Genomic DNA, 217,593 nt, shown 5'->3' on the forward strand with positions numbered 1-217,593 from the left:
CCCCGCGGAGCCGCGCACGGCGTCCCCGCGCGCGGGCCGAGACGGCGGCGAACGGCGCGTACCCGCCGGCGGCGCCGGCGATGACCGCGACCGCGATCGAGCCGGTGAGCGACCATGCCAGCACCAGCGCGATCAACCCCAACCCGCACGCGGACGCCCCGAACACGCCCGCGGTCACGCCGTGGATCCCCGCCTGGACCAGCCGGTCCTCGAGGTCGCGCGCCCGTGATCGCGGGCGCGCGGGCCGCGCGGGCGCCTCCCAGCAGGCAAGCCACACCAGCAGGAGCCCCGTCCCCAGCACGAGCCCCAGCACGGCGTCCATCTCAGGCCGCCAGGATCTCGGTGAGGACGATGCCGCGGCCGGCGAAGCGGTCAGCGTGCGGCGGGAAGCCCGTGCCGCGGGTGAGGACGCCGTCGCGCGTGGCGTAGATCTCGGACAGCTCGATCACGCCGGACTCGACGCGGCCGGACACGCCCACCACCTCGCGGACCCGACGCGACCCGTCCGCCTCCAACCCCACGTGGACCACGAGATCCACGGCGGACGCCACGGCGGGCACCACGAAGCGGTCGGAGACGTTGTCGCCAGCCAGCAGCGGCAGCGTGCACATCTTCGCGAGCGCGTCGCGGGCGGAGTTGGCGTGGATGGTACAAAGCCCAGGTAATCCGGCGTTCAGGGCGATCAGCAGGTCGAGCGCCTCCGCCTCCCGCACCTCGCCCACCACGATCCGGTCGGGGCGCATGCGCAGCGCCTCCTTGACCAGCCGTCGCAGCGAGATCTCGCCCGTGCCCTCGAGCGACGCCTGGCGGCATTGGAGCGCCACCACGTCCCGCAGGCCGAGCGCCAGCTCGAACACCTCCTCGCACGTGATCACCCGCTCCCGAGCCGGGATCGCGCCCGCGAGCGCGCCGAGCGTGGTGGTCTTGCCCGCCTGCGTCCCTCCCGACACCAGGATGGTGAGCCCCGCGCGCACCGCGCCCTCGAGGAACCGCGCCGCTCCCGGGGTGAGGGTGCCGAGCGCGACCAGGTCGTCCACGTCCGAGGCCCGTGCGATGTACTTGCGGATGTTGACCGCCCAGTGGCGTCGCGTGACGTCGGGGATCGCGACGTGGAGCCGCTCGCCGCCCGGGAGCGCCGCGTCGACGAAGGGCGAGCTCAGGTCGAGTCGCCGGCCCGCGAGCGCGAGCATCCGCTCGACCAGCGCGCGCACCTCCTCGGCGCTCAGCAGGATGCTGGTCAGCTCGCTCACCCCGCGCCGTGCGACATACACCTCATGCGGGGAGTTGATCCAGATCTCCTCCACCGTCGGGTCGTCGAGCAGCGGCTGCAGCGGACCCAGGCCCGCGACGGCGTCGGTGATGGCGCGCGCGAGCGCGTCGCGGTCGGGCACGGGGGCGCGGCCGTCGAGCAGCGCGCGCTCGTCCCACGCGTCGATCGCGGCCGTCACGAGCGACTCGACGGCCCGCGCATCCCTCGCCGGGTCCACCCCGGAGTCGCGGATGCGTGCGCGGACGTCGTCCTCGATGCGCCCCAGCACCTCTCCCCCCATGCCGGCGACGTTATCCCGATTCGGACAATTGGGACAAGGGGTGTGGAAAATCGAAACCGCTGGCAGGCGAGCGGATCACCGCCGGCAACCGGCGCATCGTGCCTACGCTGGCTCCATGTGCGGACGCTACGCGAACTTCCTGACCGAGCAGGAGCTGGTCGACGCCTTCGAGATCGCCGTGATTGCGGACGACGCCCGGCTCGCCCCGCGCTACAACATCGGCCCGATGCAGGAGACGGCGATCGTGGTGGCCCGCAAGGAGGAGGGACGCTCGCTCGAGCTGGCGCGGTGGGGCCTGGTGCCGTCGTGGGCGAAGGACCCGGCGATCGGGTCGAGGATGTTCAACGCGCGCTCCGAGACCGTCGCGGAGAAGCCGTCGTTCCGGTCCGCGTTCGCGAAGCGGCGCTGCCTGGTGCCGGCGAGCGGCTACTACGAGTGGACCACGCGCGACGGCGTGAAGACGCCGCACTTCATCCACACCGAGGACGGCTCCCCGCTCGCGTTCGCGGGGCTGTTCGAGTTCTGGAAGGACAAGGCGCAAGGGGACGATGCACCGTGGCTCGCCTCGTGCTCGATCGTCACCACCGCGTCGCGGGGCGACATGCAGGAGATCCACGACCGGCAGCCCGTCATGCTCGTGCCCGACGAGGCCGACGCGTGGCTCGACGCCGCCTCGACGCAGGACGACCTGTTCGCCGCGATCGCGGCGCCCGCGCCGGAGCTCGCGTGGCACCAGGTGGGCCGCGAGGTCGGCAACATCCGGAACCAGGGCGAGGGGCTCATCGCGCCGGTCTAGCGTCGCTCAGCTCCCCCCAGCGAGGCGGGATCGGGCAGAAGCGTCGGTCAGTTCCCCATGCGAGGTTCGGCTGCGGCGGAGGGACTGTCAGCCGCGGCGGACGCGCACGTCGCCGGCGTGGAGCACCTTCTCCTCGCCGCTCACGGTGCGCACCACGAGGGCGCCGTCCGGGGTGAGCCCGAGCGCGCGGCCCGCGACGGGCGGGCCCGCCGGGACATCGACGGCGACGTCCCAGCCCAGGGTCGCGGTCACCTGCTCGACCGCGCCGCGCATGTCCGCGCCGGCGTCCCACATGCCGAAGGCGTCGCGCAGCTCCGCCGCGAGCGCGCGCAGCAGCGCCACGCGGTCCAGCGACGTCGCACCCAGCGAGGCCAGCGACGCGGCGTGCGGCACGGGCAGCTCGGCCGACCCCTGCGAGACGTTGATGCCGATCCCGGCGACCAGCGCATCGTCCCCCGGGACCGTCTCGCACAGGATCCCGACCACCTTGCGCCATCGCCCCCAGCCGGGGATCTCGCGCGCGCCGGCCTCGACCACCACGTCGTTGGGCCACTTGAGCCACGCGCCCACGCCCAGGCGGCGGAGCGCGCGCACGGTCGCGAGGCCCGCGACCAGCGGCGCCCAGCCGTAGTCCTCGCGCGCCACGTGGGCGGGCCTCACCAGGAACGATGCGGTGAGCGCCGCCCCCTGGGGCGTCACCCAGGCACGCCCCGCGCGCCCGCGGCCGGCGGTCTGATGGTCCGCGACCAGCGCGGACAGGTGCGGCCACTCCTCGGGCGCGGCGCCCGCGAGCGCCAGCAGCCGGGTGTTGGTGGACGGCGAGGCGGGGAGCACCGTGACGCGCGACAGCGTGCCGGGGACCAGGTCCGCGAGCGCAGCCTCCGTGAGCGGCCGACGCGACTGCGCGGCGTCGGGGGCTGCGGGCGTGGTCACCGGGCTAGGCTATCGGGCAGTCATGACCCCAAGGAGAACCGTGTCACCCATGAGGCCGACGAAGTCCACCGCCTCCGCGCTCGAGGACCTGCGCAAGAAGGTCGACGCAGCCGTCACCGCCCCCGAGGCGATCGCGCAGGAGAAGCAGCACGCGCGAGGCAAGAAGACGGCGCGGGAGCGCGTCGAGCAGCTGCTGGACGAGGGCTCGTTCACCGAGCTCGACCGGCTCACCCGTCACCGCAGCCGCAACTTCGGCCTGGACAGGAACCGCCCCTACGGCGACGGCGTGGTGACCGGCTACGGCACCATCGACGGCCGCCAGGTGGCCGTCTACAGCCAGGACTTCACCGTGTTCGGCGGCTCGCTGGGCGAGGTGCACGGCCAGAAGATCGCGAAGATCCAGGACTTCGCGCTGCGCACCGGGGTGCCCCTCATCGGCATCTCGGACGGCGGCGGCGCTCGCATCCAGGAGGGCGTCGCGGGCCTCACGCAGTTCGCGGAGATCTTCCGCCGCAACGTGGCCGCGTCGGGCGTGATCCCGCAGATCTCGATCATCCTCGGCCCCTCCGCGGGCGGCGCGGTGTACTCCCCCGCGCTCACCGACTTCATCGTCATGGCCGACGGCACGTCGCAGATGTTCATCACCGGCCCCGACGTCATCAAGTCCGTCACGGGCGAGAACGTCACCTTCGAGGAGCTCGGCGGCGGCCAGACGCACAACGCGAAGTCCGGCGTGGCGCACTACCTCGCGAGCGACGAGGACGACGCGATCGAGTACGTCCAGCACCTCATCCAGTACCTGCCGCAGAACAACCTCACCGAGGCGCCCACGTTCGACGCGGAGGCGGACCTCGAGAAGGCCGACACGGACCTCGCGCTCGACACCCTCGTGCCGGACAGCGACAACCAGCCGTACGACATGACCACGCTCATCGAGGCGATCGTGGACGACGGCGCGTTCCTCGAGGTGCAGCCGCTGTTCGCACCCAACGTGGTCGTGGGCTTCGGCCACGTCGAGGGCCACTCCGTGGGCATCGTCGCGAACCAGCCGATGCAGATGGCGGGCACGCTCGACATCAACGCCTCCGAGAAGGCCGCGCGCTTCGTGCGCACGTGCGACGCGTTCAACATCCCGATCATCACGCTGGTCGACGTCCCCGGCTTCCTGCCCGGCGTCAACCAGGAGCACCAGGGCATCATCCGCCGCGGCGCGAAGCTCATCTACGCGTACGCCGAGGCGACCGTGCCCCTGGTCACCGTCATCACGCGCAAGGCCTACGGCGGCGCGTACATCGTCATGGCGTCCAAGCAGCTGGGCGCGGACGTCAACCTCGCGTGGCCCACCGCGCAGATCGCGGTCATGGGCGCCGGCGGCGCGGTCAACATCCTCCACCGCCGCACGCTCGCGGACGTCGAGTCCAAGGGCGGCGACGTCGAGGCGGAGCGCCAGGCGCTGGTCGAGGACTACGAGGACCGGATCGTCAACCCGTACGACGCGGCCGACCGCGGCTACGTCGACGGCGTCATCGAGCCGTCCGAGACTCGCGGCGAGATCGTCAAGGCCCTCCGCGCGCTGCGCACCAAGCGCGCCGCGCTGCCGCCCAAGAAGCACGGGAACATCCCGCTGTGACCTTCGACGAGCAGGTGAGCGCGGCCGCCGGCCTCAGGGTGGTGCGCGGCACCCCCGACGAGGCGGAGCTGGCGGCGCTCGTCGCCGCGGCCGCCGCCATGGCGTCCGCGGCGGGGGACGATGCCGAGGAGCCCGGGAGCCCGCGGTCGGCCTGGATGGACCGGTCCAGGACGCTGCGCGGCTATCGCGGCCCGCTCCCCCTCGCGCGCGGCGACGCGGCCTGGCGTCACTCGCTGCGGTGAACCCCGTGCCCCGCCCCGCCGCCGGCCTCGCCGCGGCGACCCTCGCGGCCCTGGCCGCTCCGCAGGTCTGGGCCCGCGCATCGTCCCGCGGGCTCATGCACCCCGCGGACGCCGAGGGCTTCACGCCGGCCGATGCGGCGCTGGTCCTGGGAGCGCGGGTGTACCCGGGCGGTCGGCCGTCGCGGTTCCTGCGCCAGCGCGTCGAGGCGGGCGCGGCGCTCTACCACCGCGGTGTGGTGCCGCGCCTGGTGCTCACGGGCGCCGCGCACAACCGCGAGGGCCTCGACGAGACCGACGCCATGGCACGCACCGCGCTTGAGCTCGGGGTCCCCGAGGACGCCCTGGTGCTCGACGGCTCCGGGCATGACACGCGGGCCTCGGCCAGGAACGCGCTCGCGATGGGGCTCACGCACGTGATCGTGTGCTCGCAGGAGTTCCACGTGCCGCGCGCGATGTGGCTGTGCCGGTCCGTGGGTCTCGACGTGCAGGGCGCGTACCCTCCCGTGCTGGCGCGGCGTCACACGGCCTACGGGTACGCGCGGGAGCTACCCGCGACGTGGAAGGCGGCGCTGGAGATCACCCGCGACGCGGTGCATGGGGGCGAGCCGCCGCGCTGAGCGCCTGACGGGCGCCTGGCAGGCGCGTGGCGGTCCTCGCGCCGCTGCGTCACCATGGACGCATGCCGTCGAAGTGGTCCCTCGCGTCCGAGGACTCGTTCCTGTCGATCGCCAGCAAGGGCTCGACCCTGTCGATCCTGTCGGTGGGGTCGTTCGCGTCGATCGGATCCATCGGGTCCGCGTTCTCGGCGTTCAGCATCGCCAGCTCGGCGAGCGCCGGGTCGGCGATGTCGTTCGCGTCGCGCGGTGCGGTGATGGCCTCGGGCGCGGCGGGCGAGGTGATGGGCCGGCGCCGCCCGGACCCACCGGGGCGGTGGGCGATCATGCAGGGCCTGCTGATCGCGGGACTCGCCGCCGCCGCGATCGCGGGGACCAGGCGCGGGCGCTGAGCCGTCCGGGCCTCCGTCCGCTGGCGCCTCTCCACACACTCCGAGCACCAGCCGCCCAGATCCGGGCATGCGGTGCGCTCACATCCGCCGCTCGTGTGGATGAGCGCCAGATCCGTGTGGATCAGCGATAGCGAGGGGTCTCAGACCTCCGCGCGGGCCTCGTCGAGGCCGTCGATGACGGTGTCGAGGATCGCACGCACCTGAGTGAGCTGGTCGTCGCCGAGCGCCTCGAGCTGACGGCGGCGCTGCACGCGCGCGTCGCCCACGACCTCGCCGGCGAGCTCGCGGCCCGACGGTGTGAGCGTGAGGCGACGGATGCGGCGGTCGATCGGGTCCTCGTGGCGCTCGAACAGCCCGCGCTGGACCATGCGCTGCACGATCCCGGTGGCGACCGACGGATGCACGCCGACGGCGTCGGCGAGGTCCGTGGTGGTGCAGCCGTCCTCGGCGTAGAGGATCACCAGCGCGCGGAACTGGTGGAGCGTGAGGCCCAGGCTCGACACCGTCTCAGGATTGCGGGGCGCCGACCGCCGCAAGAAGACCACCAGCGACTCCGTCGCCGCTTCTAAGAGTTCCTCGCGCTCAGCCATCTCATTGCCCCCCAACCCTCAAATGTTCACGCAAGCCTCACTATACCGACGTTATTCAGGCGTTTCGCTCATCCGCGCCGTCCGCGAGGATCGTCGCGAGGATCCCGTGCAGCTGCTCGACCTGCGCGTCGCTGAGCGCGCTCAGGTGGCCGATGAAGCCGCGCTCGGCCTCCTCGATCGCGGCGTCCACCAGCGTGATCCCGTCGGGAGTGAGCGACAGGAGCCGCACGCGGCCGTCCTCGGGCGAGATGTCGCGGGCGATCCACCCCCGCTCGACCAGGCGCTGGACCACGCCGGTCGCGATGTTCGGGCGGAGCCCCATGGCCTCGGCCGCCTCCGCGGTGGGCACGCTCGCGCGGTCGCGGAGGAACACCAGCAGGTGGAACTGCACCGGCGTGAGGCCCTCGTCGACCATCGTGCGGGAGTGGTCCCGCATCGAGACGCGCATGAGCCGCCCCTGCAGCTCGAGGATCTCCGCGATCGTGGCCTCGCGCGTCATGGTCACCGTCCAATATTTCGCGTCATGCGAACTTGATAGTTCGCCCCACGTGAATTAGCGTAGCGGACGTCCCAAGGGCGGGACCTCCCCATCCCCCTCACCCCAGGAGACAGCCGTGTCCAAGCAACCCGCCGCGCCCGCGTCCAGCCTCGAGGACGCCCTCGCGGAAGGCATCGCGGAGTCGACGTACCGTCGCCGCTGGGCGATCCTCGCCACCCTCTGCTTCGCGCTCATGACGGCGATGATCGCCAACATGAGCCTCAACCTGGCGTTGCCCGACCTCGCGGTCGACTTCGAGCTCACGCAGCTCCAGATGACCTGGGTGGTCGAGGCGTTCGCGCTGGTGTTCGCCTCGCTGCTGTTCGTGGCCGCCGCGATCGCCGACCGCTACGGCCGCAAGCGCGTGATGATGATCGGCCTGGCCATCTTCATCGCCTCGTCCGTCTACGCCCCCTTCTTCGCGCAGACCGGCGGGGAGCTCATCGCGTCGCGCGCCATCATGGGCATCGGCGGCGCGCTCGTCATGCCCACCACGCTCTCGCTGGTCAACGTGGTGTTCCCGTCGAAGGAGCGCCCCAAGGCCATCGCGATCTGGTCCGCCGTCGCCGGCGTGGGCATGATGTTCGGCTCGGTCCTCACGGGCGTGCTGCTGCACTTCTTCGACTGGCACTCGGCCTTCCTCCTGGGCGCCGTGTTCGGCCTCGTCGCGCTGCCGGTGACCGCACGCATCGTCCCCGAGTCCGTCGACGAGAAGCGCACGCCGGTCGACTGGCTGGGCGGCTCGCTCATCACCGTCGCCCTCGCCGGGATCGTGTACACGATCATGGAGGTCCCGTCGCACGGCTGGGACGACACCCTCACGGTGGTCGCGGCCGTCGCCGGCGCCGTCGCGCTGGTCCTCTTCATCGCATGGCAGCTGCGCGCGAGATTCCCCATGATCGACCTCACGCTGTTCCGCAGCTCGCGCTTCTCGCTGTCCGTGATCTCCGTGACCCTCACGTTCTTCGCGATGATGGGCGCGTTCTTCGGCATGACGCAGATCTTCCAGCTCGTGATGGACTACGACGCCCTCACCACGTCGGTCGCGTTCATCCCCTCGATGCTGCCGATGATGATCGTCGGCCCGATGATCCCCAAGCTCATCGAGAAGGTGGGCACCCGCTGGACCGTGGTCCCGGGTCTCGTGATCATCGCCGGCGGCTTCCTGCTCATGACCACGTGGCCCACCGTGCCGTCCTACTGGGACTTCCTCATCGCGATGAGCATCATCACGCTCGGCATGGCGATGGTGATGACCCCCGCGACCAACATGCTGATGTCCTCGGTGCCGCGCAACCGCTCCGGCATGGGCTCCGCGATGAACGACACCACCCGTGAGCTGGGCGCCTCGCTCGGCATCGCGGTGCTCGGCTCGATGATCGCGAACGCGTACACGTCCAACATCACCTCCGTCGCGGACCAGCTCCCCGCGGAGGCCGCGGGCGTGGTCGAGGACTCGCTCGCCGGCGCGATCGCGGTCACCGACCAGATGGGCGCCGCGGGCGCCGCGATCGCGGAGGCGGCCAAGGCAGCGTTCATGGACGCGAACCAGCACGCCATGCTCATCTCCGCGATCATCGCGGGCGTCACCGCCCTGGTCATGCTCGTGGCGCTGCCGCGCGGCGAGAAGTCCCTCTCGGCGGAGCCGGTGGACGATGCGGACGTCGCCTTCGAGGCCGAGCTCGCCGACGACGTCGCACGGGTCGAGGTGGCGCACGCCACCGACGCTGGCGAGTCAGGCGAGCCCACCACGCGGTCCTGACGGGGCGCGGCCTCGGCCCGCTGATCGGAGAGTGCAGAGGTCTGCGCGGATCTCTGCACTCTCCGATCAATCACACGCGGACCCGCAGGCACGGGGCACCCACCGCGCGCCTCCGGCTAGGCTCGCCGCATGCCCGTCCCCCTGCTGCTCGCCTCCCAGTCCCCCGCCCGCCTCGCGACGCTGCGCTCGGCGGGGGTCGAGCCCGACGTGATCGTCTCCGACGTCGACGAGGACGCGGCCCTCGAGGCGGCAAGGGCGGCGGCAGCCGCTGCCGGCGAGGTTCTCACCCCGGCCGATGCGGTGCTCGCCCTCGCGCGGGCCAAGGCCGAGCACGTCGTGGGCGAGTACGAGTGCGAGGCGATCGTGCTGGGCTGCGACTCGATGCTCGAGCTCGACGGCGAGATCCTGGGCAAGCCCGCGGACGCCGCGGATGCGGTCGCCCGATGGCGCGCGATGCGCGGACGCACCGGCGTGCTCCACACCGGCCACTGGCTGGTGGACGACCGCGCCGCAGACCAGGGCGGCACCGCCGCCACGCTGGGCGCGACCTCCTCCACCGTGGTGCGCTTCGCGCGCCTGAGCGACGCGGAGATCGACGCGTACGTGGCGACCGGCGAACCGCTGAAGGTCGCGGGGGCGTTCACCGTCGACGGGCTCGGCGGCCCCTACGTCGAGGCGATCGAGGGCGACTACCACGGCGTCGTCGGGGTCAGTCTGCCGCTGCTGCGCGAGCTCCTGCTCGAGCTAGGCGTCGCGTTCCACGACCTCCGTTTGTAGAGGCGACACAACCGCGGGGCCCACCCCCGCGCATCGTCCCGCGTGTCGTTGTGGGAAACCCACAACCGCGGGCTGGCCCGCTTAGCGCCCTACACAGACTTAGGTCCCGGGAGGCCGACGCGCCGGGGGCCGCCATGGGCGCCGCGCTACGGTTTCGGGGTGACTGCCTTCTCCTCCGTGCTCATCGCCAACCGTGGCGAGATCGCCGTCCGCATCATCCGCGCCTGCGCGGACGCGGGCCTGCGATCAGTGGCGGTGTACGCGGACCCGGACCGCGACGCCCCCCACGTGTCCCTCGCCGACGAGGCGTACGCGCTGGGCGGCTCGACGGCACGCGAGACCTACCTCGACATCGCCAAGATCGTCGACGCGGCGCTCCGCTCGGGCGCCGAGGCCGTCCACCCCGGTTACGGCTTCCTCGCCGAGAACTCCGACTTCGCACGCGCCGTCATCGACGCGGGCCTCACCTGGATCGGCCCCTCCCCCGAGGCGATCGACGGGCTCGGCGACAAGGTGAGCGCGCGCCACATCGCGCAGCGTGCCGGCGCCCCGCTGGTCCCCGGCACCCCCGACCCGGTCGAGACCGCCGACGAGGTGGTGGCGTTCGCCCAGGAGCACGGCCTCCCCGTCGCGATCAAGGCCGCCTTCGGCGGCGGCGGCCGCGGCCTCAAGGTCGCCCGCACCCTCGAGGAGATCCCCGAGCTGTTCGACTCCGCCACGCGCGAGGCCGTGGCCGCGTTCGGTCGCGGCGAGTGCTTCGTCGAGCGCTTCCTCGACAAGCCCCGCCACGTCGAGACCCAGTGCCTCGCGGACGCGCACGGCAACGTCGTGGTGGTCTCCACCCGCGACTGCTCGCTGCAGCGCCGCCACCAGAAGCTGGTCGAGGAGGCCCCCGCGCCGTTCCTCACCGACGAGCAGAACGCCCGCCTGATCGAGGCCTCCGAGGCGATCCTCAAGGAGGCCGGCTACCAAGGCGCCGGCACGTGCGAGTTCCTGGTCGGCGTCGACGGCACCATCAGCTTCCTCGAGGTCAACACGCGCCTCCAGGTCGAGCACCCCGTGACCGAGGAGGTCACGGGCGTCGACCTCGTGCTCGAGCAGTTCCGCGTCGCCGCGGGCGGCTCGATCGCGGACCTCCACCCCGAGACGCGCGGCCACTCGATCGAGTTCCGCATCAACGGCGAGGACCCCGCCCGCAACTTCATGCCGGCCCCCGGACGCATCTCGACGCTCCGCTTCCCCTCCGGCCCCGGCGTCCGCGTCGACGCGGGCGTGGCCCAGGGCGACACCGTGTCGGGCAACTTCGACTCGATGATCGCCAAGGTCATCATCACCGGCACCACCCGCGACCAGGCGCTCGCCCGCGCCCGCCGCGCGCTCGCCGAGATGACGGTCGAGGGCATCCCCACGGTCCTGCCGTTCCACCGCGCGGTGTTGGACGCACCCCAGTTCGCGGCCGCGGACGGCGAGTTCGGCGTCTACACCACGTGGATCGAGTCCGAGTACGCCGACACCGTCGCGAGCCTCGCCCCCGCGGGCGCGTCCGCCGAGGACGACGAGGCGGAGGCGACCGAGCGCGTGGTGGTCGAGGTCGGCGGCAAGCGCCTCGAGGTGGTCCTGCCCGCGTCGCTCGCGCAGGCGGGCCGCGCGAGCGCCCGCAAGGCGGGGCGCCGCCCCATGAGGCGCACGGGCAACGGGGGCGCGCGCTCCGCATCGACGGGCACCACGCTCGCGTCGCCCATGCAGGGCACCATCGTCAAGGTCGCGGTCGAGGAGGGCGTCGAGGTGGCCGAGGGCGACCTCGTGGTGGTCCTCGAGGCGATGAAGATGGAGCAGCCCCTCACGGCGCACCGCACCGGCGTGGTCCGCTCGCTCACCGCGGTGGTCGGCGGCGGCGTGTCCGCGGGCACCGTCATCTGCGACATCGTCGACGTCGAGGTCACGCCCGAGGCCTGACCGGGATTCCGACACCCGCTGCCACGCGGGATGACGGCGTCAACCAGGGACGATGCTCCCGTCGGGTAGATTTACGCAACGTCGCCGTTCGCTATATTTGACACCGCGTCGGCGTCGCCCCTACGCTCGCCTGGTCACGGGTAAGGCTCGCCTTACCGTCCCCGACCGGAAGGCGACGCCATGCTCGCGAACTACCTGATCGGCCTGCGCGAGGGCCTCGAGGCCGCGCTCGTCGTGAGCATCCTCGTCGCGTACCTGGTGCGCACCGACCGGCGCGCGCTGCTGCGCCAGGTGTGGTTCGGGGTCGGGATCGCCGCGGGCCTGTCGATCGGGCTCGGTGCGCTCCTCACGCTCGGGCCTCAGGGCCTGAGCTTCGAGGCGCAGGAGGCCATCGGCGGCATCCTCAGCATCGTCGCCGTCGGCCTCATCACCTGGATGATCTTCTGGATGGGCAAGAACGCCCGCCACCTCAAGAGCCACCTCGAGGGCGCGCTCGAGAACGCGCTCAACGTCGGCAAGGGCGCCGTGGTCGCGATGGCGCTGCTCGCCGTGGGACGCGAGGGCCTCGAGACCGCGCTGTTCCTGTGGGCCGGCATCACCTCGGCCGGGTCGAGCTGGGCGCCCGTCGTCGGCGCGTCGCTCGGCATCGCCACCGCGATCGCGCTCGGGTTCCTCATGTACCGCGGCGCGGTCAAGGTCAATCTCCGCACGTTCTTCCAGTGGACGGGCGTCTTCCTCGTGCTCGTCGCGGGCGGAGTGCTCGCGTACGGCGTCCACGACCTCCAGGAGGCCGGCATCCTGCCGGGCCTCCACACCCTCGCCTTCGACGTCTCGGACGCGGTGCCGGCCGGATCGGTCCACGGCACGCTCCTCAAGGGCGTCTTCAACTTCTCGCCGCAGACCACGGTCCTCGAGGCCGTCGCGTGGGTCGCCTACGTGGTGCCCGTGATGTGGCTCTTCGTGCGCATGGCGTTCCGCTCCGGGCCGCCCGCTCCCGCCCGCCCGGCCGCCGCGCAGTCGCGCGACCTCGCCGCCGCCGGCGCCTGACAGCCGTCCCACACCCACCCATCCCCGACGAGACACAAGGACACCCATGCCTCGCCCTGCCCTCGCACGCCCCCTCGCCGCCTCCGGTGCGGCCCTCGCCGCCCTGGCGCTGACCGCGTGCGTGCCCAACGCCACCGCCGACGACTCCGCGATCGCGGTCGACTCCAGCAACGACGCCTGCGACGTCGCCGCCACGGAGGTCCCGTCCGGCACGGTGGTGTTCGACGTCACCAACTCCGGCGACGACGTCACCGAGTTCTACCTGCTCGCCTCCGACGGCCTGCGGATCATCTCCGAGGTCGAGAACGTGGGCCCCGGCATCACCCGCCAGCTGGTGGTGCAGGTCGCGCCCGGCGACTACCTCACGCAGTGCAAGCCCGGCATGACGGGCGACGGCATCCAGGCCGCGTTCACCGTGACGCAGGGCGAGGACGTCGCGACGGGCGACCGCGCGGAGGAGCTCGCGGCCGCCGGCGAGCAGTACCTCCTGTACGTGCGCGACCAGATCGAGACCCTCGAGGACAAGACCGACGCATTCCTCGCCGCCTACACCGCCGGCGACGACGACGAGGCGCGCGCCCTCTACGCGGACGCCCGCGTGCACTGGGAGCGCATCGAGCCCGTCGCCGAGTCCTTCGGCGACCTCGACCCGATGATGGACGCCCGCGAGGCGGACCTCGCCGAGGGCGAGTCCTGGACCGGCTGGCACCGCATCGAGAAGAACCTGTGGCCCCCGGCCGAGGGCTACGACCTCACGGACGCGGAGCGCCAGGAGCTCGCCGACAAGCTCGCCGCGGACACTGCCGAGCTCGCCTCGCGCGTCGAGGCGGAGGACTTCGCCATCGACGCGTTCCAGGTGGGCAACGGCGCGAAGGAGCTGCTCGACGAGGTCGCCGCGGGCAAGATCACCGGCGAGGAGGAGATCTGGTCGCACACCGACCTGTGGGACTTCCAGGCCAACGTCGACGGCGCCGAGGTCGCCTACGGCGTGCTCCACGACGTGGTCGCGGAGACCGACCCGGACCTCGTCGAGGAGCTCGACTCGCGATTCGCCGAGCTCGACGACCTGCTTGCGCAGTACGGCACCATCGAGGACGGCTTCGTGCTCTACACCGACCTCACCGAGGACCAGATCGTCGAGCTCGCGCGCGCCGTGGACGCGCTGGGCGAGCCGCTGTCCCGCCTCACCGCCGCGGCGGTCCTGTGACGCACGAGGACCTTGCGATGGACGATGCGGCGGGCCGGTCCGGCCCGTCGCGTCGCCTCGTCCTGGGGACGGCCGGCGCGGTCGCGGGCGGCCTCGCCCTCGCGGGCGGCGGCTTCGCCGCGGGCCGGGCCACCGCATCGTCCGCCTCGACGGACGCGTACGACTTCTTCGGAGACCACCAGAGCGGGATCGTCACCCCGCAGCAGGACCGCCTGCACTTCGCGGCGTTCGACATCACCACGGACTCGAAGGCGCGCGTCGTGTCGCTGCTGCGCCGCTGGAGCGAGGCCGCCGCGCGGCTCATGGCGGGCTCCGAGCTCGGCTCCGGCGCGGCCGGCGGCGCGTACGCCGCTCCCCCGGACGACACGGGCGAGGCGCTGGGCCTGCCCGCATCGGGCCTCACCATCACGTTCGGGTTCGGTCCCGGGCTGTTCGACGACCGCTTCGGGCTCGCGTCGAGGCGCCCCGACCAGCTGATCGACCTGCCGCACTTCTCGGGCGACACGCTCGACGCGCAGTTCACGGGCGGCGACCTGTGCATCCAGGCGTGCGCGAACGACCCCCAGGTGGCGGTGCACGCGATCCGCAACCTGTCGCGCCTCGCGTTCGGCGACGCGGCGATCCGGTGGGCTCAGCTGGGGTTCGGGCGCACGTCCTCGACCACGCGCGCGCAGGACACGCCCCGCAACTTCATGGGGTTCAAGGACGGCACCGCCAACCTGCGCGCCGAGGACACCGACCTGGTGGACCGCTGGGTCTGGGCGGAGCGCGGCGACGGCCAGGAGTGGATGGCGGGCGGGTCCTACCTGGTGGCGCGCCGCATCCGGATCCTCGCGGAGATCTGGGACCGCACGTCGCTGCAGGAGCAGGAGGCGACGGTGGGCCGCACCAAGGGCTCCGGCGCCCCGCTGTCCGGGGGCTCCGAGTTCACCGAGCCCGACTTCTCCGTGAAGGGACGCGACGGCGAGGCGCTCATCCGCCCCGACTCGCACGTGGCGCTCGCCCACCCCAGCGCGCACGGGGGCAGCATGATGCTGCGCCGCGGCTACAACTTCACCGACGGCGCCGACTCGCTCGGCCGCCTGGACGCGGGGCTGTTCTTCCTCGCGTACGTGCGGGACCCGCGCGAGCAGTTCGTGCCCGTCCAGAACGCCCTCTCGAGCTCCGACGTCATGACCGTCGAGTACCTGCGCACCACCGGCTCCGCCCTGTTCGCGGTGCCGCGCGGGCTCGCCCCCGGCTCCGTGCTGGGAACCGAGGGCGCGTACGTGGGTCAGGAGCTCTTCGGCTAGGCCCCTGCCGCCCCCATGCCGTGCAACCGGCGAGCCGCCTCGGACACCGTGCCGCTGAGCGACGGGTACACCGTGAAGGCCGCGGCGACGTCGTCGACGGTGAGGTGCTTCGCGACCGCGAGCGACAGCGGGTAGATGTGCTCGCCGGCGCGCGCGCCCACGAGGACCGCCCCGAACACCTGGCCGGTCACGGTGTGCCCGAAGATCTTCACGAAGCCCTCGTCGATGCCGAGCATCTTCGCGCGCGGATTGCGCGCCAGGTCCAGGCGTGACACCTCGTAGAAGAGGCCGCGCTCCTGCAGCTCCGCCTCGCTCAGGCCCACCGAGGCGATCTCGGGCACGGTGAACACGTTGGAGGCGACCAGCTTGAGGTCGATGGGGGTGACGGCGTCGCCGAGCGCGTGCGCCATGGCGATGCGCCCCTGCGTGGCGGCGACGCTTGCGAGCGGCAGCACGCCCGTGCAGTCGCCCGCGGCGTAGATGCCGCGCGCCGTGGTGCGGCTGACCTTGTCGACGCGGATGAGACCGCGCTCGTCGAGCTCGACGCCCGCCTCCTCGAGGCCCAGGCCCTCGGTGTTGGGCACCGAGCCGACCGCCATGAGGCAGTGGCTGCCCTCGAGCACGCTGCCGTCCTCGAGCGTGACCCGCACGCCGTCGCCCGCGCGCTCCACCGCGGACGCGCGGCCGCCCACCAGGTGCATGCCGCGCTCCTTGAACACCTCGGTGAGGTGCGCGGAGGCATCCGGATCCTCGCGCGACAGCACGCGGTCGCCCGAGGCGACGAGCGTGACGTCCGCGCCGAGCAGGCGGTACGCGCCGGCGAACTCCGCGCCGGTCACGCCGGAGCCCACCACGATGAGGTGCTCGGGAAGCTCCGCGAGGTCGTAGAGCTGGGTCCAGGTGAGGATCCGCTCGCCGTCGGGCTCGCACCCGGGGACGATGCGCGGGCGGGCGCCCACGGCGACGAGGACCGCGTCCGCCTCGAGGACGGTGTCGCCGACCACCACGCGCTGCGGGCCGTCGAGGCGGGCCTCACCCTCGAGCACGGTGATGCCGTTGCGCTCCATGCGGTCCGCGATGTCGCCGGACTGCTTGGCGACCAGGCGCTTGACGCGGGCGTTGACCTCGGCGAGGTCGACGCTGAGCGCATGGGCGATCTCGCCGCCGTCGCTGCGACGGATGCCCAGCTCGGACGCACGCAGGGCGATGGTGAGCCACTCCGCGGTGGCGATGACGGTCTTGGAGGGGACGACGTCGGTCAGGACGGCATTGCCGCCGAGGCCGTGACGCTCGACCAGCGTCACCTCCGCCCCGGCCTTGACGGCCACCAGGGCCGCCTCGTAGCCGCCCGGACCGCCGCCGATGATGACGACGCGTGGGGACATGCCTCCATTCAAGCGCACGCCGGACGATGCGCCGGTCGCCGCATCGTCCGGCCGCCCGACCTGCCCCGGCACGGCAGGACTACTAGGCTCGACGCATGACTTCCGCCACTGAGTTCGCCGCGGAGGCCGCGGCCACCCTCGCCGCCGCCACGGGCGTCGCGCACCACGACATCGCCCTGGTCCTGGGCTCCGGATGGGGCGGCGCCGCCGAGCTCATCGGCGAGGAGGTGGCGCGGGTCGACGCGACGGACATCCCGGGCTTCGACGCGCACGTGGTGCCCGGGCACCACCCCGTGTTCCGCTCGCTGCTCACGCCCACGGGGAAGCGCGTGCTGGTGCTCGGCGCACGCCAGCACTACTACCAGGTGCGTGACGCGGGCAAGGTCGCGCACGCCATCCGGATGGCCGCGGCGGCGGGTTGCACCCAGCTGGTGCTCACCAACGGCTGCGGCTCGACCCGCCCGGAGGTGGGCCCCGGATCGGTGGTGCTGCTGGCGGACCACATCAACCTCACGGGCCAGACGCCTCTCGAGGGCGCGACGTTCGTGGACATGAGCCAGGTCTACTCGCCGCGGCTGCGCGGGATCGCGCACTCGATCGACGCGGAGCTGCCCGACGGGATCTACGCGCAGTTCACCGGCCCGCAGTACGAGACGCCCGCGGAGGTCCGCATGGCGGCCATCCTCGGCGCCAACCTTGTGGGCATGTCGACCGTCCTCGAGGCCATCGCGGCGCGCGAGGCCGGTCTCGAGGTGCTCGGCCTGTCGCTGGTGACCAACCTGGCCGCGGGGATCGGCGGCGACACGCTCGACCACCAGGAGGTGCTCGACGCCGGCGCTGCCGCCGGCCCACGCATCTCGGCACTGTTGGCCGCGATCGTCAGGGAGATGTGATGGAGGAGCTGCTGGCCCGCGCCGAGGCGTGGATCGAGGACGACCCGGACGACGCGACGCGCGAGGAGCTCGCCGCCGTGCTCGAGGCCGCCGTGGGCGGGTCCGCGCCCGCCCTGGAGGACCTCGACGACCGGTTCCGCGGGTTCCTCGAGTTCGGCACCGCCGGGCTGCGCGGGCGCATCGGCGCCGGGCCCAACCGGATGAACCGCGCCGTGGTGATCCGCGCGGCCGCCGGCCTGGCGCGCTACCTGACCGACGCGCTCGCCGCCCTCGGTGTCGAGGGCCCCGCGCGCGTGGCGATCGGCTACGACGCGCGCCACGGCTCGCACGACTTCGCGCTCGACACCGCCGCGGTGATGACCGCCGCGGGTCACGAGGCGCTGCTGCTCCCCCGCACGCTTCCCACCCCCGTGCTCGCGTTCGCGACGCGCCTGCTCGACGCCGATGCGGGCGTCATGGTGACCGCCTCCCACAACCCGCCCCAGGACAACGGCTACAAGGTCTACCTGGGCGGACGCGTGGTGTCGGACGAGGGCCAGGGCGCGCAGATCGTCCCGCCGTACGACGGCGAGATCGCATCGCGCATCGCCGCCGTGCCCGCAGTCGCGTCCGTCCCGCGCGCGACCGAGGGGTGGCGCGTCCTGGGAGACGGCGTGGTCGACGACTACGTCGCGCAGGTGGCCGCGCTCGGAGGCGACGTGGCCCCGGTGGCCGCACGGCGGGCCGCCACGCGCATCGTCCTCACGCCACTCCACGGCGTGGGGGGCGAGACCGTCGAGCGCGTGCTGCACGCCGCGGGCTTCACGGACGTCCACACCGTCGCCGAGCAGGCCGAGCCGGACCCCGACTTCCCCACCGTCGACTTCCCCAACCCGGAGGAGAAGGGCGCGATCGACCTCGCGCTCGAGCTCGCGGAGCGGGTGGGTGCAGACGTGGTGATCGCGAACGACCCGGACGCGGACCGCTGCGCCGTCGCGACGCTGATCGATGGCCGGTGGACCATGCTCCACGGCGACGTGGTCGGCTCGCTGCTGGGCGAGCGCGTCGCGTCCCGCACCCCCGCCGGCTCGCACGTGCTGGCGAACTCGATCGTGTCGTCGCAGCAGCTCGCGGCGATCGCCGCGGCGCATGGCCTGGGGCATGCGAACACGCTCACGGGCTTCAAGTGGATCGGGCGCACGCCGCGCATGGCGTTCGGCTACGAGGAGGCGCTGGGCTACTGCGTCGCGCCCGACCTGGTGCGGGACAAGGACGGCGTGTCCGCCGCGCTTCTCATGGCGGACTTCGTGTCCGAGCTCAAGGCGGGCGGGCGCACGCTGGCCGACGCGATCGACGACCTCGCGCGGGCCTACGGCGTGTACCTGACGTCGCAGGTGTCCGCGCGGTACGCGGACCTCGCCCTCATCCCGGAGACCATGGCGCGCCTCATGGCGTCCCAGCCCGCGACCCTCGCGGGCTCACCGGTGGTGGCCACCGACGACATGTCGCAGGGGTTCCGGGGGCTGCCCGGCACCACCGGCCTGCACCTCGCGGCGGAGTCCGGCGCGCGCGTGATCGTGCGTCCCTCCGGCACCGAGCCGAAGGTGAAGGCGTACCTCGAGGTGGTCGTGCCGGTGGTCGGCGAGGACGTGGCGGCCGCGAAGGCCGCCGCGGCCACCACCATGGAGCTGCTCCGCGCCGACGTCACGGCGGCGCTGGGGATCTGAGGCGCGACGGGCGCGGGGCCGCGGCTCAGTACGAGCCGGTGGCCTCGCCGCCGTCGAGGACCGCTGCGGTGCCGGACAGGCCCAGGCGCGTCGCGCCCGCCTCGATCATCGCGACCGCGTCGTCCCAGGTGCGGACCCCGCCGGAGGCCTTGATGCCGAGGCGTCCCCCGACGGTCTCGGCCATGAGGCGCACCGCGTGCACCGAGGCGCCGCCGGTCGGGTGGAAGCCGGTGGAGGTCTTGACGAAGTCCGCGCCCGCGGCCTCCGAGGCGAGGCACGCCCCCACGATCGCCTCGTCCGTGAGGGCGGCGGACTCGATGATGACCTTGAGGATCTTGCCGGCAGGCACCGCGGCGCGGACGGCCGCGACGTCCGCCTCGACCGCGGCGAAGTCGCCCGCGTTCGCGGCCGCCACGTCGATCACCATGTCGACCTCGTCGGCGCCCTGCTCGATGCTCAGCGCGGCCTCCGCCGCCTTGATCGACGAGTGATGCTTACCGGACGGGAACCCGCACACGGTCGCGACCGCGAGTCCCTCGGGCACGGTCACGGGGAGCATGGACGGCGACACGCACACGGAGAACACCCCCAGCGCGGCACCCTCCGCGATGAGCGCCTCGACGTCCGCGGGGGTGGACTCGGGCTTGAGGAGGGTGTGGTCGACGTAGCGGGCCAGCTCGGCGCGGGTGAGAGTCATGGACCCAGCCTAGGCCGCCCGCGGAGTTGCCACCCGCCGAGGGATGTGACACCCTCGCGGCAGGGCCCCTCCGGCTCCCGGACGAAGTGACGTACCCGGCGACTCGACAAGACGTCTCACTGGAGAGCACGTCATGGCCTGGGTCATCCTCATCGTGTCCGGCATCCTCGAGGCCGTCTGGGCGACCGCCCTCGGCCGCTCCGAGGGCCTCACACGGATCGCGCCGACGGTCACGTTCGGTGTCGCTCTCGTCGCCAGCATGGGCGGGCTCGCGCACGCGATGCGCACGCTTCCCCTCGGCACGTCCTATGCGGTCTGGGTGGGCGTCGGCGCAGCGCTCACCGTCGGCTACGCGCTGGCGACGGGCGCGGAGGCCGCGTCGCTCGTCAAGGTCGCGCTGATCCTCGGGATCGTGGGCTGCGTGGTGGGGCTCAAGCTCGCGCACTAGGCGCGGCGAGCCCCACCACGCGGACGATCACAGGTCGATGCCGTAGCCCTCGATCACCAGCTCCGCGAGGTCAGCCTTCTCGTCGTAGGGCAGGAACGCGCCCCATGCGGCGGCGAGGGTGGCCTCGAACAGGTCCTCCTTGGTCCAGCCGACCTCGGCGAGCGCCGCGAACTCGGAGGACATGGACACGCCCGAGACCAGGCGGTTGTCGGTGTTCACGGTGACCGCGAAGCCGAGGTTGCGCAGCTCGTGCATCGGGTGGCCCTCGATCGACGGCGCGGCCGCTGTCTGGACGTTCGACGTGGGGCAGCACTCGAGAGGGATCTGCAGGTCGAGCGCGTGCTGCGCGATCACGCCGAGCGTGAGCTCCTCGCCGCCGAAGCCGTCGATGTCCTCGTGGATGCGCACACCGTGGCCGATCCGGCGCGCGGACCCGAGCCCGAGCGCCTCGCCCACGGAGGCCGCGCCGTCGGCCTCGCCCGCGTGGATGGTGACGGGCATGTGGTGCTCGCGGAGCAGCTGGAACGCCTCGCGGTGGTTCGCCGCGGGGAAGCCCAGCTCGGGGCCGGCGATGTCGAAGCCCACGCAGCAGCGGCCGCGGTTGGCGAGCGCGAGCTCGGCGATCTCGACGGAACGGTCGAGGTGACGCATCGCGTCGAGGATCGCGGCGGCGCGGATCGCGTAGCCCGCCTCGAGCGCCTCGGCGACGCCCTCCTCGATGCCGTCCTGAACCGCCTCGACGACCTCCTGGAGGGACAGCCCGCCGGACACGTGCTGCTCGGGCGCGTACCGCAGCTCGGCGTAGATGACGCCGTCGGCGGCGAGGTCCAGGACGGCCTCGCGGGCGACGCGACGCAGGTTGTCCGCGGTCTGCATCACCGCGGTGGTGTGGGCGAAGGCCTCCAGGTAGCGAACCAGGTCGCCCGAGTTCGCGTTCTCCGCGAACGTGCGCGCGAGGGCCTCGGGGTCCGTCGTGGGCAGCTCGTGGCCGATCTCCGCGGCGAGCTCGATGAGGGTCGACGGGCGCAGGCCGCCGTCGAGGTGGTCGTGGAGCACGACCTTGGGCAGGGCGAGGATGTCCTCGGAGCTGAGAGTCATGAGGCCAGGCTAGCCGCGCGTCAGGCGCGGCGCGGCACGGGCAGCACCAGCCACGCGGCGCGCGACCAGTGCCCGAGCGCGGGCAGCCGGCCGGCGCCCGGGTGGAGGTCCGCGTCGGCGAGGGGCAGCACGGCGCCCGCGCCCGGCTCGTAGACGAGGAAGCCGTCGCCGGTGTCGCCCACCAGGAGCACCACGTGCCGCGGGATCACGGAGTCGAGCCCGAGCGAGGAGTCGCCCGCCGTGAACATCGGCACCGGGATCCCGTCGCCGAGCGCGCGGCGCGCGTGCGCGAGGAGCGGCGCGAGGGCGTCCGGTGACGAGTCGTCCACCAGGGACCCGCGGAAGCGCAGCCCCGCGAAGCGCGTCGAGTCGTCCACCTTCCACGGCGGGGTCCCGAGCGAGCGCGGCCACGCGACCGGTCCGAGCGCGGACGCCGTGGTCTGCGCGTGGATCACGTGCTGAAGAGCGTGCCACCGCTCCTCGACCGTGAGCGCCTCGTAGCCCTCCGCCTCGGCGTGCATGGCCTCCGCGGGCTCGTAGTCCGCGAGGGTCCGTCCGGTCGCGACCCACAGCGCGACGAACGGGTCGCCCACCATGAGCATGACCCCCATCGTGGCGGCCCCGCACGTGGTCTGATCGACCTGACGCGCCCGGACCCCCGCCCACGCGAGCGGCCCTTCCGCGTCGCCGGCGGGATGGGAGACGATGCGCCGGGTCGCCTCTCCCAGGCCGTCCCAGCCGGCGGCGAGCGCCGCCACCGCCGGGATGGGCGCCCCGGAGGCCACCGCGCGGAACAGGACCGCGGCATCGTCCCCCATCTGGTCCCGGGAGACGGTGAGGGCCTTCGCGTCCGCCGCGGCGGCGCGGTCGACCGCGCGCTGGAATGCGCGCTCGAACAGGCCCTCGGTGCTCGCCGGCTCCTCGGGCGGGCGCCGCTCGGACAGCCCGACGAGGCCCGCCGCGCGGGCCGCGAGGGCGGTGAGCGTCCAGGCCATCTAGCGCGTGTGGGCGCCCACGGCGTCGAGGATGATGTGCCGGTCGACGGTGCCGCCCGGCGTGATGTCGAGGGTGCCGGCTCCGTCGCATGCCTCGGTGAGGGCGGCGAGCCCGCGCGGCATCCGGTCCTCGGTCTCGGTGTGCAGCGTCATGATGACGTCCCCCGCCTTGACCTCATCGCCCACGACCTTGTTGAGGTACACGCCCGAGGACACCTCGACCGCGGCGCCCTGGCGCGCGCGGCCGGCGCCCAGGCGCCACGCCGCGACGCCGACGCCCATGGCATCCATGCGGGTGATGACGCCGTCGCGGTCCGCGCGGACCTCCTCGACGTGCGGGGCGGTCGGCATGACCGCGTCCACGTCGCCGCCCTGCGCCGCGATCATGCGGCGCCACGCGTCCATCGCGCGTCCGTCCTTGAGCGCGTCCGCCGGATCGACATCCGTGACGCCGGCGCCGACGAGCATCTCGCGCGCGAGGGCGAGCGTGAGCTCGACCACGTCGGCGGGGCCGCCGCCGGCGAGCACCTCGAGCGACTCGGTCACCTCGAGCCCGTTGCCGATGCCCCGGCCGAGCGGCGTGGACATGTCGGTGAGCAGCGCCGACGTCACGACGCCCGCGTCGGTGCCCAGGTCGACCATGGTGCGCGCGAGCTCGCGCGCCTGCTCGATGTCCTTCATGAACGCGCCGGTGCCGACCTTGACGTCGAGCACCAGCACGCCCGTGCCCTCGGCGATCTTCTTGCTCATGATGGACGAGGCGATGAGGGGGATGGCCTCGACCGTCCCGGTGACGTCGCGCAGGGCGTAGAGCTTCTTGTCCGCAGGGGCGAGGCCGGAGCCGGCCGCGCAGATGACGGCGCCGACGTCCTCGAGCTGGCGCAGCATCGTCTCGTTGGACATGTCCGCCCGCCAGCCGGGGATGGACTCGAGCTTGTCGAGCGTGCCGCCCGTGTGGCCGAGGCCGCGCCCGGACAGCTGCGGAACCGCCACGCCGCACGCGGCGACCAGCGGCGCGAGCGGCAGCGTGATCTTGTCGCCGACGCCGCCGGTCGAGTGCTTGTCGGCGGTGGGGCGCGACAGCGACGAGAAGTCGAGCCGCTCCCCCGTCGCGATCATCGCCGCGGTCCACCGTGCGATCTCGGCGCGCGTCATGCCGCGCTGGAGGATCGCCATCGCGAGGGAGCTCATCTGCTCGTCGGCGACCACCCCGCGGGTGTAGGCGTCGACCACCCAGTCGATCTGGTCGTCGGTCAAGGTGCCGCCGTCCCGCTTGACGCGGATGACGTCGACGGCGTCGTGGCGCTCGGCCATCAGCCCTCCTCGAGGTGCTGGGGCCCGAAGGCCCAGGGAAGAAGGTCGTCCAGGGTGAGGGTGCCGTCTGGTCCGTCGATCAGCAGGCCCGGTCCCCCGAACTCGTACAGCAGCTGGCGGCAGCGGCCGCACGGCTGCAGGGGCGCGCCCGCCGCGTCCACGCACGCGAACGCGACGAGGCGTGAACCGAGCGCGTCGGTGTGCAGCTTCGACACCAGCGCGCACTCGGCGCACAGCGTGAGCCCGTAGCTGGCGTTCTCGACGTTCGCGCCGGTGACGATCTCGCCGGTGTCGGTGAGGGCCGCGGCACCCACCTTGAACTTCGAGTACGGCACGTAGGCCCGCTCGTTGGCCTCGCGCGCCTTGGTGCGGAGGAGGTCCCAGTCGATGTCCATGGCGTTACTTCTTGTACGGGATGCCCTCGGAGGCCGGCGGGCGGGCGTGGCCCACGAGTCCGGCGACCGCGAAGATCGTCGCGATGTACGGGAACATCGCGAGGAACTGCGACGGGATAGGCGAGCCGATGGCGCCGAGCTGGGCGCGCAGCGCGTCGGCGAAGCCGAACAGCAGCGCGGCGGCGAGCGCGCCGCGCGGGCTCCAGCGGCCGAGGATCATCGCGGCGAGGGCGATGTAGCCCTTGCCGGCGGTCATCTCCTTGCCGAACGCGAGTCCCGACGCGACGGTGAAGAACGCGCCGCCGAGGCCGGCGATCGCGCCGCCGAGCACGGTGTTGCGCACGCGGGTGCGGTTGACCTGGATGCCCACGGTGTCGGCGGCCTTGGGGTGCTCGCCGACGGCGCGCACACGCAGGCCCCACCGCGACCGGAACAGCATGATCTGGAGCACGGCGACGACCACGTAGAGGATGTAGACCAGCAGGTTCTGGTTGAACAGCACCGGGCCGATCACGGGGATCTTCGACAGCAGCGGGATTGCGAGCTTGGGCATGCCGAGCGGCTGGTTGAGGTCGCCGTTCTCCGTCATCACGGTGGAGAAGAAGAAGTTGGTGAGCCCCAGGACCAGCATGTTGAGCACCACGCCCACCACGATCTGGTTGACCCAGTACTTGGTCGCGAAGATCGCGAGCACCAGCCCGACCAGCGCGCCCGCGATCGGCGCGGCGATGAGACCCACGTACGCGTTGCCGACCATCGACGCGATCAGCGCGGCGAGGAACGCGCCCGCGAGCAGCTGCCCCTCGATCGCGATGTTGATGATGCCGGAGCGCTCGCACAGCGTGCCCGCAAGTGCGCCGAAGACCAGCGGCACCGCGAGGAACAGCGAGCTCGTCAGCAGTCCGGTGAGCTGGATGCTGGTGGCGTCGCGACCGGCGCCGGCCCACGTGAGCAGCGCGCCCATGATGGCCATGCCGTAGACGACGGGCACCCACAGGCCCACCTTGCGGCGCTGGTTCGCGCGGTACGCGGTCCAGCCGGCCAGCGCGAGCCCGATCACCGAGAAGACGATCGCGGCCAGCTGCGACGGCAGCGTGAAGCTGGGGATCGCGAAGAAGTCGGTGGGACGCGCGACCACGAACGTGGTCGACGCGCCGGACGCGCTGCCGAACCCGAAGATCACGAGCGACAGCAGCGCGACCACGCCGAGCGTGATCGCCGCGCCGAAGCGCTTGGGCGGGATCGGCGCGCTCGAGGCCGGGGCGGCGGGAGCGTCGGCGACGGTCGCGGTCATGCCGCCACCTCCTTCTCGTGGGCGGGCGACGGCAGGTGGAACATCCACCGCACCAGCGGCGGGGCGGCGATGAACAGCACGATCAGCGCCTGGATCACCACGACGATGTCGACGGGCAGGCCCGCATTGACCTGCAGCGAAGGTCCGGACGCCTGGAGGCCGCCGAACAGGATGGCCGCGAGGACGATCCCGAGCGGGCGCGAGCGTCCCAGCAGGGCGACCGTGATGGCGTCGAAGCCGATGCTGCCGGCGACCGCGTCGGTGAGGAACTTCTGCGTGCCGAGCACCGGCGCGGAGCCGGCGAGGCCGGCGAGCGCACCCGCGATCACCATGGTGATGATGGTCGCGGTCCCGATGCTCATGCCCGCGGTGCGCGCGGCGCTCGGGTTCGCACCCACGGCGCGCAGGCGGAAGCCGAGCGTCGAGCGCTCCATCAGCCACCACGCGCCCCACGCGCAGGCCAGCGCGAGGAGGAATCCGAGGTGCAGGTTGAACTGCACGCCCAGGATCTTCGGGTACTGGGCGGTCTCCGCGACGATCGGGGAGATCGGGTTGTCGCTGCCCTCGCGCTGGAAGGCCTCGAGCGACAGCAGCCACGCCACCAGGTGCAGGGCGACGTAGTTGAGCATGATCGTGACGATCACCTCGTGCGCGCCGCGACGCGCCTTGAGGATGCCGGGGATGAAGCCCCACAGCGCGCCGCCGAGCGCGCACCCGAGCACGGCCAGCAGCAGGTGGATGCCCCACGGCAGCTCGAACGCGAAGCCGAGGTAGGCGCCCACCGTCGCTCCGATGAGGAGCTGGCCCTGCGCACCGATGTTGAAGAGTCCGGCACGGAAGCCGATGCCGAGCCCGAGTCCCGCGAAGATCAGCGGGGTCGCGAGCGTGAGCGTCTGGGTGAACGGCTTGATCATGCCCGCGAAGGAGTCGGCGCCGAGGTTGAGCACGGCGCCGTTGAACATCGCGGAGTACGCCGCGCCGAGCGCGTCGCCGATCGCCGCGAACGTGTCGCCCGGACGCGAGAAGAAGTAGGCCGCGGACTCCCTCACCGCCTCGTCGGCGAGGATGACGAGGATGCCGCCGATGACCATCGACGCGACGATCGCCATGAAGACGACCATGCTCGAGCTCTCGGCGATCTCCCGAAGGACCTGCCGCGACCGGGGCTCCTCGGGCGCGGGCGCCTCAGGGTTCTCCGCGGGGGTCTGGGTCTCGGCGCTCACGCCGCCTCCTCCTGGTGTGCGCCGGCCATCATGAGGCCCAGCGTGTCGCGATCGGTGTCGGGGGCGACGATGCCGACGATGCGCCCGTGGTACATCACCGCGATGCGATCCGCGAGCGCGACGACCTCGTCGAGCTCCGCGCTCACGATGATGACGGCGGCACCGGCGTCGCGTTCCGCGACGATGCGCTTGTGCACGAACTCGATCGAGCCGACGTCGAGCCCGCGGGTGGGGTTCGAGGCGATGAGCAGCTTGAGCGGGCGCGACAGCTCGCGCGCGAGCACCACCTTCTGCTGGTTGCCTCCGGACAGGGAGCCCGCCGTCTGCTCGATCGACGTCGCGCGGACGTCGAACTGCTCGACGTGCTTGCGCGCCTCCTCGGCGATGACCTTGGGCTGCAGCGCGACGCCCTTGGCGTACGGCTCCTGGTCGTGCAGGTCGAGGATGAGGTTGTTCGCGATGGTCATGTTCGCGACGATGCCGTCCTCGGTGCGGTCCTCGGGCACGAACCCGATGCCGCTGAGCAGCACGTCCTTGATCGACCGCCCGGTGATGACGTCGCCGTCGAGCGACGCGGAGCCCGCGTCGGGGGACACGACGCCGATGAGCGCCTCGGTGAGCTCGGTCTGGCCGTTGCCCTGCACGCCCGCGATCGCGAGGATCTCACCCGACTTGACCTCGAACGAGACGTTGTCGAGCTGGACGATCCCGGCGGCGTCGACCACCGTGAGGCTGTCGACCGCGAGCACGGTCGCACCGGGCGTCGCCTCGTCCTTGTCGACGCGCATCGACACGGCGCGTCCCACCATGAGGGAGGCGAGCTCCTCCTGGGAGGCGGTCGGCTCGGCGGAGCCCACCACCTTGCCGCGGCGGATCACGGTGATGGTGTCCGCGACGGCCTTGACCTCGCGCAGCTTGTGCGTGATGAGCACCACGGCGGTGCCGGCGTCGCGCAGGTCCTTCACGATCCCGAGCAGCTCGTCGGTCTCCTGCGGGGTGAGCACGGCGGTGGGCTCGTCCAGGATGAGGACCGACGCGTCGCGGGACAGCGCCTTGATGATCTCGACCCGCTGCTGCGCACCCACCGGGAGGTCCTCGATGAGGGCATCGGGATCGACATTGAAGTTGAAGCGCTCGGAGATCTCGCGCACCTTCGCGCGCGCGGCGTCGAGGTCGAGCAGCTTGGCGGGGCCGCGCACGTCCTCGTGGCCCAGCATCACGTTCTCCGCGACGGTGAACGGGTGCACGAGCATGAAGTGCTGGTGCACCATGCCGATGCCCGCGGCCATCGCGTCGCCCGGACCGGCGAAGACGACCGGCTCGTCGTCGAGCAGCACCTCGCCCTCGTCCGCGTCGTACAGGCCGAACAGCACGTTCATCAGCGTCGACTTGCCGGCGCCGTTCTCACCCAGCAGGGCATGCACGGTGCCCGGCTCGACCAGCAGATCGATGCGGTCGTTGGCGGTGAAGTCTCCGAAGCGCTTGGTAATACCGCGGAGCTCGAGTTTCACAGGGGTCCTCCCACGTCTTTGCTCAGGACATTCCCGAGCCTACTAGCGGAGACAGCGAGGGGCGCGCCACAGGTGTGCCCTGTGGCGCGCCCCCGGAAAGGTGCTGTCTTAGGAGACGTCGACCGAGATCGAGCCGTCGATGATGCCGGCCTTGATCGCGTCGAGCTCGGCGAGCACGGCCTCGGGCACGGCGCCCTCGGCGAAGTCCGCCACGCCCACGCCCTCGTTCTCGAGCGTGCCCAGGTAGGGCTCGGTCGAGAATCCGGCGTCGATGGTCTCGGCGATGGTGTCGAACACCGAGTTGCCGATGTTCTTGAGCACCGAGGTGAGGACGATGTCCGCGTAGTCGGTGGTGGCGGTCCAGTCGGAGTCCACACCGATCAGCCACGCGTCGCCGGCCGACTGCACGGCGGCGGCGGCGCCGAGGCCCACGGGGCCCGCGACGGGCATGACGACGTCCGCACCCTGGCTGAGGAACTCCTCGGTGACGTTCTGACCCTTCGACTGGTCGGAGAAGTCGCCGGTGAACTGGCCGTCCTTGCCGTCCCAGCCGAGCACCTTGACGTCGCCGCCGTTGGACTCGTTGTAGTAGTTGGCGCCCGCGAGGAAGCCGTCCATGAAGATGGTGACCGACGGGATGTTCATGCCGCCGAACGTCGACAGCGTGCCCGACTGCGAGGCGCCAGCGGCGGCGTAGCCCGCGAGGAACGACGCCTGGTCGGTGTCGAACGTGATGGGCTTGATGTTGTCGGCGTCGGTGGTGCCGTCGTAGTCGTTGTCGGCGAGGTCGTCGATGATCGCGAAGTGCACGTCGGGGTTGGCGAGCGCAGCGTCGACGGTGGCCTGCGACAGCAGGAAGCCGACCGTGATGATGAGGTCGCAGCCCGCGGCGACCTGGGCCTCGATGTTCGGGGCGAAGTCGGCGTCGGTGGTCGACTCGGCGGACGCGATCTCGATGCCGAGCTCGGCCTCCGCGCGGGTCAGGCCCTCGTAGCCCGACTGGTTGAACGACTTGTCGTCGAAGCCGCCCGAGTCCGAGACCATGCAGGCCTTGAAGTCGACGGTCTCGGTCGCGGTGCCGGTGGTCGCCTCGGCGGTCGCGCCGGTCTCCTCCTCGGGAGCGGACGCACAAGCAGCCAGGGCGAGCGCCGACACGGCGGCGACGGCACCCACGCGGATGATCTTCTTCATCAGGTGATTCCCTCTGTCAGTCATGCCCGGCTGCCACCGGGCGGGGGTTGTACGGGTCATCGTACGGACGCAATGTTACGAACAAACCCGCGTTGGTCTCGCCTCCGCAACAATCCGGCAACGATTCTCCCAGCTCAGGACGATTCGATCGCGGCCCCGGCGTCCTTGACGCGCTGCGCGGAGCCCCGCACCGTCACCAGGATGGCCTCGTCCGACTCGACCACCACCGCATCGTCCACCCCCACGACGACCACGGGCTTGCCGCCGCCGACCACGAGGGCGCCGCGCGCGGCGACCGTGCCCACCGGCGCGGCGCGGCCGATCGCGACGGGCCCCTCCCCCGCTCCGGACAGCTGCGCGAGCGAGTCGAAGTCGCCCACGTCGTGCCACTCGAACCTCGCGGGGACCACGGCGACGCCGCCCTCGGCGGCGACAGGCTCGGCGATCGCATGGTCGATCGCGATCTTGGTGAGCGTGGGCCACACGCGCGCGAGCACCTCGGCGCGCGCCGGGCCGTCCCACGCCGCCGCGATGTCCCTGACGCCGGCGGCCAGCGTCGGCTGGAGGCGGTCGAGATGGCCGAGCAGGACGTCCGTGCGCACCACGAACATGCCGGCGTTCCACGCGAAGGAGCCCCGCGCGAGCATCGCGGCCGCGGTCTCCGCGTCGGGCTTCTCGGTGAAGGCGACCACGTGGCGTGCCTCGCCGTCGAGCGGCTCGCCCATCTCGATGTAGCCGAACGCGGTCGACGGCTCCGTGGGCGCGATGCCGAGCACGACCACCTTCCCGGAGCCGGCGACCCGCGCGGCCTCGCGCACGGTCGCGCGGAACGCGTCGGCGTCGGGGATGAGGTGGTCGGCGGCGAAGGAGGCCATCACGCGGCTGCCCCACCGCTGCTCGATGAGCGCGGCCGCGAGCGCGATCGCGGCCATCGAGTCGCGCGGGCTCGGCTCCGTCACCAGGTTCTCGCGGGGCACCCCGGGCAGCTGCGACGCGACGGCGTCCGCGTGCCGCTCGCCGGTGACGATCACGACGCGCTCCGACAGCGGGCTCACGCGCGCGACCGTGTCCTGGATGAGCGTCGCGCCCGTCCCGAGCAGGTCCAGCAGGAACTTGGGCCGGTGCGGCTGCGACAGCGGCCACAGGCGGGACCCGACCCCGCCCGCCGGGATCACCGTCACCAGATCCTCTAGGAAATCGGACATGATCTGCGGGTCGGTGTGCTCAGCCGTCATGGCGACCACATTAGGATGGCCGTCAAGCCCGCTGTAGTGCTCTGAGGAGGGACGTGTCCCCGACAACGCTGTACCGAGGCCATGAAGGCATGTGGATGTGGGTAGTCCACCGTGTCACTGGCGTCGCGATCTTCTTCTTCCTGCTGGTCCATGTGCTCGACACCGCGCTCGTGCGCGTCTCCCCGGAGGCGTACAACGAGGTGATCGGGAGCTACAAGACGCCCCTCTACGGCCTCGTCGAGGCCGGCCTGGTCGCCGCGATCCTGCTGCACGCCTTCAACGGCCTGCGCATCATCGCCGTGGACCACTCCACGTGGGCGCTGCGCCACCAGAAGCAGCTGGTGTGGGCGGTGTGGATCATCTTCGCCGTGCTCATGGCGGGCTTCCTGCCCCGCCACCTCATGCACGTGTTCGGAGGTGCCTGATGACCGCGTCCTCCCCCGAGTTCGTGCCCGGCCCGAAGATCAAGGAGCCCCGCATCCGCTCCGGCCGCGTCCGCCCCGGCGCCGAGCAGTGGTCGTGGCGCTTCATGCGCATCTCCGGCCCGATCCTCGTCATCCTCATCCTCACGCACCTGTTCATCAACCTGGTGACGGGCGACGGCGTGAGCCAGATCGACTTCGCGTTCGTCGCCGGCAAGCTCGCGAGCCCGCTGTGGCAGGTGTGGGACCTCACCATGCTGGTCCTCGCGCTGCTCCATGGCGGCAACGGCATGCGCCTGCTCATCAACGACTACGCGCACCGCCCCGCGCTCAACAAGGCGCTGCACGCCGCGCTCGGCGTCGCGGTGATCGGCATCATCGTGCTCGGCGCGCTCGTCATCTTCACGTTCGACCCGTGCCCCGCGGGCGCGGACGCCAGCCTTCTGCCCAGCTTCTGCAAGGACCTCGCATGACCCATCACGAGTACGACGTCGTCATCGTCGGCGCTGGCGGCGCCGGCATGCGCGCGGCGCTGGAGAGCTCGCAGCGCGCGCGCACGGCGGTGCTGACCAAGCTCTACCCGACCCGCTCGCACACCGGCGCGGCGCAGGGCGGCATGGCGGCCGCGCTCGCCAACGTCGAGGACGACAGCGCCGAGTGGCACGTGTTCGACACCGTCAAGGGCGGCGACTACCTGGTCGACCAGGACGCCGCTGAGATCCTCTGCCACGAGGCCATCGACGCGGTGCTCGATCTCGAGAAGATGGGCCTGCCGTTCAACCGCACGCCCGAGGGCAAGGTGGACCAGCGCCGGTTCGGCGGCCACACCCGCGACCACGGCCAGGCACCGGTGCGTCGCTCCTGCTACTCCGCCGACCGCACGGGCCACATGATCCTGCAGACGCTGTACCAGCAGTGCATCAAGCAGGAGGTCGAGTTCTTCAACGAGTACTACGTGCTCGACCTCGTCCTCGACAAGGATCCGCAGGCGGCCGCCGACGGCGAGGACGTCGCCGTGACCGGCGTGGTCGCGCTCGAGCTGTCGACGGGCGAGATCCACACGTTCGGCGCGAAGTCCGTGATCTTCGCGACCGGCGGCGCCGGCAAGATCTTCAAGACCACCTCGAACGCGCACACCCTCACGGGCGACGGCATGGGCATCGCGCTCAACGCCGGTCTGCCCCTCGAGGACATGGAGTTCTTCCAGTTCCACCCGACGGGCCTCGCCGGCCTGGGCATCCTGCTGTCCGAGGCCGCGCGCGGCGAGGGCGGGATCCTGCGCAACTCCGAGGGCGAGCGCTTCATGGAGCGCTACGCGCCCACGATCAAGGACCTCGCGCCACGCGACATGGTGGCGCGCGCGATGGCCAACGAGGTCCGCGAGGGCCGCGGCGCCGGCCCCCACAAGGATTACGTGCTGCTCGACCTCACCCACCTCGAGCCCGCGCACATCGACGAGAAGCTCCCGGACATCACCGAGTTCGCCCGCACCTACCTGGGCGTCGAGCCGTACACGGAGCCCGTGCCCGTGTACCCGACCGCGCACTACGCGATGGGCGGCATCCCCACCACCGTCCAGGGCGAGGTGCTGCGCAACAACACCGACACCGTCAAGGGCCTCTACGCCGCCGGCGAGGTCGCGTGCGTGTCCGTCCACGGCGCCAACCGCCTGGGCACCAACTCGCTGCTCGACATCAACGTCTTCGGGCGCCGCGCCGGCATCGCCGCCGCGGAGTACGCCGTCGCCCTCGAGGCCGCCCCCGGCCTGCGGGACGATGCCGCGGCCCGGGTGGAGGGCATCGTCACCCGCCTCCTGGCGACGGTGGGCGAGGCCGGCACCGAGCGCGTGGCGGACGTCCGCAAGGCGTTGCAGGAGACCATGGACCGCAACGTCCAGGTGTTCCGCGACGCCTCGTCGCTCGAGGAGGCGGCCGGCGCGATCGCGGAGCTGAAGGAGCGCTACAAGGGCATCGCGATCCACGACCGCGGGCGGCGCTTCAACACCGACCTGCTGGAGGCGATCGAGCTGGGCTTCCTGCTCGAGATCGCCGAGGTGGTCACCGCGGGCGCGCTCGCGCGCGAGGAGTCGCGCGGCGGCCACTACCGCGAGGACTTCCCCACCCGCGACGACGAGGCGTTCATGCACCACACCATGGCGTACACGACGCAGGACGGGGTCCGGCTCGACAAGAAGCCCGTGGTGATCACGAAGTACCAGCCGATGGAGAGGAAGTACTGATGACGGCCGTTGCCGAGTCCCCCGCCGTCGGCGAGGTCACCGCCCTCACCGTCACCCTGAAGATCCTGCGCACCAACCCGGAGGGGACCGCGGACCACGCCGCCGGCGAGTCCTACTGGGAGGAGTTCCAGGTCGAGGCGCACGCCACGGACCGCGTCCTCGACGCGCTGCACAAGGTGAAGTGGGACCAGGACGGGTCGCTGTCCTTCCGCCGATCGTGCGCGCACGGCGTCTGCGGTTCCGACGCGATGCGCATCAACGGGCGCAACCGCCTCGCCTGCAAGACGCTGCTCAAGGACCTCAACCCGGCCCGCCCCATCACGGTCGAGCCCATCAAGGGGCTTCCGGTGGAGAAGGACCTGATCGTCGACATGGAGCCGTTCTTCGCCTCCTACCGCGAGATCATGCCGTTCCTCATGACCACGGGCACCGCGCCGGAGCGCGAGCGCCTGCAGTCCCCCGAGGACCGCGCCCGGTTCGACGACACCACGAAGTGCATCATGTGCGCCGCCTGCACCACGAGCTGCCCGGTGTTCTGGACCGACGGCCAGTACTTCGGCCCGCAGGCGATCGTGGGAGCGCACCGGTTCATCTTCGACTCGCGCGACGAGGGCCAGTGGGACCGTCTCGAGATCCTCAACGACAAGGCCGGCGTGTGGAAGTGCCGCACGGCGTTCAACTGCACCGAGGCCTGCCCGCGCGGCATCGAGGTCACCAAGGCGATCTCCGAGGTCAAGAAGGCGCTCACCTCCGGCGACGTCTGAGACGCGATCCGGAGGCGCTCAGTCCGTGGGCGCCTCCGGGTTGCGCAGGGTCGCGCGCGCGGTCGAGACGGGTGTGCCCAGGCGCCCCTTGCGCCCCGTCACCGTCACGGTGGGCGGCTCGATGCTGTCGGGGTGGATCTGCCCCTGGTGGTGCTCGCGGTGGTGGGCGCCCAGCCACGCGGCGCCCATGAGGATGAACCTGTTGACGTAGTCGACGAAGATCATCAGCGTGATGATCGCCGCGAACGGCGCGAGCACCTTCGAGTCGGTGGTGCCGCTCACCACGAACGTCACGCCGATCCGCAGCACCCCGATCGCGACCGCGGCGACCAGGATGATCCACGACACGCGCCAGGACAGGCGCGCGCCGCCGAGCAGCATCAGCACGAGCGCGACGTACAGCATGTCCGCCACGAGGCCCGCGCCGTAGCCGATGAGCCGGATCTCCCATGTGGGCACCGTGACGCCCACCGCGTCCGCGACCGCGCGCGCGGCGCTCGACGCGACCACCTGGATGGCGAGCCCCACGAACGCGATGACGGCGAGCGCGATCAACGCGACCACGTCGCGGAGCTTGCCCAGCACGGGCGAGGCGACCTCGTTGCCCAGCATGGTGCGCGTCGAGGTGCGCAGGCCCGCGATGAAGCGCGTGGCCGTGTTGATGAGGATGAGGAACGACACGATGCCCACCACGCCCGCGACGGTGGTGGCGCTCCCCGAGCCCAGGTCGTCCGGCTGGATCAGCCCGGTCCCGCCCGGCTCGGCCGCGATGAGCCCGGGCACGGCCTCGGACAGGTACTCGACCAGGGAGTCGCGCAGGTCGTCGTTGCCCGCGAGGAACACCGTGGCGAGCGTCGTGGCCACCACGATCCCCGCCGCCACCGAGGCGAGGGAGAAGTATGCGATGCCGGCGGACAGCACGTTGCCGTTCTGCACCGAGAAGCGCTTGAGGCCGCGGCCCCAGGACGAGCCGTCCCACCAGGCCTTGAGCCCCTTCCCCCGCGCGACGACGTCGGAGGCCTTGGCCTTGACGTCGTCGGTGGTCACGGGGCTCCTCGGGGCTCGGCGGGTCCGGTTCAGCGGTGCAGCGGGGGCAGCAGTCCCAGTCTGTCGTAGATGCGGTCCAGCGTCTCCTGCGCCAGCGCGGACGCCTTCGCGGCGCCCTTGGCGAGCACCGCGTCGAGCTTGTCCGGGGAGGCGATCCACTCGTTCGCGGCGTCGTGGAACGGCGTGAGGTAGTCCACGACCACGTCGGCGAGGTCGACCTTGAGGTGGCCGTACATCTTGCCCTCGTAGTCCGCGACGATCTCGTCGACCGTCCGGTTGGTGAGCGCCGAGTAGATGGTGAGGAGGTTGGACACCCCCGCCTTCTCCTCGCGGTCGAAGCTGATGACCGAGCCGCTGTCCGTGGTCGCGGACTTGATGTTCTTCGCGACCTTCCGCGGGTCGTCGAGCATCTCGATGATGCCCTTGGGGTTGCCCGAGGACTTCGACATCTTCTTGGTGGGATCCACCAGGTCGTAGATCTTCGCGGTCTCCTTGACGATGTGCACGCCCGGCACCTTGACCGTGCCCTCGCCGAACCGCCCGTTGATGCGCTGCGCGAGGTCGCGCGACAGCTCGAGATGCTGGCGCTGGTCCTCTCCCACCGGCACCACGTCGGTGTCGTACAGCAGGATGTCCGCCGCCATGAGGATCGGGTACGTGAACAGGCCCACGTTCGCGCCGGACTCGCCGGTCTTCTGCGCCTTGTCCTTGAACTGGGTCATGCGCGCCGCCTCGCCCATGCCGGTGAACGTCGACAGCACCCACGCGAGCTCGGCGTGCTGCGGCACGTGCGACTGCACGAAGCACAGCGAGCGGTCCGGGTCCACCCCGGCAGCGAGGTACTGCGCGGCGGTACGGCGCGTGCGCGCCCGCAGCAGCTCGGGGTCGGGCTGCACCGTGAGCGCGTGGAGGTCCACCACGGAGTAGATCGCGTCGTGGGTGTCCTGGAGCTTCACCCACTCGACCAGAGCGCCCAGGTAGTTGCCGAGGTGCAGGGAATCGGAGGTGGGCTGCATGCCCGAGAACACACGAGTCATGGCCCCATTGTTCCAAACGTTGGCGCGTGCGCCTGACCCGCCCCCCGCATCGTCCCCTGGCATCGGCGTGTCGCGGGGGGACGATGCCTCAGGTGGCCTCGGCGTCGAACGGCGCCTGGCCGGGGGGCGCCTCGGTGAGACGACGGACCGACGCCGCCCTGGTGGGCGGCGTCGGCTCGTTGAGCGCCTCGCGGACGATCCGGCGGGGGTCGTACTGACGCGGGTCGAGCTGCGACCAGTCGACCTCCTCGCCGACCTCCTTCTTCAGGGTGTTCTTGCCATCCTGAAGCATGTCGCGTCCGCGCACGACGAGGGACCGCAGCTGCTTCGCGTACTCCGGCATCCTCTCGGGGCCGATCACCACGATGGCGACCAGCACGAGGATGAGGAGCTCCCCGCCGTTGATATCGAGCATGGACCCTATTCTGACGGGTCCGGGAAGGGCAGGCCGCCACCGTCGCCCAGACCGCCCTGGTCCTGCTCGCCCGAGTCGCCGTAGGAGACGTCGGTGTTCGGCACCAGGGTGACCGAGATGTCCTGCGAGTCGCCGCCGCGCTCCACCGTGAGGACCACGGTGTCGTCCGACGCCTTCGCACGGATCGCGACGATCAGCTCCTCGCTGCGCGTGATGGGCCGGCCGTCGATCGCGGTGATGATGTCGCCGGGCTCGATGCCCGCCTCCGCGGCGGGACCGCCCTCCGCGACGGCGCCGTCGGTCTCCGCGACCTTCACGCCCTCGCCGGTGTAGGACGAGTCGAGCATGACGCCCACCACGGGGTACGTGGCCTCTCCGGTGGCGATGATCTCCTCGGCAGTGCGGCGCGCCTGGTTCGACGTGATCGCGAAGCCGAGGCCCACGGAGCCGGCCTGCGAGCCCGAGGACGAGCCGAGCGATGCGATGGCCGAGTTGATGCCGATCACCTGGCCCTGGGAGTTGATGAGCGGGCCGCCGGAGTTGCCGGGGTTGATGGCCGCGTCGGTCTGGATCGCGTCGATGAAGGCCGTCGAACCGGTCTCGCCGGCCGTGACCGGGCGGTGCAGCGCGGAGACGATGCCCGTGGTCACCGTGGACTCGAGGCCCAGCGGGGAGCCGACGGCGACGACGTCGTCGCCGACCACGAGCTCGTCGGAGTCGCCCAGCACCAGCGGGGTGAGGCCGTCCTTGTCGATCTTGACCACCGCGAGGTCGTAGTCGGCGGTGGCGCCGACCACCTGGCCGTCGTACTCGGAGCCGTCGCTCATCACCACGGTCACGGTGTCGTTGTCGGAGCCGTCGACCACGTGGTTGTTGGTGAGGATGTAGCCGTCCTCGCGGATGATGAAGCCGGAGCCCTCGGCGGCCTCCTGGCCGCCCTGGATGTTCTCGATCGACACCACGGACGGCATCACCGCGGAGGCGATCGCGGCGACCGTGTTCTCGTCCGTGCGGGCGATGGTGGAGGAGCTGCTGGTGGGCAGCGTCGAGGTGCCGCTCCCGGTCGAGGACGACGCGGCGCTGGAGGAGTCCGTCGAGAAGGAGTCGTACGCCCACGCCCCTGCGAGGCCGCCCCCGAGCCCGAGCACGAGCGCGCCCGCCGCGACGGCCGCGACGGTCGAGCGGCGCAGCCGGCCCGGCTGGGGTGCGGCGGCGGTCGACGGGGTGTCCGCCGGCGGCTCGGCCGGGGGAAGGTAGGCCTGCGTGGCGGGGTCCTCGGGCTGCGAGAACGCCTGCGTGGGCATCACGGCGGTGGTGTCCGTGCCGGCCTCCGTCTCGCCCCGCTGCGGCGAGATCGCCGGCGGCAGCTCGACCGTGTCGTTGGTCGGAGGCGCCTCGTCGTGGACGCGGACGGTGGCGGTCTCGGTGGTGGCAGTCGACTCGGTGTCCGGGCCGGAGTGGTCGCGCGGAGGCGCGAACGGGTTGTCGTTCATCAGGGTCTCTTCCCTTGGGGGGCTAGTGGCCGGTGAGGGCGTCGCCGAAGACGCCGAGACCGGTCATGATCTGGTCGGCGAGGCTCGGCTCGCCGTCCTGCGGGAACTGGGCGGCCACGTCCTCGAGCGTGTCGAGGGAGCACTCGCACTGGAGCGCCACCACCAGCTCGCCCGCCTGCCAGACGAGGCGGCTCGGATCCGTGCCGACCACATAGGTGTCGAGGCCGCCCACCTCGACCACGGGCAACGCGGCCACGCGGTCGTGAGCGAGACGTCCCCGCTGCTCGAGCGCGAGCACCGACTCGCCCTCGCTCACCAGGGTGTAGACGAGCACGCGTGAGCCGCTGGGGGCCTCGCGCACCGCCGCCTCGACGGGGGTGAATCCACTCGACTGCCAATCCGGGTGGATCCAGTCACCCATCGCCTCCCCCTCGCGCATGGCGGCGGGATCGAGATGGATGATGCTCGCGCCGCCGTCGTCAGACGAGGCCGAGAGTCCGGGGTCGATGTCGCTGGGCTCGCCGGCGACATACGCGGCGCCGATGACGGCGACCAGGATGAGGGTGAGCGACAGCGTCAGCACCGCGGGGCGCCGGTCGCGGCCGCGCGCCGCCCGGGCGCGCTGGCGCGTCTCATGCGACGCGATCTCCGCCATGCGGTCGCGGTCGAGCAGCTGCTGGGTGAAGCGCATGTCGATGCCGGCCTCGGACGAGTGCAGCGCCTCGCGGGCGGCACGCATGCCCTCCCAGCGTCGCGAGCACTCGTCGCACTCCTCGAGGTGTGCCATCGCCTCAGCCGCGCTCTCCGAGGAGAGGCGGTTGTCGAGCAGATCGTGGATCCGCTCGCCGAGGTGGCGTGCCGTCACGCGTCACCTCGCACCGGGGCACGGTGGGCGAGCGACTCGCGCAGCCTGGCGCGGGCACGGGACAGGCGCGACCGGACCGTGCCCATCTTGATGCCCAGGGTCGCGGCGATCTCCTCGTAGGACAGGCCCTCGATGTCGCTCAGGACCACGGCGGCGCGGTACTCCGGCGGCAGGTCCGCGAGCGCGGCGATGATGTCGTCGCCCAGGTTGGACATGTCGAACGCGTCCTCGGGCTGGCCCGAGCGCTCGTGACGGTCGAAGCTGTCGGACGTCGCCACCGCGGCGTCGTCGTCCGCCATGAAGTCGAAGCGGATGCGCTTCTTGCGGCGCATGCGGTCGAGGAAGAGGTTGGTGGTGATGCGGTGCAGCCAGCCCTCGAACGTGCCGGGCTTGTACTGCGAGAGCGAGTTGAACACGCGGACGAACACGTCCTGCGTGAGGTCCTCGGCATCGTGCTGGTTGCCGGTGAGGTGGTATGCGAGGCGGTAGACGCGCGCCGAGTGGTTCGCGACGATGCTCTCCCACGTGAGCTCGGGCGCCTCGACGGGGGCTGCCTCAGCGGCCGGGACTGCGGTCTCGGTCATCGTGCTCCCCTCCTGATCACACCCGTACAACGGGCCTTGACTTCTCCATGTTCCCACGCCTGCCTGAGAGTTCGCTGGGACCTCCGGATAGGCTGACCCCCGAGAGGGAGGGTGCATGAGCATCGAGGCAGCGAACTGGGCGTACGCGGAGGATTTCGTCGAGGAGGATCGGGTGATCCTCGAGGCGCGCGACGTCGCCGACCAGCTCGGATGCGTGCCGGTCCTGCCGGGCGTCGCCCGGGCGATCGAGGTGCTCGCGCGGACCATGCGCGCGACCTCGGCCGTGGAGATCGGCACCGGCGCGGGCATCTCGCTCACCTACCTGCTGCGCGGCATGGCACCCACGGGCGTGGTCACCACGATCGACGTCGAGCCCGAGCACCACAAGGCGGCGCGTCGGACGGTCGCGGCGGCGGGCTTCGCCCCCGAGCGGGCGCGCATGATCACCGGCCGTGCGCTCGACGTGCTGCCGCGCCTCACCGACGGCGGCTACGACATCGTGCTCGTCGACGCGCGCAAGTCGGAGTACCCCGCCTATCTCGAGCACGCGCTGCGGCTGCTGCGGTCCGGCGGCCTCCTGCTCATCGACAACGCGCTGTGGCACGGTCGCGTGCCCGACCCGGCGCAGCGGGACAAGGACACCACCGCGGTGCGCGAGACCCTGAAGGCGGTGCGGGAGGACGAGCGCCTCACCGCGGTGTCGCTGCTCGCCTCCGGCGACGGCCTGCTCACCGCGATCAAGGACTAGCGCTCAGCGCCTGACGCCTGGCCACACACGAAGGCCCGGATCGGCCGATGCTGAAGCATCCGGCGCCGGATCCGGGCCTTGCGTGTGGATCAGCGAGAGATCTGTGTGGAGAGGCGACCGCGAGGTCAGGCCTGCGGCAGCGCGGCGTGGAGCGCGTCCCCGAGCTCCTTGACCTCGTCGGCCGTGATCTCGACCACGAGTCGACCGCCGCCCTCGAGGGGGACCCGCATGACGTAGCTGCGACCCTCCTTCACGACCTCCATGGGGCCGTCACCGGTGCGGGGCTTCATTGCAGCCATCGTGTCGTTCTCCTCGAGTGGATGAATCGCGCGCCGCCCGACGCGACGCTGCACCCGATTCTACTGCGCGCGCGGGAGCGTTCCCAAATCCCTCCTGCTCAGGGGACGAAAGGGACGGCGACGCCCGGGATGGGCGGGCGACGGCCGGGCGGCGTCAGGCTGCGTCCCGGTGCGTCGTGGCGAGGGCGACGGCCTCCGCCGGGTCGTCGGTCACGTGGATGAGGTCGAGGTCGTGCGGCGAGATCTTCCCGTCCGCCTCCACGGTGTCGCGCATCCACGCGACGAGCGGGCCCCAGTACGCGCTGCCGAACAGCACGATCGGGAAGCGACGCACGGTGCGGGTCTGTACGAGGGTGAGGCACTCGAACAGCTCGTCGAGCGTGCCGAAGCCCCCCGGCAGCGCGATGAAGCCCTGCGAGTACTTGACGAACATGGTCTTGCGGACGAAGAAGTAGCGGAAGTTGATGCCGAGGTTGATGTGCTCGTTCATCGACTGCTCGAACGGCAGCTCGATGCCGAGCCCCACGGAGACCCCGCCAGCCTCCTCGGCTCCCCTGTTCGCCGCTTCCATACATCCGGGTCCGCCGCCGGTGATGACCGCGTATCCGGCCTCCACCAGCAGCCGACCGACCTCGATGCCCGCCTGGTACTCGGCGGATTCGGGGTGCGAGCGCGCCGAGCCGTACACCGTGATGGCCGGGCCGAGCTCCGCGAGCGCGCCGAAGCCCTCGACGAACTCCGACTGGATGCGTAGCACGCGCCACGGGTCGCCGTGCAGCCAGTCCGCGCGGTGCTGCTCGTCGAGCAGCCGCTCGGCGGTGGAGGTGGTGGGGACGTTGCGGCCGCGCAGCACCACGGGGCCCTTGCGGTACTCCTTCATCGCTCCTCCTCAGGACGTGAGCCAGGCCTCCAGGCCGGCACGGCAGTGCCGGATGTCGGACACGGGGCAGCGCTCGTCGTCTGCGTGCGCGAGCTCGGGGTCGCCGGGCCCGTAGTTGACGGCCGGGATGCCCAGCTCGCCGAAGCGCGCGACGTCGGTCCAGCCCTGCTTGGCCCGCGGCGCGGCGACGCCGGTCGCGGCCACCGACGCGGCGAACGATGCGGCGAGCGGGGCGTCGAGGCCCGGCCGGGCGGCGCCCGACACGTCGGTGTAGACCAGCTCGTAGTCGTCGAGGCCGGCGGACGCGACGAACTGCTCGAAGCGTGCCCGGGCCTGGTCCACGGTCCACTCCGGGGCGAACCGGTAGTTGACGGTCACCACGCACTCGTCGGGGATCACGTTGGTCGCGATGCCGCCCCTGATGAGCACCGCGTTGATGCCCTCGCGATAGTCGAGCCCGTCCACGGTGAGCGTCTCCGCCTGGTACGCGGCGAGAGCGGCGAGCAGCGGGGCCGCGCGGTGGACCGCGTTGACGCCCTTCCACGCGCGCGCCGAGTGCGCGGCGACGCCGCTGATGCGGACCTCCGCCCGCATGGTCCCGTTGCAGCCGCCCTCGATCACGCCCTGGGTGGGCTCGCACAAGACGGCGAAGTCCCCCGTGACCAGGTCGGGGCGCTCGCGCGCGATGCGGCCCAGCCCGTTGCGGTCCGCCTCGACCTCCTCCTGGTCGTAGAACACCCACGTGATGTCTCGCGTGGGCGCCGTGAGGGCCGCGGCGAGGGAGAGCTGCACGGCGACGCCCGCCTTCATGTCGACCGAGCCGCGTCCCACCAGGTCCCCCTCGGGCGACCACTCCCCCGGCACGTTGCCCTTGATCGGCACGGTGTCGAGGTGGCCGGCGATGACCACGCGCTCGGCGCGGCCGAGCTCGGTGCGGGCGACCACGGCGTTGCCGAGCCGCGTCACGTCGAGATGAGCGAGCGGTGCGAGCGCGGCCTCCACCGCATCCGCGATCCGGTCCTCGTTCCCCGACACGGAAGGGATGTCCACCAGGGCCTTGGCCAGGTCTTCGACGGGGGCCGCGAGGTCGAGGTGCGTCATGCGGTCAGCCTAGCCACGTACCCTGGGAGCCATGACTCGACCCGCCTTCGGATTCGGCCTCGCGACCCTCGACAACAACGGCACCGTGCTCGACACGTGGTACCCCGCGCCCGCGCTCGGCGAGCCCAAGGCCCGCGACGAGGCGCCCGCGCAGCTCAAGGCCGCGGAGCGCACCGACGACCTCCGCGACGTCCAGGTCCGCGTGGTGCGCACGGTGATCGACCTCGACGAGGCGCCCGCGTCCGTGGAGGACGCCTACCTGCGTCTCCACCTGCTCAGCCACCGCATCGTCCGTCCGCACGGCCTCAATCTCGACGGGATCTTCGGGGCCCTCACCAACGTGGTGTGGACCTCCGACGGTCCGTGCGCCATCGACGGCTTCGAGCAGGTGCGGATGCGCTACCGCGCGTTCGGGCGCCAGCTCACGGTGTTCGGCATCGACAAGTTCCCGCGCATGGTCGACTACGTGGTCCCGTCGGGCGTGCGCGTCGCGGACGCCGATCGCGTGCGCCTGGGTGCCCACCTCGCGGAGGGCACCACGGTGATGCACGAGGGCTTCGTGAACTTCAACGCGGGCACGCTCGGCCACTCGATGGTCGAGGGCCGCATCTCCGCCGGCGTGGTCGTGGGCGAGGGCTCGGACATCGGCGGCGGCGCGTCGATCATGGGCACCCTGTCCGGCGGCGGCAAGGAGGTCGTGTCGATCGGCGAGCGCTCGCTGCTGGGCGCCAACGCGGGCGTCGGCATCGCCCTGGGCGACGACTGCATCGTCGAGGCGGGCCTCTACCTCACCGCGGGCACCAAGGTCACCCTCAAGGGCCGCACCGACGAGGACGGCAACCCGGTCGTGGTCAAGGCCCGGGAGCTCTCGGGCCAGGACGGCATCCAGTTCTGGCGCAACTCCGTCACCGGCGCGATCGAGGCGGTGACCCGCAAGGGCACGGGCATCGAGCTCAACTCGGCGCTCCACGCCAACTGACGTGGGCGCGCGGCGCACGCTCGCCGCGGTCGCGATCCTCACGGTCGCGGGCGGCGCCGCGGTCTACGGCTCGTACGTGTTCAGCGAGCGCGCGGGGCCATCCCACGCCACGGGACGATGCACGGCGAGCCTCGACGGCGCGACGTCCACCCTGACGGCGGAGCAGGCGGGCAACGCCGCGCTCATCGCGGCCGCGTCGCAGCGGCTGGGCCTGCCCGCGCGCGGCGCGACCATCGGCATCGCGACCGCGATGCAGGAGTCCTCGCTGGTCAACATCGACCACGGCGACCGCGACTCGATCGGCCTGTTCCAGCAGCGGCCGTCGCAGGGGTGGGGCTCCGTCGACGAGATCATGGACCCCCACTACTCCGCGGACACGTTCTACGAGGCCCTGATCGAGGTCGACGGCTGGCAGGACATGGAGGTCACGGTCGCGGCGCAGACCGTGCAGCGCTCGGCCTTCCCCGATGCGTACGCCACGCGCGAGGCCGCCGCCCGGCTGTGGGCGTCCGCGCTGCGCGGGTACTCGGGAGCGGTCGCGGTCGCTTGCGACGTCGACGCCGGCGAGGGCACCACGGCCGCCGCGCTGATCACGCGACTCGACGCCGACTTCGGCGAGGGCGCCTACGAGGTGCGCCGGCTCGCGGTCACCGAGGACGAGATCTGGCTCGACGTCATGCCCACGGGGGACGATGCCGCGTCCAGGGACGGCGTCGCCGCCTGGCTGGTCGCGGTGGCCGGTGCGGAGTCGATCGAGGCGGTCGTCAACGGGGCGTCGGGGTGGGAACGCGGGGTGGGCGCGACGCCGGTCGAGCCGCCCGCGGACGCGGTGGGCGTCGCGGTCAGGCTGATGCGGACCCCGACGGCCTAGTGGTCCTCGCCCTTGAGCTTGCGGTACTCGCGCTCGATGCGTTCCTCGCTGGGACGTCCCGCGCCGGGAAGGAAGGCCGCTGCCGCGGAGAACGCGAGCCCGATCCCCATGCCGAGCATGGGCCACGCGGGCCAGAAGTAGCCGCCGCCGTTCATCCACCAGATGACGGTGAACATGGTCCACAGCACCAGGCAGACCACGAGGAACCAGAAGAACCCGTTGCGGGCCTCGACCCGGCGTCTCGCCTCGCGCCGCAGCCTGTCGTCGTCGGTCATGTCGCGCCCCCTGTCGTGGTTGACCGGGTCCGGGGCGCCCCGGAGGGCGTGGCCGCCCTCCTGTCAGCCTCTCACGGCTCGGCGCGGTCCTCCAGCGGGACGTAGTCGCGCTCGACCTCGCCGATGTAGATCTGGCGGGGACGGCCGATCTTGGTGCGCGGGTCCGCGAGCATCTCGCGGTAGTGCGCGATCCAGCCGGGCATGCGGCCCAGCGCGAACAGCGGCGTGAACATCGGCGTCGGGAAGCCCATCGCGGAGTACAGCAGGCCGGTGTAGAAGTCGACGTTCGGGTAGAGCTTGCGCTCGATGAAGTACTCGTCGGAGAGGGCGATCTCCTCGAGCCGCTTGGCCATCTCGAAGGTCTCGTCGTTGCCGCCGAGCTGGGTGAGGAGCTCGTCCGCGACCTTCTTCACCACGGCGCCGCGCGGGTCGTACGACTTGTAGACGCGGTGCCCGAATCCCATGAGGCGGGCGCCCTCGGCCTTGTCCTTGACCTTGGCGACGAACTGCTCGATGGTGTCGCCCGACTCCTTGATCTGGTCGAACATGCGCAGCGCCGCCTCGTTGGCCCCGCCGTGGAGCGGACCCGACAGGGCGCCCACGCCGGCGGCGACCGAGGCGTAGATGTTGGCATGCGAGGACCCGACGATGCGCACGGTCGACGTCGAGCAGTTCTGCTCGTGGTCGGCGTGGAGGATCAGCAGCAGGTCGACCGCGCGGCGCACCGCCGGGTCGATGTCGATGTCGCCGGATCCCGGGGCGAACGCGATGCGCATGAACTCGTCGACGTAGTGGCCGCCGCGACGGGGCTCGATGAGGTCGCCGCCGCCCGCACGCCTCTGCAGGTAGGCGATGGTGGTCGCCGTCTTCGCGAGCAGCAGCACCGTCGCGAGCTCGATCTGCTCGGGGTCGCGGCCCACGGACTCGGGGTAGAACGTGCTGAGCGCGCTGATGGCGCCGGAGAGCACCGCCATCGGGTGGGCGTCGCGGGGGAAGGCGCCGAGGAACGTCTTGATGCCCTCGTGCACGTGCATGTGCCGCGAGACGCGGTTGTTGAGGGCCGTGAGCTGGTCAGGGGTGGGGAGCTCGCCGTGGATGAGCAGGTACGCGACCTCGAGGAACGTCGAGTTCTCGGCGAGCTGCTCGATCGGGTAGCCGCGGTAGCGGAGGATGCCGTTGTCGCCGTCGATGTAGGTGATCGAGCTCTCGCACGACGCGGTGTTCATGAAGCCCGGGTCGACGGTCACGAGGCTGGTGTCGCGCATCAGGGTGGCGACGGACATGCCGTCGTTGCCCACGGTCGCGCGCTCCAGGGGAAGCTCCCTGGTGCTGCCGTCGACCGTCAGCCTTGCGTCCACCACTTGCGCCATGTTCTCCCCTTCGAAACCCATGTGCCGTCACCCAACATTTGAGCGCCGGTTTACCCGCGTTTTGCGAGCCTACTAGATGCCGCGGAGACTCCCGCATCGCTCGCCGTGAGCGCGATGCGCACATGCCGGCGCGCCGCCTCGCCGTAGAACGCGCCTGGAGCGCACAGTATGCCCCGTTCTGCGAGGTAGTCCAGGGTGTCCCAGCAATCCTCGTCGCGGGTGGCCCACAGGTACAGCCCGGCCTCGGAGTGCTCGACCCGGAATCCTGCCGCCTCGACGGCGGGCAGCAGCAGGTCGCGCCGCGCGCGGTACCGCGCCTTCTGGTCGGCCACGTGGGCGTCGTCGCCGAGAGCGACCGCCATGGCCGCCTGCACGGGCGCGGGCACGATCAGCCCGGCGTGCTTGCGCACCTCGAGAAGCGCGGCGATCACGGCGGCGTCGCCGGCGACGAAAGCCGCGCGGTAGCCGGCGAGGTTGGACTGCTTGGACAGCGAGTACACCGCGAGCACGCCCTCGTGCGAGTCCCCGCACACGCGCGGGTCCAGGATCGAGGGGACGGGCTCGCCCGTCCACGACAGCTCCGCGTAGCACTCGTCGGACGCGACCAGGGCGCCGATCTCGCGCGCGGCCCCGACCACCTCCGCCAGCTGCTCCGCCGACGCGACGGCACCGGTGGGGTTCGACGGCGAGTTCACCCACACGAGCCGCACCGCGCGGTTGCCCCGCCAGTCCGCGACGTCGTCCGTCGCGAGCGGCGTCGCGCCCGCGAGCCGCGCGCCCACGTCGTACGTGGGGTACGCGGCGCGCGGGTGCACGACCACGTCGCCTGCGCCCAGGCCCAGGTAGGCGGGCAGGGTGGCGACCAGCTCCTTCGAGCCGACCGTCGGCAGCACCGCGGCGGGATCAACGCCCGGCGCGCCGCGGCGGCGTGCGAACCATCCGGCGATGGCCTCGCGGAGCGCGGCGGTGCCGTGCGTGGTCGGGTATCCGGGCGCGTCGGCGGCTCCCGCGAGGGCGTCGCGGATCACCGCGGGCGTCGGGTCGACGGGCGTGCCGACCGAGAGGTCGACCAGCCCGTCAGGATGCGCCGCCGCGCGCGCCTTGTAGGGCGCGAGCGAGTCCCACGGGAAATCCGGCAGCGAGCGCGGGCTGAGGCCCATGCGCGCCGCTCAGCCGTTCTGCGGTGCCAGCGACTTGATGAGGTCGTGGTCGTGCTCGATCAGACCCATCTTCGCGGCGCCGCCGGGCGAGCCGATCTCCGAGAAGAACTCGACGTTGGCGTTGTAGTACTCCGCCCACTTGTCCGGGACGTCGTCCTCGTAGTAGATGGCCTCGACCGGGCACACCGGCTCGCACGCACCGCAGTCGACGCACTCGTCGGGGTGGATGTAGAGCATGCGCTCACCCTCGTAGATGCAGTCCACGGGACACTCATCGATGCACGCCTTGTCCTTGACGTCGACACACGGCAGGGCGATGACGTAGGTCACTGCGTCTCCTCAACCTCGGAACTACGGGGGGTCGCGCTCATCATACCGCCGGGTCGGACCGCCCCCGCCAGCCCCTCGCGAGGCCCGCGTGCGACGCATCGTCCCCGCTACTTGCAGGTGACGCCGTTGTCCGGCGAGTACGTCCACGTGTACGACGACTTGTCGACCTGCTCGCCCTTGAGGTAGACCTCGCGCGTGTTGGTGATGGTGAACCCCGGGTTCCCCATCGGCGTGTCGAGGCAGCCGTCGCGCGAGGACTCGACCGAGGTGGGCTGGACGAAGTTCGTCTTGTTCGAGGCGTACGTCTTCACCGTGTAGTACTTGGTCGACCAGATGTCGACGTGCAGGCGACCGCCGGTCACGTACGAGCTCATCACCAGCGCGTAGGGCGTGTTGTTCTTGAAGCGCATGTCGAGCGAGCCCACGAAGATGGTCGCCTCGCGGCCCGCCGGGTACCGGTCGAACCACTTGGTGTGCGGGCGGTGCTCGACGTCCTCGAGGCCCGCGAAGTACGCCGCGTTGTACGTGGTGGTGGCCATCTGCGACAGGCCGCCGCCGGTGCCGTTCGTGAGGTAGCCGTCCACGATGATGTGGGCCGACTGGTAGCCCCCCGCCTCGGTGATGGGCGCGAGCGCGTCGAGCAGCGAGAAGGTCTCGTCGGGCTTGACCACCACGCCGGTCACCTTCTCCGCGCCCCGGATGAGGTTCTGCGTGCGCACCGGCTCGTCCGTCAGCGGGGTATCGAAGGACGCGACGACGGTCTTGAAGTCGCTCACGCCCAGGTCGTCGCTGGTGACGTTGGCCTTGGTGTTGCGGTACGGCAGCTCGCCCGTGCGCTCAGCGCTCTCGGCGGCCGCGACCACGGCGGGGCCCAGCTGCTTGCCCGCGATCGCTCGGCCCGGCTTCGACTTGGTGGTGACCAGCTGGTGGCTGCTGGTGAAGCGGAACGACGCGGATCGGGGCGCGCTGGTGAGCGAGGGATCCGCGGACTCGAGCTCGGCCGCGAGCGACGGGCCGTCGACCACGTAGGTCAGCGTGCCGTCCTGGTCCTCGACGGACCCGAAGCGCGTGAGCTGGTCCGCGGTGACGGTAGCGGGGCCGTTCTCCCCCGTCATCCTGACGGTGCCCGCAAGGATCTCGGAGTTGAGCTCGGACGCGAACGCCTCGGCGTCCGCGGTGGTGACGGCGGCATCCTTGGTGTCGATGACGGCGGCGTAGGTCGCGACGGGCCACTCAGCGCCGAGGCCCTCCGCGGTGGCGGCGGGGTCGATCGCGACGCCGTCGACGGCGGGCACCACGGAGGCTCCGGTCGAGGCGATCTCGACCGCGGCGTCCTCGCCGTCGACCTCGAGGTCCTCTCGCGTGCCCTCGATGGCCTCGGTGAGAGCGTCCTGGTCGACCACCGTGACGACGGGGACCTCGCGCTCGGCACCCGTGAAGGAGCGGAGGATGTCGAACGGCGCGAGGCTGAAGCTCAGCAGCTGGTCGACCGTCGCGCCCGCACCGGCCACCATCCCGGACTCGCGCGGGACGATGCTCGCCTCGGCGTCGTCGGTGGTGATGGCGACGGGCGACGTGTTGAGCTCCTTGACGGCCGGCGTCAGCGCGTCGATCGCCTCGTCGCGCGTCATCCCGCCGATGTCGACACCCTGCACCGTGGTGCCCGCGGGCACGCGCTCGGACGCGTACACGGCGGCGGCGAAGTACCCGCCCACCAGCAGCAGCACGATCAGCAGCAGCGTCCAGCGTCCCCACCCCACGTGGCGCTTCTCCTTGGTCTCGTCGCCGTGCGCGGCGTCGGTCTCGCCGTCGCCTTCGGCGTCCTTCCCCTCCGCGGCGCCGCTCGCGGCGGTCACGACGGGCGCGTACTCGTACGGCTCGTCGTCGCGCTGCCACTCGGCGACCGCCTCGTCGGGGGCGATGGGCGGCAGCACCTGGGTGGCCTCGGCGTCCGACGTCTCCGCGCCGGGCGCCGCGTCGTCACCGTCCGCCGCGGCGGGCGGTTCGGCGAGGAACGCCGGCATCTGCTCGGTCGGCTCGTCGTCAAGGTCACGCTCGGGCGCGGACTCCGCCGGGGCGTCGTCCGCCTCCTCGGCGCCGAGGTCCCCGTCGAGGTCCGCGTCGATCTCCGCCTGCGCCTCGTCGACCTCGTCCTCGACGCCGTCGGGCCTCTCGTCCCGCGGGTCGCTCACTGGACGGCCGCCTCGGACTCGTGCGGCGCATCGTCCCCGGTGGGAACCCCGGAATCACCGATGAACCGGCGCGGCACCAGGGCCGCGACGCCGATCACCACGGCGCCCCCGTAGACCCACGCGAGGCTGCGCGCGTCGTTGGGGATGAGCAGCGAGCCGCCCGGTCCCTCCTGCGCCAGCACCACCGTGAGCACCAGCCAGGCCGTCGCGAACACCGTGAGCCCCAGGAACCCGCGCCAGGCGCGGGAGAACACGCTCGCCGTCCCGACCAGCAGCAGGCAGGCCGCGACGCTGATCCAGCCGAACGCGCGGTGCGAGCCCGCGCCCACCAGCGCCACGATGACGCCGATGAGCGCGATCACCAGCAGGGACCAGACGATGCGAGCCATGCCTGCCATGGTAGGGGTGGGATCAGGCGTTCTGGCGCTTCGCGCGCGACGCGGCGCGTGCCCTCTCCGTGCCGTCGAGGATCACCTTGCGGATGCGGACCTTCTCGGGCGTCACCTCGACGCACTCGTCCTCGCGGGCGAACTCGAGGGACTCCTCGAGGGTGAGGCGGCGCGGCGGGGCCAGGCGCTCCAGCTCCTCCGCCGTCGACGAGCGGATGTTGTTGAGCTTCTTCTCCTTGGTGATGTTGACGTCCATGTCCTCGTTGCGCGAGTTCTCGCCGATCACCATGCCCTCGTAGGTGTCCTCGGTGGGACCCACGAAGAAGGTGCCGCGGTCCTGCAGCGCCATGAGGGCGTTGGACGTCACCACGCCCGAGCGGTCCGCCACGAGCGAGCCGTTGGTGCGGTACTCGATGAGCCCGGTCCACGGCTCGTAGCCGTGCGCGATCGAGGAGGCGATGCCGGTGCCGCGCGTGTCCGTGAGGAACTGGCTGCGGAAGCCGATGAGGCCGCGCGCGGGGACGATGAACTCCATGCGCACCCAGCCGGTGCCGTGGTTCGCCATCGACTCCATGCGGCCCTTGCGGCTCGCGAGGAGCTGGGTGACCGCGCCGAGGTGCTCCTCGGGGACGTCGATGGTCATGTGCTCCATGGGCTCGTTGAGCTTGCCGTCGATCTCCTTGGTGACCACCTGCGGCTTGCCGACGGTGAGCTCGTAGCCCTCGCGGCGCATCTGCTCGACCAGGATCGCGAGCGCGAGCTCGCCGCGGCCCTGCACCTCCCACGAGTCGGGACGCTCGGTGGGGAGCACCCGGATCGACACGTTGCCGATGAGCTCCTTGTCGAGGCGGTCCTTGACCTGGCGCGCCGTGACCTTGGCACCCTTGACGCGACCGGCCAGCGGCGAGGTGTTGATGCCGATGGTCATCGAGATGGCCGGGTCGTCGACCGTGATGAGCGGCAGCGGGCGCGGGTCCTCGATGTCGGTGAGGGTCTCGCCGATGGTGATCTCCTCGATGCCCGCGACGGCGACGATGTCGCCGGCCTTCGCGGACTCCGCGGGGACCCGCTCGAGGCCCTTGGTCTCCAGCAGCTCGGTGATCTTCACGGGCTTGACCGTGCCGTCCTTGCGGGCCCACGCGACCTGCTGGCCCTTGCGGATCTCGCCGTTGAACACGCGCAGCAGCGCGAGGCGGCCCAGGAAGGGCGACGCGTCGAGGTTGGTGACGTGCGCCTGGAGCGGGTGGCCCTCGTCGTAGGACGGGGCGGGGATGCGCTCCATGATGACCTGGAACAGGGGCTCGAGGTTGTCGCCCTCGGGCAGCGCGCCGTCCGCCGGCTGGTTCAGCGACGCGATGCCGGCCTTGGCGGAGGCGAACACCACGGGCACCTCGAGGAGGGCGTCGACGTCGAGGTCCGGGACCTCGTCGTGGAGGTCGGAGGCGAGGCCCAGCAGCAGGTCGTGGGTCTCGTCGACCACCTCGGAGATGCGGGAGTCGGGGCGGTCGACCTTGTTCACCACGATGATGACGGGCAGGTGGGCGGCGAGCGCCTTGCGCATGACGAAGCGGGTCTGGGGCAGCGGGCCCTCCGACGCGTCGACCAGCAGCACCACGCCGTCGACCATCGACAGGCCTCGCTCGACCTCGCCGCCGAAGTCGGCGTGGCCCGGGGTGTCGATCACGTTGATGGTGACGCCGCCCTCGACCGCCGCGGCTCCGGTGTACCGGATCGCGGTGTTCTTCGCGAGGATCGTGATGCCCTTCTCGCGCTCGAGGTCGCCGGAGTCCATGGCACGGTCCTCGACGTGGGCGTGGTCGCCGTAGGCGCCGCCCTGCACCAGCATGGCGTCGACGAGGGTGGTCTTGCCGTGGTCGACGTGGGCGACGATCGCGACGTTGCGCAGGTCGGAGCGCAGGGGCATGCGGGAACTCGATTCCGTGGGAAGGGTTGCTCGGTCCGACATGGACCGCCGATCCATTCTACGGGTGCCGGGGACGATGCGCGGGCTCAGTCCTCCTCGGCCCTCGCATGGGCGTCGAGGAAGGCGTACAGCTCGCGGTCGTCGATGCCGGGATACGTGCCGCGTGGCAGCGGGGAGAAGATGTGCGCGTGGACGCGGGCGCTCGCCCACGCCCGCCCCGCCCAGCGCGCGGCGTCGGCGGCGTCGGGGCGGCGGCAGCAGCTGAGGTCGGGGCAGCGGGACTCGACGCGGTTGCTGCTCTCGCGGCCGCGGAACCACTTGGACTCCCCGAACGGGACGCCCAGGGTGATCGCGAAGTCCTCCGCCTCGGTCGATCCGGTCTGCGTGGCCTCGAAGAACGTCCCCGCGGGGGTGTCCGTGTACTGGAAGTACTCGGTGGTGCGGGTGGAGCGCGCGAAGGCGCGGCGCGCGCTCCAGTGCCGGCACACGATCTGTCCCTCGGTCGCTCCCGTGACGTCGACCGGCAGCGGGAGGCCGTCGTTCTCGTACGCGCGCACCACCGCGCCGTCTCCGGCGGCGCGCAGGAAGTGCAGCCGGATTCCCAGGTGGACGGTCGCGAGGTTGGTGAACCGCAGCGCCGCCGCCTCGTGGGTGACGCCGAACGCGTCGCGGAAGTCCTCGATGGCGATGTCGCGGTCGCGCTTGGCGCGTTCGAGGAACGCGACCGCGGGCCCCTCCGGCATGAGGCACGCGGCGGCGTAGTAGCTCGCGTCCTGGCGTTGACGAAGGAAGTCGGCGTAGTCGCGCGGCTCGCCGTGGCCCAGACGGATGTGCGCCATGGCCTGGAGCGCGAGGGAGCGCAGGCCGTGACCGCCGGGGATCGAGGCAGGCGGGATGTAGATGCGCCCGCTCTCGAGGTCCAGCACGCAGCGGGCGGAGTGCGGGAGGTCGTCGGCATGCACGATCTCGAGGCCCAGCCGCTCCGCCAGGAGGCTGACCGTGCGGTGGGTGAGGGCGCCGCCGGTGTGGCCCACCGCGGCGACGTCCTCGGATGCCAGCGCCTCGATGTCGGGGACGTGGTTGTCGAGCGACTGCATCCGCAGCCGCTGGCGCGTGTTGGCGCGGCGGGCCTCCTCGGGCGTCGCGATCGCCTGCCGCGCGCGTCGGTCGAGCTCGCGGTGCAGACCCACGAGCGTGCGCAGCACGTCGTCGGGCATCGTGCGCGTCGGGCGCAGCTCCGGCAGCCCCAGCTCGCGGTACGCGGCGCCGTCCTGCGCATGCTCGAGCTCGATCTCGAGCGCGGCGCGCGGCGTGGGCGGAGCCTCGTCGAGCAGCTCGCCGACGGTCACCCCCAGGCGCGCGGCGAGCGCGGAAAGCAAGGTGAGGCGCGGCTCGCGCCTGCCGTTCTCGATGAGCGACAGCTGGCTGGGCGCCACGTCCACGTCGCGGCCGAGCTGCTCGAGGGTGAGCCCCGCCTCGGTGCGGAAGTGGCGTACGCGGCGCCCGAGCGTGGAAAGATCCGGCATGGAATTCACTCTACGGAAAGAAACGCGAAACTTCACCCTTGAAAAGGCGTCCAACGGCGCACGGAGGGGCCTACGGTCGGAAGCAGGAGGCGAAATTCGTCGCCTTCACTTCATGAGGGAGCCACCATGGCGATCATCGACCAGCCCCTGCGGGCCGCGCGCACCGAAGCCGCGGCCACCCACCCGGCGGGGGCCGACCCGAGCATCGTCGCCTGGGTCGAGCGCCTCGCGCTCCACGCGACCCCCGACGAGGTGGTGTGGTGCGACGGCTCGAAGCCGGAGCGCGCGCGGCTGATCCGCGACATGGTCGATGCCGGCACGCTGACGCCGCTCGACAGCGAGAAGCGCCCCGGCAGCTACGTCGCGCGTTCCAACCCCGAGGACGTGGCGCGCGTCGAGTCGCGCACGTTCATCTGCTCGGAGCGCGAGGAGGACGCGGGCCCGACCAACAACTGGGTGCCGCCGTCGGGCATGCGCGAGACGCTGCACGGGCTGTTCCGCGGCGCGATGCGCGGCCGCACCATGTACGTGATGCCGTTCGCGATGGGACCGGTGGGCGGTCCCCTCACCCGCTACGGCGTCCAGATCACCGACTCCCCGTACGTGGTGGTGAGCATGGGCACCATGACGCGCATGGGCGCCGAGGCGCTCGCGCAGATCGGCCCCGACACCGAGTGGGTGAGGTGCGCGCACACCGTGGGCGCCCCCCTCGCGCCCGGCGAGGCCGACGTGCCGTGGCCGTGCAACCCGACCAAGTACATCTCGCACTTCCCGGAGACGCGCGAGGTGTGGTCGTACGGCTCGGCGTACGGCGGCAACGCGATCCTCGCGAAGAAGGCGTTCGCGTTGCGCATCGCGAGCGCGATCGGCCAGGACGAGGGCTGGCTCGCCGCCCACATGCTGCTGCTCAAGGTCACCAACCCCCGCGGCCGCGCGTTCCACGTGGCGGCGGCGTTCCCGAGCGCGTGCGGCAAGACCAACTTCGCGATGCTGCAGCCGACCCTCCCCGGCTGGACCGTCGAGACGCTCGGCGACGACATCGCATGGCTCGCCCCCGGCCCCGACGGCCGCCTTCGCGCCATCAACCCGGAGGCCGGGTTCTTCGGGGTCGCCCCCGGCACCGGCCGCTCCACCAACCCGGTCGCCATGGACACCCTCACGCACGACGTGGTGTTCACCAACGTCGCCATGACCGACGACGGCGACGTGTGGTGGGAGGGCATGACCGACGAAGTCCCCGCGCACCTCACCGACTGGCTCGGCGAGGACTGGACCCCCGCATCGTCCACCCCGGCCGCCCACCCGAACTCGCGCTTCACCGTGGCGGCGGCCCAGTGCCCCACGATCTCGGACGACTGGGACGACCCGCAGGGGGTGGTGGTCGACGCGATCATCTTCGGCGGGCGCCGGGCGACCAACGTGCCGCTCGTGTCGCAATCGCGCGACTGGGCGCACGGCGTGTTCATGGGCGCGACGCTCGCGTCCGAGCGCACGGCCGCGGCGGAGGGCACGGTGGGCGAGCTGCGCCGCGACCCGTTCGCGATGCTGCCCTTCTGCGGCGTGCACATGGCCGACCACTGGCAGCACTGGCTCGAGGTGGGCGCGAAGGCGGACGCCGCCGGCGGCGCGCCCGCGATCTTCCAGGTCAACTGGTTCCGCAAGGACGCGGACGGCCGCTTCCTGTGGCCGGGATTCGGCGAGAACATCCACGCGCTCGCGTGGATGCTCGACCGCATCGAGGGTCGCGTCGAGGGCGTCGAGGGCCCGTTCGGCGTGGTGCCGGCCGAGGGCGAGATCGATCACGCGGCGGCCGGCGTCGACGACGCGGCTTGGGCGTCGCTGTTCGGGCTCGACAAGGCGGCGCTCACCGCGGAGGCGGACGATGCCGCGGGCTTCCTTGACTCGTACGGCACCAAGGTGCCGGCGGAGGTCCGCGACGGGCTCGCGCGGATGCGCGCGGACATCGACGCGCTGTAGGGGGGGCGTGCCCCGCGGGGCGCGAAGGTCGGGGCCGGATGCTCATCAGACATCCGGCCCCGATCCGTGCACGGGCGCGTAGGAGGGTGCGCCGCGTGCAGGTCTTCGCGGGGATCCCGCCCGAGTCAGCGGGCGGCGGGGGCCTCCGGCTCGCGCGCGGGGGCACGGTCCTGGAGGGGGGCGTCGAGGTCCGCGAGCGCGGCGGCGTCCGCGGGGACCACGTCGGTGCCGGGAAGCGCGGGCTCGGGCACGGCGGCGAGGGCGGGCTCGTCGGGCTCGCCGAGCTTGACGAGCACCACGCCGGCGAGCACCAGCACGGCGCCCGCGATCTGGACGGGCGCGGGCGCCTGGCCCACGAGAGCCCACGCGAACAGCGCGGCGGCGAGCACCTCGGTGAGCGCGACGAACGAGCCGAGGCGGGCGCCGAGGCGGCGCGTCGCGGCGATGCCGACCACATACGCGACGGCGGACGTCACGATGCCGAGCAGCGCGACGACGGCCCACCACGGCAGGTCGCCGGGCACCAGGTGCACGGTGGCGGTGGTGAAGGCGAGCGGGAGCAGCCCGGTCGCGGCGGCGATGCCGAGGATCACGGTCGCGACCACCAGGCCGCCCCAGGCGAGGGTCACGGGCGGCAGGCCGGTCGAGGTCGAGCTCGAGATCACGAAGTAGACGGACGCGCCGATCATGGCACCCAGGGCCCACCCGATGCCCACGAGGCTCACCTCTCCCCCGCCGACCAGGTCGAGCAGCAGCACCAGCCCCGAGATCGCCACGACGGCGCCCAGCACGGTGAGCCGGCTGGGGCGATGCCCGCGCGTCGCCCACAGGTACCCGACCACCACGATGGGCGACAGGTACTCGATCAGCAGCGCGACGCCCACGTCGAGGTGGCCCACCGCGAGGAAGTAGAACAGCTGCGCGCCGGCGACGGCGAACGCGCCGTAGGCGATCACGGTGCCGGCGGCGCGGGCGAGCAGGCGCCACTGGCCGCGGAGGGCGATCAGGGCGGGGAGGGTCAGCACCACCGCCGCGATCGCGACGCGCACCAGGGTGGCCGCGCCCGCGGTCCAGCCGGCGTCCATGAGGCCGCGCGCGAGGCTGCCCGACAGGCCGAAGGACGCCGCGGACGCGAGCGCGAGCACGAATCCCTTGGCGCGGTTCGCGCGTGCAGCGTCATGAGTCAAAGCGGTCATGGCTCATGACCTTAGGGGGTCGTTTGGTAATGTGTCAAAATGGCATTCGCAAATGACACGGCGATGGCGCTCGAGTCGGGCGTGTTCCTGTCGAACTCCGAGCTCGAGCCGGACACGCTCACCACGCTCGACGAGCTGGTCGACTTCTTCGACCGCTTCGGCTACACCGGCGTCCGACCGTCCGGCGGGGACCTCGAGCCCGTGCGGGCGATCCGCACGCCCCTGCGCCGCCTGTTCCTGTCGAGCCGGGATGAGGCCGTCCCGCAGATCAACGCGATCCTCGCGGAGCATCGCGCGATGCCGCAGCTCGCCCGGCACGGCGACACGGACTGGCACATCCACGCGGCCTCGGACGACCGCCCGCTGGTCGAGCGCATCCTGGTCGAGACCGCGATGGCGATGATCGACGTGGTGCGCGAGCACGAGACCCAGCGCTTCTCGCGCTGCGCGATGGAGGACTGCGAGGGCGTGGTGCTCGACCTCAGCCGCAACCGCTCGCGCAAGTACTGCACGGTCACGTGCACCAACCGCGCCGCGCAGGCCGCGTTCCGGGCACGCCAGGCCGAGGACTGACGTCCGCGGATCGGGCGCGAGCTCCATGGGAGCATGGGCCCATGCAGATCTACCGTGCCCGCACGTCCACCATCTGGGGCTGGACGGCGATCGTGATCGGCGCGGCCGTCGCGATCCTCCACGTCTCGAGCGTCGGGTTCGCGTACGCGCACGGCGGGCTGGGCCTGGGCGCGGCGATCGCGCTGTTCGGGTACGGCGCGTTCTTGCGCCCGCATGTCGCGGCCGCGGAGGACCGCGTCGAGATCCACAACGTCACGCAGACCGCGGTGGTGCCGTTCGGGCGGCTCGAGAGCCTCAACACGCGCTGGACCTTCGAGGCGGTGGGCGACGACGGCTCGAAGGTGGGCGCGTTCGCGGCCCCCGCGCCGGGCGCGGCCACCACGCGCCGCCACGAGCGCGACGAGAAGGCGCAGATCGCAGCCGGTGCTGCCGCGCCCATCGAGCCGACCCGACCGGGAGACCGGCTGGGCACCCCCTCGGGCGACGCGGCCGCGATGGTGCAGCACGCATGGGACGCGTGGCGCGCAGCGGGTAGCGGGGACGCACCCGTCGCGGCCGGTCGCGCCGTCCAGCGCCGTCCCGACTGGATCGGGATCGCGCTCGTGGCCGCGGGCACCGCGGCGGCGCTGTGGGGTCTGTTCTCGTAGGTCAACCGCGGTAGGCGGTGGCCTCGATCTCGATCCGCATGGCGGGGTCGATCAGCGCGCACTGCTGCATGGTCGCCGCGGGCCGCACGTCGCCGAACCATCGGCGCAGCACCGGCCAGCAGGCCTCGAAGTCGGCCGCGTCGGGCAGCAGGTAGCGCACGCGCACTACGTCGGCCATGGTGAAGCCACCCTCCTCGAGGGCCGCCGCGATGGTGGCGAGCGCGGCGTCGGCCTGGTCGGCGACGTCGGGGCTCGCGGTGCTGGTGGTGCCGGACACGAACGCCCAGTCCCCCTGCACCACGGCGCGCGAGTACGCCACGCGCTCCTCCCACGGTCCGCCTGAGCCGATGAGCTGTCGAGTCACGCCGCGATGCTACGCCCACCAGGCGTAACGTCGTGACCGGGGGTGCGCGATGACCCAGTGGAGCACGCAGACCAAGGTGGGTTGGATCGTCGCGGTCGCGTGGGCGGCGCTGTTGCCCGTGCTCGCGCTGGTGGTGCCCGTCGGCACCGAGATCACGTCCGGATCCGACGGCGTCGAGACCACCCGCCACCTCACGCTCGCGCAGGCGGAGGGCATCTCCGGGGTGCTCACCGTGGCGGTGCCGCTGCTGCTCGTGCTCCTCGCGGGCGGCGCCATGGCGGCGCGCGCCTCCTGGGGCCTGCCGGTCGGGTGGACGCTGTTCGGGCTGCTCGCCGCGGCCAACCTGCTCGCGCTGATGTCCGTCGGGATCGCCGTGATCCCGGTGACCGTGGCGCTGCTGGTGGCGCTGGTGGGCCGGTCCTCGCCTACGCGTCGCGGGGCACCAGCGCCCGGTACGCGTGCGTGACGTAGCGCAGCGGGAGCAGGCCGTCGCCGTCGAGCCCAGGCGTGCGCGCGATCAGCGAGTCAAGCGCGGCGTCGAGGTCGCGACGGTAGGCCTCCCCCGCCGTGATGTAGGCGCTGCGCGAGTGGACCAGCGCGCGGAGGGACGATGCGCTGGCCGGCAGGGTCCACGACGTCTCGTAGGTCTCGAGCCGCCCGAAGGGCGCGCCCACGCGCGGACCGCCGTCGGCGATGAGCCGCTCGGCGGTCGAGTGGCCGATGATCCGGCTGAGCGACGCCATCCACGGGTCGCGCTCGTCGCGGATGTTCCAGACGAGCCCCAGCGTGCCCCCGGGCGCGAGCACGCGCGCCGCCTCGGCGCTCGCGGTGTCGACGTCGACCCAGTGCCACGCCTGGCCCAGCACCACCGCGGCCACGCTCGCGTCGGCCAGCGGGAGCTCCTCGGCGCGGCCCAGGGCGACGGCCGCGCGCGGCACGTGCGCCTCGAGCGTCGCGAGCATGACGGGGTCCGGGTCCACGGCGACCACGTCGTGACGCGTCCGCAGCACCGCCGCGGTGAGCTTGCCGGTGCCGGCGCCGACGTCCGCGACGCGCCCGGCGACGCCGTCGAGCATCCAGGCCACCGCATCGTCCGGATAGCCGGGACGGCCGCGCGCGTAGTCGGCGGCGGCGCGCCCGAAGCTGGTCGACCGGTCGGTCACGCTGCCACGGTACCCCGCCCGACGGTGTCGGCGACCACGGTCCGGGCGCGGCCGTACGATGCTCGGCGTGCCCGTGATCCGCTGCGCCGAGCCCTCCTGATGCCGCCGCGCTCCCCGCTGCCCCAGCGCGACGGCCTCGACGCGGCGTGGGTGCGCACCCCGGGGACGGGGCCCGGGGGGGTGCCTGCGTGGGCGACCATGCGGGAGTTCCTGCTCGACCGGCTGCCCGCGTCCGCCGAGGTCGAGTCGCGGCTCGACGCCGGGGAGTTCGTGGATCAGGGCGGCGCGCCGCTGACCGGGGACGAGCCGTTCCGCCCTCATTCCTTCGTGTGGTTCCACCGTCCGCTCGCGCCGGAGGTGCCCGTCCCGTTCCCGGTGCCGGTCCTGGATCAGACCCGGAACCTCGTGGTGGTGGACAAGCCGCACTTCCTGGCCACCACCCCGCGCGGCATGCACGTGCGCGAGACGGCGCTGGTGAAGCTGCGGCTCGCGCTCAACCTGCCGGAGCTCGCGCCCGCGCACCGGCTGGACAGGCTGACCGCGGGGGTGCTGGTCTTCACGACGCGGCGCGAGGTGCGGGGCGCGTACGCGGGGGTGTTCCAGTCGCGCGAGGTCGCGAAGACGTACGAGGCGCTGGCCCGGTTCGATCCCGCCCTCGTCTTCCCACGGCGACTCGTCGGGCGCATCGAGAAGCGGCGCGGGAGCCTGCAGGCGGAGCTGGTGCCCGGGGAGCCCAACGCCGAGACGTGGGTGGAGGTGCTCGAGGTGCGCGGTCGCCACGCGCGCTACCGGCTGACTCCGGTCACGGGTAGGACCCACCAGCTGCGCCTACAGATGGCCGATGCCGGGCTGCCGATCGTGGGCGACCCGCTCTACCCGGTGGTGGTCGACGCCGACCCGGCGGACTTCTCCGAGCCGCTCAGGCTGGTGGCGCGTCGGCTCGCGTTCACCGATCCGCTCGACGGCGTGGAGCGCGACTACGTGAGCGCGCGCGAGCTCGGATGGCCCGCGTCTCCGATTGCGAGTGGGCCCCTTCCGTCGTAGGTCAGCACGCCTGGGGCGCTGCGGGGCGAGTAGCGGCTCTCGAAGTCACGCTCGTTGGGGATCCACACCTCGTTCCAGAGCCGACGGTGGTCGCGGCTGAGCCGTGCGTCGCGCGCGAGCCCCCGCTCCTTCGCTATCTGGAGGTCGACGTCGACCCATACCTTCACATCCAGCGAAGGAAGCACCTCGGGGTGGAACAACCCGATCAGGTCGACGACCAGCACGTTCGCACGTGGCACGGGCTCGGGGTCACCGAGGCAGCGCCGGCTCCAGTCGTAACGCCGGAAGGCGCCTGCGCGCTGCGCCCTGAACGGGTCGAGGAGCTCAGCCTTCAACCGCGTCCGCTCGACGCCGTCCCAGTCCGTTGATCTCCGATGGGAGCGCGTCGGGTCGAGGAAGTCGTCGCCACGCACTCGGACGGCACCGTCGACCACGGATGCGAGGTGCCGCGCGAGTGTCGACTTGCCGGCGCCGCAGTACCCGGAGATCCCGACCACGATCGGCGAATCGCGACTCGCCTCCGCCACGCTCGCCACAAGTTGTTCGACCGCTTCGCCCGACGGGCCCGCCGAGCGCTTCCCGGCCTTTCGACTCACAAGGTGACCGCGTCCGCGAGCGCCGATCGCGCAACCGACTCCTTGAGCAGCTGCTCCGGGAACACGTCGATGTCATCGCGCCCGAGGAGCGCGCGAACCTCCTCCATCAGGCCCGAGGCCCGCAGGAGCAGGTTGCCGGCCGCGGGATCCATATCCACGAGGATGTCGATATCGCTGCCTTCGCCGGAGGTACCGCGCGCGACGGATCCGAAGAGCCGCGGACGGGTCGCCCCGTAGCGGGCGAGCAGCTGGTCGAACTCTGTGCGTCGCGCGTCGATGAGCCCGCGCACTGCGCGAGCCTCGGGCGTGATCGCAGCCTCAGGCACGCGCCCAGGGTAGCCGGAGCAACCAGAAGGCAGGGGAAGCGTCGCGCGGCCGCGCGATGCGGACGGAGCACTCCGCGGCGGTCCAGCGCCGACCGGGTTCCCTCGCCGGGCGCCCTCTCCTGTGCTGCGTGAAGTCAGGTCGCCCGCAAGGGCTCGATCGCCGCGATCTGATCAGCGGCGCTCAGGCGACCTGGAGCGGCGTGATGGCAGCGATCTGCGCGGCCATCCGGTCCTCGGCGACCTCGAGCTCATAGTGTGCCTGGAGGTTGAGCCAGAACTGCGGATCGATACCGAAGTACCGGCCCAGTCGAAGCGCCGTGTCGGCGGTGATGGCGCGCTTGCCGTGAACGATCTCGTTGATACGTCGGGGAGGCACGCCGATCGCCACCGCAAGCTTGTTCTGGGTGATCTCGAAGCCCTTGATGAAATCCTCCATCAGCACCTCGCCAGGGTGGATGGGAGCCCACTTCTCAGTGGTAGTCGACGAGTTCGACATCCTCCGCACTTCCTTCTCTCCAGGTGAAACAGATTCTCCATTGGTCATTGACACGGACACTGTGCTGGCCCGCGCGATCGCCCTTCAACAACTCGAGACGATTGCCAGGCGGAACCCGCAGCGAGTCGAGGAATCGAGCCGCGTGGATCTGGGCGAGCTTGCGAATGGCCGCCTTCTGCACGCGCGGATCGATCGACGGCACCTTCTCCCGACGCCACAGACGCTCGGTGTTCTTGTCACCGAACGATCTGATCACACGAGCAATCTATAACGCTTAGCGTTAATAACGCTAGACGTTAAACGTGAACTCGACCGCATTCCGTAGCCGACCACCCTGTGACGCCTCGCGGACGAAGGAAGCGGGCACCTCGAACGTCGCACCGCTCGAGGTACCCGCCCGTCACGTCGGAGCCAGGATCAGCGTCCCGCGACCACTCCTCCGTTGGGTGCAATCTCAGCGATGCGCGCGAGGTCAGCATCGGTCAGGACGATGCTTGCGGAGGCGATGTTCTGCGAGACGCGTGCAGGGTTGCGCGAGCCGGGGATGGGGACGATGTAGTCCCGCTGCGCGAGCAGCCAGGCGATGGCGAGCTGCGCGAGGGTCGCACCCTTGTCTTCGGCGAGCGCGGTGAGCGCCTCGACGATGGCGACGTTGGCGTCGTAGTGCTCGGGGGCCCAGTACGGGATGCGCTGGCGGAAGTCGGTCGCGTCGTAGGCGGAGCGGGGCTGGACCGCGCCGGAGAGGAAGCCGCGCGCGAGCGGCGAGTAGGCGACAAGGCCGATGCCGAGCTCCTCGAGCACGGGCAGGAACGCCTCGGACTGGCGGGCGAAGATCGAGTACTCGGTCTGGAGCACCGAGATCGGGTGGACGGCGTGTGCGCGCCGCACATTGTCGGGCGTCGTGTTGGACAGGCCGAGGTACCTCACCTTGCCGGCGTCGACGTACTCCTTCATCACGCCCACGACGTCCTCGACGGGCACGGCCGGGTCGTGGACGTGCTGGTAGAGCACGTCGATGTGGTCGACACCGAGGTTGCGCAGGCTGTTGTCGACCACGTTGCGGACGTGGTCGGGCTGCGAGTTGGGGGCATACGTGGGCGTGAAGCCGAACTTGGTGGCGATGGTGACCTGGTCACGGATCGGCGCGAGGGCCGTGCCGAGGAGCTGCTCGCCGACACCCCAGCCATACATCTCGGCGGTGTCGAAGTGCGTGACGCCGAGGTCGTTCGCGCCGCGGATCGCGGCGATGGACTCGGTGTCGTCGCTCGGGCCGTAGCCGACTGCGGTACCCATCGCGCCGTAGCCGATGGCGGAGACGGCGAGGCCCTGACGGCCGAGGATGCGCTGTTCCATGGGGTGTCCCTTCTCGTGTGACTTTACGACAGAATACGCCTGATCTGTCAGTCTCTGCCACTTGTGGCGCGCTATGATGGATCTATGAGCGAGGTCACCAAGCCCGGAGGCACGCGCGCGATCGCGCGCGACGCGGTCCGTGCGCGCATCTCCGAGGTCGCGCTGGACCTCTTCGATGAGCATGGGTTCGACAACGTCACCGTCGAGCAGATCGCCGCCGCGGTCGGCGTCTCGCCACGTAGCGTGCACCGGTACTTCCCCGCGAAGGAGGACACGGTGATCGGCGATCCTGCCGGCTGGGGCGAGCATGTGCGGGACCAGCTCGTAGCTCGCCCCTCAGACGAGCCGATCTGGGACGCGCTCCTCGCGTCCTACGAGGCGTTGCTCGCGACCCCGGGTCGGAACGAGGCGCAGGGCAGGAAGGCGATGCGGGTGCTCGGCAGCACCGCGGCGCTGCGGGCCAGGAACCTCGAGAAGCACCTGCTGTGGGCACACCTGCTCACGCCCATCGTCGCCGAACGCCTCGACGGCGACCACCGGGGCCTGCGCGCCGAGGCCATCGTCCAGGCCTCCCTCGCCTGCTTCGACATCGCCCTGACCGCATGGGCCGAGACTGATGCCGAGGAGAGCTCAGTCGAGCTCCTCCGCCGAAGCTTCGGCGCGCTCCAGCCCACCGCGTAGCCGCCTCACGCAACACCTGACTCTGCATCCGTATGTCGCGCGGAACCAGCGCGCACGGCGACTGCCCGGAGCAGTCGACCCGAGCGCCTGCCTCGGATCAGCGACCAGCGGTTGAACCGGAACTACACGTTGAACCTGAACTCGACCGCGTTCCGTAGCCGAACAACGTCTGCTTGTCGACGCCGTAGCGCGCACCGCTGGACGGCGCTTACCCGTCGCGGCCCGACTCGACCATGGTCCAGCCACGCGAAGTGAACGCCCTTCGCAGCCGGTCGACCACATCGTCACGCGTTCGCTCAGGTCTGTCGCGGATGCGCGCGGTCTCAACGACGATTCCGCCGTTGCCGTCAGGGTCTGCAAACAGACGTTGACGTCCGAACTCGTCCTCGTACTGGAGGTCGTTGCGTCCCATGATCCTGACCCGATAGCCAAGCGAAGAAACGGTCCACCCCAGCCAGCGCCGCTTAAAGGTCTCACCCTGCGCTTCGTTGGCTCTGTACAGACACCACTCGTATGGCGCGGACTTCTCGTGAATACGAGGCTGCCGATCACGGAACTCGGCACGTCCGGCGTGCGGTACGACGTCGACGACGTCGCGCGGATCCAATCCTGGACGCCAGTTCGGGAAGTCCACGGCATTGCCGACAACGAACGGCAACTGTTCGCCGTCACGCATCCGCGCACTGAACATCGTGTAGCCCATGCCGGATTCGCCCGCCTCGTAGAGCTTGTTGGCCAGGTCTGCGGGGAGCCGAACCGGACTATCTTCTATTTGTACGACGTCCTCTATAGACACTCGCGAGGCAGCAGTGCCCCACGAGCGACTGAACTGCGATTCGTCCACGACATATACACGGTCGAGCACTTCACCCGAACGCAGCGTCACGCGGCAAGGCGAGTACTCCATGTAGCCGCTCGAACTCTTCGGCACCTGGGCCAACTGCGCGGCCTGCGCCGCAGTCAGAACGCTGTGCATGTCGACATCCTATGGATGCGGAGCCGCACCACGAAGGCTAGGCACAGAACGGCGAATTACACATTGAATCTGAATTCGACCACGTCGCCGTCCTGCATGACGTAGTCCTTGCCCTCGATGCGGACCTTGCCCTTGGACTTCGCCTCGGCCATCGAGCCGGTCTCGAGGAGGTCGTGGAAGTGAACCACCTCGGCCTTGATGAAGCCGCGCTCAAAGTCGGTGTGGATCACGCCCGCGGCCTGCGGGGCGGTCCAGCCCTTGTGGATGGTCCACGCGCGCGCCTCCTTGGGGCCCGCCGTGAGGTACGTCTGCAGGCCGAGCGTGTCGAAGCCGACGCGCGCGAGCTGGTCCAGGCCCGACTCGTCCTGACCGTTCTCGGCGAGCATCTCGCGCGCCTCCTCCTCGGTGAGCTCCACGAGCTCCGCCTCGAACTTCGCGTCGAGGAAGATCGCCTCGGCGGGCGCGACCTGCGCCGCGAGGGCCTCGCGCTTGGGGGCGTCGGCGAGGACCGCATCGTCCACGTTGAAGACGTAGATGAACGGCTTGGCCGTGAGGAGGTTGAGCTCCTTCACGTCCGCGAGATCCAGCTTCGCGGCGGCGGCGCCGGCGCTCAGAGCCGTGCCCGACTCGAGGATCCCCTTGGCGGTGGTCACCGCGGCGAGGAAGTTCGGGTCGGCCTTCTTCGCACGCACCTCCTTCTCGAGACGCGGGATCGCCTTCTCGACGGTCTGCAGGTCCGCGAGGATGAGCTCGGTGTTGATGGTCTCGATGTCCGAGGCCGCGTCGACCTTGCCGTCGACGTGGATCACATCGGGGTCCTCGAAGCCGCGCGTCACCTGGCAGATCGCGTCGGCCTCGCGGATGTTCGCGAGGAACGCGTTGCCCAGGCCCTCGCCCTCGGACGCGCCCTTGACGATTCCGGCGATGTCGACGAACGACACCGTCGCGGGCACCTCACGCTCGGAGCCGAACACCTCGGCGAGCTGGCCCAGGCGCGCATCCGGCAGCGGGACCACACCGACGTTGGGCTCGATGGTCGCGAACGGGTAGTTCGCGGCGAGCACCTCGGCGCGGGTGAGGGCGTTGAACAGGGTCGACTTGCCGACGTTCGGGAGACCGACGATTCCGATGGTAAGAGCCACGGGCGACAAGTCTACCGGCGGCCGGCGACGGTGCCCGCCCGGGCGACCCGCGCATCGTCCCGTCCTACCCTGAGGCCATGAGCTTCGAGGAGCTGTTCAACCCGGGCCTCGCGCATACGCGCGAGCAGAATAACCTGGACAAGGTGCGGCCGGCCACCGAGGTGGTGGGCGAGGCGCCGCCGCGGGACGATGCGGTGGCTGGCATCCAGATCCCGTCACCCGAGCAGATGGAACCCTTCCCGGAGAAGCGCCGCGGCCCCGCCGGTCGCGAGGACTGACGGGGCCGCGGGGCTGATCTCGAGGGCTACGAGCCGAACTCGATGCCCGCGCCGGGGATCGCGTCCAGCAGACGCTGGGTGTACTGCTCCTGCGGACGCTCGAAGATCTCGTCCGTGCCGCCGGTCTCGACGATCTTGCCCTGCTCCATCACGGCCACCACGTCGGCAACCACGCGCACGACCGCGAGGTCGTGGGTGATGAACAGGTAGGTGAGGTCGAGCTCCTCCTGCAGGTCCGCGAGGAGCTGCAGGATCTGGGCCTGGACCAGCACGTCGAGAGCGGAGACCGCCTCGTCGAGCACCACCACGTCGGGCTTGAGCGCGAGCGCGCGGGCGATGGCCACGCGCTGGCGCTGACCGCCGGACAGCTCGTTCGGGTAGCGGTCCGCCATGGCGGCGGGGAGCGCGACCTGGTCGAGCAGCTCGCTGACGCGCGCGTGGCGGCTCTTGCGGTCGCCGACCTTGTGGACCTTCAGCGGCTCCGCGATGATCGCGCCGATCGACCGCTGCGGGTCGAGCGAGGCGTACGGGTCCTGGAAGACCACCTGCATGCGACGACGCAGGTCGAACAGCGCCTTGCCTGACGCGTCCGCCATCTCGACTCCGCCGACCGTGATCTGGCCCTCGGTCGGCTTCTCGAGGCCGAGCACCAGGCGCGCCGCGGTGGACTTGCCGGAGCCCGACTCGCCCACCAGCGCGAGCGTGGTGCCCTTGTGGATGTCGAAGGACACGCCGTCGACCGCGTGCAGCGGGTCCGACCGGAAGCTGCCACGACGGATCATGTAGGTCTTGCGCAGGTCCTTGACGGACACGACCACCGGCTTGGCCTGGGCGGCCGCCTCGGTGTCGTCGTGCTTCTCCGCGAGGCTCAGCAGGTCCGGGCCCTTGACATCGTCCACCAGGTGCTCGCCCACAGACGAGTGGATGCGGCGCGACGCGAGCGACGGGGCCGCCGCGATGAGCTGCTTGGTGTACGGGTGCTGCGGGTGCTGGAGCAGCTCGAGGCTGGGACCGGCCTCGACGATCTTGCCCTGGCTCATCACGATGACCTTGGACGCGCGCTCGGCGGCGAGGCCCAGGTCGTGGGTGATGAAGAGCATCGCCGTGTTCTTCTCGCGGGTCAGCGTCTCCAGGTGGTCGAGGATGACCTTCTGGACCGTGACGTCGAGCGCCGAGGTGGGCTCGTCCGCGATCAGCAGGCGCGGGTCCGCGCCCAGGCCGATGCCGATGAGCACGCGCTGGCGCATGCCGCCCGAGAACTGGTGCGGGAACTGCTTGAGGCGACGCTCGGCGTCGCCCAGGCCGGCCTGGTGAAGCACCTCGATGGCCTTGGCCTCGATGTTCTTCTTGCCCGTGGCCACGCCGTTCGCACGGATGGCCTCGCGCACCTGGAAGCCGATGTTCCACACGGGGTTGAGGTTGGACATCGGGTCCTGCGGCACGTAGCCGATGGTCCCGCCACGCACGGACGCCATCTGGCGCTCGCTGTAGTCGGTGATGTCCTTGCCGTCGACGAGCACGCGGCCGCCGGAGATGCGGCCGTTGCCGGCGAGCAGCTTGATCAGCGCGGTCGCGGTGGTCGACTTGCCCGAGCCGGACTCGCCGACGATCGCGACGGTCTCACCCGCGTGGATGTCGAAGGACACGCCGCGGACGGCGTGAACGTCGCCCGAGCCCGTCTTGAACGTGACCTCGAGGTCCTTGACCTCGACCAGGGGCGCGTTCGCATCCGCCGGCTTGGCGCCGCTGGGAAGGGTCTGCACGGTGTTCTCCTCAGTCATCGGCGAGCCCTCGCCTTCGGGTCGAGCGCGTCGCGGAGCAGCTCACCGAGCACGATGAACGCGAGCACCGTGAGCGTCAGCGCGAGCGACGGCCAGAACAGCGAGCCCGGCGCGACGCGGATCGACGACTGGGCGTCCGCGATGTCGTTACCCCAGGAGATGACGTTATTGAGGCCCACACCGAGGAAGGACAGGGTCGCCTCTGCGGTGATGGCCGCGCCGAGCGCGATGGTCAGGTACACGATCACGGGCGTGAGCGAGTTCGGGAGCACGTGGCGGACGAGCGTGCCGAACTTGGACCTGCCCACCGCCTCGGACGCCATCACGTACTCGAGATTCTTCACCTGCAGGATCTCCGCGCGAAGGATGCGCGCGAGCGAGGCCCACGCGAATCCACCGATCGCGAACGAGATGGTCAGGACGTTCTTCGACGGCATCACCGACATCACGACCACGGCCGCGAGGAAGTAGGGGATGGAGAAGAAGATGTCGCCGATGCGCGAGAGGAACGAGTCCACCCAGCCGCCGTAGAAGCCCGCGAGCGCGCCCATGGGGATACCGATGACGCCGGTGATGAGCATGGTGAGCACGCCCACGGCCAGCGAGGTGCTCGCGCCGTAGATGATGCGGGCGTAGATGTCCGCGCCCTGGAACGTGAATCCGAGCGGGTGGCCGGGCTCCGCCGGGCCGTTCGAGTTCGCCAGATCCGTCGCCCTGGGGTCGACGCTGGTGAACCACTCGGGGAAGAAGGCCGCGGCGGTGACCACCAGCACCATCGCGAGAGCGATGTAGAACAACGGCCGGCGGCGCAGGTCGCGCCACGCGTCGAGCCAGAGGTTGGAGCGGCGCTCGGAGAGCTTGACCTTGTCGACCTCGACGGCCGAATTCTCGTCGATCGGGGCGACGTAGTGCTCGATCGTGCGGTCAGACATAGCGGATCCTTGGGTCGAGCACGGCGTACAGCAGGTCCACGAGGATGTTCACGATGATGTAGAGGATCGTGAGGATCGTCACGATCGAGACCACCGTGGCGGTCTCGCCCTTGATGATCGCGTCGAAGAGGACCTTGCCGACGCCGGGGATGTTGAAGATTCCCTCGGTGACGGTCGTGCCGGCGATCAGGGCGCCGAAGCTGGCCGCGGTGTTCGTGATCACGGGGATCAGCGAGTTGCGCGCGACGTGGACCGGGATGATGCGGCGGCGGGTGAGGCCCTTGGCGAGCGCGGTGCGGACGTAGTCCGCCGACTGCGCCTCGATGACCGAGCCGCGCATGAGCCTCATGCCCGTGACGTAGATGGTGAGCGCGATCACCAACGCCGGGAGGAACATCGCGCTCCAGGTGGTGTTCGCGCCCACCGTGACCGGTGCCCACCCGAGTTTGATACCGATGAAGTACTGCGCGAGGAACAGCGCCACGAACGGGGGCACGGAGCTCAGCACCAGCGCGACCACCAGGTTGGTGTTGTCGATGATGCCGCCCTTGCGCAGGCCCGAGATGAGGCCGATGACGGTCGCGAGCAGGAACTCGATGATGACCGCCATGAGCACCAGCTTGAGCGTCACCGGGAACGCACGGGCGAGGACGTCCGTGACCTGCTGACCCGAGAACGTCTCACCGAGGTTCCCGGTGAAGAGGTTCTGGAGGTAGTGCAGATACTGCATGAAGAACGGCTCGTCGAGGTGGTACTGCTGGCGCAGCGCCTCGAGCACGGCCGGGTTGGGCGTCTTGTCCCCGAAGAGGGCGAGCACAGGGTCGCCCGGCATCGAGAAGACCATGAAGTAGATGAGGAACGTCGTCCCCAGGAAGACGGGGATCGCCTGCAGGAGGCGGCGCACCACGTACATCAGCATGGGCGCACCTCGCGGCTGAGAGATGTCTTGAGCATGAGAGTGCCGATTCTACCTGGCCGGTGCCGCGCCGCTCCACGCGCGGCGCGGGGACGCGCTCGCGACGGTGGAGGGGGCGTCGAGGCGCCCGGCGGGTGATGGACGAACGAAGGCCCGCCCCGCATGAGCGGGGCGGGCCGACGGTCGAGATTAACCCTTGGTGATCTCGTAGTAGAGCGGCACCGAGTGCCAGTCGAAGACCACGTTCTCGACGCCCTCGGCGAAGCCGCCGTTGACGTTCGAGTACCACATCGGGATGGCGGGCAGGTCCTCGAAGAGGATCTCCTGCGCGGCCTGGAACTTCTCGATGGCCTCCTCAGGCGTGGCAGCCTGCTTGCCCTCGTCGATCAGCTTGTCGAAGGCCTTCGACGAGTAGTCGCCGTCGTTCGAGCCGGCACCGGTGTAGTAGATCGGGCCGAGGAAGTTCTCGAGCGACGGGTAGTCCGCCTGCCAGCCGGAGCGCGACGCGGCGTCGAGCGTGCGGTTGGTGACCTCGGTGCGGAGCTCGGCGAACGTCGGGAAGGGCAGGCCCACCGCGTCGATGCCAAGGTTCTGACCCACCTGGTTGAGGACCGCGTCGACCCACACGTCGTGGCCGCCGTCGGCGTTGTAGGCGATCTCGAAGGTGCCGGACCAGGGGCTGATCGCGTCAGCCTCGGCCCACAGCTCCTGCGCCTGCTCGGGGTCGTAGGTGAGGACCTCGGAGCCCGGGATGGAGTCCGACCAGCCGTTGATGACCGGCGAGGTGAAGTCCGACGCGGGGGTGCGGGTGCCCTCGAAGATCACGTCCGTGATCTGCTCGCGGTCGAAGGCCATCGAGATGGCCGCACGGCGGAGCTTGCCCTCCTCGCCCGAGAAGTGCTCGAGGCGCTCCGGGATGGTGAAGGACTGGAAGATCGCGGCCGGCTGGTTCACGGCGCGGTCGCCGAGGTCGGCCTCGTAGGACGCGAAGGCCGACGGCGGGATGCCGTCGATGACGTCCACGTTGTTGGCGAGCAGGTCGGCGTAGGCCGCGTCCTGCGTCGCGTAGAAGATGATCGACAGGCCGTCGTTGGCCGGCGTGCGCTCACCCGCGTAGTCGGGGTTGACCGCGAGGTCGATCTGCACGTCGTGCTGCCAGTCGGCGGCGTCGGCGAGCATGTAGTTGCCGTTGCCGACCGGGGCCGCACCGAAGGCCTCGGGGTCCTCGAAGAACACGTCGGGCAGCGGGTAGAAGGCGGAGTAGCCCAGCGCGAGCGGGAACTCGGCGTTCGGAGCGGCCAGCGTCACCGAGAAGGTGAGGTCGTCGATGACCTTGAGGCCGGACATCTCCGGGTTCGAGGCGCCCTCGTCCGTGTTGTAGCCGTCGAAGCCCTCGATGGGCTCGAGGAAGTAGCTGTTGAGCGCGGTCGCGGCGTTGGCCGGGTCGGCGCCCCAGTTCCACGCGTCGACGAAGTTGTGGGCCTGGACGGGGGTGCCGTCGGTGAAGGTCCAGCCGTCCTTGAGCGTGATCGTGAAGGTCTGGTTGTCCTCGGTCTCGATGGACTCCGCGACCTCGTTCTGCGTGGCACCCGTGGCGTCGTAGGACACCAGGCCCGCGAAGATCGCGTCGATGATCTTGCCGCCACCGGTCTCGTTGGTCGCCACCGGGATGAGCGGGTTCTGGGGCTCGGAACCGTTGGTCTTGATGATCATGTCGCCGGTCGCGGCACCGCCCGCCGAAGCCGACGAGTCGGTCTCGGAGCCGGTGGACGAGCAGCCGACCAGCACGAGCGCCGACGCCGAGGCGAGGGTCACACCGCCGATCACGGACTTGCTGAACTTCACTTTTCCTCCTACAGGTGCCCGCCGGACGACGGACTGGGATAGGCGTCCCTCCGGGGTGTCGGAGCGACGACTCGGATGCACGCTGATGACGTGCAACCCCAGAAGGCTAAACAGGTCGGCGTTAACGTTTTGTTTCCGAGACCAAACCTTTCGGGATTTGTGACCAAACAGTAATCACGCGTCCCACCATGCGAGACGGATGTGACCTGGATCACATGACCTACGTCCCGTTTGAGGCCGTTGAGCGGCGCTGTCGGACCCCCGTGGCACCGTTGTGATCATGGTCACGTTTCTCCTCTCGCTCCTCAGCCTGATCGTCGGAGCCGCGCTCGGCGGCCTCATCGCGACCCGGCGCACGCAGTCCGCGGCTCGTCGCGACGCCGCCCGCCTCCGCGACGAGCGCGACACGCTGCGCCAGGAGTTCAGGGCGCTCAGCGGCGAGGCTCTGCGGGCCAGCCAGGCCCAGTTCCTCGACCTCGCGCAGGAGCGGCTCAAGCGCTCCGAGCAGGAGGCAGGGGCGGCGCTGCTGCGCCGCGAGCAGGCGATCAGGGCGATGGTGGACCCGCTCGCACGGACCTTGGAGACGATGCGCGAGCAGACGTCGCAGGCCGACCGCGCCCGGGCGGCGGGTCAGGCGGCGCTGGGAGAGCAGGTGCGTCAGATGCTCGAGGCCTCCGAGCGGGTGGGGCGCAAGGCCGACGACTTCGTCAACACGCTGAGGCGCTCCGACGTGCGCGGCAACTGGGGCGAGGTGCAGCTGCGGCGCGTGGTCGAGCTCGCGGGGATGCTCCCCCACGTCGACTTCACCGAGCAGGACGTGGTGCGCGACGGCGAGGGACGCAACCTGCGCCCCGACATGACCGTGCGGCTCGCGGGCGGCCGGACCATCGTGGTCGACTCGAAGGTCGCGCTGGTGGGCCTGCTCGAGGCGTTCGAGGCGGAGGATGAGGCGGTGCGCGCGGAGCGGCTGCAGGCCCACGCTCGGCATGTGCGGCGCCACATCGACGACCTCAGCTCCAAGCGGTACTGGGACCAGTTCGCCTCGGCCCCGGAGTTCGTGGTGATGTTCGTGCCGTCGGAGGCCTTCTACCAGACCGCCGTCGAGCAGGACGCGTCGCTCCAGGAGTACGCGTACGGCAAGGGCGTGATGATCGCAACCCCCACCACGCTGGTCGCGATGCTGCGCACCGTGGCGCACGCGTGGAAGGAGGACGCGCTCGCACGTGACGCCCAGCAGGTCCTCGCACTGGGCAAGGAGCTCTACGACCGCCTGTCGACCATGGCGGGCCACCTTGCGAAGGTGGGCCGGTCGATCGACCAGGCGGGCAAGGCGTACAACGCGACGGTCGCCTCGCTCGAGTCGCGCGTGCTGGTGAGCGCCCGGAAGTTCGGGGAGATGCAGCACCTGCCCGCGGATCTGCCGGCCGTGGAGCAGGCGGAGACCGACATCAGGGTGCTCGCGGCACCCGAGCTCACCACGCCCGAGCTCAGCGCCGAGGCGTCACCCGCTTCCCCATAGGAATCCCAGACCTCGCGAAACCGTCAACCACTTCCCCATAGGAGGTGGAACGCCGGGACCGGGGTCAGGCGCGGACGGCGCGCTCGGCCTCCTTGGCCTTGAGGTCGGCGCGGATCTCACGCGGCAGGGAGAACATGAGGTCCTCGGTCGCGGTGCGGACCTCCTCGACGGTCTCGTAGCCGCGGCCTGCGAGGTAGTCGAGCACGTCGCGCACCAGGATCTCCGGCACCGAGGCGCCGGACGTGACGCCCACGGTCGTGACGCCGTCGAACCACTCCTCGCGGATCTCCGAGGCGCGATCCACGCGGTGCGACGCGGTCGCGCCGGACTGCAGCGCCACCTCGACCAGCCGCACCGAGTTCGACGAGTTCGCCGAGCCCACCACGATCACCAGGTCGCACTCGGGGGCGAGCTTCTTGACCGCCACCTGGCGGTTCTGGGTGGCGTAGCAGATGTCGTCGCTCGGCGGATCCTGCAGCGCGGGGAAGCGCTCGCGCAACCGCCGCACGGTCTCCATGGTCTCGTCGACCGACAGCGTCGTCTGCGACAGCCACACCACGTTCTCGGGGTCCGGGACCTCGAGCCCGTCGACGTCCTCGGGCGAGTTCACGACGATGGTGTGCTCGGGCGCCTCGCCGGCGGTCCCCTCGACCTCCTCGTGACCCGTGTGCCCGATCAGCAGGATGGTGCGCTCGTCGCGCGCGAAGCGGATGGCCTCCTTGTGCACCTTGGTCACCAGCGGGCACGTGGCGTCGATGGTGAGCAGGTTGCGCTGGTCGGCGGCCTCGCGCACCGCGGGCGAGACACCGTGCGCGGAGAACACCACGCGGGCGCCCTCGGGCACCTCATCGGTCTCCTCGACGAACACCGCGCCGCGCTCGCTCAGGGTCTCCACCACATACTTGTTGTGGACGATCTCCTTGCGCACGTAGATGGGCGCGCCGTGGAGCTCGAGGGCCTTCTCGACCGCGATGACCGCGCGGTCCACGCCCGCGCAATAGCCTCGCGGCGCGGCCAGCAGGACGCGCTTGGTGGTGGTGTCGGGCATGCCGTCCATCCTACGTGGCAGGCTGGTCGCCGTGACCGAGACCCCCACGCCCCACTCGCTGCCCGCGACCGCCGGCGAGACCTCGGCCGAGCGTCCATGGCCGGTGCGCCACCTCTCCCCCAAGATCGGCGAGTTCGTGTCGCGGCTGCCCACGGTGTGGGTCGAGGGGCAGGTGCTCAACGTCAAGCGCTGGCGCCACCTGGTGTTCCTCACGCTCCGCGACACGGACGAGAACATGTCGATGTCCGCGACCATCCCGGCCCGGGAGGCGGAGGCGCTCGGCGTCGATCTTGTCGACGGTACCCGCGTGGTGCTGCACGCCAAGCCCGAGTGGTGGACCCGCTCCGGATCGCTCCAGCTGGGGGGCCGCGAGATCCGCCAGGTGGGGCTCGGCGACCTGCTCGCCCGCCTCGAGGCCCTCAAGGAGGCGCTCGCGGGCGAAGGTCTGTTCGACGTCGACCGGAAGGTGCCGCTCCCGTTCATCCCGCGCGTGGTGGGCCTGGTGTGCGCGACCCAGGGCGATGCGGAGCACGACGTGGTCGAGAACGCGACGCGCCGCTGGCCGGGCGTCACGTTCACGATCCGTCGGGTGACGGTGCAGGGTCCGCGCGCGGTGCCGGAGACCACCGCGGCGATTCGCGAGCTGGATGCGATGGAGGAGGTCGACGTGATCGTGGTCGCGCGCGGCGGAGGCTCGTTCGAGGACCTGCTGCCGTTCAGCGACGAGGCGCTCGTGCGCGCCGCCGCGAACTGCGAGACGCCCCTCGTCAGCGCGATCGGCCACGAGAAGGACTCGCCCCTGCTGGACCTGGTGGCCGACTACCGGGCCTCGACGCCTACGGACGCCGGCAAGCGCATCGTCCCCGATGCGGCCGCGGAGACGCAGGGCATCGCCCGCTCCCGCGCGGCCATGGCCGGCGCCGTCGAACGGCTGGTCGCGCGCGAGTCCGCGGGACTCTCCGCCATGAGGTCGCGGCCCGTCCTGGCACTCCCGCAGGCCATGCTCGCGCCCTACGCGGACGCCGTGGCGCGGCTGCGGGCCGGGTCGACGGCGGCGATGACCTGGCGCGTGGACCGCGCCGAAGCCGCGACCCGCGAGCTGACGGCCTCGCTGCGCGCGCTGAGCCCGCTCAGCACCCTCGAGCGCGGCTTCGCGGTGGTGCGGGATGCCTCCGGCGCCGTGGTCCGCGACGCGGCACAGGTCCGGAAGGGCGACGTCCTGCGGCTCAGGCTCGCCCGCGGCGAGGTCGAGGCGACCGCGCGCGGCTGACCCGCGTGCGCCCCGGCCCCTGGACACTCCGAACGGATCTCGCCACGACACGCGGTCGCGAAGGCCCCTCAACCCCGCGACACGCGTGCAGACCCGGACGAGCTCCGTTCGGAGTGTCCGGGGGAGCTCAGCGCTTGGCGCCCAGCAGCACGTCCAGCGCGTCCGCGCGAGCGGCGGACGTGGTGGGCGCCGGCGCCTCGCGGCGCGCCGGCCCGGCCTCGACGGTCGCGAACGTGGGCACCACCAGCTCGGGCACCGCGGGAGCGACCTCCGGGGCGGCGGTCGCGGGCACCCACGTGCCCGCCTTCACCGCCGCCGCGCGGGCGCGCGCGGCCTTCGCGTACTCCTTGTGGAGGTGGCGGCCGAGCTTCGCGATGAGCGACTCGGGAACGGCCGGGTTGTCGATCAGCGCGTAGACCACGTCGACGTTCTTGTCCTTGGCGAGGTCCTCGCGCAGCTCGATGGGGATCGACTCGCGGCGGTTGCGGGCGAGCGCGATGCGGACGTCGGCGGACGCGTCCTCGGCGAGTCGCAGGAGCGTCATGAGCGGCGTGCCGGCGTGCTCGGCCACCGCCGCGCGGACCTTCACCTCGGGCGACCGGGACAGCGTCGCCAGCTCCCCGTCCGTGATGCCCGCCGTGATCATCTGCTGCGCGCTCTTGCGTGCGGTCTGGGGTGCGCTGGTGCTGTCGCTGAACATGTCCACCTCATCGTGTCGTCCGGGTCGTGCCTCATGGGAGGGGTCAGGCACCCCGTTATGACGCTGTTCTCGGCAGAACGGGCACGGGGCTTGAGCGCGCCGCGGGTACGGTAGCCGTCATGAGCGATGCCGCACCCCTCGATGCCCCGGTGGAGTCCCTCACCTACGAGGACGCCCGCGACCAGCTCATCGCGATCGTCGCGAGGCTCGAGGCGGGCAGCGCGACGCTCGACGAGTCGCTAGGCCTGTGGGAGCGCGGCGAGGCCCTCGCCGCCCGCTGCCAGGCGCTGCTCGACGGGGCCCGCGAGCGCATCGACGCCGCGCAGGGCGACGGTGACGCCATCGACGCGGCCGAGGAGCTCGACGCATGACCGGCCACGTCCTCGTGGTCGGCGAGACCCTGGTCGACGTGGTCATGGGCCCCGACGGCACGGCGGCCCACCCGGGCGGCTCGCCCGCCAACGTGGCCCTGGGCCTGGCGCGGCTCGGGCGCTCGGTCGACCTCCTCACCCGCCTGGGTCAGGACGCGAACGGCGCGCTGTGCGCCGAGCACCTGCAGGCCAGCGGCGTGCAGATCGTTCCCGGCTCCGCCGGCGCGCACGCGACCTCGGTGGCCACCGCGACGCTCGACGCGAGCGGCGCCGCCACCTACGACTTCGACATCGCGTGGGACGTCTCGACGAGCGCGCGCCTGCGCAACGCCCCGCTCGCCGTGCACACCGGCTCGATCGCCGCCGTGATGGAGCCCGGCGCGGCCACCGTCCACAAGATCGTGAGCGCGCTGCGCTACACCTCCACCGTCACGTACGACCCGAACGTGCGACCCTCCCTCATGGGGTCCCCCGACGAGGCACGTCCCGCGATCGCCCGCATGGTCGCCCTCGCGGACGTGGTGAAGGCATCCGACGAGGACCTCGCGTGGCTCTTCCCGGACAGCACGGCGGACGATGCGGCGCGCGAGTGGTCGCACGCGGGTCCCGCCATGGTGGTGGTCACCCGGGGCGGCGACGGCGCGACGGCGTTCCTGCACGACGGCCGCGAGATCACCGTCAAGGCGCCCGCAGTCGAGGTCGCCGACACCGTGGGTGCGGGCGACTCGTTCATGGGCGGGCTCATCGACGGCCTGTGGGAGGCGGGCCTGCTGGGCCGCGACCGCCGCGCCGCGCTCCGTGCGATCGACGACGCCGAGGTGGGCCTCATCCTCCGCCGCTGCACCCGGATCGCCGCGATCACCGTATCCCGGGCCGGCGCGAACCCGCCCACGCGTGAGGAGCTCGACGCGGACTGAACGTCCGCGCGGACGCGACCGCCGCATCGTCCCGCGGCAATCGTGTGCGATGTCGCACGCGAGGGACGAAGGGCCCGTCGGGGCGTGCCAGACTGGGCGCCATGACAACGGAGTTCCGCATCGAGCACGACACCATGGGCGAGGTCCGCGTCCCCGCCGACGCCCTCTACCGCGCGCAGACCCAGCGCGCCGTCGAGAACTTCCCCATCTCGGGCATCACGCTCGAGCGGCGCCACATCGAGGCGCTCGCCCGCGTGAAGAAGGCCGCGGCCCGCGCGAACGCGGAGCTCGGGGTGCTCGAGCAGGACATCGCCGACGCGATCGTCGCCGCCGCGGACCAGGTGGCGGGCGGCACGCACGACTCCCACTTCCCCGTCGATGTGTTCCAGACCGGGTCCGGCACGTCCTCGAACATGAACACGAACGAGGTCATCGCGACGCTGGCGACGCGGGCGCTCGGCCGCGAGGTGCACCCCAACGACCACGTCAACGCCTCGCAGTCGTCGAACGACGTGTTCCCCACGTCGGTGCACGTCGCCGCAACGTCCTCCCTGGTGGGCGACCTGATCCCGGCGCTCGAGCACCTGGCGGTCGCGCTCCAGGCGAAGGCGGAGGAGTTCGCGGACGTCTACAAGTCGGGCCGCACGCACCTCATGGACGCGACGCCGGTGACGCTGGGCCAGGAGTTCTCGGGCTACGCCGCCGCCGTCCGCTACGGCGTCGAGCGCCTGCTGGTCGCGCTGCCCCGCGTCGCGGAGGTCCCGCTCGGCGGCACCGCGGTGGGCACCGGCATCAACACGCCCGCGGGCTTCCCGCAGCGCGTCATCGCGCTGCTCGCGGAGGACACCGGGCTGCCCATCACCGAGGCGCGCAACCACTTCGAGGCGCAGTCCGCACGCGACGGCCTGGTCGAGGTCTCCGGTGCGCTGCGCACCATCGCGGTGTCGCTCACCAAGATCTGCAACGACCTGCGCTGGATGGGCTCCGGCCCCAACACCGGCCTGGGCGAGATCGCGCTGCCCGACCTCCAGCCGGGCTCCTCGATCATGCCCGGCAAGGTCAACCCCGTGGTCCCCGAGGCCGTCCTCATGGTCTGCGCCCGGGTGGTCGGGAACGATGCGACGGTCGCCTGGGCCGGCGCGTCCGGGGCCTTCGAGCTCAACGTGCAGATCCCGGTGATGGCGCTCGGTGTCCTCGAGTCCACCCGCCTGCTCGCGAACGCGTCGCGCGTGCTGGCCGACCGGACCGTCTCCGGGATCGTCGCGAACGTGGAGCGCGCGCGCTTCCTCGCCGAGGCCTCGCCGTCGATCGTCACGCCCCTCAACCGGGTCATCGGCTACGAGAACGCCGCCGCGATCGCGAAGCACGCCGTGAAGAAGGGCCTGACGGTGCGCGAGGCGACCGTCGACCTCGGCTTCGTGGAGCGCGGCGAGATCACGGAGGAGCAGCTCGACGCGCTGCTCGACGTCACCACGATGGTCGGGCGCTGAGAGCGGCGCTGTCGGCGGCGAGGATCCGCCGCTGACCGGTTGGCGGGCCATCGCGTAGAATTCTGGCGTTCACGATCGCACCGCCGCGGGCAGGCGGGCGCGGGAACAGCGTCCGGCCACCCGGGGTTCCCCTCCCTGGAGGTGTCCTCATGTCACGCACCCGAGTCCTCATCCTTGGTGGAGGCTACGTAGGCCTCTACACCGCGCTCACACTGCTGCGGAAGGCACCGGACAAGGTCGACATCACCGTGCTCGACCGTCGCCCGTACATGACGTACGCGCCGTTCCTGCCCGAGGTGGGCGCCGGATCGATCGAGCCGCGTCACGCCGTGGTGCCGCTGCGCCGCGAGCTCGACGGCGCACGCATCCTCCAGGGCAAGGTCGAGCGGATCGACCACGCGAGCCGCACCGTCGAGGCGACCACGGACCTGGGCGAGGTGTTCGCGGTCGAGTACGACGAGATCGTGATCGCGCTCGGCGCGGTGTCCCGCACCCTGCCCGTCCCGGGCCTCGCCGAGTTCGGCATCGGATTCAAGTACGTCGAGGAGGCGATCAGCCTGCGCAACCGCGTGCTGGGCCGCATCGCCCGCGCCGCGACCACCGAGGACGAGGACCTGCGCCGCAAGCTGCTCACGTTCGTGTTCGTGGGCGGCGGCTTCGCCGGCGTCGAGGCGTTCGCGGAGACCGAGGACATGGCCAAGGCGGCGCTGCGCTACTACCCCGAGCTGTCGCGCGACGACCTCAACTTCGTCATGGTCGAGGCGATGAACCGGATCCTCCCGGAGATGGGCCCCGACATGGGCGCGTACACGGTCGAGGAGCTCGAGCGCCGCGGCATGCGCGTGCTGCTGGAGACGCGCCTCGAGAGCTGCGTCGACGGGCACATCGTGCTGTCCAACGGCGAGGCCTTCGAGGCCGACACCCTGGTGTGGACCGCCGGGGTGAAGCCCTCCCCCGTCATCCAGTCCTCCGACCTGCCGCTGGGCCCGCGCGGCCACGTCAACACCGCGGCCACGCTTCAGGTCATCGACGAGCACGGCGTACCCGTGCGCGGCGCATGGGCCGCGGGCGACTGCGCACAGGTGCCCAACCTGGTCGAGGACGAGGGCGACTGGTGCGCCCCGTCCGCGCAGCACGCGGTGCGCCAGGCCAAGCACCTGGGCCGCAACCTCGCCGCGTACCTCAACGGCGAGCCGCTCACCCAGTACAAGCACAAGCACCTGGGCGTGGTCGCGTCGCTGGGCCTCAACAAGGGCGTCGCCACCACCATGGGCTTCAAGCTGCGTGGCTGGCCTGCGTGGGTGATGCACCGCACGTACCACCTGCTCGCGATCCCGACCTTCAACCGCAAGGCGCGCGTGGCGCTCGACTGGACCACCGCGCTGCTGTTCCGCCGCGACCTGGTCTCGATGGGCCGCATCCACGAGCCGCGCCGCGCCTTCGAGGAGGCCGCGCGCAGCTAGCGCCCGGCGACCGCCAACACCCCGGGCGCTCATCCACACGGGCGACCCGCGCATCGTCCCCCTCCGGTCATCCTGGGGCGAGATCGGCGCCTGCTGGTGGATCACTGCCATATCCGTGTGGAGGAGCGTCCCCACGGCGGGCTGCCGGGGACAGCGAAGGGCCCGGGGAGATCCACCCTCCCCGGGCCCTTCTGTTCGTCCTCGGCGACCGTCCCAGTGCCGCGAGCACGTCTCTAGGCCGCGGCGACCTCGCGGCACAGCTCCTCGACCAGGCAGGCGGCCTGCGCGTCGCGCGCGGCGGCCTCGACGCCGTCCTCGTCGAGCTCGGGCGACATCACCTGGACCACGCTCACGTCGAGCAGCAGGTCCTCGCGCACCACGGCGTGGGCCGCGTCGGGCCAGGCGGCGCGCTGCTGCAGCGTCTCCGCGGTCTCCCGCGCGCTCAGCCGCGTCGCGAAGTAGCGGACGCCGTCGAGGGTGAGCATCCCGCCCTCGTACCGGGCGCCCTCGAACGCGACCGAGTCGACCTGCGGCTCGCAGCCGTCGACCCACGCGGCCATGAGGCGACGGAAGCCGTCGATGCACATCGCGCCGTCCGGGTGCTCGCCGATCACCACGTCGGACCCGTGCGACGTTCCGAGGCGGACCTGGGCCTGCGGGGCGGCCGCGGCGATCGCGGCGACGTCGGTGAGGGCCTCGCGGGTGAGCGTCATGCGGCGGCTCCAGACGGCATCGTGGGCGGCCCTGCGCCGCCCGGTGCGCCCACTGTAGACGGACCGCGGCGATTAACGCAACATTGAAGTTGCGTTATCTCCCGCTCGCCGGAGATTCGCTGCGCACGGTCTGAGCGGCGACACGCCGCCGCCCGGAGACGATGCGCGGGTCGCCCCTGCGTGTCGGCCGTCAGACCGTGCTGAGCGAACTCGCGCGGGGTTCAGCAGGAGGCCACCGTCGGCTTGGCGGCCCGGCCAAGGCAGCAGTCCGTGGGGCACACGTCCTGCCAGGGGCCCAGCTCCGTGAGCGCCTCGCGGGCGCGCGGCTTGTCCCCCGCGGCGGCGACGTGGCGCTCCTCCACCAGGTCGATGAGTCCCGCGACGAACGCCGGGTCCACGCCCACGGTCGGCACGCGCACGGGCACGATCCCGCGCCCCTCGCACGTCTCCACGGCCTCGTTGTCGAGGTCCCACGCGACCTCCATGTGATCGGACACGAACCCGATGGGCGAGATCACCAGGCCCTTCACGGACTCCGGCAGCGCCTCGATCGCGTCGTTGATGTCGGGCTCGAGCCACGGGATCTCCGGCGAGCCGGAGCGGGACTGGAACACCAGGGACCACGGCACGTCGGGGAACTCGTCGGCGACGCGGTCCATCACCAGCGCGGACACGGCCCGCTGCTGCTCGACGTACCAGCCCCCGCCGGCGTACCACTCGTTCGCGCCGCCGGTGGCGACCTCCGCGCCCGAGGGGAGGGCCTCGCGCGGGCCGGACACGTCAGCGGCAGCGGTGGGGATCGAGTGCGTCGCGAACATCACCTGCGCGCCGTCGAGCAGGCCCTGCTCGCGCAGCGAGCGGAGCCCGCCCCGGACGGCGTCGATGTTGGGGTTCACGAAGCCGGGGTGGTCGAAGTACTGGCGCACCTTGTCGAGCACGATCTCGCCCTCGAGGCCCGTCTCCGCGAGCGCGGTCGCGAGGTCCTCGCGGTAGGCGCGGCAGCCGGAGTAGCTCGAGAACGCGGTGGTCACCAGGACCAGCACCTTGCGGTGACCGTCGGCGTGCAGCTCCCGCAGCGCGTCCGCGAAGTAGGGCGCCCAGAAGCGGTTGCCCCAGTAGACCGGCAGGCCGAGGCCGCGCGACGCGATCTCCGCCTCGAGCGCCGCCTTGAGGTCGCGGTTCTGCTGGTTGATGGGGCTGATGCCGCCGAAGTGCCGGTAGTGGTGCGACACCTCCTCGAGGCGCTCGTCGGGGATGCCGCGGCCGCGGGTGACGTTGCGCAGGTACGGGATGACGTCGTCCTGACCCTCGGGGCCGCCGAAGCCGGCGAGCAGGATCGCGTCGTAGGTGGTCGCGTCGAGCACGCGGGACGATGCGGCGAGCGGCTGGGGGGACGATGCGGCGGTCACGATGCGAGCACCTCCACGGCCTCCGCGGTGGTCACGCGGCGGCCGGTGTAGAACGGCAGCTCCTCGCGCACGTGGCGGCGGGCCTCGGTGTAGCGGAGCTCGCGCATCATGTCGACCAGGTCGGTGACCTCGTCGGCCTCCATGGGCAGCAGCCACTCGTAGTCGCCCAGCGCGAACGCGGCGACGGTGTTGGCGACGACGCCCTTGAACGCGGCGCCCTTGATGCCGTGGTCGCGCAGCATGACGGAGCGCTCCTCCTCGGGCAGCAGGTACCACTCGTATGAGCGCACGAACGGGTACACGGTGAGCCAGTTGCGGGGACGCTCACCGCGCAGGAAGCCGGGCACGTGGCGCTTGTTGAACTCCGCGTCACGGTGCACGCCGGCCGCGGACCAGGTGAGCTGGGTCTCGGCGAGGAGCTCGGTCGCGCGCAGCTCGCGCAGCGCGAGCTGGAGGTCCTCGAGCACGGGGCCGTGCAGCCACAGCATCACGGTGCCGTCGGCGCGCAGGCCCGACACGTCGTAGATGCCGCGCAGCGTGACGTCGTGCTCCGCCATCTCGGCGACGGCGGCATCGAAGTGCTCGACCACGTCCGCGAGCTCCTCGTCGGGTGCGTGGAGCATGCCGTCGAGCACGGCGAACAGGGTGAAGCCAGAGGGGTTCTCGGTCATGGGACCCATCTTCCGATGGATCGACCCGCCTTGGGAAATCGCTGGGACCTAGGTCCCGGGCGTCTCCGCCCCCACGATCGCGGCCAGCCCGCTGAGCCCCGCGGCGACCCCGACGAGCTCCAGCCCGGGCAGGGGCCGCGCGTCGCTCACCCGAGCCGGGGACGCGTCGGGCCACTCCACCAGCGCGGACGCCACCACCCGGTCGGCGGGCAGGTCGACGCCGAGCAGCCTGTTCGCGTCGGGCAGCGCGTGCGCGAGCAGGTCCTCGCGCGGGTCGCGGATGGCGTAGGACAACCGCACCACGTGGCGGCCCCGCGCGGCGTCGCGTACCCAGCGCCACTTCGCGGTCGCGTGCGTGAGGGCCTTGGCGCGCGTCACGCCGTCGAGCGCGAGCACGCCCGTGCCGCGCGGCGAGGCGTCCAGCTCGGGCGCGTCGAGCACCACCGTCGCGAGCGCGACGCGGCGCTCCTCCGGCGGATGGGGCAGGTCCGGGACCAGGCGGTGAGCCGCGGGCCGGGGCACCGCGAGCACCAGGGTGTCGGCCACCAGGGTTCCGCCGCCCGCGCGCACGCGCCACGCGCCGTCGATCCGCTCGACGGACTCGGCGGCCGTGCCGCGCACCAGGCGCACCCCGGCCTCGCGCGCGGATTCCGCGAGCGCGTCGGTGATCCGCCAGATGCCGCCTCGCAGCCCCATCACCGAGGCGCCGGCGGGCGCGAGGCGCCTCCGACGCGACGCGAGCTCGAGCAGGCTTCCGGCATCCCGCAGCTGCTGCGGCAGCGTCGGGTCGATCGCGGCGAGCGCGAGCTCGTCGAGGGGGCGCGAGTACACGCCCTGCAGCACGGGAGCCACCAGCAGGTCGGCGACCGGGTCGCCCAGGCGTGCCCGGACGAGGCCCCCGACCGTGGCATCGTCCCTCACCTCGCCGAGCGGCCGCGAGCGCTCGAGCGCCGCCTCCGCCGCGGCGCCCCAGCCGATGATCCGGCGGACGTCGTGCAGCAGCGGCCGCGTGGGGATGCCGAGCCAGCCCGTGGTGGGCAGCGGGTAGGCGCGGTCGGGCGTCACCACCCACGCGGGCGCGCGGGTGGGCGCGACCAGGTCCTCGCCGAGGCCCAGCTCGCGCGCGAGCGCCTCGACGGCGGGCGTGCGGGTCGCGAAGGACTCGGCACCCGCGTCGAGGGTGAGCCCCGCGAGAGCGAGAGGGCTGACGCGTCCGCCCCAGCCGTCGCCCGATTCGAGCAGCGTGACCACGGCGCCGGCCCGCGCGTGGCGGCGCGCCGCGAGCAGGCCGGAGACCCCGCCGCCGACGACGAGGACGCGCTCAGCCACGCGAGTGCACGAGGTCGACCACCCGCTGGAGCTGGTCGGGGTCCGTCTCCGGGGGCACGCCGTGGCCCAGGTTGACCACGTGGCCGGGTGCCTCGGCACCACGCGCGAGCACGTCGAGCACGTGGGCCTCGAGCGCGTCGACGGGCGCGGACAGTCGCGCGGGGTCGATGTTGCCCTGGAGCGGGAGGGCGCCGTCGAGCAGGCGCGACGCCTGGTCGAGCGGCATCCGGTAGTCGACGCCCATCGCCGTGGCGCCTACCTCGGACATGGGCCGCAGCAGGTGCGAGCCGTGCGCGGCGAAGTGGATGCGCGGCACCGGGAGGTCCGCGACGGCGGCGAACGCGGCACCGGAGCCGGGCGCGCAGAACTCGACGTAGTCCGCCGGCGCCAGCGAGCCGGCCCACGAGTCGAACAGCTGCACCGCGGAGGCGCCCGCGAGCACCTGGGCCCGCAGGAACAGGCCGGCGGCGCGCGACGTCCAGTCGGCGAGAGCGTGCCACACGTCCGGCGCCTCGACCATGAGGCGTCGCGCGGCCAGGTGGTCGCGCGACGGGCGACCCTCGACCATGTAGGCAGCCAGGGTGAAGGGGGCGCCGGCGAACCCGATGAGCGGCGTGCCGCCGAGCTCCGCGACCGTCAGCCGCACGGCCTCGCGGATGGGCTCGAGCCCGGCGTCGAACGCGCCGCCGTCGCCGGCCTCGCCGAGCGCGGGAAGCGCCGCGATGTCGGCCATGGAGCGGATGGGCCGGTCGAACACGGGCCCCACGCCGGGCGCGATCTCGACGCCCACGCCCGCGACCTTCATGGGCACCACGATGTCGGAGAAGAAGATGCCCGCGTCCACGCCGTAGCGGCGGACGGGCTGCAGCGTGATCTCCGCCGCGAGCGCCGGCGTGAGGCAGGACTCGAGCATGGTGGTGCCGCGACGCGCCTCGAGGTACTCCGGCAGCGAGCGGCCCGCCTGCCGCATGAACCACACGGGACGATGCGCGGGCCGGGTGCCGTTCAGGGCGGCGAGGAGGGGGGCGTCGGCGAGGCGGCCGTCGACGAGCGGATGCGAGGCGGGAAGGGCGGACACGGCCTCAATTCTGCCCCCTCGCGCGGCCGTGTCAGAATTGTGACCGTGTCCTTGATGTCCCTCGTCGCCTCGCACCGCAACCGTGACCTCGCCGTGCTCGAGCAGCTCCAGGTCGGAGCCGACGCGCTCGCCGCGGAGCTCATCGCCGCGGGCGGCGCCGTCACCGGCGCCGTGGTCCTGCCCACGTGCAACCGCTTCGAGGTCTACGTCGACACGGACGACCCGCAGGCGGCACGCCGCGAGGTGGTCGAGGCGATCGCCCGCGCGAGCGCGCTCGACCCCGCCACCGTCGAGGGCTCGATGTCGCCGTTCGAGGACGACGACACGATCCACCACCTGCTGTCGGTGACCTCGGGCCTCGAGTCCATGGTCGTGGGCGAGCGCGAGATCTCCGGCCAGGTCCGCCGCGCCCACCTGGAGGCGCAGCGCCGCCACCAGCTCACCCCGCGCCTGGACCGCCTGTTCCAGTCCGCGCTGCGCACGTCGCGCGTGGTCGCCTCGTCGACCGGGCTGGGCACGTCCGGCCGCTCGGTCGTGTCGGTCGCGCTCGACCTCGCGGACGCGACAGTCGGCTGGGACGGCGCCCGGGTCCTGATCATCGGCACCGGAGCCCTCGCCGAGACGGCCGTCGGCACCCTGCACGGGCGCGGCGCGAACGTGGCGTCGGTCTTCTCTCCCTCGGGACGTGCCGCCGAGTTCGCGCGCCGCCACGGCATCGACGCGGTCGACCTCGACGGCCTCGAGCTCGCGGTCCGCGAGGCCGACGTGGTTTTCGCCTGCTCCGGCGGCGAGTCGGTGGTCCTCACCCCGGCGCTGGTTGCGCACGCGCGCCACGGCCTGGACGCACCCCTCACCCTGATCGACCTGGCCCTGCATCGCGACATCGCCCCCGGCGTGGGCGACCTGCGCGGCGTCACCGTGATCGGCCTCGACGACGTGGGCGCCCGCGCCCCCGGCGAGGCGGTGGGCGCGATCGAGGCCGCCCGCGCGATCGTCGCGCACGCGGTCGCACGCTTCGGCGACGGCGAGAGCGCCCGCACGCTCGACCCCGCGGTCGTCGCACTGCGCGAGCACGTCTTCGGCCTGCTCGAGCGCGAGGTCGCGCGCGTGCGCCCGGGCGCCGGCGCGCCGCAGGACGCCATCGACCGCGCCGACGAGGTCGAGCAGGCGCTGCGCCGCTTCGCCAAGACGCTGCTCCACACCCCGACCGTGCGGGCGCGCGAGCACGCGCAGGCGGGCGAGGCCACGCAGTACCTCGAGGCCATCCGCGCGCTGTACGGGATCGACGTCGCCGTGCCCGACGACGCCTGCCCCGCTCCCCAGATCGACGCCGAGGCGGCGCACGAGGACTGACCGGCCTCATTTAGCACACGCGCGCGTTTCCTAAACGCGCGCGGATCGGCTAGGTTAGGCGGGCCTTACCAGCGCGCCTCAGGGCGCCGTCCCGCCCGGAGAGTCGAATGAGCAAGCGCGCCGCGATCGCCGGCCTCTGCCTGCTCGTGCTCGTCGGCGCGATCGCGCTGTCGCTCGCGATCGGCGCGCGATCGATCGACCTCGAGACGGTGTGGCACGCGCTCACCGCCTTCGACCCGTCGGACAAGGATCAGCTGATCGTCCGGACCACGCGCGTGTCGCGGACCGTCATCGGCGTGCTCGCGGGCGCCGCGCTCGGCGTCGCCGGCGCGCTCATGCAGTCGCTCACGCGCAACCCGTTCGCCGACCCGGGCCTGCTCGGCATCAACGCCGGAGCGTCGCTCGCGGTGGTCATCGCGCTGTCCACGGGTCTCGCGACCGGCTTCGCCGCGCAGGTGCCGGTCGCGTTCGTGGGCGCCGGCCTGGCCGCGATCCTCGTCTACGCGATCGGCGCGCGCGGCGCGGCCGCGGGCGCCCCCGTGCGCCTCGCGCTCGCCGGCGTTGCGCTCACCGCGCTCCTCACGTCGATCACGTACGCGGTGCTCATGGTGAACGAGTCGACGCTCGACCAGTACCGCATGTGGGTGGCGGGCTCCCTCACGGGCCGCCAGGCGGAGGATGTCCTGCCGCTGATCCCGATCGTCCTCGTCGCGATCCTCGCCGCCCTGATCGCCTCCCGTCAGCTCGAGGCGGTCGCGCTCGGCGAGGACGCCGCCCGCGCCCTGGGCGTCAACATCGCCGCGATCCGCACCGTCATCATCGTGCTCGTCACGCTGCTCGCGGCCGCCGCGACCGCCGCCGCCGGACCGATCGTGTTCGTCGGCCTCGCCGTCCCGCACCTCGCCCGCGCGCTCATCGGCGCCTCGCTGCCGTGGCTCGTCGTGGTGAGCGCGTTCGGCGGCGCCGCGCTCGTGCTGCTGTGCGACGTGGTCGGGCGCGTGGTCGCACCCCCCGGCGAGATCGGCGTGGGCATCACCACCGCCTTCATCGGCGGCATCATCTTCGCGCTCATGGCCCGCCGCATGAAGGTGGTGGAGCTGTGAGGATCCTCCGGATCGGCCCGCTCGGCATCTCGACGCACCGCCGCACCTTCGCGGTCGGGCTGGTCCTGCTGGCGGCGCTCGCCGCGCTGCTGGTCTTCGCACTCATGCAGGGTCAGTCGGACATCTCGATCCTCGACTCGATCAGGGCCGCGGTCGGGATCTCCGTCGGGCCGCCGGCGGACTTCATCGTCGGCCAGGTGCGCGCGCCGCGCGCGCTCACGGCGGTCCTCGTGGGCGCCATGCTCGGCGTCTCCGGCGCCATCCTGCAGTCGCTCACCCGCAACCCGCTCGCCTCGCCCGACTTCATCGGCATCAGCATGGGCGCGGGCGCCGGCGCCGTCATGACCATCTGGCTCATCGGCGCGACCTCGCTGTGGGTCACCGCGGCGGGCGCGATCGTGGGTGCCCTGGCCACCGCGGCCCTCATCCTCGCGCTGTCCTGGCGGCGAGGCATCGTCCCGCTGCGCCTCATCCTCGCCGGAATCGGCATCGGCTTCGTCGCGCAGTCCCTGTCCCAGTACGCGCTCACCCGCATGGACGTCCACGACGCGGGCAACGCGCTCGGCTGGCTCGTGGGCTCCGTCACCGGTCGCACGTGGACGCACGTCACCGTGTGCGCGGTCATCCTGGCGGCCCTGCTGCCGGTGGTGCTGTGGCACGCCCGTGCGCTCCGCACCATGGAGATGGGGGACGATGCGGCGCGCGCCTTGGGCGTCCGCGTCGGCCTCTCGCGGAGCATCCTCGCGGTGTGCTCGGTCCTGCTCGCGGCGGGCGCCGTCGCGGTGACCGGCCCCATCGGGTTCATCGCGCTCGTCGCTCCGGCGATCGCCCTGCGGCTCACGCGCAACGCGGGCGTCACGCTGCTGCCCTCCGCCCTCATGGGCGCGCTGCTGCTCCTGGCCGCGGACCAGGTGGCGCAGGCGATGCCCGCCACCCTCCAGCTGCCCGTCGGCGTCTTCACGGCCGCCGTGGGCGCCCCCTACCTGATGTGGCTCGTGTGGCGAGCCTCGCGAGGAGGTCCGTCATGACCCGTCTCGAGACCCGCGGCGCCGTGATCGGCTACGGCGACACCACCATCGTCCACGGCGTGGACGTCGCGGTGCCCGACGGGAGGATCACCGCGATCGTCGGCCCGAACGGCTGCGGCAAGTCCACCCTGCTGCGCGCGCTGGTGCGCCTCCTGTCCCCGTCGCAGGGCACCGTGCTGCTCGACGGCGAGGACATCCACCGCATCCCTACCCGCGAGGTCGCGCGCCGCGTGGGCCTGCTCCCCCAGTCCCCGATCGCGCCCGCGGGCATCACGGTGAAGGAGCTGGTCGCGCGCGGCCGCACGCCCCACCAGAAGGTGCTGCGCCCGTGGAGCGCCGCCGACGAGATGGCGGTGACCTCCGCGCTGCACTCGACCGCGCTCACCAGCATCCAGGACGCCGTGGTCGACGAGCTCTCGGGCGGCCAGCGCCAGCGCGCCTGGATCGCGATGACGCTCGCGCAGGACACCCCGCTGATGATCCTCGACGAGCCCACCACCTACCTCGACATCGCGCACCAGTACGACGTGATGGACCTGCTCCACCACCTCAACGTGCGCCAGGGCCGGACCATCATCATGGTGGTCCACGACCTTCACCAGGCGGCGCGCTACGCCCACCACGTCATCGCCATGCGCGACGGCGTGGTCGCGGCGGCCGGCGACCCGCGCGAGGTGTTCACCGAGGACCTCATCCGCGAGGTGTTCGCGCTCGAGGCCCGCGTGATCCCCGACCCCGTCACCGGCACCCCGATGGTGGTGCCCGCCCACGGGCCGGGCGGCGCGCGCTGAACCCGCGCATCGTCCCGGCCCTCCCCCAGACGTCCCACGCCTACCCGGCACCCGACCCCGAAAGGAACACGATGCTCACCACCACCACGAGGCGCCGCGCCGGCGCCATCGGCATGACCGCCGTCGCCGCCCTCACCCTCGCCGCCTGCGCCACCGCGGGATCCGACGAGGCTCCCAGCGAGTCCGCCAGCGCGGCCCCGGCCGAGGAGACCGCCGCGGCGTTCCCCGTCACGCTCGACACCGTCATGGGCGAGGTCACCGTCGAGTCCGAGCCCCAGCGCGTCGTCACGCTCGGCTCGCACGAGCACGAGTACCTGTACGCCCTCGGCGTCGCGCCCGTCGCCGTGCCCGTGAGCTGGCAGGGCTACGAGAACGGCACGGGCCCGTGGGCCGACGAGGACCGGATCGCGGCGGGCGCGGAGCCCGAGCTGTTCGAACCCGGCACCACCACGTACGACGCGGAGCTCATCGCGTCCTTCGAGCCCGACCTCATCGTCGCGACGTACCCGAACCACACGATGACGCAGGAGGAGTACGACCTCCTCTCGGGCATCGCGCCCGTGGTCACCCGTCCGGCCACCGGCTCCGACGGCGTCGAGACCGTCGAGTGGGGCGTCTCGCTCGCGGACGAGCTCACGCTGCTCGCCGAGGCGACCGGCACCACCGACGAGGCCGAGGCGATCATCGAGGAGATCGACGCCGCGTACGCCGAGGTCCGCGACGCCCACCCCGAGTGGGAGGGCAAGACGTCGCAGGTGGGCGGCTACTACGAGGGCCAGGCGTTCGTGTACGCCGCGTCGGACACCCGCAATCAGTTCCTCGCGAACGTGGGCCTCGACGTCGCGTCCGTCGAGGGTACCGACGCCGCGTGGCTGCAGATCAGCTCCGAGCAGCTCGACGTGCTGAGCGACCTCGACTCGATCGTGTGGCAGGTCGCCACCACGCCCGACTCGCGCGACGAGCTCGAGAAGCTGCCGCTGTTCGACACGCTGGGACTCAACGAGAAGGGCGGCTCGATCTGGCTGACCGACCCGATCCTCGAGGGTGCGTTCTTCGCGAACTCGCCGTCCTCGGTCCTGTACTCGATCGACGCGTTCGTGCCGATGCTCGAGCAGGCGCTCGACGGCGACCCCGCCACCGAGGTCGTGGAGTTCTCCTCGGAGGGCTGACCGCCCCCGCACAGCACGATGCCCGGCTCCCCTCTCGCGAGGGGAGCCGGGCATCGTCGCGTCTGCGGCTAGAGGTCGAGCCGCTCGAGCATGTCCGTCACCAGCGCCGCCACCGCGGAGCGCTCCGAGCGCTCGAGGGTGACGTGCGCGAAGAGCGGGTGGCCCTTGAGCGCCTCGATGACCGCCGCGATGCCGTCGTGACGGCCCACGCGCAGGTTGTCGCGCTGCGCGACGTCGTGCGTGAGGACCACGCGCGAGTCCTGACCGATGCGGCTGAGCATCGTGAGGAGCACGTTGCGCTCGAGCGACTGCGCCTCGTCCACGATCACGAACGCGTCGTGGAGCGAGCGGCCGCGGATGTGCGTGAGCGGCAGCACCTCGAGCATGCCGCGCGCCATGACCTCCTCGACGACCTCGGAGCTCACCATGGCACCCAGCGTGTCGAACACGGCCTGGGCCCAGGGGTTCATCTTCTCCGCCGCGTCTCCGGGCAGGTAGCCGAGGTCCTGGCCGCCCACCGCGTACAGCGGGCGGAACACCATGATCTTCTTGTGCTGGCGGCGCTCCATCACTGCCTCGAGGCCCGCGCACAGGGCGAGGGCGCTCTTGCCGGTGCCGGCGCGGCCGCCCATGGAGACGATCCCCACGGACTCGTCGAGCAGCAGGTCGATCGCGATGCGCTGCTCCGCGGAGCGGCCGTGGATGCCGAACACCTCCTGGTCGCCGCGGACCAGGCGGACCTGGCCGTCCTCGGTCACGCGGCCGAGCGCGCTGCCGCGGCCGGCGTGGATGACCAGGCCGGTGTGCACCGGCAGGGTCGCGAGGTCCTCGCCCGCCAGGGCCGGGTCGGGAGCAGGAAGCGCCTCGTTCTCCCAGAGGGACGCCATCTGCTCGTCGGAGACCTGGATCTCGCGCATGCCGGTCCAGCCGGACTCGACCGCGAGCTCCGCGCGGTACTCCTCCGCCTCGATGCCGAGCGCCGAGGCCTTGACACGCATGGGGAGGTCCTTGGAGACCACGGTCACCGCGTGCCCCTCGGCCGCCAGGTTGGCCGCGACCGCGAGGATGCGGGTGTCGTTGTCACCCAGGCGGAAGCCCGACGGCAGCACCTCGGGGTCCGTGTGGTTGAGCTCCACGCGCAGCGTGCCGCCCGCGGGATTGACCGCGACGGCCTCGTCGAGCTTGCCGTGGCTGACGCGCAGCTCGTCGAGCATCCGCAGCGCCGAGCGCGCGAAGTAGCCGAGCTCCGGGTGATGCCGTTTCGCCTCGAGCTCCGTGATGACGACCACAGGGAGGACCACCGCGTGCTCCGCGAACCGCTTGAGCGCGCGCGGATCCGAGAGGAGGACCGAGGTGTCCAGCACGAACGTGCGGACCGCCGTGGGCACGGCGGACTCGGTTGCGGTGGTGGGGACGGTGCCAGGCGAGGTGGTCAACAGGGCTCCCAGCGTTCAGGCCGCAGGGCGCCTATCGCCCTGTCGGCGATTGGCTACGTTCGCATCCCAGCGATGCGACGGTGTTGCGTTACCACGAGGCCGACGCTACGCCCCGATGGCCCCGTTTCGGGAGGCGCGCCGCGAAGAATTCACACAGTTGTAACTCTGCACCCGCGCTCGGGCGTGTCCGATTCGTAGCGCGTGCGCGATCTGCCTGCGGGGACGATGCCCCGGCCGGGTATGTCTCTCCGCGCGCGCTCCCGACCAGTCTCCACACGGAATCTGCAACTGCGCCTCTGCTGGTCGGGCAATGCCCCCTGAGTTCCATGAGAATCCGGCCTGAGACGGGATCCCGTGTGGAGACTGGCGTGGCGGAGCGGCGGTGCGGGGACGATGCCCCGGCCGGGTTCAGCGTCCGAGACGCCTCTCGCGCTGGGAGAAGTCGCGCAGCGCGCGCAGGAAGTCGACGTGGCGGAAGTCGGGCCAGTAGGCCTCGCAGAAGTAGAACTCCGAGTGCGCGCTCTGCCAGAGCAGGAACCCGCCGAGGCGCTGCTCCCCCGACGTGCGGATCACCAGGTCGGGGTCCGGCTGACCCTTGGTGTAGAGGTGCTCGGCGATGTGCTCGACGGAGAAGCTCTCCGCGACCTCCTCGAGCGAGTGGCCCGCGTCGACGCCGGAGCGCAGGAAGCTGCGCACGGCCTCCGCGATCTCGTGCCGACCGCCGTAGCCGACCGCCACGTTGACGTGGATCCCGGGAGCGTCCGCGGAGCGCGCGACCGCGGCCGCGATCCGTGCCGAGATCTCCGGCGGCAGCAGCGACGCGTCGCCCACGTGCCGGACGCGCCAGCGGCCGTCCGCGGCGAGCCGCTCGGTCGCGGTCGCGATGATCTCGAGCAGCGGCGCGAGCTCGGCGGGGTCGCGCGACAGGTTGTCGGTGGACAGCAGCCACAGGGTGACCACCTCGACGCCCGCGTCCTGCGACCACTCGAGCAGCTCGGTGATCTTGTCCGCCCCGCGCTGGTGGCCGTGAGCAGTCGTCGCACCCACCTGCTTGGCCCAGCGGCGGTTGCCGTCGAGGATGACGCCGATGTGCCGGGGAGGCTTCGCGGTTCTCTTGAGGGTGCGCGCCAGCCGCTTCTCGTACGTGCCGTACAGCAGCGAGCTGAGTCCCATGGACGTGCGTTCCTTCTTCCACCCGGGCGGTGCGTCAACCGTACTCCCGGCCCGTAACCTACGGTATCGTAGGTTCATGGCAGAGAACCTCCCCGTGCCTGGTAAGCCGCTGCTGCGCGGCTGGCTCCACCTGGGCGCGGCGCCGATCGCCCTGATCGCCGGCCTCGCCCTCACGGCGACCGCCCCGACGCTTCCCGGACGCATCTCCTTCGCGATCTTCACGCTCACCGCGGTGATGCTGTTCGGCACCTCGGCGGTCTACCACCGCGGGAACTGGTCGCCGCGGACCCAGGCCGTGCTGCGCCGCATGGATCACGCCAACATCTTCCTCATCATCGCGGGCACGTATACCCCGCTCACGGTGCTGCTCCTCGAGAAGCCCACGAGCGTCTACGTGCTGGCGGTGGTGTGGGGCGGCGCGATCCTGGGCCTGCTGTTCCGCGTGATCTGGGTGGGCGCGCCCCGCTGGCTCTACGTGCCCATCTACGTGGCGCTGGGCTGGGTAGCGATCGGCTTCATCAAGCCGTTCTACGAGGCGGGCGGCGCGGCCGTGGTCGCGCTCATCATCATCGGCGGGCTCTGCTACACGGTGGGCGCCATCATCTATGGCACCAAGTGGCCTCGTGGATCCCAGCGGTACTTCGGGTTCCACGAGATCTTCCACGCGCTAACGATCGCCGGCTTCGCCTGCCACTTCGTCGCCGCCTCGCTCGCCGCCTTCTCCGTCGGCTGAGCCCGGGGCCTCGGGGGACCGTCCGCCGGCCGCCTCGTCGCGGGCCGCGGCGTCGCGCGCGGCCTGGGCGCGCACCTTCCTCAGGTGCTTGCTGAGCGAGCGGAACAGCAGCACGCCCGCGACCACGAGGGAGAACGTGACGACGAAGGCGAGGAAGCCCGGGCCGCCGGTGAAGTCTGAAGCCATGTCCACCTTTCTGACCGGACTATCCTGCCTCATCATGAGCATCCCCGAGTCCGAGCAGGACGACCACGCGTCCGGAGCGCTGCCGCGCCTGAGCCCGCGCCAGTGGACGCTCGTCGGCGTGGGTCTCGCGGCGCTCATCGCGGTGGTCGGCTGGTACGCGCTGGTCGCGTCGCACGAGGCCGTCCGGTGGAAGGACGTGGGCTTCTCCGTGACGTCCGCGACCGAGATCACGGCGACGTACGACGTGTACCTCTACGACGAGACGGACGTCGACTGCGTGGTGCGCGCGCTCAACCCGCGCTTCACCGAGGTCGGGGTGACCACCGAGCGGATCCGCTTCGCGGACGGCGCGGAGCAGCGCCTCACCACCACGGTGGTCACCACGGAGGAGGCCACGACCGCGCAGGTGCAGTACTGCGAGCCGGTCTCCTGACCGTGTGACACGGGCCACCGCGCTTGGGTCCCTGGCAGGGCCCTTGGTAAGGTGGCACACCTTGTCACACGAGGAGGCAGATCACCGTGACCGAGACCACCGGAACCTGGCTGACCCAGGAGGCGTTCGACCGTCTCCAAGCGGAGTACGACCACCTGGTGAACATCGGGCGCGTCGAGATCGCCAAGGAGATCGACGAGCGCCGCCAGGAGGGCGACCTCAAGGAGAACGGCGGCTACCACGCGGCCCGCGACGAGCAGGCCAAGATGGAGGCCCGCATCCAGGAGCTGCGCCACAAGCTCGAGACCGCCCAGGTGGGCGAGGCGACGTTCGACGGCACCATCGCGTCCGGCACCGTCGTCACGGCGGAGGTGATGGGCCGCGCGATGAAGTTCCTCGTCGGCTCCCGCGAGATCGCCGACGGCACCGACCTCGACGTCTTCAGCGAGCAGTCGCCCCTGGGCGCCGCGCTGATCGGCCGCAAGGCCGGCGACGAGACGTCGTATGTCGCACCCAACGGCAACGAGATCTCCGTCAAGGTGGTCGACGCGGAGCCGTTCGGCGGCTGACTAGTCGCCGTTGAAGTAACGCGCCCCCGGCTCGAGATCGTCGAGCAGGTCCGGAACGGTCACCAGCGTGTAGCCGGCCGCGATGAGATCGTCGATGATGGCCGGGTACGCGGCGCGCGTGGTGTCGTGGATGTCGTGCGACAGCACGATCGCGTTGCGGTGCGCGGCGTCGACCACGCGCTGGTGCACCGTCCCCGCGTCGCGGTCCTTCCAATCCTCCGGGTCGACGTCCCACAGGATCTGCGCCATGCCCAGGTCGGCCGCGACGCCGGCGACCGCATCGTCCGTCGCGCCATAGGGCGGTCGTAGCAGGCTCGGCCGCACCCCCGTCGCGTCCTCGATCGCGTCCGACGTGCTCTCGATCTCCTGCCGGATGCTGTCCGCGTCGAGGCGGGTCAGCTGCGGATGGTCCCACGTGTGGTTGCCGAGCGCATGGCCCTCGTCCGCGATGCGGCGCACCACGTCGGGGTTGGCGGCCACGTTCTGCCCCACCATGAAGAAGGTGGCCTTCGCCCCGCGCTCCGCCAGCGCGTCGAGCAGGTCCATGGTGGCCGCGACCGGCCCGTCGTCGAAGGTGAGCGCGATGCACTGCTCGACCGTGCAGTCCGTGTCACCCGCGAGCGCCTGGGTCTGGAGGGACGATGCGGCGGTCGGGGTGGTCACGGGCGCGGCGGTGGGCGACGGCGACGGCGCGGGCGCGATCGCGGGGTCGGAGGGCTCGAGGGCCGCGTCGCGTGCGGCCTCGCCGAACGGCGACAGCAGTCCGTCCGCATCCACCGCGACGGCGACAGGCTGAGTGCTGGTCGCGACCTGCGCGCGGTCGAACTCGACCCAGAGGTCGCCCTCGCGCGTGAACGCGACGGCGTCGAACGCCTCGAGCTCGCCGTCCATCTGGTCGTGCAGCATCTGGTTGTCGATGCGCGGGTCGGCCTCCCCCGCCGCCAGGATCCGGTCGAGCAGCTCGGGGACGGCGTCCGCCTCGATCAGGTCGGCGACCGGACGCGCCTCGCGTGTCTCGAGGTCGATCCAGACGGTCTGAGCGCTGCCGTCGAACGTGGCGCCGCCGGCCTCGGCCGCGGCGAGCCTCACGCCGACCACCGCGGGCGAGGCGCCCACGAGCCTCCACGACACGGTGAGCTCGGGCTTCACGTCCTCGTCGTCGGGGACCTCGAACTGCTGGAAGGCGTCGAGGCGCCCCTGGATCTGGTCGCGCAGCAGCTGCGTGATGTCAGGGGCGTCGGGGAACGTGGGGACGGCCACGTACACGTACCCGGTGTCCGCGAGGCTCTCCGTCACCTCGACGTCGAGCCCGTCGACCATGACGGGCTCGACCGTGGCCAGCTCGGGCGCGACGAAGGGCGCGGCCGTCGCCGAGCCTTCCGCAGGCGAGGGCGTCGGCGAGGGAGCATCGGTGCCGCCGGCGCACGCCGTCACGCCGAGGAGCAGGGCTACAAGGGTCACGACCGCTCGCGAGGACACCTCCGTACCAGGCATGCGCCCAGCGAACCACAGCACGCGACGGTGCGCGGGATCATCCACGCCGCAGCAGCACCACGGCCTCGTAGTGCGTGGTGTGCGGGAACATGTCGAGCAGACGCCCCCGGACCGGGGTCAGCGACGGCATCGCGGCGAGGTCGCGCGCGAGCGTGATCGCGTTGCAGCTCGAGTACACCACGGTCCCCGTGCCCGACTCCTCGAGCCAGCCGGCGAGGTCCGACCCGATCCCCCGGCGCGGCGGGTTGACTATCACGGCGTCGGGCACCGCGGACTGCTCGCGCGCCCAGGTGGTGGCATCCGCGGCGATGAAGAGCGCATCGTCCGCGCCCGCGCGACCCTCCCGCGCGAGCTCGTCGGCGCTGGTCCGCGCGCTCTCGACTGCCTGTTCGCTCGACTCGACGCCCACCACCGCCCTGCCGTCCGCGAGGCAGTGCAGCGCGAAGCCCCCCACCCCGCAGTAGAGGTCCCAGACCAGGCCGGGTGCCGCATCGTCCACCCACCCGGCCACCTGCGCATAGAGCTCGGTCGCGATGGCGGTGTTGGTCTGAAAGAAGCTCTGGGGGCGCAGGTGAAGCACCACGTCGCCGAGACCCATCTCCAGGGAGTCGCGGTCGGTGAGCACGATCTCGCGGTCGCCCTCGAGCACGGCCTTGTGCTCGGGCAGCACGTTGAGCGTGAGCACAGCGAGGTGCGGGAGCTCCTCGAGCAGCCACGGCAGATGCTTGCGGATGCGCGCGAGCGCCTCGGTGGAGCGCATCACGAGGCGTGCCATGAGCTCGCCGTTCGGGGCGAGCGTGACGATCACGTGCTTGAGCTCGCCGCTGCGCGCGGGGATGTCGTACGGGACCAGCCGCGCCACGTGGATGAAGACGGCGAGCGCGGGGAACGATGCGGCGAGCGGCTCGGGGTAGAGCGGGCAGTCTCGCAGGTCGACGCCCCGGCCGTGCGCGTCGAGGATCCCGATGGTCGGCGCGTCCACGGTGCCGCCGACCACCATCTTGGCCTTGGTGCGGAAGCCCTGCTCGGCGCTGATGAGCGGTGCGTCCCATGCGATCGACGCGGCGCGGTCACCCATCGCATCGCGCAGCAGCGCTTCGAGCTCGGCCTGCTTGGTCGCGACCTGCTGCGCGTGGGGCACGGGGATGAGGGTGCAGGACCTGCACGTGTTCGAGTCGTAGTACGCGCACTGCACCAGGCAAGTCTAGGCTCCGGGGCGGTCGCCGTCCCCGTGCGGGTGGTCGTCCGCGTGCTCGTCGTGGGGGTGGCGGCGGATGCGGATCTCGCCGGTGCGCGCGATGACGTCGCGGGCACGCTTGAGCGCCTCGCGCGGATGCTCGGTGAGGATCTGACCGGTGTCGGGCGGCTCCTCGGTCCGCAGCTGGTCGTGGAGGGACCGCGCGAACGCGTAGAAGAAGGACACGATCGGCACGGCGATCACGGCGCCCACGAGGCCCAGGAGCAGAGTGCCGGTCGCGACGGACAGCAGGATCACCAGCGGGTGCAGCGACGCGGCCTTGCCGAACAGCCACGGGTACAGCACGTTGCCCTCGATCTGCTGCACCAGCAGCACGATCCCGAGCATGATGAGCGCCTTGGTGGTGCCGCCGTCGACCAGCGCGACGGCCACCGCGATCGCGCCCGAGATGGTCGCACCGAACAGCGGGATGAACGACAGCAGGAACACGAAGATCGCGATCGGCAGCGCGAGCGGCAGGCCGAGGATCCACGCGCCCAGGCCGATGCCGACGGCGTCGATGAACGCGACGAACACGCTCGTCTCGGTGTAGCGCCGCAGCGTGAGCCATGCGCTCATGCCCGCGCGGTCCATGCGCTCGCCGCGGCGCGTCGGCTGCAGCTTCACGAACCACAGCCACAGCGCCCGGCCGTCCTTCATGAAGAAGAACAGCGAGAACAGCGCCACGATCGACCCGGCGAACAGCGATCCGATCGCGCCGGTCACGGAGAACGCGCCGGTCGCGACGCCCCACGCGTTGTCCTGGATGGTCTGGGTGAGGTTCTTCAGGCCATCGTCGATCTGCGCGCGCTCCAGGTGGATCGGACCCTGGACCAGCCAGTCGAGGAACTGGTTGAAGCCCTTGACCGCCGCCTCCTGGAGGTCGGAGAAACCGGCGACGATCGACGACCCGGCCGCGACGGCGAGACCCACCACCACGGTGATGAGCGCGATGATCGCGAGCGCGGCGCCCGCCGTGCGCGGCAGCCCCCACTTCGCGAGCCGACTCACCAGCTGCTCGAGCGGGGCGGCGATGAGGAGCGCGATGATCACCGGCAGCACGATCGACGCGAGCGTGGTGAATCCCGTGAAGAACACGAAGATGACGATCCCGACGACGATCAGCCGCCACGACCAGGCGGCAGAGATGCGCAGCCAGACGGGGACGTTCTCCGCCACGACATCGGTGGGCGCGGAGTCGTACTCTGGTGTGCCCTCGGGCTCCGAAGGAGGCATGACGCGAGCCTAGCGCGCGCATCGTGCCTCGTCGCGAGCCGCGACCTCGAGGAACAGAACCGGGCGCGGGGGCGTTCGTCAACCGGAAGGGAGCGCTGATGCTCGGAATCGACAAGACCACCATGATCACGCCGGACGAGGCCCTCACGGGTCGCGACGCCGAGATGCAGATCGCGGACCGCCACGTGGTGCTCGGCACGCCGCTCAAGGGCCCGTGGCCCGAGGGGCACGAGGTGCTGTACGTCGCGATGGGCTGCTTCTGGGGCGCGGAGCGCATCTTCTGGCAGACGCCGGGCGTGTACTCGACGGCCGTCGGCTACATGGGTGGCTGGACCCGGAACCCGAACTACCAGGAGACCTGCACCTCGCTCACGGGTCACACCGAGACCGTGCAGGTGGTCTACGACCCCGCGCAGGTGTCGCTCGAGACGCTGCTCGCGGCCTTCTGGGAGAACCACGACCCGACCACCCCGAACCGCCAGGGCGGCGACATCGGCACGCAGTACCGCAGCGCGATCTTCGCGACCACGGACGCGCAGCTCGAGGCCGCGCACGCCTCGAGCGAGCGGTATCAGGAGAAGCTCACGGCGGAGGCGTTCGGGACCATCTCGACGCAGATCGCGCCCGCCGCCGACGCCGGCGACGGGGTGTTCTACTACGCGGAGGACTACCACCAGGGCTACCTCCACAAGAACCCGGGCGGCTACTGCAACCACGGCTTCTGCCAGGTCAGCTACGCCTGAGAGCCCCGAGAACGACGAACGCCCCGACCTTGCGGTCGGGGCGTTCGTGCGTACGGGTCAGCGGTTCGAGAACAGCAGCGCGATGATGCGCAGGAACTCGATGTAGAGCCACACGAGGGTGACGATGAGGCCGAAGGCCGCCGTCCACTCGAGCGCCTTGGGGGCGCCGCTCTTGACACCGTTCTCGATGAAGTCGAAGTCGCCGATCAGCGAGATGCACGCGAGCAGGATCGCGACGGCGCCGATGAGGATGCCGAGCGGGAACGTGAAGCCACCGATGGTGATCTCGTTGCTGTAGAGCCCGAAGCCCTGAGCGTTGTCGCTGAAGATCAGGTAGCCGAGGTTCACCAGGCCGAAGACCAGGTAGGACACGGCGCCGATGAGGAACACCTTGCGGAGCTTCGACGTGTAGCGCACCTTGCCGGAGCGGAACAGCGCCAAGCAGACCAGGAAGGTGATCGCGGTCGCGACCAGCGCCTGGAGGCCCGCGCCGGGAACGTCGAAGCTGGTCTCGATGCCGACGGTGATCGCGCCGAGGAAGAAGCCCTGCGCGACGCCGTACAGGAGCACGAGCGCGGGGTTCGCGCCCTTGCGCTGGAACGTCGCGATCATCGCGATGACGAAGGCGACGAGGCCCGAGCCCATCGCGAGCATGTATGCGGCGGCCGACTGGCCGGCCATGACGTAGCCGACGGCGCCCATCACGATCGTGACGAGACCGACGCCGGCCGACTTTCCGATCACGCCGGAGTACGACATCCGCTCGCCGGACACGTATCCGGGGGTGCCGGCCGGCGCCTGGTACTGCTGCTCCAGGTCGGCGGCGCTCGGCTGTGCGAGCAGGGGGTCGGCCTTGAACTGCTGGGTGTTGCTGAACACCGGACTTGCCACGTTTCCTCCTCAGTGGGCGACCCGTCCAGTCTAGACGGGGGCCGGGCGCCACCGACAGGAGGGGTCGTAGACCCAACGTCCCAGGGTCCCCGCCTGTTGCACCCTCCTGGTCCCCGCCTGACACCTGCAACGGACCTCGCCGGGACGATGCGGCGTGTCGGGAGGCGCAAAGTCCGGGTTTGTTTGTTTGTGTTGCTTTGTCTTTGGTTCTGTGGTTTCCTGTGGGAATCAGGCCACCGTGGTCCGGACGAGGGAGTCACATGTACGCGACGGAGCGACAGCAGCGCATCCTGGCGGAGGCGCGCACCGCGGGCCGTGTCGAGGTGGCCGCGCTGGCCGACGCCCTCGCCGTCACCCCCGAGACCATCCGCCGCGACCTCACCGTCCTCGAGCAGCGCGGCTCCCTGCGCCGCGTCCACGGCGGCGCGATCCCCGTCGAGCGCCTCGAGAGCGAGCCCACCCTCGCGTCGCGCTCTGCGACCCGCGTGGACGTCAAGCGCCGCATCGCCGCCCGCGTGCTCGCCGAGATCCCCGCCGGCGGCACCGTGCTCCTCGACTCCGGCTCGACCACGCAGGCGCTCGTCGACCTGCTGCCGGTCGACATCGACCTCACCGTCATCACCAACTCGATCCCCGCCGCGTCCGCCCTCGCGGGACGCCCCGGGATCGACCTGTACGTCATCGGCGGCCGCGTCCGCGGCGTCACCGGCGCCGCAGTGGGCGAGTGGGCAGCGGCCGCGCTCGAGGGCGTCGTGGTCGACGTCGCGGTGATCGGCACCAACGGCATCTCCGCCGCGCGTGGCCTCACCACCCCGGACCAGGCGGAGGCCGAGGCCAAGCGGGCCATGGTCAACGCGGCGCGGCGCGTGGTGGTGGCGACGGACTCGTCCAAGGCGGGCGACGACCACCTGCATCGCTTCGCGACGCTCGAGGAGGTCGACCTGGTGGTCACCGATGCCGACCTCGCGGACGACGTGGCCGAGGAGCTGCGCGCCGCCGGGCCCGAGGTGGTGACGGCATGATCGTCACGCTCACCCCCAATCCGAGCGTCGATCGCGCCATCACCGTCGACGCCCTGCTCCGCGGCGAGGTCCACCGCGCGGGCGGCGTGCGCGTCGACGCCGGCGGCAAGGGCGTCAACGTCGCCCGGGCCATCACCGCGCAGGGTGGCGACGCCGTCGCGGTCCTCCCGGTCGGCGGGCCCGAGGGTCGCCTGCTCGAGGAGCTCCTCGACGGCGCCGGCGTGCCGCGCCGTTCCGTGCCGATCGCGGGCGCCGCGCGCATGAACATCTCCGTCCTCGAGCCCGACGGCACCACCACCAAGCTCAACGAGCCCGGACCCGAGCTGTCCCCCGCCGAGGTCGAGTCGCTGTTCGACGCCACCGTCGACGCTGCCGCCTTCGCCACGTGGGTCGTGGGCTGCGGCAGCCTCCCGCCGGGTGCGCCCGAGGACCTCTACGCACTGCTGGTGGCACGTGCCCGCGCGGCGGGCACCAAGGTGGCGATCGACAGCTCCGGCGCGCCGTTCGCCGCCGCGGTCGCCGCACGGCCCGACCTCATCAAGCCCAACCACGAGGAGCTCGCCGAGCTCGTCGACCACCCGCTGCCGACTCTGGGCGACGTCCGGGCCGCCGCACTCGACCTGGTCGCGGGCGGCATCCCGACCGTGGCCGTCAGCCTCGGCGGCGACGGAGCGCTGCTCGTCACCGCCGATCAGGCGGTGCACGCACGCGCCACCATCGCCGCCGCAGTCTCCACCGTCGGAGCCGGCGACTGCATGCTCGCGGGCCTGCTCCACGGCCTCTCCCGTCCCGTCCCCGCCGCCGACGCCCTCGCCGAGGGCGTCGCCTGGGGGGCCGCGGCCGTCACCCTCCCTGGCAGCCGCGTCCCCTCCCCCGCCGACGTCCGCGACATCCGCGTGGACCTCTCGCACAATCCGCCGGCGTCGCTGGCGCTGGGTCAGCGCTGACCCGAGAAAGGAACACCCCCATGTCACTCATCCATGAGCAGCAGGTCGTCCTCGACCTGGGCGCGACCGACCGTCACGACGCCACGCGCGCGCTGGCGGAGACCCTCGCCGCCAGTGGCCGATGCACGGACCTCGAGGCGTTCCTCGCCGACGTCCGCAAGCGCGAGGAGACCATGCCCACCGGCCTGCCCGGCGGCATCGCGATCCCCCACGCCCGCTCCGCGGCGATCACCGAGCCCACGCTCGCGTTCGGCCGCACCCACGGCATCGACTGGGGCGCCAAGGACGGCCCGGCGGACATCGTGTTCCTCATCGCCGCGCCCGAGGGCGCGTCCGACGCCCACATGAAGGTGCTTCCCAAGCTCGCGAAGGCCCTCATGAAGAAGGAGTTCACCGGCGCGCTCCGTGCCGCCACCACGCAGGCCGAGGTGGTCGCGATCGTCGAGGCCGAGGTGGGCGACGTGGTCGTCACCCCCGCACCGACGCCCGCACCTGCCGCCGTGGCACCCGAGGCGACGCCGTCGCCCGAGCCCGCCCCGGCATCGTCCCTCACCCTCGTGGGCGTGACGTCCTGCCCCACCGGCATCGCGCACACCTACATGGCCGCCGAGGCGCTCGAGCGCGCGGCGAAGGACGCGGGCCACACGATGGTGGTGGAGACGCAGGGCTCCGCCGGCGCGACGCCGCTGAGCCCCGAGCAGATCGCCGCCGCGGACGCCGTGATCTTCGCGCACGACGTCGAGGTGCGGAACGCCGAGCGCTTCGCGGGCAAGCCGATCGTCGACGTGGGCGTGAAGAAGGCCATCTCCGACGGCCCCGCGCTCATCTCGCAGGCGGTAGCGAAGGCCTCCGAGTGGAGGACCAACCCCGCCGCCTCCACCGCCGTCCCCGCCGCGGCGGCCTCCGGCGGCCTCGCCACCAAGGTCGACTCCAAGGCGGGCATCGGCACCCAGATCCGCCAGTGGCTGATGACGGGCGTGAGCTACATGATCCCGTTCGTCGCCGCGGGCGGCATCCTCATCGCGCTGTCGTTCATGCTGTCGCAGATCGCTCTGGGCGACAACGGACCCATCGAGATCACGCAGTACAACCTCACCTCGGACGACGCCTACAACATCGCCCAGCACTTCGACGTGCTGTCGCTCACCAGCTGGGCGGCGCTGATGTTCGTCATCGGCGGCGCGGCGTTCGGGTTCCTGGTCCCGATCCTGTCCGGGTTCATCGCGTTCGCCATCGCGGACCGCCCGGGCCTGGTGCCCGGCATCGTGGGCGGCTCGATCGCTGCGACCATGGGAGCGGGCTTCCTCGGCGGCATCGTCACCGGTGTCCTCGGCGGGCTCGTCGCGAAGTGGATCGCGAGCTGGAAGGTCCACAAGGGCGTCCGCGGCGTCATGCCGGTGGTCGTGATCCCGCTGCTGTCGAGCCTCATCACGCTCGGCCTGTTCATCACCGTGCTGGGCCGCCCGATCGCGTCGCTGTCCGACGGCCTCAACAGCTGGCTCACCAGCCTCCAGGGCGGCTCCGCGTTCGTGCTCGGCCTGGTGCTCGGCGCGATGATGGGCTTCGACCTCGGCGGCCCGGTCAACAAGGTCGCGTACTTCTTCGGCACCGCGGGCCTCGCCGCGGCCGGCACGGCCACCGACGCCCCGGCCCTCACCATCATGGCGGCCGTCATGGCGGCCGGCATGGTCGCCCCGCTCGCGATGGCGCTCGCCACCACGCTGCGCCCGAAGCTCTTCTCGGAGCCCGAGCGCGAGAACGGCAAGGCGGCCTGGCTGCTGGGCGCCTCGTTCATCTCGGAGGGTGCGATCCCGTTCGCGGCCGCCGACCCGGTCCGCGTCATCGTGTCCTCGGTGCTCGGCTCGGCGCTCACCGGCGGCCTGGTCATGGTCTTCGGCGTCACGCTCCGCGCCCCGCACGGCGGCATCTGGGTGCTCCCCCTCATGGGCGGGTTCCTGTGGTTCCTCGTCGCCCTCGCGGCCGGCGTCGCCCTGATGACCGCGATCGTCCTCGTCCTCAAGTCGCGCGACAAGAAGCTCGAGACCGTCGACGCCGTCGCGACCGTCTGATCACCCCCCACCCCAGCCAAGGAGAACCGACATGGCACAGCGCACCGTCACCATCGCATCGTCCGTGGGCCTGCACGCCCGCCCCGCAGCCCTCTTCGTCGAGGCCGCGCAGGAGACCGGCCTGGACGTCGAGATCGGCCGAGCCGGCGAGGACGCCGTCGACGCCACCAGCATCCTGGGCGTGATGGCCCTGGGCGCCAAGCACGGCGAGGAGGTCGTCCTCACCGCCGACGGCGACGGCGCCGACGCCGCTCTCGAGACCCTCGTCGCGCTCCTGTCCCGCGACCTGGACGCCGAGGAGGGCTGACATGTCCGGCGACACCCGTCACGGAGTCGGCGTCAGCCCGGGCACGGCGGTCGGGCCGGTGGTGCAGGTCGCACCGCCGGTCCGGCCCCCGGCCGACGAGCCCGCGCCCGCCGACGCGGGTGCCGCCACCGACCTGGTGCTCGAAGCGCTCGCCGCGGTCGCGGCGGACCTCGACGAGCGGGCCGCGGCGGCCGACGAGCACGCCGCGCCCATCCTCAAGGCGACCGCGCTGATCGCCCGCGACAAGGGCCTCGCGAAGGCCGCCGGCAAGCACGTGGGCGCGGGCCTGGGCCCCGCTCACGCGATCGACGCGGCAGTCGAGGAGTACGCCGCGCAGTTCGAGGCGCTCGGCGGCTACTTCGCGGAGCGCGTCACCGACCTGCGCGACGTGGGCTCCCGGGCCGTCGCGGCGGTGCTCGGCGTGCCCGCGCCGGGCGTGCCGGCACTCACCGAGCCCTCGGTGATCGTCGCGCTCGACCTGGCCCCTGCGGAGACCGCCGCGCTCGACCGCACCCGCGTGGTCGCGATCGTGACCGAGGCGGGCGGGCGTACGTCGCACACGGCGATCCTCGCCGCGCAGATGGGCATCCCCGCGGTGGTGCAGCTGCCCGATGCGACGTCGATCGCCGCGGGCACCACGGTCGCCGTCGACGGCGACGCCGGCTCCGTCACGATCGACCCCGACCTCCCGCTGCTCGAGGAGCAGCGGGTGCGGCGCGAGCGCCGCACCGCCGCACTGGCGGCCGTGTCCGGCCCGGGGGCGACGCGCGACGGCCACGCCGTCGCGCTGCTCGCCAACATCGGCGGGGTGGACGATGCGGTGGCCGCGGGCGCCCAGGACGTCGAGGGCGTCGGGCTGTTCCGTACGGAGTTCGTCTACCTGTCCGCGCAGACCATGCCGACCGTCGAGGAGCAGGCGGACGTCTATCGCAAGGTGCTGGAGCCTTTCGGCGCCCGACGCGTCGTGGTCCGCACGCTCGACGCGGGCGCCGACAAGCCGCTCGCGTTCGCGCACCTGGGCGAGGAGGAGAACCCCGCGCTCGGCCGCCGGGGCCTGCGGCTGTGCCAGGCGCGCCCCGAGCTGGTCGACTCGCAGCTCGAGGCGCTCGCGATCGCCGCGCGCGACACCGGCGCGGACGTGCGGGTGATGGCGCCCATGGTGGCGACCGCGGACGAGGCGGCGTGGTTCGCGTCCCGGGTGCGCGCCGCCGGCCTGCCCAAGGCGGGCGTGATGATCGAGGTGCCCGCGGCGGCGCTGCGCTCGCGTCACGTGCTCGCCGAGGTGGACTTCGGATCGCTCGGCACCAACGACCTCGCGCAGTACACGATGGCCGCGGACCGCATGGAGGGCGCGCTGTCCGACCTGCTCGACCCGTGGCAGCCCGCCGTTCTCGACGTGGTCGCCGCCGCGTGCGCGGGTGGCGCGGAGACCGGCAAGCCGGTGGGCGTGTGCGGCGAGTCCGCGGGCGACCCGCTGCTGGCACTGGTGCTCGCCGGGCTCGGGGTGTCGAGCCTGTCGATGGCGCCCTCGAAGGTGCCGGCGGTGCGTCTCGCGCTGTCGCTCCACACGCTCGAGGAGTGCCAGGCGCTGGCGGCGGCTGCCCTGAGCGCCCGGTCCGCGGGCGACGCGCGCGACGCCGTGCGGGCCGCGGCCAGCGAGGAGCTGACGTCCGTCCTGTAGGGAGGCGAGGCGGTCCGCGTACACTGGGTGCAGATTCTCTGCTTCAACGGACCGAAGGAGGCCCGTCGTTGCACCGGACCGCCACGCTCCTCGAGGACCTGTCCCTCGAGATCACCGCCCGTGACACGCCCGTGCTCGTCTCCCACGCGGGGGACCTCGCGGCCGGCACGCGGGTGAGCATCACGCACCTGGGCACCGAGGGTGCCGCGGAACGCCGCGAGGCCGCCTCCGCCGCCGCCCGCGCGGAGCTGGTGCCGGTCCCCCACATCGCGGCCCGACGCCTCGCGTCCGCCTCGGAGCTGCGCGCCACGCTCGACGGGCTGCGCGCGCACGGCGCCCACGAGCGCCTGTTCCTGGTGGGCGGCGACCCGCGCGAGGCCGCGGGGCCGTACGGCTCCGCGCTCGACATCCTCCGCACGGGCCTGCTGCCCGAGGCCGGCGTCGCCGAGGTGGGCATCACCGGCTATCCCGAGGGTCACCCCGCGATCGGGGACGATGCCCTCCTCGCCTCCCTGCGCGACAAGGCGGCGGAGATCGCGGACCAGGGCCTCGCGGGCTCGATCACCACGCAGTTCTCGTTCGACGTGGACGCCGTGGTCGCGTGGATCGACCGCGTGCGCGAGCTCGGCATCGACCTGCCGATCCGGGTGGGCATCCCCGGCCCCGCCGGCGTGCGCCGCCTGGTCGCGTTCGCGCGCCGCTGCGGCGTGTCCACGTCCGCCGGCATCGCGCGCAAGTACGGCTTCTCGCTCGCCTCGCTGGTGGGCACGGCGGGCCCCGACCGGTTCGTCGCCGAGCTCGCGTCGCGGCTCGCTGACCGCCACGGCGAGGTACGCCTGCACCTGTTCACGTTCGGCACGCTCGACGCGGCCATCGCGTGGACTCGGGAGGCGCGCGCCTCCGCGGTGCCGGCCGAGCGGCCCTGACCCCGCCCCTACCCGAGCCTGCGCCGGTAGGCGCGCATCGCGAGCGCCCAGGCGAGCGCGAGGATGCCGAGCACCCACGCGAGCGCGACCCAGACGTCGGATCCCACGGGCTGCTCCGTGAGCAGCGCGCGGATCGCGTCGACGATCGCGGTCACGGGCTGGTGCTCGGCGAACCAGCCGACCGGGCCCGGCATCGACTCCGTGGGCACGAAGGCCGAGCTGATGAACGGCAGGAGGATCAGCGGGTAGGAGAACGCACCCGCGCCATCCGCGCTGGTGGCGGTCACGCCCGCGATGACCGCGAGCCACGTGAGCGCGAGGGTGAACAGCGCGAGGATCCCCGCGACGGCGAGCCACGCGCCCACGCTCGCGCCGGAGCGGAAGCCCATCGCGACCGCCACGAGCACCACCACCGCGAGCGAGGCGAAGTTCGCGACCAGCGACGTGAGCACGTGCGCCCACAGCACCGAGGACCGTGCGATCGGCATCGACTGGAGCCGCTCCACCATGCCGCCCTGCAGGTCGAGGAACAGCCGGTACGCCGTGTACGCGACGCCGGACGCCACGGTGATGAGCAGGATCCCGGGCAGCAGGTAGTCGACGTACGGCCCGGTGCCCGCGTCGATCGCGCCGCCGAAGACGAACACGAACAGCAGCAGGAACGCGATCGGCATGACCGTGGTGGTGACGACGGTGTCGACGGAGCGCGTGATGTGGCGCAGAGAGCGCCCCGTGAGGACGGCGGTGTCGGCGACGGCGGTCATGACGCCTCCCTGCGGGTTCCCACCAGCGCGAGGAAGACCTCCTCGAGCGTGGGCTGCTTCTCGACGTACTCGACGGTGGCGGGCGGCAGGAGCGCCTTGAGATCGGCGAGCGTGCCGTCGATGAGGATGCGGCCCTCGTGGAGGATCGCGATGCGGTCGGCGAGCTTCTCGGCCTCGTCGATGTGCTGCGTGGTGAGCAGCACCGTGGTGCCGCCCGCGGCGAGCGCGCGGATCGCGTCCCACACCTCGAGGCGCGCCTCGGGGTCGAGCCCCGTGGTGGGCTCGTCGAGGAAGACCACCCTCGGCTCCCCGACCAGGCTCATCGCGATGTCCAGGCGACGGACCATGCCGCCGGAGTACGTCGCGACGCGACGGTCGCCGGCGTCGGTGAGGTCGAACCTCTCCAGGAGGGACGATGCGACGGTCGCCGGGTCGGCGACGTGGCGCAGCCGCGCCACCAGGACCAGGTTCTCGCGCCCGGTGAGCACCTCGTCGACGGCCGCGAACTGGCCGGTCAGGCTGATCGCCTCGCGCACCCGGGCCGGGGACGTCGCGACGTCGTGCCCCGCCACCCGGGCGACCCCCGCATCGTCCCCCAGGAGGGTCGCCAGGATGCGGATGAGCGTGGTCTTGCCGGCGCCGTTGGAGCCGAGCAGCGCGTGGACCGTGCCCGGGGCGACGTCGAGGTCGACGCCGCGGAGGACGGCGAGGTCGCCGTAGGACTTCGCGAGGCCGCGGATCTCGATGGCGGGCGCGGTCACGAGGGGGGCCCCTGCTCCCCCGCGGCCTCGGCGATGGCGTCGCGGAAGCGGGCGCGCTCCTTGGCGATCCAGCGCCCCTCCTCGTAGTTGGCGAGGAAGTCGTCGACGAAGACCACCGGGTCGTCACCGACCACCGCGCGCACGGCGGCGCCGTCGGCGGCGCTCTCCTCGAGCAGGTCCATGAGGTCCTCGAGCATGCGCATGAGCACGTCGCCGTCGGTGATCATGCCCGCGTAGGTGAGGTAGCGGTCGAGCGCCTTGCCGACCTCGTGCCACGGGGCGGGAAGCGCGGCGAGGCGCGCCTTGTACTGGCGGTACTGCCTCTTCTGCTCGAGCGGACCCGTGAGCTTCTCGATCCAGGACATCACTTGTCTCCTTCTGACTTGAGGTGCGCGAGCCGCTCGGCGAGGAAGGCCCAGCTGCTCCAGAACTCGTCCAGCGCCGCGCGGCCCCGGGCGTTGAGGGTGAACACCTTGCGCGGCGGGCCCTTCTCGGACGGCACCTTCTCCACGTCGACCTGGCCCTTCTGCTCGAGCCGCACGAGGAGGGCGTAGATGGTGCCCTCCGCGATGTCGACGAAGCCCTGCTCGCGCAGGCGCGCCGTGATCTCGTAGCCGTACGCCGGGCCGAGCGCGAGGAGCGCGAGCACGATCCCCTCGAGCGTGCCCTTGAGCATCTCGGTCATCTGCTTGGACTGCTGGCCCACGTCGCGCCCTCCGGTGCTACTCAGTGTTGCTGACTACCACTAGATAGTAACACTGAATAGTGGGGGCGCAACCGTCTGATCTCACCCCCCGCCCGCGCGCGCTATGGGGAGCTCAGCGACGCTTCGGCAAGATCTCCGCGCGCTGCGGGGAACTCGGCGCCGCCGGCCCGGCTGGCGCGTCAGCCGAGCGGCACCGAGTGGATAGCCGAGTCCAGCGACGTCCCGTTGAGCTCGAGGTACAGGTGCCGCTCCGTGACGGAGACGGTCAGCGCGTTGCGGCGCTCGATCAGCGCCGCGGCGGCCTCGATGAACCCGGGGTCGAAGCTGTGGAGCAGGATGTCCTCGCGGCGGTGGATCTTCTTGCCGTCCCACCGTGCCAGCACCTTCGCCGGGTCGTGCTGGGTGTAGACCGCGGTGCGGCCGGCGAGGCGCGAGCCGCGGTGCAGCCGCTCCGCCTCGGGCTGCCCGACCTCGATCCACGCCGTGATGAGCCCCGTGAGGTCGCGCACCAGGACTGCGGGCTCCTCGGCCGTCGAGATGCCCTCGGAGAATCCGATGCCCTCCTCGAACTCGAGGCAGTACGCGAGCACGCGGGTGATGAGGAACAGCGCGGTCTCGGAGGGATGACGCGCGGCGCGCAGGGACAGCTCCTCGTAGACGCCGCGGTCGACGTCCGCGAGGGAGATCTCGAACGTGTGGACGGTCGCTCCGGCAGCCATGGCGCACCAGCCTAGGCCCGTCGGGCACCCCGCATCCGCCACACCCCGACCAGACTCCACACGCGATCGCGGATGAATCGCTTCACGCATGCAAGTCCCGTTGCATCGCCCGACCACGAGGCCTGCAGTTGCAGGATCCGCGTGGAGCGCGGTCGGGCGGGACGTGGCAAGAGTGCCCCCGGCGGGACTCGAACCCGCACTGCGCCGATTTTAAGTCGGCCGCCTCTGCCAATTGGGCTACGGGGGCGTCGGCACGTGGCCCGTCAGCCCCGCTCGGCCGCCGAGAACGCGATGCCGTCCAGGATGTCGTGCTCGCTGGTGACCACGTGCGGCAGCTCTCCGCCGGCCTCGACCACCGCCGACCGCACCCGAGTCATCACGGTGCGCCACACCAGCGCGCCGGCGCCGATCACGTCCACGCGGCCCGGGTGCATGAACCCGAGCGCGGCACGCTCGGCGCGCGAGGCGGCGAGCAGCTCATCGCACGCGCGGATCGCGTCGTCGATCGGGATCACGGCGCCGTTGATGGCGTGACGGTCGTACTCGGGAAGGCCCAGCGCGTGCGCGGTCACCGTGGTGATGGTGCCCGCGAGGCCCACGAGGGTGCGGGTCTGCGACACGGGTACGCCCGCGAAGGCCATGTCGATCGCCTCGTGGACGTCCGCCTCGGCGGCCGCGACCTGCGCCTCCGACGGCGGGTCGCCGGCGAGGTGACGCTCGGTCATCCGCACGCAGCCCACGTCCATGGAGTGCGCCGCCTCGGGCCGGGTCACACCGAGCACCACCTCGGTGGAGCCGCCGCCGAGGTCGACCACCAGGAACGGCGCGTCGTGGGCCGCGTCGAGCGCCCCCGTCGCGCCGCGGAAGGAGAGCGCGGCCTCCTCGGCGCCCGAGATCACCTCGGGCACCACGCCCAGGCGAGACTCGACGCCGGAGAGGAACACGTCGCGGTTACGCGCGTCGCGGGTCGCGGAGGTGGCGACGAACCGGATCGCCTCGACCCCGTGCTCCCGGCACTGCGCCGCGTACACGTCGGTCGCGGCGAAGGTCCGCTCCAGCGCCGCCGCGGCGAACTCGCCGGTACGGTCCACGCCCTGGCCCAGGCGCACCACTGTCATGGTCCGCACCACGTCGACCAGCGAGCCCGTCTCGACGTCGACGTCGGCGATGAGCAGGCGGATCGAGTTGGTCCCACAGTCGATGGCGGCTACACGCATGACTGCAGACTACTCAGCGATCTCGACCGCGCACGTGCAGCGGTCGGGCCGCCAGCTCTCGGCGATCATCGCGAGCGCCTCGTCGCCCAGCGGGTTGACGCCGGCACCGGCGGCGAGCGCGTGGCCCACGAGCACGTGGAGGCACTTGACGCGGTCGGGCATGCCGCCGGCGGAGATGCCGTGGATCTCGGGCACGTCCCCCAGCGCGTAGCGCTCCTCGAGGTAGCGCTCGTGGGCGGCGCGGTAGGCGGCGGCGAGCTCCGGCTCCTCCCCCGAGGTCAGCCGCGCCTGCATGTCCTTCATCACGCCGTTGGCCTCGAGCGTCGACACGGCGGCGACCGCGTCGGGGTGCGTGAGGTAGTACTGCGTGGGGAACGGGGTGCCGTCGGGCAGGCGGGGCGCGGTGTGCACCACGGTCGGGTTGCCGCACACGCAGCGGGCCGCGATCGCCACGATCCCGCGGGGCGCCCGCCCCAGCTGGGCGGCGAGGACGGCGACGTCGCGCTCGGTCGCAGGGGTGTCGTTCACCCCGGCATTCTAGTCGGCGGTACCGGTGGACGATGCGGCGGGCGCCTTGGCCTTCCCGCCCACCTTCGCATCGCCCGCGGTCTCGACGGAGTCCCACAGGCGCGTGTACCAGGTGCCCGAGTCGTCGACCACGGTCGGGTCCTCCGCAGCGGGCGAACCCTCCGCGGCGCCCTCGACGGTCTCGGGGTCGATCACCTGATAAGGCGTCTCACCCGGGTAGACGTAGCGGAGCCGCTCGCGCGCCTGCGCCTCCACGAAGGCCGGGTCGTCCCAGCGCCTGACCTCGGCCTGCAGGTCCTCGACCGTCTCCTGCGCCGTGACGGCCTCGGCACGCAGCTCGGCGAGCTCCTCCTGCTGGCGGAAGTAGGCGCGCAGCGACGGCAGCACGACGGCGGCGGCGAGGACCACGACGCCGACCAGCACCACCAGGCGCCAGCCCATCGCCGTCACCCAGGATCCGCGCGCCTTCGCGGGCTCGATGCGGTTGCGCGGCGCGCTGGCGCGGCCCGGTCCCGACGGCCCGCCGGGACGGCTCGCGGCGCGACCCTTGGGGATCCGCACGCCTCCCGTGGACGGCGCGGTGCGGCGGCGCGGCGCGCTCGACTGGTGCGTCCGCGGCCGGGCGGCCGGGGCATCGTCCCGAGGCACGCCGGAGGCGCGCGGGGCGCGCGGGCGTGTCGGGTCGGTCACGGAGCCATTCTCCCGGCTCTCTCACCACCCGCCGGACCGAATCGCCGGGGGAACGCGGAACGGGCGCGCCTCCCGAGGGAGACGCGCCCGTCCAGGCCTGCGCGGTCGCTTACGCGAACTTGCGCGGGAAGGCCGACTTGCCGGCGTACTTGGCGGCGTCGTCCAGCTCCTCCTCGATGCGGAGCAGCTGGTTGTACTTGTTGATGCGCTCGCCGCGGGCGGGGGCGCCGGTCTTGATCTGGCCGGCGTTGTAGGCCACGGAGAGGTCCGCGATGGTGACGTCCTCGGTCTCGCCCGAGCGGTGCGACACCATGGCGGAGAAGCCGGCGCGCTGCGCCATCTGCACGGCGTCCGAGGTCTCGGACAGGGTGCCGATCTGGTTGAGCTTCACCAGGAGGGCGTTGGCCGCCTTCTCGTCGATGCCGCGCTTGAGGCGGACCGGGTTCGTGACGAACAGGTCGTCGCCGACGATCTGGGTCTTGTCGCCCACCTTCGCGACGAGCTCGGTCCACGAGCCCCACTCGTCCTCGGACAGCGGGTCCTCGATGGAGACCAGCGGGTAGTCGGCGACGAGGCCCTCGTAGAAGGCGATCATCTCCTCGGGCGTCTTCACGCCGCCCTCCCACTGGTAGCCGCCGTCCTTGAAGAACTCGGTGGCGGCGACGTCGAGCGCGAGGCAGACGTCCTCGCCGGGCGTGAAGCCGGCCTTCTCGATCGCGACGAGGATGAGGTCGAGCGCCTCACGGTTCGAGCCGAGGTTGGGGGCGAAGCCGCCCTCGTCGCCCAGGCCGGTGGCCAGGCCGCGCTCCTTGAGCACGGACTTGAGCGAGTGGTAGACCTCGGCACCGGTGCGGAGCGCCTCACGGAACGTGGGGGCGCCCACGGGGGCGATCATGAACTCCTGGATGTCGACGTTCGAGTCGGCGTGCGACCCACCGTTGAGGATGTTCATCATCGGGACGGGCAGGACGTGCGCGTTCGGGCCGCCCACGTAGCGGAACAGCGCGATGTCGGCCGAGTCCGCCGCCGCCTTCGCGACCGCGAGCGAGACGCCGAGGATCGCGTTCGCGCCCAGCTTGCCCTTGTTGTCGGTGCCGTCCAGGTCGAGCATGATCTGGTCGATGATGCGCTGCTCGGTGGCCTCGAGGCCCACGATCTCGGGGGCGATCTCGTCGATGACCGCGTCCACGGCCTGCTCGACGCCCTTGCCCAGGTAACGGCCCTTGTCGCCGTCGCGGCGCTCAACCGCCTCGAACGCTCCGGTCGACGCGCCCGACGGGACGGCTGCACGTGCGAACGTGCCGTCCTCGAGCGCGACCTCGACCTCGACGGTGGGGTTGCCGCGCGAGTCAAGGATCTCGCGGGCGCCGACGGCCTCAATGCTGGCCATGATGCTCCTTCGCTTGGATGGATGAACCTCTTGGGAGTCTAACGATGCGCACAGGTGCGCGCTGGGCGACGTTCGTCCTAGCCGGATGAACCTTCGGTGTCGCCACGTCCTGCCTGCTCAGCCGCGCGAGCGGCCGCTTCGAGCGCGCGCGTGGCCGCGCGCAGCTCCGTCTCGGCGTCGAGCCCCTCCGCGCGAGCGCGCGCCACCAGGGCGAGCAGCGCGGGGCCGAGCGAACCGTCCTGGGCGACCGCGGCATCGTCCGCCAGGCCGGCCCTCTCGGCGCGGCCCAGCATCTTCTGCGCGCGGGCGAGCGCGCCGAGCGACGCGGGGACGCCGTCCATGACGGAGTCGCGGCCCTGCGTCCGCGCCTTGATGCGGTCCCAGCGCTCGAGGTGGTCGCGCATGGTGCCCGCCTCCTCGTCGCCGAAGACGTGGGGATGACGGGCGATCAGCTTGTCGGCGCACACGTCCGCGATCGCGTCGAGGTCGAACGGGTCCTCGGGGTGCTCCTGCGCGACGCGCGCGTGGAAGACCACCTGGAGCAGCACGTCACCGAGCTCCTCGCGCAGGTGGGTGCGGTCGCCCTCCTCGATCGCCTCGACCAGCTCGTGGGCCTCCTCGAGCGCGTACGGCGCGAGCGAGGCGTGCGTCTGCTCGGCGTCCCAGGCGCAGCCGCCGGGCGAGCGGAGGCGATCCATCACCTCCACCAGACGGGGGATCCCGTCAGTCACGCGCCGCCCAGGGCGCGGTGGTGGGCTCGAAGCCGGAGACCTCGACGAACGCGACGTAGTAGTTGCCCGACATGTTCTGCGCGTTGGTCATCGCCTCGCCCAGCGACACGGTGAGCGCGTCCGTGCTGAACTCGCCCAGGCGCGGCGAGAACGTCGCGTCGGCCTGGACCTGCTCCGCGATCTCGGTGATCGCGCCGAGCGTCGGGTCGCCGCCCACCACGAAGTAGATCGCGAGCATGTCGGACATCGACTCGACCACGCTGTCCGGGATCACCGGGTCCGTGGCACCCACGCCTGCGAACCAGTTCTCCGCGAGGGTGCGGACGTTGCCGTCGTTGATGCCGAGCGTGGTGCCGGCGTCCTCCGCGATCTGGTTGGCGGCCTCGAGCGCGCCGGGGCCGAGCGCGGCGAACGTCGCGAGCTCCTGGCGGTCGGGGGTGACGGAGCCCTGGCTGGCCTCCGCCCAGTCCGCGGCGAGCGCGTCGAGGTCGCTGGTGGTGATCGACACTCCCTGGTACGACGCCGCGACGCCGGGGGCGGCGGGCTGGCCGGGGACGGCGCAGCCGGCGAGGACGAGGGACGATGCGGCGAGGACGGCGAGGCGTCGGCGGAACGTCATGCCCGCCATCCTAATGTCGCTCACGAGGCCACCGGCGCACGGGTGGCCTGAAGGACCGTCCGGACCCAGTCGAGCACCTCGAGGCCCTCGACGGGCTTGCCGCCCAGGCGGGCGGTCATGGGTGCCGGGACCAGCACCTGGCGCACGGCGGGCTTGATGAGCGTGTCGGGGAACAGGCGCGTGATGCGCATGGCCGCGGAGTCGGGAAGCTCGAGGGGGCTGAAGCGGATGTACTTGCCCTGCGCGACGACGTCGTGGACGCCGGCGGCGCGCAGCTCGAGGCGCAGGCGCGCGACCGCGAGGAGGTTCGCGACGGGCTCGGGCAGGGTGCCGTAGCGGTCGTCGAGCTCCTCCTCGATCTGCGACAGCACGTCCTCCGTGTCGGCGTCCGCGATCTTGCGGTACGCCTCGAGGCGCAGCCGCTCGTGCTCGATGTAGGACTCGGGGATGTGCGCGTCGATGGGCAGGTCCACCGTCATGGGCGCCCGCTCCTCGACCTCCTCGCCGCGGAAGCCGGCGACGGCCTCGCCGACCATGCGGATGTAGAGGTCGAATCCGACGCCCTCGATGTGACCGGACTGCTCCGCGCCCAGCAGGTTGCCCGCGCCGCGGATCTCGAGGTCCTTCATCGCGACGGCCATGCCCGAGCCGAGGTCGGTGTTGGCGGCGATGGTCTGGAGGCGGTCGTGGGCGGTCTCCGTGAGGGTGCGGTCCGGCGGGTACAGGAAGTAGGCGTAGGCCCGCTCGCGCCCGCGGCCCACGCGGCCGCGGAGCTGGTGGAGCTGGGACAGCCCGAACGTGTCCGCCCGCTCCACGATCAGGGTGTTGGCGTTGGAGATGTCGAGTCCGGTCTCGACGATGGTGGTGCACACCAGGACGTCGTACTTCTTGTCGTAGTAGTCGACGATCACCTGCTCGAGCTGCTTCTCGCTCATCTGACCGTGCGCGACGGCGATGCGGGCCTCCGGCACCAGCTCGCCCAGCTTGAGCGCGGCCCGCGTGATGGTCTTGACGGAGTTGTGGATGTAGAAGACCTGGCCGTCGCGCAGCAGCTCGCGGCGGATCGCGGCGGTCACCTGGGCGTCCTCGTGCGGACCCACATACGTGAGGATCGGGTGGCGCTCCTCGGGCGGCGTCGCGAGCGTCGACATCTCGCGGATGCCGGTGACGGCCATCTCGAGGGTGCGCGGGATCGGGGTCGCGGACATCGCGAGCACGTCGACGTCGGTGCGGAGCGCCTTGAGGGTCTCCTTGTGCTCGACGCCGAACCGCTGCTCCTCGTCGATGATGATGAGCCCGAGGTCCTTGAACCGCACCGAGCCGGTGATGAGGCGGTGCGTGCCCACCACCAGGTCGATGGTGCCCTCCGCGAGCCCGTCGATGATCTCCTTGGCCTCCTTGTCGGTCTGGAAGCGCGACAGCGCGGCGACCTTGACGGGGAACTGCGCGAAGCGCTCGGAGAACGTGTCGACGTGCTGCTTCACCAGCAGCGTGGTGGGGCACAGGATCGCGACCTGGGTGCCGTCCTGGATGGCCTTGAAGGCGGCGCGGACCGCGATCTCGGTCTTGCCGAAGCCCACGTCGCCGCACACCAGGCGGTCCATAGGGACGCCCTTCTCCATGTCGCCCTTGACCTCGTCGATGGTGGAGAGCTGGTCCGGGGTCTCGACGAACGCGAACGACTCCTCGAGCTCGCGCTGCCACGGGGTGTCGGGGCCGAACTCCCGGCCCTTGGTCGCCATGCGGGCGCTGTACAGGCGGATCAGCTCGGCGGCGATCTCCTTGACCGCCTTGCGCGCCTTGCCCTTGGTCTTCGCCCAGTCGGCGCCACCCATCTTGTTGACGGACGGGGTCTCACCGCCCACGTACTTGGTGATGAGGTCCAGCTGGTCCGTCGGGACGGAGAGGCGGTCGCCGGGTCCGCCGCGCTTGGACGGCGCGTACTCGATCACCAGGTACTCGCGCTCGACGCCGCGGACGGTGCGCTTGGTGAGCTCCACGAACCGCCCGACGCCGTGTGCCGAGTGGACCACGAAGTCCCCGGGGCGCAGCTGCAGCGGGTCGACGGCGGTACGGCGACGGCTGGGCACCTTGACCTTGGGTCCGGCGGCGGAGGCGGAGCGGCCGGTGAGGTCGGACTCGTGCAGCACGATGACCTTCGCCTCGGGCACCTGGAAGCCGCCTCCGTCGACGCCCGCGAGGACGGCGACGACCCCGGCGTCCGCATCGTCCCCCGTGGTGGCGACACGCGCGGGGAGGTCGGCCTCGCCGCACTGCTCGACGATCCGGTGGGCGCTGCCGATGCCGGCCGCCGCGATCACCACGCGCCAACCGTCGCCGAGGCGGGCGCGCACCACGTCGAGCGCCGCCGCGAGGCGGCCGCGGTGGTCCTCGAGCTCGGCGATGCCGGTCTCGACGGCGCCGTGCGCGCCGAACGGGCCCACGGTGGTCCAGCCGAGTCCGCGGTCCTCGGCGGACTCCTGGACCTCCTCGAGGGACAGGAAGGCACCCTGGGTCTCGAGCGGGGCGTCGGCGCCGGCGGTGGCGCTCACCCACGCGGCCGCGAGGAACTCCTGGGCGGTGCGCTGGAGATCCTCGGCGCGACGGGCGAGGCGCTCCGGCTCGAGGGCGACGATGCGGGTGTCGCGCGGCAGCACGTCCGTCACCGGCTGGAGCCGGGTCAGCAGCGCCGGGATGAGGGACTCCATGCCCTCGACGGCGTGGCCGTCCGCGATGCGGGCGAGCATGTCCGCGGCCGCGGGGTTCGCGTCGACGAGGCTCGCGGCGCGGGCGCGCACGTCCTCGGTGAGGAGCAGCTCGCGGCACGGCGGGGCCCACAGGCGGTCCACCGGCTCGAGGGAGCGCTGGTCCGCGACGGAGAAGGAGCGGAGCGACTCGACCTCGTCGCCGAAGAACTCGACGCGGACCGGGTGCGGCTCGGTGGGCGGGAACACGTCGACGATCCCGCCGCGGACGGCGAACTCGCCGCGCCGCTCGACCATGTCGACGCGCGTGTACGCGGCGGCCGCGAGCGCCTCGGTGAGGTCGGTGAGGTCGCGCTCGTCGCCCACGCGCAGCAGCACGGGCTCGAGGTCCGCGATGCCCGGCACCAGCGGCTGAAGGATCGCACGCAGCGGTGCGACGACCACGCGCAGCGGCGGCAGGCCGCTCTCCTGGGCGGCGCGCTCGGGGTGGGCGAGGCGGCGCAGGGTCGCGAGGCGGCGGGCGACGGTGTCGGAGCGCGGGCTGAGGCGCTCGTGCGGGAGGGTCTCCCAGCTGGGGAACGTCGCGACCGTGCGCGGGTCCAGGTAGGCGGCGAGCGCGGACTCGAGCTTCTCCGCGTCGCCGCCGGTCGCGGTCACGGCGAGGATCGCGCCGCCGCCGGCACCCGCGGCGTACGCGAGCAGCGGTGGCGCCGCCACCGACGGGGCGTGCACGTGCGCGACGTCGCCCAGGCGGGCGTCCGCCCACCCTCCGAGGAGCGGGGACAGCGGCGGGACAGTGCTCACGTGGGCCTCCAGGGCATGCCGAGCGACCGGGAAATCCGGCGCAACCATCCTAGGCACGGCGTCCGACACCACCGCTCCTAGACTGGTGGACCATGACCGACCCGCACGCGACCGCCGAGCGGATCCTCCGCCGTTTCGCCCGCGAGACCAACCTCCTCATCGCCGGCCGGCCGGTGCGCGTGAGCGCCGAGGAGGAGGACACCGCCACCGCGCTGGCCGTCGCGGGCATGGCCCGCGCGCTCGGCGCGCTCCTGGTCGAGTCCGAGGGCCCCGACGTCCTCGACATCGACGTGCAGGGGGACGATGCCGCGCTCGCCCTGGGCGGGACGCCCTGGGGTTCGCGCGGGGACGCCGGGGGCCGGCTGGACTTCGCGCGCGCCCACATGCCGGTGTCGACGGCGCTGGCCCGCGAGCTCGCGGACGCCGGGACCGTCGCGGGCCTGCGGATCGGGGTGTCGATGACCCTCGAACCCAAGACCGCGAACCTCGCGCTGCTGCTGCGCGACGCGGGCGCGGAGGTCGCGGTGTACGCGCACCCGGACGAGACGGACGCGGCCGTGGCGGACGCGCTGCGGGCGCGGGGCGTCGCGGTGGACGCGGACGCGACGCTCGCCGGGCCGGCGGAGCGCGAAGCCGCGCTCGGGTGGCTCCGCCGCGGCTTCGACGTGGTGGTCGACGACGGCTCCCACCTGGTGCGCCTGGCCCACGAGGCGGCGCCCGAGGTGGTGGCGGGCTGGATCGGGGTGACCGAGGAGACCACGTCGGGGCTCACCCCGCTGCGGGCCATGGAGACCTCCGGGGTGCTGCGGACCCCCGTGGTCGCGGTCAACGACGCCGCGACCAAGACCGGCTTCGACAACCGCTACGGCACGGGCCAGAGCTGCGTGTTCGCGATCGCGGACCTCATCGAGAACGTCGACGCGACGGTGCGCGACCTGCCCGTCCTGGTGATCGGCTATGGGCCGGTCGGCGTCGGGGTGGCGGCGCACCTGGCGGCGCTGGGCGCGCAGGTGAGCGTCGCGGAGATCGACCCGCTGCGCGCGCTGCTTGCCGCGCACGACGGCTACCAGGTCGGACACGCCGAAGACCTCGCGCAGGGCGCGCTCGTGATCTCCTGCACCGGGGTCGCGGGCACCATCACGCGCGAGCTGCTGTCCCTCGCGGCGATGGTCGCGGTGGCCGGCGGCGTGCCCGGCGAGATCGACCTCGAGCTCGACGTGCTCGAGCCGGTCGCGGTGGCCGGGTCACGGGTTCCCCACCTCGACGTGGACGTCGAGCGCGGCACCTTGGTGCTCGACCGCGGCGGCTGCATCAACGTCACCGCCGCGGAGGGCAACCCGATCGAGATCATGGACCTGTCCTTCGCGACGCAGCTCGCGGCCATCCGCCACCTGCTCGAGACCCGTCCCGCGGTCGGGGTGCACGCCCTCCCCGCCCACGCCGTGGCGCACGTGGCCGCGACCGCCGCCGCCGCGCGCGGGCTGGAGGTCGACGAGGACCCGGCCACGGCATCGTCCCCCGGCGACGCCGACTGGCGCTCGCGCCGCTACCGGGACTCCCGCGCATGAGCGGCGTGGTCCTCTACTCCGCGGCGCTGGTGGTGCCTGTGACCGCGCCGCCGATCGTGGACGGTGCGATCGCGGTGCGCGACGGTCGGATCCTGCACGTGGGCGAGCGGCGCTGGGTCGCGGGCTCGCTCGCGGAGCGTGGGCTCGACGCGCATCACATCCACTGGCCCGGGGTGCTGATGCCCGGGCTGGTGAACGCGCACACGCACCTGCAGTACACCGGCATGGCGGAGGTGGGTCGCGGCAGCTACCAGGGCTTCGAGTCCTGGGCGAAGGGATTCAACCCGGTCTACGCCCGGCCGCACGACTGGGCCGCGGACGCCGCCGCCGGCGCGCGCATGATGCTCGAGGCGGGCACCACCGCCGTCGCGGACGTGGTCACGGACCTCGAGGCGATGCGCGCGCTGCACGACGCGGGCCTGCACGGCATCACCTACTGGGAGGTCATCGACTGGACCAACGAGGAGTGGGTCGAGCGGGGTCGCGCGCAGGTCGAGGCGGCGCTCGACGCGCTCCCCTCCCCGCCCGGGACCGGGTTGTCGCCGCACGCGCCGTACTCGCTGGAGATCGCGCCGCTGCTGGAGATCCCCGACATCGTGCGCGAGCGGGGCTCGCGGATCCACATCCACCTGGGCGAGTCGGCGATCGAGCGCGAGTTCGCGCACGCCGCCACGGAGCCGTGGCAGCTGCGCGGCCTCGCCTCCCTGCACGAGCTGCGCCACGCCGGCTACGGCACGTCCGCCACGGATTACGTCGACCACCTGGGCGTGCTGGGGCCGGACTGCCACATCGCGCACGGCGTCTACATGAGCGAGCGCGACCGCGCGATCCTGCGGGCACGCGGCACCTCGGTGGCGCTGTGCCCGCGCTCCAACGCGGTGATCGGGCTCGACGAGCCGCCCGTCGCCGCCTACCTGTCCGAGGGCAGCCCCATCGCGGTGGGCACGGACTCGCTGTCGAGCTCGCCGTCGCTGGACCTCATGGCGGACGTCGCGGAGCTGCACCGGATCGCGCGCGCGCAGGGGTACGCGGGCGCGGACCTCGCGGAGCGGCTGCTGTCCGCCGCGACGCTCGGCGGCGCGCACGCGATGGGCCTCGACGTGGGGCCGGACCGTACGGGTTACCTCGCCGTGGGCGCGCGGGCGGACCTCGCGTTCTTCGACGTGCCCGTGACCGACGTCGCGTCCACGCTGGAGACCCTGGTGACGGGCGGCGAGGGCCGCGCCGCCGCGACCGTGATCTCCGGACAGGTCCGCGTCGCCCACCCCGCCTTCACCGAGCAGACCGGAGTCGCCTCATGACCGCCGTCCCCGCCACCGCGACCCTGCTGGGCCTCGAGGCGCACCCCGAGGGCGGCTGGTTCCGCCGCACCTACACCTCGCGCATGCCGGTCGCCACCGCGGGCGGCGAGCGGCCCGCCGCGACGATCATCCACTACCTCCTCACCGCCGGAGAGGAGAGCGCGTGGCACGTGGTCACGTCCGACGAGATGTGGCTGTGGCACGGTCCAGGCGCGCTCGAGCTGCGGCTCGGCGGGTCGGGCGAGACGCCGGACGATGCGCCGGTCGCCGTGGTCCTGGGCCCGGACCTGGGTGCGGGGCAGGTGGCGCAGTGCCTGGTCCCCGCGGGCGTGTGGCAGGCGGCGCGGCTGGTCGCCGACGAGGAGGTGCTGGTGAGCTGCGTGGTGTCGCCGGGCTTCGACTTCGCGGACTGGCGGCTGGCCTGACGGGTCGCCCGCGTCTCACGATGCGGGCACCGGTACCGCATCGTGGCCGGTAGGCTGGGCCTCGCGGCCGCCGCTGGCCGTCACCCATCCCCTGAACTCTTTCGAGGAGCACCCATGACCAGCACACGTGTGCGCGCCGGCCTGATCGCGACGACCGCCCTGTCCGCGCTGATGATGGCGGGCTGCTCCTCCACCTCGGAGCCCGAGGCGAGCGGCGCCGGCTCGGCGTCCGCGTCCGCGGAGCCCACCGAGGTCGCGCTCGAGACCCTCACCGAGGGCAAGCTGACCATCGCGACCGGCGAGCCCGCCTACGAGCCGTGGGTCATCAACGACGACCCCGAGTCCGGCGAGGGCTTCGAGGCCGCCGTCGCGTACGCGGTCGCGGAGGAGCTCGGCTTCGCGGCCGAGGACGTCGTGTGGGTCCGCTCCTCGTTCGACTCGGCGATCGCGCCTGGCGCGAAGGACTGGGACCTCAACATCCAGCAGTTCTCCATCACCGAGGAGCGCAAGACCGCGGTCGACTTCTCCAGCCCGTACTACGTGACGTCGCAGGCGCTCGTCGCGGTCGACGGTACCGACGCCGCGTCCGCCACGTCGGTCGCGGACCTCGAGGGCCAGCTGGTGGGCGTCGCGGTCGGCACCACCTCCTACGACGTCGCGGTCGAGAAGCTGGGCGAGGACAACATCCAGGTCTTCAACTCCGTCGCCGACGTGGTGGGCGCGCTCAACGCCGGCCAGATCGACGCCTTCGTCACCGACCTGCCGGGCGCCTTCTACTCCGCGTACGTCGAGGTCGACAACGGCACCATCGTGGGCCAGTTCGAGGGCAACGAGGGTGGCGACGAGTTCGGCATCGTCCTGCCCAAGGGCTCCGCGCTCACCGCGCCGGTGACCGCCGCCGTGGACGCCCTCACCGAGGACGGCACGCTCGCCGACCTCGAGACCGAGTGGCTCTCCGAGGCCGCCGACGTCCCGGTCCTGGGCTAAGCCATGACGGACCGGGCGGCGGACGCCGTGTGGGAGGTGAGCCGGCTCGAGCTGGATCGCCGCCTGCAGCGCAAGCGGGCGTCCCGCCGCTCGGTCCTCATCGCGCTCGTCTCCACCGTGGTGTTCGCGGCGGCGGCGGGCTGGCTGGTGGTGAGCTCCCCCAACTGGGACACCGTCCAGCAGACGTTCTTCAACCCCGAGATCGCGGTCGAGTCCTTCCCCAAGGTGCTCGAGGGTCTGTGGCTCAACATCCGGGTGCTGTTCTTCGCGTCGATCGCGGTCGCAGTGGTGGGCACGCTGCTCGCCGTCATGCGGTCGCTGCGGGGGCCGGTGTGGTTCCCGCTGCGCGCCCTCGCCACGGGATACACGGACCTGTTCCGCGGACTGCCCGTGCTGATCGTGCTCTACCTGGTGGGCTTCGGCATCCCGGGCCTCAACCCGGAGGTGCGGATCCCGGTCGCCGTGCTCGGCACCATCGCCATCTCGCTGTGCTACTCCGCATACGTCGCCGAGGTGCTGCGCGCCGGCATGGAGGCGGTGCACCCGTCGCAGCGGATCGCGGCCCGGTCGTTGGGCCTCTCGCACGCCAAGACGCTCCGCCTGGTGGTGATCCCCCAGGCGCTGCGCAAGGTGGTGCCGGCGCTCATGAACGACTTCGTGTCGATGCAGAAGGACGTGGGGCTCATCTCGGTGCTCGGCGCCGTGGACGCGATCCGGTCCGCGCAGATCATCCAGGCGCAGACGTACAACTTCACCCCCTACGTGGTGGCCGGACTGCTGTTCGTCGCGCTGTCCTGGCCCATGATCCGCCTCACCGACGCGGTGAGCGCCCGGATGGCTCGCCGCGAGCAGCAGGGAGGCACGGTATGAGCGTCCTCGAGCTCCACGGGGTCCACAAGCTGTTCGGCGACAACCACGTCCTGCGCGGCGTCGACCTCGCGGTCGACGAGCACGAGGTCGTGGTGGTCATCGGCGCCTCCGGCTCCGGCAAGTCCACGCTCATGCGGACCATCAACCTCATCGAGCGCGTCGACGACGGCCGGATCCTGCTTAGCGGCGACGACATCACGGCGATCGATGTCGACGTCGACCAGGTGCGCGGACGCATCGGGGTGGTGTTCCAGCACTTCAACCTGTTCCCCCACATACGCGTGATCGACAACGTGACGCTCGCGGCGCGGGTGGTGCACGGCGTGGCTCCCGACGTTGCCAAGGACCGCGCGGTCAGCCTGCTCGAGAAGTTCGGGCTCGGCGACAAGGTGCGGGACTACCCCGACCGGCTGTCGGGTGGCCAGCAGCAGCGCGTGGCGATCGTGCGCGCGATCCTCACGGACCCCGAGCTGCTGCTGCTCGACGAGATCACCTCGGCGCTCGACCCGATGCTCGTGGGCGAGGTCCTGGACCTGGTGCGCGACCTCAAGGCGCAGGGCTCGACCATCGTCATGGCGACGCACGAGATGTCGTTCGCGCGCTCCGTCGCCGACAGGATCGTGTTCATGCACGGCGGCCGCCCGCTTGAGTCCGGCACCCCGGAGCAGATCTTCGGGGACCCTCAGCAGCCGGAGACCCGCGAGTTCCTCGCACGCATCACGCACCGCTGAGCGGCCCGCCGCCGGGGAGCCTCCCGGGGTCAGGTGCGCGAACGGTGGAGCTCGGCCAGCTTGGCGAAGGCCTCGCGCTGATAGCGGAAGCCGAAGAACACGCCGAACTCGTTGGCGCCCAGCACCTCCGCCTGGGCGATCGCGATCCACTCGAGGGGGTTGCCGTGCACGTCCACGCGCACGCACCTGGCGACGCCGACCGTCGCACCGGACTCGATGTGGATCAAGGGAGACCCGATCTGCCGGCCGTCCTCCCGCAGCGCGCAACCGGCATCACGGTAACGGTAGCCCGGCGGCACCAGGGCGCGGTGGGTCGAGGTCGCGGTCGTCATGGTGAGGCTCCTTCGGGGGTAAGTTCCCATCCATGGTGACCCACCCAATCGTGGCGCGCATGAGACGAAATACCTGGTAAACCTACTATGGATGCAGCACGAACCCGGTACCGCGACCGCAGTACCGCACCCTCCCCGCCGCGTCACACCGGTCCGGCGCGGCTTGCTGCGGCCAGTTCTGCGCGATTCATCCGGATCCTCGCCTGGTAGCCGGGTCGGGGTTGCTGGTCGGGGTCGATCGAGGCGGGTGGGATGAACTCGGGGCTGCCTTGTCGGAATCGGATGGCCCATTCGTCGCGATGGATCCAGTGGTGGCAGGCCACGCACAGCATGATGCCGTTCTCCAGATCCGTCCTGCCGCCGTCGCGCCAGTAGCGGATGTGGTGGACGTCGCAATGACTCGGCGGGGCCCCGCACCACGCACATCCACGGTCGCGTTGCGCGATGGCCTTGCGCTGCGCCGGCGTGAACAGCCGTTCCGCGTAGCCGTGGTCGAGGACCTGCCCGCACGAGCCCAGCACGGTAGGGATGACCTCCGCGTCCGCCGCGAACCAGCCCAACAGACCACCCGGGAGAGGTCGCTTGATGCCGTCGATCTCGCCGTACCCGCCACCGCTCTCGAAGTCCTCCAGCGAGATGCGGATGTTCACGGTGGTCTTGACCGCGTCGTGGGGCTTGCGACAGCCCGTCGCATGCCGGCCCAGCCAGCCCAGCCCGTCGGCACGCATCTGACCGGGCGTGGGCTGATCCTCACCACCGTCCTCACGCGCGAGACGGAACTGCTTCTTCATGTAGCCATCCAGCGCTGCCAGCAACGGTGCGGCCGTCAGCGGGTCCAGGACCGCGACCAGGCGGACCATGCCATTGGCCTCCTCGCGCACCGTCGCGAGCCGTGCCCGGTACAGCTCCTCGTACTCGGCCTCGCCCGTGGGCGGCGGCGTCAACCCCGCGTGCAGCTGCGCGACAGACGCCTTGACCGTCTTGAGCGGTGAGATGACGGCCTTGTCGACCGCCATCTTCTCCACCCGCGCCAGCGGGAGCTGCCCCAAAGGGGTGGCGCGAACGGCATCGTCCACCGGAAGGCCGTCCATGTCGCGGGCGTCGGGATGCCTCATCAGCACCTCACGCAACAACACGAACTTGTCCGCGCTCAGCCGCCCCTCCCTGGCCTCATGCGCGAGGTGAGGCAGCACCGACGCCCCACCCGGAGCATCGTCCGCCGACCCATACAAGGCGGTACCCATGACCCTGAGCCGTTCAGCCTCAGCCACGGTGCCGCCGGTCTCGGACGCGATCAGCTGATCGACACCCCGGAACCCCTGCCGGCTCGCGATCCCCGCCCGCCCCGGCGTGGACCGCAACGCCAGCTTCGCAGCCATCCGCGCCACCACCAGATCGGAATCACGCCGCCGCGACACAGCCTCCCGCATCAACGCGACCGCATCCCAATCAGGCAACCCATCCGACGCCTCGACACGCACACGCAGCGCGTCCAAAGGATCGGAGTCGGTGGTCTCGGCCATGAACCCAGTCCACCACCACCCTCCGACAGCGAACCCGACAAACCGGACACTTCTCCACAGGGTGGGGCGTGAAGTCGGACCTAGTGCTCGCCCTCGCCGTCGAGTTCGACGACGGCGGGTAGCGACGCGGTCACGACGGAGCCGTCCGCGCGCATGGTGCCGTGGAAGGCCGAGGCGTCCGGGGCGCCGGGGATGCGCGGCCCCTGGTGTGCGAGCGGCACCACGACGTCCTCGCCGCGCAGCACGCTCACGCGCTCGCCGCGGACCATCACGGTCAGCCCCTGGCCCTCCTCGACAGTGAACGCGATCTCGTCGGCGCGCACGGTGACCAGCAGGCGGGTGCCCTTCTGGGTGAGCCGGAAACGCATCTCGGGCCACGCCTCGGGTAGGCGCGGGTCGAACGACAGCACGCCGCCGTAGTCGCGCATGCCACCGAAGCCGTGGACCAGCGCGGACCACACGCCGCCCGCGGACGCCACGTGGACACCGTCCGCGGTGTTGGAGTGCAGGTCCGCGATGTCGACGAACAGCCCGTCCCAGAAGTACCGCAGCGCGAGCTCGTGGTAGCCGACCTCGGCGGCCATGATGGACTGCACCACGCCCGACAGCGTCGAGTCGCCCGTGGTGATGGGGTCGTAGTAGTCGAAGTCGGCCTTCTTCTCCTCGTCGGAGAACTGGTCGCCCTGGAGGAACAGCGCGAGCACCACGTCGGCCTGCTTGAGGACCTGGAAGCGGTAGATCACCAGCGGGTGGAAGTGCAGCAGCAGCGGCCGCTGCTCGGGCGGCGTGTTCTCCAGGTCCCACAGCTCACGCTCGTGGAACAGGGCGTCCTGGGGGTGGATGCCCAGGTCGTCGTCCCACAGGATCGCCATGGCCTCCGCCGCGGACTCCCACTCGATGACCTCGGCGTCCTCCAGGTTCAGCCGCGCGACCATCTTGCGGTACTGGTCGGGCCACATCGACGCGAGCTTGCGCACCGCGGCCGCCGCGGCGCGCAGGTTGAAGCGCGCCATCACGTTCGTGTAGAGGTTGTCGTTGACCACGGTGGTGTACTCGTCCGGTCCGGTCACGCCGTGGATCCGGAAGCTCGACCCGTCGCCCTTGATGTTGCGCCAGAACCCCAGGTCCGCCCACATGCGTGCCGTCTGCACCAGGATGTCGATGCCCTCGCGCGCGAGGAACTCGTCGTCGCCGGTGGCCTTGACGTACTTGTCGATCGCGAAGGAGATGTCCGCGTCGATGTGATACTGCGCGGTGCCCGCCGCGTAGTACGCCGACGCCTCCTCACCGTTGATGGTGCGCCACGGGAACAGCGCGCCATGCTGCGCGAGCTCCCCCGCCCGCTCGACCGCTTTGGGCAGCATCCGGTACCGGTATCTGAGCGCGTTGCGCGCGATACCCGGCGACGTGTACACGAAGAACGGCACCACGTAGATCTCGGTGTCCCAGAAGTAGTGGCCGCTGTAGCCCGACCCCGTCACACCCTTCGCCGCGACGCCCTGACCATCGCCACGGGCCGCGGCCTGCGCCAGCTGGAACAGGTTCCACCGGATGGCCTGCTGCACACGGTCGTCGCCGTCGACCTCGACGTCGGAGCGCGCCCAGAAGTCCGCCAGCCACGCCTCCTGGTCGTCGAACTGCTTGTCGACGCCCTCGCTCTTGACCCGTGACAGCGTCCGATGGCAGCGGTCGCCCAGCTCCCGCGCCGGCACCACACGGGACGTGTGATACGTCACCACCTTGGTCAGCGAGAACGTCCGCCCTGGCTGCGCATGGAAGCGGAACACCTGCTTCGCGTAGTCCGGCTGGATCTCCGTCTCGGTCTGCACATCACCGTCGAACTCGTACGAATGCTCCATCGCGACCGCGAGCGTCATACCCGAGTTCGCGCACTGGTAACCCAGCATGAGGTGGTCACCGTGCGCACGATGGATCCGCGGCTCCAGGACCCTCTCGTTGAGGTTCTCCGACTTGCGCGGGTCGAAACCCACCGCCCCACCGGGCGAGGACCGGTACTCGTCCGCACCCGCCTGACGGTTCAGCAGCTGCGACGACACCGCGATGGGCGCCTCCCGGTCCAGCAACGTCACCTCGAACTGCATGATCGCCAGGTGCCGCTGCGCGAACGACGCCATGCGCCGCGACCGCACCCGCACCCGGTTGCCCGCAGGCGTGCGCCACAACAGGTCACGCGTCAGCACCCCGGTGCGCATGTCGAGCGTGCGCGAATACTCCGGCAGATCCGCGATCGACAGCAGCAACGGCTCATCGTCCACATACAGCCGGATGATCTTCGGGTCGGGCACGTTGACGATGGTCTGGCCGGTACGCGCGAAGCCGAACGCCTCCTCCGCGTGGCGGATGCGCCACGTCTCATGGAAACCGTTGATGAAGGTGCCGTGCGCGTACGCGTCATGCCCCTCCTCGATGTTGCCGCGCAGGCCCAGATAGCCGTTGCCGATCGAGAACAGGGTCTCCGTGGTCCCCATGTCCTCCGCGCCGAACTCGGTCTCGACCAACCGCCACGGATCCGCCGGGAAGCGGAGCCGGTCCACATAGTCGGGCGCGCTCGTGTCGCCGAGCGCCCGCTGCGCCACCTTCATCAGTCCACCAGCTCCTTCAGGTCCGCCACCACGATGTCCGCGCCGCCCTCCAGCAGCTCCTCCACCCCGGCACCCCGGTCGACGCCCACGACGAGCCCGAACGCCCCCGCACGGCCCGCCTCAACACCGGACATGGCGTCCTCGACCACCACGGCCTGCTCCTTGGGCACCCCCAGCAGCTCGGCGGCATAGAGATAGGTGTCGGGGGCGGGCTTGCCCGCGATCCCATGGTCCGCCGCGACCTGGCCGCTCACCACGATCTCGAACCGGTGGGCGAGGCCCGCGGCCTCCAACACCGCAGGCGCGTTCCGGGACGACGAGACCACCGCCATCGCGCACCCGACCGCCTCGAGATGATCCATCAACGCGACCGACCCCGGATACGGGGTCACGCCCTCGTCCCGCAGGATCGCCGCGAAGGCCTCGTTCTTGGTGTTGCCGATGCCGCACACCGTCTCGGTGCCCGGGGCATCGTCCGGCGTGCCCTCCGGCAGGGTGACGCCGCGCGACGCGAGACACGCGCGCACCCCGTCGTAGCGGGGCTTGCCGTCGACGTACTGGAAGTAGTCGGCGTCCGTATACGCGGGAGTGATCCCGTGCGACTCGAAATAGTCCGTGAACATCCTCCTCCACGCGTCCATGTGGACGTCCGCGGTAGGCGTGAGGACGCCGTCGAGATCGAACAGGGCGGCGGCGAAGCTCGCGTCGGGCACCTGAGGCAGGCGCCAGGGGGTGGTCGGGGACGATGTCACGGGGTCTCCCTCCGGCAGGTGTGGGACCTCTCGATAGTAGCCACCGCGACTGGGAGGCTGTCGAGAGAGCGCCCAGGTAACCGGGGACGATGCGCAGGCCGGGTCTCCCCGTACAGTGGGCTTGTGGACACGCAGGCATTGGAGCCGATGCGCTCCGACGAGCTGGTCTCCGGCGCGGTGCTCGAGCAGCGCCACCTGGACGGCGGCGTGCTCGGCGACCTCGAGGTGCACGACGTCGAGCTCCTCGAGTGCATGTTCAGCGATTGTCAGGGCGGCGAGTGCCGCCTCCCGAACCTGCGGGCGACGGGCAGCACCATGCTGGGATCCTCGTTCGCGACGCTCGCGATCCCCGGGGCGATGGTGTTCTCGGGACGGCTCGAGGGTGTCCGGATCGGCGCGCTGCTGCTCGACGGCGCGGACGTGTCCGTCCACAGGATCGTCGCATCGCGGATCGACGTGCTGTCGCTGCGCAACGCCAAGGTCCGCCGCCTCGAGATCATCGACTCGCGGATCGGTCTGCTGGACCTCAGCGGCACCAAGATCCGCGAGGTCACCGTGACGGGCGGCTCGATCGGCGAGCTCGTGCCGTCACGCGGCGACGTGCAGGACTTCGACCTGTCACGCACGGACCTGGGCACGGTGATCGACCCGGGCGGTCTGCGGGGAGCCACGCTGTCCGTGTCGCAGGCGATGCAGCTGGGACCCGAGCTCGCGCGGCACCTGGGCGCCACGCTGGTCGACTGAGGGCTCTCAGCCCTTCGTGTGGAACCTCATCTGAGCCGACTCGACGCCCGACTCGAGGACGGCCTCGACGGCGTCCGCGGCATCGTCCACGAGGAACGGCAGCTCCTTGCGCTCGGCCGCCGAGAACGGCTTGAGCACGAACGTGGCGGCCTCCATGCGGCCCGGCGGACGGCCGATGCCGACGCGGACGCGCACGTAGTCGGGCGTGCCGAGGGCCTTGGTGACGTCCTTGAGACCGTTGTGGCCCGCGGACCCGCCGCCGCGCTTGATCTTCACGGTGCCGAACGGGATGTCCAGCTCGTCGTGGACCACGATCACGTCGGTGGGCGCGACCGAGTGGTACTTCGCGAGCGAGGACGTGGGACCGCCGGAGACGTTCATGTAGGACATCGGCACGCCGATGACCACGGGTCCGCCGGCGAGGCGCACCGTCGCGGTGCGCGTGTGGGTCTTCTTGGAGACCGAGAGCGAGGAGGAGCCGCGGCGCGCGAGCTCGTCGATGACCATCTGGCCGATGTTGTGACGCGTCTCCGCGTACTCGGGGCCGGGGTTGCCCAGGCCGATCACCAGGCTGGTCACGCTGTCCTCCTCCAGGTCGCGCTGAGACGACGACGCCCGGCCCGCCCACAGTCGGGCGAGCCGGGCGAGCATCGGTGAGATTACTCCGCGGCGGGAGCGTCGGCCTCGGCGTCGGCCTCGGCGGCCTCGTCCGCGCCGGCGCCGCGCGGCACCGAGATGGTGACGATGGTGATGTCACCGTCGGTCACGAGCGTGGCGCCCTTGGGGAGCACGATGTCCTTGGCGTGGACCACGGCGCCCTCCTCGAGACCCTCGATGGAGACCTCGATGCCCTCGGGCAGGTGGGTCGCCTCGGCCTCGAGCTGCACGGAGGCGTGCTCGACCACGTGGATGGTGCCGGCGAAGGACTCACCGGTGACGTGCACGGGCACGTCCACGGTGATCTTCTCGCCCTTCTTCACGAGGAGGAGGTCGACGTGCTCGATGATGCGGCGGACGGGCTCGACCTGGACGTCCTTGGCGATCGCGAGCTCCGACTTGCCGTCGAGCTCGATGGTGAGGAGGGCGTTCGAGTGCTTGAGCGCCATCATCGTGTCGTGGCCCGGGAGCAGGACGTGCACGGGATCGGTGCCGTGGCCGTAGAGCACGGCGGGGATCTTGCCGGCGGCGCGGGCGCGGCGGGCGAAGCCCTTGCCGAACTCGGTGCGCTTCTCGGCGGCGAGCGTGAGCTGGTCGGACATGTGATTCTCCTCTGACGTCAGATGGGGCCACGGCAAGGCAGGGCATCTCGCATCTGCCGCGTCGATCACGGAGAGCCCGAGGGCCTCCCTCGCCGAGGAACCCGAGAACTATACCTGGAGAGGGGGACGATGCGCCAACCGGGAATGGCGCGCAGGTCACCCGAGTTGTGGCTGGCATGACCTCAGCGACGAGCAGTGCCCGTTCCGGCACCTCGGGAGACGTGTGGGAGAAGGCAGCCCGAGCGGGCTATGCCGTCTCCGGCGTGCTCCACCTGGTGCTCGGATTCCTCATCGTCCAGATCGGCCTCGGCTCGGATGCCGAGGCCGATCAGACCCACGCCCTCGCGAGCGTCGGGCACACCCCGCTCGGCGCGGTGGTGCTGTGGGCCGCCGCGATCGCGTTCCTCGCGCTCGGCCTGTGGCAGCTCGCGGACGCGTTCCGGGGCGGCGCTGAGGGCAAGGACCGCGCGAAGTCCGGCGGCAAGGCCGTGATGTACGCGGCGCTGGCCTTCACCGCGACCTCGGTCGCGATGGGCTCGGGCGGCAAGAACGGCGATCAGCAGGCGCAGGGCTTCGCCGGCACGCTCATGGAGGCGCCCGCGGGACGCGCGCTGGTGGGCGCGGTGGGTCTCGGCATCATCGGCGGCGCGATCTACCACGTGGTCAAGGGCGCGCGGAAGAAGTTCCTCGAGGATCTCAAGGCGCTGCCCGGTCACCGCGAGCTCGGTGCCGGCGTGGTGTGGCTCGGGCGGGTCGGCTACGTGGCCAAGGGCATCGCGCTGGGCGTGGTCGGCATCCTGTTCCTGTCCGCGGCGTTCACCGCGAATGCCCAGAAGGCCAAGGGCATCGACGGCGCCGTCGAGTGGCTGCTCGGTGCACCCGGTGGCCCGGTGGTCGTGGTGCTGGTGGGCCTCGGCTTCGCCGCGTACGGCCTGTACTCGTTCGCCCGCGCCCGCTACGCGAGGATGTGACGTGGCGCGCGATCTCGCGACGCGTGTCCTGCTGCCCGCGACGCTCCTGTGGGGCGTGATCGTGGGCGTGGGGTTGCTTCTCGTCGAGGTCCCCGAGAACGATCTCAACCGGACGCTCGTGGACCTGCGCGAGCCCGCGCTGAACACGGCCACCATGGTGGTGTCGGAGGGCGCCTCCACCCTGGTGGTGATCGCGACCGCGGTGGTGGTGTCGGGCCTCGTGTGGTGGCAGACGCGGCGGTGGTGGTTCGCGGGCGTCCCGCTGATCGCGCTGGCGCTCGAGGCGATCGTGTTCCTCACCAGCTCCGCGGTGATCGGTCGCGACCGTCCCGATGTGGACCAGCTCGACCACGCCCCGCCCACGGCCAGCTACCCGTCGGGTCACACCGGCGCCTCGACCGCGGTCTACGTGTCCTTCGCGCTGATGGCGACCCGCATCCGCAACGGCACCGTGCGCGTCGTGGTGATCGTGGTGTGCGCGCTGGTCCCCGTGGGAGTCGCGGTCTCCCGCGTGTACCGAGGCATGCACCACCCCACCGACGTGCTCGCCGGCCTCGCGGTGGGGGTCACGTGCGCGCTCATCGCGTGGACCTGGTGGCCCGAGCGTTCCCCGGTGACCACCGACGCCCCGACGGCTGGAGCGTCCGCCGCCGTCTGACGCATCGTCACCCCTCGCGGAACCACCGTCGGATCGCCGCGGCAAAGCGGTCCTCGAACTCGGTGTCGTCGTGGCGGCCGCGCAGCCACCCCACGAAGTCGCCGCCGGCCAGCCGGTCGAGCTCCGCGCGGCAGCCGCGCGGATCGGTGACCGCGCGCACCAGCAGCTCCTCGGCCTGCACCGCATCCGCGTACAGGAACGGGTACCCGTCCGGCAGGAGCGCGCGCGCCCAGGGCCGGTCGGGGAACACGCCCACCGCGCCCGCGACCATCGCCTCGACGTACTCGAGGCCGTAGGACTCGTCGCGCGCGGTCGCCAGGAACGCGGTGGTGCGAGCGAGCCGGTAATAGTAGTCCTCGCGTGTCGCGGTGACGGGTCCCACCCACGCCCAGTCCTTGCGGGACAGCGAGATGGCCTTCTCCGAGATGAGGTGCGACTCCTGGAGCCTCATCTCGACCCGGATGGGGGTGCGGCGGTGGACGCGCTCGACGACGTCGAGGAACAGCTGCGGCTGCTTGCGCTCGGACAGCCGGATGGCCGGATACAGCACCACGGGGATGGCCGGGTCCTCGCGCGGCTGCACGTGGTCGAGCCGGATGCCGAGGTTCGCCCAGTCGATGCGGACCCGCTCCGCGAGTTGCGGGACGGTGAGCGAGAACACGATCTCGCGCACCTCGGTCGCGGTGCGGTACGAGTTCGCGAACGTCGGGAACAGCGCGCAGGACAGCGCGAGCGAGGCGCGCTGGACCGGATGCGTGAACTGCGACGTGTTCCACCACACGAAGTTCGCGATGCGCGGCTCGGCGCCGCTCGCGGCGAGCGTGCGCCACACGGTCGGCGAGTCGACCACGTCCATGTTGATGACCACGGTGGTGCGCGGGTCCACCAGCTCGAGCGGCACCACGTCGAACCCGTCGGCACGCTGTGCCCGGGGGCCGATGAGGGAGGCCCCCGGGTACAGCCGCTGGAGGCGCCGCACCAGGGTGGCGCCCGCATCGTGCCCCGCGACGCGACCGTCGGCGACGGTCACGCCGCCCCCGAGGATCGCGATGCCCGCCATCAGTCCACCGCCACCCGGACGTCCTCACGCGGGGCGACCGGCGCATCGTCCCGCTCCGCGGACTCGTCCTCGCCCTCCAGCGACGCCTTGATGCGCATGCCGTAGAAGGAGCGGTGGACGAAGAACGCGGAGACCGCGAAGAAGACGGCCGCGAGGGAGTAGACGAGCGCGTGGCTGCCCTGCTCGGCGAGTCCCACCGCGAGCTCGACCGCGAGCAGGCCGAACAGGGTGGTGAACTTGATGACCGGGTTGAGCGCGACGGACGAGGTGTCCTTGTACGGGTCGCCGACCGTGTCGCCGACGATGGTCGCGTCGTGCAGCGGGGTGCCCTTGGCGTGGAGGTCCACCTCGACGATCTTCTTGGCGTTGTCCCACGCGCCGCCCGCGTTGGCCATGAAGATCGCCTGGTAGAGACCGAACAGCGCGATCGAGATGAGGTAGCCGATGAAGAAGTACGGCTCGACGAACGCGAACGCGAGGGTCGCGAAGAACACCGCGAGGAAGATGTTGAGCATGCCCTGCTGCGCGTACTGCGTGCAGATCTCGACCACCTTCTTGGAGTCCTCGGTGGAGGCCTTCGTGACGCCGTCGAGCTTGATGGTGTCCTTGATGTACTCGACCGCCCGGTAGGAGCCCGTGGTGACCGCCTGGATCGAGGCGCCGGTGAACCAGTAGATGGTCGCGCCGCCCGCGATGAGGCCCAGCAGGAACGGCGGGTGGATGAGCGAGAGGTTCTCGATGCCCGTGGTGAGTCCGTCGGTGAGAGAGATGATGATCGAGAAGATCATGGTGGTCGCGCCCACCACCGCCGTGCCGATGAGGACCGGCTTCGCGGTGGCCTTGAAGGTGTTGCCCGCGCCGTCGTTCTCCTCGAGCATGCGCTTGGCGCGCTCCCACTGCGGGGTGAAGCCGAAGTCGCGCTCGAGCTCCGCATCGATGTCGGGCAGGTCCTCGATGGTCGACAGCTCGTAGACGCTCTGCGCGTTGTCGGTGACGGGACCGTACGAGTCGACCGCGATGGTCACCGGGCCCATCCCGAGGAAGCCGAACGCCACCAGGCCGAACGCGAACACCGCCGGCGCGAGCATGAGCCGGTCGAGCCCGAGCGTCGAGATGAGGAACGCCGCGCCCATGAGCGCCACGATCACCATGCCGAGCCAGTAGCCGGAGAAGTTGCCCGCCACCAGGCCGGACAGGATGTTGAGCGAGGAGCCGCCCTCGCGGGAGCTCTTCACCACCTCGCGCACGTGCCGGCTGGTGGTCGAGGTGAACACCTTGACCAGCTCGGGGATGAGCGCGCCGGCGAGCGTGCCGCAGCTGATGATGGTCGCGAGCTTCCACCACATGCCGTCCGGCAGGTCGCCGATCAGCCACGCGGCGCTCAGGTAGGTCGCGGCGATCGACACCGCCGAGGTGAGCCACACGAGCGAGGTGAGGGGCGTCTCGAAGTTCATGCGGTCCGCGGTCGCGTAGCGGCGGCGCGCCCACCGGTCGTTGGCGGCGTAGGACAGGGCCGAGGCGACGAGCATCGCGGCGCGCACCGCGAAGATCCACACCAGCAGCGTCGCCTGGATCGCAGGGTCGTGCACCGCGAGCAGCAGGAATGTCACCAGGGCCACGCCGGTGACGCCGTACGTCTCGAAGCCGTCCGCGGAGGGGCCCACCGAGTCGCCGGCGTTGTCGCCGGTGCAGTCGGCGATCACGCCGGGGTTGCGGGCGTCGTCCTCCTTGATCTTGAACGCGATCTTCATGAGGTCGGAGCCGATGTCCGCGATCTTGGTGAAGATGCCGCCCGCGATGCGCAGCGCGGCCGCGCCGAGCGACTCGCCGATCGCGAAGCCGATGAAGCACGCGCCCGCGATGTCGCGCGGCAGGAACAGCAGGATCACCAGCATCATCAGCAGCTCGAGGCTGATGAGCACCATGCCGATGCTCATGCCCGCCTGGAGCGGGATGCGGTGCAGCGGGAGCGGCTTGCCGTCGAGCGCCGCGAAGGACGTGCGCGAGTTCGCGTACGTGTTGACGCGGATGCCGAACCACGCGACCGAGTACGAGCCGGCCATGCCGATGAGGCTGAACGCGATCACCACCGCGACGCGGCCCCATCCGAAGCCGACCAGGACGCCGTAGTAGAGGACGATCACCGCGGCGATCACGCCCCACAGCGCCAGCAGGAACTTGCCCTGCTGCACCAGGTACGCCTTCGACGTCGCGTAGATGAGCTCCGACACCTCGCGCATCGAGCGGTGGACCGGCAGGTTCCGGATCCGCCCCAGCACGGTGATGCCGAACGCGAGACCCAGCACGGTGACGAGCAGCCCGCCCACGAGGAGCGCCGTCCCCGACACCCCTCCCCCGACGGTCACGCCGGACAGGTCGGGCAGCTCGAGGCTGGCCTCGCCGCCCTCGATGTGGCCGCCGCAGCCGGACAGCGCGAGCGCGCCGGCGCCGAGAAGCCCCGCGCGCACGGCAGTGGACAGGTTCCGCCTTTGGAACATTCTTACCCCTGGGAGATGCCGGTCTGGGGACCCTCTCGCAGGCTAGGGGCGCGGGGACGATGCGCGGGGTGACCTAGGGCCTAGGGGCGGGGCGCGCCGGCGCTCGCCCGGCGCGCCGCTCCCCCGGGCGCGCCGAGTTCTGGCACCGTGCCACCCAACCGTTCGGGGCCCGGCTCCGTTCTGGGGGCATGACTGGGGGTTCAGGACGATGACGGTCACGTGGGAGCCGATGCTCCACGAGCTCGCGAGCCAGCGCATGGGCCGGCTGCTCGCATTCGCGACGATGCTGGCAGGCCCCACCCTTGCCGACGACCTGGTCCAGGACGCCGTGGTCGCCGTGTTCTCCAAGACCCGCCGGTTCGACAGCCTCCCGCAGGCCGAGCAGTACGTGCGCCGCGCGATCGCGACCAGGTACATCGACTCGCTGCGCAAGGACAAGGCCGACCGCGAGCGCATGCGCCGCTACGCCGCAGGCGAGACGCTCCCCGACCCCACCGAGCGCGTGGTCGCGTCGAACGCGGTGGACAATGCGCTGGCCCAGCTCCCTCCCCGGGTGCGGGCCTGCGTGGTGCTCCGCCACCTCGAGGACCTGTCCGTGCGCGAGACCGCGCACACGCTCGGGCTGTCGGAGGGCGCCGTCAAGCGCTACGTCTCCGACGGGCTGAGGACCATGAACGCCTACCTCGGCACCGACCTCCGGGACACCGAGACCGAGACAGCCCCCACCACCGAGAGGAGCACACGATGAGCGAGCTGCGCGACATCCTCCACCAGCGTCAGCACGAGCTCGCCTCCTCGCTGCGCCACGCCGACGAGTTCGACGAGACCGCCGCCATCCGCTCCGTCAAGGTCCACCGCCGCGGCCGCGCGATCGTCATGGGATCGAGCTCCCTCGCCGTCGTGGCCGCGGTCGCCGCCGGGACGTGGATGCTGATCGGCCCCGGAGAGCCGGCCATCGTTCCCGCCGGGCCGCCGTCGCCGTCGGTATCCGCGACGCCCTCGGCCACCCCGTCGCCGTCCGTGACCCCGTCGCCCGACCCGATCTCCTACGAGGGCCGCAACCCCGACATGTCCGACGAGGAGGCCCTGTACCGCGCCGAGCACCCCGCGACCGGCGAGGTGTGGCTCGACGAGCCCGTCGAGGTCGAGGCCCCGGTCGACGTGCCGTGGAACGACGAGGGGGTCACCTGGTACCGGGTCGGCTCGCGCGGGGATGTCGAGATCTACAGCGTCGAGCAGGCGGTCTTCGTGGGATGGACCCTCCTCGAGCTCGCCCCTGACGGGACGCTGACCGGGGTGTCGTCACCGCGTCCCTCGGACCCGATGCCGGAATGGCCGAACGGCGTCCCGGACGCGCAGCCCTACCTCGACGGCGTCAAGGAGAGCGATGTCTACTACGACTCCCTCGCGCTGCCGTCGACCTGGACCTCGCCCGAAGGCCTCGAGCTCACGCTGGGGTGGGGCGGCGCCCCGGTCAACCTGGCCTGGGGCATGACCAACACGGAGGTCGGCCAAGCCGGCAACGCCCGCGTCGTACGGATCGCGACGACAACCCTGGGGACGCAGGTGCCCGAAGGCGTCAGCTCCACCACGCTCGGCTACGCGATCGTCGATCCCAACGGCCAGGCGTTCTCCCTCACGGCAGCCGATCCCCTCGGCACGCGGACGAGCGAGGTCACGCTCGTCGACGGCAGAGCGGTCGACCCCGAGCGGCGCTTCATCGAGCTCTCGGACGGCGCATGCGCAGCGACTCCCGAGTGGACCACCTACGTGGTCGGCACGACCGACGACTCGTGGACGGAGATCGGCGCCACCGCACGTGGACCCGTCTACGCCCCGACTGCCGAGAACACGCTCGCGCGCGCCGTCTACGACGAATGGATGTCGCGGCGCTCGAACTCCGGCGACTATGCCGTCTTCGGGACGGTCGCGCCCGCCTTCGACGAGTACCTGGACCTGCCCGCGATCCTCGCGGCACCGGCGCCGACCGCCGATGGCTGGTTCGTCGAGATCGACCGCGACCTGTCGATCGTCGCCGGCTGCTGAGCAGACCCGCACAAGCGGAACGGGGCCCGCGCATCGTCCTGATGCACGGACCCCGTCCGTCGCGAGCTGAACGAGCGGTCAGACGCCCCCGTCGAAGAGCGAGGTGACCGAGCCGTCGTCGAAGACCTCGCGCACCGCGCGCGCGATGAGCGGCGCGATCGACAGGATGGTGAGCTTGTCGAACTGCTTCTCCTCGGAGATGGGCAGCGTGTCGGTGATGACCACCTCGGAGACGCCGGACTTCGACAGGCGCTCGACCGCGGGACCCGAGAGCAGGCCGTGCGTCGAGGCGACGATGACGTCCTTGGCGCCGTTCTCGAACAGCGCCTCCGCGGCCTGCACGATGGTGCCGCCGGTGTCGATCATGTCGTCGACGAGGACGCAGGTGCGTCCCTTGACCTCACCGACGAGCTCATGGACCTTGACCTGGTTCGGGACCGAGGGGTCACGGCGCTTGTGGATGATCGCGAGCGGCGCGCCCAGGTGGTCGGACCACTGGTCCGCGAGGCGGACGCGGCCGGCGTCGGGCGACACGATGGTGAGGTTGCCCGGCGAGGTGCGGCTCTTGACGTAGTCCGCGAGCATCGGCATCGCCCACAGGTGGTCCACCGGGCCGTCGAAGAAGCCCTGGATCTGCGCGGTGTGCAGGTCGACCGACATGACGCGGTCCGCACCGGCGGTCTTGAACAGGTCAGCCATGAGGCGCGCCGAGATGGGCTCGCGGCCCTTGTGCTTCTTGTCCTGGCGCGCGTAGCCGTAGCTCGGGATGATCACGGTGATGCGCTTGGCCGAGGCACGCTTCATCGCGTCGACCATGATGAGCTGCTCCATGATCGCCTCGTTGATGGGCGCCGCGTGCGACTGGAGCACGAACGCGTCCGCGCCGCGCACCGACTCGCCGAAGCGGACGTACAGCTCGCCGTTCGCGAACGTGTACGCCGTGGTCGGCAGGAGGTCGATCCCGAGGTGCTTGGCGACAGCCTCCGCGAGCTCCGGGTGCGCCCGGCCGCCCGCGAGGACGAGGCGACGCTCGCTCGGGTTCGAGATCACGGCATTCATGCTTCTCCCTTGTGGTCGGCGGCGGCAGCCGCGCGCTCCTCCTGTGCCCCCGACGATAGTCCGCGGGCGGTGTCTACGTCCTGTGCAGCACGGGCGGCCTCGGCGGACGGCGTGCCGGGGCGGCGACGCTCGACCCACCCCTCGACCACCTGCTGCGCGACCGCGTTGAGCGCGAGCGCTCCCGCGGGCACATCGTGGCGGATGATCGCGCCGGCGCCCGTGTACGCGCCATCGCCGATCCGCACCGGCGCGATCAGCGTGTTGTCCGAGCCGATGCGGACGTGGTCGCCCACCTCGGACCGCGACTTGGTCACGCCGTCGTAGTTGACGAAGATCGACCCCGCGCCCACGTTCGAGTGCTCGCCCACCGTGGCGTCCCCGACGTAGCTGAGGTGCGGCACCTTCGAGTGCGCGCCGATCTCCGCGTTCTTGGTCTCGACGAACGCGCCGATCTTGCCCTTCTTGCCGAGCACGGTGCCGGGGCGCAGGTACGTGAACGGGCCCACGGTGGCGCCGGGGCCGATCTTCGCGAGCGAGCCGTGCACGCGGGTGACGGTGGCGCCCGCGCCCACCTCGACGTCGGTGAGCGTCGTGTCGGGGCCCACCGTGGCGCCGGCGGCGACATAGGTCGCGCCGTGGAGCTGCGTGCCGGGCAGGACGGTCGCGTCCGCCTCGAGCTCGACGTCCGCATCGATCCAGGTGGTGGCGGGGTCGACCACGGTGACCCCCGCACGCATCCATCCCTCGACGATGCGGCGGTTGAGGGCCGCGCCCGCCGCGGCGAGCTGCACGCGGTCGTTGACCCCCTCGACGGCGGAGGCCTCGGGTGCGACGAGCGCGCCCACGCGGCCGCCGGCCTCCCGGGCCAGCGCGAGCACGTCCGTGAGGTAGAGCTCGCCCTGCGCGTTGTCGGTGGTGAGGTGCGCGAGCGCGTCGCGCAGCGCGGCGGCGTCGAACACGTAGATGCCGGCGTTGATCTCGCGGATCGCCCGCTCGGCGTCGGAGGCGTCCTTGTGCTCGACGATCCGGATGACCGCGCCCGCGGCGTCGCGGACGATGCGCCCGTACCCGGTCGCGTCCGGCACCTCGGCGGTGAGCACGGTGACGGCGTTGGACTGGTCCTCGTGGGCGGTGACGAGCGCGCCGAGCAGCGCGCCGTCGACCAGCGGCACGTCGCCGCTCGTGACGACCACCGAGCCCTGGACGCGGCTGTCGAGGTGCGCCTGGTCCGCGCCGCCCGCGGCCACGGCAGCCGCGATCGTGGTGGCGTCGAGCGTCGACAGGCCGCAGCGGACGGCGCTGCCGGTGCCCGGGACGGAGTCCTGGTCGGCGATCAGCGCATGCGGGGCGACGTCGGAGACGTGGGCCGCGACGGCCTCGCGCTCGTGCCGGACCACGACCACGGTGCGGCCGGGCTCGAGCTCCGCCGCCGCGGCGAGCGCGTGGGCGACGAGCGAGCGGCCCGCGATGCGGTGCATCACCTTGGGCGTCGCGGACCTCATGCGGGTACCCGCCCCTGCGGCCAGAATCATCACGGCTGCGGGTGGAGTCGGGGTCACCTGGTCTCCTCACATGGGGGTCCCCCGGCGGGGGCAGGAAGGTCGGTCCTGCCAAGTCTAACGTTCGGTGAACGGCCTCAAGCCCGCGGTGGTCCCGGGCGGGCCGGCCGCTCCGCCCAGAGGATTCGAACCTCTACCGCAGGGCTCCAAAGGCCCGCATGCTGCCGTTACACCAGGGCGGAACGGGGCGGCCTGCTCGAGGCGCGCCGCACCCGGGCGTCAAGTCTGCCAGGATTCGCGGCACACTTGAGCCGTGACCGTCGAACCCCGCCGCAGCCCCCGCTCCCGCATGACCGCGCGCGAGCGCCGCGAGCAGCTGCTCACCGTCGGGCGCGCGCTGTTCGCGGAGAAGGGCTTCGAGGGCACCTCGGTCGAGGAGATCGCCTCCCGCGCGGACGTCTCCAAGCCCGTGGTCTACGAGCACTTCGGCGGCAAGGAGGGCATGTACGCCGTCATCGTCGACCGCGAGGTCGAAGCGCTGCTCGGCGCCCTCAGCGGCGCTCTCGCCACCAAGGCGCACCCCCGGCAGCTGGTCGAGCGCGCGGCGCTCGCGCTGCTGGGCTACATCGAGAACTCGCCCGACGGCTTCCGCATCCTGGTGCGCGACTCCCCCGTCGCGCAGGCCTCTGGCACCTTCTCCTCCCTGCTCGGCGACGTGTCCGCGCAGGTCGAGGGACTGCTGGGCGAGCAGTTCCGCAAGCGCGGCCTCGACCCCGCGGTCGCACCGGTGTACTCGCAGATGCTCGTCGGCATGGTCGCGCTCGCCGGACAGCACTGGGCGGAGGTGCGCGAGCCCTCGAAGCAGGTGGTCGCCTCGCACATGGTGAACCTCGCCTGGAACGGGCTGTCCTCGCTCGAGCGCCGGCCGGACCTGCCGGAGGACTGAACCCGCGCATCGTCTCCCCACCAGGGCGGACGTCGTTATAGATTGACGGGGCGCGCCGCCCCGGGCGCGCACGGGCGAAGGGAACGGTCGTGATCCAGGGCTTCAAGGACTTCATCACACGCGGGAACGTCATCGACCTCGCGGTCGGCATCATCATCGGCGCGGCCTTCACCGCGGTGGTGACCTCGCTGGTGGACAACGTGATCAACCCGATCATCGCGGCGATCTTCGGGAAGCCCGACCTCTCCGATCTGTGGGTATGGACGCTGAACAACGGCGGCACGCCCGACGACGTGAGCGATGACGCGGTGCTCAGCATCGGCGCGTTCCTCACCGCGATCATCAACTTCCTCATCATCGCGGCCGCGATCTACTTCATCATCGTGATGCCGCTCAACAAGCTCGCCGAGCGTCGCAAGAAGGGCGAGCCCGCACCCGACGAGCCGGTCTCCCCCACCGAGGTCGAGCTGCTCACCGAGATCCGCGACGCGCTCAAGGCGACGCCGCGCGCCTGAGGCGCGCCTAGTCCTGGACCAGCAGCGTCCCCGACGCCGGCCCGGACGCGGTGACCACCGCATCGGCCACCTTCGAGGCCTTGAGGTGCGCCGCGATCGCCAGTGCGTGCTGGCGTGAGCGCGCGAGAGCGGCCACGGTGGGGCCGGACCCGGACACGATGGCGCCGCACGCCTCCGCGGCCTCGGCGGCATCGAGCACCTCCTCGAGGCGAGGCATGAGCGACAGCGCCGGCCCCTCGAGGTCGTTGAGGAGCGACTGGCCGAGCGCGACCGCGTCGCCGGCCATGAGGGCGCGCATGATCGCGCCGTCGATCTCGAAGTCGGAGGCGGCCTGCTCGCGGGCGTCGATGCGGCGGTCGTACTCCTGGAACACCAGCGGCGTGGACAGGCCCGTGCTCTGCGTCGCAAGCACCCAGTGGAACTCGCCGTGCGACATCGCCGGGGTGAGCTCGTCGCCGCGGCCCAGGCCCACCGCGGTGTGGCCGTGCAGGCTGAACGGGACGTCGGCGCCCAGGCGGGCGGCCATCGCGGCGAGCTCGCCGCGCGTGGCGCCCGTGTCCCAGGCCTCGGCGCACGCGACCAGCGCGGCCGCCGCATCGGCCGACCCTCCGGCCATGCCGCCGGCCGTGGGCACCCCCTTGAGGATGCGCAGGTCCACGCCGTCGGTGATGCCGAACGTGCGGCCCAGCAGATCGGCCGCCTTCCACGCCAGGTTGGTGTGATCGAGCGGCACCCCGGACGCGTCGATCGGCGACCCGGCGGCGACCTCGACCGTGAGGGTGATCTCGCCGTCGGTGCGCGGCGTGGCCTCCACCACCTCCCACAGGTCCAGCGCCTGGAACACGGTGACAAGGGGGTGGTAGCCGTCCGCCCGGCGTGGCCCGACGGTGAGCTGAAGGTTCACCTTGGCGGGCGCCTTCGCGCGGACGGTGCGGGTCATGACCCCAGACTGCCAGAGGCGAGGGCCTCGGCGATGAGTGAGAAGTCCTCGATGGTGAGCTGCTCGCCCCGGGTGAGCGGCTCGATGCCCGCCGTGCGCAGCGCGGTCTCGGCCGCGGCGGCGGATCCGGCGATGCCGGACAGGGCGCCTCTGAGCGCCTTGCGGCGCTGCGAGAACGCGGCGTCGACCACCGCGAACACCTGCTCGCGGGACGCGGTGGTGGTCGGCGGCACGCGCCGCTCCATGAGCACCAGGCGGCTGTCGACGCGCGGCACGGGCCAGAACACGGCGCGGCCCACGTCGCCCGCCGTGCGCACGGCGCAGTACCACGCGGCCTTCGCGGACGGGACGCCGTAGGTGCGGGAGCCCGGAGGTGCGGCGAGGCGGTCGGCCACCTCGGCCTGCACCATCACGAGGACCCGCTCGAGCGTGGGGAACGTCTCGAGGAAGTGCAGGATCACCGGCACCGAGACGTTGTACGGCAGGTTCGCGACCAGCGCGCGCGGCGGCGAGGGCAGCGCCTCGACCCGCAGCGCGTCCTGGTGGATGACGTCGAAGCGGTCGGCGTCCTCAGGAGCACGCTCTGCGATGGTCGACGGCAGGGCGCCCGCGAGCACGGGGTCGATCTCGACGGCGGTGACGTCCGCGCCGGTCTCGAGCAGCGCGAGAGTGAGGGACCCGAGGCCCGGGCCCACCTCGACCACGCGGTCGCCGGGTCCGACGCCGGACAGGCGCGCGATGCGGCGCACCGTGCCGGCGTCGACCACGAAGTTCTGTCCCCACTTCTTGTGGGGCGCGGTGTCGAGCGACTGCGCGAGTAGGCGGATGTCGGTGGGACCCAGGAGGCTCGCCACCGGGGTCAGTACCAGCCCACGGACTCGGAGTGACCCCACGCGCCGCACGGGGTGCCGTAGCGGCCGCTGATGTAGCCGAGGCCCCAGGCGATCTGCGTGGCGGGGTTGGTCGCCCAGTCGGAGCCCGCGGACGCCATCTTCGAGCCGGGCAGGGCCTGCGGGATGCCGTGCGCACCGGAGTACGGGTTGTGGGCGTTCGGGTTCCAGCCGGACTCGCGGGCCCACAGCGCGTCGAGGCACGACCACTCGGACCCGGTCCAGCCGTACATGTCGGCGGCCATCTGCTGGCCCAGCGCGCGGGCGGTGCCCGGCGACACGGAGGACGTGGCGGGGACGGAGGTCGACGCCGCGGCCTCCTCCTCCTCCATGGTGCCGACCGCGATGACCTCGTCGGTGGGCTGCTCCACGGTCAGCTTGAGCGTCTCCACGCGAGAGACCTCGACGCCGTCGACGTAGGTGACGTCGTACGTCACGACCTGCGAGCCGGGCTCACCCTCGGTCACCACCTCGGTGGTGCCCTTCTCCAGCTCCGGGTCGTCCTGCTTGACGGAGCCGGGCTTGATCGCGACCTCCTTCGTCTCCGTCTTCACGACGGCGGCGTCGGACTTCTGGGTCTCGATCTCGGGGAGGGCGGCGAGGTCCGCCTGAGCGGTGACCTCGCGGTCGTCGGTGAGGGCGGGCACGGCGGCGGCGGCGATGGAGCCGACGGCGAACGATGCGACGGCGACTCCGAGGCCGACCTGCGTCAGCACGCGGGTCCGCACGCCGCGCTGGGTGCGGCGCTCACGCCGGCCCCCAGGCACAGGGTTGGAACGTCGATAGCTCACGTGGTCCTCTCGTCTCGCGACCGGTCGGCCGCGCTTCACTGACGACTTTTGTCTCATATTGATAACGACGCTGTCCAACCGGACTTGAGTCAAGGGTCCTGTGGGATTTCCCACACTTCGCTATCTACCAGGGACCATAGAGGTTCTCGGAGGTCGTTGAAACGATCTCGCATGCGGAGGCCAGATCCACGCCCGTGACGTCCGCGACGGTGCGCATCGTCAACGGCACCAGGTACGGGGCGTTGGGCGCGCCGCGGTGCGGATGGGGCGTGAGGAAGGGCGCATCGGTCTCGACGAGCACGTGCGACAGGGGCGTCACCGCCAGCGCGGCGCGCAGCCCCTCGGCGTTCTTGAACGTCACCGTCCCGGCGAAGGACAGGTAGTAGCCGCGGTGCGCGGCCACGCGCGCCATCGCGGCGTCGCCGGAGAAGCAGTGGAACACCGTGACGTCGGGCGCGCCGTCGCGCTCGAGCACGTCGAGCACGTCCTTGTGGGCGTCGCGGTCGTGGATCTGCAGCGGCAGGCCCAGCTCCTTCGCGAGCGCCATGTGGTCGCGGAAGGACCGCACCTGCGCGTCGCGGCCCTCCTCGGAGGTGCGGAAGTAGTCGAGCCCGGTCTCGCCGATCACCCGGATCCGGTCGTGCCGCGCGAGCGCGGCGATCTCCGCGAGCGCATCCTCGTAGGAGATCCCGGACTCGTGGGTGCCGTCCGCGTGCAGGGGCGCCTCGTTGGGATGGAGCGCCACCCCGCCCAGCATCGTCGGGAAGGTCTCCACCGCATCGGCCGTCCAGCGCGCGGACTCGAGCTCGCACCCGATCTGGACCACGCGGTCCACGCCCACGGCGGCGGCGTCCGCGAGGCGCCGCTCCACCGTGAGCTCGGGCTCCCCCGCGGGGAACTCGAGGTGGCAGTGGTTGTCCACCACGGCCACGGGCAGCGCCTCGGGCGCGGCCGGCCAGGCTCCCGACCGCATCCGCTACTCGTCCGCCATCCGGGCGAGCTCGGCCTCGACCACCTCGTCGTCGAGCTTCTGGAAGATGGGCGACGGGGCGGGGATCACGGTGCCGGCCACCAGGTCGGAGCGGCCCCACCCGACCACGGACCGGTAGTCGCCCTGGATCACGGGGTAGCGGCGATCCGCGAGGTCGAGGTCGTCGACCTCGTTCATCTGCGGCATGGGCGCGAGCACCCCGGTGCCGCCCAGGGCCTCGTGCACCTGCTGCGCGCTGTGCGGCAGGAACGGCGACATCATCGTGTTCGCGTCGGAGACCAGCTGCGCGGCGACCGCGAGCACCGTCTTCATGCGCTCGGGGTCCTCGTTCTTGAGCTTCCACGGCGCTGTGTCCGCGAGGTACTTGTTCGCGTCGCCGATCACACGCATGGTCTCGGTGATCGCGGCGCGCTGGCGCTGCGTGCGGATGTGCTCGCCGACGGTGTCGAACGCCGCCTGGGAGGCCGCGAGCGCGGCGCGGTCGATGTCCGCAAGCTCGCCGAGCTCCGGGATCGACCCCACGTTCTTGTGCAGCAGCGAGGCGGTGCGGTTGACCAGGTTGCCCCAGCCGGCGACCAGCTCGTCGTTGTTGCGGCGCTTGAACTCCGACCACGTGAAGTCCGCGTCCGAGGTCTCCGGACCGGCGACCGCGATGAAGTAGCGCAGCGCGTCGGGCTGGTAGCGCGACAACATGTCGCGCACGTAGATGACGTGGCCGCGCGAGCTCGAGAACTTCGCCGACTCCATGGTGAGGAACTCGCTCGAGACCACCTCGGTGGGCAGCTGCAGGTCGCCGAACTCGGACAGCGAGCCCCCGCGCGCGCCGCGGCCGTTGGCGGCGATGAGCTCGCCCGGCCAGATCTGCGAGTGGAAGGTGATGTTGTCCTTGCCCATGAAGTAGTAGGACAGGGCCTCGGGGTTGTTCCACCACTGGCGCCACGCGTCGGCGTCGCCGGTGCGGCGCGCCCACTCGATGCTCGCCGAGAGGTACCCGATGACCGCGTCGAACCAGACGTAGAGGCGCTTGGCGGGGTTGTCCTCCCAGCCCGCGAGCGGCACGGGGATGCCCCAGTCGATGTCGCGGGTCATCGCGCGCGGACGCACGTCGACCAGGAGGTTCTTGGAGAAGTTCATGACGTTGGGGCGCCATCCCTGGCGCGCGCCCAGCCAGTCGGTGAGCGGCTGGACCAGCGCGGGCAGGTCCAGGAAGAAGTGCTCGGTCTCGACGAACTTGGGCGTCTCGCCGTTGATGCGGCTCACCGGGTTCTTGAGGTCGATCGCGTCGAGCTGGTTGCCGCAGTTGTCGCACTGGTCGCCGCGCGCGCCGTCGTAGCCGCAGATGGGGCAGGTGCCCTCGATGTAGCGGTCGGGCAGCGTGCGCCCGGTCGACGGGGAGATCGCGCCGCGCGTGGTCTCCGAGATCATGTAGCCGTTCGCGTGGACGGCCCTGAACATGGCCTGCGCGACGGCGTAGTGGTTGCCCGTGGTGGTGCGGGTGAAGAGGTCGTAGGACAGACCCAGCTGGGTGAGGTCCTCGACGATCACGCGGTTGTAGCGGTCCGCGAGCTCCTGGGGGCTCACGCCCTCGCCCTCGGCCTGCACCAGGATGGGCGTGCCGTGCTCGTCGGTGCCCGACACCATGAGGACGTCGTTGCCGGCGAGGCGCATGTAGCGGGAGAACACGTCCGACGGGACGCCGAATCCGGCCACGTGGCCGATGTGACGGGGGCCGTTCGCGTACGGCCAGGCGACGGCGGACAGGATGCGTGACATGGCGACCATCCTAGTGTTCGCGCGGGTCGCCGGTTCCTGGCCCCGGGCGGCGGTGCCGCTACCGGTACTCGGGGGCCGGGTCGAGCCCGAAGTGCTCCTCCAGCGTCGCGATCCCGGACTCGTGCATCGCGGCCGCGGTCTCGAGCCCGACGTATCGCAGGTGCCACGGCTCGTAGATGTAGCCCGTGACGTCCTCGCTGTCCGGCGGGTACCGGACCACGAACCCGTGCTCCCACGCGTGCTCCGCGACGTAGCGGCCCGCGGCGGTGTCCGCGAAGCACGGCTCGAGGTTGCAGCCGTCGGCGCGGATGTCCGCGGCGAGGCCCGTCTGGTGCTCGGAGTAGCCGGCGCGCGCGGAGAAGCGGTCCGCGGCGTCCGCGCCCTGCTCCGCGGCGTAGGCGGCGTAGAGGTTCGCCTGAGCGGAGTGCGAGCGGTACGCGGTCGAGATGGCGAAGCCGGCGCCCTCCGCGTCCGCGGCGGCGTGCAGCGCGGTCATCGCGGCAGCCGCCTCCTCGCGCATGGTGGCGTCGCCGGGCACGTCGGCGACCGTGACCAGGTCCTCGGGCGCGTACTGCTCGGGCTGAAGCGGGCGCACCTTGTTCACCACCACCGTGATCGAGCCGGGGCCGTCGATGTCCGCGGTGGTGACCTCGACCGCGGGGACCGTGCCCTCCCCCGCGGACACATCGGGCGCGCCGGACGCGGTCACGCGCGGCACGGCCTCCCCGGCTGCGGACGTCGTGGGCTCGGCGGCGGCGTCCCCATCCGCGAGCGCCGCCGACGACAGCGCGCCCGCGCCGAGCCCGAGCGCGAAGCAGCCCACCGCGATGAGGACCGCGGGCGCGAGGCGGCGCCGCGCGACCGGCGGCGCCGCGGTCACTCCGCGGCCCGCGCGGCGAGCACCGCGGCGTAGAGCTCGCGGCTGGGCACCCCGGCCGTCGCGGCCACGTCCGCCACCGCCGCCTTCGCCCGCTCTCCGGTGGCGACCCGCGCGAGCACCTCCTCGACGAGGGCCGGCACGCCGAGCGCCTCGGCCGGGCGCCCCGCGACGGTGATGACGATCTCGCCGCGCGGCTCCTTCTCGGCGGCCCACGCGGCGAGCCCCGCGAGTGGTCCGCGGCGCGTCTCCTCGTAGGTCTTGGTCAGCTCGCGCGACACCGCGGCGCGGCGGTCGTCGCCCCAGGCCTCCGCCATCGCCGCGAGGGTCGCCGCGAGCCGGTGCGGCGCCTCGAAGAAGATGAGGGTGCGCTCCTCCGTCGCGAGCGAGTCGAGCCGCGACGCACGCTCACCCGGCTTGCGGGGCAGGAAGCCCTCGAACGCGAAGCGGTCGGTGGGCAGGCCCGAGAGCGCGAGCGCCGTGAGCGCCGCCGAGGGTCCGGGCAGCACGGTGACGTCGACGCCGGCGGCCGCGGCCGCCTCGACCACGCGGAACCCGGGATCCGAGACGGCCGGCATGCCGGCGTCCGACACCACGACGATGGTCGCGCCGCCCGCGGCACGCTCGACCAGTGCGGACGCGGACGCGCCCTCGTTGTGGTCGTGGTGCGCGACGGTCTCCGCCTGGATGCGGATCCCGAGCCGTCCGGCGAGGTCGCGCAGCCGGCGCGTGTCCTCCGCGGCGATCACGTCCGCCGTGGTGAGCGCCTCGCGCAGCCGGTCGGACGCGTCGCCGACGTTGCCGATGGGCGTCGCGGCGAGCACGATCCGTCCAGTCATGCCCCCACTGTGACACACGCGCGTCACCGCAGGGTCGAGGCAGTCCCGGCCCACTGCGCGGCTAGGCTTCGGCTGTGAATCTCGCGACGCTGTACCGCTGGCGCGGCGCCCTCATGGCGACGGGCGTGGCCCTGCTCGCGGCGATCCTGCGGCTCGCGTCCCTGTCCGACCCGCACGCGCTCGTGTTCGACGAGGTGTTCTACGCGCGCGGCGCCTACTCCCTCACCGAGCTGGGCTACGAGGGCGACTGGACCGGCGACGACTCGGCGTTCGCGCAAGGCGACACGTCGGGCCTGCAGACCGACGGGGACTTCGTGGTGCACCCCATGGTGGGCAAGCTGCTCATCGCGCTCGGCATCGAGATCTTCGGCAACGACCCGTTCGGCTGGCGCGTCGTGGGCGCGGTGCTCGGCACCCTCACCGCGGTGCTGGTCGCGCTCGCCGCGCGGCGCCTGTTCCGCTCGACCCTGTGGGGCGGCGTCGCGGGTGTGCTGGTCGCGGTCGACGGCGAGGCCATCGTGCTGTCCCGCACCGCGATCCTCGACGGCTACCTCGCGTTCTTCGTCGCGCTCGGCTTCTGGCTGCTCGTGGTCGACCGGGACCGCACGCGCGCGCGCCTCGAGACGCGTGTGGCCGCCGTCAGGGCGGAGTCGGGGTGGGGGGACGATGCGCCGGTCCCGGGCCTCGGCCCGGCCACCGGGGTCCGGTGGTGGCGCCTCGCGGCGATCGTCGCGTTCGCGCTCGCCGGCTCGGTCAAGTGGAACGGCCTCTACTTCGCCGCGGTGCTGCTGGTGGTGTCCGTGGTGTGGGACATGGTCGCGCGTCGCGAGCTCGGCTGCGAGCGCTGGTTCGCCGGCGCGTTCGTGCGGGCGGTGCCCGCGGGCCTCGCGACGCTCGTGATCGTGCCCGTCGTGTACGTCGCGACGTGGGCCAACTGGTTCCTCACGGACGGCTCCTACGACCGCGACTGGGCCGCGACCCACCCCGGCGAGGGCGTCACGTGGCTGCCCGACTCCCTCAACTCGCTGCTGCACTACCACCAGCAGATGTGGACGTTCCACACCGGCCTCACCACCGAACACAACTACATGTCGAACCCGTTCCTCTGGCTGATCCAGTGGCGGCCCACGGCGTTCTACTTCGAGGACGTGCCGGACGCGGCCTGCGGCGCGGAACGCTGCGTGAGCGCGATCCACGCGCTCGGCAACCCGTTCCTGTGGTGGCTCGCCACCGCGGCTCTCGCATGGGCGGTGTGGCGCGTCATCCGCCGCGGCGACATCCTCGCGCTGTCGGTGTCCGCCGGCGCGCTGGCCGGCTGGGTGCCGTGGCTCCCGTACGCGTACCGCACCATCTTCACCTTCTACACTGTCGCGTTCATGCCGTTCATGGTCCTCACGCTGGTGTGGGCGCTGCGGCGCATCGCGCAGCCCGACGAGCTCGAGGGCGGGTGGTCGCGACGCGGCACCATCGGGGTGGGCTGCGTGCTCGCCGCGATCCTCATCCTGTCGGGACTGTTCCTGCCCCTGTGGGTGGGCACGCCCATCCCGTTCCGGTACTGGCAGGCCCACATGTGGCTGCCCAGCTGGATCTGAGCGTCAGGCCTCGCGCTGCTCGATGAGGCGCGACAGCACGATCGAGCTGCGCGTCTTGTCCACCTGCGGTGCGAGCCGCACGTGCTCGAGCGCGGCCTCGAGGTCCGTCATCGTCGCGGCGCGCAGCCGCACGATCGCGTCCGCCTGTCCCGTCACGGTGAACGCCTCCACCACCGTCGGGATGGCCTCGAGGATCCGTCGCAGCTCGCCCGGCGCGACGGTGCCGGTACAGAACACCTCGACGTAGGCCTCGGTTCCCGCGCCGTCGAGCTCGGGGTCGAGGCGCACATGGAATCCCTGGATGGAGCCCTCGGCCACCATCCGATCCACCCGGCGCTTCACCGCCGACGGGGACAACCCGATCCGCACGCCCATCTCGGCGTAGCTGGCGCGGCCGTCCTTCCGTAGCTCGGCGATGATGCGCCGGTCCAGGTCGTCGAGCGACATTTTCTGCTCCCCCCTCGCAAGCAACCTGCAGCCGGCGGTACATTCTCGCACGTATTCGCCGTCAAGAGAATAAAACGGTCACCGATATCCCGTCGGGCGCGCCTCCACCGGCCTCGCGCGGCCCTCCCGTCGCGACGGGCGCCCGCCCGGTAGCGTGAGAGCTGCCGCCGCGGGGTGCCGCGGCCACGAGAGGAGCGGCCATGCAGGAGACCAGGACCATCGCGTTCGAGCTGGACCCGCACGAGCTCAACGCGCGTGCGATCACCGCGGTCCGCGTGATGTTCGCCGTGCTGGGCGCGATCGCGCTCGCCGTGGGCATCGCGCTCATGGTGTGGCCGGGCAAGACGCTCGCCGTCGGCGCCGCCTTCGTGGGCATCTACTTCGCGATCGCGGGCGTCGCACGCATCGCGATGGGCATCCTCGGCTCCGCGCTGTCGGGCGGCCTGCGGGCCCTCGCGATCATCATGGGTGTGCTCATGCTCATCGCCGGCGTGGTGACGCTGCGCAACCTCGAGGCGTCGACCGCGGTGCTGCTGCTGGTGGTCGCCCTGGTGATCGGCATCGGCTGGATCATCGACGGCATCATGGTGCTGGTGGAGTCCGGCAAGGCGCGCTCGCGCGGCTGGGCGATCGCCTACGGCATCATCGGCATCCTCGCGGGCGCCGTGGTGCTCGCCTCCCCCGCGCTCACCGCGACCGTGCTGGTGTGGATCGCCGCGTTCGTGTTCGCCGTGCTCGGCGTGGTCGGTCTGGTGCGCGCGTTCACGTTCGGCCGCGGCGCCGTGGTGGAACGGTGACGGGCGACCCGCGTCCGACGCCTCCGGCCACGATGCCGGAGGACGTCGCGCGCGCAGCCGCGGCGGAGGAGGCGGCTCGCGCGGAGCACCCCGCGCCGCCATGGATCGACGCGGTGGTGCGCCGCTCCGTGTGGACCGCGGTACGTGTGCTGCTGCTGGTGACCCTCGCGATCTGGATCGCCTTCCAGATGCGTCACCTGCTCGGGATCCTGGTGTTCGCGCTGTTCATCGCGCTGGCGATGATCCCCGGGGTGACCTACCTCCACCGCCGGTACAAGATGCGCCGAGGCGCCGCGGTGGGACTCATCTACCTTGCGGGCCTGCTGCTCGCGGTGTTCATGATCGCGGTGCTCATCCCGGCGATCGCGCAGTTCGCCGACGCGGTGCGCGAGAACCTGCCCGGATGGACCACCTCGCTCAGCACGTGGAGCCAGGACGTGCTGGGCATCCCCATCGACACGACCGGCACGGACGCGGCGCTCACCGACCTGTCGTCGCTGCTCGCCGGCTGGGCGGACAACCTGCTCGGCTTCGTGACCTCGGGGATCGGGCTGGTCTTCGACCTCTTCACGGTCGCGACGTTCGCGTTCTACATCGCGGCGCAGTGGCCGCAGATCATGCACGCCCTCATGCGACGCATGCCTCCCGCACGCCAGCGCACGTTCGCGTGGATCGCGGACACGTCCATCGAGCAGACCGGCGGCTACTTCTACTCGCGCCTGCTGCTCATGGGCGTGTGCGGCGGCCTCGGATTCGTGGTGATGCTGCTGGTGGGCCTGCCGCTCGTCTATGCGATCCCGCTCGCGCTCTTCATGGGCTTCGTGTCGGAGTTCATCCCGTTCATCGGCACCTACATCGGCGCGGCGCTGCCCATCGTGATCATCCTCGCGGTGCAGGGCCTGGTCCCCGCCCTCGTGATGCTCGGCTGGGTGCTGGTCTACCAGCAGGCGGAGAACTACTGGCTGAGCCCCCGGTTCTCGTCGCAGACCATGGAGCTCAACGGGGCCGTCGCGTTCGGTGGCGCGCTCGCGGGCGGAGCGATCGCGGGTCCGCTCGGCGCGTTCATGGCGCTGCCGATCGCGGCGCTCATCACGGCCATCATCAAGAACTCGGGCCACACCTACGAGCTCGTGGAGATCGACGCGGACTCCGCCGCGGCGCCCGAGCCGTCGGGCGCATCGTCCCCCGACGAGGCACCCGTGGACTAGGCGACGGCCGTCGGCAGACGCCCCGCGCGGGCGCCCGCCGGACGTCAGAGCGCCTTGCGCATCTTGACCGTCGTGACGTCGTATCCGACGGACTCGTAGAGCCGTCTCGCGGTCTCGTTGTGACCGAACACGCTCAGACCCAGCGTCCGGGCACCCGCGGCGCGGGCATGGTCCTCGGCCAGCAGCATCGCCGTTCGGCCGTAGCCCTTGCCTCGATGCCCAGGCTCGACCACGACGTCCCACACCCACCAGGCCGCCTCATCCTCGGATCGGTCGGGGCCGATCCAGAGGTAGCCGACGACGCCGTCGACCTCATGCACGAGGTCGAACACGGCATGGTGCGCCGTGGGGGCACCGCTCGGGAACGACTCGGCGAGGGACTCCGCCGCATGCCTGTCGGCCTCGCTCGGCGGCTCGCCGGCTGCGACGAGGTCCGCGGCGTACTCGGCCTGGCACCGCGCCTGCCACGCGGAGAATCGGGAGGCCGGGATCGGGACGAGGGTGAGGGGCATGCGTGAATTCTGACACCGAGCCGTCCGCCGACGCTCCCCCGCGGACCAGCACAACACGAAGGCCCCGGCAGCGCCGGGGCCTTCGTCATGAGCGGGAGCGGGTCAGCTCGCCGCGAGGATGTCCACCACGAACACGAGCGTCGAGTTCGCCGGGATGGTGTCCGACTCCTGGTCGCCGTAGCCGAGGTCCGGCGGGATGACCAGCAGCACCTGGCTGCCGACGCGCTGGCCGGCGAGGCCCTCGACCCAGCCGTCGATCAGCGAGCCGGTCGACAGGGTGAAGGACGTCGACGCGCCGCGGTCCCACGACGAGTCGAACTGGTCGCCGTTCCACAGCCAGCCCGTGTAGTGCACGGTGATCTGGTCGCCCTCGGCGACCTTGTCGCCGGTGCCCTCGATGAGCGGCTGAACCACCATCTCCGAGGGCTTCTTACCCGCGTCGGAGAAGTCGATCGACGGCTTGCCGTCGTCGTCGAGCGTGACGGTCGGCAGTCCGTCCGCGGGCTTCACCGCGGTGCCCTCGGCGCGCTCGAGCGGGGTCACGGCGCTGGTGGCCGTCACCGCCATGATGACCGCGGAGCCGTCCTCGGATGAGGTGTCGGGGTACGCGTAGAGGATCTGGGTGCCCACGTTCTGGCCGACGAGCGCGTCGTAGAGGTCCGCGACCACCTGGCCGTCGGTCATCGTGACGACCTCGGGGGTGCCGGCGTCATAGGTGGAGTACAGCTGCGACGCGTCCGCGCCCGAGTAGACCACGTAGTCGAGGGTGACGTTTTGGCCGTCCTCGATCTCCTCGCCGTCGCCGTCCGCGATGTGGCGCGTGGCGACGTCCGTCACCACGAGCGGGCTGTCGAACGTCAGGGCGGGCACGCCGTCCTCGTCCGCCCACTCGATGGTCTCCAGCGCCGCCGCGTCCGCGGTCGGGTCGACCGCGGTGGCGGCGGACGCCGAGGCGGAGGGCGACGCGCCCGTCTCCGACGCGGGGCTGCACGCGGCGAGGCCGAGCACGGCGATGGAGCCGAGCACGACGGCGGTGAGCGCGTTCTTCTTCATGGATCTCCTCACGAGGATCGGCCGCGATGGTCGCGACCGTGCGCGGGTCGCGGTTCGACCCGGTAACCGATGGGCAGCCGCGCCTTCTTCCCGGCACCACCGCATCCTGATGCGGCCGTGACCTCGCGCGCGAGTGCCATGCCAGCGTACCCGCCGTTCCTGGGAGGTGGCTGTGAGGTGCGCGCCGATGGGGCCGCTCAGAGCTCGCGGTGCACCGTCTGGGCCGAGGTCTGCGCGGTCGCGAGCATGAGGATCTGATCGATGTTGACGTGCGTAGGGCGCGAGGCGACCCACCGCACCGCCTCGGCGATGTCCTCCGCGGTCATGGGCGTCACGCCCTCGTAGACCTTCGCCGCCTTCTCCGCGTCGCCGTCGAAGCGCACCAGGGAGAACTCGGTCTCGACCATGCCGGGGTCGATCTCGGACACGCGCACGGGCTGACCGAGCAGCTCGATGCGGAGGACCCGGGTGAGGGCGGCGACCGCGTGCTTGGCGGCGTTGTACCCGCCGCCGCCCTTGTAGGGCTCTCGCGCGGCGATCGAGCCGATGGTGATGACCTGACCGTCGCCCGACGCGACGAGCTTGGGCAGCAGCGCCTTGGTCACGCGGAGCGTGCCGAGCACGTTGACGTCGTACATGGCCTGCCACTGGTCGACGTCGGCCTCCGCGATGGACGCGGTGCCGAACGCGCCGCCGGCGTTGTTGAGCAGGAGGTCGCAGGTCTCGACCCGGGCGCAGAAGGCGTCGACGGACTCCTGATCGGTCACGTCGAGCGGGACGGCGGTGCCGCCGATCTCCGCCGCGAGCGCCTCGATGCGGTCCACGCGGCGCGCGCCGATGACCACATGCCAGCCGTCCGCCGCGAGGGCCCGCGCGCTGGCCGCGCCGATCCCGCTGCTCGCTCCGGTGATGACGGCCGTGCGCTGTGCCATGCCTGTGCTCCTTCTCTGGTGAGGTGGTGCCTCAAGCATGCCCGGTCCGCGCTGCGGCTCAAGCCCCAGGGATTGCGCCGCGCGCGCCCACCCACGCGAAGAAGTCCTCGGCCGCGATCACGGGCTTGCCCCACTCGAGCGCCTTGCGGGCCTTCCCCGACTGCGTGCCGCGCTCCGCGACCACCAGCACGTCGGTGCGCGTCTTGGTCACGCTCGGCACCGGCACCAGCCCGGCGTCCTCGGCAAGCGCCATCATGCGCTCACGCTCCACCACACCCCGCCCGGGCGACACGACCGTGCCGGTGAAGCAGACCCGCGCCCCTGGCGTCAGCACCGCGGAGACCTCCACCGGCCCGTCGAGCACCAGATCGATGGGAAGCACGTCGACCCCGAAATGCTGCTCTGCCGCGCGGATGCGCGCGAGCGCCTCCGCGTCCTTGTCGACCACCCGGTCCCACGCCCCGACCAGCAGCCCCGCGAGCACCGCGCTCGGGTCGTCATCCGCGGAGAGGTTGCCGCCCACCACGAAGACCTCGGGCCCGCCCGTCTCGATCCGCGCCTGGAGGAAGCCCCGGCCACGCGGCCAGGAGGCGAACGGCGTGCCCGCCGCCAGCGCATCGTCCCCGTGCCGCCGGATCCAGCGCTCACCCGCGTCACGGAGCGCGCGCACTCGCTCGAGCGCCGTGGGCGCCTCGAGGCCCACCCGCTCGCCCGCGTCGAACGCGGTCGCGGGCAGCTCCGCGCCGAGCGCCATCGGCTCGACCACGCCGTTGCGCTTGAGCTCGAAGTCGATCCATCCGAGCGTCCGGTCGATGCCGACCCCCACGGGGATCCGGCCGGCGAGGAGGGGCGACAGGCTCGCCCACGCCTCGGCGAGCACGGGCGCGAGCTGCACGTCGCGCGTGGAGAGGCCGAACTCCGTCTGCGCGGCGAAGAGGTCGCTCGTGGGGTTGACCACGGTGGTCGCCTCGTCGCCCTCGTCGGTCACCACCGCGATCTCGACGGGCCGCGGCCGGTACCTGTCTCCCACCGACCCCACGGTGAGGGCGCTGAGGTAGACGTACCCGGCCGGGGCATCGTCCCCCGTGCTCGCGCGAGCGGCGGCCAGGAACCGGCGGATCCGGCCGTCGCTCTTGAGGTCGCGCGGGAGCACGTCGCGGCGCAGCACCAGGCCCTCGAGCGACGTGCAGCGGCTGAGCGCAACGTAGAGCTGGCCGTTGGCGAACGTGCCGCCGGTGAGGTCGACCACCACGCGGTCGAGCGTCTGACCCTGGGCCTTGTGGATGGTGATGGCCCACGCGAGCTTCATGGGCAGCTGCGTGAACGACCCGACGACCTGCCGGTGCAGGCTCCCGCCCTCCATCACGGGCCGGGTGATGTCCCAGGTATAGGGACGGACGTCGACCTGCCTGCCGTCGCGCAGCGCCACGGTGGCGACGGGGCCGTCCTGGTCGCGCCGCAGCACCAGCACCCGGCCGAGCGTGCCGTTGACCCAGCGGTCGGCAGGGTCGTTGTTGAGGAGCATCACCTGCGCCCCGACGGCGAGGTCGAGGCTGGGCTCGGCCGGCGTCTCGAACCCGTCCGTGTCGCCGGAGACCCGCGCGTCGTACGTGAGGATCGGGCTCGGCAGGCGCTCGAGCTCGCTGCGGTTGCGGGCGCGCACGATCCGGTTGGTGGTGGCCAGGGTGAGCCAGAACTCGTCGTGGGGCGGCTCGAAGCCGGGATGGGTGCGCGCGTTGAGGGCCGCCCTCGCGCCCTCGAGCAGGGCGCCGTCGCGCACCGCGTTGAGGATGTCGACCAGCTGCGTGTCGCCCAGCTGACGGAACACCGTGGTGAGCTCGACCACCGCGAAGTGGTCGCGGTCGAAGCGGCGCGCGGAGAAGAAGTACGGCGTGCCGTAGCGCTCGTCGAAGAAGTCGACCTCGTCGTCGCGGACCACGGGCGGGAGCTGATGCAGATCTCCGACGAGCACCAGCTGCACGCCGCCGAAGGGCTCGCCCGGCTGCGGGCCGAAGCGCTCGAGCGCGGCGACCAGCGCGTCGAACAGGTCGGCGCGGACCATCGACGCCTCGTCGACGATGAGGGTGTCGAGTCCCGCGAGCGTGCTCGCGAAGCGTCCGGGGAAGTATCCGGCCCCGCGCACCTGGTCCTCGTTCACGCCCATGGGGAAGGAGAACAGGCGGTGGATGGTGTAGCCGTCGACGTTGAGCGCGGCGATGCCGGTGGGGGCGACCGTCACCGCCGTGCGGTCGGTCGTGGCGAGGAAGTGCCTGATGAGGGTGGACTTTCCGGTCCCCGCGCGACCCGTGAGGAACAGGTGACCGCCGCCGTGGAGGACCTCGAGGGCGCGCTCGAAGTCCTCGGTGAGGGTGATGCCCTCCCAGGGGCGCCGCGCGCGCTGCTCGCTCATCGTGGGGAGAGCCTACCCAGGGCGGCGGACACCGGCGCCGGCTCACCCCGGCCGCGGCATCGTCCCCTCAGCCGAGCGCGACCGGCTCGCGCACGTCGTCCTCGGGGAGCGTGTCCGCAGTCGCGGTGACCTCCATCGCGACCAGCTCGACCGGCTCGCCGATGGTGGTGAGGAACGCCGTGTCCGCGGCGTCGCGTCCGGTGGCGATGCGGACCAACGCAGACCGCGGCGCGAGGGTGGTCGCGTCGACCACCAGCCAGCGGCCGTCCACCATCGCCTCCGCGACGGCGTGGAAGTCCATGGGCTCGAGCCCCGGCGCGTAGACCGCGGCCACCCGCGCGGGCACGTCGAGCGCCCGCAGCAGCGCGACCACCAGGTGCGCGAAGTCGCGGCACACGCCTCGGCGCGACAGGAGGGTCTCGGCGGCGCCGCCGGTGGGATCGGTCGAGGTGCCGTCGTAGGTGAGGTGCGTGCCCACCCAGCTGGAGACGGCCGCGAGGAGCTCGACACCCGACAGGCCCGCGAACTCGTCGGCGGCCACGGGCGCGAGCGTGTCCGACTCGCAGTAGCGGCTGGGTCGCAGGTAGCGGATCGGGTCGATCTCCTCGACGACGGCGGCCTGGCTGCGTCCGTCCACGCGCGCCTCATACCTCACCTCGACGCGCCCGGCGGTGACGTCGACCGAGTGGAGGCGGGTGCCGTGCTGGTCCGCGATCTCGACGGGCTCGAGGGGCGCGCCGTCCTGGGTCACCGTGAGGGACTCCTCGGCGGCGCGGCCGTCGGCGACCGCGATGGCGAGCACCATGCGGGCCGGCCCGGTCGCGTCGAGGGTGAGGGAGGCGGTCACGTCGCGTCGCATGCGGGAATGGTCGCACGCCGACGCGCGTCAGGCGTTCCAGGGGTCGATCAGCCGCACTCCGGTGTCTGCGAAGTCGTTGACGTTGCGGGTGGCGACGGCGCATCCATGCGCCGCCGCGGTCGCGGCGAGGTAGCCGTCCACGGTCGGAAGGGGTCGCCCGGCCGCACGCGCGCTCACAGCCATGTGGGCATAGCGGCGCGCGGCGTCCTCGTTGAACGGCAGGATCCTCGAGGGGAACAGGCCCAGCAACCGGTCGAGCATCGCGGCGAGCCTGTCCTTGCGGGCGCCGTCCGGCAGCGCTCCGATGCCGAACAGCAGCTCGGCGAGCGTCACGCCGGACAGGTACAGGGTGTCCGCCGCCTGGGCGTTGAGCCAACCGATGACGGCAGGGTCTGGAGCGGGCCGCATCGCCTCCGACACGACGTTGGTGTCGAGGACGATCACGGCATCGTCAACGGCTCGGCGGGCGAGCGATCCGCGCGTTCCTCGAGCGCGTCCACGTCGGCGTCGGAGAGCTCGAGATCGCGACCCAGCGCCACGAGCGCATCGCCGAGCAGGAGCCGGTGGGGCGGGACCAGCGCCGCGGCGAGGATCGCCCTCACCTCGGCCTCCGCGCTGCGGCCGTGCTCGGCCGCCCGTGCCCGCAGGGCACGATGCACCTCGTCGGGCACGCCTCGAACCGTCAGGACCGCCATCATGCACCTCCCGCATCGATGACAGCATTTTACCCAAGTGCATGCATCCGGTCGAGGGTCTTCGACGAAGCATCGCGCCGGGACAAGAAGAAAGGGCCCGCCGTCCGGCGGGCCCTTCTCACTGGTGGAGCTGAGGGGAATCGAACCCCTGACCTTCTCATTGCGAACGAGACGCGCTACCAACTGCGCCACAGCCCCAAGTGCTCGAATAGGTTAGCACCTTCCCGGGGCCCGGAAGAACACCCCGGGGACGATGCGCGGGGCCCGTTCCCCCGCATCGTCCCGGCAAAGCCCGGGCAAAAGTTAAAGAGTTCGTCACAATCGCGCAATAACGCCGACATCCCCGCAACCTACCGTCACTCCAAGGCCGCACGCCGAGGTGCGGCCCCCGCTCGTCAGGAGCAGGCTTCGGGAAGGAGGTGCCGCCGTGTACGACGACGTCGATCCGTTCATCGGGACCGAGGCCACCTCGCTCCCGGCACCCTCCGGCCTGGCCGCGACCTGGTGGTGGCCCAAGCCGCAGGTCGGTAACACCCACCCGGGCGCGTGCTACCCGCTCGGCATGGTCTCGGCGTGCGCCTACTCGGGCGCCTACCCCACCGGCTACGGGCTCTACGACCTGTCCACGGAGGGCCTGCCGACCGCGATCCACGACCGCGCACTCACCTCGGGATTCACGCACTTCCAGCAGTCCGGCACGGGCGCGATCCGCAAGTACTACAACTACTTCCGCGTCACCCCGATGATCGAACGGCTCGACGAGCTGGGAAAGACGTGGGACCTGGTCGAGGAGCACGCCGAGCCCGGCATGTACTCCGCCACGCTCGACAACGGCATCGAGGCGCAGCTGGTCGCCGGCCCCAAGAGCGTGATCCACCGCTACCGGTTCCCCGCGCATCCCAACGCGCGCGTGGTGGTCGACATGTCGATGGGCGGCCTCACCATCCCCTACGGCGCGACCATCCCGCTGCGGGCCAGCCTCGAGTCCGTCGAGCCCGGCGTCGCGCAGGGCGAGATCGTGGTCGAGGGCGTGCCGCTGGCCGTCTACATGGAGTGCGACGCCGAGTCCTGGCGGCAGATGCTCTGGTACGACCACCGCCTCATGCCCGCCGGCCAGCGGCTGGACCTCGACTCGATCCGGCCCACCACGCTCCGTTCCTTCGGTCTCATGTGGGCCGGCCCGGCGGAGGAGGGTCAGGCGGTCGAGCTGCGGATCGGGTTCTCGCTGCGCGGCGTCGAGCAGGCGCGCAAGAACCTCCACCGCGACCTCGGCGAGCTGGGCACCTTCGAGTCGCGCCGTGCCGGCACGCGCGAGACGTGGCGCGGGCTGCTCGACGCGGTCACCGTCGAGACCGCGAGCGACGAGCGCCGGGAGGTGTTCGCCACCGCGCTGTACCACTCGCTCATCAAGCCCTGCTTCGCCGCCGACGAGAGCCCGTTCTGGCAGCAGAAGGGCCCGTTCGTCTTCGACATCGCGACCATGTGGGACATCTACCGGACGCAGCTGCCGCTGCTCACGGCGCTCCTGCCGCACCGCGCCGCGGAGCTCGCGAACGCGCTGCTGAGCATCTGCGAGCAGGAGGGCAACCTGCCCATCGGCTACCGCATGGCGCGCGGATCGGACCGCTTCTCACGCCAGGGCAGCGCCCTGGTCCACACCCTGCTGGCGGACCTCGCGCAGCTGGGCATCCCCGGCATCGACTGGGACTGGGCGCTGGTCCACATGCAGACCGACCTGCGCCGCACGTACGGCGAGGAGTTCCTGCTCCAGGGCTACGCCGAGCCGCTCAGCCACACCCTCGACATCGCGTTCGGGTACTGGTGCACCGCGCAGGTCGCGGCGCTGCTGGGCGACCGCGCCATCTGCGACGAGTACGCGCCCCTCGCGGATCGCTGGCGCAACGCGTTCGACCCCGAGACCGGCCTGCTGCACTCCTCCACGTACTACGAGGGCACCCGCTACAACTACTCGTTCCGGATCATGCACGACATGGCGGCGAGGATCGAGCTCGCGGGTGGGGACGATGCCTTCGTGCGGCTTCTCGATCGGTTCTTCGGCTTCGGCGCGGAGCCGGTCGCCCAGCCGGGCGAGCGGCCGGGCGCGGCGGAGATGGCCGCGGGCTACGCGCTCGGGCGTTTCGAGGGGCTCAACAACGAGCCGGACATGGAGTCGCCCTGGTCCTACCACTACGCGGGGAGGCCGGACCGGACCGCCGAGGTGGTTCACGGCATCGTCCACCAGATGTTCGGCCCGGGCCGCGGAGGACTGCCGGGCAACGACGACTCGGGAGGGCTTTCCTCCTGGTACGTGTGGGCATGCCTGGGCCTGTTCCCCGTCGCGGGACAGAACCTGTTCCTGCTGCACCCGCCGGCATTCTCCGCCGCACGCTTGCGCGTGGCGCGCGGCGACCTCACCATCGTCGCAGAGGGCTTCGTCGAGCCGATCCCCGGCGGGCCCGTGCAGCACGTCCAGTCGGTGACCTTCGACGGCGAACCCGTCACCGGCTCGTGGATCTCCGGATCCGACCTGCACCGCGGAGGCGAGCTCCGCTTCATCCTCGGCGACACGCCGAGCGACTGGGGGCGGACCCACCGTCCCCCCTCCACCCCCCGGCCCTGGGCAATCCCCGCGAAGGAGGCATCATGACCCCCACGAACCTCACGAAGCAGCAGCGCCGTCTGGTGATCGTCGTCCGGGCGGATCCGGTGATCTGCGGGCATTCGGGCGAGGCGCGCAACCTCGCCGAGGTCGCGCTGACGCGCGGCTTCGACGACGTCCGGATCGTCACCTGGCCGCTCGACCGGCTCGAGGAGACCGGACTGCCGCTCAAGCCCCTGGACACCGTGCTGCCGTACTCCCCCGGCATCACCGTGGAGCGGCCGGGCCCGGTGGGCGGCTACAAGATCCCCGACGGCCGCTACCTCGCGGGCATGGTCGGGCGCCTGGTCGAGCTCTTCACGGACGGCACCCCCACCGTCGCGATGTCGCTGTACCTCCACCCGCACACCACCGCTGTCGCGGACGCGCTGCGGATCGCGCAGTCGACCGGGTTGCCGGTGAACGTCACCACCATCGCCGAGGCGGTGGGCTCCGACATCACCGACGTCGTGCGCTCGGCCGTGGACCACGGCGAGTTCGGCGCGGCGGCCGCGGTGCTGTCGACCTACCTGTCGCAGGACGTGTGCGTGGCGGTGTCGCAGTACACCAAGGACGTGATCGTGGCCTCGGCGGCCGAGCTCGACGCGATGTACGGCACGGCGTTCGCGGCGCAGTGCGAGGAGCGGGTGACGATCTCCTACCCGGCGATCGACACCTCGGCGTACCTCGGGCTCGACCCGGCCGAGACGGACCGGGTGCTGGCCTCTCGCGGGCTCGCGCGCAGCGAGTACGTCCTCTACCTCTCCCGGCTGCAGAAGGCCAAGGGCGTCGACGACCTCATCCGCGGCTTCGCCGCCTCCGAGGCGTGCGCGCACCAGACGCTGGTGATCGCCGGCCGCGGACCGGACCTGCCGTACTTCCAGGAGGTCGCGTCGCGGACCACCGCGCGCGACCGGATCGTGTTCCTCCAGGACGTGGGCGACGACGAGAAGCCGCACCTCATGGCGGCCTGCACGGCGTACGCGCTGCCGTCGAAGCCCGCTCCCGAGTTCACCGAGACGTTCGGGATCGCGCTCGTGGAGAAGATGCTCGCCGGCGGCGGGCCGGTCATCACGTGCGACACCGGCGGCATCCTCGAGGCCGTGGGCGACACGGCCGTGGTGGTGCCCTCGGGCGACCCGTCGGCCCTCACCGTGGCGCTCAACGTGTGCGCCGCCGGTCTCGACGAGGCCGACCGCGAGTGGTGGCAGGGCCGCGCGCGTGAGCACGCGATGCAGTTCGACCGCGTCCACGTGTTCGACCGGCTGTTCGCGATGCTGCCGGGGTCCGCCGGGGTCGCGGGTGCGGGCCCGCGCCGGAAGGTGCGCGCGAGGGCCTAGGGAGCTCAGGCCCCGCGGCGACGGGCGAGGATCGCGTCGAGCGATCCCGTGGCCGGAGCGGCGGGTGCCGTCTCCGCGGCGGGTGCGGGCGCGGGCTGCGCACGGTAGGACGCCGCCGCGATGTCCTGCGTCTCGAGCAGGCGCGCCTGCCCGGGCCGGACCTCGGCCTTGAGCGTGTAGCTGGGCGCCGGCATCTCGCGCGGGCTCCACGCGGCCGACTCCTCGACGGGCGCGGTGCCCGCGACGACCGCGTCGACGCGCTGCACGGGCGACTCGATCGCCCCGGACACCGGTGCGAAGATCGGCGCGGGAGCCGCCAGCGGCGCGAGGTCCTTGGCGGTCACCACCTTGATGGCCTGGGTCTCGACGTCGGACGGCTGCGACTCGAGGCCGGCCGCGCGCTCGGCAATGACCTTGCGCAGCGCCTGCGTCGCGGTCGCCGCGGCGCCCACCTCGCGGGCCACCAGCGCGAGGCGCGCGTCGACGCGGCGCTGAGCGGCGGCCGCGCGTGCACCCTGCACCAGCACGCCCGCGAGCAGCGCGGTCGCGACCGCGCCCACCACGGCGTGGACCAGGCCGAACGCCACCAGCACCCACGCGGCGGTCACCAGTACCGACGCACCGAGCGCGACCCGCGCACGGCGACGGGCACGGGCCCGACGCTGCGCGAGCGCGACCGCACGGTCGCTGCGCATCGCGATGAGCTGACGCTGCGCGGCGGTAGCGGCCTTGTCGATGGGGCCCGCGGGACGGGACATCGCGTCCGCGCCCAGCTGGGCGATCGAGGCGCGCGCCGCGCCCGTCACCAGCAGGGGGACCTCGCCGGAATCCGTCGACGCGCGGTCCGTCGGACGCGCCACGCGCGAGGCCGTGGTCTTCACCACGCGCATCTCGGCGGAGTAGCGGTCCTCGGTCCGCACCAGGGCGTAGTCCGCGCGCTCCTTGATCCGCTGAGGGATGACGTAGGCGAGCACCATGCCGAGGGCGATGATCGCGAGCAGTCCAGCGGGAGGCATGGCACGACGTTAAGGCCGCCGCCACCCCGAGCCCGGGAGGACTCGCGGCGTGTCAGCCGCCGACACCCCAATATCGTCCGGTACGAGGCTCGTCTTGAGTCCGGGCGTAGATCACGTGGTCCCGCCAGCCGCCGTCGATATAGAGGTACGACCGCCGGATCCCCTCCTCGGCGAAGCCGAGCTTCTCCGCCACCCGCCGCGACGCGGCGTTCTCCGGCCGGATCGCGATCTCGATGCGGTGCAGCCCCAGATCGAACGCGTGGGAGGCGAGGAGGGACGATGCGCGGGTCACCAGGCCCTGGCCGGCCCGGTCGCGCGCGATCCAGTAGCCGAGCGAGCCGGACCGCTGCGCGCCCCACTGGATCCCCGCGATCACCACGCGTCCCACGAGCGCGCCGTCGACCTCGATCGCGAGCGGCAGCGACTCGAGGTCGCGCCGCTGGCGGCGCTCCTGCCGCACGAACGCCCGGAACGTCATGTCCGATGCTGCGCCCTCGGGCGGCACGGTGGCCTCCCACGGCTTGAGCCAGTCGCGGTTGGCGGCGCGCAGCGTCATCCACTCGTCCTCGTCGCGCGGTGTCAGCGGCCGCAGGCGCAGGCCCGCCGCGGACAGCACGAGCGGTCGCGCCATCAGTCGTCCCAGACGGTGCAGCGCAGCACCTGGCCGGCGCGCACCTCGGTGGTCGCGGCGTCGACCCACGCGATGCCATCCGCGTCGCCCAGCGAGGCGAGCGTGACGTCGCCGGGCTCGCACGCCGGTGTCGCGGTGACGGCACCGGCCGCGTCCAGCCCGAGCCTCACCGGCACGGCCTGGGTGATCCCGGCCGGCGACCGCCAGCCGCGCGACAGGTGGGCACGCACGCCGGGGCGGATCACCTCGGTGAAGCCGCACATCTGGCGCAACGCCGGACGCACGTACGCCTCGAACGCGAGCGCGGCGGCCGCGGGCGAGCCGGGCAGGGCGATCGTCGGCACCTGGCGAGCGCCCTCCTCGCCCAGCATCGCGAACGCGTGGTGAGGGCCGGGCTCGAAGGTGAGCCGCACATCGTCCACCGTGCCCAGGTCCCCCAGGACGGAGACCACCGTGTCGTCGACGCCGTCGCTGAGGCCACCCGTGACGATGAGCAGGTCGGCGCGCACCAGCTGGTCCTCGAGCGCGGTGCGCAGCGTGGGGCGGTCGTCGGGGACGGGGCCCACGCGGTAGGCGTGCGCGCCGGCGTTGCGTGCGGCGACGGCGATGAGGTGACCCGTGGCCTCGGGTACGCCGGCGCGGCCCGCGCCCGGGTCGACGAGCTCGCCGCCGGTGGCGACCACCACCACGCGCGGGACGGGCCGCACCGTGAGGCGCGGGTGGCCCAGCGACGCGGCGAGCGCGAGCTCGCGCCCGCCCAGGCGCCTGCCCGCGGGCACCAGGCTGCGCCCGGCCTCCGCGTCGGCGCCGGCGCGCCGCACCCCCGAGCCGGACGGGACCGGACCCTCGACCGCGACCCGCGCGACTCCGCCGTCGGTCGAGGCGAGCGGGACCACGGCATCGGCCCCCGTCGGGACGGGCATGCCGGACGCGACGCGCGCCGCGGTGCCCGGCAGGTGGTGGCGCGGACCGCGGTCCGCGAAGGAGACGTCGTGGGCGACGGGGAGCGTCGAGCCGGTCGCGAGGTCGGAGACGCGCAGCGCGTAGCCGTCGTGGGCGGCGACGTCGTGCGCCGGCAGCGCCGCGACCGAGACCAGGGGCTCCACCAGCGTCGCGCCGGCGGCGTCGCCGACGAGCACGGTGAGCGGCGGGATCGGGGCCAGCGCGCGGGTGACCGCGCTCCGATGCTCCTCGAGGGTGCGGGTCAGCACGGGCGACCTCCTGATCGACACATGTGCAGAGCCTAAAGACATGCCCGAGGGTGGAACAAAGATTTACCGAACTTTGGCACAATGGAGCCCATGACGCCGATGTCCGACAGCTCTCTTCGCGCCCTCGAACCGGACGAGGCGAAGGCGCACCTGAGGGCGAGCATCCGACGCGAGAGGCTCCAGCGGAGCGAACGGCGGCGCCACGAGGCGGCCGCCGCCCTTCGCGACCACGTGCTCGCCCTGCCGTCGATCCAGGAGGCGCGCTGCGTCTCCGTCTACGCGTCCCGACCGCACGAGCCCGGCACGGGCCCCCTCATCGAGGCGCTCCACCGACGCGGCGTGAAGGTGCTGGTGCCGCTGCTGGGGGACGGGCTCCAGCGCGGTTGGGGCGTGTACCGCGGCATCGAGGACCTCATCGAGCGGGCGCCCGGACGCCCGCCGGAGCCCAGCGGCGACTTCCTGGGCTCGGCGACCCTCGCGGAGGCCGACGTCATCGTGGTGCCCGCCCTCGCGGTCGACACGTCGGGCACCCGCCTGGGCCAGGGCGGGGGCTGGTACGACCGCGCGCTCATGGAGGCGCGCCCCAGCTCCCCCGTGGTCGCGCTCACGTTCGCGAACGAGGTCCACGACGCCGCGCAGGACCCGCTCCCCCGCGAGCGCCACGACCTCGGCGTGGACATGGTCATCACGCCCGAAGGGGCACTGCCGCTGCCCGCGTAGAATGTGCGGCATGCCTACGTACTCCTACGCGTGCACCGCGTGCGACCACGCGTTCGATGCGGTGCAGTCCATCCACGACTCCGCCCTCACCGAGTGCCCCGAGTGCGCCGCACCCGTGCGCAAGCGCTTCGGCTCGGTGGGCGTCACCTTCAAGGGCTCGGGCTTCTACCGCACCGACTCGCGCTCGGACTCGAAGGCGTCCAGCGCCTCCTGACGCTCGCGCGTCCTGACGCCGCTCACCAGTGCGGCGGGCGTTCGCGCTTGATCTCCTCGTCGCGGCTGGAGCCGCCGTGCGCGCCGCCCCACCCCTCGTCGAGGTCCTCGCTCGCGCGCGTCGGGATGAGCGGGCGGCCCGAGCCTCGCGTCGCCGGCCGGATGGGCGGCGGCGAGGGAAGGGACGATGCGTCGGCGGGGTCCTCGTCCTCAGTCGGCTCCTCGTCGGGCTCGGCGGGCTCGTCGGCAGCGGGCCCGTCGGCAGCGGGCTCGGGCTCCACCTCGGGCGTCTCGTCGGTCATGTCCTCATCGTCGTCCACGTCATCCTCCTGAGCGTCGCCGCCGAGGTCCAGCTCCGCCTGCACCTGCTGCAACGCGCGGGTGGTGACCTTGTCCGCGAGGATCTGCTCCGCGAGCATCACCGAGATGCCGAGCGTGACGTCGGGCGCCTCCTCGAACTCGGGCTCCGGCTGGGGCTGAGGCTCCGCGGGCTCCTCGGCGCGCAGCGCGGGGATCGCGCCGGTCACCTGGTCGACCGAGTCGACGTCGAACACGTCCTCGGCGGGGATGCGGATCTCGGACGTCTCGACGCCCAGGTCGAGCGTGGGCTGCTCCCACACCAGCGGCGCCTTCTCGCGCTCGACCGCGTCGACGATCGCCGCGACGGCGGCCTCGGGGTCCATGAACACGTCGAGGGTCCACAGCGACACGACCGTCCAGCCGAGCGCCTCGAGGCCCGCGTACTGGTGGCGCATGCGGTCCCGCACGCTGGCGGTGCCGCCGCGGGTCGCCTCGTCGGTGACCACGGCGACGCGGTAGCCGCGATCGTGGCGGCCGCCCACGACCAGCGGGATGGCGTCCGCACCGGTGCCGTAGCGGACGTGCACGGCGTAGCCCTCGCCGCGCAGCCGCGTGGCGATGTCGGCGAGCAGCCAGTCGCCCGGCGCGGGTTCGGGCCGCTCGGCGGGGACGGGCTCGCCGTCGGAGGCGAGCAGCAGCTCGCGCAGCCCGTCGACCCCCTCGAGCTCGGCGCCCTCCGCGATCGCGCCCAGGGCGTCCACGCCCAGCGTCGTCACCACCGTGAGGCTCTCGTGGCTCGCGACCACGGCCTGGGCGAGCGCCTGGGCTCCCCCGTCCTCGGACAGCGCGCCCAGCCGGGCCGGCAGGGTGCCCTCGGTGTCGCGAGCGAAGCCCGGCGCGAGGATCACCTCGTCGACGTCGAGGCCCGCGGCGTTGCCCAGCGTCACCACGGTCACGGACTCCGCGAGGCGGGCGCCGCGCTCGTCGAGCATGTCGCGCAGCCGGGCCGCGTGAAGCTCGCTGCCGGCGACGATCGCGAGCGTGCGGCGCGGCATCGAATGGACCAGGCGGTCGGCACGGTCGATCACCGCGGCGACCTCGGCGGGCGTGGACTCGACGGCATCGGCGCCCGCCGCGGGGCTGCCGCTCGCCTCGACCAGGACCACCTCGAGCGCGTGCGGCACGCCGGCCGAGGGCAGCGAGCCGAGCGACCGGCCGTACGCGAGCGAGCCGAGCACCCCGGTGACGCGCGGGTCGCGCGGCTGCGGCAGCGCGTGCAGCGGCATCCGCGGCAGCAGGCGCGCGAACACGGACACGGCGCTGCGGGTCGCGGACTCGGCGTCGCCGACCACCACCACCTGGCGTGCGCGCGCCAGGGTCGGCACGGTCTCCGCGAGCGCGAGCGACTCCGCGCCGAACACCACGGCCACGTCCACGCAGCGGGTGGGCGGGGCCAGGCGCGACACCTGCTCCGCGGTCGCGAGGGTGATGGGCCGCAGCGCGGATACCAGGGGGGCGTAGTCGCGCCACAGCTCGCGGTAGGGCGCGTCGGCGCCCTCGACCAGCGTCGCGAACAGGTCGCGGGCGAAGTCGGGGTGGCGCGCGATGGCGATGCGGCGGCGCTCCGCGACGGCGCGCATGAGCGGTCCCACGCGGGCGTCGGCGAACTCGCGGTCGCGCAGCAGGAACTGCTCGACCACGCGGCCCATGGCACCCTCGTCGGTGAGGCGCGGGTCGGCGGACACGATCGCGTCGAAGGCGGACGCCCACCACGCGAACTCGAGGTCGCGGCGCACCTGCTCGGGCGACGCGTCGCGCGTGCGCAGCTCGTCGAGCAGCGGCCCCAGCCCGGCGGACTCGAGGTCGCGCTCGACGGGCAGCGCCTCGGCCGCGTCGAGCGTGCCGGGCACACCCTCGGCGAGCCGCTCGAGCACGTCGCGGACGTGATCCCACGGCTGGTCGAGCAGCTCGTCCTCGCCGGTCACCTGCGTGACGGGGCCCTCGAGGCGGCCCCACAGACGGATCACGTTCTCGACGCGGTCCGCGTAGAGGTCGAAGTCGTCGGGCACCAGCGGCCAGCCGCCAGCGGAGCAGTGGGCGCGCCAGCGCAGCGCCTGCGCATGCGCGGCCACCAGGTTCTCGTGGAGGTCGTCCTTGGTGCGGCCCGGGCGGAGCAGCTCGACGGCGCGGCGGCGCAGGGCGCGCCGGTCGCGGCGCGCGAGCGTGCCGGCCTGCGGGCTTCCCGCGGGCGCCGTGGCGGCCACCAGGTCGTGCAGCGAGCGGTGGAACACCGCAGGCGAGAAGATCTCGAGGGTCGCGCGCAGGTCGGTGAACAGCGTGACCTGGTCGGCCCACGCGACCATCGTGGGCGCCTCGTCCATCCCCGTCTCGTGGGCGGCGATCTGCGCCTCCGCGCGCATCTTGGGCAGGTGTCGGACCACCAGGGTCGCGAGGGCCTCGTCCAGGCGCGCCCCCTCCTCGGCGTCCGAGGTGACCGTCGACCACCACGGCACCAGCGTGACGGCGGCGGGCTCGGGATCGGGCTGGGGCGGCTCGTCCGCCTCCGCCTCGGGGCGCAGCCGCTCCACCATCGCGTGCGCGACGGACGCGAAGCCGTGCTCGGACACCAGCGCGGCGGCCTCGGCGCCCAACCGCAGCTGCGTCTGCGGCGCCGGCTGCGTCGAGATCAGCCGCACCACGGCCTGGACGGCGTCGTACGCGCTCACGTCCCAGGGACGATGCGACCGGTGGAGGGCGTCGAAGCGCACCTCGAGCTCGTGGCGGGCGGTGAGCAGCGACTCTCCCGCCTGGCGCAGGGAGTCGTCGTCGACGTCCTCGACCCCCATGGTCATCGAGGTGAGGAGGCGGCGGCGGGCGGTCTCGTTCCAGGATCCCTGGGCGCCGGAGACATACGCGTCGGTCACGCCCACGCGGTCGAGCCGCTTCGCGACCGCGCGCACCGACTGCTCGGTGCCGCCCACGGCCATGACCGCGCGGCCGGACGCGGCGGCGTCGGCGACGATCGCGGCCACCGTGCCCACGGGGTCGGAGCCGGGAGGAGCCTGGAGGAACACGGACCGGCCGGTGGCGATGAGGTCGAGCGCCGCGAACTGGGCGTCGTCGAGGTCACCCACGCCGCGCTCCGCGAACGGGTCCCGGTCGCCCACGGGGAAGGCGGGCAGCGGCTGCGCGAGCAGCGCCTGCGCGTCGGAGTCCCCCGCGGTGGCGGCAAGCATGTCGGAGGCGCCGATCACGGCGTCCATGTCGTCGAGGTCGTCGAGCAGGCGCTGCTCCGGGTCGTCGAACGCGCCCACGAAGAGGCGGTCGACCACCTCGACGCCCGGGAACGCGTCGCCGAGGGAGCGGACGTGCTCCCACAGCGGCCGCGGATCGAACTGGACCCCGGCCCCGGCCTGCGGCGCGACCGCCGCGAGGCCGTCCGCGACCCCGCGGTCGCGCGCCTCGGTCTGGAAGACGGGGTTGACGGCGACCTGGTCGAGCATGGTGACGAGCACGTCGCCCTGGCGCGCGGGCTCGAAGTGGACGGGGCGCATCACCAGCGGCATCTCGCGGCGGCGTCCGTCCTCGTTCCACGCGACCGTGCCGATCACCATGGCGGCGGTCCATACGCCGGTCGCGGCCTTGACACGGTCCGCGCTCTCGCGGATGAGGCGCACGCGGTGCAGCGCCTGCGCGTACTGCTCGGGGTCGCGGATGAGGTTGCCCAGCGACGTCGCGCGTCCGGCGAACAGTGGGGCGAGACCGCCCGGGTGCGAGCCGCGCAGATCCACGGTGGTCGTCTCGCTCAGCGCAAGGTCCCGCAGCGGCGACACGGTCGCCAGCTCCTGGAGCTGCTCCCTCCACTCGCGCAAGGCGTCCGCGACGAGCGCGCGCCCGATGTAGTCGACCACCGTCCTACGGTAACGGTTCGGTCACGGCCCCCCGAGACACCACGCCGCCCGTCGCGAGGCCCCCGACCGGCGCATCGTCCCCCGCGCGTCAGGCGCCGGACAAAGAGACAGTGCGCGCCGACTTGTGCAGCCGACACGCACTGTTGGCAGGATTGTGGGACCACCGCGGCCCCCGCGTCAAACCGGCTCGCAGACGGCGTGTGAACGGACGACATCCGGTGTCACCTGAAGCGTCGGATGACCTCGCGCAGCGGCGGGACGAGCACCCCGGCCGCGGCCATGTCGGCACGCGCGAGGCGGCGGTTGCGCAGCACCCCCACGACCCCGATCGCCCACGGGACGAGCAGGGTGGCGAACGCGATGCGGTACTCGTCGAGCGTGTACGCGGTCGCTCCCTCCGGGGACACCGCCTGGAGGGTGACGCCCACGAGGACGATGCCGAGGATGGTCGACACGAAGCCGCCGAGGTTGACGAAGCCGGTCGCGGTGCCCATCGCCTCCTCGGGACCGAACGTGCGCGCGTAGTCGAGCGCGATGAGCGACACGGGCCCGCCCGCGCCGATCACCGCCATGAGTATCCCCAGCTCCCAGACCGGGCGCGGGGTGTCGGGCACCAGGATCGCGACCCACGCGACCGCGGTCGCGACCGCCGAGCCGAGCACCAGCCAGCTGCGACGCAGCGGGTGGCGCGCGGTGAACGCTCCGGCGAGCGGACCGGCGGCCATCTTGGTGAGCGTGATGACCATGAGGAGCGCGCTCGCCTGCGCGAGCGTGAGCCCCTGGGTGGTGACGAAGAACGGGACGCCCCACAGCAGCGCCACGGTGTTCGCCGAGCACAGCGACAGGAAGTGGGTCCAGAAGCCCAGCCGCGTGCCGGCGGGGCGGGCGGCCACGCGGATCGACGCGCGGAGGGACGATGCGGCGGCGGGTGGGGTGGTCGCGGCGGCGGTTCCCGCGGGGCTGGGCGGGCGGCGGATCCCGCGGGACGCGAGCGCGGCGGTCGCGAGCGTCGCGGCGGCGAGCACGCCGAAGGTGGCGCTCCAGCCGAGGTCGCGCAGCAGCCACGCGACGGGGATCGAGGTCGCGAGCTGGCCGGCCTGGCCCACCAGCCCGGTCACCTGCACGAGGACGGGCACGCGGCGCGCGGGGAACCACAGGGGGATGAGCCGGCACGCGGAGATGAAGATGGGGGCGTCGCCGGCGCCGATGAGGACGCGCGCGAGGATCGCGACGGGCAGGCTGGTGGTGGCGCCGAGCAGCACGGTGCCGACCGTCATGAGGAGCGCACCGCCGATCATGAGGCGCCGCGCCCCCCAGCGGTCGAGCAGGGCTCCGGCCGGGAGCTGGAGCGCGGCGTACGTCGCGACCTGGGCGATCGCGAGGACCGACAGCCAGGCCGCCTCGATCCCGAACCGGTCGAGCGCATCCACGCCGGCGACGCCCAGCGCGGTGCGGTTGACGATCGCCACGAAGTACAGCGCCATGCCCGACACGAGCATGAGCCAGGCGCCGCGCGGGGCTCGCGCGGGGGCGCGGGCGGGGCTCGGCTGCGCGGTCACGGTCCTCCCAGGGTCGGTTCACGGTACGGCGCGGGCGGGGCGTGCGCCGCGGACCTCGGACCCAGGCCCCTCCCGAGTTCGCTCAGCACGGTCCCAGCGGCGCCACGCCGGTCGGCGCACGTTCACATGCCCGCGCGCCCCGCGTGTCTCGGGCGGGACCGTGCTGAGCGAACCTGTGTCGGGCGGTCAGCGCTTACGGCGGAGGGCGTCGCGCAGCGGCGGCACCACCACGCCACCCTCGGCGAGCACGCCGCGGGTGCGCCTGCGCGACGCGATCACACCGGCCACCCCCACGGCCCACGGGATCACCAGGACGGCGAACGCGAGCCGATACTCGTCGAGCGTGTACGTGGTGGCGCCGGGGGGCGAGGTGAGCTGCAGCACCAGGCCGACCGCGAGCACCGACAGGATGGTCGCGCCGAAGCCCCCGACGTTGACGAATCCGCTCGCGGTGCCCATGCGGTGACGCTCCGAGAACGTGCGCGCGAAGTCGAAGCCCACCGCGGATGCCGGACCGCCCAGCCCGACCGCGAGCGCGAAAAGCACCAGCTGCCACATGGGCCGGGGCGTGTCGAAGGACAGCAGCGTGGCGAACGCGACGAACGTGAGCGCCGCGGATCCGAGCACCAGCCAGGACCTCCGCAGCGGGTGCCGCCCCGTCAGCCACCCGATCACCGGACCACCGGCCATCGCGGACAGGGTGATGCAGGTGAGCAGCAGGCTCGCCTGCGCGGGCGTCTTCTCCTGCGCCGTGACGAAGAACGGCACCCCCCACAGGAGCGCGAGCGTGTTGACCGGGAACAGCGTGACGAAGTGCGCCCAGAAGCCCAGGCGCGCGCCGGCCGTGCTCGCGGTGCCGCGCACTGCGCTCCACATGCCCTCGGGCGCGACCACCGCGCCGTCGGAGGGCGGGTTGCGCAGCCCCAGCCCTGCGGCGATGCCCACCGCCACGCTCACGGCGGCGATCACCGCGAACGTCGTGGACCATCCGGCCGCGTGCAGCAGCGCCGCGACCGGGAGCGCCGTCGCGAGCTGGCCCGCCTGCCCGATGAGGCCGGTCACCTGCACCAGCATGGGCGCGCGCCGCGGAGGGAACCACAGCAGGATCAGGCGCGTGGCCCCGATGAAGATGGGCGCGTCACCCGCGCCGATCAACACCCGCGCGACCACCGCGAGCCCGATCTCGTGCGTGAAGGCGAGCATGGTCTGGCCCGCCGCCATGACGATGAGGCCGGCGGTCATCACCACGCGCGCGCCGTACCGGTCGAGCAGCCGGCCGGCGGGGATCTGCAGCAGCGCGTACGCCGCGACCTGCGCGACCGACAGCACCGCGAGCCCGGTCGCCTGGATCGCGAACCGGTCGAGCGCCTCCACGCCCGCGACGCCCAGCGCCGTGCGGTTGACGATCGCCACGAAGTACGCGACCACCGCCGCGCCGTAGACCATCCAGGCGGCGCGCGGCGCGCGCTCGCTGTCGCTCATCGTTCCTCCGGGGGCTCGGATCGAGGCCCTCCGTCGGCCGGTCCCGCCGGACCTCGCCCGGCCAGTATCCACCCGCCGGAGGCGGCCCCAGGACACGGGACGATGCACGGGCCGGGTGACCCGCGCATCGTCCCCCCCTCCCCTGTCCCCCCTCGAACGTCCGCGCCTTACAGCGCGAACGCCGCCTCGAAGCCGGCGTTGATGGCGTCGCCCACCTTCGCGGGCTTGACGCAGTCGCCGATCGCGATCGCGCCGCGCGCGGTGAGCGCCCCGACCACGGCCGCTCCGGGTCGCACACCGAACGCGCTGATCACGCTGTCCGCGGCGATGTGGACGGGCCCGTCGGGGCCGTCCACCGACACGCCCGCGGCGTCGACGTTCACGACCTTGTGGCCCGTCAGCAGGCTCACGCCCGCCTCCGCGAGGTCACGCAGCAGGGTGATGCGGTTGATCATGAGCAGGTCGGGGGCGATGCCGTCGGCCATCTCGATCACGGTGACGTCGTGGCCGTCCTGGGCGGCCTCGAGCGCGAAGTCGGCGCCGGACAGCCCGCCGCCGCACACCACGATCCGGTGCCCGAGCTCCGCGCCCAGGTGGGCGTCGACCACCTCGACCACGTTCGGGCCGTCGAGGCCCGGGATGGGCGGCACCACGGGGTCCGCGCCGATGGCCGCGATGACCACGTCGGCGGCGTCGAGCTCGGGCGAGTCCGCGGTGATCTCCGTGCCGAGGTGAACCGTGACCGGCAGGTCCTTGAGCTGGCGCTCCCACCAGAAGATCATGGAGCGCAGCTCCTTCTTGAACTCCGGCGTCGCGGCGGGCCAGAGGACGCCGCCGAGCTGCTGGCTCCTCTCGTACACGTCGACCGTGTGGCCGCGCAGGGCCGCGACGCGCGCTGCCTCGAGCCCCGCCGGGCCGGCGCCGATGATCGCTACGCGCCTCGGGTTCTCCGCCGGGGTGAGGACGCGCTCGCGCTCCATGCCGACGGTCGGGTTGACGGCGCAGCCGAGCGGCTGGCCCACGAACGCGTTGCCCACGCACAGCTGGTTGCAGCGGATGCAGGGGCGGATGTCGGCGCGGCGGCCCCGGGCGAGCTTGAGCGCCCACTCGGGGTCCGCGATGAGCGCGCGGCCGATGCCGGCGAAGTCCATCTCGCCGTTCGCGATGGCCTCCTCGGCGCGCTCGGGCGTGAGGTTGCCGCAGCCGAGGACGGGGATGGTGAGGGCGTCCTTGAACATCTTGACGGAGCCCATCATGCAGTTGTCGCCCAGGTAGTAGGGCGGGAACACGTAGTCCATCGCCTCGTACGAGCCCTCGTCGATCATGAGGAGGTCGAGGCCGGCGGCCTCGAGGACCTTCGCGATCTCGAGTGACTCGGCGGGGGTGCGGCCACCTTCGAAGCGGTGGTCGACGGACAGGCGGAAGCTCACCGGCAGGCCGGGTGCGCCCTCCTTGACGGCGGCGATGATCTCGGCGGCGAAGCGGCAGCGGTTCTCGACGGAGCCGCCGTAGGAGTCGGTGCGACGGTTCCACACGGGCGACATGAACTGGTCGATGAGGTAGCCGGTGTGGCCGTGGATGTCGATCGCGTCGATGCCCGCCTCGGCGCAGCGGGCGGCCGCCTCGCGGAAGCGCTGGACGATCACCTGGATCTCCTCGGTCTCGAGCGCGCGGCAGCGCACGTGCGGGTCGAGCCAGTGGGTGTTGTCCGAGGCGGAGATCGGGAGACGCTCGGGGTCGATGGTGTTGATGTTGCGGCCCAGGCCGGCGGTGAGCTGGACGGAGACCGCGCCGCCGCGCGCGTGGAACGCCTCGGCGAGCTTCCTGAGGCCGGGCGTCGCGGCGTCGGTGTCGACGCGGCCCAGGCCTGCGTTGATGACCTCGTAGTCGTCGGTGACGGCGTTGATGCCGGTGCAGACCAGGCCCGCGCCCGCGGAGCGCTCCGCGTAATAGGCGATCTCACGGTCGGTGAGGTGGCCGTCGTGGTCGCCCATCTCGGTTCCCATCGGGACCATGATGACGCGGTTGCGCAGCTCGAGGCTGCCGAGCCGGACGGGCTCGAGGACGTGCGAGTAGGTGGGTGCGGACACGACGATGGTGGACATGGGGGCCTCCTGGGACCGGGCGGTCGACGATGACGCTATTGAACATATGCCCAATAGAAGCCGCCCCGGAGGGACCAAGGTCACCGGCGCATCGTCCCGCCCCACTTCGCTGCGCACGGTCGGCGAACCGACACACCGCGCGCAACGGCACGATGCGCGGGTCGCCCCGGCGCGTCGCCGCCCGGACCGTGCGCAGCGAAGGGGGGGGTTAGGCGCTGAGGCCCACCGCCGCTGCCAGCCTCGGGTACACCCGGAGCGCGTTGCCGGCGAAGATCGCCTCCCGCTGCGCGTCGGTGATCGCCGCGGCGTCGATGTAGCGCCTCGTGTCGTCGAAGTAGTGGCCGGTCTCCGGGTCGATGCCCCGCACGGCGCCCACCATCTCGGACCCGAACAGGATGTTCTCCGTCGGGATCACCGTGGTCAGCAGGTCGATGCCCGGCTGGTGGTACACGCACGTGTCGAAGAACACGTTGTTCATGAGGTGCTCCGACACCGGCGGCTGCCCCAGCATGTCCGCGAGCCCGCGGTAGCGGCCCCAGTGGTAGGGCACCGCTCCGCCGCCGTGAGGGATCACCAGGCGCAGGGTCGGGAAGTCCGCGAACAGGTCGCCCTGGAGCAGCTGCATGAAGGCCGTCGTGTCGGCGTTCATGTAGTGCGCGCCCGTCGCGTGGAACGCGGGGTTCGCGGAGGCGGAGACGTGGATCATGCCCGGGACGTCGTGTTCCACCATGCGCTCCCACAGCGGATACCAGTAGCGGTCGGTGAGCGGTGGCGCGGTCCAGTGGCCGCCGGACGGGTCCGGGTTGACGTTGCAGCCGATGAAGCCGAGCTCCACGCAGCGGTCGAGCTCCGCGATCGACGCGTCGAGCCCCTCGCCGGGCGACTGCGGCAACTGCGCGACGCCCACGAACGTGCCGGGAAACAGGTCCACCACGCGCGCGATGAGGTTGTTGCAGGCCTCGGACCAGGCGATCGACGTCGCGAGGTCGCCCTGATGGTGACCCATGACGGAGGCGCGGGGCGAGAAGATCGTCACGTCCGCGCCGCGCTCCCGGATGAGCCGCAGCTGGTTCTTCTCGATGGTGTCGCGGATCTCCTCGTCCGAGATCTCCGGGTACGGGGGCGCCGCCTCGCCCGCCGCGAACGCCGCGAGCTGCGCCGCGCGCCAGTCGCTGTGCGCCGCCGGCGCGGTCGTGTAGTGCCCATGGCAGTCGATGATCATGCCCGCTCCTCCGTGCCCAGGCCGGCGGCCGCGCGTACGGCGTCCACCAGCCCGATCGTGTCCTCCTGCGGCAGCACGCCGCCCCACTGCGCCGCCCACCGCTGCCGCTCGACGGTCGCGGACGCCATCCACGGCTCGACTCCGGCGTCGGCGACCGTCGCCGCGGCCTCCTCCATCTCCTCCGCACGGCGCACGCCGTGCTGCAGGGAGCGCGACATGAAGTAGCCCGCGATCGCCTCCCAGTCCGCCTCGGGAAGGATGTTCGACAGCGACGCGACCACCTCGCGTTCGACGCCGTACGCGCGCGCCGCGAGCAGCGACTCCGACAGCAGCGCCTCGAGACCCTTCACCACCACCGACCGGCACAGCTTGGTGGCCGCGGCGACTCCGATCTCGGCCGCGCCCACGGTCGCGCCCGCCAGCCCGTAGCCGGGCGCGGCGTCCCCGAACGAGGCGGCATGCGGCCCGCCCAGGATGAACGGCGCGGCGAGGCGGCGCGGCTCGATGGGCGACATGAGCGCCGCCTCGACGTAGCGCCCGCCCCAGCCCTCGACCAGCGCGGCCGCCTCCCGCTTGTGCGCCGGCGAGCTCGAGTTGAGATCGAGGTACCAGGCGCCCGCGTCGAGGCCGGTGGCGGCGGACGATGCGGCGGGCACGCAGTTCATCGCCGTCACCGCGCTCACGACGAGGGCGGCGCCCGCGACCGCCTCCGCAGCCGACCCTGCCGGCGTGATGTCGAGCTCCGCGGCGTTGCGGGACGCGCGGGATGCCGCGTCCCCGAACGCGGTGTCCCAGGCGGCGATCTCGGTGATGCCGAGCGCCCGCAGGTCCTCGGCGAACACACGGCCCACCTCGCCGAGCCCGATGAGGGCGACAGGACCGTGGGGCATGGTCATCGGGACTCCTTCGTCGCGGCGGCGGGATGGCTGGAGGGGTGGACGCGGCCGTCCATGATCATCCGGGCGGTCCGCACCACGCGGGTCCGGCCCACTCGCGTCGGGTCGCCCGGGACCGGGTCGACGTAGAGGTCGAAGAACCCCGTGGGGTGCTCGACGCGGAGCGGCGCGTCCGCGGCGGGGAGGATCGCCAACCCCTCGGCGACGGTGCCGGCGAGCCGTGCACCTGCGGCGGCGGTCGCGGCGCCGAGCACGCCGATGGCCTCGTGGACGCGGAACGGGATGAAGCTGCGGGTGCGGAGCGTGCCCCCGGCGGCCGGCGCGGACAGCAGCACGATCTTCGGGGTGGTGGTGGTCTCAGGCGTGCCCGCGATCCCCATGAGCGGGAACGCGGCGGCCCGGATCTCGGCGACGCGCCGGACCACCTCGGGGTCACCCTCGAGGGTCGCGGGGTCCTCCCCGCCCGTGAGCCCCAGATCCGCGGCCCGGACCAGCACCGACGCCATCCCGTTGTCGATGAGCGTCGCCTCGACTCCCGCGATGACGTCGATCGGGTTGCCGGTGGGCAGCAGGGCGCCCGCGGCCGGCTCGAGCTCGACCTCGATGGGCGCGGCCGTGCCGGGCACGCCCGAGATCTCCGCATCCCCCTGGTAGGTGACCTCTCCGCCGGGGGTGAGCACGGTGAGCGCGGCCACGGCAGCCGTGTTGACCATCCGCACCCGCACCACGGTGCGGCCGTCGCGCGCGGGCACCAGCCCCCGCTCGATCGCGAACGGTGCGACCGCGGCGAGGATGTTGCCGCACGTCTGCGACGTCGACACCACCGGTTGGTCCACCGCGACCTGAAGGAACAGGTAGTCGATGTCCGCGTCGTCGTCCTCGGCCGGGCTCACCACTCCGACCTTGCTGGTGAGCGGGTGGGCGCCCCCGAGCCCGTCGATCTGGCGGACGTCGGGGCTGCCCATGATCCGCAGCAGCAGGTCGTCGCGCGCTGCCGGATCCGCGGGCAGATCCTGGGCGAGGAAGATGCCGCCCTTCGAGGTGCCGCCGCGCATGAGCGCGCAAGGGATGCCCGTCATGCCTGCTCCGCGGCGGGGTGGCGGCGGTAGGTGACGCCCAGGTCCTGGAGGACGGGGCGCATGCCGTAGCGGTCGAGCCCCAGCTCGCCCTCGAGGAACGATGCCCGGGTCGCCTCCTCCTTGGCGAGGCGGGCGCGGGAGGCGACCAGCGCATCGTCCGCCTGCTCCCGGGGGACCACGACGAGGCCGTCGTCGTCGGCGATCACGATGTCGCCGGCGTCGATCACCTGACCGCCGACCACGATGGGCACGTTGATCGCGCCCGGCGTGTTCTTCACGGTCCCCATGACGTTGACGTGGCGCGCCCACACGGGGAAGCCCATGTCGCGCAGCTCCTGGGTGTCGCGCACTCCCGCGTCGATGATCGCGCCCACGACGCCGCGGCGCTGCAGTCCGGTCGCGAACAGCTCGCCGAACATGCCGTGGCTCGACGGCTCACGGGTCGTGGCGACGAGGATGTCGCCGGGACCGCACTGCTCGATCGCAGCGTGGATCATGAGGTTGTCGCCCGGCCAGCTCATCACGGTGACCGCGGTGCCCGCGACGCGCGTGCCCTGCTGGATGGGGCGCAGCGCCGAGATCGACCCGGTGCGACCCATGGCCTCGTGGATGGTCGCCACGCCGATCGTCGAGAACGCCTCGACGGTCTCCGCGGACGCCTTCGGCGGGTCGGTGAGGATCACGGTCTCCATGGGGGCGCTCCTTCGCGAGCCATGCGTCCTCATCGGCGAGTCCGCTCGCCCTTACCCTAACAGGATTGTTGACAATGTTGTAGCCGATATTGACGACGCTTGAGGTGCGGCGTCACGCCGGCGTGCTGCTGCTCGCCCGCAGCGCCTCGATGACGGACGCGATGTGCGCGCGCATCGCCGCCTCAGCGGCGTCCCCGTCGCGCGCGACCACCGCATCGACGATCGCCTGGTGCTGCCACACGGAGACCTTCGACCGCCCGGGGACATGCGACAGCGCGTACTGATGCCGCACCATCTGCCCGTGGAGCTGGGCGATGATGCCGTTCGCCTTGCCGTGGCCCGCGATGTCGCGCAGGGAGGAGTGCAGGCGCGCGTTGAGGTCGCTGTATTCCGCCACCTCGCCGGCCGCCACGGCCTCGTGCATCTGACGACCGATCGCCGCGAGCTCGTCCGCCTCCGCGTCGCTCACCCGCTCGGCCGCGCGCCTCGCGATGAGCCCCTCGACCACCTGGCGCACCTCGGAGATCTCGACCGCCTCGTCGATCCCGATCTCCCTGATGCGGGCACCGATGTTGCGGCGCCGCTCGACCAGGCCGTCCGCCTCGAGCGCCTGGAGCGCGGCCCGCACCGCGAAGCGGCTCGCATCGAAGCGCTCGCACAGCTCCGCCTCGACCAGGCGCTGGCGCGGCGCGAACTCGCCGCGCAGGATCGCGGCCCTCAGCTCGTCGAGCACTCGCACATCTGCGGCCATGGCTCCTCCTCGGGTGGACGCGGGGCCCGACGACGGCGCCGGACACGCGAGCAACAATATTGGCGACAATACAGCGTGCGCCGGGCCACGCCCAGTTCGCCGCGCACGGTCGGCAGGGCGACACGCGGCGATCCGAGGGACGATGCGCGGCGCGCGCCCGCGTGTCGCCGCCCGGACCGTGCGCAGCGACGTGGGGGGCGGTCCCTGCCGGGAATGCATGGATGCCGATTCGTGTCCTTCTTGTGACAATTGCAGGGATCCGCCGACGGTGCTGAGACGTCGCCCCACCCCGACGGAAGGCCTCCCGATGCCCCGAAGCCACGCCGCGCCCCGCGCGGTGACCGCGCTCGCCCTTGCGCTCCTCCTCGCCCTCGCCCACCTCGCCGGCGGCACGCAGAACGCCTCCGCCGCACCGCACGAGCCCGGCGCAGCGCCGTCCGAGGCAACCCCGCTCGCACCGATCACCGCCGAGCGCGACGCAGGCTTCGCCGTGCGCACGCCGGCCGTCGAGGTCGAGAGCGCCTCGGCGGCGCGCGGCGGCTATGCGTTCGACGTCCGCCTCACCGGGCACCAGGAGGCGCTCGACCTGTGCGCCGGTTGGGTGTTCGAGGACTTCATGGCAGGCGACGTGGTGTCCTCCCACAATCATTGCGGCGGGGACGTCGTGCTCGGCCTCGAGGTGGGGGACGCGGTCGCGCTGACGGGCTACGCGGAGGGCCGCTACACCGTCACGCAGCTCAAGACCGTGCCCCGGTACAGCCCCGCGACGGTGCTCGAGGGCGGCCTATGGATGCAGACGTGCCTGTGGGACAGCGACCTCATGCGCCTCGCGCGCCTCTCCCCCGCATGACCAGCGGGAGGCATGGCGCCCACGTTCACGCGGGCTCGGACACCGCGGCGTCGCGGCGCAGCACGGGGACCAGCGTCGGGTCGTCGAACATCGCGGTGAGCCCGTGGCGCGCCGCGCCGACGAGCCCCGCGCGACGCCCCAGCCGCCCCGACTCGATCGCGAGCGGCGCGAGACGCTCGGTGCGCGGCGCGAGCTGCAGCTGCAGGCCCGGCTCGAGCCACCGCCGCATCCCGGCGAGGTAGCCGCCGAGCACCAGCTCCGTGGGGTTGACCACGTCGTACACGGAGCGCATCGCGGCGCCCAGGATGTCCCCCGCGCGGATCGCGACGTCGACGGCACGCTTCTCGCCCCGGTCCAGGCGGGCGCGGAACTCGTCCATCGCCGCCTGGACGCCCGCCATCTGCGCGTGATCCGTGAGTCGCGCCGAGGTGAGCAGCGCCTCGGGGCCGATGTACGCCGCCAGGCAGCCGTTGGCCCCGCACACGCATGCGCGACCGCGCCAGTCCACCGTGACGTGTCCCAGCTCGCCGCCGTAGCCGCGGCCGCCGGTGAGGATGCGACCGTCCGCGACCACGCCGCCGCCGATCCCGGCGCCCACGCTTCCCTCGACGTACAGCATCACGGGGGGTCGCGGCACGGGGAGCGCGGCATGCTCGGCGAGGGCGGCGGCATTCGAGTCGTTGATGACGTCGACCGCCAGGTCGCGCCGCACGCCGGCGGCGTGGATGAGGTTGACCAGCTCGAGGTGGCCCCAGCCGAACTCGGCGGTGTCCGCGATGCGGTTGTCGCTGCCGACCGGGCCGGGCATGGTGACCACGCACGCGAGCAGCACGGCGCCGTGCTCGGCTGCGCGGGCCTCCGCGCGGGTCACCAGATCCGCGATCGCGTGGGCGATGTCGCCCGGCTGGCCCCACGCGACGGTCACGCCGCGCGACGACGAATCGAGCAGCAGGCCCGCGCTCGAGTGGAGCTCCGCGGTGACGCGGGTCCGCGCCACCCGCACCGCGAGCGCGACGCAGCGGTCCGGGACGGCCTCGACCAGGATCCGCGGGCGTCCGCGCCTGCGCGCCTCGCCCACGCCGCCGCGCGCGTCGCGGACCAGGCCGCGGTCGTGCAGGTCCGCCACCAGGTTGGTGACGGAGGCGGCGACCATCCCGGTCGCATGCTCGATCTCCTTGCGGCTGAGGCTGCCGTGGTCGCGCAGCATCCGCATGACGATGCCGAGGTTGTGCGAGCGCAGGGAGGACGGATCCGCCGCGGCGTCGCGGCCGGCCCCGATCATGGCTCCCATGGGGAGCAGGGTACGCGCCGCCCCGCACGCTCCCGCGTCACCATCGCGCGACGGGCGCGAACCAGGACCGGGCGCGCGACCGCGCGAACTCGGGAAGCGACGCGATGATCCGCGCCTGATCCCCCACCGACGCCTGCTCGTCGAGGAAGGCGAGCACGCGTGCCGGTGGGTGGCGCGTGAGGAGACCGGCGAGGATCTCGGCCGCCGCGCGAGGGTCGTCGCGGATGACCCGCAGCAGCGCCGCGTCGAGGGCACGGGCACCTCGCCGGTGCGGCGCCACGTGCGCCGGGTCCGCCCCGCGCGCCATCGCCGCGGCGATGGCGACCGCATGCCTCTCCATGCGGGCGATCCCGTAGCCGGTGCTCGCCTTCACCATCCCGGCGCGGGCGCCGATGGGCACCACACCCCCGGCCGGGTGCGAGGGCGGCTGGACGAGCAGCGGGATGAGGCCGTGCTCGCGGTGGACGATGCGGTGGTCGCCCACGTGCAGGACGTCCCGCAGGTACGCGGTGAGCTGGTGCGCGTGGGGCTGGGTGGGGCGCTCGAGGGATTCGTCCGCCTCGCGCTCCTTCTCGACTGGGCTGACCTCCGCGCCGGGCACCACGAACCTCACCCGTTCGACCACCGCCGCCCGCGCCGAGGTGGGCAGCACGTACATGAACGCGAGCCCGTCCTCCTGGTCGGTGCGCAGGTCCATGAAGGTGACGGCGTCCGTGTCGAAGGTGTCCGCGTCGCACTCGACTCCCACGCCGAGGAAGTCGAGGTGCGGGCCGTCGACCAGGTGGGAGCGTGCCGCGCCGGGGCCCACGCTGTCGAACACGTGCCGCGCGCGCACCACCCGGCCCGCGCCCGAGCCGTCCTCGAGCGCGACGGTGACCCCCGCATCGTCCCTGGTCAACGAGCGTGCGGTCGCGGTCTCCCGGACCCAGCCGCGCGCCGCCAACCCGGCGCCCGTGAGGCTGTCGAGCGCCTCGCCCGTGATCGCCCGGTACGCGTACGGCGCGAGGTCGAGGCGCCGCTCCCAGCCCGGGACGGCGACGTACGCGTGCGCGAGCGTGGTGGTCGCGGCGGCGTCGAGCGGCCCGCCGCCGGTGCTCCACCAGGCCCACCCGCGGTCGGCGAGCGCGTGCGCGCCGTCGTCGACCAGGAGCAGGCTGCCGCGCCAGGGCGAGTCCGCGAGCCGGGACGCGAGGGTGAGGCCCGCCGCTCCCCCGCCGAGGATCACAGCATCGAGGGTCTCGGTCACGACGCACCTCCCGCTCCAGCGGGAACCAGGCCGAACGCGTCCTCGTCCTCCTGCGCGTTGTGGAGACGGAGCACGGCGTAGAGGCCGTAGAGCAAGCGCCGCAGCTCGACCACGTCCTCGGGTCCCGCGGCGTCCGCGCCCTCGCCGACGGCGTCGAGGAGGCGGCGCAGCCGCACCACCTGATGCTCGATCTCGGCATGCGTGCGGGTGAGCGCGGCGACGGCGTCGTGGCTGCCGAGAGCGCGCGCGAGCAGCGGCACCAGCGTCTCCTGGTCGGCGCGCTCATGCGGGACGAGCTCGGTCTCGAGCGCGGCGAGCAGGTCGCGCGCCGGGCCCAGGTCGGGGTCGGCTGCAGACAGCCCGTCCGCGACGGTCGCGACCCGCTCGACCAGCGGCGCGAGGCCGTCGTGCTGCGTGCGCAGCGCGTCGAGCGCGTCGAGGTCCGCGGGGCTCAGCGCCGGCGCGTGGGTCCGGGCGGGCAGGACGGCGCGCAGCGCGATCGCGATGGCGAGCAGGTCGATGACCTCCTGCAGCGCGGCGCCGAGCGTGGGTGGGAGGTAGCCGAGCGCGGCCGCGGCCATGGCGACCAGCGACAGCCCCATGCCCACCGCCACCGCCTGGAGGGCGATGGCGCGGGACCGGCGCGCGATGCGCATGGCGTCCGCGAGCGCCTCGACGCGGTCGACGGTGAGGACCACGTCCGCGGCCTCGGACGATGCGGTGGCGCCGCGGGCGGCGAGCGCCACGCCCACGTCGGCGGCGGCGAGCGCGGGGGCGTCGTTGATGCCGTCCCCCACCATCACCGTCGCGCCGTGCTCCCGCGCCGCCGCGAGGGCGGCAAGCTTGTCCTCGGGCGTGCACTCGGCGAGCACCTCGTCGACGCCGACCACGCGTCCGACCATCTGGGCCACGTCGGCCCGGTCGCCCGTCGCGAGGACGATGCGCCGGACGCCGGCCGTTCGCAGCGCCCGGACCATGCGGGGAGCGTCGGGCCGGATCGGATCATGGAGCAGCAGCGCGGCCGCCACGGCTCCGTCGATCTCGACGAGCACGCTCATCGAGCCGTCGAGGTCCGCACGGCGGCGCACCTGACGGGCCCACGCGTCCGGCTCCGGTCCCGTGATCCAGGTGGCGCGGCCCACGCGCACGCGGTGCCCGTCCACCTCCCCGACGACGCCCTGGCCGTGGACCTCCTCGGCCGCCGCCGGCATCGCGAGGGTCAGCCCGCGCGCGAGCGCCGCCTCCACGATGGGGCCGGCGAGCACGTGCGCGGACATCTGGTCGAGGCTCGCGGCGAGCCGGAGCGCCTCGTCGGGGTCGGCGACGCCGGCGGGGAGGACATCCATGACGGCCGGGCGGCCCCGGGTGAGGGTGCCGGTCTTGTCGACCACCATGGCGCGGCCGACCGCGAGGCGCTCGAGCGCGGCCCCGCCCTTGACGATCACCCCGAGCCGGGCCGCGCGCGACAGCCCGGACACGATCGCGATGGGCGCCGCGAGCAGCAGCGGACATGGCGTCGCGACCACGAGCACCGCGACGGCGCGGGTCGCGTCGCCGGAGGCCCACCACGCCACGGCGGCGAGCACGAGCGTCAGCGGGACGAACAGGACGGCCCACCGATCGGCGGTCCGCACGAACGGCGCGGACGTCGCCTGCGCCTCCTCGACCAGGCGCACGAGCGCGGCGTACGTGGAGGTCGCCGCCGTGGTGGTGGTGACGATCTCGACGGGAGAGCCGGCGTTGACCACGCCCGAGCGGACGTCCTCGCCCCCCGCGCGCTCGACGGGGACGGGTTCTCCCGTGAGCGCGGACTCGTCGAACGTCGCCGCGGCGGTGAGGCGTCCGTCCACCGGGACCACCTCGCCCGGCCGCACCAGGAGATGCTCCCCGACCCCGACATCGTCCACCGGCACCTCCTCGATGCCGGTCGCGGTGAGACGCCGGGCGGTGCGGGGCGCGCGCTCGGTGAGGAGGCTGAGCTCGCGGCGGGCGCGCGCGTCCGCGCGAGCCTCGAGCACCTGGCCGGTCGCCAGCATGAGCGTGATGATCGATCCCGCGAGCGGCTCCCCGACCGCGAGGGCGCCCGCGAGCGCGAGCACCGCGATGATGTCGACGGTGGGGCGGCGGTGCCGGGCCGCGTCGATGGTCGCGGACAGCGCGAAGACGAGGCCGAGGGCGGCGCCGGCGACCCACAGCGCGGTCGCGGCGTCGGGGGCGGCGATCCGCCAGGCGACGGCACCCCCGGCCAGCAGGAGACCCGAGGTGACCAGCACGATCATCTCGAGATGGCGCCGGACCGTCCCGACCATAGGACCACGGTATGCCCGCCCTCGGACATGAGGGCGGGGCCAAGGTCACGCTGGGGCGGCGAAGGTCTCGGCGTCGACCTCGGCGGACTGCGCGGCGTTGTAGCGCTGGCCGGACACGGTGGACGTGTCGATCAGCTCGCCTGCGCGGGCCAGCACCTCGGGGGCGACCTGGAAGGTCGCCGCCGCGTGATTCTCGCGCACATGTTCCAGCCGGGTGGTGCCCGGGATCGCGACCACGTGGTCGCCGCGCGAGAGCACCCACGCGAGCGCGAGCTGCGCGGGCGTGCACCCGGCCTCCGCCGCGAGCGCGCGCCACGCGGGAAGCAGGCCCGCGTTGGCGGGCCAGTGGTCGGACTGGAAGCGGGGCATGGTGCGGCGGATGTCCCTCTCCGCGAGCGCGCCCGGATCGCCGACGGCGTCCGCGAGGAAGCCTCGCGCGACCGGCGAGAACGCGACCAGCGCGACGCCCGCCTCCCGCGTCGCCTCGAGCATGCCGAGCTCGGGGTTGCGGCTCCACAGCGAGTACTCGTTCTGGACGGCCGCGATGGGAGCGACCTCGAGCGCCTCGCGTAGGCGCGCCACGGACACCTCGGAGAGCCCGATCGCGCCGATCTTGCCGGCCGCGACCGCCTCCGCGAGCGCGCCGACGCTGTCCCCGATCGGCACGGCCTTGTCCCACCGGTGCAGGTAGTAGAGGTCGATCCGGTCGACGCCGAGCCGGCCGAGCGACGCGTCGACCTGGGCGCGCAGGGTCTCGGGGCGTCCGTCGATCGTCTTGACCCCGTCGACCAGTGCCATGCCGCCCTTGGAGGCGACCACCGCATCGTCCCTCCGGCCCTTGAGCGCACGCCCCACCAGCTCCTCGTTCCGGCCGCCGCCGTAGAGCGTCGCGGTGTCGAGCAGGCGCACGCCCTCGTCGAGCGCGGCGCGCAGCATCCGCTCGGCGTCGTCGGGGGACGGCGGGATGCCGTACGCGTGGCTGAGCTCCATGCAGCCCAGGCCCATCCGGGGGAGGATCACGCGAGCTGCTCCTCCAGCGAACCGAGCACCCGATAGCAGTCGATCACCTGCCGCAGCGAGGAGTTGGGCTCGCGACCCTCCCGGATGGCGGCGATGAACTCGCGGTCCTGCAGCTCGATCCCGTTCATGCTCACGTCGACGTGCGAGACGTCGATGGGCTCCTCCTTGCCGTCGACCAGGTCGTCGTAGCGGGCGATGTAGGTGCCGGTGTCGCCGATGTAACGGAAGAAGGTGCCGAACGGGCCCTCGTTGTTGAACGAGAGCGACAGGGTGCAGATCGCCCCCGACTCCGCCTTGAGCTGGATCGACATGTCCATAGCGATGCCCAGCTCGGGGTGGAGGGGACCCTGGATCACGTTGGCCTGGACGATGCGTCCGGCCTGGTAGGCGAAGAGGTCCACCGTGTGCGCGGCGTGGTGCCACAGCAGGTGGTCTGTCCACGAGCGCGGCTCGCCCTTGGCGTTGGTGTTGGTGCGGCGGAAGAAGTACGTCTGCACGTCCATCTGCTGGATGCCGAGCTCGCCTGCGGCGATCCGCTGGTGGATCCACTGGTGCGACGGGTTGAAGCGGCGCGTGTGGCCCACCATCGCGACCAGGTCGGACGCCTCGGCCGCGGCGAGCGTGGCCTCCGCATCCACGAGCGAGTCGGCCAGCGGGATCTCGACCTGCACATGCTTGCCGGCCGCGAGCGCGGCCTGGGTCTGGGCCGCGTGCAGCCCGGTCGGGGTGGCGAGGATGACCGCGTCGACGTCGTCGCGCTCGAGGACCTCCTCGTAGCTGAGGAGCGCCGTGGGCACCCCGTACTTCTCGGCGACCGCCTGCGTGGGCTCGGGACGGGTGCCGCTGACGACGGTCACCTCCGCCTCGGGGATGCGCGCGAGGCCGTCGAGGTGCTTCATCCCGAAGGCGCCGGCGGCGCCCACGACGGCGACACGGATCTTCTCGGCGGTCATGCATGCACCTCCTGCGGGAGCGCCTCGGCGGCCGGCGCGGCCGGGGCGACGGGGTTGCTGAGGACCAGGTGACCCACCGCGGTGTTGGAGGCGGGCACGTGGTAGAACCGGTGGTCGACGCTGGGTGCGCCGCCCTCGAACTGATCATCCATGGCGCCACGGGCGATGAGCCAGTCGACCAGCTCGATGCCCTCGGAGCCGGCCTCGTCGACGTACTCCATGTGCGGCCACTCGGTGAGGCCCAGCGGATCCGCGATGAGGTGGTCGAGGAACGCGTTGTCCCACTCCTCGTTGATGAGGCCGGCTCGGGGGCCCTGGAGCTGGTGGCTCATCCCGCCGGTGCCCCAGATCTGCACGTTCAGGGGTTCGCCGTCCCACTTGTCGAGCGCGCGGCGGATCGCCTTGCCCAGCTCGTAGCAGCGGCGCCCCGACGGCACCGGGTACTGCACCACGTTGACCGGCAGCGGGATGATTTTGCACGGCCACTCCTCGACGTCGCCGAACACGAGCGACAGCGGGACCGTGAGGCCGTGGTCGACCACCATCTCGTTGACGAGCGTGAGGTCGAAGTCGTCCTGGATCACCGACTGCGCGATGTGAGCGGCGAGCTCCGGGTGGCCGTGGACGTCGGGCACCGGTCGCGGTCCGTAGCCCTCGTCCGCGACCGGGTAGTGCGCGCCGGTACCCAGCACGAACGTCGGGATGATGGTCGAATCGAACGCGGTCGCGTGGTCGTTGTAGACGAGGATGATGACGTCGGGCGTGTTCTCCTTCGCCCACCTCCGCGTCCACTCGTAGCCGGCGAACACCTTCCTCCAGTACGGCTCCTCGGTCTTGCCCAGGTCCATCGCGGCCCCGATCGCGGGCACGTGCGACGTGAACAGCGCCGCGGTGTACCGCGCCGGTGCGTCCTCTCGCACCGTGGTGGCCTTCTCGTGGGACGGCGCCGTCCACCCGTCGAGGTCCTTGAGGCGCACACCCTCGGGGCGGCGCCCGCCGCCGACCATCATGTCGCGGTATGCGGCCTCGCTCATTCCGGTCATCGAGCCCGCCATCTGCTGGAAGCTCAGTCCGTGGGTCGCGCCGATCTTCGCGAGGAAGTAGATGTTGCCACCCTCGGCGATCATCGCGTTGAGGTCCATGTCCAGCACGGCCTGCCGCTGCGCGGGCGTGAGGGGCCATTCGTCGAGGTAGGCCTCGCGGTCGGACAGGTAGCGCTCGCGGTTCTCGGGCTTCATCAGCGACATCGAGAACTGGTTGAGGTGGAACCCCTTCCGGGCCTGCTCGGCGTCGAAGATGGTGGTCCCGGGGATGTCCTTGTAGGGCTTGTCGAGTGCCATGTCATGCTCCTTCGGGCCAGTACAGGCGCTGGGGGTTGTCGACGAGCAGCTTCCGCTGCAGCTCCGCGGTGGTGGCGATCCGGGGGATGTGGTCGACCAGCAGCCCGTCGTCGGGCATGTGGTCCTTGAGGTTCGGATGGGGCCAGTCGGTGCCCCACAGCACGCGGTCGGGGAACTCCTCGACCACACGTCGGGCGAACGGCACCACGTCGGTATAGGCATGCTGCTCGCCGTCGAGGGCGCGCGGACCGGTGACGCTGAGCCGCTCGGGGCACGTCACCTTGGTCCACACGTTCGGGTTCTCGCGCATGAAGCGTAGGAAGAGGGCGAACTCCGGGCCGTCCACGTCCTTGGTGACGTCGGGGCGGCCCATGTGGTCGACGACGACGTCGGTGGGGATCGCGGCGAAGAAGTCGTAGAGGTCGGGCAGGTCCTCGGCCTCGAAGTAGAGGACGACGTGCCAGCCGAGGGGCGCGATCCGCTCCACGATGGCGTCGAGCGAGTCCGTGGGGACGCGGTCGACGAGCCGCTTGACGAAGTTGAAGCGGACCCCGCGGACCCCGGCGGCGTGGAGCTCCGCGAGCTGCTCGTCGGAGACGTCCCGACGGACGGTGGCGACCCCTCGGGCCCGGCCTCCGCTGCGCTGCAGGGCGTCGACGAGCGCACGGTTGTCGGCGCCGTGGCAGGTGGCCTGCACGATGACGTTGCGGTCGAAGCCGAGGTGGTCGCGCAACGCGAAGAGCTGGGCGGCGGAGGCGTCGCACGGCGTGTACTTGCGCTCCGGTGCGAACGGGAACTCCGCGCCCGGGCCGAAGACGTGGCAGTGCGCGTCGACCGCTCCCGCCGGGAGACGGAAGGCCGGGGTCGCGGGACCGTCGTACCAGTCGAGCCAGCCGGGGGTCTTCTCGAAGCCGCCGGTGGTCTCGCCGTGGCGCGCCGGGGCCTCGGAGGCGGGGGCCGGGATGTCCTTGATCACGTGTGGCGTCCTTGTCACTCGCGGGTCTCGCCCCCACGCTAGGCCCACGCCCGACTGTGGTCCAATAGATTCAGCAAGCGCGCCCCATAGAGAGGTTCGATACATGTCGATGGCGGATCTCAACCAGCTGCGTACCTTCGTGGTGCTCTACGAGATGCGCAGCCTCACGGGCGCCGCCGATCGCCTCCACGTCACCCAGCCGACCGTGAGCTACACGCTCGCGCGCCTGCGCAAGCGCTTCGGGGACGACCTGTTCCGCCGCGAGGGTCACGTCATGGTCCCCACCGCGCGCGCGACCCAGCTGTTCGGGCCGCTGCACGAGGCGCTCGCGCAGATCGACGCGACGGTGACGGAGGGCGCCGCGTTCGACCCCGAGGGCTTCGCCGGCGAGCTGGTGCTCGGGCTCACCTCGATCGGCGAGCAGACCTTCCTTCCGCCGATCATGGCGGGCCTGCGGGTGGGGCGGGCGGCGCCTCACCTGGTGGTGAAGCGTCTCGACGCCGAGGTCACGGAGGAGGAGCTGGTCCGCGGCACGCTCGACGTCGCGCTCACCGTCTCGGTGATGGACACCGCGCGGTTGTGGCGCACACCCGTGCGGGGTGTCGAGTATGTCGCGCTCACGTCGCGGGCCCATCCCCTGCCGCCCACCGGACCCGACATGTTCGCGGGACGCCGCTTCATCCGGGTGTCCGCCCGCGGCGGGCATGTGTTCCCCCATCAGGCCCTGGTCGAGCACGGCCTGGTCCCTCAGGTGGCGCTCACCGTCGAGGAGCACTCCACCGTTCCCGCGGTGCTGGTCGCCACCGACCTCGTGGCCCTGCTCCCCCGCCACGTGGCGGACGTGTTCTGCGGCTGGTTCCCCGACCTGGTCACCGCGGATCTGCCGTGGCCGGGCACCAGCTCCCCGGTCGCGCTCTACACGCGCCGCGAGATGAACCTCTCGCCCGCCCAGAGGTGGTTCCGGAGACTGGTGCTCCGCGCGGTCAGCAGCGGCGAGTTCATGGACGACGCTCAGCGCTGAGGGCGGTTCCAGCTCGCGCGCGCGGGGAACATCGGGCTGCGCACCGGGATGGTCCACGAGGAGTGCGGGTGGATGGTGAGGAGCGCCCGCTCCCACCAGCCGCGCGCCTCCTCGGACAGGCGCGGTAGCACGGCGTCCTTGTCGAGGTCGTCCTCGGGCCGGGGGCTGAAGCACTTCCACACGAGCTGCACCTCGGGCGCGCCCGTCGGGATGCCGTCGATGTCGAGCACGGCGCGGTCCCAGGGGAGCTGCAGGCGCGCGTCCCGCCGGTACACCCAGACCCGGGGTGCGCCGTCCTCGACGTTGACGCGCAGCGCCCACGTTCCCGTGGCCTCGTCGCGGATCAGGACCGGCTGCAGGTCGGCGTCCTCCGCGGCGTCCGCGAGGGGCATCACGCTGTCACCGTCCGGCGCCCACGCGCTGTACCTCGGCGGCAGCACCGCCAGGAGCACTGTGAGGTCGGCGGAGGTGGTGCTGATGTCGATGTTCTCGCGCTCGCGTATCGGGGCGCCGAGCCATCGGTCGAGCGCGACGCCGCCCGAGAGCCACCAGCGGGCGCCGCTGGGCCCGAGGAGCTCCGCCGCCGCGCTCGGTCCGAGGGGAGCCCAGGGGTCGGAGAGGGAGGGGGTCGCCGGCGACATGGTCAGAGGCTACTCCCGCGGGGCTGGCCCGCTGGAGCCACCTCGCGGCCTGATGGTGCGCCTGGACAGATTCGAACTGTCGACACCCGCTTTAGGAGAGCGGTGCTCTATCCCCTGAGCTACAGGCGCCTGCACCGGGGTACCGCACAAGGGTACCGGGTGCGCGCGGGCCGACCCGCGCATCGTCCCCCCGCGCCCCGGCCAGGCCGCACGGCTCAGAACACGCCGTGCACGTGCTCCCGGCAGTACGTCTCGTAGATGGCCTCGAGGGCGTCCATCGCGTCCGCCGAGAGCTCCGGGAACTCCGCCGCGGCCGCGTTGGACTGCGCCTGCGCCACCTTCGACGCGCCGGGGATCATGGTCGCGACCCCCACCTGGGCGAGCCAGCCGAGCGCCATCTGCGCCGTCGTCCACCCCTCGGGGGTCAGCGCAGCGACCTCGCGGGCCGCCGCGACACCGACCTCGAACGGGATGCCCGAGAACGTCTCGCCGATGTTCATCTTCGCGCCGTCCCGGTTCCACGTGCGGTGGTCCTCTGGCGCGAAGGTGGTGTGCTCGTCGTACTTGCCCGACAGCAGGCCCGACGCGAGCGGCAGGCGCGCGATGATGCCGACCCCGCGCTCGGCCGCGAGCGGCAGGACCCGCTCGAGCGGCTTGCGACGGAAGATGTTCACGATGATCTGGATGGTCGCGAGGTCGGGCTGCTCCAGCGCGGCCAGCGCCTCGGTCTCCAACTCCACCGACACGCCCCAGCGGGCGATGCGCCCCTCCGCGACCAGCGTGCGCAGGTCGTCGTAGACGCGGGCGTCCGAGAACACCGGCGTGGGCGGGCAGTGCAGCTGCACCAGGTCGAGGGTGTCGACGCCGAGGTTCTCGCGCGAACGGTCCGTCCACCGGCGGAAGTTGTCGAGGCTGTACTCGGCGGGCACGTGCGGGTTCGCGCGGCGGCCCATCTTGGTGAAGACCGTGAACTCGTCGCGGTCCTCGCGCCCGGCGAGGAACCTCCCGATCGCCTTCTCCGACCGCCCGTCGCCGTACACGTCCGCGGTGTCGAACAGCCGCGTCCCCGCGTCCGCGGCGGCGTTCAGGACCTCCTGGGCCGTCGCATCGTCCACGGTGGCCCAATCGCCACCCAGCTGCCAGGTCCCCAGACCCACCAGCGAGATCTCACGTCCCAGGTTCGGCACCATCGTCGTCCTCATGGGTTCCACCGTAACGCCGCGCCGGCGTACGGGAGGACGCGCGGAGAACGCGCGGAGGGACGATGCGGCGGCCGGGTTCTCGCGTCGGTGCGCCCGAGTCGAGGTCCCATTGATCGGATCGTGCAGATCGCCGACGGTTCTTCTGCACGATCGGATCAGCGGAGCGCGCAGGTCCCGACGGAGCGCAGGGACCTCCGAGGAACGACGAAGGCCGCCGCTCCGGGTGGAGCGACGGCCTTCGCGATGCGCCTGGGGCGCGGAGATCAGGTGACGCGGACGTACGTGGCGCCGGTCTGCCAGATCCCGCGGAACTGGATGGTCGTGCCCGGGGTCGCGGCGTCGATCTGCAGGTTCGGACCGGCGTAGATCGCGACGTGGCCCGGGGTGACGATGATGTCGCCCGGCTGCGGCGTCGAGACCTGGGTGCCGACCGAGTAGTACGAGCCCGAGGTGCGCGGCAGCGAGATGCCGAGCTGGCCGAACACGTAGGACACGAAGCCGGAGCAGTCGAAGCCCGACGGGGTCGAGCCGCCCGAGACGTAGGGGACGCCCACGTACTTCGACGCCTCGGCGATCACGGCGGAGCCGGAGATCGCGGCCTGGACGTCGGCGGACGGGGTGGCGGGCGCCTGGACGGCGGAGACCTCGGTCGCGCCCGAGTCGGTGGACTCGGTGGAGGTGTAGCTCTCGGTGGTGGTCTCCTCGACCACGACGGGCTCGGGCTCCGGCGGCGGCGGGACCTTGACCTTCACGGTCGGGGTCTCGATGGTGTACGACGCCTTCTTGGCGGCCGTGGTTACCTCGGGGATGTCCGCGACGTCGTTGCTGTAGGCGGTGTAGGCCGAGGCGTCGAGCGTGGTGCCGGAGACACCGGACTCGTCGGTGACCAGAGCGGCCGCAGCAGCTCCCGTGAGGGGGACCACCACGAGGGCGGCACCGGTGGCTGCCGCCACCGCGCGCGTCCTGGCGCGCATGTATCCGTACTTCAAGTGATTTTCGTTCCTTCCGCGCCCCGTGCGCGTCGTTGTTTCTGCACCCTCAGCGCTCGCGTCATCTTCGAGCGTTGCCTCTTGTTCGGGGCGCCGTGGAGGAGGTCTCCATGCCGTCTCGGCCGTTCGTTGTTATCGAAAATTTATCAAACATCCTCAAGAAGGCAAGCCGAAGAGGTGGCGCGCCTCATCTCGACCCAGGACACCCCGGGTGGTACCCACCGTGATCGTGACGGTGTCGGCACCTCCCGAGAGGCCCACCGTCGCGCCTGGCAGCACGCCGTTCTGGACCATCTCGCCGAGCAGCTGAAGGTCCGCCTGCGGGTGCTCGCCGATCCGGGTCAGTGTGACCTGCGCCACACCGGCGTCCGCGAGCTCGGTCAGACGGCGCTCCCCGGGGTTCGCGGCGGGGTCCTCGACCCCCAGCTCGGCGAGTCCGGGGATGGGGTTGCCGTAGGGCGACACGGTGGGCGTGTCGAGCACCTCGAGGAGGCGCTTCTCGACCCGCTCGGACATCACGTGCTCCCACCGGCACGCCTCGTCGTGGACGTGCGCGAGGTCGAGCCCGATGACGTCGGTGAGGAGCCGCTCCGCGAGGCGGTGCTTGCGCATCACGCGCATCGCGCGCGTCGCGCCCTCCTCCGTCAGCTCCAGGTGGCGGTCCTCCGTCACGACCACGAGCCCGTCGCGCTCCATGCGCGCGATGGTCTGCGACACCGTCGGGCCGGCGTGGCCCAGGTGCTCCGCGAGGCGGGCGCGCATCGGGGTGACGCCGTCCTCGATGAGCTCGTAGATGGTCCGGAGGTACATCTCCGTGGTGTCGATGAGATCCGTCATGGCTCGCTCCGTTCAGGCCGTGATGGCCGCAGACGCCGCGTAGCGGCCCAGTCCGATGTAACGCCAGCCCGCGCCGATCCAGTCCTGTGCGGGTAGGCAGTTGCGGCCGTCGATGACCACCTTTGCGGCCACGAGCTCTCCGGCGGCGTGGGGATCGAGCGAGCGGAACTCCTTCCACTCCGTGGCGACCACCACCACCTCGGCGTCCTTCAGCGCCTCGGCTGCGCTGTCGGCGAACGTCAGGGTGGGCCACACCGTGGCCGCGTTGGCCATCGCCTCCGGGTCGAACACCCGCACGTCCGCACCCATCAAATGGAGTCGGCCCGCGATGTCCAGCGCCGGCGAGTCACGAGTGTCATCCGACTCGGGCTTGAACGCCGCGCCCAGCACCGCGACCCTGCCACCCTGCAGGCGTCCGGCGAGCTCGTTCTCCACCAGCCCGATCACGTGGCTGCGGCGCCGCATGTTGATGCCGTCGACCTCGCGCAGGAATGTGAGCGCCTGATCCACCCCCAGCTCGCCCGCCCGGGCCATGAACGCCCGGATGTCCTTGGGCAGGCAGCCGCCACCGAACCCCAGCCCCGCACCGAGGAACTTCCGACCGATGCGCGCGTCGTGACCGATCGCGTCCGCGAGCTCCGCCACGTCCGCACCGGTCGCCTCGCACACCTCCGCGATCGCGTTGATGAAGGAGATCTTGGTCGCGAGGAACGCGTTGGCGGACACCTTCACCAGCTCCGCGGTGGGCAGGTCCGTCACCAGGAACGGCGTGTCCCTCGAAATCGCGTCCGCGTACACCTCACGGGCGACGGCCTCGATGCGGCCGGGACGGTCCTTGTCGACACCGATCACCAGACGGTCCGGACGCAGCGTGTCCTCCACCGCGAAGCCCTCGCGCAGGAACTCCGGGTTCCACCCCAGCTGAGCGTCCGCGCCCACGGGAGCGAGCTCCCGCACCCGCGCCGCCAGACGCGCCGCGGTCCCCACCGGCACCGTCGACTTGCCCAGGATCACCGCGGGACGCGTCAGCAACGGCGCGAGCGTCTCGATCACGGAGTCCACGAACGTCATGTCCGCGGCGTAGGAGCCCGCCTTCTGCGGCGTCCCCACCCCGATGAAGTGGACGTCCGCGAACGCGGCGGCCTCCGCCGCATCCGTCGTGAACCGCAGGCGACCCGACTCGACATGCTTGCGCAGCAGCTCGGGCAGCCCAGGCTCGTAGAAGGGGACCTCGCCGCGCGACAAACGCTCGATCTTGTCCGGGTCGATGTCGACACCGACGACCTCATGGCCGAGCTCCGCCATTCCCGCCGCGTGGGTGGCGCCCAGGTAGCCGGTACCGAACACCGAGATGCGCAGTGACATGGCCCCCAGGCTAGTGGAGGCTCAGACCGCCGATGTAGGCACTTCGACCACGAACGCCGACCCCACGGCGTCCACCACCAGGCGGCCGTCCGAGTACGGCACGAACGCGGCCTGGCCGCGCTGCAGGTGCACGCTGCCCCGCTCGCCGTGCACGGCGGCCGTGCCGTCCACCGCGAGGACGATGCGCGGGCCGGCGGGGAACGTCGCGCTCCCCCGCTCGACCATGGACAGGGAGAACTCGGCGCAGGGGGTCGGATAGCGGGTGACGGAGCCGTCGCGCTCGGCGACCACGCGCGGCGGCGGGGTGGGCGTGCCGTCGGTGAGCTCGACCAGCAGGTCGATGTCGACGGCCTTGGGCGTGAGGCCCGCGCGCACCACGTTGTCGGAGTTCGCCATGATCTCGACGCCCACGCCGGACTGGTAGGAGTGGATGACGCCGGCGCCCGTGAAGCAGGCCTGACCAGGGGTGAGACGGACCACGTTGAGCGCGAGGGCGACCAGCGCGCCCGGGTCGCCGGGGAACTCGAGGGCGGCGGCGGAGGCCACCGCGAGCGCCTCGGGCACGCCCGAGCGGCCGCCCACCTCGATGAGCGCCTCGAGCGCGGCGGGCGCCTCGGGGTCGCGCAGCACCTTCTGGACGTACTCCCCCAGGGCGATGGTGGGCTCGGTCGCGTTCGCGAGCTCCTCGGCCCAGCGGCGGGTGCACGGCTGGCCCAGCCACACCAGGTCCTGCGCCACCGCGTTCGCGGGCCTGAAGCCGGCGAGCAGCGTCATGGGGGTGAGCGCGACGATCATCTCGGGCTTGTGCGAGCGGTCCTTGAACGTGCGGGTGGGGGCGTCCGCGGGGACGCCGCGCGCCTCCTCGTCCTTGAAGCCGGCCTCGGCCTGGTCGAGCGTGGGGTGGACCTGCAGCGACAGCGGCTTCGCGATCGCGAGCACCTTGAGGAGGTACGGCAGCCGCTCCCACCGCTCCGCGAGCACCGGGCCCAGCGTGGCGCCGGGCGCGCGCGAGATCAGCGCATCCAGCCCGAGAGAGTCGCCCGCGTGCAGGCCCGCCTCGTCCGCGCCGTGGTGGTGCGCGGCCGTCGCGATCGCGGGCGCGGACGCGTGGGCGCCCCACCAGGCCTCGGCGACGGGGTCGCCGGAGACGGGGCGGCCGGTCAGGTCCTCGAGGACCTCGGTCATCCCCCACGCGTAGTTCTGAAGGGCAGGCTGAAGGCGGTACACGCCCGTAATGATGCCAGCAGCCCGCCACTACAGTGATGCCATGACGGACACCATCGTGATCCCCGCGGACCTGCTGCCGCGCGACGGCCGGTTCGGATCCGGCCCTTCCAAGGTGAGCGACGCCCAGGTGAAGGCCCTGGTGGAGAGCCAGCCGGGCATCCTCGGCACGTCGCACCGCCAGGCCCCCGTCAAGGGTCTCGTGCGCGACATCCGCGCCATGCTCGGCGACCTCTACTCGCTGCCCGAGGGCTACGAGGTGATCCTCGGCAACGGCGGCTCGACCATGTTCTGGGACGCCGCGGCCTTCTCGCTGGTCCGTGAGCGCGCCCAGCACTGCGCGTTCGGCGAGTTCGGCAACAAGTTCGCGAAGGCGACGGACCTCGCCCCCCACCTTGGGGCATCGTCCATCCGGACGGCCCCCGGCGGCGAGGCGATCCTGCCCGAGGCGGAGGCCGGCATCGACGTGTACGCGTGGCCGCACAACGAGACGTCGACAGGCGTGCGTGTGCCGGTGCTGCGCCCGGCAGGGATCGGCGACGCGCTCACCGTCGTGGACGCCACCTCGGCGGCCGGCGGCGTGCCCGTCGACATCGCGCAGGCGGATGTCTACTACTTCGCCCCCCAGAAGAGCTTCGCCTCCGACGGCGGGCTCTGGTTCGCGATCGTCTCCCCCGCCGCGATCACGCGGATCGAGGAGATCGCGGCGTCGGGCCGCTGGATCCCGGAGTCGCTGTCGCTCAAGGTCGCGCTCGACAACTCGCGCGCCGACCAGACGCTCAACACCCCCGCGGTCGCGACGCTCGTGATGATGAAGGCGCAGCTCGAGTGGATGCTCGCGGGCGGCGGCCTCGCCTTCGCGGCGGGCCGCTCCGCGCGCTCGTCGCAGACGCTCTACGACTGGGCGGCGCGCACCGAGTGGACTGAGGCCTTCGTCACAGACCCTGGCCTGCGCTCTCCCGTGGTTGCGACCATCGATCTGCACCAGCGCGTCGACAGCGCCGAGCTTCGCCGGCACCTCCGCGCTCAAGGGGTTGTCGATATTGACCCGTACAGGAAGCTCGGCAGGAACCAGATCCGCGTGGGCGTGTACCCCGCCGTGGACCCGGAGGACGTGGAGCGCCTGGTGCAGTCCCTGGACTACCTCGTGGAGAGATTGCTGACATGACCGAAGAGCAGGATGTGCTGGAGCGCACCCGTCGACGTCGACGTCACGCTCCGGCCATCCTGCTCGGCGGGCTGCCGGTGCTCGTGGCGTCCACCGCCCTCGCCGGCGCCTACGTCTTCGTCCCCGCCACCCCGTCGTACGCGCAGGCCCCCGTCCCCGAGGCGACGGAGCAGGCCGCGCCCGTGAGCTCCATCCACGCGAAGGCCTCCGCGGAGCCGGTCTCCGATCTCCACCGCGTGCGCGTCACCGTGCCCCAGCCGGAACCCACGCCCGAGGCGACCCCCGCATCGTCCACCGGGATCGCGCCCACCACCGCGCAGGGGGACGATGCGCCGGTCGCCTCCGCGCCTGCCGTGGACTTCGCGGCGTATTGCGCGAACCCCCAGTCGCCGTCTGGCGCGTCGAGCGTGAGCGGCCTGCTCGCGGCGACGAACGCGGAGCGCGCGAAGGCGGGCATCGCACCGATGAGCTGGTCGTCCGACCTCGCGGCCGCCGCGACGTCGTGGTCGCAGCAGATGGCCGCGCGCGACGACTCGACCGCGGGCGTCGCAGACGCCCTGTCCCACAACCCGGGCCGCCCCGGCGCGGAGAACGTGGGCGTGGTCTACCGCTCCCCCGGCATGGCCGAGTTCTCCGCGATGAACACGCTGCACACCAACTGGGTGTACTCGTACGGGCACTGCGCGAACCTCATGAACCCCGCGTACACGCAGATGGGCGCGGGCGCCGCGACCACGGCTGACGGCACCACCTGGTACGCGACGGAGAACTTCCGCTAGTCGGATTCGTGGGCGTGCGCGGGCCGGCCGCGCGGCACCCAGGCGAGGAACCCGCCGGTCGTGGCGAGCCCGATGCCGCCGACCGCGAAGAACCCCACCGGCAGCGCCACGAGCGCGCCGAGCGACACCAGCGCGGGACCCAGCAGGCCGCCCACGTCCTGCAGGATCATCCAGATCCCCGTGAACACCGCGCGCCCCTGCGCAGGCGCGACGTCCGCGCCGAGCGTCATGATGAGCGCGGACCCCCACCCGTTGCCGATGCCCAGGATCAGCGCGGCCGCGGTCACCTGCGCGACGCCGTGCGTGAACGGCAGCGCGATGAACCCGGCGGCGAGCAGCAGCGACGACGGGATGGCGGTCCACAGGCGCCCGCGGCGATCCATCGCGAGGCCGGCGGGATAGAAGAGGAGCATGTCGATCCCCGCGGAGATCGAGAAGATCAGCGTCGCGACCTCTGGGCTGAGGCCCACGTGCGTCGCCCAGAGGGGGATCACCGCGATGCGGGCCTGCCGCAGCGCCCCCGTCGCGACCACGGTGAGACCGAGCGTCGACAGGACGTGGCGCTGCTCGCGCGCGACCTGGCCCATCGGGGCGCGGTGGTCCGGACGGACGATGCGCCGGTCACCTCGCATGCCGAGCGCCGCCAGGGCGATCATCGCCGCGACGACGCAGGCCGCGCCGAACCAGTAGGTCGCGTCGAGGCCGAAGGCCGCGATGAGGGCGGCGCCGATGAGCGGCCCGGCGAAGTTGGAGATGCGCCACACGCCGGCGAGGGTGGTGAGCGAGCGGGCCACGAACTCCGGCTGCACGACGCCGAGGATCTGGTCCTGGCGCGCCACGTGGTACGACGCGTGGCCGAGCCCGACCAGCACCGCACCCGCCATGAACACCGCGAGGGTGGGGGCCGCGGCCGCGATGACGGACCCGAGCGCGAGGACGCCGAGCGTCACGAGCGCGGCGTGCGCGGAGCCGATGCGGTGGGCGAGGCCGCCGCCCACGGCGGAGCCGGGCATGCGGCCCAGCTGGTAGGCGACCACGGCGAGGGAGCCGAACACCGCGGTGTGGCCCATCCCCACCACGCTGAGCGCGAGGACGGGCAGCATCGCTCCGATGCCGAGCTCGGCGACGAGGGTGGGGACGTAGACGCGTGCGGCGAGCGCGCGCGCCACGCTGGAACGGAGCGCCGGTGCGGGCGCCTCAGTCAGCCTGGGGCTCCCGGGCCTCTTCCTCGGCGGGGGCGTCCTGCTCCGGCGTCTCCTCGGCCGCGGCGGCCGCGACCGGTGCCTCGGTGACCGGTGCCTCGGTGACGTCGTCGGCGGGGCTCTCCGGGGCATCGTCCACGGGCTCGGGCTCCGCCGGGGTCTCCTCGGCGACGTCCTCGGGCTCCGGCTCCGCGTCGAACGCGACGGGCACGGCGACCTCGTTCTCGAACACGGGGTCCGGGTCGGGCCACTGGGTGGCGCCGCGCTCGGTGTCGGTCTCGGAGTGGGCGCCGCAGCCGTGGTCGACGCTCACCACGCGGCCGTCGTCGGGCGACCACTCGTTGGAGCAGGCACCGAACCGCATCCGCATCGAGCCGGTGAGCGGGATGAAGAAGGCGCACGTCGAGCACGGCGACGCGGACGCCATGGCGGCCGCGGCCGTGGGGCCGTGCGAGCCGCGGTACCAGCGGTCGGCGACGTCGGCGCGGCCGTCGGGGCCGAGCACGCGGGGGCGGCCCAGGCCGAGCTCCCAGTTGGCGATCGCGTCCTCGTCCTCGGCGCCGGTGGCCTCGTAGCCCGGGACCAGGCGAGCGTCGTCCGGGATGTACGGCAGCACCATCGAGGGCTCGAGGTCGCCGGGGCGGATGCGGTCCGCCCACGGCACCCAGGCGGGGGCGAGCAGCGCGTCGTCGGCCGGCACCAGGTGCGCCTCGCACACGGTGGCGACCTTCTGGCGCGGCGCGCGCGACAACGTCACGGACCACACCCAGCCGCGGTAGCCGGGCAGGGTGCACGCGAACAGTTGGGTGACCAGGCGGTCCTCGTTGACGACGGTGCTGAGGTGGTCGCCCACCGCGGCAGCGTTGTCCGCCGTCTCGACGGCGGCGTCCCTGGCGAGGTCGACTGCCTCGACGAGCACGGCGTCCTTGGCCATCAGACGTCCAGCTGGTCCGCGACGGCGCGCAGCACGGCGGCGACCGGCTTGGCCTTGGCGGGCTCGGGGTAGCGGCCCTTGCGCAGGGTGTTCGAGACGCCGTCGAGCATCTTGATGAGGTCCTCGACGATCACGGTCATCTCATCCGCGGGCTTGCGCATGTTCGCGGCGATCGACGGCGCGGACTCGAGCAGCGTGACGTTGAGGGCGGACGGGCCGCGGCGGCCGTCGGCCACCGAGTACTCGACCTTCGCGCCCGGCTTCACGGTGGTGCCGGCGGGCAGGGCCGAAGCGTGGAGGAAGACCTCCGAGCCGTCCTCGCTCGCGATGAATCCGAACCCCTTGTCGGAGTCGAACCACTTCACCTTTCCAGTGGGCACATCTACCTCGTTCGTCATGCGGGCACCGCGGATCGATGCCCCGCACGATTCTAGCCGGACCCGACGACACCCGACCGAGGCGCGCACCGCATCGTCCCTCCTGAGGCCTTCCCGGCCGGCGGACCGTCCCGGTTTTCGGGAGCGTTCCCAGCGGGTCTTTGCGCAGGGGCGGGTGATGTGGGCAGACTGGAGCCGTTGGGAACCCGGAACCAGTCGGAGTGTGTATGCCCACGGCCACGACGCCAGCCTGGCTGCTGCCGGCCTTCGTGAGGGAGGCGGTCGCGGTGGGAGCGACCGTACCCGAGGACCAGATCGCCGAGTCGGGCGCGAGGCTGCTGCAGCGCTGGCAGAACCCCGCGCGCCGCTTCCACGACGTCCGCCACCTGGTCGAGCTGCTCACCCGGGTCGACGAGCTCCAGCAGGAGACGCGCCTGCCCCACTGCGTGCGGCTCGCGGCCTGGTACCACGGCGCCGTGTTCTCCTCGGACTCGGAGGCGGCGTACGCGAACCGCGGCGGCGAGGACGAGGACGCGAGCGCCGAGTACGCGCGGCTCGAGCTGCGCGAGCTGGGCGTGCCCGACGTGAAGATCGACGCGGTGGCGACCATGGTGAAGGGGCTGTCGCGGCACTCGGCGACGCCGGACACCCCCGACGCGCAGGTGCTGTCCGACGCGGACCTCGCGATCCTGGCGGCGGACCCGCAGCGCTACAAGGCGTACATCTCGGATGTGCGCGACGAGTACGCGGAGGTCCCGGACGACCGCTTCATGCGCAGCCGCCGCGCGATCATCGGCAAGCTGCTCTCACGGCCCCGGCTCTACACCACGCCTCTCGGGGCGACGTGGGAGGCGCAGGCGCGCCAGAACCTCGCGGCCGAGGCCGCGCGCCTCGACAAGAAGATCGCGGCGATGTCCCCGGCCACCGACGCCGGCTGACCTCTCCCCCGGTTTCCCCGGGAACGATGCTCGGGTCGAGGGGCCCTGCCTAGCCTCGATGCACCGACATCGAGGGGGAATCATGCAGTATCACGTCGACGCGGCCGAGGTCTCGTCCGCCTCCGCCCGCGCGGGACGCTCCGCCGAGGCGATCCGCGCCGAGGTCGCGGGGCTCATGGCGCAGCTGGTGGCGCTCGACGCCACGTGGCAGGGCTCCGCCGCGTCCGCGTTCGCGGACGCGCGAGAGCAGTGGCGCGGGGCGCAGGCGCATGTGGAGAGCGCGCTGGATGCGATCACGGGGGCGCTCGCGCATGCGGCGCAGTCCTACGAGGAGGCGGAGGCGACCGCGTCGCGCCTGTTCGCGCGGTAGGCGCCTACGCTCGGGGGATGATCCTCATCGACCCGCCGCTGTGGCCCGCGCACGGCCGCGTGTGGGGTCACCTGGTCTCGGACTCGTCGCTGGCGGAGCTGCACGCGTTCGCGGCGCGCGCCGGGATGCCCGAGCGCGCCTTCGACCGCGACCACTACGACTATCCCGTGGAGCGGCGCGCGGACCTGGTGGCGCTCGGGGCGCGCGAGGTCTCGACGCGCGAGCTCATCACGCGGCTGCGCGCCTCGGGGCTGCGGGTGACGGCGGCGCAGCGGCGGGGGTGAGGCGGGACGCTCCCGGCGCCGAGGCCCTCGCAGCCTGGTTGATCGGATCGTGCAGATCCGCGCGCGCTCTTCTGCGCCGGTGTATCAACGGGCCCCCCACCGGTCGCAGGCCGGGCGGTGAGCCCGGGCGCGCGACAAGCCGAGGCGCGTCCTGCATGCAGGTCCGGTCGCGATCCGGTCCTGCATCCGGGTAGCGCCGACCCGCATGCAGGACCGCTGCTCGCTCGCCCCGTCGAAAGCCAATGACGGATGGGGAAGGTGGGACGCGCATCGTCCCGTGTGACGGTCACATCCTTCACGCGCGAACGCGGGCGTCACATCCGCCATTGGCAGTCGACGCGTCGCCACCCCCGACGGACAGCAGAAGGCCCCCTCCCCCGGCGCGAACCGGGAAAGGGGGCCTTCGTGGTGAAGCAGAAGGGCTTAGAAGCCCATGCCGCCCATGTCGCCACCGCCGGCCGGCATGGCCGGCTCGGGCTCGGGCTTGTCGGCGACGACGGCCTCGGTGGTGAGGAACAGCGCCGCGATGGACGCCGCGTTCTGCAGCGCCGAGCGGGTCACCTTGACCGGGTCGTTGACGCCCGCGGCGAGCAGGTCGACGTACTCGCCGGTCGCGGCGTTGAGGCCGAAGTGGACCGGGAGGCCCTTGACCTTCTCCACCACAACGCCGCCCTCGAGGCCGGCGTTGATCGCGATCTGGCGCAGCGGCGCGGTGATCGCGGCCTCGACGATGCGGGCACCGGTGGCCTCGTCACCCTCGAGCTCGAGACCAGCGAACGCGGAGGTACCGGCCTGGATGAGGGCCACGCCACCACCGGCGACGATGCCCTCCTCGACGGCGGCCTTCGCGTTGCGAACGGCGTCCTCGATGCGGTGCTTGCGCTCCTTGAGCTCGACCTCGGTGGCCGCGCCCGCCTTGATGACGGCGACGCCGCCGGCGAGCTTGGCGAGGCGCTCCTGGAGCTTCTCGCGGTCGTAGTCCGAGTCCGAGTTGTCGATCTCGGCGCGGATCTGACGGACCCGGCCCTCGAGCTGCTCGGGCGCACCCGCACCCTCGACGATGGTGGTCTCGTCCTTGGTCACGACGACCTTGCGCGCCTGACCGAGGAGCTCGAGGCCCGCGTTGTCGAGCGAGAGGCCGACCGACTCCGAGATGACGGTTCCGCCGGTGAGGATCGCCATGTCCTGCAGCATCGCCTTGCGGCGGTCGCCGAAGCCGGGCGCCTTGACGGCGACGGCCTTGAAGGTGCCGCGGATCTTGTTGACCACGAGGGTCGCGAGGGCCTCGGACTCGACGTCCTCCGCGATGATCGCGAGGGGCTTGCCGGTCTGCATGACCTTCTCGAGGACGGGGACCAGGTCCTTGACGGACGCGATCTTCGACTCGACGAGCAGCACGTAGGCGTCCTCGAGGACGGCCTCCTGGCGCTCCGGGTCGGTGACGAAGTAGGCCGAGAGGAAGCCCTTGTCGAAGCGCATGCCCTCGGTCAGCTCGAGCTCGAGGCCCAGAGCCGAGGACTCCTCGACGGTGATGACACCCTCCTTGCCGACCTTGTCCATCGCCTCGGCGATGAGCTCGCCGATCGCGGGGTCGCCGGCCGAGATGCCCGCGGTCGCGGCGATCTCGTCCTTGGTCTCGACCTCCTTGGCCGCGGAGAGCAGCTCGGCGGTCACGGCCTCGACGGCCTTCTCGATGCCCTTCTTGAGGGCGATCGGGTTCGCGCCGGCCGCGACGTTGCGCAGACCCTGCTGCACGAGCGCCTGCGCGAGCACGGTCGCGGTGGTGGTGCCGTCACCGGCGACGTCGTCGGTCTTCTTGGCGACCTCCTTGACGAGCTCCGCGCCGATCTTCTCGAAGGGCTCCTCGAGCTCGATCTCCTTGGCGATGGAGACGCCGTCGTTCGTGATGGTGGGGGCGCCCCACTTCTTCTCGAGCACGACGTTGCGACCCTTGGGTCCAAGAGTGACCTTGACGGCGTCGGCGAGGGCGTTCATGCCCCGCTCCATGCCGCGGCGGGCCTCCTCATCGAAGGCAATGATCTTTGCCATGGGGGTAGTACCTCTTCCGATGGATGTCGGTCCCCCACCGCCCGCGACGGACGATGCGCGGCCCGGCGTTCCTGTCACGCCGCACCCCGCACCTCGGCGGAGAACCCTAGGTCTCTTAGCACTCGGGCAGGCCGAGTGCTAACGCCGATTCTGGCACTCTCCCCCGTCGAGTGCAAACGCCCTGGAGGCCGTTCGCCGAGGGCGAGCAGAGCATCGTCCCGTCGCGAGGGGACGATGCCGTGGCCTACTGGGTGACGATCTGCACCTCGATGTCGGCGAGGGTCTCGGTGTCGCCGAACTGGACGGTGTCGATGCCGAGCAGGTCCGCGACCTCCTGGGCGGTGTCCGCGCGGTCCTCGCTGTCGTAGACGACCACGTTGGACGCGGGCGAGCCGGTGAGGTTGGCGGCGCTGACGTCGGTGAAGCCGGCGTCCGTGAGCACGGCCGCGTCCTCGGCCGCGAGGCCCGAGATGCCGGTGCCGTTGAGGACCGCGATCGGGGCGTCGTAGGAGATCACGGGCTCGGGCGACGGGGTGACGGACGGCTCGGGGGAGGCGGTCTCGCTCGGCTCCGGGGAGGCCGTCTCGGAGGCGGACTCGGACGGCTCCGGGGTCGCGCTCTCGGTGGTCTCGACGGTGGCGGTCGCGGACGCGGTAGGCGTCGCGTCGCCGTCGTCGCCGGTGCTCCACAGGAACTTCGCGACGCCGAACGCGGCGAGGCCCGCGACCACGAACACCACGACGGGGATCACGAGGATGGTCCACCACGGGCGCGGCGCGCGGTGCACGCCGACGGGGCCGGAGCCCTCGGCGATCTCGTCGAAGTCGTCTCGCGGATACTCGTCGGTCACGGGCACACCCTACCGTTCGAGGGTCCCGCGTCCGCGGCGGCGCGACGCGCGGGTGCGGCGCAGCCGCTGCACCAGCACCGGGTCCTGCGCGAGAGCGGCGGGGTTGTCGATCAGCGCGTTGAGCACCTGGTAGTACTGCGTGGCGGAGAGCCCGAAGCGGTCGCGCACGGCGTCCTCCTTGGCGCCCGCGTAGCGCCACCAGGTGCGCTCGAAGGCCAGGATGTCCGCGTCGCGCTCGGTCAGCGCGGGCTGCTCGACCGCGTGTGCCGCGCCGGCGTCCATCCGTCCTCCTTCCCGTGGGCTCCCCGAGGGTGGGACCAGCGTAAGCGCGCGGGAGGCGCGGTCCGACCAGGCGCTCCGGCGCTCGCCGACGCGGCCTGCCGGGCGGTCGCTAGGGTGGCGCCGTGGATCTCGACTGGCGCAGCGGCGTGGCCGCGGACTGGGCGGAGGCGCTGTCCCCCGCGGGGCCGGCCCTGGACGCCGCGGTGGCGTCGCTCGACGGCGAGGAGTTCCTTCCTCCTCGGGCACAGGTGCTGCGCGCCTTCGCGACGCCGCTCGCGGATGTCCGGGTGCTGCTGGTGGGGCAGGACCCCTACCCCACGCCGGGGGACGCGGTGGGGCTGAGCTTCTCCGTCGCGCCTGGCAGACCCCTGCCGCGGTCGCTGGCCAACATCGCCCGCGAACTGCGCGAGGACACCGGCGAGGTGCTCGTGTCCGGGGACCTGTCGGGGTGGGCCTCCCAAGGGGTGCTGCTGCTCAACCGGGTGCTCACGGTCGCGCCGGGCGAGGCGGGCTCGCATCGCGGACGCGGCTGGGAGCAGGTGACCGCGTGCGCGATCGAGGCGCTGGCGGCCCGGGGCGGGCCGCTGGTCGCGGTGCTGTGGGGGCGCGAGGCGCAGGCGCTCGCGCCGCTGCTCGGGGCGGTGCCGGTGATCGCGAGCGCGCACCCGTCGCCGTTGAGCGCGCGGCGCGGCTTCTTCGGGTCGCGACCCTTCTCGCGGGTCAACGCGCTGCTCGAGGCTCAAGGGGCCGCGCCGATCCGGTGGGGCACGGAGGCGGAGGAGCCCGCGCTCTTCTGAACCGCGGGAAGTGGAGCTGGCAGCGGGACTCGAACCCGCAACCTTCGCTTTACAAGAGCGCTGCGCTACCGATTGCGCCATGCCAGCCTGCGGCGGCCAGGATACCGGGCGCGCCCGGCCCCGCACGCACGAGCGCCGCACCACCCCCGAGGGGACGATGCGGCGCTCGCCTCGCGTACGAAGGCTTAGGACCCCAGGCTCTCCAGGTAGGCCCGGAGCGAGCCCTCGGTGAAGTAGTCGACGTCGTTGAGGACCGCACCGTCGGCGAAGTCGCCGGTCTCGGACACGCGCACCGTCGGGGTGCCCTGCATGCCGTCGACGGACGCCTGCTCGGTCGCGGCGGTCGCCCACTTCTTGAAGTCGGTGTTGTCGAGGTTGTTGGCCACGCCCTCGGTCACGCCCACGGCGATCGCGAGATCCGCGATCTCCTCGTCGGACAGACCCGTCGAGTTCTCCTCGGGCTGGTTGGCGAACATGGTGGCGACGAAGTCGTGGAACTGCTCGGGCGCCTGGTCGGCGACCACGCCGGCCGCGCCGGCCGCGCGCGTCGAGAACTCGGTGCCGGAGGAGAACCGGTCGAGGATCGAGATCGGGTGGTAGTACAGCGCGATGTCGCCGGACTCACGCAGATCGTCGAGGTCGTCCGCGTTGATCGCCTCGAACGTGTTGCAGATGGGGCACATGAAGTCGAGGTAGATGTCGACGCGCGGCACGTCCGTCGGGACGGCCTCGCCCACCACGCCGCCGGTGCCGACGGGGATGCCGCCGGTCGCGTCGGCCGCCGCGGGGGACGTCGAGCCCTCGGCGCCCAGCTCGGGCACCTTGCTCTGGTTCACGATGAAGAAGATCAGGGCCCCGAAGAGCGCCAGTCCCACGACGGAGCCCGCGACGATCATCATCGTGGTCTTGCGCTCCTGGGCGCGCACCTGCGCCTGGGCCTTGGCCTTCGCCGCCGCTCGCGCGTCGGGCTTGGGGGTCTTGCTCGCCATCGATCTCTCCAGGGGGTCGTCGGGGTACGGCAGAAATCTACTCGACAGCCGTCAGGCTGCCCTCATCCACTCGTCGGCGGAGAACTTGGACCGCGGCCAGATCAGCAGGTAGGTGCCGAGGATCACGAAGCCCGTGCGTTCGAGCATGTGCAGCGGGTAGTTGGTGGTGCCCTCGGCCACGTCGCCGCCGCCGCCGAAGCAGCCGCAGTCGATCGACAGCCCGTGCGCCCACGCCCAGATCACGCCGGTCATGAACGCGGCCATCATCACCAGCCACACGATCGACGAGATCCGCGTGAACAGCCCCGCCAGCAGGAACGCCGCGAGCACCAGCTCGAGGAACGGCAGCATGGTGCCCACGAACGGCACCACCGCCTCGGGCAGGATCCGGTAGGCACGCACCGCGATGATCGACTGCGGGATGTCCAGCATCTTGGGGATCGCGGCGGCGATGAGGATGACCGCCATCGACAGGCGCACGAGCAGGCTCAGCCACGGCTGGATGGTGTCCCAGCGCCGCGCGGGCGCCTCGGTCTCGGACTCGACAGCCTCGCTGGTCACATCGTTCTCCTCAGTCTCGCGCACGCTCACGCTATCGCGGGCGCCGCGCGCCGCCTGCCCGCCCAACGTCCCGGTACCCCGGGTTGTTCCGGGAGGGGACGATGCCGGGGTTCAGGCCGCGGACAGCGGCGCCTCGGCGAGGGGCCACCACCACGTGTCGACCCCCACCCACAGCGCGATCGCGGACACCAGCATCGCGGTCACCGCGACCAGCGCCCAGGCCGCACGGAGCCCCCCGGTGGGCGAGACGGCCGCGGCCATGCGGTGCGCGCCCTGGCGCGTGCCTGCCATGTAGGGGCCGAACGCCAGCATCACCACCGCCACGAGCATCCCGGCGGACAGCGCGAGCGAGTCCTCGATGTCCGTGCCGGCGACGTCGAGCACCCCCGCGCCGATCAGCTGCCACAGCGCCAGCGTCACGCCGGCGCCCAGCACCGCCGCCAGCAGCACCGCGGGCACGCACTCGCCGGCCGCACGGAGCACGTGCCACGGCAGGCCGATGGTCTGCACCACCGTGTCGGTGGTGCGGCGCCGGCCGCGCTTGACCACGGCGGCGTCGAGCGCGACGGCCCGACGGTAGACGCCGCGCGCGAGGATCGCGACGCCGACCGTCATGAGCAGCACGAGGATCGGGGCGAGCGGGGCGGCGACCACGGTCACCGCGGCCGCGAGCACGAGCAGCCAGCGGCGGCGCGGCGCGACCGGGCAGGCGCCGAGCTCGTCGGACGCCGGAGACTCCTCGTCCTCCCCCGGCCCCTCCTCCCAGGGGAGGTCGGGGACCCAGTCGTCCCGCGCATCGTCCACCGGCATCTCGCCGCTGGGCAGGACGGTGGTCGCGTCCGGGTCCTCCCACGGCCTCTCCATCACCGCGGTCGGGGCGACCGCGGTGGGGGCGATGGTGGTGGCGGGCAGGGTGGGCATGATCGCGGTCGCGCCGCGCAGCGCGGCCACCACGTCGCGCATGCCGGGGCGCGCGCGGACGTCGCGACCCAGCGCGGCGCGCAGCGCGTCCGCGCCGGGCACGTCGGGCAGGGTGAGGTCGCCCTCGAGGGTCCGCGAGATGGCGCCCGCGCCGGAGCCGAAGGGCCCGTGGCCGGTCATCGCGAACGCGACGGTCGCCGCCCAGGACCAGCGGTCGGCGGCGACGCCGGGGTCCGCGCCGTCGATCACCTCGGGCGCGACGTAGCCGGGGGTGCCGCTCACCAAGCCCTCGCGGGTGAGGCGCGAGTCGTCGGTGCGGTGGGCGAGCCCGAAGTCGATGAGGACGGGGCCCGCGGGGCTCATCATCACGTTCGACGGCGTGACGTCGCGGTGGACCACGCCCGCCGCATGCACGGCCTCGAGCGCGGAGGCGGTGCGGTCCGCGAACGCCGCGAGCGCGTCGCCGGTCAGCGGGCCGTGGCGCTGGACGTGGTCGAACAGGGTCTGTCCGGGCACGAACTCGAAGACCACGAACGTCTCGTCGTCGTCGAGCTCGGCGTCGAGGATGTGCGGCACCGCCGGGTGGCGCAGCGACTGCAGGGCCCGGACCTCGCGGGCCAGGCGCGCCGCGGCGACCTCGTCAGCGCGCGCGTCGACGAGCTTGAGCGCCGCCTCGTGGCCCGCCTCGTCGGCGACGCGGTAGACCGAGCCGGAGCCCCCCGCACCCAGGCGACCCAGGACGCGATAGCCGCCGACGTCATCACCCACCTCGCGCCGAAGCCCCGCCATGCGCCCAACCTACCTGGCGCATCGTCCCGTCCGAGGCGACCGGGGCGTGCCGGGGGTCCCGGGTCCCGGGCGGGATGTGCCATGATGGGCGGGCCGGGCACCTGCCCGGCGTGTCAATGTGGACACACAACGGCACACTTCACTACGGATCGTCCGGCACGTACCTGCCGGTGAAGGAGAACACGGCCATGGCCACCGTTACCTATGACAAGGCGTCGCGGATCTACCCCGGCACCGAGCGTCCCGCCGTGGACGCCCTCGACCTCGACATCGCCGACGGCGAGTTCCTGGTCCTCGTCGGCCCCTCGGGCTGCGGAAAGTCCACGTCGCTGCGCATGCTCGCCGGCCTCGAGGACGTCGACAAGGGCGCCATCTTCGTGGGCGACCGCGACGTCACGCACGTCCAGCCCAAGGACCGCGACATCGCGATGGTGTTCCAGTCCTACGCGCTGTACCCGCACATGACCGTCGCGGACAACATGGGCTTCGCGCTCAAGATCGCCAAGGTCGACAAGGCCACCATCCGCGAGCGCGTCGAGGCCGCCGCGAAGATCCTGGACCTCACCGAGTACCTGGACCGCAAGCCGAAGGCCCTCTCCGGTGGTCAGCGTCAGCGCGTCGCCATGGGCCGCGCGATCGTCCGCCAGCCGCAGGTGTTCCTCATGGACGAGCCGCTGTCGAACCTCGACGCCAAGCTGCGCGTCCAGACCCGTACCCAGATCGCCGCGCTGCAGCGTCGCCTGGGCACCACCACCGTGTACGTGACCCACGACCAGGTCGAGGCCCTCACCATGGGTGACCGCATCGCGGTCCTCAAGGACGGCCTCCTCCAGCAGGTCGGCACCCCGCGCGAGATGTACGACACCCCGGCGAACGTGTTCGTCGCGGGCTTCATCGGCTCGCCGGCGATGAACCTCTCGACCTTCCAGGTCAAGGACGGCTTCGCCCACGTGGGTCCCGCCAAGGTCCAGCTCGAGCGCGACACCGTCGCCAACATGACGGAGGCCGACAAGGGCGACGTGGTCCTGGGCTTCCGCCCCGAGTCGCTCGACCGTGTCGCCCCGAACACCGAGGGCGCCATCCCGGTCGAGGTCAACGTCGTGGAGGAGCTCGGCTCGGACGCGTTCGTCTACGGCCAGCTGCCGCAGTCGCTCGCGCACGACCCGTCCGGCGAGGCCGTCAACAACCAGGGTCAGGTCATCGTCCGCGTCGACCCCCGCGACGTCCCCGGCAAGGGCGACACCGTGTGGGTCACCATCCGCCCCGGCGAGCAGCACGTGTTCTCCGCGGCGACGCAGCAGCGCATCTCGACGCACGCGGTGCACACCGACGCGTCGCGTTCGCTCGCGAACTAGTCCGACTCACCCGAAGGGCGGTCCCGGCTCCGGCCGGGGCCGCCCTTCGGCTTTCCCGCCGCGCTCCGTGCCCCGTGCGGCTCTCCACACACGAACGGCGGTGAAACGTTCCATGCGGGCGTCTCCCCCGCATCGTCCCAGGTCGTTGGTGGAGAGGTGCACATTCTGTGTGGAGAGGCGCACAGCGGACGCGGGTCCCGGGGGCCGCTCGCTACGCTGGACCCATGCCGCACATCACCGGGGCCGCCGACCCAGCTCTGATGGAACTGCCGTGGGACATCCCGCTGTCCGCGTGGCCGGAGGAGCGCATCGCCGCACTGCCGCGAGGACTCTCGCGCCACGTGGTGAGGTTCGTGCGGCACGGCGCGAACGTGCTCGCGGTCAAGGAGACCAACCGCGAGATCGCGTACCGCGAGTTCCAGATGCTGCGCGAGCTCGAGCGCATGGAGGCGCCGTGCGTGCACGCCGTCGCGGTGGTGACGCAGCGCCGCACGCCCTCCGGTGACGAGCTCTCGGCGGCCCTGGTGACGGAACACCTCGCGTTCTCCCTCCCCTACCGCGCGCTGTTCTCGACCGCGCTGCGCAAGGGCACGCTCAACCGCCTGATCGACGCGCTGTCGGTGCTGCTGGTGCGCCTGCACCTCAACGGCTTCTACTGGGGCGACGTGTCGCTCTCGAACGCGCTGTTCCGCCGCGACGCCTCCGAGTTCAGCGCATACCTGGTCGACGCGGAGACCGGCGACCTGCACGAGCGCCTCACGGACGGCCAGCGCAACTACGACCTCGAGATCGCGACCACCAACATCATCGGCGAGATCCTCGACCTGCAGGCCAACGAGGACCTCGACGAGGGGATCGACCCGTTCGCGATCGGCGACCGGCTCTCCTCCAAGTACGAGCGCCTGTGGGCCGCGCTCACCGAGACCGAGACGTTCGACGCGAACGTGCCGTTCAAGGTCGCCGAGCGGGTGCGCGAGCTCAACGAGCTCGGATTCGACGTGGGCGAGCTCGACATGCTGTCCACCCCCGACGGCCAGGGCCTGCGCATCCGCCCCAAGGTGGTGGACGCGGGCTTCCACTCGCGCCGCCTCATGCGCCTCACCGGCCTCGACGTGCAGGAGAACCAGGCGCGACGCCTGCTCAACGACCTCGACGAGTTCCGCGCCGTCCGCGCCGGCCACTACGACGACGAGGCCTTCGCCGCCCACGAATGGCTCACCTCGATCTTCGAGCCCACGGTCCGCGCGGTGCCCCGCGAGCTGCGCGGCAAGCTCGAGCCGGCGCAGGTGTTCCACGAGGTGCTCGACCACCGCTGGTACCTCGCGGAGTCCGCCGGCAAGGACGTGCCCATGCCCGTCGCGACGGCGTCCTACGTGAAGAACGTGCTGCCGCTGCGCCCCGACGAGCGTGCCGTGCTGGGCCGCTCGCTCGCGGAGATGACGGCGGAGCTGCCCGCCCTCACCGACGAGGTGGGCACCGAGTTCGCGCGCCGCGACCCGTTCGAGAACGACAACACGTACGCGTGGGGCGAGGTCCCCGCCCCCGAGCCGGGCACCACCCCGCCGCCCACCGTCCGCCGCGAGTCCACGCGCGTCGCCGCGCCCGAGCGCTCGCCGCTGTCGGGCGAGCTGGAGGAGCGCAACCGCAAGGCGCACGATGCGGCGGTCGCCGAGGAGGACGAGGTCGCCGCCTCCGAGGAGGCCGGGTTCTAGGCGCGCCCCCGTGCGCCCCGAATTCGCTGCGCACGGTCGGGCGCGCGACACGCGGGGGCGACCCGCGCATCCCTCTTCGCCAGGCTGGTTGTGAGTCAGTTCACGATCAGCTGGAGGTGGAGGGTGTCGGTGTCGATGGGGTACTCGGTCGAGGAGATCCGGGCGTTTGTCCAGGAGTACGAGGACCAGCCGTTTGGCACGAAGCGT

General features: G+C 72.0%; 210 protein-coding genes, 5 tRNA genes, 1 pseudogene and 1 riboswitch (1 of these 217 only partly in view). Of the genes and pseudogenes, 79 read left to right on the forward strand and 137 right to left on the reverse strand.

The features are described from left to right. Both AOM01_RS01625 and AOM01_RS01630 read right to left on the reverse strand, forming a co-directional pair. On the reverse strand, window positions 1-322 hold the start of the coding sequence (locus AOM01_RS01625) for a type II secretion system F family protein (RefSeq protein ID WP_062287982.1). It extends 536 nt beyond the left edge of the window; only the first 322 of its 858 coding nucleotides appear in the window; it begins with the start codon at window positions 320-322; its stop codon lies beyond the left edge, outside the window. 1 nt (window position 323) lies between these two features. After that, complete coding sequence (locus AOM01_RS01630; RefSeq protein ID WP_062287985.1) at window positions 324-1,550, reverse strand: TadA family conjugal transfer-associated ATPase; 1,227 nt, start codon at window positions 1,548-1,550, stop codon at window positions 324-326. 115 nt (window positions 1,551-1,665) lie between these two features. On the opposite strand from AOM01_RS01630, the gene AOM01_RS01635 reads away from it, so the two are divergent. After that, a complete protein-coding gene (locus AOM01_RS01635; RefSeq protein WP_062287988.1) occupies window positions 1,666-2,346 on the forward strand; it encodes an SOS response-associated peptidase in 681 nt (226 codons plus the stop codon). Window positions 2,347-2,433: 87 nt separating this feature from the next. Here AOM01_RS01635 and AOM01_RS01640 read toward each other — a convergent pair whose 3' ends face one another. Beyond that, complete coding sequence (locus tag AOM01_RS01640) at window positions 2,434-3,279, reverse strand: biotin--[acetyl-CoA-carboxylase] ligase (protein WP_062287991.1); 846 nt, start codon at window positions 3,277-3,279, stop codon at window positions 2,434-2,436. Window positions 3,280-3,328: 49 nt separating this feature from the next. Between AOM01_RS01640 and AOM01_RS01645 the strand changes: the two genes are divergently transcribed. The 4 genes from AOM01_RS01645 to AOM01_RS14655 all read left to right on the forward strand — a co-directional run bounded on the left by AOM01_RS01645 (window position 3,329) and on the right by AOM01_RS14655 (window position 6,157). After that, the gene (locus AOM01_RS01645; RefSeq protein WP_062287994.1) at window positions 3,329-4,909 is read left to right on the forward strand and encodes an acyl-CoA carboxylase subunit beta; all 1,581 of its coding nucleotides are present in this window, start codon (window positions 3,329-3,331) and stop codon (window positions 4,907-4,909) included. After that, entirely contained in the window at window positions 4,906-5,151 is a 246-nt protein-coding gene (locus tag AOM01_RS01650; RefSeq protein WP_082109893.1) for an acyl-CoA carboxylase epsilon subunit, read from the forward strand. Before AOM01_RS01645 ends, AOM01_RS01650 begins: the two co-directional genes overlap by 4 nt. Window positions 5,152-5,156: 5 nt before the next feature. Continuing rightward, window positions 5,157-5,768, forward strand: a complete 612-nt coding sequence (locus AOM01_RS01655; protein WP_062287997.1) for a SanA/YdcF family protein — start codon at window positions 5,157-5,159, stop codon at window positions 5,766-5,768. Window positions 5,769-5,830: 62 nt separating this feature from the next. Then, window positions 5,831-6,157: a hypothetical protein gene (locus AOM01_RS14655; RefSeq protein WP_082109894.1), complete on the forward strand. Its 327-nt coding sequence runs from the start codon at window positions 5,831-5,833 to the stop codon at window positions 6,155-6,157. A gap of 140 nt (window positions 6,158-6,297) precedes the next feature. Here AOM01_RS14655 and AOM01_RS01665 read toward each other — a convergent pair whose 3' ends face one another. Both AOM01_RS01665 and AOM01_RS01670 read right to left on the reverse strand, forming a co-directional pair. Continuing rightward, window positions 6,298-6,747, reverse strand: a complete 450-nt coding sequence (locus AOM01_RS01665; protein WP_082109895.1) for a MarR family winged helix-turn-helix transcriptional regulator — start codon at window positions 6,745-6,747, stop codon at window positions 6,298-6,300. A gap of 55 nt (window positions 6,748-6,802) precedes the next feature. Continuing rightward, entirely contained in the window at window positions 6,803-7,246 is a 444-nt protein-coding gene (locus tag AOM01_RS01670; protein WP_062288001.1) for a MarR family winged helix-turn-helix transcriptional regulator, read from the reverse strand. 115 nt (window positions 7,247-7,361) lie between these two features. Between AOM01_RS01670 and AOM01_RS01675 the strand changes: the two genes are divergently transcribed. The 6 genes from AOM01_RS01675 (at window position 7,362) to efeB (ending at window position 15,326) form a co-directional block, all read left to right on the forward strand. Then, window positions 7,362-9,047: an MFS transporter gene (locus tag AOM01_RS01675; protein ID WP_062288004.1), complete on the forward strand. Its 1,686-nt coding sequence runs from the start codon at window positions 7,362-7,364 to the stop codon at window positions 9,045-9,047. Window positions 9,048-9,176: 129 nt separating this feature from the next. Next, window positions 9,177-9,824 (forward strand): Maf family protein, encoded by a 648-nt coding sequence (locus tag AOM01_RS01680; RefSeq protein ID WP_062288007.1) that lies wholly within the window; start codon window positions 9,177-9,179, stop codon window positions 9,822-9,824. Window positions 9,825-9,983: 159 nt separating this feature from the next. Continuing rightward, window positions 9,984-11,780, forward strand: a complete 1,797-nt coding sequence (locus AOM01_RS01685; protein WP_156155783.1) for an acetyl/propionyl/methylcrotonyl-CoA carboxylase subunit alpha — start codon at window positions 9,984-9,986, stop codon at window positions 11,778-11,780. 180 nt (window positions 11,781-11,960) lie between these two features. Continuing rightward, window positions 11,961-12,827, forward strand: a complete 867-nt coding sequence (gene efeU / locus AOM01_RS01690) for an iron uptake transporter permease EfeU (RefSeq protein ID WP_062288010.1) — start codon at window positions 11,961-11,963, stop codon at window positions 12,825-12,827. 46 nt (window positions 12,828-12,873) lie between these two features. Beyond that, window positions 12,874-14,034 (forward strand): iron uptake system protein EfeO, encoded by a 1,161-nt coding sequence (efeO, locus tag AOM01_RS01695; protein WP_062288013.1) that lies wholly within the window; start codon window positions 12,874-12,876, stop codon window positions 14,032-14,034. A gap of 17 nt (window positions 14,035-14,051) precedes the next feature. Then, a complete protein-coding gene (gene efeB, locus AOM01_RS01700; protein WP_062288016.1) occupies window positions 14,052-15,326 on the forward strand; it encodes an iron uptake transporter deferrochelatase/peroxidase subunit in 1,275 nt (424 codons plus the stop codon). Here efeB and AOM01_RS01705 read toward each other — a convergent pair. Then, window positions 15,323-16,711, reverse strand: coding sequence for an NAD(P)H-quinone dehydrogenase (locus AOM01_RS01705; protein ID WP_062288018.1), 1,389 nt, complete (start codon window positions 16,709-16,711; stop codon window positions 15,323-15,325). The genes efeB and AOM01_RS01705 overlap by 4 nt on opposite strands. 95 nt (window positions 16,712-16,806) lie before the next feature. Between AOM01_RS01705 and AOM01_RS01710 the strand changes: the two genes are divergently transcribed. Continuing rightward, a complete protein-coding gene (locus AOM01_RS01710) occupies window positions 16,807-17,604 on the forward strand; it encodes a purine-nucleoside phosphorylase (protein ID WP_062288021.1) in 798 nt (265 codons plus the stop codon). After that, complete coding sequence (locus AOM01_RS01715; protein WP_062288024.1) at window positions 17,604-19,310, forward strand: phospho-sugar mutase; 1,707 nt, start codon at window positions 17,604-17,606, stop codon at window positions 19,308-19,310. The genes AOM01_RS01710 and AOM01_RS01715 overlap by 1 nt, the downstream gene beginning before the upstream one ends. Before the next feature lie 25 nt (window positions 19,311-19,335). Here AOM01_RS01715 and deoC read toward each other — a convergent pair whose 3' ends face one another. Beyond that, complete coding sequence (deoC, locus tag AOM01_RS01720; RefSeq protein ID WP_062288027.1) at window positions 19,336-20,007, reverse strand: deoxyribose-phosphate aldolase; 672 nt, start codon at window positions 20,005-20,007, stop codon at window positions 19,336-19,338. Window positions 20,008-20,066: 59 nt separating this feature from the next. After that, a riboswitch (guanidine-III (ykkC-III) riboswitch) is annotated at window positions 20,067-20,128 on the forward strand. 12 nt (window positions 20,129-20,140) lie between these two features. Between deoC and AOM01_RS01725 the strand changes: the two genes are divergently transcribed. After that, a complete protein-coding gene (locus AOM01_RS01725; RefSeq protein WP_062288031.1) occupies window positions 20,141-20,455 on the forward strand; it encodes a DMT family transporter in 315 nt (104 codons plus the stop codon). 27 nt (window positions 20,456-20,482) lie between these two features. On the opposite strand, the gene AOM01_RS01730 is transcribed toward AOM01_RS01725, so the two are convergent. The 9 genes from AOM01_RS01730 to AOM01_RS01770 all read right to left on the reverse strand — a co-directional run bounded on the left by AOM01_RS01730 (window position 20,483) and on the right by AOM01_RS01770 (window position 30,711). Continuing rightward, window positions 20,483-21,553, reverse strand: a complete 1,071-nt coding sequence (locus AOM01_RS01730) for an adenosine deaminase (protein WP_062288033.1) — start codon at window positions 21,551-21,553, stop codon at window positions 20,483-20,485. A 20-nt stretch (window positions 21,554-21,573) separates the two neighbouring features. Further along, on the reverse strand, window positions 21,574-22,548 hold the full coding sequence (locus AOM01_RS01735; protein WP_062288035.1) for a hypothetical protein: 975 nt from the start codon (window positions 22,546-22,548) through the stop codon (window positions 21,574-21,576). Further along, the gene (locus AOM01_RS01740; protein ID WP_062288038.1) at window positions 22,549-23,862 is read right to left on the reverse strand and encodes a thymidine phosphorylase; all 1,314 of its coding nucleotides are present in this window, start codon (window positions 23,860-23,862) and stop codon (window positions 22,549-22,551) included. Beyond that, a complete protein-coding gene (locus tag AOM01_RS01745; RefSeq protein WP_062288041.1) occupies window positions 23,862-24,257 on the reverse strand; it encodes a cytidine deaminase in 396 nt (131 codons plus the stop codon). Before AOM01_RS01745 ends, AOM01_RS01740 begins: the two co-directional genes overlap by 1 nt. A 4-nt stretch (window positions 24,258-24,261) precedes the next feature. After that, window positions 24,262-25,551, reverse strand: coding sequence for an ABC transporter permease (locus AOM01_RS01750; RefSeq protein ID WP_062288043.1), 1,290 nt, complete (start codon window positions 25,549-25,551; stop codon window positions 24,262-24,264). Continuing rightward, window positions 25,548-26,774: an ABC transporter permease gene (locus tag AOM01_RS01755; protein ID WP_062288046.1), complete on the reverse strand. Its 1,227-nt coding sequence runs from the start codon at window positions 26,772-26,774 to the stop codon at window positions 25,548-25,550. Before AOM01_RS01755 ends, AOM01_RS01750 begins: the two co-directional genes overlap by 4 nt. Further along, window positions 26,771-28,285 carry an ABC transporter ATP-binding protein gene (locus AOM01_RS01760; protein WP_062288049.1) on the reverse strand — a complete coding sequence of 505 codons (1,515 nt, stop codon included), beginning with the start codon at window positions 28,283-28,285 and terminating at the stop codon, window positions 26,771-26,773. Before AOM01_RS01760 ends, AOM01_RS01755 begins: the two co-directional genes overlap by 4 nt. Window positions 28,286-28,393: 108 nt before the next feature. Then, complete coding sequence (locus tag AOM01_RS01765) at window positions 28,394-29,476, reverse strand: BMP family lipoprotein (RefSeq protein ID WP_062288052.1); 1,083 nt, start codon at window positions 29,474-29,476, stop codon at window positions 28,394-28,396. A 134-nt stretch (window positions 29,477-29,610) separates the two neighbouring features. After that, window positions 29,611-30,711 (reverse strand): mannose-1-phosphate guanylyltransferase, encoded by a 1,101-nt coding sequence (locus AOM01_RS01770; protein WP_062288055.1) that lies wholly within the window; start codon window positions 30,709-30,711, stop codon window positions 29,611-29,613. A gap of 89 nt (window positions 30,712-30,800) precedes the next feature. Here AOM01_RS01770 and sdhC point away from each other — a divergent pair, with 89 nt between their 5' ends. From sdhC to AOM01_RS01790, 4 genes are read left to right on the forward strand one after another with little or no spacing between them, the layout of a single operon-like run. Further along, window positions 30,801-31,136: a succinate dehydrogenase, cytochrome b556 subunit gene (gene sdhC / locus AOM01_RS01775; RefSeq protein WP_062288058.1), complete on the forward strand. Its 336-nt coding sequence runs from the start codon at window positions 30,801-30,803 to the stop codon at window positions 31,134-31,136. Next, window positions 31,136-31,606: a succinate dehydrogenase hydrophobic membrane anchor subunit gene (locus tag AOM01_RS01780; RefSeq protein WP_062288061.1), complete on the forward strand. Its 471-nt coding sequence runs from the start codon at window positions 31,136-31,138 to the stop codon at window positions 31,604-31,606. Before sdhC ends, AOM01_RS01780 begins: the two co-directional genes overlap by 1 nt. After that, a complete protein-coding gene (gene sdhA / locus AOM01_RS01785; protein WP_062288064.1) occupies window positions 31,603-33,372 on the forward strand; it encodes a succinate dehydrogenase flavoprotein subunit in 1,770 nt (589 codons plus the stop codon). Before AOM01_RS01780 ends, sdhA begins: the two co-directional genes overlap by 4 nt. Beyond that, a complete protein-coding gene (locus AOM01_RS01790; protein WP_062288067.1) occupies window positions 33,372-34,136 on the forward strand; it encodes a succinate dehydrogenase iron-sulfur subunit in 765 nt (254 codons plus the stop codon). Before sdhA ends, AOM01_RS01790 begins: the two co-directional genes overlap by 1 nt. 18 nt (window positions 34,137-34,154) lie before the next feature. On the opposite strand, the gene AOM01_RS01795 is transcribed toward AOM01_RS01790, so the two are convergent. From AOM01_RS01795 to sigE, 6 genes are all read right to left on the reverse strand, one after another. After that, window positions 34,155-35,183 carry a YihY/virulence factor BrkB family protein gene (locus tag AOM01_RS01795; protein WP_062288070.1) on the reverse strand — a complete coding sequence of 343 codons (1,029 nt, stop codon included), beginning with the start codon at window positions 35,181-35,183 and terminating at the stop codon, window positions 34,155-34,157. A gap of 29 nt (window positions 35,184-35,212) precedes the next feature. Continuing rightward, the gene (gene trpS / locus AOM01_RS01800) at window positions 35,213-36,220 is read right to left on the reverse strand and encodes a tryptophan--tRNA ligase (protein WP_228374181.1); all 1,008 of its coding nucleotides are present in this window, start codon (window positions 36,218-36,220) and stop codon (window positions 35,213-35,215) included. An 88-nt stretch (window positions 36,221-36,308) separates the two neighbouring features. Next, on the reverse strand, window positions 36,309-36,635 hold the full coding sequence (locus tag AOM01_RS01805) for a twin-arginine translocase TatA/TatE family subunit (protein WP_062288076.1): 327 nt from the start codon (window positions 36,633-36,635) through the stop codon (window positions 36,309-36,311). 5 nt (window positions 36,636-36,640) lie between these two features. Continuing rightward, window positions 36,641-38,128, reverse strand: coding sequence for a S1C family serine protease (locus AOM01_RS01810; RefSeq protein WP_062288079.1), 1,488 nt, complete (start codon window positions 38,126-38,128; stop codon window positions 36,641-36,643). 22 nt (window positions 38,129-38,150) lie between these two features. After that, window positions 38,151-38,993 (reverse strand): anti-sigma factor family protein, encoded by an 843-nt coding sequence (locus AOM01_RS01815; protein ID WP_062288083.1) that lies wholly within the window; start codon window positions 38,991-38,993, stop codon window positions 38,151-38,153. Beyond that, complete coding sequence (gene sigE / locus AOM01_RS01820) at window positions 38,990-39,577, reverse strand: RNA polymerase sigma factor SigE (protein WP_062288086.1); 588 nt, start codon at window positions 39,575-39,577, stop codon at window positions 38,990-38,992. The genes AOM01_RS01815 and sigE overlap by 4 nt, the downstream gene beginning before the upstream one ends. Before the next feature lie 115 nt (window positions 39,578-39,692). Here sigE and AOM01_RS01825 point away from each other — a divergent pair, with 115 nt between their 5' ends. After that, on the forward strand, window positions 39,693-40,325 hold the full coding sequence (locus AOM01_RS01825) for an O-methyltransferase (protein WP_062288088.1): 633 nt from the start codon (window positions 39,693-39,695) through the stop codon (window positions 40,323-40,325). A gap of 125 nt (window positions 40,326-40,450) precedes the next feature. On the opposite strand, the gene AOM01_RS14090 is transcribed toward AOM01_RS01825, so the two are convergent. The 3 genes from AOM01_RS14090 to dapE all read right to left on the reverse strand — a co-directional run bounded on the left by AOM01_RS14090 (window position 40,451) and on the right by dapE (window position 42,605). After that, the gene (locus AOM01_RS14090; RefSeq protein WP_082097307.1) at window positions 40,451-40,624 is read right to left on the reverse strand and encodes a DUF3117 domain-containing protein; all 174 of its coding nucleotides are present in this window, start codon (window positions 40,622-40,624) and stop codon (window positions 40,451-40,453) included. Window positions 40,625-40,778: 154 nt separating this feature from the next. After that, window positions 40,779-41,504 (reverse strand): LOG family protein, encoded by a 726-nt coding sequence (locus tag AOM01_RS14305; RefSeq protein ID WP_062288091.1) that lies wholly within the window; start codon window positions 41,502-41,504, stop codon window positions 40,779-40,781. Window positions 41,505-41,513: 9 nt separating this feature from the next. Continuing rightward, window positions 41,514-42,605, reverse strand: a complete 1,092-nt coding sequence (gene dapE, locus AOM01_RS14310; RefSeq protein ID WP_062288095.1) for a succinyl-diaminopimelate desuccinylase — start codon at window positions 42,603-42,605, stop codon at window positions 41,514-41,516. 31 nt (window positions 42,606-42,636) lie between these two features. Here dapE and dapD point away from each other — a divergent pair, with 31 nt between their 5' ends. Together dapD and AOM01_RS01845 are read left to right on the forward strand one after the other, a co-directional pair. Continuing rightward, the gene (gene dapD, locus AOM01_RS01840; protein ID WP_062288097.1) at window positions 42,637-43,584 is read left to right on the forward strand and encodes a 2,3,4,5-tetrahydropyridine-2,6-dicarboxylate N-succinyltransferase; all 948 of its coding nucleotides are present in this window, start codon (window positions 42,637-42,639) and stop codon (window positions 43,582-43,584) included. Between the two features lies 1 nt (window position 43,585). Continuing rightward, the gene (locus tag AOM01_RS01845) at window positions 43,586-44,455 is read left to right on the forward strand and encodes a hypothetical protein (RefSeq protein ID WP_062288100.1); all 870 of its coding nucleotides are present in this window, start codon (window positions 43,586-43,588) and stop codon (window positions 44,453-44,455) included. Here AOM01_RS01845 and AOM01_RS01850 read toward each other — a convergent pair. The 8 genes from AOM01_RS01850 to AOM01_RS01885 form a co-directional block, all read right to left on the reverse strand. After that, on the reverse strand, window positions 44,452-44,730 hold the full coding sequence (locus AOM01_RS01850) for a 2TM domain-containing protein (protein WP_062288103.1): 279 nt from the start codon (window positions 44,728-44,730) through the stop codon (window positions 44,452-44,454). The two genes, AOM01_RS01845 and AOM01_RS01850, sit on opposite strands and share 4 nt — an antisense overlap. Window positions 44,731-44,801: 71 nt before the next feature. Then, complete coding sequence (locus tag AOM01_RS01855) at window positions 44,802-46,100, reverse strand: citrate synthase (RefSeq protein WP_062288106.1); 1,299 nt, start codon at window positions 46,098-46,100, stop codon at window positions 44,802-44,804. Window positions 46,101-46,150: 50 nt separating this feature from the next. Beyond that, the gene (gene dapC / locus AOM01_RS01860) at window positions 46,151-47,260 is read right to left on the reverse strand and encodes a succinyldiaminopimelate transaminase (protein ID WP_062288108.1); all 1,110 of its coding nucleotides are present in this window, start codon (window positions 47,258-47,260) and stop codon (window positions 46,151-46,153) included. Window positions 47,261-47,269: 9 nt separating this feature from the next. Beyond that, window positions 47,270-47,590, reverse strand: a complete 321-nt coding sequence (gene fdxA / locus AOM01_RS01865) for a ferredoxin (protein ID WP_042215085.1) — start codon at window positions 47,588-47,590, stop codon at window positions 47,270-47,272. 107 nt (window positions 47,591-47,697) lie between these two features. Next, complete coding sequence (locus tag AOM01_RS01870; protein WP_062288111.1) at window positions 47,698-49,782, reverse strand: VanW family protein; 2,085 nt, start codon at window positions 49,780-49,782, stop codon at window positions 47,698-47,700. Next, a complete protein-coding gene (locus tag AOM01_RS01875) occupies window positions 49,779-50,171 on the reverse strand; it encodes a hypothetical protein (RefSeq protein ID WP_062288112.1) in 393 nt (130 codons plus the stop codon). The genes AOM01_RS01870 and AOM01_RS01875 overlap by 4 nt, the downstream gene beginning before the upstream one ends. Window positions 50,172-50,193: 22 nt before the next feature. Then, window positions 50,194-52,095: a translational GTPase TypA gene (gene typA / locus AOM01_RS01880; RefSeq protein WP_062288114.1), complete on the reverse strand. Its 1,902-nt coding sequence runs from the start codon at window positions 52,093-52,095 to the stop codon at window positions 50,194-50,196. Window positions 52,096-52,181: 86 nt separating this feature from the next. Then, window positions 52,182-53,621 carry a helix-turn-helix domain-containing protein gene (locus AOM01_RS01885; RefSeq protein ID WP_062288115.1) on the reverse strand — a complete coding sequence of 480 codons (1,440 nt, stop codon included), beginning with the start codon at window positions 53,619-53,621 and terminating at the stop codon, window positions 52,182-52,184. A gap of 126 nt (window positions 53,622-53,747) precedes the next feature. On the opposite strand from AOM01_RS01885, the gene AOM01_RS01890 reads away from it, so the two are divergent. Next, window positions 53,748-55,598, forward strand: a complete 1,851-nt coding sequence (locus AOM01_RS01890; RefSeq protein WP_062288117.1) for a phosphoenolpyruvate carboxykinase (GTP) — start codon at window positions 53,748-53,750, stop codon at window positions 55,596-55,598. Window positions 55,599-55,723: 125 nt separating this feature from the next. On the opposite strand, the gene AOM01_RS01895 is transcribed toward AOM01_RS01890, so the two are convergent. Beyond that, window positions 55,724-56,794, reverse strand: a complete 1,071-nt coding sequence (locus AOM01_RS01895; protein ID WP_062288120.1) for an EamA family transporter — start codon at window positions 56,792-56,794, stop codon at window positions 55,724-55,726. A gap of 39 nt (window positions 56,795-56,833) precedes the next feature. Between AOM01_RS01895 and AOM01_RS01900 the strand changes: the two genes are divergently transcribed. Together AOM01_RS01900 and AOM01_RS01905 are read left to right on the forward strand one after the other, a co-directional pair. Continuing rightward, window positions 56,834-57,367, forward strand: a complete 534-nt coding sequence (locus AOM01_RS01900) for a CGNR zinc finger domain-containing protein (RefSeq protein WP_062288124.1) — start codon at window positions 56,834-56,836, stop codon at window positions 57,365-57,367. 41 nt (window positions 57,368-57,408) lie between these two features. After that, window positions 57,409-58,014 (forward strand): hypothetical protein, encoded by a 606-nt coding sequence (locus AOM01_RS01905; RefSeq protein ID WP_062288127.1) that lies wholly within the window; start codon window positions 57,409-57,411, stop codon window positions 58,012-58,014. Window position 58,015: 1 nt separating this feature from the next. Here the strand turns inward: AOM01_RS01905 and AOM01_RS01910 are convergent, their stop codons facing one another. After that, on the reverse strand, window positions 58,016-58,378 hold the full coding sequence (locus AOM01_RS01910) for a RidA family protein (protein WP_062288130.1): 363 nt from the start codon (window positions 58,376-58,378) through the stop codon (window positions 58,016-58,018). A gap of 49 nt (window positions 58,379-58,427) precedes the next feature. Between AOM01_RS01910 and AOM01_RS01915 the strand changes: the two genes are divergently transcribed. Further along, window positions 58,428-58,844, forward strand: a complete 417-nt coding sequence (locus AOM01_RS01915; RefSeq protein WP_062288133.1) for a hypothetical protein — start codon at window positions 58,428-58,430, stop codon at window positions 58,842-58,844. On the opposite strand, the gene AOM01_RS01920 is transcribed toward AOM01_RS01915, so the two are convergent. Next, a complete protein-coding gene (locus AOM01_RS01920; RefSeq protein ID WP_062288136.1) occupies window positions 58,804-59,541 on the reverse strand; it encodes a class I SAM-dependent methyltransferase in 738 nt (245 codons plus the stop codon). The genes AOM01_RS01915 and AOM01_RS01920 overlap by 41 nt on opposite strands. Window positions 59,542-59,640: 99 nt before the next feature. Here AOM01_RS01920 and AOM01_RS01925 point away from each other — a divergent pair, with 99 nt between their 5' ends. Beyond that, entirely contained in the window at window positions 59,641-60,585 is a 945-nt protein-coding gene (locus tag AOM01_RS01925; RefSeq protein ID WP_062288139.1) for a pseudouridine synthase, read from the forward strand. Here AOM01_RS01925 and AOM01_RS01930 read toward each other — a convergent pair. The 5 genes from AOM01_RS01930 to AOM01_RS01945 form a co-directional block, all read right to left on the reverse strand. Continuing rightward, entirely contained in the window at window positions 60,519-61,181 is a 663-nt protein-coding gene (locus tag AOM01_RS01930; protein ID WP_174441875.1) for a uridine kinase family protein, read from the reverse strand. The genes AOM01_RS01925 and AOM01_RS01930 overlap by 67 nt on opposite strands. Continuing rightward, the gene (locus AOM01_RS01935) at window positions 61,178-61,471 is read right to left on the reverse strand and encodes a nucleotidyltransferase family protein (RefSeq protein WP_228374182.1); all 294 of its coding nucleotides are present in this window, start codon (window positions 61,469-61,471) and stop codon (window positions 61,178-61,180) included. Before AOM01_RS01935 ends, AOM01_RS01930 begins: the two co-directional genes overlap by 4 nt. Before the next feature lie 217 nt (window positions 61,472-61,688). Further along, window positions 61,689-62,003 (reverse strand): HigA family addiction module antitoxin, encoded by a 315-nt coding sequence (locus tag AOM01_RS01940; RefSeq protein ID WP_062288143.1) that lies wholly within the window; start codon window positions 62,001-62,003, stop codon window positions 61,689-61,691. After that, the gene (locus tag AOM01_RS14100) at window positions 61,978-62,259 is read right to left on the reverse strand and encodes a type II toxin-antitoxin system RelE/ParE family toxin (protein ID WP_062519756.1); all 282 of its coding nucleotides are present in this window, start codon (window positions 62,257-62,259) and stop codon (window positions 61,978-61,980) included. Before AOM01_RS14100 ends, AOM01_RS01940 begins: the two co-directional genes overlap by 26 nt. 161 nt (window positions 62,260-62,420) lie before the next feature. After that, window positions 62,421-63,356, reverse strand: coding sequence for an aldo/keto reductase (locus tag AOM01_RS01945; RefSeq protein WP_062288146.1), 936 nt, complete (start codon window positions 63,354-63,356; stop codon window positions 62,421-62,423). A gap of 84 nt (window positions 63,357-63,440) precedes the next feature. Between AOM01_RS01945 and AOM01_RS01950 the strand changes: the two genes are divergently transcribed. Beyond that, window positions 63,441-64,037, forward strand: a complete 597-nt coding sequence (locus AOM01_RS01950; RefSeq protein WP_062288147.1) for a TetR family transcriptional regulator — start codon at window positions 63,441-63,443, stop codon at window positions 64,035-64,037. A gap of 208 nt (window positions 64,038-64,245) precedes the next feature. On the opposite strand, the gene AOM01_RS01955 is transcribed toward AOM01_RS01950, so the two are convergent. Then, window positions 64,246-65,013: a hypothetical protein gene (locus AOM01_RS01955; protein ID WP_062288149.1), complete on the reverse strand. Its 768-nt coding sequence runs from the start codon at window positions 65,011-65,013 to the stop codon at window positions 64,246-64,248. Between the two features lie 56 nt (window positions 65,014-65,069). Continuing rightward, a complete protein-coding gene (ychF, locus tag AOM01_RS01960; RefSeq protein ID WP_062288151.1) occupies window positions 65,070-66,155 on the reverse strand; it encodes a redox-regulated ATPase YchF in 1,086 nt (361 codons plus the stop codon). A gap of 77 nt (window positions 66,156-66,232) precedes the next feature. On the opposite strand from ychF, the gene AOM01_RS01965 reads away from it, so the two are divergent. Continuing rightward, window positions 66,233-66,433: a hypothetical protein gene (locus AOM01_RS01965; RefSeq protein WP_062288153.1), complete on the forward strand. Its 201-nt coding sequence runs from the start codon at window positions 66,233-66,235 to the stop codon at window positions 66,431-66,433. A gap of 26 nt (window positions 66,434-66,459) precedes the next feature. Here the strand turns inward: AOM01_RS01965 and AOM01_RS01970 are convergent, their stop codons facing one another. From AOM01_RS01970 to AOM01_RS01985, 4 genes are all read right to left on the reverse strand, one after another. Further along, window positions 66,460-68,214, reverse strand: coding sequence for a dipeptide ABC transporter ATP-binding protein (locus tag AOM01_RS01970; RefSeq protein ID WP_062288155.1), 1,755 nt, complete (start codon window positions 68,212-68,214; stop codon window positions 66,460-66,462). After that, a complete protein-coding gene (locus tag AOM01_RS01975; protein WP_062288157.1) occupies window positions 68,211-69,146 on the reverse strand; it encodes an ABC transporter permease in 936 nt (311 codons plus the stop codon). The genes AOM01_RS01970 and AOM01_RS01975 overlap by 4 nt, the downstream gene beginning before the upstream one ends. Continuing rightward, window positions 69,139-70,065 (reverse strand): ABC transporter permease, encoded by a 927-nt coding sequence (locus AOM01_RS01980; RefSeq protein ID WP_062288159.1) that lies wholly within the window; start codon window positions 70,063-70,065, stop codon window positions 69,139-69,141. The genes AOM01_RS01975 and AOM01_RS01980 overlap by 8 nt, the downstream gene beginning before the upstream one ends. A 186-nt stretch (window positions 70,066-70,251) precedes the next feature. Next, on the reverse strand, window positions 70,252-71,907 hold the full coding sequence (locus tag AOM01_RS01985; protein ID WP_062288160.1) for a peptide ABC transporter substrate-binding protein: 1,656 nt from the start codon (window positions 71,905-71,907) through the stop codon (window positions 70,252-70,254). A 280-nt stretch (window positions 71,908-72,187) separates the two neighbouring features. Between AOM01_RS01985 and AOM01_RS01990 the strand changes: the two genes are divergently transcribed. Continuing rightward, window positions 72,188-73,426 (forward strand): DNA recombination protein RmuC, encoded by a 1,239-nt coding sequence (locus AOM01_RS01990; RefSeq protein WP_156155784.1) that lies wholly within the window; start codon window positions 72,188-72,190, stop codon window positions 73,424-73,426. A 64-nt stretch (window positions 73,427-73,490) separates the two neighbouring features. Here AOM01_RS01990 and AOM01_RS01995 read toward each other — a convergent pair whose 3' ends face one another. Then, window positions 73,491-74,474, reverse strand: coding sequence for a 4-hydroxy-3-methylbut-2-enyl diphosphate reductase (locus AOM01_RS01995; RefSeq protein ID WP_228374183.1), 984 nt, complete (start codon window positions 74,472-74,474; stop codon window positions 73,491-73,493). 31 nt (window positions 74,475-74,505) lie between these two features. Here AOM01_RS01995 and xseA point away from each other — a divergent pair, with 31 nt between their 5' ends. Beyond that, on the forward strand, window positions 74,506-75,744 hold the full coding sequence (gene xseA, locus AOM01_RS02000) for an exodeoxyribonuclease VII large subunit (RefSeq protein WP_228374184.1): 1,239 nt from the start codon (window positions 74,506-74,508) through the stop codon (window positions 75,742-75,744). Between the two features lie 127 nt (window positions 75,745-75,871). On the opposite strand, the gene AOM01_RS02005 is transcribed toward xseA, so the two are convergent. Then, window positions 75,872-76,444, reverse strand: coding sequence for a hypothetical protein (locus AOM01_RS02005; protein WP_062288168.1), 573 nt, complete (start codon window positions 76,442-76,444; stop codon window positions 75,872-75,874). A 119-nt stretch (window positions 76,445-76,563) separates the two neighbouring features. Between AOM01_RS02005 and AOM01_RS02010 the strand changes: the two genes are divergently transcribed. From AOM01_RS02010 to AOM01_RS02025, 4 genes are all read left to right on the forward strand, one after another. Continuing rightward, window positions 76,564-76,815: an exodeoxyribonuclease VII small subunit gene (locus AOM01_RS02010; protein ID WP_062288171.1), complete on the forward strand. Its 252-nt coding sequence runs from the start codon at window positions 76,564-76,566 to the stop codon at window positions 76,813-76,815. Next, window positions 76,812-77,732: a carbohydrate kinase family protein gene (locus AOM01_RS02015; protein ID WP_062288174.1), complete on the forward strand. Its 921-nt coding sequence runs from the start codon at window positions 76,812-76,814 to the stop codon at window positions 77,730-77,732. Before AOM01_RS02010 ends, AOM01_RS02015 begins: the two co-directional genes overlap by 4 nt. 101 nt (window positions 77,733-77,833) lie before the next feature. Further along, window positions 77,834-79,222 carry a class II fumarate hydratase gene (locus tag AOM01_RS02020; protein WP_062288177.1) on the forward strand — a complete coding sequence of 463 codons (1,389 nt, stop codon included), beginning with the start codon at window positions 77,834-77,836 and terminating at the stop codon, window positions 79,220-79,222. A 149-nt stretch (window positions 79,223-79,371) separates the two neighbouring features. After that, window positions 79,372-80,685, forward strand: coding sequence for an NAD(P)/FAD-dependent oxidoreductase (locus AOM01_RS02025; RefSeq protein WP_062288180.1), 1,314 nt, complete (start codon window positions 79,372-79,374; stop codon window positions 80,683-80,685). 233 nt (window positions 80,686-80,918) lie between these two features. Here AOM01_RS02025 and AOM01_RS02030 read toward each other — a convergent pair whose 3' ends face one another. The 5 genes from AOM01_RS02030 to hemE all read right to left on the reverse strand — a co-directional run bounded on the left by AOM01_RS02030 (window position 80,919) and on the right by hemE (window position 85,894). Beyond that, window positions 80,919-81,398, reverse strand: coding sequence for a hypothetical protein (locus tag AOM01_RS02030; RefSeq protein WP_062288184.1), 480 nt, complete (start codon window positions 81,396-81,398; stop codon window positions 80,919-80,921). Between the two features lie 221 nt (window positions 81,399-81,619). Further along, the gene (locus AOM01_RS02035; RefSeq protein WP_156155799.1) at window positions 81,620-82,810 is read right to left on the reverse strand and encodes a ferrochelatase; all 1,191 of its coding nucleotides are present in this window, start codon (window positions 82,808-82,810) and stop codon (window positions 81,620-81,622) included. Then, on the reverse strand, window positions 82,804-83,478 hold the full coding sequence (gene hemQ / locus AOM01_RS02040) for a hydrogen peroxide-dependent heme synthase (RefSeq protein WP_156155785.1): 675 nt from the start codon (window positions 83,476-83,478) through the stop codon (window positions 82,804-82,806). Before hemQ ends, AOM01_RS02035 begins: the two co-directional genes overlap by 7 nt. Window positions 83,479-83,526: 48 nt before the next feature. After that, window positions 83,527-84,807 carry a protoporphyrinogen/coproporphyrinogen oxidase gene (locus AOM01_RS02045; protein ID WP_062288192.1) on the reverse strand — a complete coding sequence of 427 codons (1,281 nt, stop codon included), beginning with the start codon at window positions 84,805-84,807 and terminating at the stop codon, window positions 83,527-83,529. Further along, window positions 84,800-85,894, reverse strand: a complete 1,095-nt coding sequence (gene hemE, locus AOM01_RS14670; RefSeq protein ID WP_062288611.1) for a uroporphyrinogen decarboxylase — start codon at window positions 85,892-85,894, stop codon at window positions 84,800-84,802. The genes AOM01_RS02045 and hemE overlap by 8 nt, the downstream gene beginning before the upstream one ends. A gap of 45 nt (window positions 85,895-85,939) precedes the next feature. Here hemE and AOM01_RS14675 point away from each other — a divergent pair, with 45 nt between their 5' ends. The 5 genes from AOM01_RS14675 (at window position 85,940) to AOM01_RS02075 (ending at window position 91,329) form a co-directional block, all read left to right on the forward strand. Beyond that, window positions 85,940-87,238: a glutamyl-tRNA reductase gene (locus tag AOM01_RS14675; protein WP_082109900.1), complete on the forward strand. Its 1,299-nt coding sequence runs from the start codon at window positions 85,940-85,942 to the stop codon at window positions 87,236-87,238. Between the two features lie 107 nt (window positions 87,239-87,345). Further along, complete coding sequence (locus AOM01_RS02060; RefSeq protein ID WP_062288198.1) at window positions 87,346-88,341, forward strand: FecCD family ABC transporter permease; 996 nt, start codon at window positions 87,346-87,348, stop codon at window positions 88,339-88,341. Next, window positions 88,338-89,369: a FecCD family ABC transporter permease gene (locus tag AOM01_RS02065; RefSeq protein WP_062288200.1), complete on the forward strand. Its 1,032-nt coding sequence runs from the start codon at window positions 88,338-88,340 to the stop codon at window positions 89,367-89,369. Before AOM01_RS02060 ends, AOM01_RS02065 begins: the two co-directional genes overlap by 4 nt. Further along, window positions 89,366-90,160 carry an ABC transporter ATP-binding protein gene (locus AOM01_RS02070; RefSeq protein ID WP_062288203.1) on the forward strand — a complete coding sequence of 265 codons (795 nt, stop codon included), beginning with the start codon at window positions 89,366-89,368 and terminating at the stop codon, window positions 90,158-90,160. The genes AOM01_RS02065 and AOM01_RS02070 overlap by 4 nt, the downstream gene beginning before the upstream one ends. A 71-nt stretch (window positions 90,161-90,231) precedes the next feature. Further along, a complete protein-coding gene (locus tag AOM01_RS02075) occupies window positions 90,232-91,329 on the forward strand; it encodes an ABC transporter substrate-binding protein (protein WP_062288205.1) in 1,098 nt (365 codons plus the stop codon). A 68-nt stretch (window positions 91,330-91,397) separates the two neighbouring features. Here the strand turns inward: AOM01_RS02075 and phoH2 are convergent, their stop codons facing one another. Together phoH2 and AOM01_RS02085 are read right to left on the reverse strand one after the other, a co-directional pair. Further along, the gene (gene phoH2, locus AOM01_RS02080; protein WP_062288612.1) at window positions 91,398-92,717 is read right to left on the reverse strand and encodes an RNA 5'-3' helicase PhoH2; all 1,320 of its coding nucleotides are present in this window, start codon (window positions 92,715-92,717) and stop codon (window positions 91,398-91,400) included. Between the two features lie 456 nt (window positions 92,718-93,173). Further along, window positions 93,174-93,938 carry an isoprenyl transferase gene (locus AOM01_RS02085; RefSeq protein ID WP_062288208.1) on the reverse strand — a complete coding sequence of 255 codons (765 nt, stop codon included), beginning with the start codon at window positions 93,936-93,938 and terminating at the stop codon, window positions 93,174-93,176. Window positions 93,939-94,014: 76 nt separating this feature from the next. On the opposite strand from AOM01_RS02085, the gene trhA reads away from it, so the two are divergent. Next, the gene (gene trhA / locus AOM01_RS02090) at window positions 94,015-94,671 is read left to right on the forward strand and encodes a PAQR family membrane homeostasis protein TrhA (protein WP_228374185.1); all 657 of its coding nucleotides are present in this window, start codon (window positions 94,015-94,017) and stop codon (window positions 94,669-94,671) included. Here trhA and AOM01_RS02095 read toward each other — a convergent pair. After that, window positions 94,606-94,857 (reverse strand): hypothetical protein, encoded by a 252-nt coding sequence (locus tag AOM01_RS02095; protein ID WP_062288215.1) that lies wholly within the window; start codon window positions 94,855-94,857, stop codon window positions 94,606-94,608. The genes trhA and AOM01_RS02095 overlap by 66 nt on opposite strands. On the opposite strand from AOM01_RS02095, the gene AOM01_RS02100 reads away from it, so the two are divergent. Together AOM01_RS02100 and greA are read left to right on the forward strand one after the other, a co-directional pair. Beyond that, window positions 94,856-95,290, forward strand: a complete 435-nt coding sequence (locus tag AOM01_RS02100; protein ID WP_062288218.1) for a DUF4307 domain-containing protein — start codon at window positions 94,856-94,858, stop codon at window positions 95,288-95,290. The genes AOM01_RS02095 and AOM01_RS02100 overlap by 2 nt on opposite strands. A gap of 86 nt (window positions 95,291-95,376) precedes the next feature. Next, complete coding sequence (greA, locus tag AOM01_RS02105) at window positions 95,377-95,859, forward strand: transcription elongation factor GreA (protein WP_062288221.1); 483 nt, start codon at window positions 95,377-95,379, stop codon at window positions 95,857-95,859. Here greA and AOM01_RS02110 read toward each other — a convergent pair whose 3' ends face one another. The 3 genes from AOM01_RS02110 to AOM01_RS02120 form a co-directional block, all read right to left on the reverse strand. Further along, complete coding sequence (locus AOM01_RS02110; RefSeq protein WP_169746499.1) at window positions 95,860-97,320, reverse strand: polysaccharide deacetylase family protein; 1,461 nt, start codon at window positions 97,318-97,320, stop codon at window positions 95,860-95,862. A gap of 70 nt (window positions 97,321-97,390) precedes the next feature. Beyond that, window positions 97,391-98,548, reverse strand: coding sequence for a 23S rRNA (uracil(747)-C(5))-methyltransferase RlmC (rlmC, locus tag AOM01_RS02115; protein ID WP_062288227.1), 1,158 nt, complete (start codon window positions 98,546-98,548; stop codon window positions 97,391-97,393). A gap of 9 nt (window positions 98,549-98,557) precedes the next feature. Then, window positions 98,558-99,826, reverse strand: a complete 1,269-nt coding sequence (locus tag AOM01_RS02120; RefSeq protein ID WP_062288230.1) for an AI-2E family transporter — start codon at window positions 99,824-99,826, stop codon at window positions 98,558-98,560. Window positions 99,827-99,924: 98 nt separating this feature from the next. Between AOM01_RS02120 and msrA the strand changes: the two genes are divergently transcribed. After that, on the forward strand, window positions 99,925-100,569 hold the full coding sequence (msrA, locus tag AOM01_RS02125) for a peptide-methionine (S)-S-oxide reductase MsrA (protein WP_062288233.1): 645 nt from the start codon (window positions 99,925-99,927) through the stop codon (window positions 100,567-100,569). A gap of 57 nt (window positions 100,570-100,626) precedes the next feature. On the opposite strand, the gene AOM01_RS02130 is transcribed toward msrA, so the two are convergent. Continuing rightward, the gene (locus tag AOM01_RS02130; RefSeq protein ID WP_082109902.1) at window positions 100,627-101,460 is read right to left on the reverse strand and encodes a Bax inhibitor-1/YccA family protein; all 834 of its coding nucleotides are present in this window, start codon (window positions 101,458-101,460) and stop codon (window positions 100,627-100,629) included. A gap of 260 nt (window positions 101,461-101,720) precedes the next feature. Between AOM01_RS02130 and AOM01_RS02135 the strand changes: the two genes are divergently transcribed. The 6 genes from AOM01_RS02135 to AOM01_RS02160 all read left to right on the forward strand — a co-directional run bounded on the left by AOM01_RS02135 (window position 101,721) and on the right by AOM01_RS02160 (window position 108,412). Beyond that, window positions 101,721-102,482, forward strand: coding sequence for a DeoR/GlpR family DNA-binding transcription regulator (locus tag AOM01_RS02135; protein WP_062288239.1), 762 nt, complete (start codon window positions 101,721-101,723; stop codon window positions 102,480-102,482). Then, window positions 102,479-103,429, forward strand: coding sequence for a 1-phosphofructokinase (pfkB, locus tag AOM01_RS02140; RefSeq protein ID WP_062288242.1), 951 nt, complete (start codon window positions 102,479-102,481; stop codon window positions 103,427-103,429). The genes AOM01_RS02135 and pfkB overlap by 4 nt, the downstream gene beginning before the upstream one ends. A 20-nt stretch (window positions 103,430-103,449) precedes the next feature. Further along, the gene (locus AOM01_RS02145) at window positions 103,450-105,498 is read left to right on the forward strand and encodes a PTS fructose transporter subunit IIABC (RefSeq protein ID WP_062288245.1); all 2,049 of its coding nucleotides are present in this window, start codon (window positions 103,450-103,452) and stop codon (window positions 105,496-105,498) included. A gap of 31 nt (window positions 105,499-105,529) precedes the next feature. Next, window positions 105,530-105,805: an HPr family phosphocarrier protein gene (locus AOM01_RS02150; RefSeq protein WP_062288248.1), complete on the forward strand. Its 276-nt coding sequence runs from the start codon at window positions 105,530-105,532 to the stop codon at window positions 105,803-105,805. Between the two features lies 1 nt (window position 105,806). Then, window positions 105,807-107,486, forward strand: a complete 1,680-nt coding sequence (gene ptsP / locus AOM01_RS02155) for a phosphoenolpyruvate--protein phosphotransferase (protein WP_062288251.1) — start codon at window positions 105,807-105,809, stop codon at window positions 107,484-107,486. Between the two features lie 68 nt (window positions 107,487-107,554). After that, the gene (locus tag AOM01_RS02160; protein WP_062288254.1) at window positions 107,555-108,412 is read left to right on the forward strand and encodes a methylenetetrahydrofolate reductase; all 858 of its coding nucleotides are present in this window, start codon (window positions 107,555-107,557) and stop codon (window positions 108,410-108,412) included. A gap of 8 nt (window positions 108,413-108,420) precedes the next feature. Here AOM01_RS02160 and AOM01_RS02165 read toward each other — a convergent pair whose 3' ends face one another. The 13 genes from AOM01_RS02165 to mfd form a co-directional block, all read right to left on the reverse strand. Further along, a complete protein-coding gene (locus tag AOM01_RS02165) occupies window positions 108,421-109,176 on the reverse strand; it encodes an ABC transporter permease (RefSeq protein ID WP_062288257.1) in 756 nt (251 codons plus the stop codon). Further along, on the reverse strand, window positions 109,173-109,937 hold the full coding sequence (locus tag AOM01_RS02170; protein WP_062288260.1) for an ABC transporter ATP-binding protein: 765 nt from the start codon (window positions 109,935-109,937) through the stop codon (window positions 109,173-109,175). The genes AOM01_RS02165 and AOM01_RS02170 overlap by 4 nt, the downstream gene beginning before the upstream one ends. After that, complete coding sequence (locus tag AOM01_RS02175; protein ID WP_062288263.1) at window positions 109,934-110,302, reverse strand: DUF1048 domain-containing protein; 369 nt, start codon at window positions 110,300-110,302, stop codon at window positions 109,934-109,936. Before AOM01_RS02175 ends, AOM01_RS02170 begins: the two co-directional genes overlap by 4 nt. Then, window positions 110,302-110,622, reverse strand: coding sequence for a PadR family transcriptional regulator (locus AOM01_RS02180; RefSeq protein WP_062288616.1), 321 nt, complete (start codon window positions 110,620-110,622; stop codon window positions 110,302-110,304). The genes AOM01_RS02175 and AOM01_RS02180 overlap by 1 nt, the downstream gene beginning before the upstream one ends. Window positions 110,623-110,822: 200 nt before the next feature. After that, the gene (locus AOM01_RS02185) at window positions 110,823-111,362 is read right to left on the reverse strand and encodes a YaeQ family protein (protein WP_062288266.1); all 540 of its coding nucleotides are present in this window, start codon (window positions 111,360-111,362) and stop codon (window positions 110,823-110,825) included. A 173-nt stretch (window positions 111,363-111,535) separates the two neighbouring features. Further along, window positions 111,536-111,609 (reverse strand) — tRNA-Leu (locus AOM01_RS02190). Window positions 111,610-111,625: 16 nt separating this feature from the next. Next, on the reverse strand, window positions 111,626-112,579 hold the full coding sequence (locus AOM01_RS02195) for a Ppx/GppA phosphatase family protein (RefSeq protein ID WP_062288269.1): 954 nt from the start codon (window positions 112,577-112,579) through the stop codon (window positions 111,626-111,628). A 9-nt stretch (window positions 112,580-112,588) separates the two neighbouring features. Continuing rightward, a complete protein-coding gene (locus AOM01_RS02200; RefSeq protein WP_062288272.1) occupies window positions 112,589-113,107 on the reverse strand; it encodes a DUF501 domain-containing protein in 519 nt (172 codons plus the stop codon). Between the two features lie 9 nt (window positions 113,108-113,116). Beyond that, window positions 113,117-113,797 (reverse strand): FtsB family cell division protein, encoded by a 681-nt coding sequence (locus AOM01_RS14705; RefSeq protein ID WP_062288275.1) that lies wholly within the window; start codon window positions 113,795-113,797, stop codon window positions 113,117-113,119. 109 nt (window positions 113,798-113,906) lie between these two features. Next, entirely contained in the window at window positions 113,907-115,187 is a 1,281-nt protein-coding gene (gene eno, locus AOM01_RS02210) for a phosphopyruvate hydratase (protein WP_062288278.1), read from the reverse strand. Window positions 115,188-115,264: 77 nt separating this feature from the next. After that, a complete protein-coding gene (locus AOM01_RS02215; RefSeq protein ID WP_062288281.1) occupies window positions 115,265-115,885 on the reverse strand; it encodes a nucleoside triphosphate pyrophosphohydrolase in 621 nt (206 codons plus the stop codon). A gap of 25 nt (window positions 115,886-115,910) precedes the next feature. Further along, window positions 115,911-116,537, reverse strand: a complete 627-nt coding sequence (locus tag AOM01_RS02220; protein WP_156155789.1) for a hypothetical protein — start codon at window positions 116,535-116,537, stop codon at window positions 115,911-115,913. 20 nt (window positions 116,538-116,557) lie between these two features. After that, entirely contained in the window at window positions 116,558-120,094 is a 3,537-nt protein-coding gene (mfd, locus tag AOM01_RS02225; protein WP_082109903.1) for a transcription-repair coupling factor, read from the reverse strand. 44 nt (window positions 120,095-120,138) lie between these two features. Here mfd and AOM01_RS02230 point away from each other — a divergent pair, with 44 nt between their 5' ends. The 6 genes from AOM01_RS02230 to AOM01_RS02255 all read left to right on the forward strand — a co-directional run bounded on the left by AOM01_RS02230 (window position 120,139) and on the right by AOM01_RS02255 (window position 125,928). Next, window positions 120,139-121,614, forward strand: a complete 1,476-nt coding sequence (locus tag AOM01_RS02230) for an adenosylhomocysteinase (protein WP_062288286.1) — start codon at window positions 120,139-120,141, stop codon at window positions 121,612-121,614. Beyond that, complete coding sequence (locus AOM01_RS02235; RefSeq protein ID WP_062288289.1) at window positions 121,611-122,915, forward strand: amidohydrolase family protein; 1,305 nt, start codon at window positions 121,611-121,613, stop codon at window positions 122,913-122,915. Before AOM01_RS02230 ends, AOM01_RS02235 begins: the two co-directional genes overlap by 4 nt. Then, window positions 122,912-123,340, forward strand: coding sequence for a cupin domain-containing protein (locus AOM01_RS02240; RefSeq protein ID WP_062288292.1), 429 nt, complete (start codon window positions 122,912-122,914; stop codon window positions 123,338-123,340). The genes AOM01_RS02235 and AOM01_RS02240 overlap by 4 nt, the downstream gene beginning before the upstream one ends. A gap of 114 nt (window positions 123,341-123,454) precedes the next feature. After that, window positions 123,455-124,327, forward strand: a complete 873-nt coding sequence (locus tag AOM01_RS02245; protein ID WP_062288295.1) for an ABC transporter substrate-binding protein — start codon at window positions 123,455-123,457, stop codon at window positions 124,325-124,327. A 3-nt stretch (window positions 124,328-124,330) separates the two neighbouring features. Continuing rightward, a complete protein-coding gene (locus AOM01_RS02250; RefSeq protein ID WP_062288298.1) occupies window positions 124,331-125,197 on the forward strand; it encodes an amino acid ABC transporter permease in 867 nt (288 codons plus the stop codon). After that, entirely contained in the window at window positions 125,194-125,928 is a 735-nt protein-coding gene (locus AOM01_RS02255) for an amino acid ABC transporter ATP-binding protein (RefSeq protein WP_062288301.1), read from the forward strand. The genes AOM01_RS02250 and AOM01_RS02255 overlap by 4 nt, the downstream gene beginning before the upstream one ends. Before the next feature lie 29 nt (window positions 125,929-125,957). Here AOM01_RS02255 and AOM01_RS02260 read toward each other — a convergent pair whose 3' ends face one another. The 4 genes from AOM01_RS02260 to AOM01_RS02275 all read right to left on the reverse strand — a co-directional run bounded on the left by AOM01_RS02260 (window position 125,958) and on the right by AOM01_RS02275 (window position 131,138). Further along, complete coding sequence (locus AOM01_RS02260) at window positions 125,958-126,260, reverse strand: hypothetical protein (RefSeq protein ID WP_062288305.1); 303 nt, start codon at window positions 126,258-126,260, stop codon at window positions 125,958-125,960. Between the two features lie 143 nt (window positions 126,261-126,403). Continuing rightward, a complete protein-coding gene (locus tag AOM01_RS02265) occupies window positions 126,404-127,783 on the reverse strand; it encodes an HNH endonuclease (protein WP_062288308.1) in 1,380 nt (459 codons plus the stop codon). An 80-nt stretch (window positions 127,784-127,863) separates the two neighbouring features. Beyond that, window positions 127,864-130,386 (reverse strand): glycoside hydrolase family 65 protein, encoded by a 2,523-nt coding sequence (locus AOM01_RS02270; RefSeq protein WP_062288311.1) that lies wholly within the window; start codon window positions 130,384-130,386, stop codon window positions 127,864-127,866. Then, the gene (locus tag AOM01_RS02275; protein WP_228374187.1) at window positions 130,386-131,138 is read right to left on the reverse strand and encodes an HAD family hydrolase; all 753 of its coding nucleotides are present in this window, start codon (window positions 131,136-131,138) and stop codon (window positions 130,386-130,388) included. Before AOM01_RS02275 ends, AOM01_RS02270 begins: the two co-directional genes overlap by 1 nt. A gap of 123 nt (window positions 131,139-131,261) precedes the next feature. Here AOM01_RS02275 and AOM01_RS02280 point away from each other — a divergent pair, with 123 nt between their 5' ends. Beyond that, entirely contained in the window at window positions 131,262-131,882 is a 621-nt protein-coding gene (locus AOM01_RS02280; protein WP_156155790.1) for a hypothetical protein, read from the forward strand. 6 nt (window positions 131,883-131,888) lie between these two features. Here AOM01_RS02280 and pth read toward each other — a convergent pair whose 3' ends face one another. After that, window positions 131,889-132,461, reverse strand: coding sequence for an aminoacyl-tRNA hydrolase (gene pth / locus AOM01_RS02285; RefSeq protein ID WP_228374188.1), 573 nt, complete (start codon window positions 132,459-132,461; stop codon window positions 131,889-131,891). An 80-nt stretch (window positions 132,462-132,541) separates the two neighbouring features. After that, on the reverse strand, window positions 132,542-133,141 hold the full coding sequence (locus AOM01_RS02290) for a 50S ribosomal protein L25/general stress protein Ctc (protein WP_062288318.1): 600 nt from the start codon (window positions 133,139-133,141) through the stop codon (window positions 132,542-132,544). Between the two features lie 176 nt (window positions 133,142-133,317). Here AOM01_RS02290 and AOM01_RS02295 point away from each other — a divergent pair, with 176 nt between their 5' ends. Further along, window positions 133,318-134,112, forward strand: coding sequence for a DUF1206 domain-containing protein (locus AOM01_RS02295; RefSeq protein ID WP_082109905.1), 795 nt, complete (start codon window positions 133,318-133,320; stop codon window positions 134,110-134,112). A 1-nt stretch (window position 134,113) separates the two neighbouring features. Beyond that, window positions 134,114-134,770 carry a phosphatase PAP2 family protein gene (locus AOM01_RS02300; RefSeq protein WP_228374189.1) on the forward strand — a complete coding sequence of 219 codons (657 nt, stop codon included), beginning with the start codon at window positions 134,114-134,116 and terminating at the stop codon, window positions 134,768-134,770. 7 nt (window positions 134,771-134,777) lie between these two features. Here the strand turns inward: AOM01_RS02300 and AOM01_RS02305 are convergent, their stop codons facing one another. Further along, window positions 134,778-135,830, reverse strand: a complete 1,053-nt coding sequence (locus tag AOM01_RS02305) for a glycosyltransferase family protein (protein ID WP_062288324.1) — start codon at window positions 135,828-135,830, stop codon at window positions 134,778-134,780. Beyond that, complete coding sequence (locus AOM01_RS02310; RefSeq protein ID WP_082109907.1) at window positions 135,830-138,328, reverse strand: sodium-translocating pyrophosphatase; 2,499 nt, start codon at window positions 138,326-138,328, stop codon at window positions 135,830-135,832. Before AOM01_RS02310 ends, AOM01_RS02305 begins: the two co-directional genes overlap by 1 nt. A 208-nt stretch (window positions 138,329-138,536) precedes the next feature. Here AOM01_RS02310 and AOM01_RS02315 point away from each other — a divergent pair, with 208 nt between their 5' ends. Both AOM01_RS02315 and AOM01_RS02320 read left to right on the forward strand, forming a co-directional pair. Next, window positions 138,537-139,076 (forward strand): RNA polymerase sigma factor, encoded by a 540-nt coding sequence (locus AOM01_RS02315; protein WP_062288326.1) that lies wholly within the window; start codon window positions 138,537-138,539, stop codon window positions 139,074-139,076. Beyond that, a complete protein-coding gene (locus AOM01_RS02320) occupies window positions 139,073-140,374 on the forward strand; it encodes a hypothetical protein (protein ID WP_062288329.1) in 1,302 nt (433 codons plus the stop codon). Before AOM01_RS02315 ends, AOM01_RS02320 begins: the two co-directional genes overlap by 4 nt. 78 nt (window positions 140,375-140,452) lie before the next feature. Here the strand turns inward: AOM01_RS02320 and AOM01_RS02325 are convergent, their stop codons facing one another. The 3 genes from AOM01_RS02325 to AOM01_RS02335 form a co-directional block, all read right to left on the reverse strand. Further along, window positions 140,453-141,433, reverse strand: coding sequence for a ribose-phosphate diphosphokinase (locus AOM01_RS02325; protein WP_062288333.1), 981 nt, complete (start codon window positions 141,431-141,433; stop codon window positions 140,453-140,455). After that, entirely contained in the window at window positions 141,430-142,992 is a 1,563-nt protein-coding gene (glmU, locus tag AOM01_RS02330) for a bifunctional UDP-N-acetylglucosamine diphosphorylase/glucosamine-1-phosphate N-acetyltransferase GlmU (RefSeq protein ID WP_082109908.1), read from the reverse strand. The genes AOM01_RS02325 and glmU overlap by 4 nt, the downstream gene beginning before the upstream one ends. Window positions 142,993-143,102: 110 nt before the next feature. Beyond that, window positions 143,103-143,174, reverse strand: a tRNA-Gln gene (locus tag AOM01_RS02335). Between the two features lie 107 nt (window positions 143,175-143,281). Between AOM01_RS02335 and AOM01_RS02340 the strand changes: the two genes are divergently transcribed. Both AOM01_RS02340 and mscL read left to right on the forward strand, forming a co-directional pair. Then, window positions 143,282-143,878, forward strand: a complete 597-nt coding sequence (locus AOM01_RS02340) for a TetR/AcrR family transcriptional regulator (protein ID WP_062288335.1) — start codon at window positions 143,282-143,284, stop codon at window positions 143,876-143,878. 89 nt (window positions 143,879-143,967) lie between these two features. Continuing rightward, on the forward strand, window positions 143,968-144,393 hold the full coding sequence (gene mscL, locus AOM01_RS02345; protein WP_062288338.1) for a large conductance mechanosensitive channel protein MscL: 426 nt from the start codon (window positions 143,968-143,970) through the stop codon (window positions 144,391-144,393). A 7-nt stretch (window positions 144,394-144,400) separates the two neighbouring features. Here mscL and AOM01_RS02350 read toward each other — a convergent pair whose 3' ends face one another. The 7 genes from AOM01_RS02350 to rsmI form a co-directional block, all read right to left on the reverse strand. Next, window positions 144,401-145,333, reverse strand: a complete 933-nt coding sequence (locus AOM01_RS02350) for a 4-(cytidine 5'-diphospho)-2-C-methyl-D-erythritol kinase (RefSeq protein WP_062288341.1) — start codon at window positions 145,331-145,333, stop codon at window positions 144,401-144,403. Beyond that, the gene (gene rsmA, locus AOM01_RS02355) at window positions 145,330-146,187 is read right to left on the reverse strand and encodes a 16S rRNA (adenine(1518)-N(6)/adenine(1519)-N(6))-dimethyltransferase RsmA (protein WP_228374190.1); all 858 of its coding nucleotides are present in this window, start codon (window positions 146,185-146,187) and stop codon (window positions 145,330-145,332) included. The genes AOM01_RS02350 and rsmA overlap by 4 nt, the downstream gene beginning before the upstream one ends. A gap of 5 nt (window positions 146,188-146,192) precedes the next feature. Beyond that, a complete protein-coding gene (locus AOM01_RS14680; protein WP_228374191.1) occupies window positions 146,193-147,014 on the reverse strand; it encodes an aggregation-promoting factor C-terminal-like domain-containing protein in 822 nt (273 codons plus the stop codon). A 124-nt stretch (window positions 147,015-147,138) separates the two neighbouring features. Further along, window positions 147,139-147,987, reverse strand: coding sequence for a TatD family hydrolase (locus tag AOM01_RS02365; protein ID WP_062288347.1), 849 nt, complete (start codon window positions 147,985-147,987; stop codon window positions 147,139-147,141). 3 nt (window positions 147,988-147,990) lie between these two features. Next, entirely contained in the window at window positions 147,991-149,778 is a 1,788-nt protein-coding gene (gene metG / locus AOM01_RS02370; RefSeq protein WP_062288633.1) for a methionine--tRNA ligase, read from the reverse strand. A gap of 58 nt (window positions 149,779-149,836) precedes the next feature. Continuing rightward, window positions 149,837-150,658, reverse strand: coding sequence for a M15 family metallopeptidase (locus AOM01_RS02375; RefSeq protein ID WP_062288349.1), 822 nt, complete (start codon window positions 150,656-150,658; stop codon window positions 149,837-149,839). Then, on the reverse strand, window positions 150,655-151,494 hold the full coding sequence (rsmI, locus tag AOM01_RS02380; protein ID WP_062288352.1) for a 16S rRNA (cytidine(1402)-2'-O)-methyltransferase: 840 nt from the start codon (window positions 151,492-151,494) through the stop codon (window positions 150,655-150,657). Before rsmI ends, AOM01_RS02375 begins: the two co-directional genes overlap by 4 nt. Window positions 151,495-151,568: 74 nt before the next feature. Here rsmI and AOM01_RS02385 point away from each other — a divergent pair, with 74 nt between their 5' ends. Next, window positions 151,569-153,086 carry a dolichyl-phosphate-mannose--protein mannosyltransferase gene (locus AOM01_RS02385; protein ID WP_062288354.1) on the forward strand — a complete coding sequence of 506 codons (1,518 nt, stop codon included), beginning with the start codon at window positions 151,569-151,571 and terminating at the stop codon, window positions 153,084-153,086. 3 nt (window positions 153,087-153,089) lie between these two features. Here the strand turns inward: AOM01_RS02385 and AOM01_RS02390 are convergent, their stop codons facing one another. After that, window positions 153,090-153,533: an Lrp/AsnC family transcriptional regulator gene (locus AOM01_RS02390; RefSeq protein WP_062288357.1), complete on the reverse strand. Its 444-nt coding sequence runs from the start codon at window positions 153,531-153,533 to the stop codon at window positions 153,090-153,092. A gap of 200 nt (window positions 153,534-153,733) precedes the next feature. Here AOM01_RS02390 and AOM01_RS02395 point away from each other — a divergent pair, with 200 nt between their 5' ends. Beyond that, window positions 153,734-154,330: an HdeD family acid-resistance protein gene (locus AOM01_RS02395; RefSeq protein WP_062288360.1), complete on the forward strand. Its 597-nt coding sequence runs from the start codon at window positions 153,734-153,736 to the stop codon at window positions 154,328-154,330. Next, the gene (locus AOM01_RS02400) at window positions 154,327-155,538 is read left to right on the forward strand and encodes an AI-2E family transporter (RefSeq protein WP_062288363.1); all 1,212 of its coding nucleotides are present in this window, start codon (window positions 154,327-154,329) and stop codon (window positions 155,536-155,538) included. The genes AOM01_RS02395 and AOM01_RS02400 overlap by 4 nt, the downstream gene beginning before the upstream one ends. Window positions 155,539-155,582: 44 nt before the next feature. Here AOM01_RS02400 and AOM01_RS02405 read toward each other — a convergent pair whose 3' ends face one another. The 8 genes from AOM01_RS02405 to AOM01_RS02440 form a co-directional block, all read right to left on the reverse strand. Next, complete coding sequence (locus tag AOM01_RS02405) at window positions 155,583-156,050, reverse strand: GNAT family N-acetyltransferase (protein ID WP_062288366.1); 468 nt, start codon at window positions 156,048-156,050, stop codon at window positions 155,583-155,585. A gap of 102 nt (window positions 156,051-156,152) precedes the next feature. Further along, the gene (locus tag AOM01_RS02410; RefSeq protein WP_062288369.1) at window positions 156,153-157,103 is read right to left on the reverse strand and encodes an FKBP-type peptidyl-prolyl cis-trans isomerase; all 951 of its coding nucleotides are present in this window, start codon (window positions 157,101-157,103) and stop codon (window positions 156,153-156,155) included. 197 nt (window positions 157,104-157,300) lie between these two features. Beyond that, on the reverse strand, window positions 157,301-158,035 hold the full coding sequence (locus tag AOM01_RS02415; protein WP_062288371.1) for an SDR family NAD(P)-dependent oxidoreductase: 735 nt from the start codon (window positions 158,033-158,035) through the stop codon (window positions 157,301-157,303). 58 nt (window positions 158,036-158,093) lie between these two features. After that, window positions 158,094-160,445: an AAA family ATPase gene (locus AOM01_RS02420; protein WP_062288375.1), complete on the reverse strand. Its 2,352-nt coding sequence runs from the start codon at window positions 160,443-160,445 to the stop codon at window positions 158,094-158,096. Window positions 160,446-160,512: 67 nt separating this feature from the next. Beyond that, window positions 160,513-161,304, reverse strand: coding sequence for a transglutaminase-like domain-containing protein (locus AOM01_RS02425; RefSeq protein WP_062288378.1), 792 nt, complete (start codon window positions 161,302-161,304; stop codon window positions 160,513-160,515). Window positions 161,305-161,331: 27 nt separating this feature from the next. Continuing rightward, entirely contained in the window at window positions 161,332-161,748 is a 417-nt protein-coding gene (locus tag AOM01_RS02430) for a type II toxin-antitoxin system VapC family toxin (RefSeq protein WP_062288382.1), read from the reverse strand. Further along, window positions 161,745-161,999 carry a FitA-like ribbon-helix-helix domain-containing protein gene (locus AOM01_RS02435; protein ID WP_062288636.1) on the reverse strand — a complete coding sequence of 85 codons (255 nt, stop codon included), beginning with the start codon at window positions 161,997-161,999 and terminating at the stop codon, window positions 161,745-161,747. The genes AOM01_RS02430 and AOM01_RS02435 overlap by 4 nt, the downstream gene beginning before the upstream one ends. 122 nt (window positions 162,000-162,121) lie before the next feature. After that, window positions 162,122-162,197 (reverse strand) — tRNA-Ala (locus tag AOM01_RS02440). Window positions 162,198-162,426: 229 nt separating this feature from the next. Between AOM01_RS02440 and AOM01_RS02445 the strand changes: the two genes are divergently transcribed. Together AOM01_RS02445 and AOM01_RS02450 are read left to right on the forward strand one after the other, a co-directional pair. Next, a complete protein-coding gene (locus tag AOM01_RS02445) occupies window positions 162,427-164,646 on the forward strand; it encodes a glycoside hydrolase domain-containing protein (RefSeq protein WP_062288385.1) in 2,220 nt (739 codons plus the stop codon). Then, window positions 164,643-165,977: a glycosyltransferase gene (locus AOM01_RS02450; protein WP_062288388.1), complete on the forward strand. Its 1,335-nt coding sequence runs from the start codon at window positions 164,643-164,645 to the stop codon at window positions 165,975-165,977. Before AOM01_RS02445 ends, AOM01_RS02450 begins: the two co-directional genes overlap by 4 nt. A gap of 5 nt (window positions 165,978-165,982) precedes the next feature. On the opposite strand, the gene AOM01_RS02455 is transcribed toward AOM01_RS02450, so the two are convergent. Genes AOM01_RS02455 through AOM01_RS02465 form a run of 3 tightly spaced genes read right to left on the reverse strand, consistent with a single transcriptional unit; the run spans window position 165,983 to window position 168,835 of the window. Beyond that, window positions 165,983-166,993: a hypothetical protein gene (locus AOM01_RS02455; protein ID WP_062288391.1), complete on the reverse strand. Its 1,011-nt coding sequence runs from the start codon at window positions 166,991-166,993 to the stop codon at window positions 165,983-165,985. A 52-nt stretch (window positions 166,994-167,045) separates the two neighbouring features. Then, window positions 167,046-167,624 (reverse strand): GNAT family N-acetyltransferase, encoded by a 579-nt coding sequence (locus AOM01_RS02460; protein WP_062288392.1) that lies wholly within the window; start codon window positions 167,622-167,624, stop codon window positions 167,046-167,048. Further along, window positions 167,624-168,835, reverse strand: coding sequence for a molybdopterin molybdotransferase MoeA (locus AOM01_RS02465; RefSeq protein WP_062288395.1), 1,212 nt, complete (start codon window positions 168,833-168,835; stop codon window positions 167,624-167,626). The genes AOM01_RS02460 and AOM01_RS02465 overlap by 1 nt, the downstream gene beginning before the upstream one ends. A gap of 90 nt (window positions 168,836-168,925) precedes the next feature. Between AOM01_RS02465 and AOM01_RS02470 the strand changes: the two genes are divergently transcribed. Together AOM01_RS02470 and AOM01_RS02475 are read left to right on the forward strand one after the other, a co-directional pair. Next, entirely contained in the window at window positions 168,926-169,555 is a 630-nt protein-coding gene (locus AOM01_RS02470; RefSeq protein ID WP_062288398.1) for a 5-formyltetrahydrofolate cyclo-ligase, read from the forward strand. A gap of 10 nt (window positions 169,556-169,565) precedes the next feature. After that, window positions 169,566-169,769, forward strand: a complete 204-nt coding sequence (locus AOM01_RS02475) for an FmdB family zinc ribbon protein (RefSeq protein WP_062288401.1) — start codon at window positions 169,566-169,568, stop codon at window positions 169,767-169,769. 22 nt (window positions 169,770-169,791) lie between these two features. On the opposite strand, the gene AOM01_RS02480 is transcribed toward AOM01_RS02475, so the two are convergent. From AOM01_RS02480 to AOM01_RS02520, 9 genes are all read right to left on the reverse strand, one after another. Further along, the gene (locus tag AOM01_RS02480) at window positions 169,792-173,979 is read right to left on the reverse strand and encodes a PDDEXK-like endonuclease domain-containing protein (protein WP_062288404.1); all 4,188 of its coding nucleotides are present in this window, start codon (window positions 173,977-173,979) and stop codon (window positions 169,792-169,794) included. A gap of 221 nt (window positions 173,980-174,200) precedes the next feature. Beyond that, window positions 174,201-175,538, reverse strand: a complete 1,338-nt coding sequence (locus AOM01_RS02485) for an MFS transporter (protein WP_062288407.1) — start codon at window positions 175,536-175,538, stop codon at window positions 174,201-174,203. Between the two features lie 186 nt (window positions 175,539-175,724). Next, a complete protein-coding gene (locus AOM01_RS02490) occupies window positions 175,725-177,020 on the reverse strand; it encodes an MFS transporter (protein WP_062288411.1) in 1,296 nt (431 codons plus the stop codon). Between the two features lie 167 nt (window positions 177,021-177,187). Beyond that, window positions 177,188-179,125: an oxidoreductase gene (locus AOM01_RS02495; protein ID WP_062288414.1), complete on the reverse strand. Its 1,938-nt coding sequence runs from the start codon at window positions 179,123-179,125 to the stop codon at window positions 177,188-177,190. 208 nt (window positions 179,126-179,333) lie between these two features. After that, entirely contained in the window at window positions 179,334-180,347 is a 1,014-nt protein-coding gene (locus AOM01_RS02500) for an amidohydrolase family protein (RefSeq protein ID WP_062288417.1), read from the reverse strand. Continuing rightward, window positions 180,344-181,243 carry a DUF1932 domain-containing protein gene (locus tag AOM01_RS02505; RefSeq protein WP_062288419.1) on the reverse strand — a complete coding sequence of 300 codons (900 nt, stop codon included), beginning with the start codon at window positions 181,241-181,243 and terminating at the stop codon, window positions 180,344-180,346. The genes AOM01_RS02500 and AOM01_RS02505 overlap by 4 nt, the downstream gene beginning before the upstream one ends. Next, window positions 181,240-182,322 (reverse strand): PrpF domain-containing protein, encoded by a 1,083-nt coding sequence (locus AOM01_RS02510; RefSeq protein ID WP_062288422.1) that lies wholly within the window; start codon window positions 182,320-182,322, stop codon window positions 181,240-181,242. Before AOM01_RS02510 ends, AOM01_RS02505 begins: the two co-directional genes overlap by 4 nt. Beyond that, window positions 182,319-183,014, reverse strand: a complete 696-nt coding sequence (locus AOM01_RS02515) for a 4-carboxy-4-hydroxy-2-oxoadipate aldolase/oxaloacetate decarboxylase (protein ID WP_062288424.1) — start codon at window positions 183,012-183,014, stop codon at window positions 182,319-182,321. The genes AOM01_RS02510 and AOM01_RS02515 overlap by 4 nt, the downstream gene beginning before the upstream one ends. A gap of 112 nt (window positions 183,015-183,126) precedes the next feature. Then, complete coding sequence (locus AOM01_RS02520) at window positions 183,127-183,765, reverse strand: GntR family transcriptional regulator (protein ID WP_062288427.1); 639 nt, start codon at window positions 183,763-183,765, stop codon at window positions 183,127-183,129. 307 nt (window positions 183,766-184,072) lie between these two features. Here AOM01_RS02520 and AOM01_RS02525 point away from each other — a divergent pair, with 307 nt between their 5' ends. Then, window positions 184,073-184,615, forward strand: a complete 543-nt coding sequence (locus tag AOM01_RS02525; protein WP_062288429.1) for a hypothetical protein — start codon at window positions 184,073-184,075, stop codon at window positions 184,613-184,615. A gap of 25 nt (window positions 184,616-184,640) precedes the next feature. Here AOM01_RS02525 and AOM01_RS02530 read toward each other — a convergent pair whose 3' ends face one another. The 7 genes from AOM01_RS02530 to AOM01_RS02560 are packed head-to-tail and all read right to left on the reverse strand — an operon-like array spanning window position 184,641 to window position 193,750. Next, entirely contained in the window at window positions 184,641-185,906 is a 1,266-nt protein-coding gene (locus AOM01_RS02530; RefSeq protein WP_062288432.1) for an ROK family protein, read from the reverse strand. Between the two features lie 37 nt (window positions 185,907-185,943). After that, window positions 185,944-187,152, reverse strand: coding sequence for a lycopene cyclase family protein (locus tag AOM01_RS02535; RefSeq protein WP_062288436.1), 1,209 nt, complete (start codon window positions 187,150-187,152; stop codon window positions 185,944-185,946). After that, complete coding sequence (locus AOM01_RS02540; protein WP_062288439.1) at window positions 187,149-189,461, reverse strand: heavy metal translocating P-type ATPase; 2,313 nt, start codon at window positions 189,459-189,461, stop codon at window positions 187,149-187,151. The genes AOM01_RS02535 and AOM01_RS02540 overlap by 4 nt, the downstream gene beginning before the upstream one ends. A 45-nt stretch (window positions 189,462-189,506) precedes the next feature. Beyond that, window positions 189,507-190,481 carry an aldo/keto reductase gene (locus AOM01_RS02545; RefSeq protein WP_228374192.1) on the reverse strand — a complete coding sequence of 325 codons (975 nt, stop codon included), beginning with the start codon at window positions 190,479-190,481 and terminating at the stop codon, window positions 189,507-189,509. Then, window positions 190,478-191,434, reverse strand: coding sequence for a Gfo/Idh/MocA family oxidoreductase (locus AOM01_RS02550; RefSeq protein WP_174441877.1), 957 nt, complete (start codon window positions 191,432-191,434; stop codon window positions 190,478-190,480). The genes AOM01_RS02545 and AOM01_RS02550 overlap by 4 nt, the downstream gene beginning before the upstream one ends. Continuing rightward, on the reverse strand, window positions 191,431-192,774 hold the full coding sequence (locus tag AOM01_RS14115; protein ID WP_082109912.1) for a protocatechuate 4,5-dioxygenase subunit alpha/beta: 1,344 nt from the start codon (window positions 192,772-192,774) through the stop codon (window positions 191,431-191,433). Before AOM01_RS14115 ends, AOM01_RS02550 begins: the two co-directional genes overlap by 4 nt. Before the next feature lies 1 nt (window position 192,775). Next, a complete protein-coding gene (locus AOM01_RS02560) occupies window positions 192,776-193,750 on the reverse strand; it encodes an amidohydrolase family protein (protein ID WP_228374193.1) in 975 nt (324 codons plus the stop codon). Between the two features lie 103 nt (window positions 193,751-193,853). Here AOM01_RS02560 and AOM01_RS02565 point away from each other — a divergent pair, with 103 nt between their 5' ends. Then, complete coding sequence (locus AOM01_RS02565; protein WP_062288442.1) at window positions 193,854-194,771, forward strand: LysR family transcriptional regulator; 918 nt, start codon at window positions 193,854-193,856, stop codon at window positions 194,769-194,771. On the opposite strand, the gene AOM01_RS02570 is transcribed toward AOM01_RS02565, so the two are convergent. From AOM01_RS02570 to manA, 7 genes are all read right to left on the reverse strand, one after another. Further along, window positions 194,762-195,412 carry a nucleotidyltransferase domain-containing protein gene (locus tag AOM01_RS02570; protein ID WP_062288445.1) on the reverse strand — a complete coding sequence of 217 codons (651 nt, stop codon included), beginning with the start codon at window positions 195,410-195,412 and terminating at the stop codon, window positions 194,762-194,764. The two genes, AOM01_RS02565 and AOM01_RS02570, sit on opposite strands and share 10 nt — an antisense overlap. 53 nt (window positions 195,413-195,465) lie before the next feature. Further along, window positions 195,466-195,541 (reverse strand) — tRNA-Arg (locus tag AOM01_RS02575). An 86-nt stretch (window positions 195,542-195,627) separates the two neighbouring features. After that, on the reverse strand, window positions 195,628-196,614 hold the full coding sequence (locus AOM01_RS02580) for an aldo/keto reductase (protein ID WP_062288449.1): 987 nt from the start codon (window positions 196,612-196,614) through the stop codon (window positions 195,628-195,630). Between the two features lie 263 nt (window positions 196,615-196,877). After that, the gene (locus tag AOM01_RS14800) at window positions 196,878-197,588 is read right to left on the reverse strand and encodes a C40 family peptidase (protein WP_062288451.1); all 711 of its coding nucleotides are present in this window, start codon (window positions 197,586-197,588) and stop codon (window positions 196,878-196,880) included. 171 nt (window positions 197,589-197,759) lie between these two features. Next, window positions 197,760-198,440, reverse strand: coding sequence for a metal-dependent transcriptional regulator (locus AOM01_RS02590; RefSeq protein WP_062288454.1), 681 nt, complete (start codon window positions 198,438-198,440; stop codon window positions 197,760-197,762). 12 nt (window positions 198,441-198,452) lie between these two features. After that, window positions 198,453-199,799, reverse strand: coding sequence for a UDP-glucose dehydrogenase family protein (locus AOM01_RS02595; protein WP_062288652.1), 1,347 nt, complete (start codon window positions 199,797-199,799; stop codon window positions 198,453-198,455). A 27-nt stretch (window positions 199,800-199,826) separates the two neighbouring features. After that, window positions 199,827-201,032, reverse strand: a complete 1,206-nt coding sequence (gene manA / locus AOM01_RS02600) for a mannose-6-phosphate isomerase, class I (protein ID WP_156155791.1) — start codon at window positions 201,030-201,032, stop codon at window positions 199,827-199,829. 40 nt (window positions 201,033-201,072) lie between these two features. Between manA and serC the strand changes: the two genes are divergently transcribed. Further along, window positions 201,073-202,197: a phosphoserine transaminase gene (gene serC, locus AOM01_RS02605; protein WP_062288460.1), complete on the forward strand. Its 1,125-nt coding sequence runs from the start codon at window positions 201,073-201,075 to the stop codon at window positions 202,195-202,197. Then, window positions 202,194-202,976, forward strand: coding sequence for a CAP domain-containing protein (locus AOM01_RS02610; protein WP_062288462.1), 783 nt, complete (start codon window positions 202,194-202,196; stop codon window positions 202,974-202,976). Before serC ends, AOM01_RS02610 begins: the two co-directional genes overlap by 4 nt. Here the strand turns inward: AOM01_RS02610 and AOM01_RS02615 are convergent. From AOM01_RS02615 to AOM01_RS02625, 3 genes are read right to left on the reverse strand one after another with little or no spacing between them, the layout of a single operon-like run. Next, window positions 202,973-204,145, reverse strand: a complete 1,173-nt coding sequence (locus AOM01_RS02615; RefSeq protein ID WP_062288464.1) for an MFS transporter — start codon at window positions 204,143-204,145, stop codon at window positions 202,973-202,975. The genes AOM01_RS02610 and AOM01_RS02615 overlap by 4 nt on opposite strands. 28 nt (window positions 204,146-204,173) lie before the next feature. Then, window positions 204,174-205,112 (reverse strand): DUF3027 domain-containing protein, encoded by a 939-nt coding sequence (locus AOM01_RS02620; protein WP_062288466.1) that lies wholly within the window; start codon window positions 205,110-205,112, stop codon window positions 204,174-204,176. Further along, entirely contained in the window at window positions 205,112-205,492 is a 381-nt protein-coding gene (locus tag AOM01_RS02625) for a cold-shock protein (protein ID WP_062288468.1), read from the reverse strand. The genes AOM01_RS02620 and AOM01_RS02625 overlap by 1 nt, the downstream gene beginning before the upstream one ends. A 224-nt stretch (window positions 205,493-205,716) precedes the next feature. Between AOM01_RS02625 and AOM01_RS02630 the strand changes: the two genes are divergently transcribed. The 3 genes from AOM01_RS02630 (at window position 205,717) to AOM01_RS02640 (ending at window position 207,081) form a co-directional block, all read left to right on the forward strand. Then, window positions 205,717-206,427, forward strand: coding sequence for an HD domain-containing protein (locus tag AOM01_RS02630; RefSeq protein WP_062288470.1), 711 nt, complete (start codon window positions 205,717-205,719; stop codon window positions 206,425-206,427). A gap of 82 nt (window positions 206,428-206,509) precedes the next feature. Continuing rightward, entirely contained in the window at window positions 206,510-206,797 is a 288-nt protein-coding gene (locus tag AOM01_RS02635) for a WXG100 family type VII secretion target (protein WP_062288472.1), read from the forward strand. A gap of 17 nt (window positions 206,798-206,814) precedes the next feature. Continuing rightward, window positions 206,815-207,081: a DUF4031 domain-containing protein gene (locus AOM01_RS02640; RefSeq protein WP_062288474.1), complete on the forward strand. Its 267-nt coding sequence runs from the start codon at window positions 206,815-206,817 to the stop codon at window positions 207,079-207,081. 423 nt (window positions 207,082-207,504) lie between these two features. Here the strand turns inward: AOM01_RS02640 and groL are convergent, their stop codons facing one another. The 3 genes from groL to AOM01_RS02655 form a co-directional block, all read right to left on the reverse strand. Further along, a complete protein-coding gene (groL, locus tag AOM01_RS02645; RefSeq protein WP_062288477.1) occupies window positions 207,505-209,130 on the reverse strand; it encodes a chaperonin GroEL in 1,626 nt (541 codons plus the stop codon). A 244-nt stretch (window positions 209,131-209,374) separates the two neighbouring features. Next, window positions 209,375-209,980, reverse strand: coding sequence for a LytR C-terminal domain-containing protein (locus tag AOM01_RS02650; RefSeq protein WP_062288480.1), 606 nt, complete (start codon window positions 209,978-209,980; stop codon window positions 209,375-209,377). A 9-nt stretch (window positions 209,981-209,989) separates the two neighbouring features. After that, window positions 209,990-210,262, reverse strand: a complete 273-nt coding sequence (locus AOM01_RS02655) for a DUF3263 domain-containing protein (protein ID WP_062288484.1) — start codon at window positions 210,260-210,262, stop codon at window positions 209,990-209,992. Window positions 210,263-210,384: 122 nt separating this feature from the next. Here AOM01_RS02655 and AOM01_RS02660 point away from each other — a divergent pair, with 122 nt between their 5' ends. Then, a complete protein-coding gene (locus AOM01_RS02660) occupies window positions 210,385-211,059 on the forward strand; it encodes a uracil-DNA glycosylase (protein WP_062288487.1) in 675 nt (224 codons plus the stop codon). 11 nt (window positions 211,060-211,070) lie between these two features. On the opposite strand, the gene AOM01_RS02665 is transcribed toward AOM01_RS02660, so the two are convergent. From AOM01_RS02665 to AOM01_RS02680, 4 genes are all read right to left on the reverse strand, one after another. Beyond that, a tRNA-Thr gene (locus AOM01_RS02665) sits at window positions 211,071-211,146 on the reverse strand. A gap of 98 nt (window positions 211,147-211,244) precedes the next feature. After that, entirely contained in the window at window positions 211,245-212,048 is an 804-nt protein-coding gene (locus AOM01_RS02670) for a DsbA family protein (protein WP_062288490.1), read from the reverse strand. A gap of 51 nt (window positions 212,049-212,099) precedes the next feature. Next, window positions 212,100-212,609 carry a DoxX family protein gene (locus AOM01_RS02675; protein ID WP_062288493.1) on the reverse strand — a complete coding sequence of 170 codons (510 nt, stop codon included), beginning with the start codon at window positions 212,607-212,609 and terminating at the stop codon, window positions 212,100-212,102. Between the two features lie 111 nt (window positions 212,610-212,720). Further along, window positions 212,721-214,319, reverse strand: a complete 1,599-nt coding sequence (locus tag AOM01_RS02680) for a serine/threonine-protein kinase (protein WP_062288496.1) — start codon at window positions 214,317-214,319, stop codon at window positions 212,721-212,723. 188 nt (window positions 214,320-214,507) lie between these two features. Between AOM01_RS02680 and AOM01_RS02685 the strand changes: the two genes are divergently transcribed. Both AOM01_RS02685 and AOM01_RS02690 read left to right on the forward strand, forming a co-directional pair. Then, window positions 214,508-215,674: an ABC transporter ATP-binding protein gene (locus AOM01_RS02685; protein WP_062288499.1), complete on the forward strand. Its 1,167-nt coding sequence runs from the start codon at window positions 214,508-214,510 to the stop codon at window positions 215,672-215,674. A 224-nt stretch (window positions 215,675-215,898) separates the two neighbouring features. Then, window positions 215,899-217,095, forward strand: a pseudogene (locus AOM01_RS02690) (DUF4032 domain-containing protein); the annotation flags it as partial. Window positions 217,096-217,593: the final 498 nt, after the last annotated feature.

It is taken from the genome of Demequina phytophila (genome assembly GCF_000971135.1).
GTDB classification, from domain to species: domain Bacteria; phylum Actinomycetota; class Actinomycetes; order Actinomycetales; family Demequinaceae; genus Demequina; species Demequina phytophila.

Bases quoted from the DNA above. Each gene is read 5' to 3' on its own strand.
- metG (WP_062288633.1), bottom strand. From the start codon at position 149,778: ATGTCACGCATCCTGTCCGCCGTCGCCTGGCCGTACGCGAACGGCCCC.
- AOM01_RS02630 (WP_062288470.1), top strand. From the start codon at position 205,717: ATGCCCACGGCCACGACGCCAGCCTGGCTGCTGCCGGCCTTCGTGAGG.
- AOM01_RS01780 (WP_062288061.1), top strand. From the start codon at position 31,136: ATGACCGCGTCCTCCCCCGAGTTCGTGCCCGGCCCGAAGATCAAGGAG.
- AOM01_RS02515 (WP_062288424.1), bottom strand. From the start codon at position 183,014: ATGGAGACCGTGATCCTCACCGACCCGCCGAAGGCGTCCGCGGAGACC.
- AOM01_RS02390 (WP_062288357.1), bottom strand. From the start codon at position 153,533: ATGTCGCTCGACGACCTGGACCGGCGCATCATCGCCGAGCTACGGAAG.
- AOM01_RS02420 (WP_062288375.1), bottom strand. From the start codon at position 160,445: ATGAGCGAGCAGCGCGCGCGGCGCCCCTGGGAGGGCATCACCCTCACC.
- AOM01_RS02295 (WP_082109905.1), top strand. From the start codon at position 133,318: ATGACCTCAGCGACGAGCAGTGCCCGTTCCGGCACCTCGGGAGACGTG.
- AOM01_RS02455 (WP_062288391.1), bottom strand. From the start codon at position 166,993: ATGCCTCCCGCTGGACTGCTCGCGATCATCGCCCTCGGCATGGTGCTC.
- AOM01_RS02175 (WP_062288263.1), bottom strand. From the start codon at position 110,302: ATGTCCTGGATCGAGAAGCTCACGGGTCCGCTCGAGCAGAAGAGGCAG.
- AOM01_RS01725 (WP_062288031.1), top strand. From the start codon at position 20,141: ATGGCCTGGGTCATCCTCATCGTGTCCGGCATCCTCGAGGCCGTCTGG.
- AOM01_RS14090 (WP_082097307.1), bottom strand. From the start codon at position 40,624: ATGGCTGCAATGAAGCCCCGCACCGGTGACGGCCCCATGGAGGTCGTG.
- AOM01_RS01740 (WP_062288038.1), bottom strand. From the start codon at position 23,862: ATGGCCGAGCGCCACGACGCCGTCGACGTCATCCGCGTCAAGCGGGAC.
- AOM01_RS14800 (WP_062288451.1), bottom strand. From the start codon at position 197,588: ATGCGCGCCAGGACGCGCGCGGTGGCGGCAGCCACCGGTGCCGCCCTC.
- AOM01_RS14675 (WP_082109900.1), top strand. From the start codon at position 85,940: ATGTCCCTCGTCGCCTCGCACCGCAACCGTGACCTCGCCGTGCTCGAG.
- AOM01_RS02640 (WP_062288474.1), top strand. From the start codon at position 206,815: ATGATCCTCATCGACCCGCCGCTGTGGCCCGCGCACGGCCGCGTGTGG.
- AOM01_RS01680 (WP_062288007.1), top strand. From the start codon at position 9,177: ATGCCCGTCCCCCTGCTGCTCGCCTCCCAGTCCCCCGCCCGCCTCGCG.
- AOM01_RS01995 (WP_228374183.1), bottom strand. From the start codon at position 74,474: ATGCCCGACACCACCACCAAGCGCGTCCTGCTGGCCGCGCCGCGAGGC.
- rsmI (WP_062288352.1), bottom strand. From the start codon at position 151,494: ATGACTGGACGGATCGTGCTCGCCGCGACGCCCATCGGCAACGTCGGC.
- AOM01_RS01965 (WP_062288153.1), top strand. From the start codon at position 66,233: ATGAGCTTCGAGGAGCTGTTCAACCCGGGCCTCGCGCATACGCGCGAG.
- AOM01_RS01745 (WP_062288041.1), bottom strand. From the start codon at position 24,257: ATGGACATCGACTGGGACCTCCTCCGCACCAAGGCGCGCGAGGCCAAC.
- efeB (WP_062288016.1), top strand. From the start codon at position 14,052: ATGGACGATGCGGCGGGCCGGTCCGGCCCGTCGCGTCGCCTCGTCCTG.
- AOM01_RS01950 (WP_062288147.1), top strand. From the start codon at position 63,441: ATGAGCGAGGTCACCAAGCCCGGAGGCACGCGCGCGATCGCGCGCGAC.
- msrA (WP_062288233.1), top strand. From the start codon at position 99,925: ATGCTCGGAATCGACAAGACCACCATGATCACGCCGGACGAGGCCCTC.
- AOM01_RS02670 (WP_062288490.1), bottom strand. From the start codon at position 212,048: ATGGCGAGCAAGACCCCCAAGCCCGACGCGCGAGCGGCGGCGAAGGCC.
- AOM01_RS02265 (WP_062288308.1), bottom strand. From the start codon at position 127,783: ATGGCCGAGACCACCGACTCCGATCCTTTGGACGCGCTGCGTGTGCGT.
- AOM01_RS02315 (WP_062288326.1), top strand. From the start codon at position 138,537: ATGACGGTCACGTGGGAGCCGATGCTCCACGAGCTCGCGAGCCAGCGC.
- AOM01_RS02320 (WP_062288329.1), top strand. From the start codon at position 139,073: ATGAGCGAGCTGCGCGACATCCTCCACCAGCGTCAGCACGAGCTCGCC.
- AOM01_RS14305 (WP_062288091.1), bottom strand. From the start codon at position 41,504: ATGAAGGAGTACCGCAAGGGCCCCGTGGTGCTGCGCGGCCGCAACGTC.
- AOM01_RS02655 (WP_062288484.1), bottom strand. From the start codon at position 210,262: ATGGACGCCGGCGCGGCACACGCGGTCGAGCAGCCCGCGCTGACCGAG.
- AOM01_RS01905 (WP_062288127.1), top strand. From the start codon at position 57,409: ATGCAGATCTACCGTGCCCGCACGTCCACCATCTGGGGCTGGACGGCG.
- mfd (WP_082109903.1), bottom strand. From the start codon at position 120,094: ATGGTTGCGCCGGATTTCCCGGTCGCTCGGCATGCCCTGGAGGCCCAC.
- AOM01_RS01895 (WP_062288120.1), bottom strand. From the start codon at position 56,794: ATGACCGCTTTGACTCATGACGCTGCACGCGCGAACCGCGCCAAGGGA.
- AOM01_RS02085 (WP_062288208.1), bottom strand. From the start codon at position 93,938: ATGGGACTCAGCTCGCTGCTGTACGGCACGTACGAGAAGCGGCTGGCG.
- AOM01_RS01875 (WP_062288112.1), bottom strand. From the start codon at position 50,171: ATGGCTCGCATCGTCTGGTCCCTGCTGGTGATCGCGCTCATCGGCGTC.
- AOM01_RS01970 (WP_062288155.1), bottom strand. From the start codon at position 68,214: ATGACTGAGGAGAACACCGTGCAGACCCTTCCCAGCGGCGCCAAGCCG.
- AOM01_RS02350 (WP_062288341.1), bottom strand. From the start codon at position 145,333: ATGACCCGCACCGTCCGCGCGAAGGCGCCCGCCAAGGTGAACCTTCAG.
- AOM01_RS02015 (WP_062288174.1), top strand. From the start codon at position 76,812: ATGACCGGCCACGTCCTCGTGGTCGGCGAGACCCTGGTCGACGTGGTC.
- sdhC (WP_062288058.1), top strand. From the start codon at position 30,801: ATGTGGATGTGGGTAGTCCACCGTGTCACTGGCGTCGCGATCTTCTTC.
- AOM01_RS02325 (WP_062288333.1), bottom strand. From the start codon at position 141,433: ATGAATGCCGTGATCTCGAACCCGAGCGAGCGTCGCCTCGTCCTCGCG.
- trpS (WP_228374181.1), bottom strand. From the start codon at position 36,220: ATGACTCGTGTGTTCTCGGGCATGCAGCCCACCTCCGATTCCCTGCAC.
- AOM01_RS02425 (WP_062288378.1), bottom strand. From the start codon at position 161,304: ATGCGACGCGACGTGACCGCCTCCCTCACCCTCGACGCGACCGGGCCG.
- AOM01_RS01940 (WP_062288143.1), bottom strand. From the start codon at position 62,003: ATGTCGAACTCGTCGACTACCACTGAGAAGTGGGCTCCCATCCACCCT.
- AOM01_RS02570 (WP_062288445.1), bottom strand. From the start codon at position 195,412: ATGTCGCCGGCGACCCCCTCCCTCTCCGACCCCTGGGCTCCCCTCGGA.
- efeU (WP_062288010.1), top strand. From the start codon at position 11,961: ATGCTCGCGAACTACCTGATCGGCCTGCGCGAGGGCCTCGAGGCCGCG.
- AOM01_RS01805 (WP_062288076.1), bottom strand. From the start codon at position 36,635: ATGCTCGATATCAACGGCGGGGAGCTCCTCATCCTCGTGCTGGTCGCC.
- AOM01_RS02095 (WP_062288215.1), bottom strand. From the start codon at position 94,857: ATGGCTTCAGACTTCACCGGCGGCCCGGGCTTCCTCGCCTTCGTCGTC.
- AOM01_RS02260 (WP_062288305.1), bottom strand. From the start codon at position 126,260: ATGACGACCGCGACCTCGACCCACCGCGCCCTGGTGCCGCCGGGCTAC.
- AOM01_RS02565 (WP_062288442.1), top strand. From the start codon at position 193,854: ATGTCGATGGCGGATCTCAACCAGCTGCGTACCTTCGTGGTGCTCTAC.
- hemQ (WP_156155785.1), bottom strand. From the start codon at position 83,478: ATGACCGAGAACCCCTCTGGCTTCACCCTGTTCGCCGTGCTCGACGGC.
- deoC (WP_062288027.1), bottom strand. From the start codon at position 20,007: ATGACTCTCACCCGCGCCGAGCTGGCCCGCTACGTCGACCACACCCTC.
- AOM01_RS02235 (WP_062288289.1), top strand. From the start codon at position 121,611: ATGAGCGGCGTGGTCCTCTACTCCGCGGCGCTGGTGGTGCCTGTGACC.
- AOM01_RS02180 (WP_062288616.1), bottom strand. From the start codon at position 110,622: ATGACCGAGATGCTCAAGGGCACGCTCGAGGGGATCGTGCTCGCGCTC.
- ptsP (WP_062288251.1), top strand. From the start codon at position 105,807: ATGTCCGGCGACACCCGTCACGGAGTCGGCGTCAGCCCGGGCACGGCG.
- AOM01_RS02685 (WP_062288499.1), top strand. From the start codon at position 214,508: ATGGCCACCGTTACCTATGACAAGGCGTCGCGGATCTACCCCGGCACC.
- AOM01_RS02135 (WP_062288239.1), top strand. From the start codon at position 101,721: ATGTACGCGACGGAGCGACAGCAGCGCATCCTGGCGGAGGCGCGCACC.
- AOM01_RS02150 (WP_062288248.1), top strand. From the start codon at position 105,530: ATGGCACAGCGCACCGTCACCATCGCATCGTCCGTGGGCCTGCACGCC.
- AOM01_RS01890 (WP_062288117.1), top strand. From the start codon at position 53,748: ATGGCGATCATCGACCAGCCCCTGCGGGCCGCGCGCACCGAAGCCGCG.
- AOM01_RS02450 (WP_062288388.1), top strand. From the start codon at position 164,643: ATGACCCCCACGAACCTCACGAAGCAGCAGCGCCGTCTGGTGATCGTC.
- AOM01_RS02020 (WP_062288177.1), top strand. From the start codon at position 77,834: ATGACAACGGAGTTCCGCATCGAGCACGACACCATGGGCGAGGTCCGC.
- AOM01_RS02145 (WP_062288245.1), top strand. From the start codon at position 103,450: ATGTCACTCATCCATGAGCAGCAGGTCGTCCTCGACCTGGGCGCGACC.
- AOM01_RS02365 (WP_062288347.1), bottom strand. From the start codon at position 147,987: ATGCGGTCGGGAGCCTGGCCGGCCGCGCCCGAGGCGCTGCCCGTGGCC.
- AOM01_RS01705 (WP_062288018.1), bottom strand. From the start codon at position 16,711: ATGTCCCCACGCGTCGTCATCATCGGCGGCGGTCCGGGCGGCTACGAG.
- AOM01_RS01850 (WP_062288103.1), bottom strand. From the start codon at position 44,730: ATGACCGACGACGACAGGCTGCGGCGCGAGGCGAGACGCCGGGTCGAG.
- dapC (WP_062288108.1), bottom strand. From the start codon at position 47,260: ATGGGCCTCAGCCCGCGCTCGCTGCCGGATTTCCCGTGGGACTCGCTC.
- AOM01_RS01810 (WP_062288079.1), bottom strand. From the start codon at position 38,128: ATGAACGACAACCCGTTCGCGCCTCCGCGCGACCACTCCGGCCCGGAC.
- AOM01_RS02215 (WP_062288281.1), bottom strand. From the start codon at position 115,885: ATGGATCGCCTCCGCTCGCCCGGCGGCTGCGCCTGGGACGCCGAGCAG.
- AOM01_RS02310 (WP_082109907.1), bottom strand. From the start codon at position 138,328: ATGTTCCAAAGGCGGAACCTGTCCACTGCCGTGCGCGCGGGGCTTCTC.
- AOM01_RS02490 (WP_062288411.1), bottom strand. From the start codon at position 177,020: ATGAGCGACAGCGAGCGCGCGCCGCGCGCCGCCTGGATGGTCTACGGC.
- AOM01_RS02590 (WP_062288454.1), bottom strand. From the start codon at position 198,440: ATGACGGATCTCATCGACACCACGGAGATGTACCTCCGGACCATCTAC.
- AOM01_RS01945 (WP_062288146.1), bottom strand. From the start codon at position 63,356: ATGGAACAGCGCATCCTCGGCCGTCAGGGCCTCGCCGTCTCCGCCATC.
- AOM01_RS02005 (WP_062288168.1), bottom strand. From the start codon at position 76,444: ATGTTCAGCGACAGCACCAGCGCACCCCAGACCGCACGCAAGAGCGCG.
- AOM01_RS02520 (WP_062288427.1), bottom strand. From the start codon at position 183,765: ATGGCCGCAGATGTGCGAGTGCTCGACGAGCTGAGGGCCGCGATCCTG.
- AOM01_RS02530 (WP_062288432.1), bottom strand. From the start codon at position 185,906: ATGGGAGCCATGATCGGGGCCGGCCGCGACGCCGCGGCGGATCCGTCC.
- AOM01_RS02525 (WP_062288429.1), top strand. From the start codon at position 184,073: ATGCCCCGAAGCCACGCCGCGCCCCGCGCGGTGACCGCGCTCGCCCTT.
- AOM01_RS02240 (WP_062288292.1), top strand. From the start codon at position 122,912: ATGACCGCCGTCCCCGCCACCGCGACCCTGCTGGGCCTCGAGGCGCAC.
- AOM01_RS02220 (WP_156155789.1), bottom strand. From the start codon at position 116,537: ATGACGTTCCGCCGACGCCTCGCCGTCCTCGCCGCATCGTCCCTCGTC.
- AOM01_RS02470 (WP_062288398.1), top strand. From the start codon at position 168,926: ATGACGCCGATGTCCGACAGCTCTCTTCGCGCCCTCGAACCGGACGAG.
- AOM01_RS02435 (WP_062288636.1), bottom strand. From the start codon at position 161,999: ATGGCGGTCCTGACGGTTCGAGGCGTGCCCGACGAGGTGCATCGTGCC.
- dapD (WP_062288097.1), top strand. From the start codon at position 42,637: ATGACTCGACCCGCCTTCGGATTCGGCCTCGCGACCCTCGACAACAAC.
- AOM01_RS02415 (WP_062288371.1), bottom strand. From the start codon at position 158,035: ATGGCACAGCGCACGGCCGTCATCACCGGAGCGAGCAGCGGGATCGGC.
- AOM01_RS02120 (WP_062288230.1), bottom strand. From the start codon at position 99,826: ATGCCTCCTTCGGAGCCCGAGGGCACACCAGAGTACGACTCCGCGCCC.
- AOM01_RS02185 (WP_062288266.1), bottom strand. From the start codon at position 111,362: ATGGCTGCCGGAGCGACCGTCCACACGTTCGAGATCTCCCTCGCGGAC.
- efeO (WP_062288013.1), top strand. From the start codon at position 12,874: ATGCCTCGCCCTGCCCTCGCACGCCCCCTCGCCGCCTCCGGTGCGGCC.
- AOM01_RS02250 (WP_062288298.1), top strand. From the start codon at position 124,331: ATGACGGACCGGGCGGCGGACGCCGTGTGGGAGGTGAGCCGGCTCGAG.
- AOM01_RS02510 (WP_062288422.1), bottom strand. From the start codon at position 182,322: ATGACGGGCATCCCTTGCGCGCTCATGCGCGGCGGCACCTCGAAGGGC.
- AOM01_RS01790 (WP_062288067.1), top strand. From the start codon at position 33,372: ATGACGGCCGTTGCCGAGTCCCCCGCCGTCGGCGAGGTCACCGCCCTC.
- AOM01_RS02680 (WP_062288496.1), bottom strand. From the start codon at position 214,319: ATGGCGGGGCTTCGGCGCGAGGTGGGTGATGACGTCGGCGGCTATCGC.
- AOM01_RS02635 (WP_062288472.1), top strand. From the start codon at position 206,510: ATGCAGTATCACGTCGACGCGGCCGAGGTCTCGTCCGCCTCCGCCCGC.
- AOM01_RS02340 (WP_062288335.1), top strand. From the start codon at position 143,282: ATGACCGCGCGCGAGCGCCGCGAGCAGCTGCTCACCGTCGGGCGCGCG.
- AOM01_RS02475 (WP_062288401.1), top strand. From the start codon at position 169,566: ATGCCTACGTACTCCTACGCGTGCACCGCGTGCGACCACGCGTTCGAT.
- AOM01_RS02580 (WP_062288449.1), bottom strand. From the start codon at position 196,614: ATGAGGACGACGATGGTGCCGAACCTGGGACGTGAGATCTCGCTGGTG.
- AOM01_RS01770 (WP_062288055.1), bottom strand. From the start codon at position 30,711: ATGACGGCTGAGCACACCGACCCGCAGATCATGTCCGATTTCCTAGAG.
- eno (WP_062288278.1), bottom strand. From the start codon at position 115,187: ATGGCCAGCATTGAGGCCGTCGGCGCCCGCGAGATCCTTGACTCGCGC.
- serC (WP_062288460.1), top strand. From the start codon at position 201,073: ATGACGGACACCATCGTGATCCCCGCGGACCTGCTGCCGCGCGACGGC.
- AOM01_RS01900 (WP_062288124.1), top strand. From the start codon at position 56,834: ATGGCATTCGCAAATGACACGGCGATGGCGCTCGAGTCGGGCGTGTTC.
- AOM01_RS01665 (WP_082109895.1), bottom strand. From the start codon at position 6,747: ATGGCTGAGCGCGAGGAACTCTTAGAAGCGGCGACGGAGTCGCTGGTG.
- sigE (WP_062288086.1), bottom strand. From the start codon at position 39,577: ATGACCGAGACCGCAGTCCCGGCCGCTGAGGCAGCCCCCGTCGAGGCG.
- AOM01_RS01825 (WP_062288088.1), top strand. From the start codon at position 39,693: ATGAGCATCGAGGCAGCGAACTGGGCGTACGCGGAGGATTTCGTCGAG.
- AOM01_RS01630 (WP_062287985.1), bottom strand. From the start codon at position 1,550: ATGGGGGGAGAGGTGCTGGGGCGCATCGAGGACGACGTCCGCGCACGC.
- AOM01_RS02195 (WP_062288269.1), bottom strand. From the start codon at position 112,579: ATGCGTGTAGCCGCCATCGACTGTGGGACCAACTCGATCCGCCTGCTC.
- AOM01_RS01975 (WP_062288157.1), bottom strand. From the start codon at position 69,146: ATGTCTGACCGCACGATCGAGCACTACGTCGCCCCGATCGACGAGAAT.
- AOM01_RS01735 (WP_062288035.1), bottom strand. From the start codon at position 22,548: ATGGCCTGGACGCTCACCGCCCTCGCGGCCCGCGCGGCGGGCCTCGTC.
- AOM01_RS02255 (WP_062288301.1), top strand. From the start codon at position 125,194: ATGAGCGTCCTCGAGCTCCACGGGGTCCACAAGCTGTTCGGCGACAAC.
- AOM01_RS02305 (WP_062288324.1), bottom strand. From the start codon at position 135,830: ATGGCGGGCATCGCGATCCTCGGGGGCGGCGTGACCGTCGCCGACGGT.
- AOM01_RS02550 (WP_174441877.1), bottom strand. From the start codon at position 191,434: ATGACCGCCGAGAAGATCCGTGTCGCCGTCGTGGGCGCCGCCGGCGCC.
- AOM01_RS02495 (WP_062288414.1), bottom strand. From the start codon at position 179,125: ATGTCCACCATCGTCGTGTCCGCACCCACCTACTCGCACGTCCTCGAG.
- AOM01_RS02070 (WP_062288203.1), top strand. From the start codon at position 89,366: ATGACCCGTCTCGAGACCCGCGGCGCCGTGATCGGCTACGGCGACACC.
- AOM01_RS01855 (WP_062288106.1), bottom strand. From the start codon at position 46,100: ATGGCGCAAGTGGTGGACGCAAGGCTGACGGTCGACGGCAGCACCAGG.
- AOM01_RS01915 (WP_062288133.1), top strand. From the start codon at position 58,428: ATGACCCAGTGGAGCACGCAGACCAAGGTGGGTTGGATCGTCGCGGTC.
- AOM01_RS01750 (WP_062288043.1), bottom strand. From the start codon at position 25,551: ATGACCGCGACCGTCGCCGACGCTCCCGCCGCCCCGGCCTCGAGCGCG.
- AOM01_RS02060 (WP_062288198.1), top strand. From the start codon at position 87,346: ATGAGCAAGCGCGCCGCGATCGCCGGCCTCTGCCTGCTCGTGCTCGTC.
- trhA (WP_228374185.1), top strand. From the start codon at position 94,015: ATGGCAGAGAACCTCCCCGTGCCTGGTAAGCCGCTGCTGCGCGGCTGG.
- AOM01_RS02030 (WP_062288184.1), bottom strand. From the start codon at position 81,398: ATGACGCTCACCCGCGAGGCCCTCACCGACGTCGCCGCGATCGCCGCG.
- AOM01_RS01885 (WP_062288115.1), bottom strand. From the start codon at position 53,621: ATGCCGGATCTTTCCACGCTCGGGCGCCGCGTACGCCACTTCCGCACC.
- AOM01_RS02165 (WP_062288257.1), bottom strand. From the start codon at position 109,176: ATGACCGCCGTCGCCGACACCGCCGTCCTCACGGGGCGCTCTCTGCGC.
- AOM01_RS02540 (WP_062288439.1), bottom strand. From the start codon at position 189,461: ATGGTCGGGACGGTCCGGCGCCATCTCGAGATGATCGTGCTGGTCACC.
- AOM01_RS02500 (WP_062288417.1), bottom strand. From the start codon at position 180,347: ATGATCATCGACTGCCATGGGCACTACACGACCGCGCCGGCGGCGCAC.
- AOM01_RS01765 (WP_062288052.1), bottom strand. From the start codon at position 29,476: ATGAAGAAGATCATCCGCGTGGGTGCCGTCGCCGCCGTGTCGGCGCTC.
- AOM01_RS02610 (WP_062288462.1), top strand. From the start codon at position 202,194: ATGACCGAAGAGCAGGATGTGCTGGAGCGCACCCGTCGACGTCGACGT.
- AOM01_RS02245 (WP_062288295.1), top strand. From the start codon at position 123,455: ATGACCAGCACACGTGTGCGCGCCGGCCTGATCGCGACGACCGCCCTG.
- AOM01_RS02410 (WP_062288369.1), bottom strand. From the start codon at position 157,103: ATGAAGAAGAACGCGCTCACCGCCGTCGTGCTCGGCTCCATCGCCGTG.
- typA (WP_062288114.1), bottom strand. From the start codon at position 52,095: ATGCCCCTGCGCTCCGACCTGCGCAACGTCGCGATCGTCGCCCACGTC.
- AOM01_RS01990 (WP_156155784.1), top strand. From the start codon at position 72,188: ATGGTCACGTTTCTCCTCTCGCTCCTCAGCCTGATCGTCGGAGCCGCG.
- sdhA (WP_062288064.1), top strand. From the start codon at position 31,603: ATGACCCATCACGAGTACGACGTCGTCATCGTCGGCGCTGGCGGCGCC.
- AOM01_RS02100 (WP_062288218.1), top strand. From the start codon at position 94,856: ATGTCCACCTTTCTGACCGGACTATCCTGCCTCATCATGAGCATCCCC.
- pfkB (WP_062288242.1), top strand. From the start codon at position 102,479: ATGATCGTCACGCTCACCCCCAATCCGAGCGTCGATCGCGCCATCACC.
- AOM01_RS01955 (WP_062288149.1), bottom strand. From the start codon at position 65,013: ATGCACAGCGTTCTGACTGCGGCGCAGGCCGCGCAGTTGGCCCAGGTG.
- AOM01_RS02620 (WP_062288466.1), bottom strand. From the start codon at position 205,112: ATGGCCAAGGACGCCGTGCTCGTCGAGGCAGTCGACCTCGCCAGGGAC.
- dapE (WP_062288095.1), bottom strand. From the start codon at position 42,605: ATGACGCACCTCGACCTCGCGGCCCCCGTCGAAGACCTGGCCAAGGCC.
- AOM01_RS01670 (WP_062288001.1), bottom strand. From the start codon at position 7,246: ATGACGCGCGAGGCCACGATCGCGGAGATCCTCGAGCTGCAGGGGCGG.
- AOM01_RS02010 (WP_062288171.1), top strand. From the start codon at position 76,564: ATGAGCGATGCCGCACCCCTCGATGCCCCGGTGGAGTCCCTCACCTAC.
- AOM01_RS02025 (WP_062288180.1), top strand. From the start codon at position 79,372: ATGTCACGCACCCGAGTCCTCATCCTTGGTGGAGGCTACGTAGGCCTC.
- AOM01_RS01925 (WP_062288139.1), top strand. From the start codon at position 59,641: ATGCCGCCGCGCTCCCCGCTGCCCCAGCGCGACGGCCTCGACGCGGCG.
- AOM01_RS02290 (WP_062288318.1), bottom strand. From the start codon at position 133,141: ATGTCCGACCAGCTCACGCTCGCCGCCGAGAAGCGCACCGAGTTCGGC.
- AOM01_RS02405 (WP_062288366.1), bottom strand. From the start codon at position 156,050: ATGCCCCTCACCCTCGTCCCGATCCCGGCCTCCCGATTCTCCGCGTGG.
- AOM01_RS01710 (WP_062288021.1), top strand. From the start codon at position 16,807: ATGACTTCCGCCACTGAGTTCGCCGCGGAGGCCGCGGCCACCCTCGCC.
- AOM01_RS02395 (WP_062288360.1), top strand. From the start codon at position 153,734: ATGCAGGAGACCAGGACCATCGCGTTCGAGCTGGACCCGCACGAGCTC.
- AOM01_RS01635 (WP_062287988.1), top strand. From the start codon at position 1,666: ATGTGCGGACGCTACGCGAACTTCCTGACCGAGCAGGAGCTGGTCGAC.
- AOM01_RS01645 (WP_062287994.1), top strand. From the start codon at position 3,329: ATGAGGCCGACGAAGTCCACCGCCTCCGCGCTCGAGGACCTGCGCAAG.
- AOM01_RS01730 (WP_062288033.1), bottom strand. From the start codon at position 21,553: ATGACTCTCAGCTCCGAGGACATCCTCGCCCTGCCCAAGGTCGTGCTC.
- AOM01_RS14655 (WP_082109894.1), top strand. From the start codon at position 5,831: ATGCCGTCGAAGTGGTCCCTCGCGTCCGAGGACTCGTTCCTGTCGATC.
- groL (WP_062288477.1), bottom strand. From the start codon at position 209,130: ATGGCAAAGATCATTGCCTTCGATGAGGAGGCCCGCCGCGGCATGGAG.
- AOM01_RS02230 (WP_062288286.1), top strand. From the start codon at position 120,139: ATGACCGACCCGCACGCGACCGCCGAGCGGATCCTCCGCCGTTTCGCC.
- AOM01_RS02075 (WP_062288205.1), top strand. From the start codon at position 90,232: ATGCTCACCACCACCACGAGGCGCCGCGCCGGCGCCATCGGCATGACC.
- AOM01_RS02505 (WP_062288419.1), bottom strand. From the start codon at position 181,243: ATGACCATGCCCCACGGTCCTGTCGCCCTCATCGGGCTCGGCGAGGTG.
- AOM01_RS14115 (WP_082109912.1), bottom strand. From the start codon at position 192,774: ATGGCACTCGACAAGCCCTACAAGGACATCCCCGGGACCACCATCTTC.
- AOM01_RS01980 (WP_062288159.1), bottom strand. From the start codon at position 70,065: ATGCTGATGTACGTGGTGCGCCGCCTCCTGCAGGCGATCCCCGTCTTC.
- AOM01_RS02270 (WP_062288311.1), bottom strand. From the start codon at position 130,386: ATGAAGGTGGCGCAGCGGGCGCTCGGCGACACGAGCGCGCCCGACTAT.
- AOM01_RS01715 (WP_062288024.1), top strand. From the start codon at position 17,604: ATGGAGGAGCTGCTGGCCCGCGCCGAGGCGTGGATCGAGGACGACCCG.
- AOM01_RS02460 (WP_062288392.1), bottom strand. From the start codon at position 167,624: ATGGCGCGACCGCTCGTGCTGTCCGCGGCGGGCCTGCGCCTGCGGCCG.